Source organism: Candidatus Pantoea soli (genome assembly GCF_007833795.1).
In the GTDB taxonomy this organism is placed as follows: Bacteria; Pseudomonadota; Gammaproteobacteria; order Enterobacterales; family Enterobacteriaceae; genus Pantoea; species Pantoea soli.
In genome coordinates this window covers 173,014-403,699 of sequence record NZ_CP032702.1, presented here as the reverse complement: position 1 = coordinate 403,699, position 230,686 = coordinate 173,014, and the positions used below count along the sequence as shown (strand labels likewise).

Annotated in this window: 193 protein-coding genes, 7 tRNA genes, 6 rRNA genes and 2 riboswitches (2 of these 208 running past the window's edge); of the genes, 70 read left to right on the top strand and 136 right to left on the bottom strand. The window is 57.6% G+C overall.

Annotation, left to right across the window (positions count from 1 at the left end; all coding sequences use genetic code 11):
- Window positions 1–431, bottom strand: partial view of a LacI family DNA-binding transcriptional regulator gene (locus D8B20_RS01785; RefSeq protein ID WP_145886587.1) — the 5' end (the start) only. 598 nt of this gene lie to the left of the window's left edge; the window shows 431 of its 1,029 coding nt (coding positions 1–431); the start codon lies at window positions 429–431; its stop codon lies off the left edge, out of view.
- Between the two features lie 505 nt (window positions 432–936).
- On the opposite strand from D8B20_RS01785, the gene D8B20_RS01780 reads away from it, so the two are divergent.
- A complete protein-coding gene (locus D8B20_RS01780; RefSeq protein ID WP_145886585.1) occupies window positions 937–1,821 on the top strand; it encodes a sugar phosphate isomerase/epimerase family protein in 885 nt (294 codons plus the stop codon).
- Window positions 1,822–1,866: 45 nt separating this feature from the next.
- Here D8B20_RS01780 and D8B20_RS01775 read toward each other — a convergent pair whose 3' ends face one another.
- A complete protein-coding gene (locus tag D8B20_RS01775; RefSeq protein ID WP_145886583.1) occupies window positions 1,867–2,877 on the bottom strand; it encodes a Gfo/Idh/MocA family oxidoreductase in 1,011 nt (336 codons plus the stop codon).
- Between the two features lie 101 nt (window positions 2,878–2,978).
- Between D8B20_RS01775 and D8B20_RS01770 the strand changes: the two genes are divergently transcribed.
- The 4 genes from D8B20_RS01770 to D8B20_RS01755 all read left to right on the top strand — a co-directional run bounded on the left by D8B20_RS01770 (window position 2,979) and on the right by D8B20_RS01755 (window position 6,340).
- Window positions 2,979–3,998 carry a LacI family DNA-binding transcriptional regulator gene (locus tag D8B20_RS01770; RefSeq protein WP_145886581.1) on the top strand — a complete coding sequence of 340 codons (1,020 nt, stop codon included), beginning with the start codon at window positions 2,979–2,981 and terminating at the stop codon, window positions 3,996–3,998.
- Window positions 3,999–4,099: 101 nt separating this feature from the next.
- Complete coding sequence (gene yghU, locus D8B20_RS01765; protein ID WP_145886579.1) at window positions 4,100–4,981, top strand: glutathione-dependent disulfide-bond oxidoreductase; 882 nt, start codon at window positions 4,100–4,102, stop codon at window positions 4,979–4,981.
- A complete protein-coding gene (locus tag D8B20_RS01760) occupies window positions 4,981–5,271 on the top strand; it encodes a DUF1330 domain-containing protein (protein ID WP_145886577.1) in 291 nt (96 codons plus the stop codon). Before yghU ends, D8B20_RS01760 begins: the two co-directional genes overlap by 1 nt.
- A 142-nt stretch (window positions 5,272–5,413) precedes the next feature.
- Window positions 5,414–6,340, top strand: a complete 927-nt coding sequence (locus D8B20_RS01755; RefSeq protein WP_145886575.1) for a glycosyltransferase family 2 protein — start codon at window positions 5,414–5,416, stop codon at window positions 6,338–6,340.
- A 28-nt stretch (window positions 6,341–6,368) separates the two neighbouring features.
- Here D8B20_RS01755 and D8B20_RS01750 read toward each other — a convergent pair whose 3' ends face one another.
- From D8B20_RS01750 to D8B20_RS01725, 6 genes are all read right to left on the bottom strand, one after another.
- Window positions 6,369–7,616 (bottom strand): O-antigen ligase family protein, encoded by a 1,248-nt coding sequence (locus D8B20_RS01750; protein WP_145886573.1) that lies wholly within the window; start codon window positions 7,614–7,616, stop codon window positions 6,369–6,371.
- Window positions 7,613–8,584 carry a glycosyltransferase family 8 protein gene (locus tag D8B20_RS01745; protein WP_145886571.1) on the bottom strand — a complete coding sequence of 324 codons (972 nt, stop codon included), beginning with the start codon at window positions 8,582–8,584 and terminating at the stop codon, window positions 7,613–7,615. The genes D8B20_RS01750 and D8B20_RS01745 overlap by 4 nt, the downstream gene beginning before the upstream one ends.
- Before the next feature lie 206 nt (window positions 8,585–8,790).
- Entirely contained in the window at window positions 8,791–9,468 is a 678-nt protein-coding gene (locus D8B20_RS01740) for an SDR family NAD(P)-dependent oxidoreductase (RefSeq protein ID WP_145886569.1), read from the bottom strand.
- Window positions 9,469–9,470: 2 nt separating this feature from the next.
- Window positions 9,471–10,655, bottom strand: a complete 1,185-nt coding sequence (locus D8B20_RS01735) for a sialidase family protein (RefSeq protein WP_145886567.1) — start codon at window positions 10,653–10,655, stop codon at window positions 9,471–9,473.
- A 1-nt stretch (window position 10,656) separates the two neighbouring features.
- Window positions 10,657–12,078, bottom strand: coding sequence for a sodium:solute symporter family protein (locus D8B20_RS01730; RefSeq protein ID WP_145886565.1), 1,422 nt, complete (start codon window positions 12,076–12,078; stop codon window positions 10,657–10,659).
- Between the two features lie 311 nt (window positions 12,079–12,389).
- Complete coding sequence (locus D8B20_RS01725; protein ID WP_145886563.1) at window positions 12,390–13,628, bottom strand: MFS transporter; 1,239 nt, start codon at window positions 13,626–13,628, stop codon at window positions 12,390–12,392.
- A gap of 412 nt (window positions 13,629–14,040) precedes the next feature.
- Here D8B20_RS01725 and D8B20_RS01720 point away from each other — a divergent pair, with 412 nt between their 5' ends.
- Window positions 14,041–14,640, top strand: coding sequence for a hypothetical protein (locus D8B20_RS01720; RefSeq protein ID WP_145886561.1), 600 nt, complete (start codon window positions 14,041–14,043; stop codon window positions 14,638–14,640).
- 280 nt (window positions 14,641–14,920) lie between these two features.
- Window positions 14,921–17,308 carry a glucose/quinate/shikimate family membrane-bound PQQ-dependent dehydrogenase gene (locus D8B20_RS01715; protein WP_145886559.1) on the top strand — a complete coding sequence of 796 codons (2,388 nt, stop codon included), beginning with the start codon at window positions 14,921–14,923 and terminating at the stop codon, window positions 17,306–17,308.
- 61 nt (window positions 17,309–17,369) lie between these two features.
- On the opposite strand, the gene D8B20_RS01710 is transcribed toward D8B20_RS01715, so the two are convergent.
- The 3 genes from D8B20_RS01710 to D8B20_RS01700 form a co-directional block, all read right to left on the bottom strand.
- On the bottom strand, window positions 17,370–18,581 hold the full coding sequence (locus D8B20_RS01710; protein WP_145886557.1) for an MFS transporter: 1,212 nt from the start codon (window positions 18,579–18,581) through the stop codon (window positions 17,370–17,372).
- Window positions 18,582–18,693: 112 nt separating this feature from the next.
- Window positions 18,694–19,584, bottom strand: coding sequence for a LysR family transcriptional regulator (locus D8B20_RS01705; RefSeq protein WP_145886555.1), 891 nt, complete (start codon window positions 19,582–19,584; stop codon window positions 18,694–18,696).
- 85 nt (window positions 19,585–19,669) lie between these two features.
- Window positions 19,670–20,038, bottom strand: a complete 369-nt coding sequence (locus D8B20_RS01700) for a helix-turn-helix domain-containing protein (protein WP_145886553.1) — start codon at window positions 20,036–20,038, stop codon at window positions 19,670–19,672.
- Between the two features lie 190 nt (window positions 20,039–20,228).
- On the opposite strand from D8B20_RS01700, the gene D8B20_RS01695 reads away from it, so the two are divergent.
- From D8B20_RS01695 to D8B20_RS01685, 3 genes are all read left to right on the top strand, one after another.
- The gene (locus tag D8B20_RS01695) at window positions 20,229–20,888 is read left to right on the top strand and encodes a response regulator (RefSeq protein WP_145886551.1); all 660 of its coding nucleotides are present in this window, start codon (window positions 20,229–20,231) and stop codon (window positions 20,886–20,888) included.
- Window positions 20,885–22,243: a sensor histidine kinase gene (locus D8B20_RS01690; RefSeq protein ID WP_145886549.1), complete on the top strand. Its 1,359-nt coding sequence runs from the start codon at window positions 20,885–20,887 to the stop codon at window positions 22,241–22,243. The genes D8B20_RS01695 and D8B20_RS01690 overlap by 4 nt, the downstream gene beginning before the upstream one ends.
- 536 nt (window positions 22,244–22,779) lie before the next feature.
- The gene (locus D8B20_RS01685; RefSeq protein WP_145886546.1) at window positions 22,780–23,643 is read left to right on the top strand and encodes a nucleoside-specific channel-forming protein Tsx; all 864 of its coding nucleotides are present in this window, start codon (window positions 22,780–22,782) and stop codon (window positions 23,641–23,643) included.
- 44 nt (window positions 23,644–23,687) lie between these two features.
- Here the strand turns inward: D8B20_RS01685 and yjdN are convergent, their stop codons facing one another.
- Entirely contained in the window at window positions 23,688–24,125 is a 438-nt protein-coding gene (gene yjdN / locus D8B20_RS01680) for a VOC family metalloprotein YjdN (RefSeq protein WP_145886544.1), read from the bottom strand.
- Window positions 24,126–24,197: 72 nt separating this feature from the next.
- Complete coding sequence (locus tag D8B20_RS01675) at window positions 24,198–25,097, bottom strand: LysR family transcriptional regulator (RefSeq protein ID WP_145886542.1); 900 nt, start codon at window positions 25,095–25,097, stop codon at window positions 24,198–24,200.
- A 105-nt stretch (window positions 25,098–25,202) separates the two neighbouring features.
- On the opposite strand from D8B20_RS01675, the gene D8B20_RS01670 reads away from it, so the two are divergent.
- The 4 genes from D8B20_RS01670 (at window position 25,203) to D8B20_RS01655 (ending at window position 31,214) form a co-directional block, all read left to right on the top strand.
- Window positions 25,203–26,516 (top strand): amidohydrolase, encoded by a 1,314-nt coding sequence (locus D8B20_RS01670; protein WP_145886540.1) that lies wholly within the window; start codon window positions 25,203–25,205, stop codon window positions 26,514–26,516.
- Window positions 26,513–27,952 (top strand): M20 family metallopeptidase, encoded by a 1,440-nt coding sequence (locus D8B20_RS01665; RefSeq protein ID WP_145886538.1) that lies wholly within the window; start codon window positions 26,513–26,515, stop codon window positions 27,950–27,952. The genes D8B20_RS01670 and D8B20_RS01665 overlap by 4 nt, the downstream gene beginning before the upstream one ends.
- A 152-nt stretch (window positions 27,953–28,104) precedes the next feature.
- On the top strand, window positions 28,105–29,625 hold the full coding sequence (abgT, locus tag D8B20_RS01660) for a p-aminobenzoyl-glutamate transporter (RefSeq protein ID WP_145886536.1): 1,521 nt from the start codon (window positions 28,105–28,107) through the stop codon (window positions 29,623–29,625).
- A 194-nt stretch (window positions 29,626–29,819) separates the two neighbouring features.
- Complete coding sequence (locus tag D8B20_RS01655; RefSeq protein WP_145886534.1) at window positions 29,820–31,214, top strand: MFS transporter; 1,395 nt, start codon at window positions 29,820–29,822, stop codon at window positions 31,212–31,214.
- A 51-nt stretch (window positions 31,215–31,265) separates the two neighbouring features.
- Here D8B20_RS01655 and D8B20_RS01650 read toward each other — a convergent pair whose 3' ends face one another.
- The 3 genes from D8B20_RS01650 to D8B20_RS01640 are packed head-to-tail and all read right to left on the bottom strand — an operon-like array spanning window position 31,266 to window position 35,118.
- A complete protein-coding gene (locus D8B20_RS01650; protein WP_145886532.1) occupies window positions 31,266–32,585 on the bottom strand; it encodes a c-type cytochrome in 1,320 nt (439 codons plus the stop codon).
- Window positions 32,586–32,596: 11 nt separating this feature from the next.
- On the bottom strand, window positions 32,597–34,381 hold the full coding sequence (locus D8B20_RS01645) for a GMC family oxidoreductase (protein ID WP_145886530.1): 1,785 nt from the start codon (window positions 34,379–34,381) through the stop codon (window positions 32,597–32,599).
- Window positions 34,382–34,383: 2 nt separating this feature from the next.
- Window positions 34,384–35,118, bottom strand: coding sequence for a gluconate 2-dehydrogenase subunit 3 family protein (locus D8B20_RS01640; protein ID WP_145886528.1), 735 nt, complete (start codon window positions 35,116–35,118; stop codon window positions 34,384–34,386).
- Between the two features lie 295 nt (window positions 35,119–35,413).
- Between D8B20_RS01640 and sbmA the strand changes: the two genes are divergently transcribed.
- On the top strand, window positions 35,414–36,649 hold the full coding sequence (gene sbmA, locus D8B20_RS01635) for a peptide antibiotic transporter SbmA (RefSeq protein WP_145886526.1): 1,236 nt from the start codon (window positions 35,414–35,416) through the stop codon (window positions 36,647–36,649).
- A gap of 55 nt (window positions 36,650–36,704) precedes the next feature.
- Here the strand turns inward: sbmA and D8B20_RS01630 are convergent, their stop codons facing one another.
- From D8B20_RS01630 to D8B20_RS01620, 3 genes are all read right to left on the bottom strand, one after another.
- Complete coding sequence (locus tag D8B20_RS01630; protein ID WP_145886524.1) at window positions 36,705–38,345, bottom strand: dihydroxyacetone kinase subunit DhaK; 1,641 nt, start codon at window positions 38,343–38,345, stop codon at window positions 36,705–36,707.
- A 225-nt stretch (window positions 38,346–38,570) separates the two neighbouring features.
- Window positions 38,571–38,780 (bottom strand): YdgH/BhsA/McbA family protein, encoded by a 210-nt coding sequence (locus D8B20_RS01625; protein WP_145886522.1) that lies wholly within the window; start codon window positions 38,778–38,780, stop codon window positions 38,571–38,573.
- A gap of 212 nt (window positions 38,781–38,992) precedes the next feature.
- Entirely contained in the window at window positions 38,993–40,180 is a 1,188-nt protein-coding gene (locus D8B20_RS01620) for an MFS transporter (RefSeq protein ID WP_145886521.1), read from the bottom strand.
- Window positions 40,181–40,283: 103 nt separating this feature from the next.
- Here D8B20_RS01620 and D8B20_RS01615 point away from each other — a divergent pair, with 103 nt between their 5' ends.
- The gene (locus D8B20_RS01615) at window positions 40,284–41,249 is read left to right on the top strand and encodes an AraC family transcriptional regulator (protein WP_145886519.1); all 966 of its coding nucleotides are present in this window, start codon (window positions 40,284–40,286) and stop codon (window positions 41,247–41,249) included.
- Here the strand turns inward: D8B20_RS01615 and D8B20_RS01610 are convergent.
- From D8B20_RS01610 to murQ, 3 genes are all read right to left on the bottom strand, one after another.
- Window positions 41,246–42,790 (bottom strand): methyl-accepting chemotaxis protein, encoded by a 1,545-nt coding sequence (locus D8B20_RS01610; RefSeq protein WP_145886517.1) that lies wholly within the window; start codon window positions 42,788–42,790, stop codon window positions 41,246–41,248. The two genes, D8B20_RS01615 and D8B20_RS01610, sit on opposite strands and share 4 nt — an antisense overlap.
- Window positions 42,791–43,036: 246 nt before the next feature.
- On the bottom strand, window positions 43,037–44,476 hold the full coding sequence (gene murP / locus D8B20_RS01605; protein WP_145886515.1) for a PTS N-acetylmuramic acid transporter subunit IIBC: 1,440 nt from the start codon (window positions 44,474–44,476) through the stop codon (window positions 43,037–43,039).
- On the bottom strand, window positions 44,476–45,387 hold the full coding sequence (gene murQ, locus D8B20_RS01600) for an N-acetylmuramic acid 6-phosphate etherase (protein ID WP_145886513.1): 912 nt from the start codon (window positions 45,385–45,387) through the stop codon (window positions 44,476–44,478). The genes murP and murQ overlap by 1 nt, the downstream gene beginning before the upstream one ends.
- Before the next feature lie 442 nt (window positions 45,388–45,829).
- Between murQ and D8B20_RS01595 the strand changes: the two genes are divergently transcribed.
- On the top strand, window positions 45,830–46,525 hold the full coding sequence (locus D8B20_RS01595; RefSeq protein ID WP_145886511.1) for a hypothetical protein: 696 nt from the start codon (window positions 45,830–45,832) through the stop codon (window positions 46,523–46,525).
- Window positions 46,522–46,992 (top strand): hypothetical protein, encoded by a 471-nt coding sequence (locus D8B20_RS01590; RefSeq protein ID WP_145886510.1) that lies wholly within the window; start codon window positions 46,522–46,524, stop codon window positions 46,990–46,992. Before D8B20_RS01595 ends, D8B20_RS01590 begins: the two co-directional genes overlap by 4 nt.
- A 131-nt stretch (window positions 46,993–47,123) precedes the next feature.
- Here D8B20_RS01590 and gltP read toward each other — a convergent pair whose 3' ends face one another.
- A complete protein-coding gene (gene gltP / locus D8B20_RS01585; RefSeq protein WP_145886508.1) occupies window positions 47,124–48,425 on the bottom strand; it encodes a glutamate/aspartate:proton symporter GltP in 1,302 nt (433 codons plus the stop codon).
- 578 nt (window positions 48,426–49,003) lie between these two features.
- Between gltP and acs the strand changes: the two genes are divergently transcribed.
- From acs to D8B20_RS01570, 3 genes are all read left to right on the top strand, one after another.
- On the top strand, window positions 49,004–50,959 hold the full coding sequence (gene acs / locus D8B20_RS01580) for an acetate--CoA ligase (RefSeq protein ID WP_145886506.1): 1,956 nt from the start codon (window positions 49,004–49,006) through the stop codon (window positions 50,957–50,959).
- A 174-nt stretch (window positions 50,960–51,133) separates the two neighbouring features.
- Complete coding sequence (locus D8B20_RS01575; RefSeq protein WP_145886503.1) at window positions 51,134–51,463, top strand: DUF485 domain-containing protein; 330 nt, start codon at window positions 51,134–51,136, stop codon at window positions 51,461–51,463.
- A complete protein-coding gene (locus tag D8B20_RS01570) occupies window positions 51,460–53,112 on the top strand; it encodes a cation acetate symporter (protein WP_145886501.1) in 1,653 nt (550 codons plus the stop codon). Before D8B20_RS01575 ends, D8B20_RS01570 begins: the two co-directional genes overlap by 4 nt.
- Before the next feature lie 42 nt (window positions 53,113–53,154).
- Here the strand turns inward: D8B20_RS01570 and D8B20_RS01565 are convergent, their stop codons facing one another.
- The 3 genes from D8B20_RS01565 to D8B20_RS01555 all read right to left on the bottom strand — a co-directional run bounded on the left by D8B20_RS01565 (window position 53,155) and on the right by D8B20_RS01555 (window position 54,924).
- Window positions 53,155–53,700: a YfaZ family outer membrane protein gene (locus D8B20_RS01565; protein WP_145886499.1), complete on the bottom strand. Its 546-nt coding sequence runs from the start codon at window positions 53,698–53,700 to the stop codon at window positions 53,155–53,157.
- 110 nt (window positions 53,701–53,810) lie between these two features.
- The gene (locus D8B20_RS01560) at window positions 53,811–54,506 is read right to left on the bottom strand and encodes an LrgB family protein (protein ID WP_145886497.1); all 696 of its coding nucleotides are present in this window, start codon (window positions 54,504–54,506) and stop codon (window positions 53,811–53,813) included.
- Complete coding sequence (locus D8B20_RS01555) at window positions 54,499–54,924, bottom strand: CidA/LrgA family protein (RefSeq protein ID WP_145886495.1); 426 nt, start codon at window positions 54,922–54,924, stop codon at window positions 54,499–54,501. Before D8B20_RS01555 ends, D8B20_RS01560 begins: the two co-directional genes overlap by 8 nt.
- Before the next feature lie 102 nt (window positions 54,925–55,026).
- Between D8B20_RS01555 and D8B20_RS01550 the strand changes: the two genes are divergently transcribed.
- Window positions 55,027–55,914 (top strand): LysR family transcriptional regulator, encoded by an 888-nt coding sequence (locus tag D8B20_RS01550; RefSeq protein WP_145886493.1) that lies wholly within the window; start codon window positions 55,027–55,029, stop codon window positions 55,912–55,914.
- 82 nt (window positions 55,915–55,996) lie between these two features.
- Here the strand turns inward: D8B20_RS01550 and D8B20_RS01545 are convergent, their stop codons facing one another.
- The 4 genes from D8B20_RS01545 to soxR all read right to left on the bottom strand — a co-directional run bounded on the left by D8B20_RS01545 (window position 55,997) and on the right by soxR (window position 60,597).
- Complete coding sequence (locus tag D8B20_RS01545) at window positions 55,997–57,646, bottom strand: Na+/H+ antiporter (RefSeq protein ID WP_145886491.1); 1,650 nt, start codon at window positions 57,644–57,646, stop codon at window positions 55,997–55,999.
- Window positions 57,647–57,771: 125 nt separating this feature from the next.
- Window positions 57,772–59,121 (bottom strand): NCS2 family permease, encoded by a 1,350-nt coding sequence (locus D8B20_RS01540; RefSeq protein WP_145886489.1) that lies wholly within the window; start codon window positions 59,119–59,121, stop codon window positions 57,772–57,774.
- Window positions 59,122–59,411: 290 nt separating this feature from the next.
- Window positions 59,412–60,077 carry a glutathione S-transferase family protein gene (locus D8B20_RS01535; protein ID WP_145886487.1) on the bottom strand — a complete coding sequence of 222 codons (666 nt, stop codon included), beginning with the start codon at window positions 60,075–60,077 and terminating at the stop codon, window positions 59,412–59,414.
- Between the two features lie 43 nt (window positions 60,078–60,120).
- The gene (soxR, locus tag D8B20_RS01530) at window positions 60,121–60,597 is read right to left on the bottom strand and encodes a redox-sensitive transcriptional activator SoxR (protein WP_145886485.1); all 477 of its coding nucleotides are present in this window, start codon (window positions 60,595–60,597) and stop codon (window positions 60,121–60,123) included.
- 95 nt (window positions 60,598–60,692) lie between these two features.
- Here soxR and soxS point away from each other — a divergent pair, with 95 nt between their 5' ends.
- Window positions 60,693–61,121 carry a superoxide response transcriptional regulator SoxS gene (gene soxS / locus D8B20_RS01525; protein ID WP_145886483.1) on the top strand — a complete coding sequence of 143 codons (429 nt, stop codon included), beginning with the start codon at window positions 60,693–60,695 and terminating at the stop codon, window positions 61,119–61,121.
- A 243-nt stretch (window positions 61,122–61,364) separates the two neighbouring features.
- Window positions 61,365–61,646 (top strand): YjcB family protein, encoded by a 282-nt coding sequence (locus D8B20_RS01520; protein ID WP_145886481.1) that lies wholly within the window; start codon window positions 61,365–61,367, stop codon window positions 61,644–61,646.
- Window positions 61,647–61,700: 54 nt separating this feature from the next.
- On the opposite strand, the gene D8B20_RS01515 is transcribed toward D8B20_RS01520, so the two are convergent.
- A complete protein-coding gene (locus D8B20_RS01515) occupies window positions 61,701–62,651 on the bottom strand; it encodes an ATP-grasp fold amidoligase family protein (protein WP_145886479.1) in 951 nt (316 codons plus the stop codon).
- 8 nt (window positions 62,652–62,659) lie between these two features.
- The gene (locus D8B20_RS01510) at window positions 62,660–63,916 is read right to left on the bottom strand and encodes an oligosaccharide flippase family protein (RefSeq protein ID WP_145886477.1); all 1,257 of its coding nucleotides are present in this window, start codon (window positions 63,914–63,916) and stop codon (window positions 62,660–62,662) included.
- A gap of 527 nt (window positions 63,917–64,443) precedes the next feature.
- Between D8B20_RS01510 and D8B20_RS01505 the strand changes: the two genes are divergently transcribed.
- The gene (locus D8B20_RS01505) at window positions 64,444–64,839 is read left to right on the top strand and encodes a transposase (protein ID WP_145886476.1); all 396 of its coding nucleotides are present in this window, start codon (window positions 64,444–64,446) and stop codon (window positions 64,837–64,839) included.
- 921 nt (window positions 64,840–65,760) lie between these two features.
- Here the strand turns inward: D8B20_RS01505 and D8B20_RS01500 are convergent.
- On the bottom strand, window positions 65,761–66,714 hold the full coding sequence (locus D8B20_RS01500; protein ID WP_145886474.1) for a DMT family transporter: 954 nt from the start codon (window positions 66,712–66,714) through the stop codon (window positions 65,761–65,763).
- A 74-nt stretch (window positions 66,715–66,788) separates the two neighbouring features.
- Entirely contained in the window at window positions 66,789–67,619 is an 831-nt protein-coding gene (locus tag D8B20_RS01495; RefSeq protein WP_145886472.1) for an AraC family transcriptional regulator, read from the bottom strand.
- A 126-nt stretch (window positions 67,620–67,745) separates the two neighbouring features.
- Here D8B20_RS01495 and D8B20_RS01490 point away from each other — a divergent pair, with 126 nt between their 5' ends.
- Complete coding sequence (locus tag D8B20_RS01490) at window positions 67,746–68,273, top strand: isochorismatase family protein (RefSeq protein WP_145890337.1); 528 nt, start codon at window positions 67,746–67,748, stop codon at window positions 68,271–68,273.
- Window positions 68,274–68,349: 76 nt separating this feature from the next.
- Here the strand turns inward: D8B20_RS01490 and ssb1 are convergent, their stop codons facing one another.
- Window positions 68,350–68,889, bottom strand: a complete 540-nt coding sequence (gene ssb1, locus D8B20_RS01485) for a single-stranded DNA-binding protein SSB1 (RefSeq protein ID WP_145886470.1) — start codon at window positions 68,887–68,889, stop codon at window positions 68,350–68,352.
- Window positions 68,890–69,111: 222 nt separating this feature from the next.
- Between ssb1 and uvrA the strand changes: the two genes are divergently transcribed.
- Window positions 69,112–71,940 (top strand): excinuclease ABC subunit UvrA, encoded by a 2,829-nt coding sequence (gene uvrA, locus D8B20_RS01480; RefSeq protein WP_145886468.1) that lies wholly within the window; start codon window positions 69,112–69,114, stop codon window positions 71,938–71,940.
- A gap of 272 nt (window positions 71,941–72,212) precedes the next feature.
- Window positions 72,213–73,277: an NAD(P)-dependent alcohol dehydrogenase gene (locus tag D8B20_RS01475; protein WP_145886466.1), complete on the top strand. Its 1,065-nt coding sequence runs from the start codon at window positions 72,213–72,215 to the stop codon at window positions 73,275–73,277.
- Between the two features lie 6 nt (window positions 73,278–73,283).
- On the opposite strand, the gene D8B20_RS01470 is transcribed toward D8B20_RS01475, so the two are convergent.
- The 7 genes from D8B20_RS01470 to dnaB form a co-directional block, all read right to left on the bottom strand.
- Window positions 73,284–73,634 carry an MmcQ/YjbR family DNA-binding protein gene (locus D8B20_RS01470; protein WP_145886464.1) on the bottom strand — a complete coding sequence of 117 codons (351 nt, stop codon included), beginning with the start codon at window positions 73,632–73,634 and terminating at the stop codon, window positions 73,284–73,286.
- 3 nt (window positions 73,635–73,637) lie between these two features.
- Window positions 73,638–74,054: a secondary thiamine-phosphate synthase enzyme YjbQ gene (locus D8B20_RS01465; RefSeq protein WP_145886462.1), complete on the bottom strand. Its 417-nt coding sequence runs from the start codon at window positions 74,052–74,054 to the stop codon at window positions 73,638–73,640.
- 104 nt (window positions 74,055–74,158) lie between these two features.
- Entirely contained in the window at window positions 74,159–75,679 is a 1,521-nt protein-coding gene (locus tag D8B20_RS01460; protein WP_145886461.1) for a catalase, read from the bottom strand.
- A 168-nt stretch (window positions 75,680–75,847) separates the two neighbouring features.
- Window positions 75,848–77,041, bottom strand: coding sequence for an amino acid aminotransferase (locus tag D8B20_RS01455; protein ID WP_145886459.1), 1,194 nt, complete (start codon window positions 77,039–77,041; stop codon window positions 75,848–75,850).
- A gap of 44 nt (window positions 77,042–77,085) precedes the next feature.
- Window positions 77,086–77,700: a YitT family protein gene (locus D8B20_RS01450; RefSeq protein WP_145886457.1), complete on the bottom strand. Its 615-nt coding sequence runs from the start codon at window positions 77,698–77,700 to the stop codon at window positions 77,086–77,088.
- 228 nt (window positions 77,701–77,928) lie between these two features.
- Window positions 77,929–78,420, bottom strand: coding sequence for an Lrp/AsnC family transcriptional regulator (locus D8B20_RS01445; protein WP_145886455.1), 492 nt, complete (start codon window positions 78,418–78,420; stop codon window positions 77,929–77,931).
- A 128-nt stretch (window positions 78,421–78,548) separates the two neighbouring features.
- Window positions 78,549–79,955, bottom strand: a complete 1,407-nt coding sequence (dnaB, locus tag D8B20_RS01440; protein ID WP_145886453.1) for a replicative DNA helicase — start codon at window positions 79,953–79,955, stop codon at window positions 78,549–78,551.
- A gap of 73 nt (window positions 79,956–80,028) precedes the next feature.
- On the opposite strand from dnaB, the gene D8B20_RS01435 reads away from it, so the two are divergent.
- A complete protein-coding gene (locus tag D8B20_RS01435; protein ID WP_145886451.1) occupies window positions 80,029–81,012 on the top strand; it encodes a quinone oxidoreductase in 984 nt (327 codons plus the stop codon).
- A gap of 195 nt (window positions 81,013–81,207) precedes the next feature.
- On the opposite strand, the gene pspG is transcribed toward D8B20_RS01435, so the two are convergent.
- The 3 genes from pspG to D8B20_RS01420 form a co-directional block, all read right to left on the bottom strand.
- Window positions 81,208–81,441 carry an envelope stress response protein PspG gene (gene pspG, locus D8B20_RS01430; RefSeq protein WP_261388082.1) on the bottom strand — a complete coding sequence of 78 codons (234 nt, stop codon included), beginning with the start codon at window positions 81,439–81,441 and terminating at the stop codon, window positions 81,208–81,210.
- A 261-nt stretch (window positions 81,442–81,702) separates the two neighbouring features.
- Window positions 81,703–82,698, bottom strand: coding sequence for a tRNA dihydrouridine(20/20a) synthase DusA (dusA, locus tag D8B20_RS01425; protein WP_145886446.1), 996 nt, complete (start codon window positions 82,696–82,698; stop codon window positions 81,703–81,705).
- A gap of 90 nt (window positions 82,699–82,788) precedes the next feature.
- Window positions 82,789–84,060 (bottom strand): conjugal transfer protein TraF, encoded by a 1,272-nt coding sequence (locus D8B20_RS01420; protein WP_145886444.1) that lies wholly within the window; start codon window positions 84,058–84,060, stop codon window positions 82,789–82,791.
- A 446-nt stretch (window positions 84,061–84,506) separates the two neighbouring features.
- Here D8B20_RS01420 and zur point away from each other — a divergent pair, with 446 nt between their 5' ends.
- Window positions 84,507–85,028, top strand: a complete 522-nt coding sequence (gene zur / locus D8B20_RS01415; RefSeq protein WP_145886442.1) for a zinc uptake transcriptional repressor Zur — start codon at window positions 84,507–84,509, stop codon at window positions 85,026–85,028.
- Between the two features lie 69 nt (window positions 85,029–85,097).
- On the opposite strand, the gene D8B20_RS01410 is transcribed toward zur, so the two are convergent.
- From D8B20_RS01410 to D8B20_RS01395, 4 genes are all read right to left on the bottom strand, one after another.
- A complete protein-coding gene (locus D8B20_RS01410) occupies window positions 85,098–85,310 on the bottom strand; it encodes a CsbD family protein (protein ID WP_145890335.1) in 213 nt (70 codons plus the stop codon).
- A 162-nt stretch (window positions 85,311–85,472) separates the two neighbouring features.
- Window positions 85,473–86,795: an MATE family efflux transporter DinF gene (dinF, locus tag D8B20_RS01405; protein WP_145890333.1), complete on the bottom strand. Its 1,323-nt coding sequence runs from the start codon at window positions 86,793–86,795 to the stop codon at window positions 85,473–85,475.
- A 139-nt stretch (window positions 86,796–86,934) separates the two neighbouring features.
- Entirely contained in the window at window positions 86,935–87,549 is a 615-nt protein-coding gene (lexA, locus tag D8B20_RS01400) for a transcriptional repressor LexA (protein ID WP_145886440.1), read from the bottom strand.
- 105 nt (window positions 87,550–87,654) lie between these two features.
- Window positions 87,655–88,023 (bottom strand): diacylglycerol kinase, encoded by a 369-nt coding sequence (locus D8B20_RS01395; RefSeq protein ID WP_145886437.1) that lies wholly within the window; start codon window positions 88,021–88,023, stop codon window positions 87,655–87,657.
- A gap of 127 nt (window positions 88,024–88,150) precedes the next feature.
- Between D8B20_RS01395 and plsB the strand changes: the two genes are divergently transcribed.
- Window positions 88,151–90,574, top strand: coding sequence for a glycerol-3-phosphate 1-O-acyltransferase PlsB (plsB, locus tag D8B20_RS01390; protein WP_145890331.1), 2,424 nt, complete (start codon window positions 88,151–88,153; stop codon window positions 90,572–90,574).
- 111 nt (window positions 90,575–90,685) lie between these two features.
- On the opposite strand, the gene ubiA is transcribed toward plsB, so the two are convergent.
- The 4 genes from ubiA to D8B20_RS01370 all read right to left on the bottom strand — a co-directional run bounded on the left by ubiA (window position 90,686) and on the right by D8B20_RS01370 (window position 93,367).
- Window positions 90,686–91,552 (bottom strand): 4-hydroxybenzoate octaprenyltransferase, encoded by an 867-nt coding sequence (gene ubiA, locus D8B20_RS01385; protein WP_186454418.1) that lies wholly within the window; start codon window positions 91,550–91,552, stop codon window positions 90,686–90,688.
- A 23-nt stretch (window positions 91,553–91,575) separates the two neighbouring features.
- A complete protein-coding gene (gene ubiC, locus D8B20_RS01380; protein WP_145886433.1) occupies window positions 91,576–92,094 on the bottom strand; it encodes a chorismate lyase in 519 nt (172 codons plus the stop codon).
- 92 nt (window positions 92,095–92,186) lie between these two features.
- Complete coding sequence (psiE, locus tag D8B20_RS01375; RefSeq protein WP_145886431.1) at window positions 92,187–92,597, bottom strand: phosphate-starvation-inducible protein PsiE; 411 nt, start codon at window positions 92,595–92,597, stop codon at window positions 92,187–92,189.
- A 71-nt stretch (window positions 92,598–92,668) separates the two neighbouring features.
- Window positions 92,669–93,367, bottom strand: a complete 699-nt coding sequence (locus tag D8B20_RS01370; protein ID WP_145886429.1) for a UTRA domain-containing protein — start codon at window positions 93,365–93,367, stop codon at window positions 92,669–92,671.
- A 224-nt stretch (window positions 93,368–93,591) separates the two neighbouring features.
- Here D8B20_RS01370 and D8B20_RS01365 point away from each other — a divergent pair, with 224 nt between their 5' ends.
- The 6 genes from D8B20_RS01365 (at window position 93,592) to D8B20_RS01340 (ending at window position 99,931) form a co-directional block, all read left to right on the top strand.
- The gene (locus D8B20_RS01365) at window positions 93,592–94,653 is read left to right on the top strand and encodes an ABC transporter substrate-binding protein (protein WP_145886427.1); all 1,062 of its coding nucleotides are present in this window, start codon (window positions 93,592–93,594) and stop codon (window positions 94,651–94,653) included.
- Between the two features lie 100 nt (window positions 94,654–94,753).
- The gene (locus D8B20_RS01360) at window positions 94,754–95,566 is read left to right on the top strand and encodes an alkaline phosphatase family protein (protein WP_145886425.1); all 813 of its coding nucleotides are present in this window, start codon (window positions 94,754–94,756) and stop codon (window positions 95,564–95,566) included.
- The gene (locus D8B20_RS01355) at window positions 95,563–96,414 is read left to right on the top strand and encodes an ABC transporter permease (RefSeq protein ID WP_145886423.1); all 852 of its coding nucleotides are present in this window, start codon (window positions 95,563–95,565) and stop codon (window positions 96,412–96,414) included. Before D8B20_RS01360 ends, D8B20_RS01355 begins: the two co-directional genes overlap by 4 nt.
- A gap of 1 nt (window position 96,415) precedes the next feature.
- On the top strand, window positions 96,416–97,201 hold the full coding sequence (locus D8B20_RS01350; protein ID WP_145886421.1) for an ABC transporter permease: 786 nt from the start codon (window positions 96,416–96,418) through the stop codon (window positions 97,199–97,201).
- A 2-nt stretch (window positions 97,202–97,203) separates the two neighbouring features.
- Window positions 97,204–98,196: an ABC transporter ATP-binding protein gene (locus tag D8B20_RS01345; RefSeq protein WP_145886419.1), complete on the top strand. Its 993-nt coding sequence runs from the start codon at window positions 97,204–97,206 to the stop codon at window positions 98,194–98,196.
- 109 nt (window positions 98,197–98,305) lie between these two features.
- Window positions 98,306–99,931 carry a Na/Pi cotransporter family protein gene (locus D8B20_RS01340; RefSeq protein ID WP_145886418.1) on the top strand — a complete coding sequence of 542 codons (1,626 nt, stop codon included), beginning with the start codon at window positions 98,306–98,308 and terminating at the stop codon, window positions 99,929–99,931.
- 173 nt (window positions 99,932–100,104) lie between these two features.
- Here D8B20_RS01340 and gntU read toward each other — a convergent pair whose 3' ends face one another.
- The 3 genes from gntU to gntR all read right to left on the bottom strand — a co-directional run bounded on the left by gntU (window position 100,105) and on the right by gntR (window position 103,120).
- Entirely contained in the window at window positions 100,105–101,445 is a 1,341-nt protein-coding gene (gene gntU, locus D8B20_RS01335; protein WP_145886415.1) for a gluconate transporter, read from the bottom strand.
- Between the two features lie 2 nt (window positions 101,446–101,447).
- On the bottom strand, window positions 101,448–101,984 hold the full coding sequence (gene gntK / locus D8B20_RS01330) for a gluconokinase (protein ID WP_145886413.1): 537 nt from the start codon (window positions 101,982–101,984) through the stop codon (window positions 101,448–101,450).
- 140 nt (window positions 101,985–102,124) lie between these two features.
- Window positions 102,125–103,120 (bottom strand): gluconate operon transcriptional repressor GntR, encoded by a 996-nt coding sequence (gene gntR / locus D8B20_RS01325; protein ID WP_145886411.1) that lies wholly within the window; start codon window positions 103,118–103,120, stop codon window positions 102,125–102,127.
- A 316-nt stretch (window positions 103,121–103,436) separates the two neighbouring features.
- Here gntR and D8B20_RS01320 point away from each other — a divergent pair, with 316 nt between their 5' ends.
- Window positions 103,437–103,934, top strand: a complete 498-nt coding sequence (locus D8B20_RS01320; RefSeq protein ID WP_145886409.1) for a GNAT family N-acetyltransferase — start codon at window positions 103,437–103,439, stop codon at window positions 103,932–103,934.
- A gap of 58 nt (window positions 103,935–103,992) precedes the next feature.
- Here D8B20_RS01320 and ggt read toward each other — a convergent pair whose 3' ends face one another.
- Complete coding sequence (gene ggt, locus D8B20_RS01315; protein ID WP_145886407.1) at window positions 103,993–105,744, bottom strand: gamma-glutamyltransferase; 1,752 nt, start codon at window positions 105,742–105,744, stop codon at window positions 103,993–103,995.
- A gap of 202 nt (window positions 105,745–105,946) precedes the next feature.
- Here ggt and D8B20_RS01310 point away from each other — a divergent pair, with 202 nt between their 5' ends.
- Window positions 105,947–106,225, top strand: a complete 279-nt coding sequence (locus tag D8B20_RS01310; protein WP_145886405.1) for a DUF2756 domain-containing protein — start codon at window positions 105,947–105,949, stop codon at window positions 106,223–106,225.
- Here the strand turns inward: D8B20_RS01310 and ugpQ are convergent.
- From ugpQ to D8B20_RS01260, 10 genes are all read right to left on the bottom strand, one after another.
- Window positions 106,222–106,965 (bottom strand): glycerophosphodiester phosphodiesterase, encoded by a 744-nt coding sequence (gene ugpQ, locus D8B20_RS01305; RefSeq protein WP_145886403.1) that lies wholly within the window; start codon window positions 106,963–106,965, stop codon window positions 106,222–106,224. The genes D8B20_RS01310 and ugpQ overlap by 4 nt on opposite strands.
- Window positions 106,962–108,035 (bottom strand): sn-glycerol-3-phosphate import ATP-binding protein UgpC, encoded by a 1,074-nt coding sequence (locus tag D8B20_RS01300; protein WP_145886401.1) that lies wholly within the window; start codon window positions 108,033–108,035, stop codon window positions 106,962–106,964. Before D8B20_RS01300 ends, ugpQ begins: the two co-directional genes overlap by 4 nt.
- Complete coding sequence (gene ugpE / locus D8B20_RS01295; protein WP_145886399.1) at window positions 108,036–108,878, bottom strand: sn-glycerol-3-phosphate ABC transporter permease UgpE; 843 nt, start codon at window positions 108,876–108,878, stop codon at window positions 108,036–108,038. It abuts the gene before it with no gap.
- Window positions 108,875–109,765: a sn-glycerol-3-phosphate ABC transporter permease UgpA gene (ugpA, locus tag D8B20_RS01290; protein ID WP_145886397.1), complete on the bottom strand. Its 891-nt coding sequence runs from the start codon at window positions 109,763–109,765 to the stop codon at window positions 108,875–108,877. Before ugpA ends, ugpE begins: the two co-directional genes overlap by 4 nt.
- 63 nt (window positions 109,766–109,828) lie before the next feature.
- The gene (ugpB, locus tag D8B20_RS01285; protein WP_145886395.1) at window positions 109,829–111,145 is read right to left on the bottom strand and encodes a sn-glycerol-3-phosphate ABC transporter substrate-binding protein UgpB; all 1,317 of its coding nucleotides are present in this window, start codon (window positions 111,143–111,145) and stop codon (window positions 109,829–109,831) included.
- A 275-nt stretch (window positions 111,146–111,420) separates the two neighbouring features.
- On the bottom strand, window positions 111,421–112,134 hold the full coding sequence (gene livF, locus D8B20_RS01280; protein WP_145886393.1) for a high-affinity branched-chain amino acid ABC transporter ATP-binding protein LivF: 714 nt from the start codon (window positions 112,132–112,134) through the stop codon (window positions 111,421–111,423).
- A 1-nt stretch (window position 112,135) separates the two neighbouring features.
- Window positions 112,136–112,903: a high-affinity branched-chain amino acid ABC transporter ATP-binding protein LivG gene (gene livG / locus D8B20_RS01275; protein WP_145886392.1), complete on the bottom strand. Its 768-nt coding sequence runs from the start codon at window positions 112,901–112,903 to the stop codon at window positions 112,136–112,138.
- Window positions 112,900–114,171 carry a high-affinity branched-chain amino acid ABC transporter permease LivM gene (locus D8B20_RS01270; protein WP_145886390.1) on the bottom strand — a complete coding sequence of 424 codons (1,272 nt, stop codon included), beginning with the start codon at window positions 114,169–114,171 and terminating at the stop codon, window positions 112,900–112,902. Before D8B20_RS01270 ends, livG begins: the two co-directional genes overlap by 4 nt.
- Window positions 114,168–115,094, bottom strand: a complete 927-nt coding sequence (gene livH, locus D8B20_RS01265; RefSeq protein ID WP_145886388.1) for a high-affinity branched-chain amino acid ABC transporter permease LivH — start codon at window positions 115,092–115,094, stop codon at window positions 114,168–114,170. The genes D8B20_RS01270 and livH overlap by 4 nt, the downstream gene beginning before the upstream one ends.
- A 141-nt stretch (window positions 115,095–115,235) precedes the next feature.
- Window positions 115,236–116,363 (bottom strand): branched-chain amino acid ABC transporter substrate-binding protein, encoded by a 1,128-nt coding sequence (locus D8B20_RS01260; protein ID WP_145886386.1) that lies wholly within the window; start codon window positions 116,361–116,363, stop codon window positions 115,236–115,238.
- A 403-nt stretch (window positions 116,364–116,766) separates the two neighbouring features.
- Here D8B20_RS01260 and panM point away from each other — a divergent pair, with 403 nt between their 5' ends.
- Entirely contained in the window at window positions 116,767–117,168 is a 402-nt protein-coding gene (gene panM, locus D8B20_RS01255) for an aspartate 1-decarboxylase autocleavage activator PanM (protein WP_145886384.1), read from the top strand.
- 167 nt (window positions 117,169–117,335) lie between these two features.
- Here panM and rpoH read toward each other — a convergent pair whose 3' ends face one another.
- The 4 genes from rpoH to ftsY all read right to left on the bottom strand — a co-directional run bounded on the left by rpoH (window position 117,336) and on the right by ftsY (window position 121,688).
- Window positions 117,336–118,193, bottom strand: a complete 858-nt coding sequence (gene rpoH / locus D8B20_RS01250) for an RNA polymerase sigma factor RpoH (protein WP_145886382.1) — start codon at window positions 118,191–118,193, stop codon at window positions 117,336–117,338.
- 240 nt (window positions 118,194–118,433) lie between these two features.
- Window positions 118,434–119,420 carry a permease-like cell division protein FtsX gene (gene ftsX / locus D8B20_RS01245; RefSeq protein WP_145886380.1) on the bottom strand — a complete coding sequence of 329 codons (987 nt, stop codon included), beginning with the start codon at window positions 119,418–119,420 and terminating at the stop codon, window positions 118,434–118,436.
- A complete protein-coding gene (ftsE, locus tag D8B20_RS01240; protein WP_145886378.1) occupies window positions 119,410–120,078 on the bottom strand; it encodes a cell division ATP-binding protein FtsE in 669 nt (222 codons plus the stop codon). The genes ftsX and ftsE overlap by 11 nt, the downstream gene beginning before the upstream one ends.
- A gap of 5 nt (window positions 120,079–120,083) precedes the next feature.
- On the bottom strand, window positions 120,084–121,688 hold the full coding sequence (gene ftsY / locus D8B20_RS01235; RefSeq protein ID WP_145886376.1) for a signal recognition particle-docking protein FtsY: 1,605 nt from the start codon (window positions 121,686–121,688) through the stop codon (window positions 120,084–120,086).
- 231 nt (window positions 121,689–121,919) lie between these two features.
- Here ftsY and rsmD point away from each other — a divergent pair, with 231 nt between their 5' ends.
- Both rsmD and D8B20_RS01225 read left to right on the top strand, forming a co-directional pair.
- On the top strand, window positions 121,920–122,519 hold the full coding sequence (gene rsmD, locus D8B20_RS01230; protein WP_145886374.1) for a 16S rRNA (guanine(966)-N(2))-methyltransferase: 600 nt from the start codon (window positions 121,920–121,922) through the stop codon (window positions 122,517–122,519).
- Window positions 122,509–122,778, top strand: a complete 270-nt coding sequence (locus D8B20_RS01225; protein WP_145886372.1) for a DUF1145 family protein — start codon at window positions 122,509–122,511, stop codon at window positions 122,776–122,778. Before rsmD ends, D8B20_RS01225 begins: the two co-directional genes overlap by 11 nt.
- A 20-nt stretch (window positions 122,779–122,798) precedes the next feature.
- On the opposite strand, the gene D8B20_RS01220 is transcribed toward D8B20_RS01225, so the two are convergent.
- Window positions 122,799–123,155, bottom strand: coding sequence for a DUF2500 domain-containing protein (locus tag D8B20_RS01220; RefSeq protein WP_145886370.1), 357 nt, complete (start codon window positions 123,153–123,155; stop codon window positions 122,799–122,801).
- 162 nt (window positions 123,156–123,317) lie between these two features.
- Here D8B20_RS01220 and D8B20_RS01215 point away from each other — a divergent pair, with 162 nt between their 5' ends.
- Window positions 123,318–123,947 carry a lysoplasmalogenase gene (locus D8B20_RS01215; protein WP_145886368.1) on the top strand — a complete coding sequence of 210 codons (630 nt, stop codon included), beginning with the start codon at window positions 123,318–123,320 and terminating at the stop codon, window positions 123,945–123,947.
- Between the two features lie 92 nt (window positions 123,948–124,039).
- Complete coding sequence (locus D8B20_RS01210) at window positions 124,040–126,313, top strand: zinc/cadmium/mercury/lead-transporting ATPase (protein ID WP_145886366.1); 2,274 nt, start codon at window positions 124,040–124,042, stop codon at window positions 126,311–126,313.
- 2 nt (window positions 126,314–126,315) lie between these two features.
- Here the strand turns inward: D8B20_RS01210 and tusA are convergent, their stop codons facing one another.
- Window positions 126,316–126,567 (bottom strand): sulfurtransferase TusA, encoded by a 252-nt coding sequence (tusA, locus tag D8B20_RS01205; protein WP_145886364.1) that lies wholly within the window; start codon window positions 126,565–126,567, stop codon window positions 126,316–126,318.
- Window positions 126,568–126,827: 260 nt separating this feature from the next.
- Between tusA and D8B20_RS01200 the strand changes: the two genes are divergently transcribed.
- The gene (locus D8B20_RS01200; RefSeq protein ID WP_145886363.1) at window positions 126,828–127,493 is read left to right on the top strand and encodes a 7-cyano-7-deazaguanine/7-aminomethyl-7-deazaguanine transporter; all 666 of its coding nucleotides are present in this window, start codon (window positions 126,828–126,830) and stop codon (window positions 127,491–127,493) included.
- 116 nt (window positions 127,494–127,609) lie between these two features.
- Window positions 127,610–128,167 carry a DcrB family lipoprotein gene (locus D8B20_RS01195; protein ID WP_145886361.1) on the top strand — a complete coding sequence of 186 codons (558 nt, stop codon included), beginning with the start codon at window positions 127,610–127,612 and terminating at the stop codon, window positions 128,165–128,167.
- Between the two features lie 355 nt (window positions 128,168–128,522).
- Here D8B20_RS01195 and glgP read toward each other — a convergent pair whose 3' ends face one another.
- The 6 genes from glgP to asd all read right to left on the bottom strand — a co-directional run bounded on the left by glgP (window position 128,523) and on the right by asd (window position 139,415).
- Window positions 128,523–130,970 (bottom strand): glycogen phosphorylase, encoded by a 2,448-nt coding sequence (gene glgP, locus D8B20_RS01190; protein WP_145886359.1) that lies wholly within the window; start codon window positions 130,968–130,970, stop codon window positions 128,523–128,525.
- 21 nt (window positions 130,971–130,991) lie between these two features.
- Window positions 130,992–132,425 (bottom strand): glycogen synthase GlgA, encoded by a 1,434-nt coding sequence (gene glgA / locus D8B20_RS01185; RefSeq protein ID WP_145886357.1) that lies wholly within the window; start codon window positions 132,423–132,425, stop codon window positions 130,992–130,994.
- 63 nt (window positions 132,426–132,488) lie between these two features.
- The gene (glgC, locus tag D8B20_RS01180; RefSeq protein ID WP_145886355.1) at window positions 132,489–133,781 is read right to left on the bottom strand and encodes a glucose-1-phosphate adenylyltransferase; all 1,293 of its coding nucleotides are present in this window, start codon (window positions 133,779–133,781) and stop codon (window positions 132,489–132,491) included.
- A gap of 10 nt (window positions 133,782–133,791) precedes the next feature.
- Window positions 133,792–135,762 (bottom strand): glycogen debranching protein GlgX, encoded by a 1,971-nt coding sequence (gene glgX / locus D8B20_RS01175; protein WP_145886353.1) that lies wholly within the window; start codon window positions 135,760–135,762, stop codon window positions 133,792–133,794.
- Window positions 135,762–137,948 (bottom strand): 1,4-alpha-glucan branching enzyme, encoded by a 2,187-nt coding sequence (gene glgB / locus D8B20_RS01170; RefSeq protein WP_145886351.1) that lies wholly within the window; start codon window positions 137,946–137,948, stop codon window positions 135,762–135,764. Before glgB ends, glgX begins: the two co-directional genes overlap by 1 nt.
- Window positions 137,949–138,305: 357 nt before the next feature.
- A complete protein-coding gene (gene asd / locus D8B20_RS01165) occupies window positions 138,306–139,415 on the bottom strand; it encodes an aspartate-semialdehyde dehydrogenase (RefSeq protein ID WP_145886349.1) in 1,110 nt (369 codons plus the stop codon).
- Window positions 139,416–139,633: 218 nt separating this feature from the next.
- Between asd and D8B20_RS01160 the strand changes: the two genes are divergently transcribed.
- From D8B20_RS01160 to D8B20_RS01145, 4 genes are all read left to right on the top strand, one after another.
- The gene (locus tag D8B20_RS01160; protein ID WP_145886347.1) at window positions 139,634–140,227 is read left to right on the top strand and encodes a YhgN family NAAT transporter; all 594 of its coding nucleotides are present in this window, start codon (window positions 139,634–139,636) and stop codon (window positions 140,225–140,227) included.
- Between the two features lie 332 nt (window positions 140,228–140,559).
- Window positions 140,560–140,886, top strand: a complete 327-nt coding sequence (locus tag D8B20_RS21755; protein ID WP_261388045.1) for a hypothetical protein — start codon at window positions 140,560–140,562, stop codon at window positions 140,884–140,886.
- 263 nt (window positions 140,887–141,149) lie between these two features.
- Window positions 141,150–141,389 (top strand): hypothetical protein, encoded by a 240-nt coding sequence (locus D8B20_RS01150; RefSeq protein WP_145886345.1) that lies wholly within the window; start codon window positions 141,150–141,152, stop codon window positions 141,387–141,389.
- Window positions 141,390–141,558: 169 nt separating this feature from the next.
- Window positions 141,559–141,882, top strand: coding sequence for a DUF805 domain-containing protein (locus tag D8B20_RS01145; RefSeq protein ID WP_145886343.1), 324 nt, complete (start codon window positions 141,559–141,561; stop codon window positions 141,880–141,882).
- Window positions 141,883–142,130: 248 nt separating this feature from the next.
- Here D8B20_RS01145 and panS read toward each other — a convergent pair whose 3' ends face one another.
- Window positions 142,131–143,054: a ketopantoate/pantoate/pantothenate transporter PanS gene (gene panS / locus D8B20_RS01140; protein WP_145886341.1), complete on the bottom strand. Its 924-nt coding sequence runs from the start codon at window positions 143,052–143,054 to the stop codon at window positions 142,131–142,133.
- A gap of 261 nt (window positions 143,055–143,315) precedes the next feature.
- Window positions 143,316–144,671, bottom strand: coding sequence for a lysine-sensitive aspartokinase 3 (gene lysC / locus D8B20_RS01135; protein WP_145886338.1), 1,356 nt, complete (start codon window positions 144,669–144,671; stop codon window positions 143,316–143,318).
- 110 nt (window positions 144,672–144,781) lie between these two features.
- Window positions 144,782–144,976: riboswitch (Lysine riboswitch) on the bottom strand.
- 401 nt (window positions 144,977–145,377) lie between these two features.
- Between lysC and pgi the strand changes: the two genes are divergently transcribed.
- The 5 genes from pgi (at window position 145,378) to D8B20_RS01110 (ending at window position 151,324) form a co-directional block, all read left to right on the top strand.
- Window positions 145,378–147,024, top strand: coding sequence for a glucose-6-phosphate isomerase (pgi, locus tag D8B20_RS01130; RefSeq protein ID WP_145886337.1), 1,647 nt, complete (start codon window positions 145,378–145,380; stop codon window positions 147,022–147,024).
- A 511-nt stretch (window positions 147,025–147,535) separates the two neighbouring features.
- Window positions 147,536–147,784: an exopolysaccharide production protein YjbE gene (yjbE, locus tag D8B20_RS01125; protein ID WP_145890329.1), complete on the top strand. Its 249-nt coding sequence runs from the start codon at window positions 147,536–147,538 to the stop codon at window positions 147,782–147,784.
- Between the two features lie 77 nt (window positions 147,785–147,861).
- A complete protein-coding gene (locus tag D8B20_RS01120) occupies window positions 147,862–148,509 on the top strand; it encodes a YjbF family lipoprotein (protein WP_145886335.1) in 648 nt (215 codons plus the stop codon).
- Window positions 148,506–149,234, top strand: coding sequence for a capsule biosynthesis GfcC family protein (locus D8B20_RS01115; RefSeq protein ID WP_145886333.1), 729 nt, complete (start codon window positions 148,506–148,508; stop codon window positions 149,232–149,234). The genes D8B20_RS01120 and D8B20_RS01115 overlap by 4 nt, the downstream gene beginning before the upstream one ends.
- Window positions 149,234–151,324 (top strand): YjbH domain-containing protein, encoded by a 2,091-nt coding sequence (locus D8B20_RS01110; RefSeq protein ID WP_145886331.1) that lies wholly within the window; start codon window positions 149,234–149,236, stop codon window positions 151,322–151,324. The genes D8B20_RS01115 and D8B20_RS01110 overlap by 1 nt, the downstream gene beginning before the upstream one ends.
- A 121-nt stretch (window positions 151,325–151,445) precedes the next feature.
- Here D8B20_RS01110 and metH read toward each other — a convergent pair whose 3' ends face one another.
- The gene (metH, locus tag D8B20_RS01105) at window positions 151,446–155,111 is read right to left on the bottom strand and encodes a methionine synthase (protein WP_261388081.1); all 3,666 of its coding nucleotides are present in this window, start codon (window positions 155,109–155,111) and stop codon (window positions 151,446–151,448) included.
- Between the two features lie 214 nt (window positions 155,112–155,325).
- Here metH and iclR point away from each other — a divergent pair, with 214 nt between their 5' ends.
- Window positions 155,326–156,156 (top strand): glyoxylate bypass operon transcriptional repressor IclR, encoded by an 831-nt coding sequence (gene iclR / locus D8B20_RS01100; RefSeq protein WP_145886327.1) that lies wholly within the window; start codon window positions 155,326–155,328, stop codon window positions 156,154–156,156.
- On the opposite strand, the gene aceK is transcribed toward iclR, so the two are convergent.
- From aceK to D8B20_RS01055, 9 genes are all read right to left on the bottom strand, one after another.
- The gene (aceK, locus tag D8B20_RS01095; RefSeq protein WP_145886325.1) at window positions 156,153–157,889 is read right to left on the bottom strand and encodes a bifunctional isocitrate dehydrogenase kinase/phosphatase; all 1,737 of its coding nucleotides are present in this window, start codon (window positions 157,887–157,889) and stop codon (window positions 156,153–156,155) included. The genes iclR and aceK overlap by 4 nt on opposite strands.
- 48 nt (window positions 157,890–157,937) lie before the next feature.
- Window positions 157,938–159,242 carry an isocitrate lyase gene (aceA, locus tag D8B20_RS01090; RefSeq protein WP_145886323.1) on the bottom strand — a complete coding sequence of 435 codons (1,305 nt, stop codon included), beginning with the start codon at window positions 159,240–159,242 and terminating at the stop codon, window positions 157,938–157,940.
- 16 nt (window positions 159,243–159,258) lie between these two features.
- Window positions 159,259–160,857 (bottom strand): malate synthase A, encoded by a 1,599-nt coding sequence (gene aceB / locus D8B20_RS01085; protein WP_145886321.1) that lies wholly within the window; start codon window positions 160,855–160,857, stop codon window positions 159,259–159,261.
- A 266-nt stretch (window positions 160,858–161,123) separates the two neighbouring features.
- Window positions 161,124–162,053 (bottom strand): homoserine O-acetyltransferase MetA, encoded by a 930-nt coding sequence (gene metA / locus D8B20_RS01080; protein WP_145886319.1) that lies wholly within the window; start codon window positions 162,051–162,053, stop codon window positions 161,124–161,126.
- A gap of 984 nt (window positions 162,054–163,037) precedes the next feature.
- A 5S ribosomal RNA gene (rrf, locus tag D8B20_RS01075) occupies window positions 163,038–163,153 on the bottom strand.
- A gap of 98 nt (window positions 163,154–163,251) precedes the next feature.
- Window positions 163,252–166,156, bottom strand: a 23S ribosomal RNA gene (locus tag D8B20_RS01070).
- A 190-nt stretch (window positions 166,157–166,346) separates the two neighbouring features.
- Window positions 166,347–166,422 (bottom strand) — tRNA-Ala (locus tag D8B20_RS01065).
- A gap of 143 nt (window positions 166,423–166,565) precedes the next feature.
- Window positions 166,566–166,642: transfer RNA gene (locus D8B20_RS01060), tRNA-Ile, on the bottom strand.
- Window positions 166,643–166,715: 73 nt separating this feature from the next.
- Window positions 166,716–168,257, bottom strand: a 16S ribosomal RNA gene (locus D8B20_RS01055).
- Together the 16S, 23S and 5S rRNA genes with 2 tRNA genes alongside form the textbook arrangement of a ribosomal RNA operon.
- Before the next feature lie 626 nt (window positions 168,258–168,883).
- Here D8B20_RS01055 and purH point away from each other — a divergent pair.
- The gene (gene purH / locus D8B20_RS01045) at window positions 168,884–170,473 is read left to right on the top strand and encodes a bifunctional phosphoribosylaminoimidazolecarboxamide formyltransferase/IMP cyclohydrolase (RefSeq protein ID WP_145886314.1); all 1,590 of its coding nucleotides are present in this window, start codon (window positions 168,884–168,886) and stop codon (window positions 170,471–170,473) included.
- Window positions 170,474–170,491: 18 nt separating this feature from the next.
- Complete coding sequence (gene purD, locus D8B20_RS01040; RefSeq protein WP_145886312.1) at window positions 170,492–171,772, top strand: phosphoribosylamine--glycine ligase; 1,281 nt, start codon at window positions 170,492–170,494, stop codon at window positions 171,770–171,772.
- 27 nt (window positions 171,773–171,799) lie between these two features.
- Here purD and D8B20_RS01035 read toward each other — a convergent pair whose 3' ends face one another.
- The 6 genes from D8B20_RS01035 to nudC all read right to left on the bottom strand — a co-directional run bounded on the left by D8B20_RS01035 (window position 171,800) and on the right by nudC (window position 176,199).
- Window positions 171,800–172,465 carry a DUF1481 domain-containing protein gene (locus D8B20_RS01035; RefSeq protein ID WP_145886310.1) on the bottom strand — a complete coding sequence of 222 codons (666 nt, stop codon included), beginning with the start codon at window positions 172,463–172,465 and terminating at the stop codon, window positions 171,800–171,802.
- 68 nt (window positions 172,466–172,533) lie between these two features.
- On the bottom strand, window positions 172,534–172,806 hold the full coding sequence (hupA, locus tag D8B20_RS01030) for a nucleoid-associated protein HU-alpha (protein WP_006121511.1): 273 nt from the start codon (window positions 172,804–172,806) through the stop codon (window positions 172,534–172,536).
- A gap of 188 nt (window positions 172,807–172,994) precedes the next feature.
- Window positions 172,995–173,585 carry a YjaG family protein gene (locus D8B20_RS01025; protein ID WP_145886309.1) on the bottom strand — a complete coding sequence of 197 codons (591 nt, stop codon included), beginning with the start codon at window positions 173,583–173,585 and terminating at the stop codon, window positions 172,995–172,997.
- A gap of 62 nt (window positions 173,586–173,647) precedes the next feature.
- Window positions 173,648–174,316, bottom strand: a complete 669-nt coding sequence (nfi, locus tag D8B20_RS01020; RefSeq protein WP_145886307.1) for a deoxyribonuclease V — start codon at window positions 174,314–174,316, stop codon at window positions 173,648–173,650.
- Between the two features lie 2 nt (window positions 174,317–174,318).
- Window positions 174,319–175,386, bottom strand: coding sequence for a uroporphyrinogen decarboxylase (hemE, locus tag D8B20_RS01015; RefSeq protein WP_145886305.1), 1,068 nt, complete (start codon window positions 175,384–175,386; stop codon window positions 174,319–174,321).
- 39 nt (window positions 175,387–175,425) lie between these two features.
- On the bottom strand, window positions 175,426–176,199 hold the full coding sequence (gene nudC / locus D8B20_RS01010) for an NAD(+) diphosphatase (RefSeq protein ID WP_145886303.1): 774 nt from the start codon (window positions 176,197–176,199) through the stop codon (window positions 175,426–175,428).
- Window positions 176,200–176,289: 90 nt separating this feature from the next.
- Here nudC and rsd point away from each other — a divergent pair, with 90 nt between their 5' ends.
- The 3 genes from rsd (at window position 176,290) to thiE (ending at window position 179,698) form a co-directional block, all read left to right on the top strand.
- Window positions 176,290–176,796, top strand: a complete 507-nt coding sequence (gene rsd / locus D8B20_RS01005) for a sigma D regulator (protein WP_145886301.1) — start codon at window positions 176,290–176,292, stop codon at window positions 176,794–176,796.
- A 122-nt stretch (window positions 176,797–176,918) separates the two neighbouring features.
- A riboswitch (TPP riboswitch) is annotated at window positions 176,919–177,019 on the top strand.
- Between the two features lie 91 nt (window positions 177,020–177,110).
- Entirely contained in the window at window positions 177,111–179,030 is a 1,920-nt protein-coding gene (gene thiC, locus D8B20_RS01000; protein WP_145886299.1) for a phosphomethylpyrimidine synthase ThiC, read from the top strand.
- 2 nt (window positions 179,031–179,032) lie between these two features.
- Window positions 179,033–179,698: a thiamine phosphate synthase gene (gene thiE / locus D8B20_RS00995; protein WP_145886297.1), complete on the top strand. Its 666-nt coding sequence runs from the start codon at window positions 179,033–179,035 to the stop codon at window positions 179,696–179,698.
- A gap of 141 nt (window positions 179,699–179,839) precedes the next feature.
- On the opposite strand, the gene D8B20_RS00990 is transcribed toward thiE, so the two are convergent.
- The gene (locus tag D8B20_RS00990; RefSeq protein ID WP_145886295.1) at window positions 179,840–181,291 is read right to left on the bottom strand and encodes an aminotransferase-like domain-containing protein; all 1,452 of its coding nucleotides are present in this window, start codon (window positions 181,289–181,291) and stop codon (window positions 179,840–179,842) included.
- Window positions 181,292–181,467: 176 nt separating this feature from the next.
- Here D8B20_RS00990 and D8B20_RS00985 point away from each other — a divergent pair, with 176 nt between their 5' ends.
- Window positions 181,468–181,656 (top strand): DUF1127 domain-containing protein, encoded by a 189-nt coding sequence (locus D8B20_RS00985; RefSeq protein WP_145886293.1) that lies wholly within the window; start codon window positions 181,468–181,470, stop codon window positions 181,654–181,656.
- Between the two features lie 68 nt (window positions 181,657–181,724).
- Here the strand turns inward: D8B20_RS00985 and rpoC are convergent, their stop codons facing one another.
- The 14 genes from rpoC to D8B20_RS21705 all read right to left on the bottom strand — a co-directional run bounded on the left by rpoC (window position 181,725) and on the right by D8B20_RS21705 (window position 196,165).
- Window positions 181,725–185,948 (bottom strand): DNA-directed RNA polymerase subunit beta', encoded by a 4,224-nt coding sequence (gene rpoC, locus D8B20_RS00980; RefSeq protein ID WP_145886291.1) that lies wholly within the window; start codon window positions 185,946–185,948, stop codon window positions 181,725–181,727.
- Between the two features lie 77 nt (window positions 185,949–186,025).
- A complete protein-coding gene (rpoB, locus tag D8B20_RS00975; RefSeq protein ID WP_145886289.1) occupies window positions 186,026–190,054 on the bottom strand; it encodes a DNA-directed RNA polymerase subunit beta in 4,029 nt (1,342 codons plus the stop codon).
- Window positions 190,055–190,380: 326 nt separating this feature from the next.
- On the bottom strand, window positions 190,381–190,746 hold the full coding sequence (gene rplL / locus D8B20_RS00970; RefSeq protein WP_021508206.1) for a 50S ribosomal protein L7/L12: 366 nt from the start codon (window positions 190,744–190,746) through the stop codon (window positions 190,381–190,383).
- Window positions 190,747–190,812: 66 nt separating this feature from the next.
- Window positions 190,813–191,310: a 50S ribosomal protein L10 gene (gene rplJ, locus D8B20_RS00965; protein WP_145886287.1), complete on the bottom strand. Its 498-nt coding sequence runs from the start codon at window positions 191,308–191,310 to the stop codon at window positions 190,813–190,815.
- 348 nt (window positions 191,311–191,658) lie between these two features.
- Window positions 191,659–192,363, bottom strand: a complete 705-nt coding sequence (rplA, locus tag D8B20_RS00960; RefSeq protein WP_145886285.1) for a 50S ribosomal protein L1 — start codon at window positions 192,361–192,363, stop codon at window positions 191,659–191,661.
- Window positions 192,364–192,366: 3 nt separating this feature from the next.
- Window positions 192,367–192,795 (bottom strand): 50S ribosomal protein L11, encoded by a 429-nt coding sequence (rplK, locus tag D8B20_RS00955; protein WP_013507401.1) that lies wholly within the window; start codon window positions 192,793–192,795, stop codon window positions 192,367–192,369.
- A 148-nt stretch (window positions 192,796–192,943) separates the two neighbouring features.
- Window positions 192,944–193,489 carry a transcription termination/antitermination protein NusG gene (gene nusG / locus D8B20_RS00950; protein WP_010616908.1) on the bottom strand — a complete coding sequence of 182 codons (546 nt, stop codon included), beginning with the start codon at window positions 193,487–193,489 and terminating at the stop codon, window positions 192,944–192,946.
- Window position 193,490: 1 nt separating this feature from the next.
- A complete protein-coding gene (gene secE / locus D8B20_RS00945) occupies window positions 193,491–193,874 on the bottom strand; it encodes a preprotein translocase subunit SecE (RefSeq protein WP_145886283.1) in 384 nt (127 codons plus the stop codon).
- A gap of 229 nt (window positions 193,875–194,103) precedes the next feature.
- Window positions 194,104–195,288 (bottom strand): elongation factor Tu, encoded by a 1,185-nt coding sequence (tuf, locus tag D8B20_RS00935; RefSeq protein ID WP_145886281.1) that lies wholly within the window; start codon window positions 195,286–195,288, stop codon window positions 194,104–194,106.
- Between the two features lie 106 nt (window positions 195,289–195,394).
- Window positions 195,395–195,470: transfer RNA gene (locus D8B20_RS00930), tRNA-Thr, on the bottom strand.
- A 5-nt stretch (window positions 195,471–195,475) separates the two neighbouring features.
- Window positions 195,476–195,550, bottom strand: a tRNA-Gly gene (locus D8B20_RS00925).
- 188 nt (window positions 195,551–195,738) lie between these two features.
- Window positions 195,739–195,823 (bottom strand) — tRNA-Tyr (locus tag D8B20_RS00920).
- A gap of 7 nt (window positions 195,824–195,830) precedes the next feature.
- Window positions 195,831–195,906, bottom strand: a tRNA-Thr gene (locus tag D8B20_RS00915).
- Between the two features lies 1 nt (window position 195,907).
- Window positions 195,908–196,165 carry a hypothetical protein gene (locus D8B20_RS21705; RefSeq protein ID WP_222433866.1) on the bottom strand — a complete coding sequence of 86 codons (258 nt, stop codon included), beginning with the start codon at window positions 196,163–196,165 and terminating at the stop codon, window positions 195,908–195,910.
- A gap of 304 nt (window positions 196,166–196,469) precedes the next feature.
- Here D8B20_RS21705 and coaA point away from each other — a divergent pair, with 304 nt between their 5' ends.
- Entirely contained in the window at window positions 196,470–197,420 is a 951-nt protein-coding gene (coaA, locus tag D8B20_RS00910; protein ID WP_145886279.1) for a type I pantothenate kinase, read from the top strand.
- A 233-nt stretch (window positions 197,421–197,653) separates the two neighbouring features.
- Here the strand turns inward: coaA and birA are convergent, their stop codons facing one another.
- The 10 genes from birA to pepQ all read right to left on the bottom strand — a co-directional run bounded on the left by birA (window position 197,654) and on the right by pepQ (window position 209,225).
- A complete protein-coding gene (gene birA / locus D8B20_RS00905; RefSeq protein WP_145886277.1) occupies window positions 197,654–198,616 on the bottom strand; it encodes a bifunctional biotin--[acetyl-CoA-carboxylase] ligase/biotin operon repressor BirA in 963 nt (320 codons plus the stop codon).
- Entirely contained in the window at window positions 198,613–199,650 is a 1,038-nt protein-coding gene (gene murB, locus D8B20_RS00900; RefSeq protein ID WP_145886275.1) for a UDP-N-acetylmuramate dehydrogenase, read from the bottom strand. Before murB ends, birA begins: the two co-directional genes overlap by 4 nt.
- A 150-nt stretch (window positions 199,651–199,800) precedes the next feature.
- Window positions 199,801–199,916: ribosomal RNA gene (rrf, locus tag D8B20_RS00895) — 5S ribosomal RNA — on the bottom strand.
- A gap of 97 nt (window positions 199,917–200,013) precedes the next feature.
- Window positions 200,014–202,918 (bottom strand): 23S ribosomal RNA (locus D8B20_RS00890).
- A 211-nt stretch (window positions 202,919–203,129) separates the two neighbouring features.
- Window positions 203,130–203,204: transfer RNA gene (locus D8B20_RS00885), tRNA-Glu, on the bottom strand.
- A 90-nt stretch (window positions 203,205–203,294) separates the two neighbouring features.
- Window positions 203,295–204,836 (bottom strand): 16S ribosomal RNA (locus D8B20_RS00880).
- Window positions 204,837–205,231: 395 nt separating this feature from the next.
- Complete coding sequence (gene hemG / locus D8B20_RS00875; RefSeq protein ID WP_145886273.1) at window positions 205,232–205,780, bottom strand: menaquinone-dependent protoporphyrinogen IX dehydrogenase; 549 nt, start codon at window positions 205,778–205,780, stop codon at window positions 205,232–205,234.
- 18 nt (window positions 205,781–205,798) lie between these two features.
- The gene (trkH, locus tag D8B20_RS00870; protein ID WP_145886271.1) at window positions 205,799–207,250 is read right to left on the bottom strand and encodes a Trk system potassium transporter TrkH; all 1,452 of its coding nucleotides are present in this window, start codon (window positions 207,248–207,250) and stop codon (window positions 205,799–205,801) included.
- 26 nt (window positions 207,251–207,276) lie between these two features.
- On the bottom strand, window positions 207,277–207,894 hold the full coding sequence (locus D8B20_RS00865) for an IMPACT family protein (RefSeq protein ID WP_145886269.1): 618 nt from the start codon (window positions 207,892–207,894) through the stop codon (window positions 207,277–207,279).
- The gene (gene pepQ, locus D8B20_RS00860; protein ID WP_145886267.1) at window positions 207,894–209,225 is read right to left on the bottom strand and encodes a Xaa-Pro dipeptidase; all 1,332 of its coding nucleotides are present in this window, start codon (window positions 209,223–209,225) and stop codon (window positions 207,894–207,896) included. Before pepQ ends, D8B20_RS00865 begins: the two co-directional genes overlap by 1 nt.
- 186 nt (window positions 209,226–209,411) lie before the next feature.
- On the opposite strand from pepQ, the gene fadB reads away from it, so the two are divergent.
- Together fadB and fadA are read left to right on the top strand one after the other, a co-directional pair.
- Window positions 209,412–211,595, top strand: a complete 2,184-nt coding sequence (gene fadB, locus D8B20_RS00855; RefSeq protein ID WP_145886265.1) for a fatty acid oxidation complex subunit alpha FadB — start codon at window positions 209,412–209,414, stop codon at window positions 211,593–211,595.
- A gap of 9 nt (window positions 211,596–211,604) precedes the next feature.
- On the top strand, window positions 211,605–212,768 hold the full coding sequence (gene fadA, locus D8B20_RS00850) for an acetyl-CoA C-acyltransferase FadA (protein ID WP_145890326.1): 1,164 nt from the start codon (window positions 211,605–211,607) through the stop codon (window positions 212,766–212,768).
- A 76-nt stretch (window positions 212,769–212,844) separates the two neighbouring features.
- Here fadA and fre read toward each other — a convergent pair whose 3' ends face one another.
- From fre to pepE, 3 genes are all read right to left on the bottom strand, one after another.
- Window positions 212,845–213,546, bottom strand: a complete 702-nt coding sequence (gene fre / locus D8B20_RS00845; protein WP_145886263.1) for an NAD(P)H-flavin reductase — start codon at window positions 213,544–213,546, stop codon at window positions 212,845–212,847.
- Between the two features lie 31 nt (window positions 213,547–213,577).
- Window positions 213,578–215,062 (bottom strand): 4-hydroxy-3-polyprenylbenzoate decarboxylase, encoded by a 1,485-nt coding sequence (ubiD, locus tag D8B20_RS00840; RefSeq protein ID WP_145886261.1) that lies wholly within the window; start codon window positions 215,060–215,062, stop codon window positions 213,578–213,580.
- 157 nt (window positions 215,063–215,219) lie between these two features.
- Window positions 215,220–215,951: a dipeptidase PepE gene (gene pepE, locus D8B20_RS00835; protein ID WP_145886259.1), complete on the bottom strand. Its 732-nt coding sequence runs from the start codon at window positions 215,949–215,951 to the stop codon at window positions 215,220–215,222.
- A 208-nt stretch (window positions 215,952–216,159) separates the two neighbouring features.
- On the opposite strand from pepE, the gene rfaH reads away from it, so the two are divergent.
- The gene (gene rfaH, locus D8B20_RS00830; protein ID WP_145886257.1) at window positions 216,160–216,648 is read left to right on the top strand and encodes a transcription/translation regulatory transformer protein RfaH; all 489 of its coding nucleotides are present in this window, start codon (window positions 216,160–216,162) and stop codon (window positions 216,646–216,648) included.
- Here the strand turns inward: rfaH and tatD are convergent.
- The 10 genes from tatD to udp all read right to left on the bottom strand — a co-directional run bounded on the left by tatD (window position 216,645) and on the right by udp (window position 226,071).
- Window positions 216,645–217,427 (bottom strand): 3'-5' ssDNA/RNA exonuclease TatD, encoded by a 783-nt coding sequence (gene tatD, locus D8B20_RS00825; protein WP_145886255.1) that lies wholly within the window; start codon window positions 217,425–217,427, stop codon window positions 216,645–216,647. The two genes, rfaH and tatD, sit on opposite strands and share 4 nt — an antisense overlap.
- A 169-nt stretch (window positions 217,428–217,596) precedes the next feature.
- Complete coding sequence (gene tatC, locus D8B20_RS00820) at window positions 217,597–218,358, bottom strand: Sec-independent protein translocase subunit TatC (protein ID WP_145886253.1); 762 nt, start codon at window positions 218,356–218,358, stop codon at window positions 217,597–217,599.
- 2 nt (window positions 218,359–218,360) lie between these two features.
- A complete protein-coding gene (gene tatB, locus D8B20_RS00815) occupies window positions 218,361–218,885 on the bottom strand; it encodes a Sec-independent protein translocase protein TatB (RefSeq protein ID WP_145886251.1) in 525 nt (174 codons plus the stop codon).
- Window positions 218,886–218,894: 9 nt separating this feature from the next.
- Window positions 218,895–219,140 (bottom strand): twin-arginine translocase TatA/TatE family subunit, encoded by a 246-nt coding sequence (gene tatA / locus D8B20_RS00810; protein ID WP_145886250.1) that lies wholly within the window; start codon window positions 219,138–219,140, stop codon window positions 218,895–218,897.
- 110 nt (window positions 219,141–219,250) lie between these two features.
- Window positions 219,251–220,888: a ubiquinone biosynthesis regulatory protein kinase UbiB gene (ubiB, locus tag D8B20_RS00805; RefSeq protein ID WP_145886248.1), complete on the bottom strand. Its 1,638-nt coding sequence runs from the start codon at window positions 220,886–220,888 to the stop codon at window positions 219,251–219,253.
- Window positions 220,885–221,490, bottom strand: coding sequence for a ubiquinone biosynthesis protein UbiJ (gene ubiJ / locus D8B20_RS00800; RefSeq protein ID WP_145886246.1), 606 nt, complete (start codon window positions 221,488–221,490; stop codon window positions 220,885–220,887). Before ubiJ ends, ubiB begins: the two co-directional genes overlap by 4 nt.
- Window positions 221,491–221,496: 6 nt before the next feature.
- A complete protein-coding gene (gene ubiE / locus D8B20_RS00795) occupies window positions 221,497–222,255 on the bottom strand; it encodes a bifunctional demethylmenaquinone methyltransferase/2-methoxy-6-polyprenyl-1,4-benzoquinol methylase UbiE (protein WP_145886244.1) in 759 nt (252 codons plus the stop codon).
- Between the two features lie 75 nt (window positions 222,256–222,330).
- Window positions 222,331–223,842, bottom strand: a complete 1,512-nt coding sequence (gene rmuC, locus D8B20_RS00790; protein ID WP_145886242.1) for a DNA recombination protein RmuC — start codon at window positions 223,840–223,842, stop codon at window positions 222,331–222,333.
- A gap of 96 nt (window positions 223,843–223,938) precedes the next feature.
- The gene (locus tag D8B20_RS00785; protein WP_145886240.1) at window positions 223,939–225,210 is read right to left on the bottom strand and encodes a tetratricopeptide repeat protein; all 1,272 of its coding nucleotides are present in this window, start codon (window positions 225,208–225,210) and stop codon (window positions 223,939–223,941) included.
- Window positions 225,211–225,309: 99 nt separating this feature from the next.
- The gene (udp, locus tag D8B20_RS00780) at window positions 225,310–226,071 is read right to left on the bottom strand and encodes a uridine phosphorylase (RefSeq protein WP_145886238.1); all 762 of its coding nucleotides are present in this window, start codon (window positions 226,069–226,071) and stop codon (window positions 225,310–225,312) included.
- Between the two features lie 301 nt (window positions 226,072–226,372).
- On the opposite strand from udp, the gene D8B20_RS00775 reads away from it, so the two are divergent.
- From D8B20_RS00775 to D8B20_RS00765, 3 genes are all read left to right on the top strand, one after another.
- Entirely contained in the window at window positions 226,373–227,212 is an 840-nt protein-coding gene (locus tag D8B20_RS00775) for a dienelactone hydrolase family protein (RefSeq protein WP_145886236.1), read from the top strand.
- A gap of 251 nt (window positions 227,213–227,463) precedes the next feature.
- Window positions 227,464–228,396 (top strand): HTH-type transcriptional regulator MetR, encoded by a 933-nt coding sequence (metR, locus tag D8B20_RS00770; protein WP_145886234.1) that lies wholly within the window; start codon window positions 227,464–227,466, stop codon window positions 228,394–228,396.
- A gap of 92 nt (window positions 228,397–228,488) precedes the next feature.
- Window positions 228,489–228,971, top strand: coding sequence for a YehS family protein (locus D8B20_RS00765; protein WP_145886232.1), 483 nt, complete (start codon window positions 228,489–228,491; stop codon window positions 228,969–228,971).
- 54 nt (window positions 228,972–229,025) lie between these two features.
- Here the strand turns inward: D8B20_RS00765 and D8B20_RS00760 are convergent, their stop codons facing one another.
- Entirely contained in the window at window positions 229,026–229,886 is an 861-nt protein-coding gene (locus D8B20_RS00760) for a carboxylate/amino acid/amine transporter (protein WP_145886230.1), read from the bottom strand.
- Between the two features lie 404 nt (window positions 229,887–230,290).
- On the opposite strand from D8B20_RS00760, the gene glpT reads away from it, so the two are divergent.
- On the top strand, window positions 230,291–230,686 hold the 5' end (the start) of the coding sequence (gene glpT / locus D8B20_RS00755; RefSeq protein ID WP_145886228.1) for a glycerol-3-phosphate transporter. The gene runs 945 nt beyond the window's last position; only the first 396 of its 1,341 coding nucleotides appear in the window; it begins with the start codon at window positions 230,291–230,293; the stop codon falls past the right edge of the window.

Here is a 230,686-nt window from a genome sequence, read left to right as displayed (position 1 = left end):
CGCGCAATAGCATGACGAATCAGCGGATGATCCAGCGCCACTACGCCAATGACATCGGTCTGCTCTGCCATCGCATCCAGCGACGCCACCACAGCATCAACGTCGTCAATGTCATGCCAGTGAAACAGCGGCTCGCTGCCCGCCGGATGCAGCGGCTGCGTGTAGTGGCGCAGCGCGTCGGTCAGCATGTGATAAAACGAGTAGGATTTTGATAACAGAATGAACCCCATCCGCAGGCTGGCCGCCGCCGGCTGCGGCGCGGCGGCCAGTTGCGGCAGCGGCCCGATGTGATAGCCCAGCCGGTTGGCGGCTTCCAGCACCTTTTGCTCGGTTACTGCCTTAACCGGCGCCCGGCGATTCAGTACGCGATCCACCGTCGCCACCCCAACCCCTGCCGCGGCAGCAATCGCGGTCATGGTTATTTTGCCCATTCGGTTATTCCTTCTCTGTGATAACTCTCTATCAAAAAATAATGCCTTAATCGGCAGAAAAGTGCGAATTCCGATAACTGATATGACGCAATTTGATATGCCACGCTGATAAAAATACTTTCATTTTTTGCGCCAAATCGCAAAAACAGAAACGAATATTTCATTTAATGGTTTTCCGGAACAGAGACGTGCTATTGCTGGCGGCGTGACGGTGGGCTGATGGTTTTGCATCAGCAAAGCATTCGAGCACCACACGGCACTTTTTTATAGTCGTGGGTGGCGCAGGGGTAACGGCAGCCTCCCCACCGCGAAGCGGCCAGGTTGCGCGCAAGGCCGCCCGCGCACCGCGCTCATTTTGCCAGCAGCGCCCCGTGCCTCTGTCAGGGCTGACAGACACGCCGGTGCGCCGCCTGTCGCGTTGCAGCTCTCCGGAAGGCGAGCGCGCGGCAGCAAACCGGCGTGATCTTCACTGAAGCGCGCCAGCGTTAATGCTCAGGAGAACAACATGAAAATTGCTTTTGACGTTGATGTCATCCGCGATCTCGGCATCACCCGCATGGTGCATCAGGTAGCGGAATGGGGCTATAAATACATCGAGCAGTCACCGCACCCGCAGATCAACCCGTTTTACAAACACCCGAAAGCCAGCCGTGAAATCATGCGCGAGTATAAAAACGCCCTGAACGCGACCGGCCTGGAGATCTCCTCCTTTATCACCGTTTACCGCTGGTCTGGTCCGGATGAGCTGCGGCGTCAGGCGGCGGTAAAAAACTGGAAGCGCATGATCGAGATTGCCGTCGAGATGGGCGTGCAGGTCATCAACACCGAGCTTTCCGGCAATCCGAATGAGCCGGAAATCTGCGAAGAGATGTTCTACCGCTCAATGGAAGAGCTGCTGCCGATCATCGAACGGGAGGGTATCCGCGTTGAAATCCAGGCGCACCCGTGGGATTTCTGCGAAGAGAGCAACGAAACGGCGGACATCGTAAAATCGTTCCGCAGCGATAACGTCAAGTATATCTACAGCGCACCGCATACCTTCTACTATGACAAAGGCCGGGGCGACGTCAAAAGCATGCTGCAGTATGCCGGAGATGACCTGTCGCATATGCTGATCGCCGACACCATGAACCACACCAAACACTGCCGCTATATCGTTAACCCGCCAGGCGTGGATGCCACCATCCACCAGCATGTCGCCGTGGGTGAAGGGGAAGTGAACTTTGATGCGCTGTTTGAAGCGCTGCGCGATATGGATTTTGCCAGTCGCCGCTTTAAGGTAGGCGGGGAAGCGATTATCTCAGCCGCGCTGTTTGGCTATCCGGAAAAAATGAAGTATCAGGCGGTGGAAACGCGTGAACTCATCGAACGTGAGCTGCTGAACCCGTAAACCGGTGCGCAGGGGCCGTGCACCGCCCCTGCCCGCCCCAGCGGCTTACGCCGTTACCCACGCCACCTCAGTAAACTCTCCCAGTGTTAAAGAGCGCTGCGCCGCTTCGGCAATCGCCTGCGCGCGCAGGCCGTCAATCAACCCTGGCAGATCCGCCACGGGCTCACCGCGCATATGGCGCACAAACGCATCCAGATGGCTGTAGTAGGTGGCCTGCACCCGACTGAACCAGTCTGCATACAGCCCCGGCCGGGTAATGCCGTGCGTCTGATACAGCGTTGCCCCGCGCTCCGCCTGGCTTTCTGAGACCAGCATGCCGTCGCTGCCCATCACGCTGATACGTTCATCATAGCCATAAGCCGTGCGGCGGGTGTTATCCAGCTGCGCCAGCGCGCCCTGCTGCAGACGCATGATCAGCACCGAGGTATCCACATCAAACTCGCGGATTTCCGGCATTGCCAGCGCCGCCCCCAGCGCGCCCACCGTCACCACCTCATCGCCGGTCAGCCAGCGCAGCAGGTCAAAGAAATGAATCGCCTGGTCGCGCATCTGACCGCCGGAGGTCTGCAGGTAGCTGAGCGGTGGCCGTTGTGAGGCGCGGCATACCATCTGGATCAGTTCCGGCCGGCCAATGACGCCCTGCTCCAGCTGCGCTTTCAACTGCTGATGGCTGCGATCAAAACGCCGGTTGAACCCGACCGTCACCGACACCTGCAGTGGGGTCAGGTTTGCCACCACCTCGCAGGCCCGCGACAAAGAGAGATCGATCGGTTTTTCGCAGTAGACCGCTTTCCCCGCTTTTACCGCCTGCTCCAGCAGCGTTGCATGGGTCGGCGTGGCACTGGCGATCAGCACCGCGTCAATCGCGTCGCTGGCCAGCGCCTCGCTGACGCTGGCAACCTGCGCCCCATAGCGTCGGGCAACCTCCTCCGCCCGGGCGATATCAATGTCGCATACCCGCGCCAGCACGATGTCGGGATGGGCCGCCAGATTCGCCGCATGCACCTGACCGATAAATCCACAGCCCAGTAAAGCAAAACGTTGCGGAGTCCGCATGGATAACGCTCCTTATGGTCACAGTTCGGCATAGCCGGTCTTGTCAAAATATCGCTTTCTGGCAGGCTGTCTGAACGCGGTTTTTGATGGAATTCACTCAGATGAAAGCAATGACGCTGGCGGAGCTGGCAAAGCGGGTGGGAGTCGGTGTGGCAACGGTGGACCGGGTGCTCAACGATCGGGGCGGCGTCTCCCCGGCCATGACGCAAAAGATTTTGCAGGCGGCGCGTGAAGCGGGCCTGAAACGCATTCTGCCGGAAGCGCATCGCCCGGCATGGCAGGTGGAAGTGCTGCTCAGCGGCAATAAATCCTTCTTCTTCCAGCAGCTGGCGCAGGATTTCGCCCGGCTGGCCGATGAGATAGGCTACCGCCGCCTGTGCCTGCATCGCACGCTCATTCCGGAGAACGCGCCGGAGAAACTGGCGGCCCACATCGAAAGCTGCAGTAAAAAGCGCGATGCGCTGATGGTTTTCGCCCACGAAAACCCGCTGATTTACGATGCGCTGACCGCCTGTAAAGCGCGCGGCGTGCCGGTAATCACCCTTGTCGCCGATCTGCCAGGCGCGGCCCGCCTGTGTCATGTGGGTATCGATCAATACAAAGCCGGACGCACCGCCGGCCTGATGCTGGGCAGTATGCTGAGCGCAAAGGGTGAGGTCGTGCTGATCAGCGGACGCGCCGATTACGCCGCGCACCGCCTGCGCATTGAGGGATTCCAGGCGGTGCTGGAAGAGCGCTTTCCGCATCTGCGGCTGCGCGAGATTATCGCCGGTCAGGATGAGCGCGAGCGCATCAGCCGTTTGCTGGAGAAAACGCTGGCGGGTTCGCAGCAGATTGTCGGTCTCTATAACACCGGCATGGGCAACACGCAGATTCATGAAGCGCTGGCGCGGCATCGCCTCTGCGGCAACGTGGTGTATATCACGCACGAACTCTATGACACCACCCGGCAGCTGCTGCAGCAGCGCGTGCTTACCCTGACGCTGGATCAAAACACGCTGCGCCACGCGCAGCTGGCGCTGACGCTGCTGCTGCGCCATCTGGAAGAAGGCGAGCAGCCAGAGACCTATCAGGCAGGCAAGGTGGATTTTATGCTGTATACCCAGGAAAACTACGCCTGAGGCGTCAGGGCCGGCCACCGCCAGCGCGGTTAAATCGCCTGTGGATCGGGCTGCTACACTCAGTAGCAGCTAAAAACGCAATCACACAAGGCGCAAACACTATGTCGGATAATCAGTATCAGCCCGCAAAAGTCTGGACCTGGGACCCGGAAGCAAAAGGCAACGGTGCCAAAACCAACCGCCCTTTCGCCGGGCCGACGCACGAAAAAGCCCTGCCGGTGGGCAAACATCCGCTGCAGCTCTACTCGCTGGGCACACCCAACGGGCAGAAGGTGACCATTCTGCTGGAAGAGCTGCTGGCCATCGGGGCGAAAGAGGCGGAGTATGATGCCTGGCTGATTCGCATCGGCGAAGGCGATCAGTTCTCCAGCGGTTTCGTGGACATCAACCCGAACTCCAAAATCCCGGCGCTGTGTGACCACTCGGTCAGCCCGCCACAGCGGGTGTTTGAATCCGGCAACATTCTGCTCTACCTCGCGGAGAAGTTCGGTCATTTCCTGCCTGCCGATCCGGCGGGCCGCACGGAAACCCTGAACTGGCTGTTCTGGCTGCAGGGATCGGCGCCCTATCTGGGCGGCGGTTACGGCCATTTCTATTTTTACGCACCCGAGAAAATCGAATACGCCATTAACCGTTTTACGCTGGAAGCCAAACGCCAGCTCGACGTGCTGGATCGTCAGCTGGCAACCCACCGTTTCCTCGCCGGTGACGCCTACACCATTGCCGATATCGCCACCTGGCCGTGGTATGGCAACCTGGTGCTGAACAATCTGTACGGCGGCGGCGAGTTCCTTGACGCGCAGTCCTACAAAAATGTCGTGCGCTGGGCGCAGGAAATTGCCGGGCGTCCGGCGGTGATTCGCGGCCGCAAAGTCAATAAAGCCTTCGGTGCCGAGCCACAGGACCAGCTGCTGGAGCGGCACGATGCGTCCGATTTTGAGAACAACACTGAAGATAAACGTCAGGCAAGAGGAGAACAGTAATGGCGGCCTATATCGTATTTATTAAAGATGAAACGCTGGATGCAGATGAGCTGGCGGTGTACGCCGAAAAAGCGGGCCAGGCGCGCGGCGATCACCCCATCAAACCGCTGGCGTTTTACGGCGAGCTGGAAGTGCTGGAAGGCCGCGATGCCGAAGGCGTCGTGGTGCTGGAGTTCCCCGATCGCGAAGCGGCAAAAGCCTGGTATCACAGTCCGGCCTATCAGGAAGCCAAAGCGCATCGGCTGAAAGGCGCGCATTACCGCGTGCTGCTGGTTGAGGGCGTTGCCTGAGCAGATTCACGGGTGGCCCGCCGCGGCCGCCCGATTCGCCTTCGCCTTTTCCCCGCTCGCCGGCCGGTAAATTCCTCCCCTTCGCAGCAACGCTTACGGTATGATTCAGCAGCTCTGTTTCCGGAAAAGTTAGCGAATCCCTATGGCTTCTCAGTTTGTTCTCAGCGTACTGGTCACCGCCCACAATTGTGAAAACTATCTTGCCGATACGCTGGACAGCGTTCGACGCGCCTGCCGTGACGTCCGGCAGGCGGTGGAAATCGTTCTGGTGAATGACGCCTCGACCGATGGCACGGCCGCGATGCTGCAGGCTTTCGCGGCGGCGCATCCGGCCAGCAACGTGTTTAACGTGGCGTATCGCAACATTGGTGAAGTGAGAAACTTTGGCGTTCAGCAGTGCCGCGGTCAGTATGTCACCATGCTGGATGGCGACGATCAGCTGCTGCCGGACGCGCTGACAGAGATTGTGCCCTATCTGTCGCGTCAGCAGCCCGATATGCTGCTCGCCCGGCTCAATGAGGTTTATGAAAGCCGGCGCGGCGGCGAAACGTGGCGCAGTCCAACTTTTACCGCCCTGACCCGGCACCAGACCATTGAAAAATTTCTGATCCATCGCGAATTACAGGCGCACTTTATCGGACAGTTCATCAGACGCGACCTTCTGCTGCAGCACCGGTTTCCGCCTTTCCGCTGCTATGAAGATGCCTGGCTGTTCCCGGAAATCCTGACCGCCAGCCAGCACATCGTGTATGCCGACGTCAGCCCTTATCTCTACTTCAAGCGGGACAACAGCCTCTCCAGCAAGCTGGATGCGGAAAAAATTTCTCTGCTGGTTGCCGCCACGCAGCATATGGATGAGGTTTTGCCGGCGCGATACCGTAACCTGCTCTCCTGTCACTGGATTAACATCGCCCATAAGTATCAGGCCAGCCTCAGCCAGCCGGCAGACCGGGCGCAGGTGCAGGCCGCCCTGCAAAAAATCCCGCTGCCGGGGTTTCTGCTGGATCGCCAGGTACGCACCAGCTTCAAAAAGAAATACCTGCAGCTGAAGCTGAAAAAGGCCTTCTGAGCGGCCGGTAATGCAGGCGCGCCCTTGTTTACCGGCTTCGCTGCGGCGGTGACGCCATCAGCGCATAGCTGAGGATAATGGCCAGTGCCAGAATCATCACCGAACTGCTTTGTATCAGCACGGTGTCGGTCAGCCCGAAAATCACTATCGCCAGCGGCAGCAGCGATAAGCCGGGCACGCCGCGCCGGATAGCCACCACCAGCAGCGTCAGATAAAACGTCAGCAGCGAGAGCAGACCGGCAATACCCTGCAGCGACAGCGTTTCCAGCGTGTCATCATGCAGGTGATACATCACATTCTTCCAGGCTTCCGGATTATTGCGTTCATGCTGCTGAATATAGGTTCGCGCGATGGCGGTCCGGCTGTCCGGGCTCTGTCCCAGCAGCGACCAGGAAACGCTGTGCCAGCCGCCTTTCCAGATGGAGAAGCGTGCCCCAATCGACGTATTGTTATTGGTCTGATAACTGTCCACTTCGTTATGAATGCTGTCGAGCCGCTGCCACACCGAAGCGGGCATCAGGAACAGTCCAATCACCACTGCCGCCGCCAGCCCCGCCAGCGTGATTTTGCCTGCCCACCTGTGCGTCAGCGAGAAGTAAGCCAGGTAGAGCAGCGGCAGCGTCAGAATGCCGGCGCGGGATTCGGTAAGGATCATCAGCGCCATGTTAAGCGCAAACACCGCCAGGAACAGCGCCATCTGCCCCAGACGCTGCGTCACCACCTGATGACTAACGTAAAGCGTGGTCAGCGCCAGCGCGGTAATCAGATAGGAAACGGTACCGGCAGAATCCGTCAGCAGCTGGATGCGCTGCAGGGTGCGAAAATGTTCATACAGGCCCGCGCCCAGCGTCGCCAGCAGCCCGATAAACAAGATGATCGCACTGATGCCAAGCAGGCGACGCGTCAGGCAGGCGCGCCAGCTGAGGATAAAATAGCTGAGCAGCGCGGCGATAATGAACAGTTTACCGCCCTGAGAGTAGTTATCCACGACATCACTGAACGCCGCATGGGCAAAAAGGCGGGACCAGATCAGCCGTACCAGCCCAATAAACAGCAGCGGCAGCGCCACGGCCAGCGCCGTTTTATCGGCGATCCACCGTTTTCTGATGCCCTGCACCAGCAGGAACAACGCCACGACATAGCTGACAAAGTAAAAGATCTTTTTCGGGTAGGCCGGCACCACCAGGGCGGCGGCCAGCGCGGCAGTCAGCAGCAAAAAGCAGCAGGCGTAAAGGTTCTTTTCTGCCAGCCAGGGCTGGATAACAACACGCTTCACTTACAGTACCTCATCTTCAGATGTTTTAGCCGCCAGACCAGCGCCTGCAGCCATTTCCTTTTGCGTAACAGCAGCTTGTACATTTTCTTTGCCTGCGCAGCCGTGGCGGGCTTATCAAACGGCACAGCCGCCAGCGGCGAAGTGCGGTAAATCGCGCGGTAGTGGCGGCAGACAAACTGTTCGTTCCACTGCTGCCAGGGTTTATCCGCGCCGGCATAGTGAATCAGGCAGGTCTCCGGCGGGACATCCATCGTATAGCCGGCGTCGTCATGCGCCAGCATCGTCAGGGTATTAAAGCGCGACCGCACAAAACTGACGCGGTCTTCCAGCAGCACATTCAGCGCATCCTGATCGAGGTACTGAAAGCGGTGGCCTTTTTCAGCCAGCAAGGCAAACGCCTGTTCGCTGATGCGGGCATGGTTCCACTGCGACACATCGATCAGCATCATGCCGGCATTGAAATAGCGCTCGCCGCGCAATCCTACCTGCCGGGCCAGCGTTGGCTGCAGCGCGGTGAGCTCACCGGCCACCAGCGCAATCGCCTCCGGCCCGGTGGGCATGTGCCACAGGGCATCCAGCGGGTTCACACACACCATATCCGCATCCAGATAGAGCAGCTTCTCTGCCTGCGGCAGCACCAGCGGGGCCAGAAAACGGTAATAGGTGGCCCGGGTAAACAGCGCCGTTACCGGAAAGGCAGCAAACAGGGAATCCGGCAGATGATGCAGCGTGAGGCCGTGCGGCGTGCCGGCAAACACGCGCGCCAGTCGGTCATTGTCAGTGGGGGTAAACGCCGCGGAGAGCAGGTGAAAATGATAAACGGTTTCGCCGGCGTGCCGCATGATCGACAGGATGGTGATCAGCGCATGCGCGGCGAACCTGCCGTCAACGCCAAAGACAATATGCCTGTCACTGTGCACCGGGTAGAGCGGCTGGGATTTGATTACGCGGGTAACATCCTGATCCATTCCGGGCTTTCTCCAGCAGAACACCAGGCTCCGCACCAAATAAAACGTTGAAATCAGCCATGAAAAACCGGGGAAGAGTATCACTGTGCTTACGCCAAAGAAAGCGCGCTGCGGCAGGGAGAACGCCCGCCTGATGGTGAAGAGAGGCTGGCACTGCGGGGTTCCACAGGTGCCAGCAGAAAATCATCGGGTGTGGGGCAACAGCTTTACAGCGAGGCTCCGCCGCATATCACCAGCTCCTGGCCGGTAATGGCATCGGCGGACGGGGAAAGCACAAAGGCGGCCAGCGCAGCCACCTCAGAGGGCTCAATGTAACGCCCCAGCGGCGGCAGCGACGGCGGCGAACTGGCGCGGCCCGGCTGCTGCAGCATCGGCGTTGCCGTGGCACCGGGCGCAATCACATTGACGGTAATGCCCAGCGGTGCCAGCTCTGCCGCCCAGCTGCGCGCCATGCCGACCATCGCCGCCTTGGTGCTGACATACTGGCTGCGCTGCGCTGCGCCGCGCGACGTGCGGCTGCCAATCAGCAGGATGCGATCGCCCCTGCGCATCTGCGGCTGCAAGGTGTTGGCGAGGATCTGCGCCACCTGCACATGCAGATACCACAGGCGCGCGCCCTGCTCCTCATCCAGTGCGCCAAGCGGCGCAGCGCACATCATGCCGGCAGCGTGCACCAGTGCATTCACTGCGGGCAGCGCCGCCAGCGCCTGTTTAAGCCGCGCGCTATCCGCCAGATCGACGCTCACCGCGGTAAATGCCGGATGATCGTTAACGATCGGCGCCCGGCTGAAGCCGGTAACCTGCCAGCCTTCCGCCAGCAGCCGTTCGGCAATCGCCGCCCCAATGCCGGAGCTGGCGCCGGTGACCAGCGCATGTCGCGCCATGTTCACCCCCTTACCCAGTTTTCGTCCACGCGCACGTATTTGATCGCCTGGCGATACCAGGTGTAGGCGATATGCAGTGCGCCATCATCACTCTGTTTGATGCTGGGATAGGAGAATTCGCGGTTCAGCTTCTGCTGTGAATTATTGGTCATGCAGTAGCCGTCGCCCTCATCAAGGTTACGCTGCCAGGGCCAGCTGCGGCCACCGTCGGGCGAAATCGCCAGCGTCATCGGCGCGCGCGGTGCGCCCCAGAAGGCGGTGCGCCCGCCGTGCACCACCGGCTCCGCCGCCACCGCCACGTCGCCCTCCTCTTCATCGTCGATCTCGTCATACAGCGAGAGACGGCGTTCGGTGGCATCGCGCGCGCTCATGGCATTGAATACCAGCGCCAGGTGACCATTGCGCAGTGTCGTGACCTGAATGGAGGCGTTGTTATTCGGCAGCGCCGTGGGCTGCGGTGCGCTCCAGCTCTCGCCACCGTCTGCCGAGCGGCTCTGGTAGATATAATCAGCCCAGCGGCTGCGATACAGTGCCAGCAGACTGCCATCCTGCAGCAGCGTAATGTTCATGTGCACGCAGCCGAGGCTGTCCGGCACGGCCACATCGCGCCAGCTTTTCCCGCCATCGCTGGAGATTTTCACTGCGCTGACATCTTCATTGCCCACCCATTTCACGCCGGGCTGCGTGCGACAGTAAAACACCGGCAGCAGCCATTTACCGTCCGGCAGCACCACCAGCGGCTGACGGATAAACGTGCCGGGCTGATCCAGCAGGGTGGCAATCTCACCCCAGCTGCGGCCGAGATCGTGCGACTGGCGATAGCGCACGATGGCCGTGTCCTGATTGCCGGCTTTCTGCGCCGTCCACAGCAGCCACAGCACCTGCTGCGGATCGAGGAACAGCACCGGGTTCTGCTCCGATCGCGTCGGATCGTCCGATAATTGCTGCGCTGCGCTCCACTGTGTGCTGCCCTGCGCCAGCCGCGAACACCACACGGAAATATCGGCGATGCCTTCCTGCGTTCCGCCAAACCACACGCACAGCAGATCGCCATCAGGCAGCGGCAGCAGGTTCGCCGCGTGGTTTTGTGGGCAGCCCGAAGGCAGCATGGCCGTCAGCTGCTGCGCATCCTGCGCGTGTGGATGAAGGTTACCGTCACGCTCAACGGTAACGTTTGAATCGGTCATATCAGGCTCCACTGTTTTGCATTGAAGATTTGGGCGCTTTCTGGCGCGGCGTCTGGCGCGACGGAATCAGCCGGTCGATCACCATGATCACCGCCGGCGTGATCAGAGCGACATACATATTATTGATACCCAACGGATCGCCGAGCAGATACCATAGTGAGGTCATCACGCAGGCACCGATCAGTCCCGCGTTGGCGCCGCGCGTGCTTTTGTAGAACGGCAGATAGAAAGCGATGATCGCCACCACTGAGATCGACAGGCGTATTGCGCGGGTAAAGAACGAAAGCTTTAACACTTCCGGCACCAGCAGCACGAAGATCAGCGGCAGAAAACCAATCAGCAGCGACAGCCAGCGCGTCATGCGGAATTCACGCTCGGGCGTCGGACGGCAGTACGGGACGTAAAAATCCTTCACCACCAGCGAGGCAATCGCCAGCGCCACGGTGCTGACGCTGACAAAAATCGATGCCACCAGCGAGGTGGTGACAATGCCTGCCAGCCACGGGCTCATATCCTGCAGAAACACCGGCAGCGCGTAGAGGCTCTTAATGCCCGGATGCAGATATTTTGCCGCCACGCCAATCAGTGCAATGGCGATGGCGATGGGCATACAGAAGAAAAAGGCTACCCAGGTTGCACGCTTTGCCGACTCCGCGCTTTTGGTTGAGGCAATGGCCTGAATCACAAACTGGGTGCAGAAGATTGATCCGATGGTGCCAATCATCCAGGCGACGATAGTGCTGGCCCCGACGTTGCCATCCCACGTCCAGTAAAAGTGCGGCATCTCTTTGATCATCGGGCTGACGCCACCGGTCATGTGCAGCGCCACGCCGAGAATGATCAGAATACCAACGTACTTTAGTCCGCTGTGCAGCAGCGTCACCCAGGCCACACCTTTCATACCGCCAAACATAAAGTAAAAGGTGCTGACCACGGCAGTGATCACCGCCGCCGTGGTCAGATCAAGGTTCAGCACCGTAGAGATGGCCGCCGCGCCGCTGACGTAGTTGCCCACGTTCACCAGCAGCAGCGCGTAAATCATGATAATCGAAATGATATTTTTGGTGGAGTTGCCGTAGCGTTCGGCAATCGCACCGGAAATGGTGATTTTACCGGTGTTGTAAATGCGTCTGACCAGCAGGAAACCAAACAGCGGAAAACCAATGGCGGCCCCGATGACCGACCAGGATGCGGCAAAGCCATCTTCAAATGCCGCCTGCGCGGTGCCGATGGTGGACTTTGCTCCGATATACTCTGACATCAGCATCACACCCACGACAAAGGCAGGCATGACATTGGAGCCCGCCATAAAATCACCGCTGTTTTTACTGCGTAAACGCCATGTCAGCCAGGTGGTAAACAGGATGTAGGCAATCACTATCCCGACAATAATGACCATCCCTTCAGCAGAGAATTGTTTCATTGTAGCCTCATCGATAACGTAGGGTCGTGGCGTTCGCGGGGCTGCGCGCGCGCCGCAGAATGAGGTGGCGGGTAGGGTTGTTGTCGCGCCAGGCGCTGGCTGCCACCGGCTGTGCGTAATGATTTATTTCAATCAACCACGAATGAAATTACGCACAGGCAGGGCAATTTATAGGGCAATCAGGCGGTAAATTGTTTGATCATGCTCACAAACAATCAAATATGATTGATAATAATCAAATCGAAGGTAAAAAAGTCGCTGCCGGTCACAGTCGCGGTGCGGTGCACCCCCACTGAGAACCGGCGCAGGCATCAGGCCGCCGGCTCATTCTCCAGCTTCTGCCGTTTACGCAGGTGCGGGAACAGGGTCATCCAGAGTGCCACCACCACCAGCGTGCCGATGCCGCCGAGTGCCGCCGCCGGCACGGCGCCCAGCCAGGCCGCCAGCAGACCGGATTCAAACTCCCCAAGCTGGTTAGAGGTGTTGATAAAGATAGCGTTCACTGCGTTCACGCGACCGCGCATCGCATCCGGCGTGTCCAGCTGCACCAGCGCACCGCGAATCACCATGCTGACCATATCAAACCCGCCGAGTGCCGCCAGCGCCAGCAGTGACAGCCACAGCTGGGTAGAGAGCGCGAACACCAGCGTGGCCAGACCGAATCCGGCCACGGAACCAAACATGATCATACCCACGTGCTTTTCCAGCTTGCGGCGGCTGAGCCACACGCCCACCAGCAGCGCCCCGACCGAAGGCGCACCGCGCAGCAGCCCCAGCCCCCACGGCCCGGTGTGCAGGATATCCTGCGCGAAGATCGGCAGCAGCGCCGTGGCCCCGCCCAGCAGCACGGCAAACAGATCGAGCGAAATGACGCCCAGCACATCTTTGCGCTCGCGGATAAAACGCACGCCGGCAAACATATTGGTGAGGGTCATTGGCATCCGCGTTTGTGGCGCACGTTCATAGCGCAGGCGGCTGACCAGCACCAGCGAGAACAGATAGAACAGCGCGGAGACGCCGTACACCACTTCCGGGCCGGCCACATACAGCAGGCCGCCGAGGGTAGGCCCGATAATCACCGCTGCTTCGCCGCCGACCGAGTTCGCCGCCATGGCGCGTGCCAGAATCGGCGGCGGTACCAGCGCAGGCAGCATCGAGGTCATCGCCGGCCACTCCAGCGCCTTCGCCACGGAAATCAGGAATACCAGCCCCCAGATCTCCACGCGGCCAGCCCAGTGCAGCAGCGTCAGCGCCACCAGTCCCAGCAGCGCCGCCCACTCAATCAGCTGGCCGAGGAGCACAATCCGGCGGCGGTCGTGCTGGTCGGCGAGGTGCCCGGCAGGCAGCGCCAGCAGCACAGAGGGCAGAAACTGCATCAGGCCGATCATGCCCAGCGCCAGCGCGCTGTGGGTTAGCGCATAAATCTGCCAGCTGACCGCCACAGAAAACATCTGAAAACCAAATGAGGAGCAGGTGCGTGCCAGCCAGAAGGCGACAAACGCCCTGTGCCGCAGCAGCGAGTCGTCCGCTGCGGAGTGCGGTGAAACCATCGTGATATCCCATCCTTAAAAAGGTTAACCGGCAGACGTCATCGCATCTGCCTGGCGAAAGCCGCAAACCGGCCTTCTTATGTACGTATGCCAGAGTGCGGCATCTTTTCTTATCAGGCAATGGCTGGCTGTGCGTTTCAAAACAGCAGCGTCACTTAACCGTGTCTGAACATCGGGTTAAAGATATTTGCCTGCAGGTTATGTGTGCGCGAAAATAGTCAAATCATTCCGGATAATGTCATAAATCATTAATTAAGGCCGTAACAAGCGACTATATCTCTCTATGAGAAACAGCTAAAAAAGATGATTTTTACCGCGAATTCGATCTATATTGAGGCGCAAAACCGCCGCGCTTTGCCCGTCATATTAATAATTATCAGGTCCCGGCTAATTAATTTTATTAACAGAGATAATGGAAAACAGTTTATACCCTCCTTATGTTACTGAGCGTATTCGTCGCTTTGACGGATCGCACTGTGGTGTGTGTTATTCAGCACACTTTATGCATTATGAAGAAGAAGGAAATAGCTTAGTTAATGGACGTAACATAATTTCACCGGATAACCAGTTACCGGTGACCGACGGCTTAATAATTATTCCGCTTGCCGAAGCGGGACTGGAGGCTTTTTTACAGGGCGTGGAACATTATTCTGAATGGCAGAAGGAAAACGTCCGGCTGGCGATCAACTATGCCGTTTTACGCCGCGGCGGTGCCGCTTTGCGTGAAGCGGCCCGGTACTTTTCCTTCTGGCTTTATGACCTTGCCCCACCGGGAATGGAGTGGAAAAATATTGTTTCCTTTCCGCTGAGCGGCGTGGTGCTGACCGAGACATTCTTCAATGATAATTATCTTAAGTTCAGCTTTCCGTTTCTGCTTTCTTCGCTTCGGGAAAAAGAAGCGGAGGTGATATTACGTACGCCACAGCTGTTACTGCCGGCAGAAACCTGCACTGAATTGCAGTTAACCGGCTGGCAGGAACAGCACACCGGCAGCACACTCTTCGAAGAGTAAGCGGTTACACAAAATTCCGTCCCGCGGCGTTACGGCCCGATATCCGGCAGCCTGACGCCACCAATTCCCCATAAAATGTCGTACTACTCACCGGCGTGAGAGCAAAGCGCTAAAAAAATCAAACCTGTTAACGTTTTTAAGATAAAATTTAACGAAATGGATCAATAAGCGCCACGGAAGAGCGATATCTGAACGTATTTCATCGCTTCGTACTCTATATCGGGAAGCCACCTAAGGTGTTGTTTCCTTAAAGTTTATGGTAAAGAAAGAGGTCAATATTATGGGGAAAGCTTCCTCATCTTTTGGCGTAATCCGCTTTCTCACAGTGCTGTTCGCACTGCTGACAGGCGCGTTTATGCTGGCAGGCGGCATCTGGTTAGCCGCAATTGGTGGTTCCTGGTACTACGTAATAGGCGGTGTGATTATGTTGATCACCGCTGTACTGCTGTGGCGTCGTAACGGCTCCGCACTTCTGCTGTATGCACTGCTGCTGCTGGCGACGCTGGCATGGGGCGTCTGGGAAGTCGGTTTCGACTTCTGGGCGCTGGCACCGCGTACCGATGTGCTGGTGATCTTCGGCGTCTGGCTGATTCTGCCGTTTGTTTATCGCGGTCTGAACCACAGCGGTAAAGGGGGTTTAGGCGCGATGGCGGTGGCACTGGTTGCCAGCGTGCTGGTGCTGGCGTGGGCCGTTTTCCACGACCCGCAGGAGCTGCATGGCAACCTGCCGGAAGCGGCAAATACGCCACAGGCTCAGCCGCTGAGCAACATCGACGATGCGGACTGGCCGGCCTATGCGCGCGATCAGCAGGGCACCCGTTTCTCTCCGCTGAAGCAGATCAACACCAGCAACGTGAAAGAGTTGCAGGTGGCCTGGCAGTTCCAGACCGGCGATCTGAAAACGCCAAACGATCCGGGTGAAATCACGGACGAAGTGACGCCAATCAAAATCCGCGACACGCTGTATCTGTGCTCTCCGCACCAGATTCTGTTTGCGCTGGATGCAACAACCGGTAAACAGAAGTGGAAGTTTGATCCCGGCCTGAAAGCCAACCCAACCTTCCAGCACATCACCTGCCGTGGCGTGTCTTACCACGAAGCACCGGCAGCAGCCGATGCGGCCAACAGCCAGCCTGCGCTGTGCTCACGTCGTATCTACCTGCCAGTGAACGATGGTCGCCTGTTTGCGCTGGATGCTGACACCGGTGCACGTTGCCCGGGCTTCGGCAACAACGGTGAGCTGGATCTGCAGCACAAACAGCCGGTGCTGACCCCGGGCCAGTATGAGCCAACGTCACCGCCGGTGATCACCAACACCACCATCGTGATGGCGGGTGCGGTAACCGATAACTACTCTACCCGTGAACCGTCAGGTGTCATCCGTGGCTTTGACGTCAACACCGGTAAACTGTTGTGGGTATTCGATCCGGGCGCGAAAGATCCTAACGCGATTCCGGCAGATGAACACACCTTCACCATGAACTCGCCGAACTCGTGGGCTCCGGCGGTATACGATCCAAAACTGGATACCGTTTACCTGCCAATGGGTGTCTCTACGCCGGATATCTGGGGCGGTAACCGCACGCCAGAGCAGGAGCGCTACGCAAGCAGCGTGCTGGCCCTGAACGCCACCACCGGTAAGCTGGTGTGGTCATATCAGACTGTGCACCACGACCTGTGGGATATGGACCTGCCGTCACAGCCGACGCTGGCCGACATCACAGACAAAAATGGCAACACCGTACCGGTGATTTATGCGCCGGCGAAAACCGGTAACATTTTTGTTCTGGATCGTCGTACCGGTCAGCCGGTTGTCCCGGCACCGGAAACCCCGGTTCCGCAGGGCGCGGCGAAAGGCGACCACGTTGCGCCAACCCAGCCTTACTCTGAGCTGACGTTCCGCCCGAAACAGAACCTGACCGACAAGGACATGTGGGGTGCCACCCTGTATGACCAGCTGGTGTGCCGCGTTATCTTCAAGCGTCTGCGCTACGAAGGTCCGTTCACGCCGCCGTCTGAGCAGGGCACGCTGGTGTTCCCGGGTAACCTCGGCATGTTCGAGTGGGGCGGTATCGCAGTTGACCCACATCGTCAGATTGCGATTGCCAACCCAATGGCGCTGCCGTTTGTGTCGAAACTGGTGCCGCGTGGTCCGGGCAACCCGATTGAGCCACCGAAAGGGGCTGAAGGGGGTTCCGGTACAGAAACCGGTATTCAGCCGCAGTACGGCGTGCCGTACGGCGTGGAGCTGAATCCGTTCCTGTCGCCATTTGGCCTGCCGTGTAAGCAACCGGCATGGGGTTATGTGTCTGCGATTGACCTGAAAACCAACGAAACCGTGTGGAAAAAACGCATTGGTACGGTACGCGACAGCGCGCCGGTTCCGCTGCCGTTTAAAATGGGTATGCCAATGCTGGGCGGCCCAATCACCACCGCCGGTAACGTGTTCTTCATTGGTGCCACCGCGGATAACTACCTGCGTGCCTTCGACACCAACACCGGTGAAATGCTGTGGCAGGCGCGTCTGCCAGCAGGCGGTCAGGCAACGCCAATGACCTATGAAGTGAATGGCAAGCAGTATGTTGTCATCGCGGCCGGTGGTCACGGTTCGTTCGGTACGAAACTGGGCGACTACGTGATTGCTTATGCGCTGCCGGATGCGAAATAAACATTCGCCGTAAGGTAAGCTAACAACTCAGGCGGGCTGCAAAGCCCGCTTTTTTTCGGCGCTACTGCGCCTTCAGATAGCGAGCGTTCAGCAGTGCGCACAGCGCCATCACCGCACAGGTGGCGAGAAACACCGGCCGCATGCCCAGTGCGCCGCCGAGGAAGCCCCCAAACAGCGGCCCGCACACCTGGCCGGCATACTGCGCCGAGGTCGCGTAACCCAGCATCTTCCCCACCTGCCCCTGCGGCACGTTATGGCGGATCAGCGTTGTGATACACGGCATCAGCCCACCCAGCGCCATCCCCATCAGAAAGCGCAGCACGATAAGCTGCCACGCGGCGGTGACAAACGCCTGCGGGATCAGCAACAGCGCGCATATCAGCAGGCCATAAACCAGCACGCGTCCATGTCCGATGCGATCCGCCAGCCGTCCCAGGCGCGGCGCGGAAAGGATACTGCCCAGCGCCGCAGCCGCCATCACCAGCCCGGCCATGACGGTAATCGCCTGCTCGCCCTGCACAAATTCACTGATATACAGCGTGATGATGGGCTCAATCGACATGCTGGCAAAAATCAGCAGCATGCCGGACAGCCACATCAGCCGCACCAGCGGCAGGTTGGCCGCCGACCGATCGCGCTCAACCGGGCGGACGCTCTTCGGACCGGCGCGGCGCGGCGTCTCTTTCAGCAGAAAAAGCGTGGCCAGAAAGGCCAGGAAGATCGCGGCGCCGGTCAGCCAGAAGGCGTGGCGAATGCCGATCAGCGGCGGCAGGCATCCGCCCAGCAGCGGCCCTGCCACATTTCCGGCCATGATACCGGACGACAGCATGCCCAGCGCCCAGCCGGTGTGCGCTTTGGGCGTCTGCGCTGCCACCAGAATAGTAGAACCCGAGGCATAGCCGCCCAGCAGGCCGGCCAGCAGCCGCAGCGCGACCAGCTGCCACGGCGCGGTCGCCATCCCCATCAGCGACATGGCGATAGCCATGCCCAGGCTGGCGCGAATCAGCATCAGCTTGCGGCCATAGCGGTCCGCCAGCCTGCCCCACAGCGGTGCGGTGAGCGCGGCGCTGAGAAAGGTGGCCCCATACGCCACGCCAGACCAGCGGGCAATGGCCGCCGGTTCCTGCACGCCCAGCTGCTGCATATAGAGTGGCAGAAACGGCAGCAGCAGCGTCATCGCCACCAGCGTGGTGAACGATCCCACTACGCAGACAAACAGATTACGCTTCCAGTGTTGCTGCTCAGGCGCTAACCCGACTGAAACGTGTGGCATGGTACTCTCCCTGCTGAGGTGTTTATCAGCAGGCTAGCAGCGGCCACACCGCGAAAACAGAGGCTGGCTGATATTTGCCGGGCAGCCGCGTATTGTTGCCAGCCAGCAACAATCAGCCATCTGCAAGGGCGGCAATCAGCGCATCACACAGCAGCGCAACCGGCGATGAGGGCTGCGGCTGCGCTTTCAGCAGCAGATAACTGTGCAGGCGATCCATCTGCCATTCCGGCAGCACCTGCTCAATTTCACCGCGTGCCAGCGCCGCCTGCGTCATATAAGCAGGCAGATAGGCGATGCCGGTGCCTGCCAGCGCGGCATTCAGCAGTGCCATGCTGTTATTGGCGCGGAAGCGGCTGCGTACATCCAGCGCCAGCCGCTGCTTATCGCGGCGGAACGGCAGTGCTGCGGTGTGTGCCGGCCCGTGAAACAGCAGCAAATCGTGGCGCGTCAGACGCTCGGGATGATCGATAACCGGGTGATGAGCAAGATAGTGCGGTGAGGCGTACAGGCCCCAGTCAATGCTGCAGAGCTGCCGGGCGGTCGCGGCTTCTGGTGCGCGCGGCCGAATCACAATCGCCACGTCGGCATCCGGCTGCGCATCATCGCCCGGGGTTAGCTCAAGATCGACATTGATATGAATATGGCGACGAATAAACGCGTTCAGCACCGGCACTACACACTGGCAGCCAAAGGTGATCGGTGCCTGCAGCCGGACATTTCCCGCCGGCAGCTGGTGAACCTGTTGCACAAAGGCATCGGCGCGGTGCAGCTCCTCCAGCATACGGGTGCAGAACGGATAATAGGCCTGGCCCAGTTCCGTGAGCACCACTTTGCGCGTCGTACGCTGCAGCAGCCTGATGCCCAGCCGTACCTCCAGCCGGGCAATCTCCCGGCTGACGTGCGAGCGGGAAACGCCAAGCACGCGGGCGGCCTCGCTGAAGCTCTGCCGTTCGACGACGCACGCAAACAGCAGCATCGCGGTCAGGTTGTCACTGTGATCCATGTTCTCCGGGCCTGCAACGCAAAGAAGCGCAGCTTAAAAGCAAACCCGCGCCGACGCACGGGTTTTCATCGCCCTCGCGCGGCGTTCAGGAGGCCATCGCCAGCGGGAACAGCAGGCGTTCCGGCTCTACCCGGCGCTGCCGGCGCAGCTGGCCCGGCGTGACGCGAAAATAGTTTTTGAAGGTGCGGGTATACGCCTGCTGCGTGTCGAACCCGTAGCTCATCGCCACCTGCAAAATCGCTTCGTCGCTGTTAATGAGCGTCAGCGCGGACTCCGTCAGCCGGCGCTGGCGGATATACTCTGCCAGCGAAAAACCGGTGTGCTGACGAAACAGGCGCTGCAGATGCCAGCGGGAATATCCCGAGCGTCGCGCCACTTCATCCAGATGCAGATCGTGCCCTAAGTTATCTTCAATCCATTCCAGTAAACTACGGATAAATTCACGCTGATTCATGGCTTCCTCCGGCTTGGCAAATTTTCCAGTGAAGCCACTGTAGCGCGCTAAATTTATCCCTTAATTAGCAGAAAATTAGCGCAGAATTAGCACGGTAACGTGCGCCGGCCTGCCGTGCCTGAGCGGCAAAAATAATTCTGCGCTAAGAATCGGGCGGTACACTGCCTGCAATCAGCCAGGGGAGAGAACCATGCGAGCGCTGCTGGTAGAAGACGATGAAATGATAGGCACCAACCTGCAGCAGGCGCTGGAAGCCGCAGGCTGGTCGGTAGACTGGGTACGCGACGGCGTCTTTGCCAGCAACGCCTGGTCGGCAGGCGATTACACCTGCGTGCTGCTTGATCTGGGGCTGCCGCGCGAAGACGGCATCAACGTGCTGCGTCGCGCCCGCGCGCGCGGCGACACCACGCCGGTGCTGGTGCTGACCGCGCGTGACACCGTGCAGCAGCGCATTCAGGGGCTCGACAGCGGCGCCGATGACTATCTGCTTAAACCTTTCGATCTGCAGGAGGTGCTTGCCCGTATGCGCGCCATAACCCGACGCCGCCACGGCGCGGCAGATTCCCTGTTAGGCAATGGCGACGTCCAGCTGGACATGATGACGCGCGAAGTGGTTTACAAAGGCCAGCGCGAGCAGCTGACCGCGCGTGAATACGCCCTGCTGTACGCCCTGCTGGAGCGTCCCGGCGCCATCCTGTCGCGCGAACAGTTAGAGAACCGCATCTACGGCTGGGGGGAAGAGGTCACCAGTAATGCGGTGGATGTGTTGATCCACGGCATGCGCCGCAAGCTGGATAACGAAGTGATACGCAACGTGCGTGGCCTGGGCTGGCGGGTACCGGCACTATGAGTTCCTTTACCTTCATGCGTTCGCTGCGTAACAAGCTGCTGGCCACGCTGGTGCTGCTGCATCTGGCGATGATTGGCGGCGTCACCTGGTATTTTTATCACTGCTACGGCGACATGATGGGCACGATGAAAGACGATCAGCTGGCGAAAATTGCCGATGCCTGGGCAAGCAGCCAGCGCATGCCCGCCCTGATGCCGATGGTGATGGAGCAGGAGAAACTGCGCAGCACCTACATCGTGCAGCTGTGGGATACGCGCAATCATCTGCGCGCCAGCTCGTGGCCGACGCTGCATGCGCCGCTGCAGGCGAAAAAGGGCTGGTCAGACGTCAAAGTGGGCGACTGCGGTGATGACTGTGAATGGCGTGTCTACACCCGGCCCGGAGAGCTTGGCAGTGAAATCGGCAATATTCAGGTGCTGCACAACGTCGGCTATATGAAGAGCCTGATGGTGAAGCGCGTGCTCTCTGCCATCATTCCGCTGATTCTGATGATGCCGCTCTCGCTGCTGGTGATCTGGCTGGTGGTACGGGCGATTACCCGTGATTTGCGGGCGGCGTCGCGCCAGATTGCCGCCCAGGAGATGCTGCACTCACACAGCGTCTCGCCGGCGGGCCTGCCGGATGAAGTGCTGCCGCTGGTGGATGCCTATAACTCGCTGCTGGATAAGCTGCGCACCGCCTGGTCATCGCAGCGGCAGTTCCTTGAGGACGCCGCTCACGAACTGCGTACGCCGGTGACCGCCCTGACCCTGCAGCTGGAGAACCTGCGTCAGCATATTCAGCCGGGCGAAGCCCGCCGCCAGTTCGATCAGCTGGAAGCGGGCGTCACGCGCACGCGCCATCTGGTGACGCAGTTGCTGAACGTTTCGCGCCAGGAAGATCAATCGGTGGTTGCCAGCGTAGAAGCGATTGCGCTGGACGATCTGCTGAAAGAGAGCATTGAACAGCTGATGGTGGTGGCCGACAAGCGCGGCATCGATATCGGCTTTAACGGCAGCGCGCACTACCACCTGCACGCCAGCCGCTCGGAGCTGCGCAGCCTGTTTGATAACCTGATCGGCAATGCGATGCTGCACACCCCGGAAGGCAGCATGGTGGATGTGCTGCTGCATCACGTCGGCCCGCATACCGTGGTCGATATCGTCGACAACGGGCCAGGCATGCCGGAATCCTTTATCGATCGCGCCTTTGACCGCTTTACCCGCTCGCCCGACGTCAAGGCGCAGGGTAGCGGTTTGGGCTTATCGATTGTGCGCAGCGTGGCGCAGAAGTACCAGATGCAGGTCGCGCTGTCGAATTGCCTCAGCCCGCAGGGTAACGTGTGCGGGCTGCAGGTGCGGGTGACGCTACCGTAGCGTTACCGCAACGCGCCGGTTGGCACTCGCCGCCGGGCAACCATGTTCCTCAACGCGGAACGTGCCCGCTTGTCCGGGCGAAACACGGACACCCGGCTGCGAAATGCCCGCGGTCGGGGCCCGCATACCCTAGCCGACCGCCGCATGCGCGCCGCCCGTAACCGGCCCTTTTTCCCTCGTCCCTTACGCCCTGTCGCTATCCTTATGACCGGTATGACGGCGATCGTCACCGGTGTCTGCTTTCTGAACGCCCTCAACCAACATTGGCATCATCGCGACAACGTAAACGGTTGCTTCGTTCCGTTCACCGCACATCAATTATGTGAACTTCATCACAATTTCATTGAATCGAAATGCAACACATTTTGACAAACGTGATCAAAATCTATTTTCTATCGCCTTGTTACAGGCACATTACGCGGGCCTGAAACGCCGGCACCAGAGACTGGCGAAAACAGCACACTGCCCATCCCCTGGGATCGATTTCACCCGATCGCGGCGCGCACGCGGCGATCACAAGCATGTGGTTAACAATAATGAAATTTAAAACGTTGATAGCAGGGGCCTTACTGGCCAGCAGCTGGACCGGTGCCGCGCAGGCAGAAAGCGATCCGCAATACCTCTCTGACTGGTGGCATCAGAGCGTGAACGTGGTGGGCAGCTACCACACCCGCTTCGGGCCGCAGTTCAACAACGACGTTTATCTCGAATACGAAGCCTTCACCAAAAAGGACTGGTTCGATTTTTACGGCTACCTGGATCTGACCAACTTCTTTGGTGTCGGCAACAGTAACGCCAACGGCGTGTTTGACCACGGTTCGCCGATGTTTATGGAGATTGAACCACGCTTCTCCATTGATAAGCTCACCGGCACCAGCCTGGCGTTCGGCCCCTTCAAAGAGTGGTATTTCGCCAACAACTATATCTACGACATGGGTCGCAACAGCGACAACCGGCAGAACACCTGGTACATGGGTCTGGGTACCGACATTGATACCCACAGCGATGTTGGGCTTTCACTGAACGTGTATGCCAAATACCAGTGGGAAAACTACGGTGCAGCGAACGAAAACAGCTGGGACGGCTATCGCTTCAAGGTGAAATACTTTGTGCCAATCACCGATCTGTGGGGCGGCAAGCTGAGCTACATCGGCTTTACCAACTTTGACTGGGGTTCCGATCTGCGCGACAAATCTGACCGCTCGCGCACCAGCAACTCTGTCGCTTCCAGCCACATTCTGTCGCTGAACTATGACCACTGGCATGTCTCTACCGTGGCGCGTTATTTCCACAATGGTGGACAGTGGGCTGATGGCCAGGAGCTGAATTTTGGCCGCGGTCCATTTGAAGTGAAATCAACCGGCTGGGGCTACTACCTGGTGGTGGGTTACAACTTCTGATGCACGCTGTGCGTGGCCGCGCGACGGGCGGCCACGCCTGCCGGTTATTCCTGGGGTTTCACCACGTTGATACGCCATGGAATGCCGAACTTGTCGATAAACATACCAAACCCGTTTGACCAGAAGGTCTTCTGCCACGGCGTGGTGACTTTACCGCCGGCGGAGAGCTTATCGAACCAGGCCTTTCCTTCGGCTTCATCTGGCGTGGCCAGGCTCACCGCATAACCCGCATGCTCAGAAGCCGGTGGCTTGGACGTATCGCCATCGCTCAGCATCAACTCACCTTGACCAATCCGCAGATGCGCATGCATGATTTTTTCTGGCGGAAGCGGCGGCGCGGACTGATCGCCCACCTGTTCACCCTGCTCCGGCATATCGCCAAATGTCATCTTTTGCAGAATCTCACCGCCGGTGGCTTCCAGATAGAAAGCTATGGCTTCTTCACAACGCCCGTAGAGAAATAAATAAGGACTTACCTGCATCGCAACCTCCGTTGATAGATCGGTTAACTTCTCGCGTACCCTTACAGTGTAGACGATGCGTTTTCTGGCCCGTCACGGCTGGCAGGCGCGGCGAAACAGATGTGCCATATAGGCGCTCATCGGCGTGAGCGCGGTGTCTTTGCGCTGAATCAGATAGAAGGTGGCCTGCGGCAAGGGATCGTCCAGATCCAGCGCGATCAGCTGACCGCCGTGCACCGGATCTTCAATCACGTCACGCGAAATGATGCTGACGAAATCACTCTTTGCCACCAGGCTGGTACAGGCCATAAAGGTTTCACAGGTCACCACGATCTTCGGGGCCATGCCGCGCTCGCCAAACAGATCGTGCAGCAGCCGATAGTAGCTGCCCTGCGGCGTCGGCATGGTCCAGTCACAGTGCTGCAGCTCCGCCAGCGAGCGCGCGTGCGCCAGCGGATGGCCTTTCCGCATCACGACCTGATAATCGCGCTGCATCAGCCGCTCAAAGATCAGCTCCTGATCCAGATGGTGGCGATCGTAAGTATTGATGGTGAAGTCCAGCGCGCCCTGCCGCAGTTCATGCACCATCGAGACCAGCTGTCCCTCAACGATGCGCACTTTCACCCGTGGATACTCCCGATGAAACTGCGTGATCACCTGCGGCATAACGGTACGCGCAATGCTGCCGCCGACGCCGATATTGACCTGCCCGCCCGCCAGCCCGAGCCGCTGCTGAATATCTTCCTGCGCCACGCGCAGCTCCTCCAGCACCAGACAGGCGTGACGAAAGAAGGTGTTGCCGATATCCGTTAGCGTGACGCCCTGCTGCCGCCGCTCAAACAGCCGCGCGCCCAGCGCCAGCTCCAGCTCCTGAATCGCTTTGGTCAGCGCAGGCTGTGACTGGCCCAGCAGACGGCTGGCGGCGCGAATGCTGCCCTGACGCGCCACTTCCACGAAGGCGCGCAGCTGATGAAGTTTGAGCGCAGAAGGCATGATAACTCCTGTTTATCGGGCAAAAGATATTCGCATCTTATGCACGCTAATACCATTGTGTAGATTCGGGGCAGTGCACAAAAAATCAACATAAAGGACAAGCCGATGAAAACCCTTTCTGAGCTCGTGAAATCCCGGGTGCCGCAGATGCAGGCATGGCGTCGCGATCTGCATCACTATGCCGAATCAGGCTGGCTGGAGTTCCGCACCGCGACGCGGGTGGCGGAAGCGCTGCATCGTCTTGGTTATCAGCTGCAGCTAGGCCGGGAGGTGATTGCGGCAGAGGCGCGTATGGGGCTGCCCTCCGCAGAGCTGCTGGCGCAGCAGGAAGCACGCGCGCGGGAACAGGGCGCGCTGCCGCAGTGGCTGCCCTATTTTTCCGGCGGTTTCTGCGGCGTGGTCGCCACGCTGGAAACCGGTCGCCCCGGCCCGGTGATGGGATTTCGCGTGGACATGGACGCGCTGGATCAGCATGAAAGTCAGGATGCCGATCACCTGCCGGCGCGCGAGGGCTTTGCCTCATGCAACCCCGGCATGATGCACGCCTGCGGTCACGACGGCCACACCACCATCGGTCTGGCGCTGGCGGACGTGCTGATGGCGATGAAAGCGCAGCTGAGCGGCACCATCAAACTTATTTTCCAGCCCGCCGAAGAGGGCGTGCGCGGGGCCCGCGCCATGGTTGCCGCGGGCGTGCTGGATGATGTGGATCTGTTTACCGCCATCCATCTGGGCACCGGCGTGCCTGCGGGCGAAATCGTTTGCGGCAGTGACAGCTTCCTGGCCACTACCAAGCTGGACGTCACCTTTACCGGCACCGGTGCCCACGCGGGCGGCAATCCGGAAGCGGGACGCAATGCGCTGCTGGCCGCTGCGCAGGCCACGCTTGGCCTGCACAGCCTGCCCCAGCACAGCGGAGGCGTGGCGCGGGTGAATGTCGGCGTGCTGCAGGCAGGCACCGGCCGCAACGTGGTCCCCGACTGCGCCCTGATGAAGGTGGAAACGCGCGGCGTCAGCAACCGGGTTAACGACGATATTTATCAGCAGGCGCTGCGGGTGATTGAAGGCGCGGCGGCAATGTACGGCGTGACGCATGCGGTCCAGCTGATGGGTGGCGCGCGCAGCTGCACGCCCAGCCCGGCGTGGGTGGCGTTTATCCATCAGCAGGCCGACGCGCTGGGCCTGTTTCAGTCGGTGGTGGACACCCGCAGGCAGGCTGCCGGCTCGGAAGACGCAACCTATATGATGGAGCGCGTGCAGCAGCGCGGCGGGCAGGCGTCCTACGTGATCTTCGGCTGTGACCTCGCTGCTGGCCACCATAACGCAAAATTTGATTTTGACGAAGCGATCATGGCCACCGCCGTACAGACGCTCGCCACGCTGGCACTCAATCAGGCGCAGTTTGGCGGTGCACAATGAGCCACCACGCGTTTATCGGCCAGTACATTGATGAACACCAGTCGCGCTTCAGCGCGCTCAGCGATGCCATCTGGGATGTGCCGGAAACCCGCTTTGAGGAGTGGCAATCCTCTGCGCTGCTGGCCGATGCGCTGGCGCAGGAGGGCTTTCACGTGACGCGCGGCGCAGGCCAGCTCGGGACGGCTTTTATCGCCACGCTCGGCAGCGGTAAACCGGTGATTGCTATCCTCGGCGAATTTGATGCGCTGGCCGGTCTGAGTCAGCAGGCAGGCTGCGCCACGCCGCAGCCGCTGACGGAAAACGGCAATGGGCACGGCTGTGGCCACAATCTGCTGGGCACGGCGGGCGTGGCGGCGGCCTGCGCCATCAAAGCCTGGTGGGCGCAGCACGGCCAGTGCGGCACGCTGCGCTTTTACGGCTGTCCGGGTGAGGAAGGCGGCTCCGGCAAAACGTTTATGGTGCGCGAGGGACTGTTCGATGATGTAGATGCGGCTATCACCTGGCATCCGGAAGGCTTCAGCGGCCTGTTTAATCTCAGCACCCTCGCCAATATCCAGGCCGCGTTTCGCTTTAAAGGCGTGGCGGCGCACGCGGCCAATGCCCCGCACCTCGGACGCAGCGCGCTGGATGCGGTTACGCTGATGAACACCGGCGCCAACTTCCTGCGCGAGCACATCGTGCAGGAGGCGCGACTGCACTATGCGGTGACCAACAGCGGCGGCGTGTCCCCCAATGTGGTGCAGGCCGATGCTGAAGTGTTGTACCTGATCCGCGCGCCGCTGATGGCACAGGCGCAGGCAATTTACCAGCGGGTGATCAACATTGCGCGCGGCGCCGCGCTGATGACCGACACGCAGATGACGGTGCGCTTTGAAAAAGCCTGCTCCAGCTATGTGCCGAATCGCGCCCTGGAAGCGGTAATGGAACATAACTTGCAGCACTTTGGCGTGCCACGTTACAGCGAGGAGGAACAGCGCTTTGCCGCCGCGATGCGCGCCACTTTGACCCCGGACGATCTGCACAATGCCCGGCTCAACGCGGCGCGTACCGGCGGTGAAGCGGGAGAGGCCTGGGTAGCAGCGCTGGGTGACCGGGCGCTGACCGATTCGGTCGCGCCGAGCGTGGCGACGCGCGAAATCCTGTACGGCTCAACCGACGTGGGCGACGTCAGCTGGGTGACGCCGGTTGCGCAGTGCTTTGCCCCCTGCTTCGCGTTTGGCACGCCGCTCCACACCTGGCAGCTGGTCGCGCAGGGACGCACGCCGATTGCGCACAAAGGCATGTGCCTGGCCGCCAAAGTGATGGCTGCCACCGCGCTGACGCTGCTGGAGGACGCCGCTGCGCTGGCGCGCTGCCGGGAAGAGTTTGCCGCCCTGCGCCGCGCGCACCCCTATACCTGTCCGATCCCGGCGGGTGTGCGGCCTGCGACGTTATAGCGCGACACAGTTAACCGGGCGCACGCCCTTGTGCCGCGACAAAGCGGCGCAAAACCTGCTGGCGCACGCCCTGTGGTGCCCGGCAGCGGACAAAAAATAATAACGACAGCCCTGATCGGGGCATGCAAATACACCATGACGAGGATATACCGATGGACGTAACCACGGAGCACCGTAGCCCTGGGAAAGTGTTTAGCTGGGTGGAACGGGTCGGCAACAAAGTGCCTAATCCCTTTCTGCTGTTTGTGTATCTGATTGCGATACTGATGGTGGCCACCGCGATCCTCAGCAGCCTTGATGTGGCAGTGAAAAACCCGGCCAGCGGCGAGCTGGTGCGGGTCAACAATCTGCTCAGCGTGGCGGGCATTCAGTGGATTTTACCTAACATTATCAAAAACTTCAGCGGCTTTACGCCGCTGGGCTCGATTCTGGCTCTGGTCATTGGCGCCGGACTGGCGGAGAAAGTCGGCCTGCTGCAGTCGCTGATGGTGAAAATGGCCTCGCGCGTCAGCCGCCGCTACGCCAGCTACATGGTGCTGTTCATCGCCTTCTTCAGTCATATCTCTTCCGACGCCGCGCTGGTGGTGATGCCGCCGCTCGGCGCGCTGATCTTTCTTGCCACAGGCCGTCATCCGGTGGCGGGTTTGCTGGCGGCAATCGCCGGTGTGGCGTCTGGCTTCACCGCTAACCTGCTGATCGTCACCACCGATGTGCTGCTGTCGGGCATCAGTACGGAAGCGGCCAAAGCGGTGAGCGATAGCGTGCACGTCAGCGTGATCGATAACTGGTTCTTTATGGCCACCTCCGTGCTCGTGCTGACCGTGGCGGGGGCGCTGCTGACCGATAAGTTTGTCGAACCGCGCCTGCCGGCGTGGAACGGCGGGCAAAACGATCGCCTGCCGCCGCTGACCGCACTGGAAAATCGCGGCCTGAAAGCGGCGGGTCTGGCCGCCCTGCTGTTTATTGCCCTGCTGGCGCTGCTGGTGGTGCCGGAACATGCGCCGCTGCGCCATCCCAAAACCGGCGGCATCATTCCTTCGCCATTTATTCAGGGCATTGTGCCGATCATTATCCTGTTCTTTTTTGTGGTGGCGATTGCCTATGGCGCCGTGACCCGGCAAATCCGGCGCGCCGACGACATTCCCCGCCTGCTGGTGGACCCGATGAAGAGCATGGCCGGCTTTATTGTGATGGTGTTTCCGCTGTCGCAGTTTGTCGCGTTCTTTAACTGGAGCAACATGGGCAAGTTCATGGCGATTGGCCTGACCGACCTGCTGGAAAGCGCCGGCATCAGTGGCGCACCGGCATTCCTTGGCCTGATGTTCCTGTCCGCGTTTCTCTGTATGTTTATCGCCAGCGGCTCAGCGATCTGGTCCATTCTCGCGCCGGTGTTCGTGCCGATGTTTATGCTGCTGGGCTTTCATCCGGCCTTCGCGCAGATGATTTTCCGCATTGCGGATTCTGCGGTACTGCCGCTGGCGCCGATGTCCCCGTTTCTGCCGCTGTTCCTTGGCTTTCTGCAGCGCTACCAGAAAGAGGCGCAGCTCGGCACCTACTATGTGCTGATCTTCCCTTACCCGCTGGTGTTCTTTATCACCTGGGTCGCGCTGCTGCTGGCGTGGTATGCGCTGGGTCTGCCGATTGGTCCCGGTGTCTATCCACAGCTGCCCTGATCCCCATTGTTCCCCCGCCACGGACGGCGATTGCGCTTCACAGAACTGCAACGCAGATTGCAAAAATGTCACCGCGCCCTCTCTCGGCAACCGCGGATGAATTGATTATTCTGCTATTTCTTTGCTTGCTAACGGTTAACGCCTGTCCATCATAAAACCGCGCGAGTCCTGCAAACACCGAGGTAACCTCCGTCATGACAACCCTTTTTGCATCAGGGATGGCGAGCGATCGCCGCACCGTCGCCGGGCGCATTGATGCCCTGCCCGCCTCCGCTGGCCTGTGGCGCTTTATCACGCTGCTGTCGCTGGGTGGCTTTTTTGAACTCTACGATCTGTTTGAAACCGGCTATATCAGCGCCGGGCTGCTGGCTTCCGGGGTGTTTCATAGCGGAACGGCAGGTGTGGCGGGCGTCAGCGACCAGGCGGTGTTTGCCTCCGCGACCTTCCTTGGACTGTTCGCTGGGGCCAGTCTGCTTGCGCCTTATGCCGATCGTTTTGGCCGCCGCCTGACATTTATCTGCGCGCTGGCGTGGTACGGCGCGTTTTCCCTGCTGATGGCCTTTCAGCAAAGCGCGGAGATGATTATTCTGTGCCGTTTTCTGGTTGGCATCGGCCTTGGCGTAGAGCTGGTCACCATCGATACCTACCTTGCAGAATGGGTTCCGGCGCATCTGCGCAGCCGCGCGTTTGCCTTTGCGTTTTTCATTCAGTTTCTTTCCGTTCCGGCGGTGGCGCTGATGTCATGGTGGCTGGTGCCGCAGACGCTGCTCGGCCTGGAGGGCTGGCGCTGGGTGGTGATCGCCGGGGCGCTCTGTTCGCTGGTGATCTGGTTCATCCGTAAAAACCTGCCGGAATCGGCGCGCTGGCTGGCGCAGCAGGGAAGAGATCGGGAAGCGCATCAGGTGCTGAGCGCGATGGAGATCCGCTGTGGTGTGACGCCTGCCGGGGATCTGACTCCGCAGGATAGCGCCGCGCCACTACCGGAAAAAGGGCGCTTCCGCGAAATCTGGGCCCCCGCTTACCGGCAGCGGACGCTGATGCTGGTGGTGATGAACGTCTTTCAGGCGATTGGCTTTTTTGGCTTCGGTAACTGGCTACCGGCGCTGCTCTCGGGCAAAGGCGCGACGGTCACCCACAGCCTGCTGTATGCGTTTTTTATCACGCTGGCTTACCCGCTGGGCTCGCTGATTTGCAGCCGCTATGCCGATAAGCTGGAAAACAAGTGGCAGATTGTTCTTTCCGCGCTGATGACGGTGGTGTTTGGCACGCTGTTTGCCCTGAGCAACAGCCCGCTGCTGATGGTGGCGTGCGGCTTCCTGATCACCTGCAGCAATGCGTGGCTGACCTTCAGCTATCATGCCTATCAGACCGAGATTTTCCCGACGCATATCCGCGCCCGCGCCGTCGGGTTCTGCTACTCCTTCAGCCGGCTCTCCACCGCGTTCAGCAGTCTTCTGATTGGCGTGATTCTGCAATATGCCGGCAGTCAGGGGGTGATTGTGTTTATCGTGCTGAGCATGCTGATGGTGATGCTGTCGGTGGGGATTTACGGCCCGAAAACGCGCGGGCTGGATTTGGAACAGATTTAAGGCGGGTTGCAGGCGGGCGGCGACCACTGGCCGCCACCCGCCCGATGCAGATTACTGCCCTTCCAGCACCCTGATGTCAGCGCTGCCCTGGTGCGGCTGCACGCTTTCATCCTGACGCAGCTTCGCCACATCCTGCGCAGTGACCCGGGTTTTCACGCCGTTGCCCCAACTGCCGCGAATGAAATTGACCACATCCGCCACCTGGCTGTCGTTCAGACGCCAGCCAAACGCCGGCATGGTGATCGCCGTCGGAGCGCCCTGCACGCCGGGCAGTGTTCCGCCCACCAGCACGATATGAATCAGCGAGGTCGGATCGTCTGCCATCACCACCGGATTACCGCGCAGTGCCGGGTAGAAGCGCTGATAGCCGCTGCCGTCCGTTTTATGGCACGCCGCACAGCTATCGACATAAACCGAGGCGCCGGGCTGGTGGTCATCTCCCTGCCACAGCGCTTTCGCTACTGCGTCATCTGGCGTAAACACCGCCTGACTGGCATCGCGGGCACCCAGTGATTTCAGGTACTTCGCGATCGCGCTGATGTCTTCGTCGCTGAGATACTGCAGGCTGTGCTCCACCACATCCGTCATGCCGCCGAACGCCGCGGTGTGATCGTTACGGCCATAGCGCAGGAACTGCTGCAGATCGGTTTCACTCCAGCGCCCCAGGCCGTCGCGGTTGTCCCCGCGCAGGTTGCTGGCGGTCCAGCCATCAACCGGCGCATTACTGCCGGAAAGATAGTCACTGCCTTCGCCGTTATTCAGCGCTTTTTCCTGCATGGTGAAACTGCGCGGCGTGTGGCAGGCACCGCAGTGACCCAGCCCCTCTACCAGATAACGCCCGCGCGCCAGCTGCGCATCTTCCTGCGCGCCAGGCTGGAAGGCTTTCACGTCCGGTGCAAACAGGCCGCGCCAGATCGCCAGCGGCCAGCGCATGGACAGCGGCCATGGAATGTCGCTCTCTTTGTTCGCCTGCGAGACCGGCTGAACGCCATGCATAAAGTAGGCGTACAGCGCTTTCATATCCTCATCGCTGACCACGGCATAAGAGGGATAAGGCATGGCCGGATAGAGCGTATCGCCATTCTTCGCGACGCCGTGACGCACCGCTTTCTGGAAGTCGTCGTAGCTGTAGTCACCAATACCGGTGGCTTTATCCGGCGTGATGTTGGTGGAGTAAATTGTACCGATCGGCGTGGCCATCGCCAGGCCACCGGCAAAGGGTTTCCCGCCCGCGCTGCTGTGGCAGGCCACGCAGTCGCCGGCGCGCGCCAGATACTCACCGCGCCTGACCAGCGCATCAGATGCCGTGTCGTCCGCCAGCGCGGCGAAGGCCATCGTGCCCAGAACCAGGGCTGCTAAGCTTTTGATCATTGCCATGTTCCTTATGCCTGCACCAGCGGACCGGGGTTTTTCAGATACTGTTCACGGATCGCTTTCGCTGACCAGTAGCTCAGCGCCGCCACCATACCGGTGGGGTTGTAGCCCAGCCCCTGCGGGAAGGCAGACGCCCCCGGCACAAAGACGTTCGGTACATCCCAGCTCTGCAGATAGCGGTTCACCGCGCTGGTACGCGGATCTTCTCCCATGATCGCGCCGCCGCTCATGTGCGTGGTCTGATACACCGTGGTATCGAAGTGCGTTCCCGGCCCTTTGGCTCCGCCGATGATCATCTTCGGATTCATCGCTTCGGTAATGTTGCGCATTTTGCCAATCATAAACTGCGCCATTTTGATGTCGTTTTCCTGCCAGTCAAAGGTCATGCGCAGCAGCGGCTGGCCATACGCATCTTTGTAGTTCGGATCGAGATCGAGATAGTTGGCGCGATAGGACTGGTGCGCACCGTGTGCATCCATCGACACGTGGTGGTTATAGGTATCTGCCACGGCCGCTTTCCACTGGCTGCCCCAGCCAGGCGTACCTGCTGGTGTTGGCAGGCCGGAGATGGGTTTGGTGCCGGCCTGGTTGACCCAGAACGGCGAGCCGCCCACAAAGCCGTGCGGGCCGTGGTCAAAGTTATCCGCGTTGAAATCATCCACTGCCACGCCCGCACCGCCGGCACCGATAAACGGATTGGTGGTGGTGTTTTTATCAAACAGCGCTTTCAGCGTGGAGATGTTCTGATAGGCAAAGTTACGCCCGACCACCCCTTCGTTGGTGATCGGGTTATACGGTTTACCAATGCCGGAGAGCAGCATCAGGTGAACGTTATGGAACTGGAACGCCGAAAGGATCACCAGATCCGCCGGTTGCACCACTTCACGTCCCTGCCCGTCCAGATATGTCACGCCGGTGGCGCGCTTCTTATCATCCGTCAGGTTAACGCGCAGCACGTGCGCATTGTTGCGCAGCTCAAACTTCGGCTCCTGACGCAGCGCCGGCAGGATGTTGACGTTGGGAGAAGCCTTGGAATACATGTAGCAGGCGTAGCCGCTGCAGAAGCCGCAGAAGTTACACGGCCCCATCTGCGCGCCATAGGTATTGGTATAAGGGCCGGAGGTGTTGGCTGACGGCATGTCATACGGATGATAGCCCACTGATTCTGCCGCCTGAGCAAACAGCTGTGCGGAATAGGTCCGCTTCTGTGCCGGGAGCGGGAAATCGCTGGAGCGGTCGGGCGCAAACGGGTTGCCGCCTTTCTCTTTGCCCACCACTTTGCCGCGCACAGACCAGGCGCTGCCGGAGGTGCCAAACACTTTTTCCGCCTGGTCAAAGAACGGCTCCAGCTCTTCATAGCTGACGCCGAAATCCTGAATCGTCATGCCTTCCGGAATAAAGTTTTTGCCGTAACGCTGCTCATAGTGGCTGCGCAGCTTCAGCTCGACCGGATCCACGCGAAAATGGACGCCTGACCAGTGCAGGCCCGCGCCGCCGGTGCCGGTGCCCGGCAGGAACGCCGCCAGCTGACGGTATGGCACCGCCGTTTGCGACGCATCATGCCGGATGGTGACGGTGCTTTTTGACAGATCCTGGAACAGTTTTTTACGTACGTTGTAGGTCAGCTCGTCAATGGACTGCGGATAGGCCCCATCCGGATAGGTATCACGGTGTGGGCCGCGCTCCAGCGCCACCACATTCAGACCGGCTTCGGTCAGCTCTTTCGCCATGATCGCGCCAGCCCAGCCGAAGCCCACGATCACCGCATCGGTTTTTTTCAGTTCATTTGCCACGGTTATGCTCTCTCTCCGCGAATATCCACCGACGGGAACGGATACCGTTCACCGCGCTCTACCCAATCCATGAAATCAGCGCGGGCGCCCGGGAAGCCGATCAGCTTCCAGCCCACCATACCCTGATTGCCACCGTGGATCGGATCGCTGAAGAACCCTTCACGGGTGTTTTGCAGCAGGAAAGAGAAGAAAGTTTTGGTCGGCAGCTGGGCGAACACAGCGCTGCCGTTTTCAAACGCGGTCAGCGCCGCATCCTGCTGTTCACCGCTCAGCGCAGCGAAGGCATGACCATACTGTTTCTGGCACCAGGCGTCGGCGTCGGCGAGGCCGAGGCGATAGATCTGCTGCGGCACCAGCGGCAGCTGATAGCCCAGCTCTTTTGGCAGATCCGGGTTAAATGGCCCCTGCATATACCAGTTGCTGCCGCTGGCATACGGCGTGTTCATCTGGCGATCGATAAACTCCGGTACACCCGCTTCCAGCGCCCCTGGGCCGCGCTCATCACTGGGAATCAGGCGCGCCACGGCGGCGGTGATAAACGCGAACTCTTCCGCGGTGAACCAGGCGGGCTGATAGCCGCGTGCCTGCTGCGGCGCGGCGGGTTGCCCGTCTGCGCGGGCCGCCACTGGCGTGACCAGTGCGCCCATCGCCGTGCTGCCGACCGCCATGGCCGGTGCCAGCGTGATGGTTCTTAGCAGGAAATCCCGGCGTGAATGACCCTTTTTTTGTTCTGACATGACATTGCCTCAGTACCGCATATAATGCGGTATGGAAGGTTAAGTGGTTGCGTTGTAATGGTTTTTGTTTTTGGTTTTAGGGTTACAGCTGGACTGTTACCGGTAACAGCGGGCGCATTGTAACACCCTGCGTGACGATAATTTAGTTTTCTGAAACAAATGCGCACAAAATACTTAACAACTTACGCAGCCGCTTTACATCAAAGCGATAACACTGACATCGTCAGAAACAACACGGAACAGACAGAGAAATGCCGGAAGCGGTATAAAACCTACACACAACAGCGGAGAGCCTATGTTTAAGTCCTTTTTTCCGCGGCCAGCGCTGTTTTTCAGCTCGGCGGCGATTTGGAGTTTGCTTGTCATTTTTGCCTGGTTCGGCTTCTTCAATGACTTCCCGGCGCGCTGGCCCGGTCTGCAGGCGGCGATGCAGCAGCCGCTGCCCACCAACGCCAGCCGCTTTATTCACGCCAGCCAGCTCTGGTTTTACGCCTATTACTGGCTGGCGGCCGGCATTTTTGGCCTCGCCTGGCGCATCATTGATAACCATCCGTGGCAGCGCTGGTCAGTCTGGGGCTCGATGCTGATCATCTTTGTCACCTGGTTTGGTGTGCAGGTTGGCGTAGGCGTCAACGCCTGGTATGGACCGTTTTACGATATGATCCAGCAGGCGCTGACCAAAGCGGGTTCGGTGGCGATTCACCAGTTTTATGTACAGCTGCTGGCTTTCCTCGGTATCGCCCTGATTGCCGTGGTGATTGGCGTGATGAACTCGTTCTTTGTCAGCCATTGGGTGTTTCGCTGGCGTACTGCGATGAACAATTACTACATGCATAACTGGCAGCGTCTGCGCCTGGTAGAAGGGGCGGCGCAGCGTGTGCAGGAAGACACCATGCGCTTCGCCAGCACCCTGCAGGACTGGGGCATCAGCTTTATTCAGGCGATCATGACGCTGGTGGCGTTTCTGCCGGTGCTGGTGGCGCTGTCGCACCATGTTAAATCCGTGCCGGTGCTGGGCAACATTCCGTATGCGCTGGTGATCGCCGCGTTGCTGTGGTCGCTGTTCGGCACAGCACTGCTGGCGCTGGTGGGGATCAAACTGCCAGGGCTGGAGTTCCGCAATCAGCGGGTGGAGGCGGCCTACCGTAAAGAGCTGGTGTATGGCGAAGACGATCCGGAACGCGCCACGCCGCCGACCGTGCAGCAGTTGTTCAGTCGCGTGCGGCACAACTACTTCCGCCTCTATTTTCACTATCTCTACTTCAACATTACCCGCATCCTGTATCTGCAGGTGGATAACGTGTTCGGGCTGTTTGTGCTGTTTCCGTCGATTGTGGCCGGCGCGATTACGCTGGGGTTACTGAACCAGATCACCAACGTGTTCGATCAGGTCCGCTCTTCGTTCCAGTATCTGATTACGTCGTGGTCCACGCTGATTACGCTGATGTCGATCTACAAACGTCTGCGCAGCTTTGAGCAAATTTTGCAGGATATCCCGCATACCGAGATGCTGCGCGAAGCGGCAGAGTAAGCGAACGCCCGCGCTGGCCCTCTCCCGCCATCAGGAGAGGGCCGCCTGCCGGCGCTTATTTCACCAGTGCCGCCAGCACTTTCTCAACCGCATACGCCCCTGGATCTTTTACCCCGTCCAGACTCTGCTGGTTAAGGTAAGCGGAACGGCCTGCTTTGGCGCTCGGCATCAGGGCCGTGGCTTCCGCGCCCTGCCGGGCGGCTTCCGCAGCGACGGCCAGCGATTCTCCGGCCACCAGCGCTTCCAGCGCGGGCTGCAGCGCGTCCACCAGCGTACGGTGGCCAGGCTCGGCACCGCCGTAATGCTTCAGGCGCGCCAGTCCGTGCATCAGCGCCTGCGGCAGCGCGCTGCCCTCTTCCAGCTTCTGCCCTGCTGAAGTAAACAGAATGGACATCAGCACGCCGCCGGAACCGCCCATCACCGACGCCAGTTGCTCACCGGTCAGCGCCAGCAGCGTCGGCAGCTCATTCAGCGGCAGCTGTTTCTCCTGTAAACCGCGCTGAATTTTTCGTGCGCCGGCGGCAAAGGTGGAGCCGGTATCGCCGTCGCCGACTTTCGCATCCAGCGCGTTCAGCTCGCTTTCCAGGTCAATCAGCGTCTGCGTGACGCGTTCCACAATCTCCGCGACCGCTGCGTTGTCAGAGGGATCGAAGTCCAGCGCGCTGGCCACCCGCTCTGCGCTTTGCAGATTGATTGGGGCAAAATCATACACCGGCACCCAGCCCAGCACCTGCACCGGGGCGTTCAGCGCCTCCAGGAACGGCGCCTCCAGCGCCAGCAGCGTCAGCGAAAAACCTTTCATATCCAGCGCGCTCACCAGCGTTGCCGGGCCCATCAGATGCGTGATGCGCGCCGCCAGCGGCGACTGCAGCACTTCACGCGTTAGCAGCGCCAGCTCCAGCTGCGAAAAACCGCCCAGATTGTTGATCAGCAGCAGCGCCTGCCTGCCCTCTGGCAGCACCTGCGCCAGCTTATCGGTCATGATGCTGCTGATCTGGCGGCTATCCTGGGTATCCAGCGTCACCACTCCCGGTTCGCCGTGAATCCCCATTCCCAGTTCACTGTGGCCGGCGGCCACGCGCTCGTCACGCTGTTCGCCCGGGGTATGGCAGGTGGCAAACGCCAGGCCGATGGAGAAGGTGGCGTCAATCGCACGCTGCGCCAGCGCTTTTACCGCATCCAGCGGCTGCCCCTGCTCGGCGGCAAAACCCGCAATTTTATGTATCAGCGCCGTGCCGGCAATGCCGCGCGGCTGAGGGTTTTCCGGCAGCGCAATGTCATCCTGCACCATCACCAGCTCAACCTTATAGCCAAGGTTTTTCGCTTTCTCTGCCGCCAGGCCAAAGTTGAGACGATCGCCGGTGTAATTCTTCACGATCAGCAGGCATCCTGCTTCGCCGGTGACGTTAACGATGGCGTTCAGCACCGCATCCACACTCGGTGAAGCGAAGATATCGCCGCAGACGGCCGCCGTCAGCATCCCTTTGCCCACAAATCCGGCATGCGCCGGTTCGTGCCCCGATCCGCCGCCCGAAATCAGCGCCACTTTGCTTTTATCCCAGTCTGAGCGCACCACCACGCGGATTTCGTCACCGAGATCGAGACGACGCAGGTTGTGCCACGGGGTACTGAGTAAAATGCCTTCAATTGCTTCGTTCACCAGATTGTTCTTTTCATGCATAAAAAACTGGCTCATTGCCTTTTCTCCCATGGGTGTTGTCGTCCTAAAGGTAGCGTAAGTGCAGCGAGAAGAGAGGCGGTAAAGGCAGGAAATGCAGGGTCCGGCATGGCAATTCAGCCAAATCCGTCTGTGGCAGAGGCGAAGCGTGAAAAACTGGCAGCCTGTCACGCCGCGGCAGGGCATGGGCGGGCAGAACGCCGCCAGGGCGCCCGCGGGCACCCTGTCAGCATAATAGCCGGTTTACTGCGTCAGCTGCGCGGTCATGTGTACGCCATTGTTGAAGTTGGCTTCGGTGATGGTGTAGGACGCGTCCAGCGCTTGCGCTTTGGCGGCGATTTGCGCTTCAGCCTCATCCAGCGTCGGGCCTGTGGCGCTGATGCTCTGGGCAAAGCTGGTCAGCGGCAGCACGGACAGGGCAATAACAGCTGCAAAAGTTTTGATAGATTTCATGGTGGTTTCTCTCGTGTATTATGCTTAAGGAAGGCTGATTCGCCTCGATGAACGGCATATTACGCCCGGGATGGATCGGTTAACAGCGGAGAGATTTGCCCTTCTCTATCAGTATTTTTGAATAAAAATCGCACAGCAGGATTAGCGTTTGAGCAAAGGGTTAAACCGACCCGTGGCAGGTCAGTACAGCGCGACCGGCCACGGACCGCGACTTAACCGTGCTGACGCACGCGGGAAAAAATCGTTATGGCTGCCAGCAGCATCAGCCCACTGCTGGCGAGGAATACGCCACCCGCGCCGTGCAGATCAAACACCCAGCCGCCCGCCGCTGCGCCCGCCGTGATCGCCAGCTGAATGGTCGCCACCAGTAAACCGCCCCCGGCTTCAGCGTCATCCGGCACGGCGCGCGACAGCCAGGTTGACCAGCCGGTAGGCATAGAGCCAAACGCCAGCCCCCAGAGCGCCACGCCGGTCGCGACCAGCCACGGCACATGGCCAAAGCTCACCAGCAACAGGGCCGTGACGCTCATCAGCAGCGCCATGCCGGTGAGCGTCAGCGAGACGCTGCGCGTGACCAGCCAGGCCGCCAGCGAGGTGCCAAAAAAGTTCGCCACGCCAAACGCCAGCAGCACCAGCGACAGCTGATTCACATCCAGCTGCGCGCGGGTCTCAAGAAACGGCCGCAGATAGGTAAAGAAAGCGAAGTGGCCGGTAAACATCAGGATAACCGCCAGCATTCCCCAGCGCATGACGCGCTGGCGCAGCAGGTCCAGCACGCCGCCGCTGCGCGCGTGGTTCTCTGGCGGCATCGCCGGCAGGGTAAAGAACTGCCAGAACAGCGCCAGCCCGCCCAGCACACCGGTGAGCAGAAAAATGTTGCGCCAGCCAATCAGGCCGCCGAGGTAGCTGCCCAGCGGAGCCGCAATGATGGTCGCCAGCGAAATGCCGCTGAACACAATCGACAGCGCACGCGGCACCTGATCGGCCGGCACCAGCCGCATGGTGATCGCCGTGGAGAGCGTCCAGAAGCCGCCGATAGCCATGCCCAGCAGCACGCGCGCCAGCAGAATCATCGGCAGGTTTTCGGCGAAGGCCACCAGCAGCGCCGAGGCAATCAGCAGCAGGGTAAAGGCCAGCATCACCACGCGCCGATCGAGGCGGCGGGTTACGTTTCCGATCACCAGACTGGTCAGCAGCGCTACCAGCGCCGTGACCGTCACCGTCTGGCCTGCCTGCCCTTCGCTGACATGCAGCGAAGCCGCAACCGGCGTCAGTAAACTGACCGGCAGAAACTCAGCGGTAATCAGGCCAAACACGCCGAAGGCCATGGCAAACACCGCGCTCCACGCGGGTTTATCCACCGTAATACGGGTTTGTGTTAATTCAGTTTCCACGCTCATTTGCGATCCCCATCACAAAATATCAGGCTGTCAGCATAGAGCCTGTACGCAAGACGATCTATGATACAGAAACTTTGTTTTTTGATAATTCGTCCGGAATACCATGAGCCGCTATGACGATCTCACCAGCGAACTGCTGATGGGCATGCGCCTGTATGGCGTGAAGTATCAGCGTATTGCCTTGCATGCGCCCTTTGGTCTGCGCTACGACGACGCGCCCGGCAGAGCGCAGCTGCACTTTGTTGGCCGCGGATCGCTGCTGATCCGCTCCGCATCCGGGGTGCTTTATCCGCTGCAGGCGGGCGATGCGCTGCTGATTCCGCACGGCAAAGCGCACGCGCTGATCTCGTCGGAAGAGGTCACCTGTGAGCCCCTCTCGACCTTCACCAGCAAACCTATCTGCGACGGCGTCTGCGCCATTAATGATGCGCCGGATGGCAGTGTCTGCCCGGATGACAGCGATGTGATCCTGTTCAGCGCCTGCATGGCGTTTGAGCTGGGCGGCATGCAGCCGCTGGTGCACACCATGCCGGATGTCATGCTGGTCAGCACGCTGCTGGCGCAGTATCCGGAAATTCAGCCGATCCTGGATGCCATGGAGCGCGAAACCCGCCAGCGTAAGGCCGGCTTTGCTGGCATTCTGTCGCGGCTGGCGGACGTGGTGGCGGCACAGATTGTGCGCGGCTGGGTGGAAAACGGCTGCGGCCAGGGCAGCGGGCTGGTGCAGGCGCTGCGCGATCCGCGCCTCAGTCAGGCGATGGCGGCAATGCACCGCGCGCCGGGGGAAAACTGGACGGTCGCGCGCCTGGCGCGTGAATCCGGCAGCTCACGCTCGGTGTTTGCCGCACGCTTTCAGAGCGCCACCGGCATGACGCCGCTGCGTTACCTGACAGAGCTGCGCATGCGGCTGGCGGTAGAGCGCATTGTGCATCATGGGGAAGCGGTAGAGAGCGTGGCTTTTCATCTCGGTTACGGCTCGCTGGCGGCCTTCAGTCGCGCCTTCAAGCGGATTGTAGGCACCCCACCCGGCGCGCTGCGCGCCGGACGGGAAGCCGCTGCCACCCCTTAACGGAATACGCTGATCGCCTCGACCAGGCGATTCGCCTGATGCGTCATGCGGCCGGCGGCTTCGGCACCTTCGGCCACGCGTGCGGCGTTCTGATGCGTAATGTCATCCAGATCTTCCACGGCGGTGCTGATTTCACTCAGCGCAATGGATTGTTCCGCGGTGGCCGCGCTGATTTGCGCGATCAGATCGCTGACGTTCTGCACCTGACTGACAATACCCTGCATGGTGCGTCCGGCCGCATCGGCGTGATCGCTGCCTGACTGCACGCGGCTGGCGCTGGTTTCCACCAGCATTTTGATCTCACTGGCGGCTTTGGCGCTGCGCTGGGCCAGATTACGCACCTCGCCGGCCACCACCGCAAACCCTTTGCCCTGTTCGCCAGCGCGTGCCGCCTCCACTGCCGCATTCAGCGCCAGGATATTGGTCTGGAAAGCAATGCCATCAATCACGCTGGTAATGCTGGCGATACGCCGGGAACTTTCGGCAATTTCGGCCATCATGCCAACCATCTCCTGCATCACTTCTCCGCCTTTAATGGCGGCGCTGCTGGTGCCGGAAGAGAGGCTGTTTACCTCGCCGGCGGTCTCGGTGTTGCTCTTCACCGTGGCGGTCATTTCGTTCATGGTCGCTGCGGTTTGCTGCACGTTTGCCGCCGCCTGTTCAGTGCGGCGGCTCAGTTCGTCATTGCTGCGTTTGATGGCGTCGCTGGCGCTCAGCACGTTGATGGCCTGGCCGCTGACATCATCCACCAGCCAGCGGAACATCAGCCCCAGCTGGCCGATAGCGCGCAGCGTGACGCCAATCTCATCGACGCGATCAATCTGATCCACTTTATGGCTGGCACCGCTCGCCACGCTCAGCGCCTGACGGCACATGCGCTCCACGGGCCGCGAAATTTGCTGCTCCAGCCACAGCGTGGCCAGCAGCAGCAGCAGTGCCATACCGCCGGCGAAACCGCCCAGCGCCATCGGGGCCATACCCAGCAGCCAGACGCTGAGCAGCGAAAGCGGCAGCAGCGCAAACAGCGTGGAACGAATGCGCCAGCGCAGCGGCAGCGTTTTCAGCAGGGACGTTGCACGCCGCCAGCCGGTACCGACAATCAGTCCTTTGTGAAAACGACGTCCGCGCGCGCGCCCTTCGCGGAAATCGCGGTAGAGCGCTTCTGCCTGACGGACCTCCTCAGCGGAAGGTTTGGTGCGCACCGACATGTACCCCTGCACGCTGCCCTCACGTACCACCGGAATGGCATTGGCGCGCACCCAGTAGTGATCGCCATTCTTGCGGCGGTTTTTTACCAGCGCGGTCCAGGGTTCGCCCTGCTTCAGGGTGTGCCACATATCGGCGAAGGCTTCCGCGGGCATATCCGGATGGCGCACCATATTGTGCGGCTGCCCGTTTACCTCGTCGGGACTGAACCCGCTGACCTGGATAAAGGCGTCGTTAGCATAGGTGATATGGCTGTTGAGATCGGTGGTGGACATCAGCGTTGCGCGATCGTCGAAATCAAATTCGCGCTGGGTGATGGGCTGGTTGTTACGCATGTGTGAGTCCTTGCAAAACGCAGGCTGAGAGTAAAATCAGTAATGGTTTTTTATCTTTTCGGCAGGCTAATGCCCTGACTTTAGTACGGGCATTTAATTTTCGATCTGAATAAAGCCGGATGCGGCCATCACGGCGAGGTTTGCCGCCAGTGGCAATTGATTATCAATTGTGCAGTATGGCTGGCAGCAATGTGCGCAGGCCGCCTGACGGCGGCCTGATGTGAGAGGGGCAGATAAGTCGGGAAATCAGCTTAGATCCACGTTTCGGGTGCCGCCCCACCAGGTGAAGATAAAGCCGCCGCTCCACGCCACGATCAGCCCGGCCAGATACACCGCCATGCCGGCAAAAATACCCTGTGATGAGGTCATCAGCGGTAGCGTGACCAGCCCGGATGGGCCAAAGACGGTATTCATGCCGACCGGCAGACCCAGCCACGCCACCAGACCGATGAAGAACCCTCCCAGCGCGCCGCCCAGGCAGGCAGTAATGAACGGTTTGAGACGCGGCAGCGTCACGCCATAAATCAGCGGTTCGCCCACGCCCAGCAGGCCCGGCACAATAGCCCCTTTGATCTGCGTGCGCAGCAGCGAATGCTTATCCGCTTTGCACCACAGCGCCAGCGCTGCCCCGACCTGTCCCGCACCGGCCATGGCCAGAATCGGGAACAGGGAGTTAAAGCCCTGCGTTTCCATCAGCGCGAAATAGACCGGAATAAAGCCCTGATGGATACCCAGCATCACCGCAATTAAAAACAGCCCGGCCAGCAGGGCGCAGCCAAACGGATTATTGTTCAGATGAATGAACAGCCACGACATGGCTTTGAACAGTTCACCACCCAGCGGCATGATGACGAGAAAGGTCACCGCTCCGGTAATCATCAGCGTCAGCAGCGAGGTGAGAATCATATCCAGATTATCAGGAATGATTTTACGCAGCTGTTTCTCCAGCCAGGCGCCGAACAGCGCGGCCAGCAGCACGCCGATAATATTGCCGCGCGGGTCAATCGTCAGTCCGAAAAAATCGCTCATTCCGCTGTAATACCCCACGGTGGCATGCGGCGTATAACCCAGAATAAACAGCGAGGCGATGATGGCACCATTCACCCCCGTGCCGCCAAACGCCTTTTGCGCATTGTAGCCAATCAGGATACTCAGAAAGGTAAAGAGCCCTTTGCCGAAGACTTTCATATAGGCCACGGCGTCCTGCAGCCAGTGCGGGTGGTTGCCAGGTTGCGTCAGGTGGAAAACCTGCTCCAGCAGCGTGGCGAACCCCAGCAGCAGGCCCGCACCAATGAAGCCGGGAATCAGCGGGGTAAAGATCGTGGCAAAGCAGGCCAGAAAGCGATGCAGCGCGCTGGTCTGTCTGGCTTTCAGCTGCTGTTTCTGCGCGCGGGCGATGTGCTGCAGATCCTGCGCGGGCGGTGCCTCTGCCTGCGACAGCTGCGCCTGCAGCTGTACTGCGGCGGTCTGTGCTTTGCCAGGACCCAGCACAATCTGCAGCTGTTCGTCGTGATTGATGACGCCCAGCACGCCCGGCAGCGTTTTCAGGCGCGCCTGATCAACCCGCCCCGCATCGGCCAGCGTCAGACGCAGCCGCGTCATGCAGTGGCCACAGTGCTGCACGTTAGCCGCGCCGCCCACCGCCTGCAGGATCGCCTGCACGTCGCTTTCGGTGAGGTCAGCCATTAGTGTGCTCCTGCTGCCTGCAGCGCCTGCCGGATAAAGCCCTGGCTGTGGCTGAGCAGCGCGCTGGCCTGTTCTGCATCCAGATTTGCCAGCACCATCACAATGGCGGTTTTGCAGTGGCCGCCGCACGCTGCCAGCGCCTGCTGCGCCCTCTCCTCATCGCAGTCGGTCGCCTGCCGGACGATATTGATTTGCCGCTGAACCAGTTTCTGGTTAGTGGCTTCCACGTCCACCATCAGATTGCCATACACCTTACCGCTGCGGATCATCGCGCCGGTGGTCAGCATATTCAGCACCAGCTTCTGTGCCGTGCCGGCTTTCATCCGCGAGGAGCCGGTGACCACTTCCGGCCCTACCACCGGCGTCAGCGCAATGTCGGCCGCCTGTGACATCGGACTGTCCGGGTTACAGCTCAGCGCAGCGGTAAAGGCGCCCTGCTGTTTTGCATAGGCCAGCGCGCCCAGTACATAAGGGGTGCGACCGCTGGCCGCGATGCCGACCAGCACATCGTCAGCGGATAAGCCGATGGCTTTGACATCCTGCGCGCCCTGCTCACGGTTATCCTCGGCATTTTCAACCGCCTGCAGGATGGCCGTGTGACCGCCAGCAATCAGTCCCACCACCTGACTGCGCGGCGTACCAAACGTGGGCGGACACTCGCTGGCATCAAGGATCCCCAGACGGCCCGAGGTGCCGGCCCCGCAGTAGATTAGCCGTCCGCCGCGACGGAAGGCACGGGTGATGGCATCCACCACCTGCGCTATCTGCGGCACGATGGCTTCTACCGCCAGTGCCACTTTTTTATCTTCCTCATTGATGACGCGCAGCATCGCCTCTGTGGACAGCTCGTCAATGTTCTGGCTGGCCGGATTGCGGCCTTCGGTGATCATCTGGCTCAGATCAATTTTCATTTTCACTCCGACAAAACGAATAATTTATTCTGGAAAATATATATCACAAAGAATTGTTAATTCGTCGGGCAGCGGCAGGATTTTTTGTGTTTTGCGGTAAAGGACAGGAAACGGCCGTTCGGTTAATGGAGGAAATTTAAGCTGGCATCGGGGAGTTGTCCCTGAGCATTTATGCACAGTGTGCGGAAAATACCCGGAGCACAGAGGCATGATCGCAGGCCGGTCACCCCTTGTGCCGCGATGGATGGCACCCGAAAGGCATACACACTCTCCGCACTAAAGTGCATTACGCGCCCTCCTTTCTGATAGCAAATGATTTTCTGCCTTGAGACAAGACTTATCGACGGAATGCCAGAAAACAGAACAAATGAATATCCCTTTTTGTGCCAGCGCAAAAGCGCGGTATCCGGATTAAGGATGTCCTGACAGGAAAGGAGCAGGCATGAGTAAACGCAGCGACATTGTTGAAGGAAGCCGTGCCGCAGGATTACGCACTGGCCTGATTTATACTGAAGTACTGGGCTGGATAGACCTCGGCCACGCGCGGGGCGATGATATTCTCCGGCTATGGCAAAATATAAACGCGGGTGAAGCGTCAGGTGAATCGACGTATGATATTACTTATTCACAATCTATGGCCGATGGAAAAACAGGTTTACGCCTCGGCAAATTCATTCGCTGGCGAATCAGAAAAGGGCGCTCTTACTTTGAACGTCAATCTATAGCGCTGGCCATGATGCTGACACTCGCCGAAAAATTTGAACGGTTTCAGGGGGCATTTCCCACTAGTGCGATCACGGATAGTGGTTTTAGCGGCGAGGATCTCGTCTCTGACCTGTTAGGTTTTTATCGCGTGATGTCATGTATGAATCCTTTCCCACTGCTGAAGCCTGTGAGTAAGAAAGAAGCGTTAAAACGTTGGGACCACTATGGCGCAATCGGTCGCTGGAAAAACAAAAACTTTAAGCCTCTCCTGTTTCCGGATCCCGATCGATTTCCTGATGCTAAGCCCTATACTGGACATTTACCCGGCTTCATGAAGACTATCTCTCCCTATCGCGACTGGAAATCAGGCAATGTGGGTATTGCAACGGCTGACGGTAATTTCATACGATTTGATCGGAAAATAATGTTGTGAAGACGCGGTACAAATTATTCTTAATCGCATCAACGCTGCTGGCTGCCGGTTTAATCGGGGTTTGGCCTTATGCCACAATGAACTTCGCAGAAAGCGCCAGATATACAGAGAAGGATAAGCGGGCGTACGCGTTTTATACGCCGGAAATCCTGAAAAACCTGCCGCGCATCACGAACGATTATACATTCCGTTATACCAACGTTGGAGGGCCCGGCGAGCGGATATACGAACTGCAATTTCAGGGTTCAACCGATAAAAGCCAGATCGAGGCTTACCTTGAGAAGCAGGGATATAAAAAATCAGCGCTCTGTGATATCCAGGCCACATGCTGGACAAGCGCAGCGCCGGAAGTATCGCTGTCGGTAGCCACGTTTAAAGACCCCGCCACGCTCATTGTGTCTGTTGTGGTTAAACCCTCAGTGGAAAGCGAAACGACGGAGAACAAAGGTTTCAATCCTGCATTCTGACGCAATCCTGTGCAATATCCGCCAATAAAAGCCGCCAGACAAAACCTCTCCATGCCAGACCTGTCCGCAGATAAAAAAACCCGCCGGCTGGCGGGTTTACTGCGGTGATGACGCGGAGTGAGCGGGAACGGTTATCCGGCGTTTTGCGCGCGCAGCTGCAGCTCGTAGGCTTCCGCCTGGCGGGCATCAAACTGGTTTTCCCAGCGCGAGATCACCAGTACCGCCAGCGCGTTACCAATGACGTTCAGTGCGGTACGCGCCATATCCATGATGCGGTCGACACCGGCAATAAAGGCCAGGCCTTCCAGCGGAATGCCCACGCTGCCCAGGGTGGCCAGCAGCACCACGAAAGACACGCCCGGCACGCCGGCAATCCCTTTCGACGTCACCATCAGCGTCAGTACCAGAATGATTTCATCCGTCAGCGACAGATCGATACCGTACAGCTGCGCAATAAAGATCGCCGCAATACTCTGATACAGCGTGGAGCCATCCAGATTGAAGGAGTAGCCGGTTGGCACCACAAAGCTGGTAATGGCTTTTGGCGCACCGTAGGCTTCCATCTTCTGCATAATACGTGGCAGTACGGTCTCTGAGCTGGAGGTCGAGTACGCCAGAATCAGCTCATCTTTCAGAATACGCATCAGCGTAGTGATGCGCAGCTTGCAGAAGCGCGCCACCGCGCCCAGTACCACAAACGCAAAGAACAGAATGGCCGCATATACCAGCAGTACCAGCTTCGCCAGCGGGTAAAGCGAGGCAAAACCGAAGTTAGCGATGGTGACGGCGATTAGCGCAAACACCCCTACCGGTGCATAACGCATGATCATGTGCGTCACTTTAAACATGGTTTCGGAAATGGAACGGAATACCGTGACCAGTGGATCGCGGTGCTCAGACGGCAGCGCCGACAGCCCCATGCCAAACAGCACCGAGAAAAAGATAATCGGCAGCATGTCTCCCTTCACCAGCGAGGCGAAGATATTCTGCGGAATCAGCGACAGAATGGTGGTCACCAGACCATGTGGCGCCCCCTGCACAGCTTCCGTTGTGGCTTCGTATTTAGAGATGTCCACCGTTGCCAGCGTTGACATATCAATGCCGCTGCCGGGTTGGAATACGTTGGCCAGCGTGATGCCGACCACAATGGCAATGGTGGTGATCACTTCAAAATAGATAATGGTTTTCACACCAATCCGACCCAGCTTTTTCGCATCCCCGACGCCTGCAATGCCGACAATCAGTGAGGAAATAACAATCGGCACCACAATCATCTTGATCAGATGAATGAAGATATCGCCTGCCGGGGTAAGAATGTTAGTGATTAACCATTCACGATTGTCTGGCTGATTATGCAGCACGGTTCCGACAACAATGCCGAGAATCAGGGCAATCAAAATCTGCCAGGCCAGGGTGAGTTTAAAACCTTTCATAACGCTTTATTTCCTAAGTCAAAAACCCCTTTGCTCTGCTGCGAAGGTGCAGAAGAAATGACACACAGGGAAGTGAGCAAAAGCCCGGTAAAATAGAGGGTTATATAAGACTGCATCGGTACCGCCGTGCTGGCATATCGTGCCCGCGTGATGATGCTGCCTGAGTTGTACCTGCTGAACAGGGGCGAGATAAGTACCATTTTCACTGCGGTAAATGCAACCCCCGGGGCGATAGCTTAAATCCTGCACAGCCCGGCAGCATAAAATGCTGTTACGTCCCGAAAGCCATAACCCGCTGTTATGAAAAGTGTTAATTCAATAATTTTCCGCATAGCTATTCAATATTGCCTGGATGCTGCGCGGCGCGTTTGCTGCTAATTTAACCAGGCAACCGGCCAGATACGGCGTTCCCGTGGCGGTTTACCCCGCCGGTTTTTCCTGTTTACGCAGGCAAAAAACGCGGTTTTTCGCCTGAATTCCAGGTCGTGATCCAGACTGCAAAACAGAAACAAAGCCCCGGCACGCGCTTCAATTAACCTTTGATTGACATATGATTAACAGCTTCAAGGAGGTCAGCCATGAGCCAAATACACAAGCATCCCGTTCCTGCGGCCATCGCCGCGAATGCCCTGATTAATGCCGATCAGTATGCGGCGCTGTATCAACAGTCGGTTGACGATCCCGAATCTTTCTGGGGCGAACAGGGGAAAATCCTCGACTGGATCAAACCCTACAGCAAAGTGAAAAATACCTCGTTCGCGCCGGGCAATATTGCTATTCGCTGGTATGAAGATGGCGCGCTGAATCTGGCCGCCAACTGCCTCGATCGCCATCTGCAAACCCGTGGCGATCATCCGGCGATCATCTGGGAAGGCGACGACGCCAGCCAGAGTAAGACCCTGACCTTCCGGGAGCTGCATGCTGACGTCTGCCGCTTTGCCAATGTGCTGACCGGCCTTGGCGTGAAGAAAGGCGATGTTGTGGCAATCTACATGCCGATGGTACCGGAAGCCGCTGTCGCCATGCTGGCCTGCGCGCGCATTGGTGCCGTGCACTCCGTGATTTTCGGTGGTTTCTCACCGGAAGCGGTCGCCGGCCGCGTCATCGATTCCAGTGCTCGTCTGGTCATTACCGCTGACGAAGGGGTACGCGCCGGTCGCGCCATCCCGCTGAAGAAAAATGTCGATGACGCGCTGGATAATCCGGGCGTCAGCAGCGTGAAAAATGTTGTGGTGTTCCGCCGCACGGGTAAAGACACCGGCTGGCGCGAAGGCCGCGATCTGTGGTGGCACGAGCTGATGGCCGGCGCCAGCGATCAGCACGAACCGGTGGCGGTGGAAGCAGAACATCCGCTGTTTATCCTTTACACCTCGGGATCCACCGGCAAGCCGAAAGGCGTGCTGCATACCACCGGCGGCTATCTGGTATATGCGGCAACCACCTTCAAATATGTGTTTGATTATCATCCGGATGACATTTACTGGTGCACCGCCGATGTCGGCTGGATCACCGGTCACAGCTACCTGATTTATGGTCCGCTGGCCTGCGGCGCCACCACCCTGATGTTTGAAGGCGTGCCAAACTGGCCTCAGCCCAGCCGCATGGCTGAAGTGGTGGATAAACATAAGGTCACGCTGCTGTACACCGCGCCAACGGCGATTCGCGCCCTGATGGCAGAAGGCGACAAAGCGATAGCCGGTACCGATCGCAGCAGCCTGCGCATCATGGGCTCAGTGGGCGAACCCATTAACCCGGAAGCCTGGGAGTGGTATTACAAAAAAATTGGTGACAGCCGCTGTCCGATTGTCGATACCTGGTGGCAGACCGAAACCGGCGGCTTTATGATCACCCCGCTGCCGGGTGCCACCGAGCTGAAAGCGGGCTCCGCGACGAAACCTTTCTTTGGCGTGCAGCCTGCGCTGGTGGATAACGAAGGCAATACGCTGGACGGTGCCACCGAGGGTAATCTGGTGATTGTCGACTCCTGGCCGGGCCAGGCGCGCACGCTGTTTGGCGATCACGACCGTTTTGAGCAAACCTATTTTTCCACCTTCAAAAACCGCTACTTCAGCGGCGATGGCGCGCGTCGTGATGAAGAAGGTTACTACTGGATCACCGGTCGCGTGGATGATGTGCTGAACGTCTCCGGTCACCGCCTTGGCACCGCGGAGATTGAATCCGCGCTGGTTTCGCATCCGAAGATTGCCGAAGCCGCCGTGGTGGGGATTCCGCACAGCATCAAAGGCCAGGCGATTTATGCCTATATCACACTGAACCACGGTGAAGAACCGTCGCCGGAACTGTACACCGAAGTGCGTAACTGGGTGCGTAAAGAGATTGGCCCGATTGCCACGCCGGATGTGCTGCACTGGACCGATTCCCTGCCGAAAACCCGCTCCGGTAAGATCATGCGTCGCATTCTGCGCAAGATCGCAGCGGGCGACACCAGCAACTTTGGCGATACCTCAACGCTGGCCGATCCAGGCGTGGTCGAAAAACTGCTGGAGGAGAAACAGTCGATCACCATGCCATAAACCGGCATTCACCCGACGGAGAGCATCAGCCTGTCCCCGGCAGGCAGCTCTCCGTCACCCCCACCTTACGCCGTATGCTTTTCACCATCGCACACCCTATATAACCAGAAGATTTACCCGGTTAAATCACACATTTGTGAGATTTCTGTCTGCTTTGCCTCTGGAGAAACTGTGATGAACGAAGCCCTGAACCAACAGGAAGCTGTCTGGCAACAAATCGAAAATAATCCACGCTTTCAGGAACTGGTGCACAAGCGCCAGGCCTTCGCCCTGCTGCTCAGCCTGATTATGCTGGTGCTGTACGTGGGCTTTATTCTGCTGATCGCGTTCGCGCCCGGCTGGCTCGGTACGCCGCTGCATGCCGGCACCAGCGTGACGCGCGGTATCCCGATTGGCGTCGGGCTGATTGTGGTCTCCTTTGTGCTGACCGGCATTTACGTGTGGCGCGCCAACGGTGAGTTTGACCGCCTGACCCGGCAGATTGTCAGCGAGGTGAAATCATGAAGCGCCTCCTCTCTGCTCTCTTGGCGCTGGCCCCGGCGGGCGCTTTCGCTGCCGACGCCATTACCGGCGCGGTACAGAAACAGGCCACCAATTACGAAGCGATCCTGATGTTTGTGGTGTTTGTCGCCGCGACGCTGGGCATTACGTACTGGGCCTCGAAGCGCACCCGTTCCCGCAGCGATTACTACACGGCGGGCGGCAACATTACCGGTTTTCAGAACGGGCTGGCGATGGCCGGCGACTTTATGTCCGCCGCCTCGTTTCTCGGCATCTCCGCGCTGGTATACACCTCGGGTTACGATGGCCTGATTTACTCTCTCGGCTTCCTGGTTGGCTGGCCGATGATTCTGTTCCTGATCGCTGAGCGGCTGCGTAACCTTGGACGCTATACCTTCGCCGACGTGGCGTCCTATCGCCTGCAGCAGAAGCCGATCCGCACGCTCTCGGCCTGCGGTTCGCTGGTGGTTGTCGCGCTCTATCTGATTGCGCAGATGGTGGGCGCAGGCAAACTGATCCAGCTGCTGTTCGGGCTTGATTACCACATTGCCGTGGTGCTGGTGGGGATTCTGATGGTGCTGTATGTGCTGTTTGGCGGCATGCTCGCCACCACCTGGGTACAGATCATTAAAGCCGTGCTGCTGCTGTTTGGTGCCAGCTTTATGGCGATTATGGTGATGAAAGCCACCGGTTTCAGCTTCAATACGCTGTTTACCCAGGCCATGGCGGTGCATCCGAAAGGCGCTGCGATCATGCAGCCTGGCGGGCTGGTAAAAGATCCGGTTTCTGCGCTGTCGCTTGGCCTGGGGCTGATGTTCGGCACGGCCGGCTTGCCGCATATCCTGATGCGTTTCTTTACCGTCGCCGATGCGCGTGAGGCGCGTAAAAGCGTGTTCTGGGCCACCGGCTTTATGGGCTACTTCTATTTCCTCACCTTCATTATCGGCTTCGGCGCGATCCTGCTGGTCGGGGCCAATCCGCTGTTTAAAGACGCCAGCGGCGCGCTGATTGGCGGCACCAATATGGCGGCGGTGCACCTGGCGAATGCGGTTGGCGGCAGCCTGTTCCTCGGCTTCATTTCTGCCGTGGCCTTCGCGACGATCCTCGCGGTGGTGGCGGGCCTGACGCTGGCCGGTGCATCGGCGGTGTCGCATGACCTGTACGCCAGTGTCATCCGCAAGGGCCAGGCCACCGAACGTGAAGAGCTGCGCGTGTCGAAAATCACCGTGCTGGTGCTCGGCGTGGTGGCGATTGCGCTGGGGATTCTGTTTGAGAAGCAGAACATTGCGTTCATGGTCGGTCTGGCGTTCTCGATTGCGGCCAGCTGTAACTTCCCGATCATTCTGCTGTCGATGTACTGGTCGAAGCTAACCACGCGCGGTGCGATGGTGGGCGGCTGGCTGGGTCTGCTGACGGCAGTGGTGCTGATGATTCTCGGTCCGACAATCTGGGTACAGGTGCTTGGGCACGCCACGCCGGTTTATCCGTATGAATACCCGGCGCTGTTCTCAATTCTGGTGGCGTTTGCCGGGACCTGGCTGTTCTCAGTGACAGATCACTCCGCGCAGGGTGCGCTGGAGCGGGCAAGGTTCCGCGGACAGTTTATCCGTTCGCAGACCGGGGTGGGCATTTCACAGGGGAAAGCGCACTAAGCGCAATAACCAGGTGCGCGGCGTGCGCACCTGGCTGACCGGTCAGAAACGCAGTGATGCACCGACGTACGGACCATCTACCAGCACGTTATCTTTACGGCTGCCTTTGTTATTCAGCTCAATGTACTGATAACCGACGCGCAGGTTCAGCAGAGAAACCGGCGTGAAGCTCAGGCCGCCAGCGGCTTCCTGGTAGCTGTCGAGGCGATCAGAAAACGCTTCCGGTGCATAGTAATATTCACCGTACAGGCCCCACATGCTGTTAAAGGTGTACTGCGCGCCCGCGCCCACCGCCATCGTAAAGCCGTCACGGCCATCTTCCGGATGGGTAAACAGCGCTTTCGCGGTCGGTGCCACGCGCAGATCGCCCACATCAATGTTGTAACCCAGACCCACACCATAGGTGCTGCCGTCGTGATCGCTGCGCAGCCAGTTGCCTTTCAGGAACAGGCCCGGAGAAGTGGTGCCGAGGCCAAGGTTCAGGTTGGTGCTGTGCTCACCCACGTCAACACTGCCCTCAATTGCCTGCGCGCCGCTGCTGAGCAGGGCCAGGCCTAAAACGCTTCCGGTAACAAGTTGCTTAAACATACTAATCCACTCCATGAAGGACCATCAATTCGGCGCAAAGGGTAAACAGCACAGCGGCGGGACACAACTTTTTTTGGAAACATTTACGTAAAACAGGGTGGACGGCGCGATCAGGCCGTCCAGAGCAGATGGCTGAGCAGCGGGGCAAGGATCACTGTGACCACGCCGGAAAGCATCATCACCAGGCTGGAAACTACGCCTTCCTGCTGGCCCAGCTGATAGGCGCGCGCTGTACCGGCCCCGTGCGAAGCCGCACCCAGTCCGGCACCTTTAGCGACTCCCTGTTTAATGGCAATGCGCAGAAACAGCGCGTCACCGACCGCCATCCCAAATACGCCGGTGATCACCACAAACAGCGCAACCAAATCAGGCTGACCGCCCATCGGCTGTGCCGCCGCCAGCGCAAACGGTGTGGTAATGGACCGCACCGCCAGGCTGCGCTGGATGCTTTCCGGCAGCGTCAGCAGGCGGGCCAGCCAGACCGAGCTGCACACCGCCACGCAGGTTGCGGTAAGTACGCCAGCACTGAGTGACAGCCAGTGGCGTCTGATTAGCGCCAGGTTTTCATAGACCGGCACGGCAAAAGCCAGCGTCGCCGGGCCGAGCAGCCAGATCAGCCAGTGACTCCCGGCAATATAATCCTGCCAGCTGACACGGGTAACGAGCAGCAGCGCCACCAGCACCAGCGGCGTCATCACCAGCGGCATCAGCAACAGCGTGCGCCAGCGCCGGTACAGGCGTTTATTCAGGAAGTAAACCAGCAGCGTGATCGCCAGACACAGCAGGCTGATAACAAAATCAGTCATGGGTTAACTGCCTGCGCGCGGCGCGTGCCAGTTCATAACGGTAGAGGCGATCCACCACCAGCGACGTGGCGGCCAGCACCAGCAGCGTGCTGAGGGCAATCACCAGGCAGATGCGCCAGCCTTCGCTGCGCAGCAAATCGCTGTAGTTGACCACGGCGACCACGGCCGGAATAAAAAACAGCAGCATCTCCGCCAGCAGCCAGCTGGCACCGGCTTTCACCCAGCGCAGCGGCACAATGCGCGTCACGATGAGCGCCAGCAGCAGCACCATGCCCACTACGTTAGCCGGCAGCGGCAGATGCAGCCAGCTCACCAGCCGGTCGCTGGCGATAAACAGGCCGATGTACAACAGCAGCTGCAACGGCACGCAGACGCGCCGGAACAGCTGCGTTGCGTGCGCCCTGACGACAAGCGCCATGTAATATCTCCCTTACTGAAATCAGGACGTCAGTATAAATCCGCCGCAAAGCGTGAAAGAAATGAATTAAAATTATTCAAATCATGCCAGAAAGGAATAGTTATGGACGTTCGTGCCCTGCGTTATTTTACCGAGGTGGTGCGGCAGCAGAGTTTTACCCGGGCGGCCGAAAAGCTCTGCGTGACGCAGCCTACCATCAGCAAAATGGTGCGTCAGCTGGAGGCGGAGCTTGGCTGTTCACTGTTATTGCGTGAAGGGCGCAGGCTGCATCTGACCGACAGCGGCCAGGCGGTGTATCAGCGCGGGCTGGCGATTTTGCAGGAGTTTCAGCAGCTGGAAACGCAGCTCAGTGACATTACCCAGTTGAAAACCGGTGAGCTGCGGCTGGGCATTCCGCCCATGGTCGGTATGCAGATCACCGGGCCAATCTCCGCGTTTCGCCGGCGCTACCCGGGTGTGCAGTTAAATATTGCGGAGTTTGGCGGGCTGACGGTGCAGCAGGCGGTACTCAATGGCGAACTGGATATTGCCATTACCGCCCTGCCGCTTGAGCCGGATGTGCCGCTGGACACGCTGGAACTGATGCGCCACCCGCTCTGCGTGCTGGTGCCACGTCAGCCACAGTGGCTGGCACGCCGCAGTCTGACGCTGGAAGCGCTGGCGCAGCATCCGCTGCTGATTCTCAATGAGGCGTTTTCGCTGAACCGGCAGCTGATGAAGGCGTTTCAGCGTCAGGGACTGGTGCCGGATATCGCGGTGCGCAGCGCACAGTGGGATTTTCTGGCGGCGATGGTTCAGGCCGACATGGGGCTGGCGATCCTGCCGGAGCCGATCTGCCAGCGGCTCGATCAGCAGTCGCTGTACTGGCTGCCGCTGGAATCAGCGTTGCAGTGGCGGCTGGGCCTGATCTGGCGCGAAGGCCACTATCTGTCGCGCAGCGCCAGGGCGTGGATTGCCTGCTGCCGGGAATACTGGCCGGAGCCGCGCTAAACGGGAGGGCGACGGCGGAATAAGCAGCGGCGGGCATCGCTGATATGCCACGCCCGCCGCTGCTGCCGCGCCGCGCTTGCGACTAGGCCTCTTTTTCGATCAGCAGTGCTTCCAGCAGATCGAGATCGCGCAGCAGTTTTTGCATGGTTTCGTTGGAAATCTCCTGCGTGGCGCGCAGATGATAAACCTCGGCACGCTCGGCGCGCAGCGCGGTCAGACGGAAGCGCCGCTCAAGATTTTCTGCAAACAGCGCCTGCTCCACGTCATCTTTCCCGTCGACCCGGCGACGCAGATTGCCAATCACGCGCAGGCTGACTTCTTTCAGCAGCTCCGGATCGATATTCTCTTCGGTGTCATTTTCCAGCCGCTGCTCCATCTTGTGCAGGCTTTCGATCGCGACACCCGCCATTGCCGCCCGGGCGTTCTGGATCTCCAGCCGGTGGCCCGCTTTGTCATGGCTTTCCATACCGCGCAGCAGAATCGGCAGCAGAATCACCCCCACAAACAGCGAGAACAGAATCACACCGGTCGCAATAAACACCAGTTCGTAGCGCGCCGGGAAGGGCTCACCGCTGCTGAGGAACAGGGGAATCGACAGCACACCGGCCAGCGTAATCGCCCCACGCACGCCGGCGAAGGAGGCAATCAGCAGTTCACGCAGCGAGTAGCTGGAGAACTCCAGCGGCTTCTTCTTCAGCAGGCGCAGGCTGAGGCGTTTCATGATCCACAGCCAGCCAAAGCGCACGATCATCAGCGCAACGTAGACCAGCGCGACATCGGCGAACAGCATCCACAGATCGACATTAGGATCGGCGTTGGCCTGGGCAATCGAGGTCGAGAGGATTTCCGGCAACTGCAGGCCCAGCATCAGGAATACCATGCCGTTGAACACAAACTCCAGCATCTGCCATACGCTGTTGGCACGCAGGCGCATGGCCAGCGGCGCGCGGCGGATAATGCCGGAGCGGGTGATGGTCATGCCGGCGGCAACCGCGGCCAGAATGCCGGAGACGCCCAGATGTTCGGCGATCAGGTAAGAGGCGAACGGCAGCAGCAGCAGCAGCACGGTTTGCGTGGCCGGATCGTCACCGCTCCAGCGGCTCAGCAGACGCAGTGAACGGCCATACAGCCAGCACACCGCCACCCCTGCTGCCAGGCCGCCGATCGCGACTTTCAGGAATTCGACGCTGGCCCCGCCCCAGGTAAACACCATGGTGCCCATTGCAACCGCAACGGCAAACTTCAGTGACACCAGGCCCGAGGCGTCATTCATCAGCGCTTCGCCCTGCAGTATCGACATGATTTTTTTCGGGATGCGCCCTTCTCCGACAATACCGGAGAGCGCCACCGCATCGGTAGGCGACAGCACGGCCGCCAGCGCAAAGGCCGGAATCAGCGGAATGCCCGGCACCAGCCAGTAAATCAGGTAGCCGATACCCACAACGGTAATCAGCACCAGCACCAGCGCCAGGCCGAGGATCTCCCGTCCATGGCTGAGGAACTCATTGATCGGGGTTTTCCAGCCGTCCGCAAACAGCAGCGGCGGAATAAACAGCACCAGGAACAGTTCGGGATCAAAATCGACGTGCAGGCCGAATGTGGGCCACGCGAGCAGGGCCCCCGCCGCAATCTGGACCAGCGGCAGCGGAATCTGGAACGGCAGAATGCGCGCCGCAACGCCGGAGAGCGAGACCACCAGCGTCATAATGAGAATAGTAAAGAAGATTTCCATGCTTTCCTTAGGCGAATCGTAATGATTAAAGCGAAGTTGTTACGCTGGAAAGTGTAAAACAAAACGCCGCACTGCGGGGCAACCCGATGTGCGGCGCAGGTTCAGAAAGGGACGAATCCGCCGGGTCAGATGGCCCAGCCACCGGCATAGAAGGCCACCAGCGCCACCGCAATCACAACCGTGCCGGCGTTCAGCTTGCGCCACTCACCGGCAACCAGGCGGCCAATCACCAGCGAGGCAAAGCCCAGCATAATGCCGGTGACGATGTTGCAGGTGAGCACAATGAACACCGCCGTCAGCAGGCCCGCCATGGCATCAACAAAATCATCAAAGTCGATTTTCGCCACGTTGCTCAGCATCAGCAGTCCCACATACATCAGCGCCGGTGCCGTGGCATAAGACGGCACCAGATACGCCAGCGGGGACATAAACAGAATCAGCAGGAACAGCAGGCCCACCACGATGGCGGTCAGACCGGTTTTGCCACCGGCAGCGGTGCCAGCGGCGGATTCGATATACACCGCTGCCGGCGATGCGCCAACCAGTCCGGCGAACAGGCTGCTGAGGGAATCGCTGGTCAGCGCGCGACCGCCGTTGAGGATCTGCCCCTGATGATCCAGCAGGTTTGCCTGCCCTGCTACCGCGCGGATGGTGCCGGTGGCGTCAAACACCGCTGTCATCACCAGCGCCAGCACGCTCGGCAATACCATCGGCTGCAGCGCGCCCATGATATCCAGGCTGAACATGGCTGACTGACCGCTGGCATCTTTCAGGCTCGGAATGGCAAACAGGCCCTGGTATTTTACCGCCGGATCAAAAATCAGACCGATAACCGAAATGGCAATGATGGTCAGCAAAATGCCGCCGGGCACGCGACGCTTTTCAAGGCCAAAAATGGCCGCCAGCCCCACCAGCGCCATCATCACCGGGAACGAGGTAAAATGGCCCAGCGCCACTGGCAGGCCGGGCGCCGGGTTTTTCACGACCAGACCAATCCCGTCGGCGGCAATCAGCAGCAGAAACAGGCCGATGCCCACGCCGGTGCCGTGCGCAACGCCCATGGGCAGGTTGCGTAAGATCCAGGCCCGAATGCCGGTTACGGAGATCAGGGTAAACAGTAACCCCATCAGAAAGACGGCACCCAGCGCAACCGGCACGCTGATATGCTGCCCCAGCACCAGGCTGAAGGCGGTAAAAGCGGTCAGGGAGATAGCGCAGCCAATCGCCATCGGCAGATTGGCCCACAAGCCCATCAGCAGAGAGCCAAAGCTGGCGACCAGACAGGTTGAGACAAAGACCACGGAAGGTGAAAAGCCCGCTTTACTCAGCATGCCAGGCACCACGATGACGGAGTACACCATCGCTAAAAAGGTGGTGAGACCTGCCAGCACTTCCTGACGCACGCTGCTGCCGCGTGCTGAAATGCGGAACCAGGCGTCCAGTTTTCCACTGGCCGGGCGGGATTCGCCAGACATAATTTTTCCTCTGCGTTTTTTAAGATGTAAGTCGCCGCGCGACCGCCGTTTGCACAGATTCCTGGTGAGGGTTGCTCAGAGAGCACACAGGCAAACGATTACGCGGTCACGTATTCCCGTCAAAAAGGGGACGCGAAAAAAGGCAAACGATTATCTGGTCTTTGGGGCGGCGTTTTCAACCTTTAATCGCGGGCGTACGGGAGAATACAGCGGGTGCCAGCCGGTACGCAGCGGATTATGCAGCACGTGTGACCGGCTGGCATACCGGCCGGTCACCGCAGAAGAAACGGTTACTGGCTGAACTGAATCGGCCCACCCTGTTGCAGGGCGCGCTGCCACGCAGCACGCTGCTGCATCTCCTCCAGCCAGCGTGCGGTTGCCGGCATGGCGCTCAGGCTGCCGCGCATCTGCAGCGCCAGCAGCGGAAAACTCATCTGTACATCGGCAATGCTGAAGCGGGAACCGGCAAAAAAGGGATGCTGGCTCAGATGCTGCTCGATCACGCTGCCATGCAGCGCCAGCTGCTTATTCAGCCACGCCTTCTGGATGCCTTTGCTCATGGCAGCGCCGACCGGACGCAGCAGCCACGGCACCGGCTTCTTGCTCAGCTGCGCAAATACCAGCTTCATCACCAGCAGCGGCATCAGCGAACCCTCCGCGTAATGCAGCCAGTATCGTGCCTGTATCTGCTCGTCTTCATCATGCAGCGTCAGCAGTTGTTCGCTGTCGTACTTCAGCTGCAGGTATTCCAGAATGGCGCCGGATTCCGCCACCACGCGGTTACCGTCTGTGATCACCGGCGATTTCCCCAGCGGATGCACCTTCTTTAACGCCTCCGGGGCCAGCAGGGTATTTTCACGCTGATAGCGTTTAAGTTGATAAGGCACCGCCAGCTCTTCCAGCAGCCATAGCACGCGGTGTGAACGGGAATTTTCCAGATGATGAACAGTGATCATGCGCGGTTCCTTGCAGCTCAGGGGTTTTGCCAAGTATAGCGGATCAGCGTTTTTGCTCGTCCTGCTCCGGATCGAGCAGCACCGCACCGGACCCCTGCTGCGCCAGTCGGTCACCGGGATTGCGCAGCGGACAATCACGCATCGACAGGCAGCCGCAGCCGATGCAGCCATCCAGATCGTTACGCAGACGGGTAAGGGTTTCGATACGTTTATCCAGCTCTTCACGCCAGTGCCGGGTCAGCGCGTCCCACTCCTGCGTCGACATGCGCTTGTTCGCCGGCACATGCATCAGGCTGTCACTGACCGTCGCCAGTGGAATGCCTATGCGCTGGGCAATTTTAATGATCGCCACCCGGCGCAGGACGTCACGGCTGTAGCGGCGCTGGTTACCGCCATTGCGCGTGCTGAATATTAAGCCTTTGCTTTCATAAAAGTGCAGTGCGGAGACAGCCACGCCGCTGCGCTTCGCCACTTCGCCCGGTGTCAGCACCGGTTTCGGGTAATTGCGTTCTTTTTTCATTGCGGGCCTTTACCTCAAGTTAACTTGAGGAATTATACTCCAGCCCGACACAATTTCGAATTACACCAGGCGATAACCTTCAGAAGGATGAGGCTATGATGCAACAGGAAATCATTCATTCACTGACTAACTGGATCGATCAGAATCTGGATAAAGCACTGTCGATTGATGAAGTGGCGGCAAAATCGGGTTACTCAAAATGGCACCTGCAGCGTATGTTCCGTACCGTCACGAAACAAACGCTGGGTGGCTATATTCGCGAACGTCGCCTGACGCTGGCTGCCGAAGCTCTGCGCCAGACGCAGCGGCCGGTGTTTGATATTGCCATGCAGTACGGCTATGACTCGCAGCAAACCTTCTCGCGCGTGTTTCGCCGCCAGTTTTCCCAGACGCCAACCGCCTATCGTCACGCCATGCGCCGTCAGGCCATAGCGCAGCGTCCGCGCCTGGTTAACTTTGATTGCAATGATACGATGACCAGCTTCGCGCAGCGCACCACCGGTGAATGCTGCCCGCTGCGCTGATTCTCCTCTGCGCCCGCTACGGGCGCTCCCCGCTTTCGCTTTCCCCTTCTCTGCTTCGTTCACCTCTGCCATACCAGGTATAAATTTTGTTCAGATTTTCAAATCCAGTGATATAATGTGACCAAAGTCACACATTTCGCTGTATTAAGACGGCCGAAGGGTTTCCCCTGACCTTCCTTCTCTGCCGCCGGTGATGTCCATTGAATGTCAGGGATATTACTGATTGAACGAGGTTTGTTGCAGATGGCTACGTTAACCACCAGTCTCATTGTGATGCGCTGGGAGCTGCTCAGCGCAGTAATGATGTTTTTCGCCAGCACCCTGAAAATCAAGCTGCGCCAGAAGAGCCATCCGGTCATGGCGCTGCTGTGCGGCGGCATTGGGATTGGTATGTCCTGCTGGTTTGTCACCGGCCTGCTGGGCATTTCGCTGAGCATGGAAAATGTGAACCATTTTATGGAAATCACCAAAACCAGCTTTGTGGAGGCGATGAGCCAGGCACCTGCTGACTGGCCGATGCCCTGATTGCAGCCAATAAAAAACCCCGCTAAGCGGGGTTTTTTATTTTGCTGTGTGAGATCAAATTTTCTTCAATACGGCGGGAAGGCTGACTTCCGGTACCGCAACGCCCGGTCTCTGCGTACCGCGACGATCCTGAATCCACATATCACCCATCATCTGATTTAATCCGCGATCCAGTCCGGTAACCAGACCGGCGCCAGGCGTAAACGTCAGCTCGCCAAAGTAGATGCTTTCGCCATCGATGTACCAGTCAACGCGCACGTAATCGAAATCCGTCGCCAGCGTCTTGCTGAGCGCCAGCGCGTGCTCCAGCTGCGGCAGAATCGGCGTGACATCCAGCCCGGTGTCGCGAATTTTGTGATACGCCTCTTTGAGGTTGTTCACGTAGAAGTTCATCGACAGCAGCGGATTGCAGCGGTTGTAGATCACCTGCAGCACATACTCAAAGTTGCCATCTCGCTTGTTGAACATGTGGAATTTGTAGTCAATCGGCGCGGTTTTACCGTCACCAATGTACTTCTCCACCAGAATACGCGGCTTGATGTAGCGATAGTGAATTTCCCGCGCCTCGTTGGCAAAATCGGTTTTCAGCCAGCGATGGCAATCGCTGATAATCTGCTGCTTTTTCAGCGCATCCGGCTCTTCCAGCAGGATCTCAACCATGTTGGAGCCGTGATTGGGTTTGATAACCGTGTTCTTCCAGCTGGAGAGCGTATGCAGCGAGTGCGGATCGCTGGTCTCGTACACCAGAGGAATCAGGTATTCACTACCCACTTTCTCTGCGATGTATTCGCGCACGGAGTACTTGTCTGACAGGCGCCCGTAGTTCTGGTAATCACCGTAGACAAATTTGCGGTACAGCACCTTCTCATTGAATACTTTCGGCTCGCGCAGGTTTGGCAACTTGCGGAATTTGTGAAAGTAGTAGATGCGATCCTGATAGGCCCAGGGCATCTTCTTGATGAAGTACTGCACACTTTTTCTGAGTTCATCTTTAAATTTGAGCATTTCTGGCCTCATTTGTAGGTCTTGTAGTTGAGCGAGGAAACCTGGATCTTTTGAATGACGCCGTTTTTAAAGAAGTAATTCATTACGGTCAGGGACAGCAGCTCAGTGATGAAAACGCTCCAGGCGGCACCCATGATGCCGTAGCCCTGAATCAGCCAGTAAGACAGCGGCAGGCTGACCACCATCAGACAGATGATTTTTTTGAGCAGGTAGTTGAAGCCACCCTCTTTCACCATGTAGCGATAAGCTACGGTTCCCATTGCCGAGAAGCAGGTTGCTAACGACAGTAACGTAATGAGACTTCCGGACTGTGTGTACTCGTGACCATATAAAGCGATGATGATTTTTTCGCCGTACAAGGCGATCACCGCTAACAACAACAATGAAACTCCCATGACATAACCGTTCAGCCGCGCAGTCAGCTTGATGGCGGCCGCTCCGCGCTCGCGGAAAATCTCCGAGAAGCAGGAAGTGATGAGGGCAACCGGAATGAAAATCCACGATGCCGAAATGGTGTTGGCGGCGGCAAACAGCCCCAGATCGCGGGCGGATGCGATACCGGCCAGGAACATCTGCGCCGCTTTTACCTGTACCGAGATAAAGATGCTGGAGATAGCCAGCGGCAACCCGGCATACATCAGGTAGCGCAGATAGGTCGTGCGCTTCTCCTGCGGCGGGGCCAGATCCTGGTTTTCCCGGTAAAACCTGGCACGCTTGATGGCATACGGCACCAGCGTCACGACCACGATAGACACGGTCAGCCACAGCGGATTCAGGTGCAGCCAGGCGATGGTGAAGCTCAGGGCAAAGCCAAGCAGCAGCCCCGCCGAGTTGGCCACGGTATTCAGCCGTGAGGCCAGCCGGGCGTTGTTATAGACGCTGAACGTGTCCTGCGTAACGAATACCGACGAGATAAATGAGGCCAGCGCAAACGCGAGGAAGTTTTCCTGCATGTTGTACCAGACCCAAATCAATACCGGGATGGAGGTCAGCAGCAGCAGTACCATGCGCAGCGTGCGCGCCACGGTCATCAGCCGCAGTCCTTTGGGTGCACTTTTGCTGATGCGCTTAAACAGAATGGTTTCGGTGCCAAAAATCGCCACGGTCTGCACCATGGAGAACAGCGAGGTTGAAAACGCCATTTGCCCAAAAACAGTTGGGCCAAAGGCTTTAGCCACGTAGGAGGTCACAAATATGACGCCAAAAACCGAGACGATCTTCTCAGACATCATCCAGGCGGCATTCGACATTACGCTCAATTTCATTGACTGGTCCTTAGTATTACTTACAGCAACTGCTTTTCGGTACAACGTCCATGAAGTGAATTAACAAGCGCACAGTGGGCCTGACAAAATTTAATAACTTCAGACCAGGCTGGTCCGAAAAATGAGACTTACATCAGGGTTAAGCGAAAACATTCAGGAAAATTCCGATTAAATCTGGCGCGAAGTGCTCTGGATGTAAACGATTTCAACCTGAATTCAGGACAAAAGTTTACAGACATATCCTGTGATTTTAGCAAGCAGGCTATGCCGGATTTCCAATGATTGTCGTATTTTTCTGCATTTGGGATGGAATGAATTTATCGCAAAAACCCAAAGCCAGGAAGGCGTTCAATGGCATTCAGAATAAAATAAGATTTATCCCATGATGATATTTATTCCAAATATCTTAATTTAACCCTCGCAATTCAAATCGCGCACTTTAATACTGCATTAATACCGTTTTTGCAGTACCAGATATTAATACAGTAATTCTCATCCATTAATTGATAAGAAAGGTAAGAGCATTTATGAGAAAGTCACGATATAGCGAAGAGCAAATCACAAATGCCATTAAAGCTTCTGAAACGGGAGTGAAAGTCAGGGAGATTTGTGAAGAGCTGGGCATTTCGGAGGCAACCTTCTATAGCTGGAAGAAAAAGTTTTCCGGACTTTCCTCTGAGGAAGGCCGTCGGATCAAAGAGTTAGAAGACAAACTGCAGAATCTCACGCGTGAGCTTCAGACCCTGAGCTCCGACAAAGAGATGCTGCAAAGCGTGCTGAAAAACTTCTTTACCACGAATGAAAAGCGTCAGGCGGTTAACTTCCTGCAAACCACCTTCGACATCGGAACCCGTCGCAGCTGCCGCCTGCTGGATATCAGCCGCAGCGTTTACCACTATCCTTCAGGTTCAGATAATCGCTAACGCCCTTGATACCAATGTTATTTGACTTAATGCTGAGATTTGTTCTTACCAGAAGAGATGAAGATCATTTAATCCGGCTTTCGCCACATAACATTGCGCACCACTTTTTCCTGATGAATATTGTCACGGAATCGCTTCCTTTTTTGCGGTAAAATCGATTCACACCAGCAAAAGTCTCGCTCCGCACGCCCTTTAGACGCAGCCCAATCTCATTCCGGTGAGATTGGCGCTTCGTTTATTACTTTATCACTATTTAACCTGTCTTCATTCTGCAGCGCATTCTGTTAAGCAATCATGAACAACGCGATAAAACGGCGCGCACACTCCCTCTGTTTTGCTGTGGATCTGTCCGTTGCGCTTTAGAAATCATTATTCGTTAATCCTTTCTTCGTTTAATCCATTCAGCACCAGGAATTTTCCTGTCAGAAAACTTCATCACCTTTAAACAATAAAGGTTGAAAACCTTACCGGATGCGAAACACCCGGCTTTTATGCATTGCCCGGTTTAATATTTTTTTGCGGAGCATAATGGGAATCTTTCTTAATGGCAGGCAAAAGGCTTCACCCTTAATTGGTTTTTCCAGGCAGGATTTCAGTGCCATAAACCAATAAAAACCGCGTGTTACAGGATTTTTCAATCCGTTAAACCTGGGGTTAATCCGAATATTTTCGCTATTCAGGCAGCATTAAGCTTCGGGCTAATCCGTTTTCGCGCTTCTTAGCCGCGAATCTTTACGCTGCCTGTCGGCGGAATTATGCAAAAAAGGAATTAAAAGCCGGTTCGTTAATCCGGCATTTGTTATAAACAGCGGGGATGGCGGCGCGGTACGCCCGATACAGCGGGAAAAGAGACCCGGTCAAATTCTTAAAAGCGCGAGAAAATGGCGGCCGCTGCCGGACAGCCGCCGCATGGATTTGCGTTTAGTCCAGTACCGCCAGCTGCTGTGGTTTGATACGCACAGCGTACATCACGCCGACAATCAGGCAGCCGATGCCCAGGCTGGTGAGCAGGGGCGGCCAGTTCTGGCGGTAGATAAAGGTCCACATTAATCCGGCCAGCGTCTCAAACACAATCAGCGGCCCCATGACCACGGTCGGCAGCCGCTGACTGGCGGCGTTCCAGCACAGCGCCGCCAGCCAGGAGCAGAGTAATCCCAGCGCCAGCATCAGAACGATAAAACGCAGCGGCTGTGGGCCGAACGGCAAACTAAACGCGGGCTGCTGCCAGTGAATCTGCAGACAGACCAGCAGGCAGAACACCAGCGCCAGCGGCAGTGTCACCAGCCCCTGCGCGGTGGCCCAGCTTGACGGCTTATGCTGCGGGTGCTGACGCAGCCAGCGGGCATTGCGTAGCGGATACCAGGTCCAGCAGGCCACCGCCATGATCGCCAGCGCCAGCCCGCTGAGGTAGCGCATCAGGCTGAAATCACTCTGCTGCCCCCGCAGTTCTGCCGCATTCACGCAAACCAGACCGGCAGCGATGATAATCAGCGCCGGCGTCAGCCTTTTCCACGGCAGCCGTCCTTCAAGATGGCCGTAACAGAGATTAGCGGTAACGGTGATCACCACCGGCAGCGTACCGATGATCATGGTGGAGACGGGGGCGCCGGTGCGCTGAATCGCGCTGGCCAGACAGGCGTAATACAGCAGATTACCGATCAGCGACAGCTTAACCGCTTCAATCCAGTCTTTTCGCGCCAGCTGCTTCAGTCGCCGGCGGCTGAGCCACGCCAGCGGTAACACGATCACGCCAAACGCCAGATAACGGCCGGCGGATTGCAGCGTACCGGGGTATTCGGGGATCAGCAGCGGCACGACAAAAATCATGCCCCACATCATGCCCGCTGCCAGCGCAAACACAATTCCTGCAAACATAGAAAAGCTTCCTTTATGGCTGTTTCGTGGCAGTGTGCCGGATGGCGCAGCAGAAAGCTTGTAGCAGATTGCGGTCAGCGCGCCGGCAGCACCTGCTTCTGGAAGCGGCCCGGCGTAATCCCATAGCGGTGGGCAAACGCCCGCGTCAGGTGCGCCTGATCGCTCAGGCCAACGGCGGCAGCCACCGACGCTGCGCTTTCGCCCTGCGCCAGTCGCTGCTTGGCATCGAATAAGCGGAAAGCCATCAGCATCTGATGTGGCGTGACGTGGAAGTGCTGTTTAAAGCTGCGCAGAAAATGCCACGGAGAAAGCCCGGCCAGCGCCGCCAGCGTCTCAAGCCGCACCGGTTCCGCCAGATTTTCACGCAGAAACGCCTTCACCGTATCAAAACGGTGCGCGCCCTCCTGCCGCCGCGCGCCGCCCTGATGGGCCAGCGGACGCAGCAACGCCAGTAATTCCAGCAGCAGGCTTTGTCGCTCCAGCGAACTCTGCGCCTGCCACATTTTGGCCAGCACCAGAGAAATCGGCTGCGCCAGCTGCGCGTCGGTGCGCAGGGCGTCACTGAACCACCAGTGACGATCGCCGGTTAAGCGCGTCATCTGCTGCGGATCGATGTAGATCATGCGGTAGCGCCAGCCCTGTTCACAGGCGGACTCGCCGGTATGGAGCTCGTCGGGGTTCATCATGATCAGGGAATGCTGCGGCGCTACGTAGCGGGTGCCGCGATAGCGGAAGCACTGTGCGCCGGCCTCAATGGTGCCGATGCCAAAGGCTTCGTGGGTATGCGGTTCGAAGGCATAGCGGGAGATGTGCGCCTGATAAAGCTCAATGCCCGGCAGCTCAGCACAGTGCTGAAACTGCGCGCGATCCTGCTCCCAGGGAAAAACATCCGGCACCACGTTCACAGCTTACCTCCACGTCAGACGAGTCAGTAAGCATGCGCGGCGCGGGGGAAAAATGCAAAGCGGAATCGCTTTACCTGCCCGGGTTTGCGGGGCGACACTGACCGTTCATCAGGAGAGGAGAAGATGATGGCACAACGCACATTGATCGTCGTTGACATGCAAAACGGCGTGCTGGCGACCCCACGCTATGACCGCGCCGGGCGCTGCGCGCGCATCAACCAGCTGATCGCGGCCGCCGATCGGGTGATTTTCATTCAGCATACCGGGCCGGGGCTAACGGTTGGCACAGAGGCGTGGCAGGTTGTACCCGAGCTGGTACAGCCCGCCCATGCGCTTTACGTTACCAAAACTGCGTGCGACAGCTTCTGGCAAACCGATCTGGCCGCGCAGCTGACGCAGCATGATATTGACAGCTTTGTGATCTGCGGCTGCGCCACGGATTACTGCGTGGATACCACGATCAAAGTCGGCGTGAGCCTGGGCTATCACATCACCGTTGCCGCCGATGCGCACACCACTGCCGATCGCACCTGGGTGAGCGCCGAGCAGCAGATTCAACAATACAACGAGATATGGGCCGATTTCATCATGCCGGGCAACCCGGTAGCGGTTCACAGCAGCGATGAGATACTTCGGGCGTGGCGACCGCATTAAGCCCCTGCCTGCCGGAGAAGCGGCAATAAAAAACCCCCGCACGGGCGGGGGCTGAGACCCATTCGTCGGGGAATAATCAGAACGGAATGTCGTCGTCGAAGTCCATGGGTGGTTCGTTATTCGCCGGCGCGCTCTGCTGCTGCGGACGCTGCTGTGCGCCGCCGCTGAACTGGTTGCCGCCCTGCGGCTGCTGTGGCTGGCCCCAGCCATTGTTGTTGCCGCCGCCCTGGCCACCTGCCGGTGCACCACCGCCGGTACCGCCCTGCTGACGGCCACCCAGCATCTGCATGGTGCCGCCCACGTTAACCACCACTTCAGTGGTGTATTTGTCCTGGCCGCTCTGGTCCTGCCACTTACGGGTACGCAGCTGACCTTCGATATAGACCTGCGAACCTTTGCGCAGATACTCACCGGCCACTTCCGCCAGCTTGCCGAACAGCACCACGCGGTGCCACTCTGTGATCTCTTTGTTTTCACCGGTTTGCTTATCGCGCCAGCTCTCTGACGTGGCCAGCGTAATGTTGGCTACCGCGCCACCATTTGGCATATAGCGCACTTCCGGATCCTGACCCAGATTCCCGACAAGAATCACTTTGTTTACGCCACGACTGGCCATGTTGCTGTCTCCCGATGAGTTGATGCAGTAAGTCTAAACGACAAATTCTAACACGTCCCTCTTTAAGATAGATACTTTGGAGCGTGCTTCCAGATTTTCGCAGCCGCCATGATAGCAAAAATACTGGATATTTATTCAGTTTATTTTTTGTGCCATAATGATGCGTTTCAGCCGATTCTGCTGCCAAGGCACAATCGGCCATGCTCAATCCGGGAAAGGTGAATGGATAAGATCGAAGTCCGCGGTGCTCGCACCCATAATTTGAAGAATATCAACCTGATCATCCCACGCGATAAGCTCATTGTGGTTACCGGTCTGTCAGGTTCCGGTAAGTCTTCGCTGGCGTTTGACACGCTCTATGCCGAAGGCCAGCGCCGCTATGTTGAATCGCTTTCGGCCTATGCGCGCCAGTTTCTTTCATTAATGGAGAAACCGGACGTTGACCATATTGAAGGTCTGTCGCCCGCCATTTCCATTGAGCAGAAATCCACGTCGCACAACCCGCGTTCGACGGTCGGCACCATTACCGAAATCCACGACTACCTGCGTCTGCTGTTTGCCCGCGTTGGCGAACCGCGCTGCCCGGATCATAACGTGACGCTGGCGGCACAGACCGTCAGTCAGATGGTGGATCAGGTGCTGGCGCAGGATGAAGGCCGCCGGCTGATGCTGCTGGCGCCGGTGGTTAAAGACCGCAAAGGCGAACACACCAAAACGCTGGAAAACCTGGCGGCCCAGGGCTACATCCGTGCGCGTATCGACGGGGAAGTGTGCGATCTTTCCGATCCACCCAAGCTGGAACTGCAGAAGAAGCACACCATTGAAGTGGTGATTGATCGCTTCCGCGTGCGTGATGACATGGCAACGCGTCTGGCAGAATCCTTTGAAACCACGCTGGAACTGAGCGGCGGCACGGCAATCGTCGCCGATATGGACGACGCCGACGCGGAAGAGATGCTGTTTTCGGCTAACTTCGCCTGCCCGGTGTGTGGCTACAGCATGCGCGAGCTGGAACCGCGCCTGTTTTCGTTTAACAACCCGGCAGGCGCCTGCCCGACCTGTGACGGTCTCGGCGTGCAGCAATATTTCGATCCCGATCGCGTGGTGCAGAATCCGGAACTGTCGCTGGCTGGCGGCGCCATTCGCGGCTGGGATCGCCGTAACTTCTACTATTTCCAGATGCTGCGCTCGCTGGCTGAGCATCTGGATTTTGACGTCGAAGCGCCGTTTGAAAGCCTGAGCGATAAAGCGCGCGACGTGATTCTCTACGGCTCCGGCAAAGAGAATATTGAATTCAAATACATCAACGATCGCGGTGATACGTCGGTACGCCGTCATCCGTTTGAAGGCGTGCTGCACAATATGGAGCGCCGTTATAAAGAGACGGAATCCAATGCGGTACGTGAAGAGCTGGCGAAGTTTATCAGCAACCGCGCCTGCGCCAGCTGTGAAGGCACCCGTCTGCGCCGCGAAGCGCGTCATGTGTTTGTGGAAGATACCAATCTGCCTACCATCTCAGATATGAGCATTGGTCATGCGATGGACTTCTTCCGCAACCTGAAGCTGAGCGGCCAGCGCGCAAAAATCGCGGAAAAAGTGCTGAAAGAGATTGGCGATCGCCTGAGCTTCCTGGTGAACGTCGGCCTTAACTACCTTTCCATGTCGCGCTCGGCGGAGACGCTCTCCGGTGGTGAGGCCCAGCGCATTCGTCTGGCCAGCCAGATTGGTGCGGGCCTGGTGGGCGTGATGTACGTGCTGGATGAACCCTCAATTGGTCTGCATCAGCGCGATAACGAACGTCTGCTGTCGACGCTGATCCACCTGCGCGATCTTGGCAACACCGTGATTGTGGTTGAGCACGATGAAGATGCGATTCGCGCAGCCGACCATATTATTGATATCGGTCCCGGCGCGGGCGTGCACGGCGGTCAGGTGGTGGCAGAGGGCGATGTCCACGCCATCATGGCGCACGAAGCGTCGCTGACCGGCCAGTTCCTGAGCGGCAAGCGCGAAATCGCTGTACCCGCCGAGCGGGTGAAAGGCGATCCGTCTAAAGTCCTGAAGCTGAGCGGTGCGCGCGGCAACAACCTGAAAGACGTGACGCTGACGATCCCGGTCGGACTCTTTACCTGTATTACCGGTGTCTCCGGCTCAGGTAAATCTACGCTGATCAACGACACATTGTTCCCGATTGCTCAGCGTCAGCTCAACGGTGCCACCAGCGGTGAAGTCGCCCCATACCGCGAAATCGCCGGCCTGGAGCATTTTGACAAGGTCATCGATATCGATCAGAGCCCGATTGGCCGCACACCGCGTTCTAACCCGGCCACCTATACCGGCATTTTTACGCCGGTACGCGAACTGTTCGCCGGTGTGCCGGAAGCGCGTTCACGCGGCTACAATCCGGGCCGCTTCAGCTTCAACGTGCGTGGCGGACGCTGTGAAGCCTGCCAGGGTGATGGTGTGATTAAGGTGGAGATGCACTTCCTGCCGGACATCTACGTGCCGTGCGATCAGTGCAAAGGCAAACGCTATAACCGCGAAACGCTGGAGATTAAATACAAAGGCCGCAGCATTCATGAAGTGCTGGAGATGACCATCGAAGAAGCCCGCGAGTTCTTTGATGCCGTACCGGCGCTGGCGCGTAAGCTCCAGACGCTGATGGATGTCGGGCTCTCCTATATCCGGCTCGGTCAGTCTGCCACGACGCTTTCCGGCGGTGAAGCGCAGCGCGTTAAGCTGGCGCGTGAGCTGTCAAAACGCGGCACCGGCCAGACGCTCTATATCCTGGACGAACCGACTACCGGTCTGCACTTTGCCGACATTCAGCAGCTGCTGGAAGTGCTGCATCAGCTGCGCGATCAGGGCAACACCATTGTGGTGATTGAACACAATCTTGATGTGATCAAAACCGCTGACTGGATTGTGGATCTGGGTCCGGAAGGCGGCAGCGGCGGCGGTGAAATTCTGGTAGCCGGCACGCCAGAGACGGTGGCTGAGTGTGAGCAATCCCACACGGCGCGCTTCCTGAAGCCCATGCTGAAAAAGTAAGGTCTGTGCGCACCGCCGCGTTTGCGGTGCGCTTTTTCCGGCCTGCCCTCACGCTTTCCCCCGCATATTACCCCACACACCGGCGCTTTTTTTGCCTGTTTACCTTGCGCTTTGCAGAAACAGGCAAGAATCAGACAACTTCAGGCATATACGCCTTCTCCCCTGCTGACTATCCTTACAGCGTTCACTTTTGGCGCACCCGCGCCATTGTCCTTCAGCCTGCTGAATGGACCTCTCGCAATATACTCACGACACATCCGACTGGAGACACCATGAATATTACCCATGCCTATGCCGCACAGGACGCGAAATCCAGACTCGCCCCGTTCGACTATAAGCCGCGTGAACTGCGTGCTCATGATGTACAGATTGAAGTGTTGTACTGTGGCGTTTGCCACTCAGACCTGCATCAGGCGCGTAACGAATGGAAAAATACCCTTTTCCCGGTGGTGCCAGGCCATGAAGTGGTCGGTCGCGTCACCGCAGTTGGCGCTCACACGCATAAATACAAAGTGGGCGATTTAGTCGGCGTCGGCTGCATGGTTGACTCCTGCCGCAGCTGCCCGAGCTGTCAGGAAGGGCTGGAGCAATACTGTGAAAATGGTTTTGTTGGCACCTACAATGGCCAGGATCGCGAAACCGGCGCCATCACCTATGGCGGCTACTCCACCAGCATGGTTGTGGACGAGAACTTCGTACTGCGCGTGCCGGAAAACCTGGATCTGGCCGGTGTGGCTCCGCTGCTGTGTGCCGGTATCACCACCTATTCACCGTTGCGCCACTGGAACGTCGGCCCGGGTAAAAAAGTTGGCATTGTGGGCCTGGGCGGCCTTGGTCATATGGGCGTGAAAATTGCCCATGCGATGGGCGCACACGTGGTGCTGTTCACTACCTCGCCCTCGAAAATTGAAGATGGCAAACGCCTCGGCGCCGATGAAGTGGTGATTTCCAAAGATGCCGATCAGATGGCACAGCACGCCAACAGCTTCGATTTTATTCTGAATACCGTGGCCGCTCAGCACGATCTCAACCCGTTTATTGCCCTGCTGAAGCGCGACGGCAATATGACGCTGGTTGGCGCGCCGGAGCACGACCACCCGGCACCGCAGGTGTTCAACCTGATCTTCAAGCGCCGCAGCATTGCCGGCTCGCTGATTGGCGGCATCGCAGAAACCCAGGAGATGCTGGATTTCTGCGGTCAACATGGCATTACTTCAGATATCGAACTGATCGCCATGAACCAGATTAATGACGCTTACGAACGCATGCTGAAAAGCGATGTAAAGTATCGTTTCGTCATTGATATCAATACCCTGCGTGAAGAGTCCGCGGCCTGATCGGCCCTACTCATCATGATGGCTGGCGCCCGCAGCATGCGTGGCGTCGGCCTGTTGCCAGGAGGCATCGACCAGGTAATAAATCTGCGAATCTTTCAGCTCACCATCCAGCCACAATGTGCTCCAGTGCGATTTGTTCAGATGTTCACTGGCAAACACATCGTGATGCTCATCCCGCAGTAACTCGGCCAGCGCCGGCGAGGTTTTCAGCGACAGCGCCGGGCGACCTTTGACATCATGTACCATGGCGAACAGCACCCCATTGCTTTTAATCTGCGTGGCGTCCCAGGCATCTTTATAACTCTGCGCTGCCCCAGGCTTGCTCATGCAGTAGGTCAGCAGATCGGAAATCGTCATCGTTTATTCCCCCTGTAAAGTCGCGATAATGCGCCGCGCGCCGCCCTGCACCCGATGTTCGCCCAGCCAGATCCCCTGCCAGGTGCCCAGCACCAGCCGCCCGCGGCTAACCGGAAGCAGCAGCGACACGCCCAGCAGCGAAGATTTAATATGCGCCGGCATGTCGTCTGCACCTTCGTAATCATGCTGATAAGGCGCGTCCTCCGGGACATGACGCAGGAAATGTTGCTCCATGTCGCTGCGCACGGTGGGATCGCAATTTTCATTGAGCGTCAGCGAAGCGGAAGTGTGCTGCAACAGCAGATGTAACTGGCCGATACGCACATCGGCCAAACCGGTGAGCTGGCTGACAATCTCCTCCGTCACTAAATGAAAACCGCGCGTTTTGGCGCTGAGCGTAAGCGTTTGTTGCTGCCACATGCGAGTGTCCTTAATCAAATACACCGTTTAAGTGTGCAGCATGTCGGCAAAAGGTAAACCCTGTGGCAGGGAAAAAAGGCAGAGCGTGAACTCTGCCGTGTGGTTTAGTCGGGGAGTTTCTCCGCCAGGGCTTTCACGCCGGCGACGCTATCGTGCGCCAGCCGTTCGCCATATTCCTTATCGGCTTTATAGAAATAGGAAAGCATCGCCATGCGGCTCCGGGCGTCAGCGTTTTTCAGCGCGCGCCCCAGCGTGTTGATCAGATCGGCGCGCTCTTTGGCGCTGAACGAACGATACAGCTCACCCGCCTGCCTGAAGTTCCGGGGTTTGGTTATGGCGGCCTGTTGCGTCATGCCGCTCAGGGGCGTGTGGCTGTAGCGTGCGCTTTGCAGCTCTTCCCGGGGATAGATACGGCTTGGCTGGTAATTCACCCCTTTGTCGTCTGCGTGCTCGCTGTTCATGGCACCCGCCTGATTACCGTTGCTCACCGGAACCCGTGGCGCATTCACTGGCAGCGACAGCGCGTTGGCGCCAATGCGGTACATCTGCGTATCCGCGTAGGAGAACAGGCGCCCCTGCAGCAGGCGATCTTCCGAAGGCTCAATGCCCGGCACGAGGTTGGAAGGTGCCATCGCCACCTGCTCGGTTTGCTGGAAGACGTTATTGACGTTGCGGTTCAGCACCATCTGGCCGACCTTCACTTCCGCAATGCCCGGCCAGATTTTGGTGGCGTCCAGCGGGTTAAAATCGAATTTATCAATGTCGCTGGCGGGCAGCACCTGAATGTAGAGATCCCATTTTGGGAAGTCACGCCGATCGATGGCAGCCACCAGATCTTCGGTCATATGGCTGTAGCTGCGCCCCTGCATGGCAGCAACCTGCTGCGGATCAAGATTCCTTTCACCCTGCAGCGATTTCCAGTGGAACTTCACGTAGTGCACCTCGCCTTTCGCGTTCACAAATTTATAGGCGTGCACGCTGTTGCCGTCCATTTCGCGGTAACTTGCTGGCGTGCCCATGTTAGAAAACAGCATGGTCAGAGCGTGCGTGGCTTCCGGCACATGGGAAAAGAAATCAAAGGTGCGCGCATCGTTATCCAGATTGGTGCGCGGGTCCGGCTTGAAGGCGTGCACCATATCCGGAAATTTGATGGCATCGCGGATAAAAAACACCGGCAGATTGTTGCCGACCAAATCCCAGTTGCCCTGGCTGGTATAAAATTTGGTGGCGAAACCGCGCGGATCGCGCAGCGTTTCCGGCGAATCTTTACCGTGCACCACGCTGGAGAAGCGCACAAAAACCGGTGTCACCGTGCCGGGTTTAAAGAGAGCGGCCAGCGTCAGATCGCTGAGGTCTTTGCTGGCATGAAATTCACCGTGCGCCCCGGTGCCACGCGCATGTACCACGCGCTCCGGGATACGTTCCCGATCAAAACGCTGCAGTTTTTGAATCAGCTGCACGTCCTGCAGCAACACCGCGCCGTTACTGCCTGCGGTTTGTGCGTTCTGGTTATCGCCTACCGGCGCGCCGTTGTCGCGCGTCAGCTCGGTGGCAGCGGCGGGCAAAGCGCATGCCAGCGCGGTGAAAAAGCCGAGGGGTTTCAGTGCAAAGGGGAAATAGCGCATGGGCGGTTCCTTATTATAGAGTGACAAGCCGTCTGGTGCTGCGCATCAGAGCGAACCCGCAACGCTAATAGTGCCGCTAACAGGAACCCACAAGACCCGTCCCGAACAGGACAAAAAAACCACCCGCCGGCTGGCTGAGTGGTTCTGGTTACAGATTAAAAGCGCGGATTACATCACTGCGGCAAAGGCTTCCGCCACCTGATTGACGTTGCGGCGGTTCAGCCCGGCCACGCACATACGGCCGCTGGCAATCAGATAAACGCCGAACTCATCACGCAGGCGATCCACCTGCTGTGCGCTCAGGCCGGTGTAGCTGAACATGCCGCGCTGTTTCAGCAGGTAATCGAAATTTTTGCCCGGCAGTTTAGTGCGCAGCACGTCCACCAGCGCCTGACGCATCTCCGTAATACGCACGCGCATTGCTTCCACCTCTGCCAGCCAGCTGTTTCGCAGCGCTTCATCGTTCAGTACGCAGGCGACCACCTGTGCGCCAAAGTTTGGCGGACTGGAGTAGTTACGACGGACGGTTGCCTTCAGCTGACCCAGCACGCGAGCGGCTTCTTCTGCACTGTCGCACACTACCGACAGGCCGCCGACGCGCTCGCCATACAGCGAGAAGATTTTAGAGAAGGAGTTGCTGACCAGCGCCGGCAGACCTGCGGCGGCAACCGCGCGAATAGCATACGCATCCTCTTCCATACCGGCGCCAAAGCCCTGGTAGGCAATATCGAGGAAAGGAATCAGCTCCTGCGCTTTCAGCACCTCAACGGTTTCATCCCACTGCGCGTTTGTCAGATCGGCACCGGTCGGGTTATGGCAGCAGGGATGCAGCAGCACGATGGACTGCTTCGGCAGGGTTTTCAGCGTGGCGATGAACGCCGCAAAATTCACCCCGTGCGTCGCCGCGTCGTACCACGGATAGGTGTGCACATCAAAGCCGGCACCGTTAAAAATGGCAACGTGGTTTTCCCAGGTGGGATCGCTCACCCAGACGCTGGCCTGCGGGAAATAGCGGCGAAGGAAATCGGCACCTACTTTTAAGGCACCGGAGCCGCCTACGGTCTGAATAGCGGCAATGCGGCCCGCCTGCAGCATCGGATGGTCTTTTCCAAACAGCAGAGGCGCAATCGCGTTACGGTACGGACCAAAGCCTTCCATAGGCAGATAGAGCGATGCCTGATGCGGCTGCGCCTGCAGGCGCTCTTCCGCGGCGGCCACCGCCTGCAGCTGAGGAATAATGCCCGTTTCGTTGTAATAAAGACCGATGCTCAGGTTCACTTTATGGTCGCGCGGGTCCTGCTTAAAAGTTTCCATCAGCGACAGAATCGGATCGCCGGCATAGGCATCAACGTTTTGAAACACGGTGCAGATCTCCATGATTGGTCATATACAGGGCGTCGGTATCGTTACACTGTGTAGCGGCCGGGGCGGTGGTTCATCGCGATGATAAGGTTTAGTATCACCGCGCCCGCCACGGAGGCCAGCAGCATAGGGAGCGACACAACAAACAGCGAGGCTACCACGACGCAGGTATCCACCGCCATTTGCACTTTCCCGGCGCGCAGGCCGAAGCGATCCTGCAGCCACAGCGCCAGAATATTGACGCCGCCCAGGCTGGCTTTGTGCCGGAACAACACTATAAACCCAATCCCCATCACCACGTTACCGAACAGCGTCGCATAAAACGGATTCAGCACAGAAAAATGGATGAACAGCGGATGCAGCTGGGTGAACAGGGAAACCAACCCGACAGCGCAAAAGGTTTTCAGGGTAAATTCCCGGCCCATGCGGCGAATGGCCAGCCAGTAAAACGGCAGATTGATAAGAAAAAACAGGCTGCCAAACGAAAGCGGCGACAGGTAACTGAGGAGAAAAGCGATGCCTGCGGTGCTGCCGGTCAGCGCCCCTGCCTGCTTCAGCATCATGACCCCAAACGACACCATCAGCGTACCCAGCACGATGGCCAGCGCATCTTCAATACGGGAGTGGGGAATCCGGTCAGGCGGTAAGACGTTATCCATGGTGCGCTCTCTGTGCAAATGATGACGCTCAAATGCAAAAAATGCACCACATCGGCGGCTTCCTGTCGCCGCCGATGGGTGCCAGCGATTATCCAATTGATAACTAAGGCGCTTTATTGCAGGTTTTTGTGCATCAAACGTTATCTTTATAAGCGATTCATGCACAAATCAGGTTTTCAGTGCGCACATCCTGCGGTATTAAGGCGGATGCTGCACCAAATCAGCACATCATGCACTTTTCTGGCGCGCTTTGTGCTGCGGAATCATCATCAGGCCGTTCTCTTTCAGCCGGTTCAGCACCACCGAGGTTTTGACGTGCGCCACGCTCTGATGCCCGGCCACCAGCTGGCTGATCAGCGCGCTGAGCGCAGAAAGATCCGCTACCGCCACTTTCAGCAGGTAATCCGCATCGCCGGTGGTTTTAAACGCATCGACGATCGCCGGCTCTTCTTCAACCATGCGGTGAAAATTGTCTTCGTAATCGGGGGTGTGATTTTTCAGCCTGACCTCAATCAGCCCGACCATCCCCAGCCCCACGGCATCCGGAGAGAGGCGAGCGTGGTAGCCGAGAATGAGGTTTGCCTGTTCAAGATTAATGCGGCGACGTGAACATTGCGACGCCGAAAGCCCGACTAAATCACTGAGTTCCTGGTTGGTTAGCCGACCGTTAGATTGTAAGAGTGTCAGTATCTTAAGGTCGTAATCGTCTACCTGAGTCATTCTGTTTCCGCAGCGTTATAGGGTTCGCTTTGCTACAGATAACCTGATTAAAGCCGGGGTTGTCCAACACTATTTTCTGATGACGTGAGGTGCATGCACAAATCGTGCATGCACCCTGATAAAGCGGCTTATTCGTCGTCGTATTGCGGGCCAGCGTAGTTATCAAACCGCGACCACTGGCCGTTAAAGGTCAGTCGCACGGTACCGATCGGGCCGTTACGCTGTTTACCGATGATGATCTCAGCGATGCCTTTCAGATCGCTGTTTTCGTGATAAACCTCATCGCGGTAGATGAACATGATCAAATCCGCATCCTGCTCGATCGAGCCGGATTCACGCAGATCCGAGTTTACCGGACGCTTGTCTGCACGCTGCTCCAGCGATCGGTTAAGCTGCGACAGCGCCACCACCGGCACGTTCAGCTCCTTCGCCAGCGCCTTGAGCGAGCGCGAGATCTCCGCGATTTCCAGCGTACGGTTGTCCGAGAGCGACGGCACACGCATCAGCTGCAGGTAGTCGATCATGATCAGACTCAGGCCGCCGTTCTCGCGGAAGATGCGGCGCGCGCGCGAACGCACTTCAGTAGGCGTCAGGCCGGAAGAGTCATCGATATACATATTCTTCTTTTCTAACAGAATGCCCATCGTGGCCGAGATGCGCGCCCAGTCTTCATCTTCCAGCTGGCCGGTACGGATGCGGGTCTGATCGACGCGCGACAGTGACGCCAGCATACGCATCATGATCTGCTCGCTGGGCATCTCCAGACTGAAGATCAGCACCGGCTTGTCGCTGATCATGGCGGCGTTTTCACACAGGTTCATGGCGAAGGTGGTTTTACCCATCGACGGACGCGCGGCCACGATAATCAGATCCGAGCCCTGCAGGCCAGCGGTCTTTTTGTTGAGATCCTGATAGCCGGTATCCACTCCGGTGACGCCATCGTGCGGCGTAGAGACCAGCGCTTCAATACGGGAAACCGTTGCTTCCAGAATCTGTTCAATATTTTGCGGACCCGCATCTTTACTGGCGCGCGCTTCAGCGATTTTGAAGACGTTGGATTCTGCAAAATCCAGCAGCTCTTCACTGCTGCGCCCCTGCGGATCGTAACCGGCATCGGCAATCTGGTTCGCGACCGAGATCATCTCACGCACCACGGCGCGTTCCCGCACAATGTCGGCGTATGCGCCAATGTTTGCCGCACTCGGGGTATTTTTAGCCAGTTCGGCCAGGTAGGCAAAGCCGCCAGCCATCTCCAGCTCGCCGCGGGTTTCCAGCGATTCTGACAGCGTAATCAGGTCAATGGGCTGGCCGGCTTCCAGCAGACGCTGCATTTCGGCAAAAATCATGCGGTGTGAGCGGTTGAAGAAATCATCCGCTACCACGCGCTCCGAAACGTTATCCCAGCGCTCGTTATCCAGCATCAACCCACCGAGCACCGACTGCTCCGCCTCAATGGAATGTGGCGGCATCTTCACGCCTTCCAGCTGCCGATCGCGGGGTTCGTTCGATTTGTTGGTGGGTTTATTTCCTGCCATAGTGAATGCATTACCGATCGTGAAAGGGACGCGCAAGTATACCGTCCCGGGATGAACAATCACAGGAGTCAGAATGGCAAAGCGCATAGCGTTCAACCAGTACGGTGGCCCGGACGTGCTGCAGTGGGTCGATTTTGAGATTGCCGATCCCGCTGACCACGAGGTGCAGGTGGAAAATAAGGCGATAGGCATCAACTACATTGATACCTACGTGCGCAGCGGCCTTTATCCGGTTGCAAGCCTGCCCTCCGGCCTGGGCACCGAAGCGGCGGGCATTGTGAAAAAAGTGGGTTCCGCCGTCACGCTGTTTAAACCGGGTGACCGCGTGGTGTACTGCCAGGCTGCGGCCGGTGCCTACAGCGAACTGCACAATGTTGCAGAGGAGCGGCTGGCAATCCTGCCGGAAAGTCTCTCTTTTGAGCAGGGCGCCGCCTCGTTTCTGAAAGGCCTGACGGTGCAATATCTGCTGCGTCAGACCTATAAAGTGAAAGCCGATGAAATTTTTCTGTTCCATGCCGCTGCGGGCGGCGTGGGGCTGATTGCCTGCCAGTGGGCGAAAGCGCTGGGGGCTCATCTGATTGGCACGGTCGGCTCGGCAGAAAAAGCGCGCATCGCCAAAGATGCCGGTGCCTGGGCGACCATCAACTACCGCGAAGAGGATATTGCCGCACGCGTCAGTGCGCTGACACAGGGTGAGAAAGTGGCGGTGGTGTATGACTCCGTCGGTAAAGATACCTGGGAGGCTTCGCTCGACTCCCTGCGTCGTCATGGCCTGATGGTGAGTTTTGGTAATGCTTCCGGTCCGGTGACCGGTGTTGATTTGGGAATTTTAAACCGCAAAGGCTCACTGTTTGTAACGCGCCCTTCTCTGTTTGGCTATATCACTAACCGTGAAGAGCTGGACCGCGCCAGTGCTGAACTGTTCTCTCTTATCGCCAGCCGCGCGATTAAGGTGAATGTACCAGAGCAGCAGAAATTTGCGTTGCGCGATGCCGCGCGGGCGCATCAGGTTCTGGAGAGCCGCGCGACGCAGGGCTCCAGTTTGCTGCTGCCCTGAAAAGCAGAAATAACAAGGGCTTCCCGAAGGAAGCCCTGTTTTCTTTCTTTTTTATAGTTCGCGCTGGTTGTAGGGACAGCGGCGATGAATACGTTTTCAAATCACGGTGACTATCCTGACAGAAAACATAAGTAAAAAATATGTTTAATTGCGAATTCCTGTTAAGCAATGCCAACTCTGTGATCGCAACCGCATTTACCGCCACTCATTTCGCTCTAAGTTCCTGATTTTCCTTTTCAGCCTGTTCAGCTTTGCTTCTCCCTGCGGCGTGGTAAAGGCGCGATACAGCCAGGCGACCACCATTGCCAGCACCAGCCACGGCAACAATTTAATAACAAGCGCAAACAGTCCGCCAAGGAACATCAGCGCGGTGGCAACGACCAGTGCTGCGATAACGCCCAGCAATGAAACGCCGGTCAGCAGCAGCATCAGAAAAAAGCCGATAACAAAGACGATTTCCACAAAGGCTCTCCTGTTCAGATGACAGAGAGACTATTACAAGATGCGTGCCAGCTTTATTGCGCAGGTAACTCACTGTAATGCGGGCTTTTACGCCATTTATGCCGCGCACAACTGAGCAAATTCACTAACAGATAGTGAATTTGACCGGGGAACAGTAAAGTCACGGGCGACCAGCAGGATGATGGCAAAGAACACACAGGCGCGCTGGCGCGCGCCAGGAGAGAGAAATTACGCTTCCTGCGGGATTTTATCCGCCACCAGCGCCAGGGCCGCTTCCAGCACGCGGACATCAGCGCCGGGCTTATGCGCATTTTCACTGAGATGACGACGCCACTGACGCGCACCCGGAATGCCCTGGAACAGGCCAAGCATGTGGCGCGTCACGTGACCCAGATAAGTGCCTTTTGACAGCTCAGCTTCAATATAGGGATACATGGCGCGCACAACCGCAACCGGGTCCGCTGCCGGCGTGGTGCGGCCAAACAGTTCGCGATCAACCTGCGCCAGAATTCCCGGATTCTGATAGGCTTCGCGCCCCATCATGACACCATCCATATGTTGCAGATGCGCTTTTGCCTCTTCCAGCGTTTTAATGCCGCCGTTGATTGCCATGGTCAGCGCCGGGAAATCCCGTTTCAGCTGATAGACACGCGGATAATCCAGTGGCGGTATCTCCCGGTTCTCTTTCGGGCTGAGGCCGGAAAGCCAGGCTTTACGGGCGTGAATAATAAAAGTGTCGCAGCCGCCTTTTTCCGCCACGGTGCCAACAAAGTCGCACAGAAACGCGTAGCTGTCCTGCTCATCAATGCCGATGCGGGTTTTGACCGTTACCGGAATGCTGACGACATCACGCATGGCTTTGATGCAGTCCGCGACGAGGGCAGCTTCCCCCATCAGGCAGGCACCGAAACGGCCGTTTTGCACGCGATCGGATGGACAACCGACGTTGAGGTTGATTTCGTCGTAGCCCCGCGCTTCGGCCAGCTTTGCACACTGCGCCAGCGCAGCCGGATCGCTGCCACCTAACTGCAGCGCCAGCGGATGCTCCTCTTCGCTGTAAGCCAGGTAGTCGCCTTTACCGTGAATAATGGCACCGGTGGTGACCATCTCGGTGTACAGCAGCGTGTCGCCGCTCAGCTGACGATGGAAGTAACGGCAGTGGCGGTCAGTCCAGTCCAGCATTGGCGCGATGGAAAAACGTTGCGAAGAGAAAGTATCGGTCATGAAACGCAGTAAATCCGGAGTTAAGTGATGAGAAACTGCGCAATGATAGCACAGCAATGACGGGCGACACAGCCGCCCGTCATCGGGTGCTTAGAAGTTAAACCCGAGCTGCATCATCGCGCCCCAGGTATTGTCTTTTCCGACTGAACCGGCAAGGTCCAGATGCACGGCATTGTTAAACGGCGCAACGCCCACGCCAGCCGTAAATACATTGGTGTCGGTGGATTTCATATCGGCCCGGTAACCGGCACGCAGTGCCAGCCAGTCCAGCACGCGATATTCACCGCCCACGCCGGCGTACTGGCTGGTCTCCTGCGATTTAAAGCGTTTGGTTTCCGTTAAATCAACATCGCCGCTCAGCGTCACCGGTCCGCTTTTCCATGCCAGGCCGGTCGTGACCAGCGGACGAATCTGGTAGGTATCGCGGTAGCCATTCACCTCTTTGGTATCAATATCACGCGAAATCAGGTTCTGTCCGGTGACGCCAAAGGTCCAGTTCTCAGCAAAGTCAGTGGCGATGCCGGCATCCACGTTAAAACCGGTATCCGTGCTGCGGTAGCGGCCATTTTTCAGATCATTTTTATCGTAGTCGTACACGCTGGCGCTGTAGTTATACAGCCAGGTCTTCTGCAGTTTTGGCGTCACGCCGACGGAAACCGGATGGCCGGCGACAGTGAACTCATGCGCCATGGCTACCCCGTAATCGGTGATCAGCGCCGCCAGGCCATTGGCGCTGGAGCGCAGCGTGTTCTGATCGCCGGGAGCCGGAATACGCGTACCATCGGCCACGCTCTGCAGGTAATCAATATCGCTCTGCACCACATTGGCCCGGATATGCGCCGTTCCGTAGGCTTTCGCTACAAACGCAAACGGCAGCGTTTCGTTGGGTATGGAAACCGCCAGCGCGACACCAGCAGTACCGTTGGCTTTATTGCCGCGCAGGCCGCGTAGCTGCTCCGCCATATCTCCGGCCGCTGCTTTGACCTGCGTATAGCCTTCAAGCACTCTGGCGGGCGACAGGCTTTGGATGCTATCGCGATAGAAGTCTTCGGTATCGCGGTAACGGTTCACGGTATCGGTGATATCGTCAATGCGATCCACTAATTTGTCTTTATCGGTAATCTGTACGCCAGCTGAAGGAAAGATGATGCTGACGTTGTCTTCCGGTTGTGCTTTGGTCATCAGTGCCGGGTTCGCCAGCACCGCTGAACTCCAGGTTGACGAGGCAACCCCGGTACCGCCCATTGCATCGTTGCGGGCGTCATACCAGGTGCCGGCAGCCAGCACGGAAGAGGAAACAAATACTGCATTAAAACCAACGAGATAAGCTAACTTTTTGCGCCTGAATAAAGTCTTCACCATGAGCCTGCCATCACCTTTTGCATGTCGTGGAGCATCACGACTACGGAATAATTAATTAGCCCTATTCTGAATGCTGGCTAACGTTTTATTGCTGTGAATTGAAAGGAAATAGCACTGCTATTCGCAGAATTGGTCATACCTGAACCATTCTGCTGTTGTTTTACGCAGTAAAATGATCGTTAGGTAAACTGGTGCCAGAAATTACTTTAGGTGTTTTGAACCATAACCACTAACTGCGTGAGTTGTAAAGCAAAATGCTTAACATCCCTTTCAGAAAATTCACATACTCCAAAGGCGACCGGCCTGTAACGAGACTTAAGCATTAGAAAAAATGATTAATCTGCTGAAATTTCAGGCGCTTTCCTGTCAGGGAAGAGAAAATGCTTTCCCGGCACGGCAATCGCGAGTGTGATAAAATAACATCACCCGTTTCCAGGAGAATGCTTATGACCACTCTCACGCCCGAACAACTTCTCACTGAGGCAGAATCACTTTGCCTGGCGCGCGGCGTGCGTCTCACACCGCAACGTGCAGAAGTGCTGCGACTCATGGCCGGACAAAAGGGAGCAGTCAGCGCTTACGATCTGCTGGATCAGCTGCGCCTCAGTGAGCCGCAGGCAAAGCCGCCGACCATTTACCGTGCACTGGATTTTCTGCTGGAGCAGGGATTTATCCACCGGGTTGAATCCAATAACAGCTACGTGGTGTGCCACCATCTCGATGAGCCGGCACATACGTCGGTCATGCTGGTGTGCGACCGCTGTGCTGCGGTTAACGAAAAGCATGCGCACGGCGTGGAAAACATCATTGAGGGACTGGCAAAACAGACCGGCTTTACCCTGCGACACAGTGTGATTGAAGCGCATGGTTTATGCGGTGATTGTGCGGAAGTGGCAGCCTGTACGCAACAGGAGAACTGTCATCATGACCATGCTGCAGAAAGCGGGAAAAAAACGCGAAAAGGGTAACCGGCACATCCCTGTGCCAGGCTGATCGGCCGATCAGCGGGCAGGCGCCTCATCCATAAAGTGGCAGACCTACCAGCGGTAGTCTTTGTTGTGACTTTCCCAGTCGCTGACTTCGCGCTCGGCTTCGTCTTTGGCGTAGCCGTAACGCTCCTGGATTTTACCAACAAGCTGATCGCGTTTGCCTTCAATCACGGTGAGGTCATCATCCGTTAGCTTGCCCCATTTTTCTTTGAACTTGCCTTTGAACTGTTTCCAGTTACCGCTCGCTTCGTCTTTGTTCATCATAATCCTCCACGTCTTCCTGAGTGAAATGCGATGATCACCTGTAATTCAGGGAAAACATCGACACAACGCGCTACTTATTTGCGTCGTTTAAGATAATTATAGTAGCCGCTTCGGATTTTGCAGACGTTACAGATTAATCTGAACCCGCGCTGCGCTTATTCAGACGGTGAACCAGCTGTCATGCTGCCAGTGGCGCCGCCACATTAGCCAGAGCGTCAGACCACGTAGTGCCAGAAACACCGCCAGCGCCAGCCACAAGCCATGATTGCCCAGCCAGGGCACCGTCAGCAGCGTCACACCATATCCGGACGCCGCGATCATCATGCTGTTACGCATTTCCCGCCCGCGTGTTGCGCCGATAAACATGCCGTCCAGCAGATAACACCATACGCCTGTCAGCGGCAGAATGACCTGCCACAGCAGATAGCGATCGGCCATTTCGCGCAGCGAGGTAAGGGAGGTCAGCAGGGCCACAATCTGCGCGCCGCTGCAGGCATAAATAGCGGCAAACAGCAGAGCGACGATGCCCGCCTGACGACAGGCGGCCTGCCAGACAGCCAGTAAACGCTCACGATCGCGCGCACCGGTGGCCTCACCCGAGCAGGCTTCCACGGCGTAAGCGAAACCGTCAAGCGCATAGGCGGTAAACGTCAGAAACATCAGTAAGACGGCGTTAACCGCCACCACTTCTGGCCCGATACGCGCGCCCAGCATGGTGAGCGAAGCAAAGCAGATCTGCAGCATTAGCGAGCGCAGCATAATGTCACGGTTAAGCCGGAACAACCGGCCGGCATCGCCGCGCCAGCTGCGTTTCAGCAGGCTAAAGGTGATCCCGCGCAGGGCCAGCACGCGGACGACCATCCAGAGACCCACTGCCAGCGTGACATACTCCGCCAGCGCCGTGGCGGCGGCGGTGCCAGCTACGCCCCAGTGCAGGTGCAGCACCAGCAGCAGATCGAGCAGGATGTTCACCAGATTGCCGACAATCAGCAGCACCACCGGCGCACGCGCATACTGCACGCCCAGCAGCCAGCCCAGGATCACCATATTTGCCAGCGTGGCGGGAGCGCTCAGCCAGCGAATATGCATAAAGATTTGTGCCTGCTGCTGCACTTCCGCGCTGCCGCCCATCAGCAGGGTTGCCAGCCTACTGGCCGGCAGGCGCAGCAGCATCAGCACCATCCCGGCAAGCAGTGCAATCAGCAGCGGCTGCACCAGCGACCGGGCCAGCGCAGATTTATCGCCGGCGCCCAGCGCCTGAGCGGTAAGCCCGGTGGTGCTCATGCGCAGGAACAGCAGCAGCATAAAAATAAAACTGGTCGCGGTGGTGCCGGTGGCGACGCCACCCAGATAAACCGGACTGTCGAGATGGCCGATAACGGCAGTGTCTGCCACACCCAGCAGCGGGACGGTGATATTCGACAGGATCATCGGCAGCGCCAGCCGCCACAGTGCTTTATCGGAGGAGGAAAACAGCCGCATCAGCGCATTCCCTTGTTGACGATCGTCAGCCTGCTGATAGCGCATAAGGCTGCACAGAGGGGTTCAGGAGGCGTAAAAAGGCAGACTGCGGGCAGCACACGCGTGCTGCCACAGCGGGGGGATTACTGCAACGTGACGATCAGAGCCACTCACCGTTACGCACAATACCTACGGCAAGGCCTTCGACCGTCAGCGACTGTTCACGGGTATCCACGACGATGGGCTGGAAATCGCTGTTCTCCGGCAGCAGCTGCACAATGGAGCCCTGCTTCTTCCAGCGTTTTACGGTGACTTCGTCGTCAATGCGCGCCACGACAACCTGGCCGTTACGCACTTCCTGGGTTTTATGCACAGCGAGCAGATCGCCATCCATAATACCGATATCTTTCATCGACATGCCGCTGACGCGTAGCAGGAAATCCGCCGAAGGTTTGAACAGGTTTGCATCCACCTGATAGTGCGTTTCGATGTGCTCCTGCGCCAGCAGAGGCTCACCGGCAGCGACGCGACCGATCAGCGGCAGGCCTTCGCTGACCTCTTCTTCCATCAGCAGGCGAATGCCGCGTGACGCACCAGAGACAATTTCAATGACGCCTTTACGCGCCAGGGCTTTAAGGTGCTCTTCGGCAGCATTCGGCGAGCGGAAGCCGAGTTGCGAAGCAATTTCAGCACGCGTTGGCGGCATGCCCGTCTGATTAATATGGTCGCGAATCAGATCATAGACCTGTTGCTGCCTGCTGGTTAACGCTTTCATCCCGCCCCCTGGTTGTTTATACAGTCGCTGTGAGTATATACAGGTATTGGCGAAATGAAAACCGAAACCGGGGGAAAAATCAGCGGTTTGATGAATCCGGAATGTTTATCGCAAATGCGACCAGAGCAGCGTGATCCAGACAAACAGCGCCAGTAGAATGGCCAGCAGAACCGCCGCAGAGCCCATATCTTTCGCACGGCCTGCCAGCGGATGCCGCTCCTGGCCGATACGGTCCACTACGGCTTCAATGGCGCTGTTAAGGATTTCTACAATCATCACCAGTACGACAGAACCAATCAGCAGCACGCGCGTTATCGCTTCCACGTCCAGCCAGCAGGCGATGACAATGGCAACCAGCACAGCGATAGCCTCCTGGCGAAACGCAGCTTCATGCTGCCAGGCTGCACGCAGCCCCTGCCACGAGTAACCGGCTGCTTTTACAATTCTCTGAATACCGGTGACGTTATTTGCCATGTATGTGGAACCCTTAAGTGGTTTTGACGTCAATGTCTGGGCAGCGCGAAATGGTCAGGCCACAGATCTTCGCTGCACTTTCTGGTATGCTTGCCGCGCTTTGCTAACAAGAGGCTTCAAGTTGTCTATGTCAGGTTGGCGTAAACTCTATTACAAATTGTTGAATTTACCACTCTCTATTTTGGTAAAAAGTAAGGTCATTCCGACCGATCCGATTTCAGAACACGGCATCGATCCGACCCGCCCGGTGATGTATGTTTTGCCTTATGATTCAAAGGCAGATCTGCTGACGCTGCGCGCTCAATGTCTGAAACTCGATCTGCCCGATCCGCTGGCGCCGCTGGAGATCGATGGTGCGCTGCTGCCGCGTCATGTGTTTATTCACGACGGTCCGCGCGTATTCCCCTATTTTGTCGCCAATCCGGAGTCGGTAAAGCTGTTCCACGACTATCTGGATTTGCATCGCAGTAACCCCGGGCTGGATGTGCAGATGCTGCCGGTGGCCGTGATGTTCGGCCGTGCGCCAGGGCGTGAGGTGCAGGGCGAAGAGACGCCTCATCTGCGCATTCTGAATGGGGTACAGAAGTTCTTCGCCATTTTATGGCACGGCCGCGACAGCTTTGTGCGCTTCTCGCCAACCGTTTCCCTGCGCCAGATGGCGACCGAACACGGTACGGATAAGTCGATTGCGCAGAAACTGGCACGCGTGGCGCGTATTCATTTTGCCCGTCAGCGGCTGGCGGCGGTGGGCCCGCGTCTGCCGGCGCGTCAGGATCTATTCAATAAGCTGCTGCAGTCCAAAGCGATTGAAAAAGCGGTAGAAGATGAAGCGCGCAGCAAGAAGATTTCGCATGAGAAAGCGCAGCAGAACGCCGTTGAAATGATGGAAGAAGTGGCAGCGGACTTCTCCTATGAAGCGATTCGCGTAACGGATCGGGTCATGGGCTGGCTGTGGAGCCGACTTTATCAGGGCATCAACGTCAACGGTGGCGAGCGCGTGCGCCAGCTGGCGCAGGACGGCCATGAAATCGTCTATGTGCCCTGTCACCGCAGCCACATGGACTACCTGCTGCTCTCCTATGTGCTGTATCACCAGGGACTGGTGCCGCCGCACATTGCCGCCGGGATTAACCTGAACTTCTGGCCCGCCGGCCCGATTTTCCGCCGCCTTGGCGCGTTCTTTATTCGCCGCACCTTCAAAGGCAACAAACTCTATTCTACGGTATTCCGCGAATACCTGGGCGAGCTGTTCAGCCGCGGTTATTCGGTGGAGTATTTTGTCGAAGGGGGCCGTTCACGCACCGGGCGTCTGCTCGATCCGAAAACCGGCACCCTGTCGATGACGCTGCAGGCGCTGCTGCGCGGCGGCAGCCGCCCTATCACTTTCGTCCCTATCTATATTGGCTATGAGCATGTGATGGAAGTGGGCACCTATGCCAAAGAGCTGCGCGGTGCGGCCAAAGAAAAAGAAGGGTTCATGCAGATGGTGCGCGGGCTGCGCAAGCTGCGCAACCTCGGTCAGGGCTATGTTAACTTCGGCGAACCCCTGCCGCTGGTGAACTACCTGAACAAGCACGTTCCGGAATGGCGTGACGCCATCGATCCCATTGACCCGCAGCGTCCGGCGTGGATGACACCTGTCGTAAATGACATTGCCGGCCGTCTGATGGTGCGCATCAATGAAGCGGGAGCGGCAAACGCCATGAACCTGTGCGTGACCGCGCTGCTGGCGTCACGTCAGCGTTCACTGACGCGGGAACAGCTGATTGAGCAGCTGGAGTGCTACACGCAGCTGCTGCGCAACGTGCCTTATTCGCCGGAATCTACCGTGCCGGCGTTGAGCGCAGAAGCGCTGCTCGATCACGCCATGGGCATGAACAAGTTTGAAACCGAGCAGGACAGCATTGGCGATATCATCATTCTGCCGCGCGAGCAGGCAGTACTGATGACTTATTACCGCAACAACATTCATCACATGCTGGTGATGCCTTCCCTGATTGCCGCGATTGTGCAGCAGCACCGCGAAATCAGCGAGGCCGAGTTACTGCGTCAGGTCAGTCTGGTCTATCCGCTGCTGAAAAGTGAGCTGTTCCTGCGCTGGGACAGCAGCGAACTGCCTGCGCTGCTGAATGCACTCTGTGCCGAAATGGCGCGTCAGGGGCTGGTGTCGCAGCAGGAAGGCCGGCTGAAGATATGCGCGTCACGTTATCGTACGCTGCAGCTGCTGGCCGCCGGTATCCGTGAAACGCTGCAGCGTTTCGCCATCACGTTTGCGGTACTCAGCGCGAAACCGACCATCAATCGCGGGACGCTGGAGAAAGAGAGCCGCACGCTGGCTCAGCGCCTGTCAGTGCTGCACGGCATCAACGCGCCGGAGTTCTTCGATAAAGCAGTCTTCACCACTCTGGTACTGTCACTGCGTGACGAAGGCTATATCAGCGATTCGGGTGATGCTGATGGGGAACGCACCAATATGATGTGGCAGATGCTGGCGGAGCTGGTCACCAGCGATGTACGCCTGACCATCGAAACAGCGGTGGCACACGAATAGCCGCTGGCAGAAACACGCAGGGCGACCGTCAGGTCGCCCTTTTTTTATCGTCTCTGATGCGGCCGGCTTATCACGCTGACCCGCTCAGACTGGCGCGGCGGCCAGGCCCGATCAAAACAGATCGATAAACGGCTGTGTATTCAGCGCCACGCCGATAAACAGCACCAGCCCGACAAAGTTATTGTTGAGAAAGCCCTGGAAGCACTGCTCGCGGTTGCGCTGCGCAATCAGCTTCTGCTGGTAGACAAACAGCCCGCCTGCCACCAGCAGCGACCAGTAAAATGCCCCGTTAAGATGCAGAATCAGCCCGGTGAGCGCCATCAGTCCCAGCGTGGCAAGCTGCAGCAGGCCGATAATTAGTTTGTCGAAGCGACCAAACAGAATGGCGGTGGATTTAACCCCGATTTTCACATCGTCATCCCTGTCCACCATGGCATATTGCGTATCGTAAGCCACTGTCCAGCAGATGTTGGCAAAGAACACCAGCCAGCACACCAGAGGTAAGGACTCACTAACCGCTGCCCAGGCCATCGGAATTGCCCAGCCAAAAGCTGCCCCCAGCACCACCTGCGGCAGGTGCGTATAGCGCTTCATAAAGGGATAAACCCAGGCCAGCGCCAGGCCAATAAAGGAGAGCAGAATCGTCATGCGGTTCATGGTCAGCACCAGCGCAAAGGCCACCAGCCCCAGCACCACAAACAGCAGCTTTGCCTCTTTCTCTGATACTGCGCCACTCGCCAGCGGCCGCGATGCGGTGCGTTTGACGTGCCCGTCAACCTTGCGATCGGCGTAATCGTTGATGACACAGCCTGCGGCGCGCATCACAAACACCCCCAGCACAAAGACCAGCAGCACGGAGAGCGGCGGTACCGCCATGCCGGAAAGCCACAGCGCCCACAGCGTCGGCCACATCAGCAACAACGTCCCAATTGGTTTATCGATGCGCATCAGGCGGCTGTAAGCCTGCCACTTGCTCATAGTCAGTGTTTTTTGCACGAGTCTTATCCTTGCTCTGATGAGCGATACAGCGGCGATGCCGGTAAAAACAGTTCGGTCAGTAACAGGGGTTTGCCGGAGAGGCGCAGACGCGAGCGCCGGCCCCATAATGCCTCAATCTGGCCAGGCTCAATGAAATCACGGGTCAGTGTGGAAGAGGAGAACAGATAGCGACCCAGCGGGCGCGTCCCCAGGTGCTGCAGCATCTGCTCCGGGCCGTTCAGCGTACTTTCCGGCACCACCGTGCGGCCAATCAGCCAGGGTTCGCCATCGCCGCATAATACAATTTCACGCAGCCAGAAGCGGGCATCCGCCGGTAAAAATGCCGCCTCTGCCGGAATGTCAGCAGCCGGTACAAATGCTTCGCGCAGCAGCTTTACCGTCACCTGCTGACAATGCTGCTCAAAGCGGCGCGTCATGGAATCCTCTTCCAGCAGCCAGTCGAGCACAGCCGGCGAAAGTAAGGGGGAAGCGGCAGGCAGCCAGTGCAGTGCGCGAAGCTGGCGCAGTGCGTCGTGCGACATCAGGGCATCTCCGGAAAAAAAGTTGCCCTAGTGTAACGCACCCGCATGAACGTAGCACGACCGGTTGTGCCACCGGCCCGGCAGGCGGGTGGCTACTCGCGCTTCAGCCGGTTGCTGTTCGCCAGCCACAGCGTCACTACCAGTATCAGGATCGCGCCCGCATAACAGAGCGTATCGAACGGATTTTTATGGTCGACGATAATCAGGCGGATGATCGCCGTGATGCCGATGTAGACAAAATAGCGCAGTGGGAAGTGATAGCCCGACTGGAAATACTTCACAATCAGCGCAATAAATTCGAAATAGAGAAAATAGATCACAATGCCTTCAATCAGCAGGTAAGACGAAGCCTGCTCACCGGTGCTGAACAGCACATTGGCCAGATGGATGGTCTCTTTGCCGAGAAACACCACCAGAATAACCGCCAGTATCATCAGGCCGATATTCAGTACCCACTGCAGGACCGTCGCGATAAACTGTCCAGCCGTTGATTTTGTTGTCATTTTTACTGCGCCTTTCGTTACGGAAACCGTCAGGCGCTATCATGCTGTAATGTGATCTGAATCACAATACATCACACCTCAACCGCCACACACAGCGCGTCGTAGCGCCAGAATTCGCAGTCGCAATCAATCACCCGGTTATGCTGGTCACGATTGATGCGCGTAATCAACAGACCCGGCGTGCCGCTGGCCACGTTCAGGGCGGGCGCAGCACGCGGCGGTAGCGGCCCCGGCAGGATGGTAAAACGTGCCCCGCCGTAACGAATGCCATAGCGCTGATCGTAGAGGTCGGTCAGCGAGCACGTAAGGTCTTCGGCTAACAAGCCGGGAAAGCAGGCGGGATTCAGGTAGTGCTCAACATACAGCACTGCGCGCCCGTCAATGCGGCGCAACCGGCGGATGCGGTAAACCGTATCTCCTTCCTGCAGCTGCAGATGCCGTGCTATCGCCAGCTGCGCAGGGACTTCGCGCGCTTCAATCACCTGCGTGCTGGCCACGCGCCCCTGCTCCAGCGCCATAGCGTGAAAATGGCTGTGATGCGAAGGATTGTAGATAAGCCGCGGCGGTGCCCTGAACCAGCCGCGCCGTAATTCGCGGTAAATGATCCCCTGCGCTTCCAGCTGGCCCAGCGCCTCCCGCAGGGTAATGCGTGTGGTGGCGTAGTGTTCGCTCAGTGTGCGCTCCGCCGGCAGGCGTCCGCTGGCAAACTCACCGTTTTCAATGCGCGCGCGCAATGCGCTGGCGATCACATCTGCAGCTTTCGACGACATTTTTTCAGCCTCATTTCGGGGCAAAACTGCACTATGACAGTTCGATGACTACACTGTGACAAGGCACATCCCACGTTTTAGCGCGCGGTACCGCATGTGGAACGACGCGCCACTCCTCATTTCATCCACCCGGTCATAAAACCTTCATCTTGCCGGGCTACATTGGCTCGGTTCTTGCTGGACTAGACCAAGACGACCCACAACTTACACCCGGAGCAATCGAGATGAAAGCGTTTATCTCCTCTGTAGTAGCCAGTGCCGTTCTGCTTGCGCTGCCCGCCGCGCACGCTGCCGATAATGACCTCGCCGCCCTTGAAAAAGCCGCGCGCGCCGAGGGTCAGATTAACAGCGTTGGCATGCCAGACAGCTGGGCCAACTGGAAAGACACCTGGAACGATCTCAGCACAAAATATGGTTTGAAGCACAGCGACACGGATATGTCTTCAGCGCAGGAGCTGGCCAAATTTGCGGCAGAAAAAGAGAACGCCAGCGCGGATATCGGGGATGTGGGCGCGGCGTTTGGTCCTGTCGCCGTCGCAAAAGGGCTGGCGCAGCCTTATAAGCCGGCTCACTGGGATCAAATCCCCGCCTGGGCCAAAGACGCTGAGGGCAACTGGATGCTGGCCTATACCGGCACCATCGCCTTCCTGATTGACAAGCAGCAGGTGAAAGATGCCCCGCACAGCTGGGCCGATCTGAAAAAAGGTAAGTATGTGGTCACTATCGGTGATGTCGGTACTGCTGCTCAGGCAGCTAACGGCGTGCTGGCCGCCAGCTATGCGCTGGGCGGCGACGAAAAAAACCTTAAACCGGCGCTGGACTTCTTTGGTGAGCTGGCCAAAGCGGGCCGGCTGGGCGTGACCGATCCGGTCATCGCCAACATCGAAAAAGGGGAAATTCAGGTTGCCGTGGTCTGGGATTTCAACGGTCTGAACTACCGCGACCAGATCGATAAAAACCGTTATGAGGTGGTCATTCCCTCGGATGGCTCCGTGACCTCCGGCTATACCACCATCATCAACAAATACGCCACCCATCCCAACGCGGCCAAACTGGCGCGCGAATACATTCTCTCTGACGCAGGGCAGATTAACCTGGCGAAAGGGTATGCCCGTCCGATTCGCGCAGCGCATTTAACCCTGCCGGCGGATGTCCAGGCGAAGCTGCTGCCGCAGTCTGAATATACCCACGCGCGCCCGATCAAAGATCAGGCGGCGTGGGACAAATCATCAAAAATGCTGCCGCGCCTGTGGCAGGAAAACGTGATGATCAACATGAAGCAGTGATGCGCACCGCGCGGCTCGGTGCGCCAGATGGCGCAGTTGACAGCCGCGCAACCTGTTGCGCCGCATCGCAGCGTGCAACCTTATACAGCAAGGAACCGTCATGAAAACAATCCTGGTGGTACTGGATGGGCTGAGCGACCAGGTGGCGCAGCACGCCATGGGCTATCTGTTTGCCGAATGCCAGCAGGGCAACGGCCACTACTACCGGCTGACCTGTGAACTGCCCTCACTTTCGCGCCCGCTGTATGAATGCATTCTCACCGGCATACCGCCGGTGCGCAGCGGCATTATTCATAATGGCGTCAGCCGGTTAAGCACAGAGCGCAGCATTTTTCACTATGCGCGCGCTGCCGGGCTGACCACCGCGGCAGCGGCTTATCACTGGGTTAGCGAACTGTACAATCGGTCGCCGTTCAGCGCAGTCCGCGACCGTCACACCGTCGCCCCCGATCGGCCAATTCAGTACGGGCACTTTTACTGGGACGACCGTTATCCGGATTCCCACCTGTTTGAAGATGCCGAGAGCCTGCGCCTGAATTACGACCCCGATTTTCTGCTGATACACCCGATGAACATTGACGATGCCGGGCACCAGCATGGTCTCTCGTCGTCGCAATACCGTAACCGCGCCCGCATGGCCGATGGTTTCCTGTCGCAGTGGATGCCCGGCTGGCTGGCAGCCGGCTATCAGGTGATGGTCACGGCCGATCACGGCATGAATGACGATCGTTCTCACGGCGGTACGCTGGCCGAGGAGACGCAGGTTCCGCTGTTTGTGTTTGGCCGCGGCTTCTCGCAGCAGGCCGAGGCCGCTCCGCGTCAGACAGAGCTGTGCGGCACCGTCTGTACACTGCTTGGCGTCGCGCACGATAAGCCGGTATGCCATGCCCTGCTGGCGGAGCCGCGCGCATGAAAGGGAAAGCGCTTGCCACGCTGCTGCTGCTGCCGTTTGCATTTTTCTGGCTCGCTTTCCAGCTTGCACCGCTGCTGTGGATCGCCATTAACAGCTTCTGGAGCGATATGAACACCCGCTGGGGGCTGGATAACTACAGCGATATTCTCACTTCGCCGTTTTATCAGCAGGCGTTCCGGCTCTCACTGGATATCTCCTTCTGGTCGGCGGTGTATGGGCTGTTGGTTGCACTGATCGCCGGCTACTCCCTGCACCGGCTCGGCCCCGGGCGCTTTCAGCGCTTTTTGATGTCGTTTACCAATATGACCAGTAACTTTGCCGGGGTGCCGCTGGCCTTTGCTTTTGTGATTTTACTGGGACTGAACGGCTGTCTGACGCTGCTGCTGCGCCACTATGGCTGGCTTTCCGGCTTTAAGCTGTTCTCGCGTGACGGCATGGTGCTGGTCTACACCTGGTTCCAGATCCCGCTGGGCATTCTGCTGCTCTACCCGGCGTTTGACGGCTTACGTAAAGAGTGGGAAGAGTCTGCGGCGCTGCTGGGCGCCAGCCGCTGGCGCTACGGCTGGCATATCGGTCTGCCGGTTCTGTTCCCGGCGCTGCTTGGCACCTTTGTGATTCTGCTGGCTAACGCGCTGGGGGCATACGCCACCATCTACGCGCTGACAACCGGCAACTTCAACGTGGTGCCGGTGCGCATCGCTGCGCTGGTCTCGGGTGATATTTCGCTGGATCCCAACACCGGAGGGGCGCTGGCTATGCTGCTGGTGCTGATTATGGCGCTGATCACCGTGGTGCAGCAGTATCTGGTGCGGCGCAGCTACTATTATGCCAGCCCGCAGGAGCGCTGAGATGTCCCGTGCCGAAAAACTGTATCACCGTCTGATTGTCTGGCTGCTGCTGATTATCCTTGCGGCGCCGCTGCTGGCAACGCTGCTGTATGGCATCTCCACGGAATGGAGCAACACTCTGCTGCCGCGCGGCTTTACCCTGAAATGGCTGACCGCACTGTGGAGCGACCCGCGTTTTCTGCTGGCGCTGGGCCATTCTTTGCTGATCTGCTGCGGGGCGCTGCTGTTTTCGCTTCTGCTGGTGCTGCCTGCCATGTTTGTGATCGCTTACTACTATCCAAAACTCGACGCCCTGATGAACGTGCTGATCCTGATGCCGTTTGCCGTCCCGCCGGTGGTCTCTTCGGTCGGCCTGCTGCAGCTCTACTCTGCTTCACCGCTGATGCTGACCGGGACGCCGTGGATTCTGATTGGCTGCTATTTCACGATCGCGCTGCCGTTTATCTATCGCGCCATCGCCAACAATATGCAGGCGATCAATCTGAAAGAGCTGATTGATGCCGCGCATCTGCTGGGTGCCAGCACCTGGCAGGCAGCGCTGCTGGTGGTGCTGCCCAATCTGCGCAAAGGGGTGTTTATCGCGGTGCTGCTCTCCTTCTCTTTTCTGATCGGTGAGTTTGTATTCGCTAACCTGCTGGTCGGCACCCGCTATGAAACGCTGCAGGTGTATCTCTACAACATGCGCAATGGCAGCGGCCATTTCACCAGCGCGCTGGTGATCTCCTATTTTGCGGTGGTCCTGCTGGTTACCTGGCTGGCAAATGCCCTCAATCCTGAACGAGGCTGATCATGAGTTACCTGACTGTCACCCAACTGAACAAAAGCTATGGCCCGACCCCTATTTTTGAAGCGATCGATTTCAGCGCGGAGGAAGGCGAATTTGTCACGCTGCTGGGCCCCAGCGGCTGCGGGAAATCAACGCTGCTGCGCTGTATCGCCGGGCTGACCGGGGTCGACAGCGGCCGGATTGTCCTGCAGGGACAGGATATCGTGCCGCTGCCGCCGCAGAAGCGCACCATCGGCATGGTGTTCCAGAGCTACGCGCTGTTTCCCAACATGACGGTGGAAAAGAACGTGGCGTTTGGCCTGAAGATGCAAAAACTGCCAGGCCACGACATTCAGCAGCGCGTGAAGCAGGTGCTGGAGCTGGTGGAACTGAGCGACTTTGCGCGCCGCTATCCGCACCAGCTGTCGGGCGGGCAGTGTCAGCGCGTGGCGCTGGCCCGCTCGCTGGTAACGCGGCCGCGTCTGCTGCTGCTGGATGAGCCGCTCTCGGCGCTGGATGCCCGCATCCGCCGCCACCTGCGTGAGCAGATACGCCGGATCCAGCAGGAGCTGAAGCTCACCACGCTGTTTGTCACGCACGATCAGGAAGAAGCGCTGACGCTCTCAGACCGCATCGTGCTGATGAACCGCGGCAAAATCGTGCAGAACGGCAATGCTGAGGCGCTTTACACCCAGCCGGCCGATCTGTTCGCCGCCGGTTTTATCGGTAACTACAACCTGCTGAGCGCTGAGCAGGCGACGCGGCTCACCGGTCAGCCGTTCAGCGGTCAGGTGGCGATTCGTCCGGAATCTGTCCGGCTGTGCCCGCCACCGCACGGCATTCCGGCCATTATCCTCAGCCATAGCCTGCTGGGTAACGTGATTCGCTATCGGGTACGGGCCAATGAGGTGGAGCTGTCAGTGGATGTGCTGAACCGCAGCATGGCGGATTTACACCCCGCCGGCACGCAGACTGGACTACAGTTAGAGATGTCGACGCTGCGCCAGGTGGCTTAATTTAAACGAAAAACAGGCAACGCAGCGCGACGCAGGTTTTCTACCGGCTGCGCTTATCGCCAGGCAGACAGCCGCATGATTTTGGCCTGGCGCAAAGGAGCCTTTATCTGTGCTGACCCTGCTGAACCTTCTCTCTGCCGTCGCCCTGCTGGTGTGGGGAACGCACATTGTGCGTACCGGTATCATGCGCGTGTATGGCGCGGATCTGCGCCGTGTGCTCAGCCGCAGCGTGGAAAAGAAACCCATGGCGTTTCTGGCCGGCATCGGCGTGACGGCGCTGGTGCAGAGCAGCAATGCCACGACGCTGCTGGTCACCTCTTTTGTGGCGCAGAATCTGGTCAGCCTGACGCCTGCGCTGGTGGTGGTGCTGGGTGCGGATGTCGGCACTGCGCTCATGGCGCGCATCCTGACCTTTGATCTCTCGTGGCTGTCGCCGCTGTTTATCTTTTTTGGCGTGGTATTTTTTCTCAGCCGCAAGCAGACGCAGGCCGGACAAATGGGACGCGCGGCCATTGGTCTCGGCCTGATCCTGCTGGCCCTGCAGCTGATCGTCGCCGCCGCCCGCCCCATTACTCAGGCCGCCGGCGTGCAGGTGCTGTTCTCCACGCTGACTGGCGATATCATGCTGGATGCACTGATTGGTGCCGTGTTCGCGATTGTCAGTTACTCCAGCCTGGCCGCCGTGCTGATTACCGCCACGCTGACCGCCACCGGGGTCATTGCATTTAAAGTGGCGCTCTGCCTGGTGATTGGAGCCAACCTCGGCAGCGGTCTGCTGGCGATGATTAACGCCAGCGGCTCCAATGCCGCCGGAAAACGCGTGGCGCTGGGCAGCCTGCTGTTTAAGCTGATCGGCAGCATCGCGATTCTGCCATTCGTCGATAACCTTGCTGTCTGGCTCAGCAGGCTGCCGGTCAATGATGAAGAGATGGTGATCTTCTTTCATGTGTTCTACAACCTGGTGCGCTGCCTGGTGATGGTGCCGTTTGCTGAGCCGATGGCGCGCTTGTGCCGCCGCATGATTGCCGATGACACGGAGAATCAGACGCACCTCAAGCCAAAGCACCTCGACAGCAGTGCCCTGGATACCCCGGCACTGGCGCTGGCGAATGCGGCCCGCGAAACGCTGCGCATCGGCGATGTGGTCGAGCAGATGATGGAGTGTTTTAACCGGGTGGTACGGGGAGAGCTGCGCGAAGAGCGCATGGTGCGGCGGCTGGATGATGATGTGGATGTGCTGTATACCGCCATCAAGCTCTACCTGGCACGCATGCCGAAAGAGGATCTCGCTGACGATGATTCGCGCCGCTGGGCCGAAGTGATTGAGATGGCGCTCAATCTGGAGCAGGCCGGCGATATCATTGAGCGCATGAGTGCCGACGTCGCCGATAAATCGCTGCAGGCGCGCCGGGCGTTTTCGCCAGAAGGGCTGGAAGAGCTGAACACGCTGCAGGAGCAGCTGCTGAATAATCTGCGCCTGAGCCTGTCGGTGTTTTTGTCCCAGGATATTGCCAGCGCAAAACGGCTGCGCCGCGCCAAACACCGCTTTCGCATCCTGATCCGCCGCTTTTCTCACGCTCACGTCGAACGGCTGCACCTGAATAACGTGCAGAGTATCGAAACCAGCTCGTTGCATCTGGGGCTGCTGGGCGACATGAAGCGCCTCAATTCGCTGTTCTGCGCGGTAGCGTATACGGTGCTGGACCAGCCGGAAGATGAACGGGAAGCAGACTGAACACGCCGGCATCGGCGATTGCCTGGGAAGAACCCCTCTGCCGGCGAGCTAAGGCGCAGGGGGAAGGCGCGGATAACCGCGCAGCGAGGGAGTGTGCGGTCGCGGCGCGATGCACTACGCAGGGGGAAGACGCCGCGGCTTCGCGCGCCGGCCTCCGCCCCTGCCGGGGTGCTTCAGGACAGCAGGCTAAACGCAATCATGCCGACAATCGCACCGGTGGTTCCCAGAATGGTCTCCATCAGCGTCCAGGTCTTCAGCGTCTCGCCTTCAGTGGCGCCGGTAAAGCGGCCAAACAGCCAGAAACCGGCGTCGTTAACGTGGCTGATAATGATGGAGCCACCGCCAATGCAGATCGACAGCGCAGCCAGCTGCGCTCCGCTGTAATGCAGCGGCTCAATGACCGGCATCACCAGCCCAACGGTGGTCAGGCAGGCTACAGTGGCCGATCCCTGAATCACGCGGATAGCGCCGGAGAGAATAAAGCAGGCCAGCGCGATCGGCATGCCGGCGCCCGTCAGCGCATGACCGAGTACCGGCCCTACGCCGGAATCCACCAGCACCTGCTTAAACACACCGCCTGCGCCAATCACCAGCAGGATAATGCCCGCTGGCTGCAGCGCACTGCCGCACACCTGCATCACCTTCTCTTTATCCATGCCCTGCCGGTACGCCAGGCCATATATCGCCACCAGCAGCGCCAGCAGAATCGCGGTAAAAGGATGACCAATAAACTCCAGCCACTCATACAGACGGGAATCCGGGGTGGTAAAGCGGGCACCGATGGTTTTCAGGCCGACCAGCAGCAAAGGAAACAGAATCAGCGCCAGGCTGAAGCCAAAAGAGGGCAGCCGGCCCTCTTCGATCTGCGGCTGATGATCTTCCGGCGGTGCGCTGAAGCTGACGTGACGCGCAATCAGATTGCCGAACAGCGGCCCGGCGATCAGCATCCCGGGAATCGCCGCACACAGCCCCAGCAGGATCATCCAGCCGAAATCGGCGTGCATCTGCGCCGCCAGCAGCATCGGCGCCGGCCCAGGCAACAGGAAAGCCGCCGCTGCCGCCACGCCCGCAAACAGCGGAATAACCAGCTTGACCAGATTGTCGTGCGTGCGGCGCGCCACGGCGAACGCAATGCTGATCAACAGTACCACGGCCACTTCAAAAAACAGCGGCAGCGCACAAATCAGCCCGGCGATGCCCATCGCGTAATGCGCGCGGCTTTCACCAAAGGTTTTCAGCATACGAATGGCAATCTGATCGACCGCGCCGGTTTCATGCAGGATCTTGCCGAACATTGCGCCCAGCGCCACCACAATCGCCAGGAAACCGAGCGTGCCTCCCATGCCTTTTTGCATGGTTTCGGCAATTTTATCGAGCGGCATACCGGAGAACAGACCGGCCCCCATAGAGACTAACATCAGGGCAACGAAGGCATGCATCCGTGCTTTCATCACCAGAAACAGCAGCAGCAGGACAGAGCCTGCTGCAGTTAACACCAGCGTAGCGGTACTCATGACTAACCCTTGTTGATGGCACCCTCGATGGTTGCAACCGTGGCTGCAACAACCTCATCCAGTGAGTGATTAATATCCACCACCAGCACATCGGGCTCATCCGCCCCCGGCTCCTGCAGCGTGTCAAACTGGGTAACCAGCATCTGCGGTTTGAAGAAGTGACCTTTACGCGCTTTCAGACGCGATTCGATGGTTTCGAAATCGCCTTTCAGATAGATGAATTTCAGGTTGTGATTGCCCTGGCGCAGAATGTCACGGTAAGACTTTTTCAGCGCGGAGCAGACAATAATGGAAATTGCCTGGGTGCGCTGCATGGCAAAGGCGGCATCGTTCAGCGCCTGCAGCCACGGCTGACGATCGTTATCGTCCAGCGGATGGCCCTCCGCCATTTTCATGATATTGCTGCGCGGATGCAGGAAATCTCCGTCCAGGAAGGCGGTAGTTAACTGGTGTGAAACCTGATTGGCGACGGCAGATTTTCCGCTGCCGGAAACGCCCATCAGGATAAAGACATGGTGCGATGAAGATGGCGTTGTCATTGTTTTGCGCTCCGGCAGCTCTCCTGCCAATGTTACCGATAACAAATTCAGATTCCATTGTCGGAGTGGCTATGGAGACTGGCAACCCCTGGCCGGTGGAAAAGCGCGAAAGTGTGAGCTGACTCAAATATTCGCCAGATTCAGATGCTGCCCCCTTCCGCAATCTCAAAGCCGACATCCAGCGGCTGCGTCACGCTGCGATCGCCGCCGATACGCGCCAGCAACATGGCTGCGGCTTCCCGGCCCATACGTTCGCGCGGCGTCAGCACCGTGGCCAGCCGTGGCGTGACCACCTGGGTGATATCGTGGCCGTGGAAACCGGCAATCGCCATTTGCTGCGGCACGCGCAGCCCCTGTCGCTGGCACTCAAACATCGCGCCGACGGCAAGGTCATCGTTGGTACAAAACAGGCTGTCCGTGGCAGGATAGCGCTTCTGCGCTTCACGCAGCAGCTGCGCACCGGCGCTGAAGGAGGAGGCGTCTTCCATCATCACGCTGTGCGGCGTGAGCCCGGCTTCGCGCATCGCCTGCTCATAGCCCTGCTGCTTTTGCAGCGTACGCTCATCCAGACGCGCGCCGAGGTAAACGGTGTGACGATGGCCCTTTTTCAGAATAGCATGCGTCATCTGCCGCGCCGCTTCGACGTTATCAAATCCGACCGCCATATCCAGGCATGGCGTCACGCAGTCCATCATTTCAATCACCGGTATGCCCGCCACTTCCAGCATGCGCAGCGTGCCGGGGGTATGGGTACGCTCGGTGAGGATCACGCCGTCAATGTTCCAGCCCAGCAGCGAGCGCAGCTGCAGCTCCTCTTTTTGCGGGTTATAGCCAAAGTGCGCCACCAGGGTTTGATAGCCCGCTTCATCGGTAACGGTTTCGATACCGCGCAGGACATCGGCAAACACCTGGTTGGTGAGGGAAGGCAGCAGCACGCCGATGGCGCGGCTGGTAGCATTGGAGAGCATATCGGGCGCGCGATTGGGGATGTAGCCCAGCTCGTCGAGCGCAACGGCGATCTTTTCACGCAGCGCCAGCGAGACCTGCTCGGGATTGCGCAGGTAACGGCTGACGGTCATTTTCGTGATGCCGACGCGATCGGCAACGTCCTGTAACACCGGTCTTTTCTTCTTCATCGTATGCGCCTGAGATCAGAGATACGCTGAGTTTATCATTTTTTTGTCATGTTCAGGATTCAGGCAGGCAGAGGCAAAGGTCGCTGGCGAGCAGGCAAAAAAAAAGCCAGCACCCGGCTGGCAAAGAAACACTGGAAGCAATGTGAGCAATGTCGTGCTAACCCGGTTTGTCCGGAGACACATCCGGGCTGGCATGACAATAATAATCATTATCATTCTCGTCTGTAAACCCTTTTTGCCGGTTAATTTCCATTGACGCCCGAAGCAAATACCCTGATGTTAAAAAGGATTTTCCCGCCAGCATAAGGAGCCGCTCATGAGTCACATTGTTATTCGTCACGCGACAGCCGCCGATGCCGCGGCGCTGACGCATCTTTACAGCCAGCCGGAAACGCAGGCGAATACGCTGCAACTTCCCTATCCGTCCCCGGCCGTCTGGGAGGAGAAGCTGAACACGCAGCGGCCAGGCGTGCAGAGGCTGGTCGCAGAATATCAGGGGCAGATCGCCGGGCAGTTAACGCTGGAGGTGATGTCCGTCGCGCGGCGCCGTCATGCGGCCACATTCGGCATGGGCGTTGACCCGGCGTTTCATCGTCGCGGCGTGGGTTCGGCGCTGATGGCCGCGATGATCGATCAGTGTGATAACTGGCTGCAGGTGTCGCGCATTGAGTTAACGGTTTTTGTCGATAACCCGGCTGCTATCGGCCTGTATCAAAAATATGGCTTTGTGATTGAAGGCACCGCCACGCGTTTTGCGATGCGTAACGGAGAGATGATTGATACGCACTACATGGCGCGCATGCGGCCATTTTAGCCGATCTGCGCCGCACCGGCAGATGCCTGCCGGGCGCGGCGCAGAGGATCGGTCAGGCTCAGTAACCGGCGCTTAAATCATCCACTGAACGGGGATCGGATGCGCCATAGCGCATGCCGTCCGGGCCAATCATAATACTCTGCGTACTGCCCATTGCCGGCAGCACTTTGACATGCTGGCCTTTGGCTTCCAGCAGGCGCAGGGTGTCCGGGCTGAAGCCCTTCTCAACGCGCAGCTGATCCGGCAGCCACTGATGGTGGAAACGTGGCGCATTGGTGGCTTCGGCAACGTTCATCCCGAAATCAATGCTGTTAATCACCATCTGCAGTACCGTGGTGATAATACGGCTGCCGCCCGGGCTGCCGGTCACCAGCCAGGTTTTCCCGTCTTTCGCGATAATGGTCGGCGACATGGACGAAAGCGGGCGCTTGGCAGGCTGAATGGCATTGGCTTCACCGCCCACCAGGCCATAGACATTAGGCGTGCCCGGTTTGGCTGAGAAATCATCCATTTCATTGTTCATCAGGATACCGCTGTTGCCCGCGACGATCCCGCTGCCGAAGTAGGTGTTCAGCGTATAGGTCACCGCCACCGCATTGCCGTCTTTGTCCACCACCGAGAAGTGCGTGGTCTGATTGCTTTCATACGGCTGCAGTTTGCCCGGTTTGATCTCGGCTGACGGTCGCGCTTTGTTCACATCAATCTGCTGCGCCAGCGTTTTCGCATAAGCTTTGCTGGTCAGCGCCTGCTGCGGCACCTTCACAAAATCGGGATCGCCCAGATACTCGGAGCGATCAGCATAGGCGTATTTTTCCGCTTCCGCGATCACCTGCATGGCATCGGCGCTGCCGAAGCCCCATTTCGCCAGGTCAAAGTTTTCCAGGATGTTGAGAATCTGCACGATGTGAATGCCGCCGGAGGAAGGCGGTGGCATGGAAAACACTTCATAGCCGCGATAGGTGCCGCTCACCGGTTTGCGCTCCACGGCGTGATAGGCCGCCAGGTCGGCCTTGCCAATCAGGCCGCCATGCTGCGCCATCTCGCCGGCGATGGCATCCGCAATTTTGCCTTTGTAAAACGCATCCGGCCCCTGCTGTGCGATCAGCTGCAGGCTATGGGCGAGGTTTTTCTGCACCAGCCGGTCACCTTTCTGGTAGGGCTGGCCGTCGGCTTTATAAAAAATGGCGCGGCTGTTGTCGTGATTAATCAGGTTCTCTTTGCCATAGGTTGCGAGGTCGTCCGCCAGGGCGTCATTGACGATGATGCCGTCTCGCGCCAGCCTGATAGCCGGGGCCAGCAGCCGGCTCAGCGGCAGCGTGCCATATTTCTGTGCCGCCAGGGCAAAGCCTGCAACGGTGCCAGGCGTCCCCGAAGCCAGATGAGAAGTAAGTGATAACTTACTATCGGCATTACCCTGCTTGTCCAGGAACATGTCACGCGCCGCGCGGGCCGGTGCCATCTCGCGGAAATCGATAGCCGTGGTCCGGCCGGAGGCCGTGCGCAGCAGCATAAAGCCACCACCGCCCAGATTGCCTGCCTGAGGATGGGTAACCGCCAGGGCAAAACCTACCGCTACCGCCGCATCCACCGCATTACCGCCCTGACGCAAAATCTCGACCCCAACCTGCGTGGCCATCGCGTCCACCGACGCCACCATGCCGTGCCGGGCTTTCACCGGGTGAAAGGTGTCGCTGTCCACGCCATAAGAGATGGGCGAGGCGCTGGCTGGCGCCGCCTGTGCGCCCTGCACAACCGTGAAACTCATGAATAATGCCCAGCCAAGCTGGCGCATACCGCGCGGTTTTCTCATCCTGCCACCATCCTTTCAGTTGTTTACATTTGTTATTGATTGATGCAAGTGTTTGCTAACACGCTGAAAAAGATAACACCTAAGCCAAATTCGGTGCACTCCTGGTTTTGGCCTTTGTGATATCGCATAAACTTAGCAGTGCGGCCATGGCTGCCCGCTGGCAGTCCTTTCACACAGCAGGCCGCGTTAATGGAGGAATACCATGAAAAAATGGCTCATTGTGATTGCCGCCCTGCTGCCGCTGAGCAGCATGGCGAATATGCTGAATAATACCAGCCAGCCAAACCAGCCGGGATATAACCCCAGCCAGCAACGTATGCAGACGCAAATGCAGGTGCAGCAGCAACAGCAGCAGCAGAAGCTGCGGCAGGATCAGCAGCAGCAGAATCAGGAGATGCAGCGCAAACTGCAGGAGCGGCGTGACAGTGCCCGGGCGCGCGTGATTCAGTCGCAGCCGGGCCAGCAGAACAGCGGTAATTAACGGAAGTCGGGGCCGATAATGTCGATGCGGTCAGTGCAGATCGCATCCACGCCCCAGCTCAGCAGCTCGCGCGCCCGCGCGGGCTGATTCACGGTATACACCAGAATATGCAGACCGGCGGCCTTCAGCTGCGCGGTGCGTGCCGCATCCAGCAGCCGGTGATTGAGGTGGATCGACACGCACGCCAGCGCGCGGGTCAGCGCCTGCCAGTCGTCGTGCCACTCATCCAGCAGCAAACCTCGCGGCAATGCGGGTGCAGCCTGCATTGCCGCTTCCAGGGCGGCATACGAGAAGGATGAGAGCAGCGGTGCCGTCTGCCCCTGCCACAGGGCCTGGGCGGCCAGCGCCACCTCGCGCCCGGTCTCCGCATCCGTGCCGGTAGTGGGTTTAATCTCAATGTTCGCCATCATCTGATGCTGACGACAGCGCGCCGCCACCTCACTCAGCAGCGCCAGCGGTTCACCGCTGAACTCCCCGCTGTACCAGCTGCCCGCGTCCAGCCGCTCCAGTTTGTGCCACGGCAGGCTGCCCGCCACGCCCCAGCCATTACTGGTGCGATCCAGCGTGTCGTCATGCAGCAGGAAGATCTGCTTATCTTCGGACAGTTTGGCATCAAATTCGATCATGGTGTGGCCATACTTTGCGCCGACGTCAATCGCCGCAAGGGTATTTTCCGGTGCCAGCTTGCCGCCGCCACGATGCGCAACGATGCGCGGATAAGGCCAGTGTTGTGTGCTCATTCCAGACGCTTTCCATGGGTAGAATCAAAGAAGTGTAACGCTTCTGCCGGCAGATGCAGCCACAGACTGCTGCCCGGCTGCGGGCGTTCGCTGTGCGGTAAGCGTACCACCAGCCGGGTATGACCGATATAGCCATGCGCGAGGTTATCGGCCCCCAGCATTTCCAGCGTATCGATCACCAGCGGTACGCCGCCCGCTTCGCGGCTGCTGAGGCGAATATGCTCGGGACGAATGCCAAGCGTTACTGGCCGGTTGGCCCATTTTGCTTTGCTTTCACCCAGCGGCAGGCTGTTGAGGGCATCCAGCGTGAAACGGGAGCCGTCGCTGTTGATCTGCCCTTGCAGCAGATTCATGGCGGGTGCGCCAATAAAGGCGGCGACAAACTGGCTGGCCGGGCGTTCGTACACCTCAACCGGCGTGCCGACCTGTTCCACCACGCCTTTGTTCATTACCATCACCCGCTGCGCCAGCGTCATCGCCTCAACCTGATCGTGCGTCACGTACAGGCTGGTGGTCTGCAGACGGCGGTGCAGCAGCTGCAGCTCCAGCCGCATCTGTACGCGCAGGCGCGCATCCAGGTTGGATAACGGCTCGTCAAACAGAAACACCGCCGGTTCACGCACGATGGCCCGTCCCATCGCAACCCGCTGCCGCTGGCCGCCGGACAGCTCGCGCGGGCGGCGATGCAGCAGGTGATCCAGTTCCAGGCTGCGTGCCGCCTCCATCACGCGCTGTGCGATCTGCTGTTTGCCCATACCGCGGATTTTCAGGCCATACGCCATGTTCTCGCCGACTGTCATGTGCGGATAGAGCGCGTAGTTCTGAAACACCATGGCAATACCGCGATCCTTCGGCTCCATGTCGGTGACGCGCCGGTTATCGATATAAATATCGCCGGAGGTGACGCGCTCAAGCCCGGCCACCATGCGCAGCAGCGTCGATTTACCGCAGCCGGACGGGCCCACCATGACCATAAACTCCCCGTCGTTGATGGTGATATTCAGCGGCTGAATAATCGGGTTTTTGCCGTCATAGGTTTTTGTGACGGTCTGCAGGGTTACGGCTGCCATCTATTTCTCACTCTCCACCAGGCCGCGCACAAAGGCGCGCTGCATCACTAACACCACCACTACGGGTGGGATCAGGGTTAATAACATTGCTGCCATAACTTCATTCCACTGCGTCGGACCGCCGCTGGTGTTGATCATGCTTTTCACACCGGCGACCGCCGTGCTCAGGCTGGCATCGTTGATGATCAGAAGCGGCCACAGATACTGGTTCCAGCCGTAGATAAAGGTGATCACAAACAGCGCCGCGAGGTTGGTTTTTGACAGTGGCAGAACGATGTCCAGAAAAAAGCGCATCGGGCTGGCGCCGTCGATACGGGCCGCTTCGATCAGCTCATCCGGCAGCGACATAAAGAACTGGCGGAACAGAAAGGTGGCCGTGGCAGAGGCCATCAGCGGCAGCGTCAGTCCGCTGTAGCTATCGAGCATATGCAGGGATGAAATCACGTCCACCGTCGGGAAAATACGCACCTCCACCGGCAGCATCAGGGTGATAAAGATCAGCCAGAAAAACAGCGTGCGCAGCGGAAAGCGAAACCACACCAGCGCAAAGGCGGAAAGCATGGAGACGGTGATTTTGCCCAGCGTGATGCCCAGCGCCATGATCACGCTATTCAGCATCATCCTGCCGAAGGCGGCGCTGCCGTTGACCCCCTGCGTCCAGATATGTGAGACGTTGTCCCACAGGTGCGTGCCGGGCACCAGCGTCATCGGCACCTGATACACCGCGTCGTTATCCAGCGTCGCCGCCACAAAAGCCACATACAGCGGAAACAGAATGGTCAGCACGCCCAGCACCAGCAGGGTATGGCTGAAGATATCCAGCCCGCGTCGGTTCTCAATCATTGGTATTGCACCTTACGCTCGACAAAGCGGAATTGCAGGATGGTCAGGCCAATCACCAGCAGCATCAGCACCACCGACTGCGCAGCCGAGGAGGAGAGATCCAGCCCGGTAAAGCCTTCGCGATAAATTTTGTAGATAAGCGTGGTGGTCGCCTGTACCGGCCCGCCGCCGGTGGCGGCATCTATCACCGGGAAGGTATCAAAGAAGGCGTAAACCAGATTGACCACCAGCAGAAAGAAACTCACTGGCGTAATCAGCGGCAGGGAAAGCTGGAAAAAACGCCGCACCGGTCCGGCACCGTCGATGGCGGCGGCTTCCACCAGTGATTTGGGTATCGACCGCAGCGCTGCGAAGAAAAACAGGAAGTTATAACTCATCTGCTGCCAGATTGACGCCAGGACGATCAGGAACATCGCCTGGCCGCTGTTTTGCGCGTAGTTCCAGTTGTACCCCATCTGGTTCAGCAGGTGACTGAACAGCCCCAGCCCGGGGCTGAACAGAAACATCCACAGCACGGCCGCCACCACCGGCGCGACCGCATACGGCAACAGCAGCAGCGTCTGATAGAGCTTTTTCAGGCGGATCACGTAATCCACCAGCGCGGCCAGCAGCAGAGAAAAGAGCATGCCGCATACCGTGACCAGCGCACTGAAGACGAGGGTAGTTCCGAACGCATCCAGATAATAGGGATCGCTGAACAGGCGGCGGAAGTTATCCAGGCCGACAAAGGTGCTGGAGATACCAAAAGGATCAATGCTTTGCAGCGAATACCACAGCGCCTCTGCGGCAGGCCACAGAAAAAAGATAGCGGTGATGATCAGCTGCGGTGCCACCAGCAGATAAGGCAGTAAACGGGAGCGGAACACCGGGCGTGAAGAAGAAGACATAGCAGACTCGCCAGAAAAAAATATCGGGATGGACGCGGTGCGCCCACCCCGACAGGCCGGAGATTATTTCACCTGTTGCTCAAAGCGACGCAGCAGGTCGTTTCCGCGTTTGACGGCATTATCCAGCGCGGCCTGTGGTGTCTGTTTACCGGTCCAGACGCCTTCCAGCTCTTCATCCACCACGGTACGGATCTGCGGCATATTACCCAGACGCATGCCTTTGGTGAAAGGCAGTGGATCTTTGTTCAGCATCTGGCGCGTGGCGATATCGGCCCCCGGGTTTTTATCATAAAAACCCTGCTGCTTTGTCAGCGTATAGGCGGCGGTGGTAATGGGCAGATAGCCGGTTTTCTGGTGCCACTCGGCGGCAATTTCCGGCTGCGCAAGGAACTGCATAAACTCCGCGACACCTTTATAGGTGCTGGCGTCTTTGCCTTTCATCACCCACAGGCTGGCTCCACCGATAATGGCGTTCTGCGGTGCTTCCGGCACCGTGTCATCATACGGCATCATACCCACGCCAAAATTGAATCTGGCGTAATGTTTGATGTCCGCCAGCGAGCCGGACGAAGCCGTGGTGATCCCGCAGTCGCCGTTATAAAACTTAGAGGTCGACTCATCTTTGCGGCCAAAGTAGGTGAAATCGCCTTTTTTATTCATCTCTTCCAGCATCTGGATGTGGCGCACCTGCACCGGCTTGTTGAACTCCAGTACGGCGTCGGTGCCGTCAAAGCCGTTATTTTTGGTGGCAACCGGCAGCGCATGCCAGGCGCTGAAGTTTTCAATCTGGATCCAGCCCTGCCAGCCGCTGGCGTAGCCGCAGCTCATGCCCGCTTTACGCAGCGCTGCGGCGTCTTTTGCCAGCTCCTGCCAGGTTTTCGGTGGCTGGTCCGGGTTCAGTCCCGCTTTTTTAAACGCGTCTTTGTTGTAGTACAGAACCGGCGTGGAGCTGTTGAACGGCTGGGAGATCAGCTGTCCTTTGCTGTCGCTGTAATAGCCTGCCACCGCGGGCACGAACTGTTTCGGGTCCATCGGTATGCCTGCGTCTTTGAACACCTCATGCACCGGCACAATGGCTTTGGAAGCCATCATGGTGGCCGTCCCGACTTCGTAAACCTGCAGGATCGCAGGCGCTTTGCCGCTGCGTACCGCGGCGATGCCCGCGGCCAGGCTCTGCTCGTAGTTGCCTTTATATGTCGGTACGATTTTGTAATCCGGATGAGCCTGGTTAAAACGCTGTGCCAGTGAGTCAACTTCTTTACCTAATTCACCTTCCATGGAGTGCCAGAAAGGGATTTCGGTGGCAGCCAGCGCGTTACCGCTGAGCGCCAGACCGAGCAGCACACTCATCAGGCGGGGACGAAGCGTAAAAGCGGACATAATGTTTTCCTGTGCTTGAGGCGCGCGCGAAATCACGCATTTTTTGTTCGCGAAGTAACATGACACGGGAAAATGACGGAAAAATAACAGGTTTATGACGGAAATCTGACAGGCTGCCCGCCGTATTGCGGGAGAAAAAATGGCGGGAGGAAAATGACGCGGCCGGCCGGCGGCGTACCCTGGACGGGCCGCCGGACAGCGTACTTCCCGCGTCACACACACCCGTGCGTGGCGCGGGCTGCCGCTGCCCGACCGCCTGCTACCGCTAAGCCACGTCAGGCTCCGAGGTAGGCGCTTCTGACCGCTTCGTTGGACAGCAGCGCTTCGCCGCTGTCCTCCAGCACCACGTGACCGTTTTCCAGCACATAGCCGCGATCGGCCAGCTTCAGCGCCTGGTTGGCGTTCTGCTCAACGAGGAAGATGGTCATGCCCTCTTTGCGCAGCTGTTCGATGGTATCGAAAATCTGCTGGATAATGATCGGTGCCAGACCCAGTGACGGCTCGTCCAGCAGCAGCAGGCGCGGCTGGCTCATCAGCGCGCGGCCAATCGCCAGCATCTGCTGTTCACCGCCGGACATGGTACCGGCACGCTGCACTTTGCGCTCTGCCAGCCGGGGAAAGAGTTCATAGACGCGCGCAATGCGCTCCTGATACTGCTGACGCGAGGCAAAAAAGCCGCCCATCGCCAGGTTCTCTTCCACCGTCATACGTGAAAACACGCGGCGGCCTTCCGGCACAATCGCAATCGCCTCACGCATGATTTTTGCGGTCTGCCAGTCGGTAATGGTTTTGCCATCAAACACGATGGTGCCGCTGCTGGCGCGCGGTTCGCCGCACAGGGTGCCGAGCAGCGTGGTTTTCCCCGCGCCGTTGGCACCGATCAGCGTGACGATTTCACCCTGACTGATGTGCAGATTGATATTGTGCAGTGCCTGAATCGGGCCGTAATGGGCGCTCACTCCCTGCAACGTTAAAATCGGGTTCGCCATATTACGCCTCACCTAAATAAGCACGAATCACATCCGGATTGTTACGGACTTCTTCCGGCGTACCGCTTGCCAGCGGCGTGCCCTGGTTCACCACATAAATGCGATCGGAAATGCCCATCACCAGCTTCATGTCGTGCTCAATCAGCAGCACCGTGACCTTATGTTCACCGCGCAGTTCTGCAATCAGCGCGTCCAGCTCGTGCGTTTCCCGCGGGTTAAGACCCGCCGCGGGTTCATCAAGCATCAGAATTTCCGGGCGCGTCACCATGCAGCGCGCAATCTCCAGCCGGCGCTGCTGACCGTAGGCGAGATTGCCCGCCTGACGGTTTGCCAGCTCCAGCAAACCAATGCGCTCCAGCCAGGTGGCGGCGCGATCAAGCGCCTCGCTCTCACCACGGCGAAACGCCGGGGTTTTGAACAGGCCGGAAAACACCCCGCTTTTCAGATGCTGATGCTGCGCCACCAGCAGGTTTTCAATCACCGTCATCTCCCGGAACAGCCGCACGTGCTGGAAGGTACGTACCACACCCATGCGCGCAATTTTCTGTCCCGGCAGGCCGGCCAGCTGCTGGTCACGCAGGCGGATAGTGCCGCCGGTGGGTTTATAGAAACCGGTCAGGCAGTTGAACACGGTGGTTTTCCCCGCCCCGTTCGGCCCAATCAGTGAAACGATCTCCTGCGGATGCAGTTCCAGCGCCACGTTGTTGACGGCCAGCAGGCCGCCAAAGCGCATCATCAGGCCTTCTACGGCTAATAAAGGCTGACTCATGCCTGCTCTCCTTGTTTCGCCTGCTTCAGTTTCAGGTGCGGACGCTTCATCGGCAGCAGCCCCTGCGGACGCCAGATCATCATCAGCACCATCAGTGCGCCAAGCACCAGCATGCTGTACTCATTTAAATCACGCATCAGTTCACGCGACACCACCAGCAGAATTGCGGCGAGGATCACCGCCAGCTGCGACCCCATACCGCCCAGTACCACTATCGCCAGCACAAATGCAGACTCGACAAAGGTAAAGGATTCCGGGCTGACAAAGCCCTGACGTGCGGCAAACAGCGTACCGGCAAAACCGGCAAACACCGCGCTGATGGTAAAGGCAGTCAGTTTGATGCGCGTCGGGCTCAGGCCCAGCGAGCGACAGGCAATCTCATCTTCACGCAGCGCTTCCCATGCCCGACCCAGCGGCATGCGCAGCAGACGGTTAATCACGAACAGCGTCAGCACCACCAGCAGCAGCGCCACCAGATAGAGGAAAATCACCCGGTGATTAGGATCGTAAGCCAGGCCGGTCAGCTCGTGGAAGGTGGTCCAGCCGCCTTCTGTCACGCGACGGCCAAACTCAATGCCGAACAGGCTGGGTTTCGGGATCTGCGCAATGCCGTTCGGCCCGCCGGTGATGGCGGTGCTGTTCAGCAGCAGAATACGCACAATTTCGCCAAACCCGAGCGTAACGATAGCCAGATAGTCACCGCGCAGGCGCAGCACCGGGAAGCCCAGCATCAGGCCAAAGGCACCGGCCACGATGCCCGCCAGCGGCAGGCTCTCCCAGAAACCAAAGCCATAGTAGTGGTTCAGCAGCGCAAAGGTGTAAGCACCAATGGCATAAAAGCCGCCGTAGCCGAGCACCAGCAGACCAGACAGCCCGACCACCACGTTAAGCCCCAGCCCGAGCATGACGTAGATCAGCGTCAGGGTGGCGATATCAACACTGCCGCGTGAGACCAGGAACGGCCAGACCACCGCCGCCACAATCACCACCAGCATCAGCAGTTTTTGCTTTGGCGTTGAGCCATCAAAGCCCGGCAGCACCAGGCCTTTACCGCTGCGTTTCAGGCGATTGCTGAACAGCGGACGCAGCAGCTGAAACAGAAACACCACGGCGCAGCCGATGACGATCCAGTTCCAGCGCACCGTACCGGCATTGGCCACCACCAGACGGGTGCCGTTTAAATCGAGGCGCATCCCCATAAAGAAGGCAGCAAGCACCAGTAACATCGCCGCAGAGACCACGGCGTTAACCAGACCGAGGCGCTTCATACTTTTTCCACCTCCGGACGGCCAAGAATACCGGTAGGCATCACCAGCAGCACCACGATCAGCAGCGCAAATGAAACCACATCTTTATATTCGGTAGAGAGATAGGCGGAGGTCAGCGCTTCGGCAATCCCCAGCACCAGGCCGCCGATCATCGCGCCCGGAATGCTGCCAATGCCGCCCAGCACCGCCGCGGTAAACGCCTTCATCCCGGCCATGAAACCAATAAACGGGTTAATTGAGCCGTAAAACTGCCCGAGCAGCACACCGGCCACGGCCGCCATCGCAGCCCCAATCACAAACGTCAGTGAAATGACGCGGTCAGTGTTGATGCCCAGCAGGCTGGCCATTTTCAGATCTTCTGCGCAGGCGCGGCAGGCGCGGCCCATGCGCGAGTAGCGGATGAACAGCGTCAGCGCCAGCATCGCCAGGAAGGTGACCACCCAGATCACCAGCTGCATGGTGGTGAGCGTGGCGGCAAAGCCATTGCTTTCACCCAGCGTCCACTGGCCGGTAATCAGGCTGGGCAGCGCCAGATCGCGCGAACCCTGCGTCAGGCTGACGTAGTTCTGCAGGAAAATCGACATGCCGATGGCTGAGATCAGGGCGATCAGGCGCTTGGAGGCGCGCACCGGCTTATAAGCCACGCGCTCGATACTCCAGCCGTAAGCGCTGGAGATAATCACGGCCATGACAAAGCCGGCGGCGATCATCAGCCACGCGGTGTCGATGCCCATCATCATCAGGGCGGCAATCACGATAAAAGAGACATAGCTGCCGATCATATAGACCTCGCCATGGGCGAAGTTGATCATGCCGATAATGCCGTAAACCATGGTGTAACCAATGGCGATCAGCGCGTAGGTGCTCCCGAGGGTGACCCCGTTGAACATCTGCTGAATGAAATAGAGAAACTGCTCGGACATAATGAGGACCTGCTCTGGAGCGAAATAAATTCCCCCTGCCGTTTTCGGCAGAGGGTGAGGACAGGGAAAAGCCCGCTGTGTCAGCGCGCGGTTTCCCTGTCCTGCCCTCTCCCGCGGGAAGAGGGATAGTCTGCGTGCGGCTTATTTAACGGCGGTGGAAGAGCCGTCTTTGTGCCATTTAAAGACGCCAAATTCGAACCCTTTCAGGTCGCCTTTCGCATCCCAGTTCAGGTTGCCCATCACGGTAGGGACTGCCGCGCCCTCTTTCAGGTTTTTGGCAATCGCATCCGGCTCGTCGCTTTTGCTGCGTTCAATCCCGGCCACCAGCGACTGAATTGCCGCGTAGGTGGTCCAGACGAACGGACCGGTAGGATCTTTGCGGTTGGACGCGGTGTTGGCTTTGATGGCATCCACGATCGCTTTGTTCTCTGGCAGCTGGTCATAGCGCTTAGGCAGGGTAACGTACAGCCCTTCAGAAGCCTCACCGGCGATGTTAGACAGTGAGGCGTTGCCCACCCCTTCCGGCCCCATGAAACCGGCATTCAGACCGGCAGTTTTAGCCTGGCGCAGAATCTGGCCCAGCTCCGGGTAGTAACCCCCGTAATAGACGAAATCGACGTTCTCTTTTTTCAGGCGGGCAATCAGCGTAGAGAAGTCTTTGTCGCCAGCGGTGATACCTTCAAACAGCACCACGTTGCCGCCTTTGGCTTTCAGGGTTTTCTGCACCGACTCTGCCAGGCCCTGGCCGTACTGCTGCTTGTCATGCACCACGGCAATACGTTTGGGTTTGATCTGCTCCAGGATGTAGTTCGCCGCCGTCGGCCCCTGATCGGAATCCAGACCGGTGGTACGCATGACGTCCGCATAACCGCGCGCCGTCAGTTCCGGTGCCGTCGCCGCCGGGGTGATCATCAGAATGCCTTCGTCGTTATAGATGTCTGACGCCGGCTGAGTAGAAGAGGAGCACAGATGGCCGATAACGTATTTGATGCCGTCATTGACCACTTTGTTGGCCACCGCAACCGCCTGTTTCGGGTCACAGGCATCGTCATATTCCACGCCCACCAGTTTGTCACCGTTTACGCCACCTTTGGCGTTGATATCTTTGATGGCCTGAGCGGCACCGGTGAACTGCATGTCACCGTACTGCGCTACCGGACCGGTAGCGGCACCGACGATGGCAATTTTAATATCTTTTGCCAGCACCGCATGGCTCATGGCCAGCGCAACGCAGCCTGCCAGTAACGCGCGTCCTTTACTCATTTTCATGCGTACTTCCCCATCTGTTGTGTCGTGTCTGTGGTGTTTGGTTTATTTTTAGCCAGTCAAAGAGAGAAACTGATTTCAGAAGAATGAGTTAGCACTCTTTTCTGGCATTTTTTGTTAAGAAGACTTTATTTTTCAGGTTATTAAACAGGAACTTTCTTCTGTAAATCAACTGACACATTCAGTATTGACCGGGCCGGACAGCAGAATACTCTGGTGGTTATGGCCGGATTTTCACCAGCTTGCCAGCGCGTTATGCTGGCTTTTTCGGCGATCGATACTGGCTTACTCCACAATCCTGGCAAACAGGCTGGCGTTTGACCTCTTTTCATCGCAAAAAAGTGACAGCGCTCTGACTGTCTAAATTCGCTACACTATGCCCTTTCAGCCAGCACAGGTAAGGGTTATGAAGCTCACTATTCAGCGCATCAGCACGCTGACGCCGCAGGATCGACTGGACTTAGCGAAAATCTGGCCGCAGCAGGACATAGACCAGCTGGAAGCCAGCCTGACTGAAACGCAGCGGCTGTATGCAGCGCGTTTTAATGCACGCTTGCTGGGGGCGCTGCAGCTGGAGATTCGCGGGACAACGGGCAACATCACGCATCTGTCAGTGCGTGACGCCACCCGGCGGCGTGGCGTCGGGCAATATCTGCTGGAAGAGACGATGGCGCAGAACGGCGCGCTGGCGCACTGGTGGGTAGCGGATGACGGAGAGGATGACCAACGCGTGCGTGCAGCCTTTATGCAGGCCTGCGGCTTTCGCGCACAGAGCGACGGCTGGGTGTGTCAGACAGAGAAGTTGTGACGGCCTGGCCGGCCGGCATCGCTCTCTGCGTCATGTTTCAGGCGAGGCGCATAGCGTGAGAATATGACACGCCTGCTCCGGCACAGTCCGGTTCAGGTTACACCGCGGCTTCTTTCGCGCATAAAAAAGGGCGACCCGGTGGTCGCCCCTTCTGTGCCTGAGTTTTATCAGGCTTCGATAGCCATACGCAGTTTCTTCATGGCATTTTTTTCCAGCTGGCGCACGCGCTCGGCGGAAACGCCATACTGATCGGCCAGCTCCTGCAGCGTGGTCTTGTTATCATCATCCAGCCAGCGGGCGCGGATGATGTGCTGGCTGCGCTCGTCGAGGCTCAGCATCGCATCGCTCAGCTTGTCTGCCGCGTGCGCATCCCAGTTATCCTCTTCAATGCCATCGGCAAAGTCAGAGGTTTTATCCTGCAGATACAGCACCGGTGCCATTGGCTTGCCTTCACCGGCATCGTCGTCAGACGACATGTCGAAGGTCATATCCTGCGCCGCCATGCGGGATTCCATTTCCAGCACGTCTTTGCTGCTGACGCCCAGCTCGCGCGCCACCATTTCCACTTCATCCTGGTTGAACCAGCCCAGACGCTGCTTGGTTTTACGCAGGTTAAAGAACAGCTTACGCTGTGCTTTCGTGGTAGCGACCTTCACGATACGCCAGTTGCGCAGCACATATTCGTGAATTTCCGCTTTAATCCAGTGCACGGCAAAGGAGACCAGACGCACACCCACTTCCGGATTGAAGCGACGCACCGCCTTCATCAGGCCGATGTTACCTTCCTGGATCAGGTCTGCCTGCGGCAGGCCATAGCCGGAGTAGTTACGAGCGATATGAACAACAAAGCGCAGGTGAGACAGGATCAGCGTCTTGGCTGCATCCAGATCGCCCTGGTAATGCAGCTTCTCCGCCAGTGCTTTTTCCTCTTCTGCCGTTAATACCGGCCAGTTGTTGGCAGCCCGAACATAAGATTCCAGGTTGCCCAGAGGAGCAATCGCTAAAGTTTGCATTTCTTTGGTCATTCAAACCCTCACAAATTCAATGGAATTGCTGCACGGTTCCCTGCGCAGACGCTACAGTATGTCAGCGTCACCGGAAAACCAGAAGCAATCTGTGCTACTTGGACGTCAAAGTTATCCACAAGTTCAATTATAGCAGTGAATATTTTACGCACAGATGACGGCGGGGAAAATCGGAGCATTCCTCTGCGTCCGAAACACCAGCAGCAGAGGAACAGTATATCAAAAAAACGTTGCCAGGGGTTACTGCGGCGTAAAACGGCGTAAATGTTGAACGGTTGCCAGCCAGGCAGCAATCCAGCCGATGATAGCCGCGATCAGCAGCAGCAGCAGGCCTTCATCCCACGAGAAGCCTTCCAGCACAAAGGTCGTGCCGAACACCGAAGCCACCTGCGCCACTACCGATTGCAGGCGCAGCACCAGCACTTCGGACAAAATCAGCGAGAGCACCGCGCCGGCAAAACCCAGCAGCGCACCGCCATACAGGAAGGGCCGCAAAATGAAGCCGTCGGTGGCGCCGATCAGCTTCTGCACATTGATGGTATCGCGGCGGGCAAAAATACTGAGCCGCACGCTGTTACCAATCACCAGGAACACCGCCACCACCATCAGCAGGCCAATCATGGAGGCGATCTGGCCCACCAGCCCGGTCAGCGCCGCCAGGCGGGCGAACCAGCTGTCATCCATCCGCACCTCTTCCACGCCCTGCACTTTCGCCACCCGATCGCGCAGGTTTGCCATGGTGTCCGAATTCTGGAAGTTAAGCTTTGGCGTAATGATAGCGACCGCCGGCAGCGGATTCTGCTCCAGCATATCCATGGCGCCACCAAAACCAGACCAGTTGCGGAACTCATTCAGCGCCTCTTCGCGCGTCAGATAATTCACGTTGTCCACGCCATCCAGCTTTTTCAGCTCTGCGGTGACGTTCTCAGCGGCGGTGTCATCCAGCGCCTTATCCAGATACACCGTTAGCTGCGGCGCCGGATACCACTGCGTTGCTGCCTGACTGACGTTTTTCCACACCATGTAGCACACGCTGGGCAGCGTCAGGGAGATAGCAATCACCATCACCGTCAGTAGCGTCGCCAGCGGCTGACGATACATGTCGGACAGCGTGCCGCGCCACGCGTAGCGCCACTGCTCCTGCCAGCCGCCCTTCAGCGCTTTGCTTTTCGACGGCTGCTTCGCGGTTTTTGTCGCCGCCGGGCGCTTGTTACGTTTATTGACCATCGTGGCCTCCGTGCAGACGTCCCTGATTGAGCGTCATCACGCGGTAATGGCGGCGTGAAATCAGCCCGATATCGTGTGTTGCCATCAGCACCGTAACGCCGACGCGGTTGAACTCTTCAAACAGGCGCAGAATATCTTCAGACAACGCGTTATCCAGGTTACCGGTGGGTTCATCCGCCAGCAGCACGGCCGGTTTGTTTACCACCGCACGGGCAATGCCCACGCGCTGCTGTTCACCGCCGGAGAGCTGAATCGGGTAGCTTTTCGCTTTGTCGAGCAGGCCCACTTTATCCAGCGCGGCCGAGACGCGACGACGAATGTCTTCGCCACTGGCGCCGGAGATAATCAGCGGGATGGCGACGTTGTCATATACCGAACGATCCATCAGCAGATGGTGATCCTGGAAGATCATGCCGATCTGACGCCGCAGGAACGGCACTTCGCTGTGGCGCAGCCGCGAGATATCGTGGCCGCTGAACCAGATTTGCCCGGCGCTCGGGCGCTCAATGCCACAAATCAGCTTCAGTAAGGTACTTTTTCCCGCGCCGGAATGGCCGGTCAGGAATGCCATTTCGCCGGGACGCAGATGAAAATCCACGCCCTGCAGCGCCTGGCGGCCTCCCAGATAAGCCTTACTGACCTCTTCAAAGCGAATCATCCCAGTTATTCCTCTCGGGCAAACAGTGCCTCAATAAAGTCTGCGGCCTTAAACGGCCGTAAATCCTCGATGCCTTCCCCGACACCGATATAGCGAATCGGAATGCCGAACTGATCGGCGACCGAGAAGATCACACCGCCTTTCGCGGTGCCGTCGAGCTTGGTCAGGGTGATACCGGTCAGGCCTACCGCTTCATGGAACAGGCGGGCCTGGCTGATGGCATTCTGCCCGGTGCTGGCGTCAATGGTCAGCATCACTTCATGTGGCGCATCCTCATCCAGCTTTTTCATCACGCGGGTGATCTTTTTCAGCTCTTCCATCAGGTGCGATTTGTTCTGCAGACGGCCCGCGGTATCGGCGATCAGCACGTCAACCTGACGCGACTTCGCCGCCTGGATGGCGTCAAAGATGACCGAAGCCGAATCGGCACCGGTATGCTGCGCCACCACCGGAATGTTGTTGCGCTGCCCCCACACCTGCAGCTGCTCCACTGCCGCAGCACGGAAGGTATCACCGGCGGCCAGCATGACGGATTTGCCCTGCGCCTGATACTGACGGGCCAGCTTACCGATGGTCGTGGTTTTCCCGACGCCATTGACGCCAACCATCAGGATGACGAAAGGCATTTTGCCGGTGACGTCCAGCGGCGCATCCACTTTCTCCAGAATGCCGGCCATCTCACTCTTCAGCAGGCCGTACAGCGCTTCGGCATCGCGCAGCTGCTTACGGCTGGCCTGCTGTGTCAGGCTGGTGATGATGCGGCGCGTGGTTTCCACTCCGACGTCAGCAATCAGCAACTGCTCTTCCAGCTCTTCAAACAGCTCGTCATCAATTTTTTTGCCGCGGAACAGGCTGACAAAGCCGGAACCGAGATTTTCGCGGGTTTTTACCAGGCTGCGCTTCAGACGGGCAAAGAAGCCCTCTTTGGTGGGACGCTCCTGCTCCTGCGCGACAATTGGCGCGGCCGCCAGCGGCAGATCGCTTACGGTATCCTGCGCAGCTTCCGCATCTTCCGCATAGGTTTCAGCCAGAGCCAGCGCTTCCAGCTCTTCGTCACTGAGCGGTGCATCTTCGGCTTCCGGCTCCGCGGCGCTGTGGGGTGCCTCTTCCGCTACCGGCGTAACGACCTGAGCCGCAGGTTGCCCCTCTTTCGGCTGCTGCGCTTCTTCAACCGGCGCAACCTTTGTCAGCGGTTCCTCTTCCGGCAGCACTTCTTCAATCGGCGCAACCTCTGTCAGCGGTTCCTCTTCCGGCAGCACTTCTTCAATCGGTGCAACCTCTGTCAGCGGTTCCTCTTCCGGCAGCACTTCTTCAGTGACTGCGGTCACCGTGGCAGCAGGGCCGTCAGCCGCTGTTTCGGCATGATGCTCTGCCTGCTGCGCTGCAACCTGCTCGGTGACGGCAACGGTCTCTTCCGCCTGTGCTTCGGCGCTTGTTAACGCGCTCTCTTCAGCAGCAGGTTCCGGCGCCTGTGCGTCTTCAACAGGCTGCTCCTGCACCTGCTCTTCGGCAGGCTGCTCCTGCACCTGCTCTTCGGCAGGTGGCGACGTCGGTTCCTCTTTGCCAAAGCCCAGCCAGGAAAAAAAGCCGCGTTTTTTCTCTTTTGCCATTGTGTAACCACACTCCTCGATGGCTTATTCCCGGTAGCACGCTGTTCCCAGGGGATAAAAAATTCACTTTTCAGCGCATGAGCCGCGTAAAAATCAGGCAATTACGCGCATGATATCAACTCAGTAGTCTAACACTTTCCAGCCAGCGCACCACAGCACCCTTTTTTAACGTTTCTTCTGCCTGCTACGCCCGTTAAACTACGCAACAAATTATGACGAGTTGTGAGCGAAATGAGTAAATCCCCCCGCAACAGCAGCGCCGCCGGCCAGATTCGTATCATTGGCGGCCAGTGGCGCGGCCGCAAACTGCCGGTGCCGGACAGCGCCGGCCTGCGCCCGACCACCGATCGCGTGCGCGAAACCCTGTTTAACTGGCTGGCTGCCGATATCCAGCAGGCGCGCTGTCTGGACTGCTTTGCGGGCAGCGGTGCGCTGGGCCTGGAAGCGCTGTCGCGCTACGCTGCCTCGGCAACCCTGCTGGAGCTGGAACGCAGCGTCGCCCAGCAGCTGACGCAAAATCTGCACACGCTGCGCGCCACGCAGGGTAAGGTGGTGCAAACCAATACGCTGCAGTGGCTGAGTCAGCCAGGCGAACCCTATAACGTGGTATTCGTCGATCCGCCGTTCCGCAAAGGGCTGCTGCAGGAGACCCTGACGCTGCTGGAAAACAACGGCTGGCTGGCAGCAGACGCACTGATCTACGTTGAAAGTGAAGCCGAGCACGGCACGCCGCTGGCACCGGCCAGCTGGCACCTGTACCGCGAAAAAATTGCCGGCCAGGTGGCCTACCGCCTTTATCAACGCCAACAGGAGACAAGCGATGTGGCTTAATCTGGGACGTTTGCTGATGATTTGCGTCTGGGCTTTCCTGCTGCTTAACCTGATCCACCCCTTCCCGACGCCGCTGCGCTATTTTGTGCATGTCGCGCTGTTCTTTATGGTGATCATGCACGGCCTGCAGCTGGTGCTGCTGCGCGCGACGCAGCCGAAAGAGGGCCCCGCGCTAAGCCGGGCGACCCAGATTAAGATCTTCTTTTTTGGCGTTTTTGAACTGCTGGCCTGGCAGAAGAAGCACTATCCGAAGATGTAATGCACCGGACGCCCGCGGCGCTACTGCGCGGGCGTGAAACTCACAAAGCGCGTGCCCTGCATTTTCAGTTCACCCTTCACGCCTTTGTCCATCTGATGATAATCGCCGGCGCTGACCGCAACTTTAAAGTCGCTGGCACCGTTCAGCGGGTGAAACCCGACTTCGTACTTCATCTCTTCTGCGACAATCTCTTCGCGCTGACGCGATCGGCGATTCGGGGCAGGAAATTCGCGCTTGTTTTTTACCTGCACGCTCATGGAGCGCACCGGAGAAGCGTCATTGACCGCGGCTTCACGCCGCTGTTTGATAAACTGACGGGTCGCCAGGATGGCAATAATCGCCAGAACGATAAAAAAGATTAGCGGTGGTTTGCTCATGTTTTCTCTCGCACTTTGCGTGGACGGTGGCAAAAATAAAGACGCCAAAGCATACAACCAGAGTTGCCCGATTGTCACATTTGCCGCCGGTAACTTAAACTGAGATCGCGATTTTGGGAAAATTCATCAAAGCGGGCGTTCTGCCCGCAAAAGGGAGAAAAAATGCTTTGGTCTTTCCTTGCAGTCCTTTTTTCCGGTTGGTTGTATGTCGACGCTTCCTATCGCGGCCCGCAGTGGCAGCGCTGGTTGTTCAAACCCGTCACCCTGCTGTTGCTGGTGGCATGGGCATGGCAGGCTCCCACCCTTAACACCACGGATTACCTGATTCTGGCCGGGCTGGTGGCTACGCTGGTGGGCGATGCACTGATGCTGCTGCCGCGCCAGCAAATGCTGTATGCACTGGGCGCGTTTTTCCTCTCACACCTGCTCTACACCCTCAGTTTCGCCGCGCACATGACCATGAGTTTCTACTGGCCGATTCCGCTGGCGTTCCTGATTACGGGCGCCGTGGTGATTGGCATTATCTGGTCAAAACTGGAGGATCTGCGCTGGCCGATCTGCACCCTGATTGGTATGACGCTGGTGATGAACTGGATGGCGGCTGAGAACTACGTGTTCCGCCCCACCGACTACAGCTTTTCACTGCTGATTGGTGCGGGTTTACTGCTGCTGGCAAACATTGTCTGGTTTATTACCCACTACCGTCGTCGCTTCCGCGCTGACAGCGCAATTGTCGCCGCCTGCTACTTTGCCGGGCACTTCATGATTGTGCGCTCGCTGTGGCTCGCCTGAGGAAAATGCCGCCGGACGCTTGACTCTGGAGTCAGCTCCAGAGTGTAGCATTCAGGACGCGGGATCGTCCCGCGCCTGAATCCGGAGGTTCCATGCATCACTCTGCTCATTCCTGCGGCTGCGGCAAAGCGCACCGCAAACCCCAGCCGCTCTGTGCTGTGCGTAGCGTCAAACCCGCCCCGCTGACCATTTCCGCCGTGCAGCCCGTTTCCGCTGCTGATGACAGTCACTGCTGCGCCAGCGAGGAAGCCACGCCGGGCAGCGGCGACGATGATAGTGACAGACCGCGCGCCGGGGCCCCGTTAAGCTGGCAGATTGCCGGGATGGATTGCCCAAGCTGCGCGCGCAAAATTGAAACCGCGGTGCAGAAACTGCCGCAGGTGCAGCAGGCACGCGTCATCTTCGCCAGTGAAAAGCTGGTGGTGACGGCGCCAGAAGCAGCACGTCCGGCCATCGAACAGGCGGTAAAAAACGCCGGCTTTACGCTGCAGGCTAACGAACTGGCCGCCGCACCCCGCCGCTGGCGTGAGCACGCCGGTCTGCTGCTGCTGGCCCTGCTGATGCTGGCCAGCTGGCTGCTGAGCCAGATTTCGCCGCTATGGGGCGATCGGCTGTTTGTTATCACCACGCTGGTCGGCCTGTTGCCGATTGCCCGTCAGGCCTGGAGGCTGCTGCGCAGCGGCTCGCCCTTCAGTATTGAAACCCTGATGACGCTGGCGGCAGCCGGTGCGCTGATTATTGGCGCCCATGCCGAGGCGGCCATGGTACTGCTGCTGTTCCAGCTGGGTGAGCGGCTGGAGGCCTGGGCGGCAACCCGCGCACGTCACGGCGTGACAGCACTGATGGCGCTGCGTCCCGATACCGCCACGCGCCTCTCCGGCGGGCAGCGGCGGCAGGTGGCGCTGGCGGATCTGCGGCCGGGCGAAACCATAGAGGTCGCCGCCGGGGGACGGCTGCCGGTGGATGGTGAACTGCTGCACTCGCGCGCCAGCTTTGATGAAAGCGCGCTGACCGGCGAGTCTTTGCCGGTGACGCGCGAACCCGGCGAAACCGTGATGGCGGGAGCGACCAGCGTCGATCGGCAGGTGACGCTGAAAGTGGTGTCGGCGCCCGGTCACAGCGCTGTCGATCGCATCCTGCATCTGATCGAAGAGGCAGAAAGCCATCGGGCGCCGGTTGAACGCTTTATCGATCGTTTCAGCCGGATCTATACCCCGGCGATCATGCTGCTGGCGCTGCTGGTGATGGTGCTGCCGCCGCTGCTGGGCGCGGGCGCATGGCTGCCGTGGATTTACAAAGGGCTGACGCTGCTGCTGATCGGCTGCCCGTGTGCGCTGGTGATTTCGACCCCGGCGGCGATTACCTCCGGTCTGGCGGCAGCGGCACGCCAGGGCGTGTTGATCAAAGGCGGCGCGGCGCTGGAACGGCTCAGCCGCATTCAGACGCTTGCCTTCGACAAAACCGGTACGCTGACGGCAGGCCGGCCGCAGATCATGGATATCACCCCTTTCGGCTCGCTCAGCGCAGCGCAGCTGCTGCGTCTGGCTGCCGCCGTTGAACAGGGTGCCAGCCATCCGCTGGCGCGGGCGATCGTCTCCGAAGCCGAACGCCAGCAGCTGGCGTTGCCGCAGGCGCAGCAGCAGCAGACGCTGGCGGGCAGCGGCATTCGTGCGCAGATTGCCGGCGTAACCTATCAGCTGCTGACACCGCGTGATGTGAGCACGCTCAGTGACGCGCAGCGGCAGGCCGTGACGCAGCTGGAAAGCCAGGGGAAAACCGTGGTCGTGCTGCTGGACGACAGGCAACCGCTGGGCATGCTGGCTCTGCAGGATCCGCTGCGGGACGACGCGCTGCCAGCGCTGCAGGCGCTGAAAAAGCTCGGCATCAGCAGCATCATGCTGACTGGCGACAATCCCCGTGCGGCGGGCACCCTTGCAGACGCGCTGGGCATTGCCTGCCGCGCCGGTTTATTACCCGCCGATAAGGTAGACGCTGTGCGTCAGCTGGGGACACAGCAGTCGCTGGCGATGGTGGGGGATGGAATAAACGATGCACCGGCTATGAAGGCCGCTACGCTGGGTATTGCCATGGGCAGCGGCACCGATGTGGCGCTGGAAACCGCGGATGCGGCCCTGACGCAAAATCGCCTGCGGGTTCTGCCGGATGCGGTGACGCTGGCACGGCGTACGCGCGCGATTATTCGTCAGAATATCGCGCTGGCGCTGGGGCTGAAGGGCATTTTCCTGGTGACCACGCTGCTGGGCGTCACCGGACTGTGGCTGGCGGTGCTGGCCGATTCCGGCGCCACCGCGCTGGTGACAGCTAATGCCCTGCGGCTGCTGCGGCAGCAAAAGCCGCAGCCCTGAACTCAGACGTTTTCGCCTTTCTGAATCAGGTACTGGTACGGCAGCGTGTCGGTCTGCTGTGCCAGCAGCCTGTGCTCCATGAAGCGGCAGAATCCGGGAATATCCCGCGTAGTGGCCGGATCGTCGGCAATAATCAGCAGGGTTTCACCCGCTTGCATGCCGCGCACCGTTTTGCGCACCATCATCACCGGCTCGGGGCAGCGCAGACCCTGCGCATCAAGCGTATGGTCTGCCGCTGAAAAGGAATCGCTCATGTTTCTCTGTCTTTGATCAGGGTGGGCGCTCATTCTAGCGCGCTGGCGTGGCAGCGCAAGGCGATAACGATTGCGTTAAAATTAACCATTGCATTCGTTGCGCAACGCGCTAAGATGCCGACCGATTTTTACTACACTGGCTTCTTACTCACCCTGTTCGGGTTTACCCGACGGCAGCGTGGTGTGTCATGCATTTAGCGCTGGCCTGCTGTGTTGAGAAGAAGATGGGTTCCCTCACCCCAGCATTAAAAAGGTACAAGATGCTTAACTTTTCTGTGCGTCAGCGCATGCATGCGCTGTTCTGGCTGTCGCTGTTCCATTTGCTGGTGATCACCTCCAGCAACTACCTGGTGCAGCTGCCGATTTCTATCTTCGGCTTCAACACCACCTGGGGCGCTTTCAGCTTCCCGTTTATCTTCCTCGCCACCGATCTCACCGTGCGCATTTTTGGCGCGCCGCTGGCCCGTCGCATCATCCTCGCGGTGATGATCCCGGCGTTGTTTATCTCCTACGTCATCTCCTGCGTGTTTTTCCAGGGCGAATGGCAGGGCTGGGCCTCGCTGGCGCAGGTCAACCTGTTTGTGGCGCGCATCGCCTGCGCCAGCTTTATGGCGTATGCGCTGGGGCAGATTCTGGATGTGCACGTGTTTAACCGTCTGCGCAAACTGCCGCAGTGGTGGATTGCGCCGGCCTGCGCCATGTTTCTCGGCAATATCAGCGATACGCTGGCCTTCTTTTCTATCGCTTTTTATAAAAGCCCGGATCCCTTTATGGCGGCGCACTGGGTGGAAATCGCACTGGTGGATTACAGCTTTAAAGTGCTGATCTGCATGATTTTCTTCCTGCCGGCTTACGGCGTGTTGCTGAATGCCGCGCTGAAACGCCTGGCCGAGCGCAATAGCCTGCGCCAGATGAATTTCGGCTAATTGCACGTAGACGAAACGCCGTTGCACGCTAAGATTTCCTGACAAAGCGCTGGTTGCTTTTGGCAACTAAATCCGCTTGTATAACGCCTGATTAGGATCTGATGAAAGGGATAAGAATGCGTAACTTAGTGAAATATGCGGGTATCGGCCTGCTGGTTATTGGCCTTGCCGCCTGCGACCAGAAGAAAGATGACGCAGCGGCGAATAACAGTGGTGCCACGGCCAGCCAGTCAGCGCAGACCGTTAACCTGATGGACGGCAAGCTGAGCTTCAGTCTGCCTGCCGGCATGTCGGACAAGAGCGGCAAATTGGGCTCGGAATCCACCAATATGCACGTCTATGCCGATGAAACCGGACAGCGCGCCATTATTGTGATTGCCGGCGATCCGACCAGTGAATCGCTGGATACGCTGTCTCAGCGTCTGGAACAGCAGCAGCGCAACCGCGATCCGCAGCTGCAGGTGGTGTCAAATAAAGCCGTAACGCTGAAAGATCAGCCTGCCCAGCAGCTGGATACGGTGATTTCTGCCAACAATCAGACCTCCTGGTCCTCCGTGATTCTGGCAAAAGTGGACGGCAAACTGGTTACGCTGCAGATTACCCTGCCGGCTGCAAATCAGCAGCAGGCGCAGAGTGATGCAGACGCCATTGTGAAGAGTATTACCCTGAAATAACGGAACAGACGACGGAGAGGCGCAACGCATCGTGCCTTTCCGACGCGTGATGTTGGCCGGTCAGCGTGTGCGGAATACCCTGTCGACCAGGCTATTTTTGCCGCGCGTTTGCGCTGCGGCTGAGCAGGCATACAAGGGCAACAGCGTGCGGCCGATACAGGTCGCAAGCTTCATGTCGCCCGGCGCGATCCGCATCCTTTCTTACTCTCAGCCCCTTTCGCGTCCGCTCTCGTTGCTTGTGCCATCGCGCCCGCAGCGGTCGGGCCTGAAGCCGCGGGCCTGAAGCCGCGTCCCTGCTGACAGAGGCGCTGTACCTCTCCTCTGTCAGACAGAGCCTTTTTTCAGGCCGGTACCGTTACAACCTTACCGGTGAAATATGCCAGATCTCGTCGGCGTACTCCTGAATGGTGCGGTCAGACGAGAAATACCCCATGTTGGCAATATTCAGTGCCGCCCGGCGCTGCCACTCTTCCGGCTGGCAGTAAAGCTGGTCCACCTTATCCTGGGTATCCACATAGCTGCGGTAGTCCGCCAGCAGCTGATAGTGATCGCCAAAGTTCACCAGCGCATCGAACAGATTGCGATAGCGCTCCGGCTCCTGCGGGCTGAACACGCCGCTGGCAATCTGCGTCAGTGCCTGATGCAGTTCCGCATCCTCTTCGTAATATTTACGCGGGTTATAGCCCTCTGTACGCAGCTTCTCCACCTGCGGCGTGGTGTTGCCGAAGATGAAGATATTCTCTTCGCCCACGTGCTCGCGCATTTCAACGTTAGCGCCATCGAGGGTGCCGATGGTCAGCGCGCCGTTTAGCGCAAACTTCATGTTACTGGTACCGGAGGCTTCTGTACCCGCCGTGGAGATCTGCTCTGACAGATCCGCCGCCGGGATAATGATCTGCGCCAGGCTGACGCCATAGTTCGGCACAAACACCACTTTGAGCTTATTTTTCACCTGTGGATCGTTGTTGATCACGTTGGCCACATCGTTGATCAGGTGAATGATGTGCTTGGCAACGCGATACGCTGACGCCGCCTTGCCGGCAAAAATATTCACGCGCGGCACCCAATCCGCATCGGGATCGGCTTTGATGCGGTTATAGCGCGTGACTACGTGCAGCACGTTCAGCAGCTGGCGTTTGTACTCATGAATTCGTTTGATTTGCACATCAAACAGCGCGTGCGGGTCCAGTACGATATCCATGTTTTTTGCCACCCACTCGGCCAGGCGCTTTTTGTTGGCAAATTTGGCAGCGGCAATCTGTTCAATAAACGCCGGGTAATCAATGTGCGGCGTTAGCTCGCTCAGCTGGCTGAGATCGGTGCGCCAGGTGCGGCCAATGGTGTCATCCAGCACTTCAGACAACGCCGGGTTCGCCAGCGCCAGCCAGCGACGCGGCGTCACGCCGTTGGTTTTATTGCAGAAACGGCCCGGGAACAGGCGGGCAAAATCGGCAAACAGCGACTGGACCATCAGGTTGGAGTGCAGCTCCGAAACGCCGTTCACCTTATGGCTGACCACCACCGCCAGCCAGGCCATGCGCACGCGCCGGCCGTCGTTTTCATCGATGATGGAGATGCGTGCCATCAGCTCCCAGTCATCCGGATAGTAATCCTGGATGGTTTTCAGGAAGTAGTCGTTGATTTCGAAAATGATGCTCAGGTGGCGCGGCAGGATCTTACCGATCATATCCACCGGCCAGGTCTCCAGCGCTTCGCTCATCAGCGTATGGTTGGTGTAGGAGAACACCTGGCAGGTCACTTCAAATGCATCATCCCAGCTGAATTTATGCTCGTCGATCAGCAGGCGCATCAGCTCCGGAATGGCCAGCACCGGGTGGGTGTCATTGAGGTGAATGGCAATTTTATCGGCGAGGTTGTCCCAGGTTTTATGCATCTGCCAGTGACGATGGAGAATATCCTGCACCGTCGAAGAGACCAGGAAGTACTCCTGACGCAGGCGCAGTTCGCGGCCTGAATATGTAGAGTCATCCGGGTAGAGCACGCGCGACACGTTTTCCGAGTGGTTTTTGTCTTCCACCGCCGCAAAGTAATCCCCCTGGTTAAATTTCCCGAGGTTGATTTCGTTACTGGCCTGCGCGCCCCACAGCCGCAGCGTGTTGGTGGCGTCGGTATCATAACCGGGGATGATCTGATCGTAGGCCATCGCCACGATCTCTTCGGTCTCTACCCAGCGCACGCGGGCACCTTCATGCTGCAGGCGGCCGCCGAAGCGCACTTTGTAACGGGTGTTGTGGCGCTGGAACTCCCACGGGTTGCCATATTCCAGCCAGTAATCCGGCGATTCGCGTTGCTGGCCGTCAACGATATTCTGTTTAAACATGCCGTAATCGTAACGGATACCGTAGCCGCGTCCCGGCAGACCCAGCGTGGCCAGTGAATCGAGGAAACAGGCCGCCAGACGGCCCAGACCACCGTTACCAAGACCGGGATCGTTCTCCTCTTCCATCAGCTCGCTCAGATCCAGGCCCATCTCATCCAGCGCCTGATTGAGATCGTCATAAATGCCCATCGCCAGCAGTGCGTTGCCCAGCGTGCGCCCCATCAGAAACTCCATCGACAGGTAGTAGACCTGACGTACATCCTGTGACAGCTGCGCACGGCTGGAACGCAGCCAGCGCTCCACCATGCGATCGCGCACGGCCAGCAGAGAGGCGTTCAGCCATTCGTGCTTATTTGCAATTGACGGATCTTTGCCAATCGTAAACATCAGCTTATACGCGATTGAGTGCTTAAGCGCCTCAACCGTCAGGGTGGGTGAGGTATAGGTGAAAGGTGCATTCATATCCGGTATCCCAATCTGTCGTTACAGCAAACGTTGATAAAGATCGCGGTAGGCTTGTGCGGCCACCTGCCAGCTAAAATCCATGCCCATGGCCTGACGCTGTACGTATCGCCAGAGCGACGGGCGTGACCACAGCACAAAGGCGCGCCGGATAGCCCGCAGCAGTGACCAGGCATTGCTGTCTTCAAAGCTGAAACCACTGGCGACACCATCCGCAAGGTTTTCCAGCGAGCTATCCTGCACGGTATCCGCCAGGCCGCCTGTCCGGCGTACCAGCGGCAGCGTGCCGTATTTCAGACCGTACAGCTGGGTTAAGCCGCACGGCTCAAAGCGGCTTGGCACCATGATGACATCCGCGCCGCCCACAATGCGGTGTGAAAAGGCCTCGTGATAGCCAATCTGCACGCCGACGCTGCCCGGGTGTTCTGCCGCTGCCGCCAGGAACCCCTGCTGCAGCTCTGCGTCGCCCTGCCCCAGCAGCACCAGCTGGCCGCCCTGCGCCAGCAGACCCGGCAGCGCTTCCAGCACCAGATCCAGGCCTTTCTGTTTGGTGAGACGGCTGATAACACAAAACACCGGAACTTTATCGTCCACTTTCAGGCCCATAGCAATCTGCAGCTGGCGCTTGTTCTCGGCTTTGCTTTCCAGCGTGTCGCGGTCGTAGCGTGCCGTCAGCAGCAGGTCATGCGCCGGGTCCCAGATGCCTGGATCCACGCCGTTCAGGATACCGCTGAGCCGGCCCTCTTTCAGCCGCTGTTCCAGCAGCGCTTCCATGCCGTAGCCAAACTCCGGGCGGGTGATTTCCAGAGCATACGTCGGGCTCACTGCAGTAATGTGATCGGCAAAAAACAGGCCCGCTTTCAGATAGGAAATCTGCCCGTAAAACTCCAGCCCGTGCATGTCGAAGTATTCCGCCGGAATCTGAATCTCTTCCAGATGCCGGGCGGAAAACAGCCCCTGATACGCCAGGTTATGCACGGTGAAAACCGTTTTGGCCGGGCGACCGCGCGCGGCGATATAGGCCGGGGCCAGACCGGCATGCCAGTCATGCGCATGCACAATGTCCGGACGCCAGTAGGTATCCACGCCGCTGGCGAGTTCCGCCGCTATCCACCCCAGCAGCGCAAAACGCAGGTAGTTATCCACGTAGGCAAACTGTGACGTATCGTGATAGGGACTGCCGGGACGATCGTACAGCCCCGGCGCATCAATTAAGTAAATGCCAACGCCATTAAACTGGCCAAACAGTAAGCGTACCGGACCGGCAAAAGTCTGTAACTCCGCCACGATTTCGGTATCAGGAATTCCTTTACGCAGATCCGGAAACGCGGGGATCAGCACCCGCGTATCCGTACCATCGGCTATTTGCGCCTGAGGTAGTGCGCCGACGACATCAGCCAATCCGCCGGTTTTCAGCAACGGAAAAAGCTCTGAACAGACATGTAAAACCTGCATCCTGAACCCCTATTGTGTTATCGCCCGCGTTCCACGCGGCAATGTTTTATGCCCTTTCGTCACTTATTGACCCGCGGTGGCCAGTCTGGCCAGCATGGCGCGCGTCACCAGAACGATGCCCTCTTCTGAACGGTAAAAACGGCGACTGTCTTCGTCAGGGTTCTCGCCAATCACCATGCCTTCCGGGATTACGCATGCGCGATCGATCACGCAGCGCCGCAGTCGGCAGGAGCGGCCAATTACCACATCGGGCAGCAGCACCGAAGAGTCGATATTGCAAAATGAGTTAATCCGCACGCGCGGAAACAGCACCGAATTCACCACGACCGAGCCGGAGATAATGCAGCCGCCCGACACCAGCGAGTTCATGGTCATGCCATGACTGCCGGAGCGATCCTGCACAAACTTGGCCGGCGGCAGCGGCTCCATATGCGTCCGAATCGGCCATTCATGGTCATACATATCCAGCTCTGGCGTGACGGAGGCCAGATCAAGATTCGCGCGCCAGTAGGCTTCCAGCGTGCCGACATCGCGCCAGTACGGCTCGGCGTTTTCGTCGTTCTGCACACAGGAGAGCGTAAAGGAGTGCGCGTAAGCTTCGCCGCTGGCGACAATCTTCGGCAGCAAATCCTTGCCAAAATCATGGCTGGAATCGGCAATCTGCAAATCCTCTTCCAGTAACTGATAAAGATAGTCGGCATTGAAGACATAGATACCCATGCTGGCCAGCGCGCGGCTGTCATCGCCGGGCATCGCAGGCGGCACGGGCGGTTTTTCCACAAAATCCACCACGTTGTTTTCCGCGTCCACCGCCATGACGCCAAACGCCGTTGCTTCCTGCAGCGGCACCGGCAGACAGGCAATGGTGCACTTCGCGCCGCGATCGACGTGATCAAGCAGCATGCGCGAGTAATCCATTTTGTAGATGTGATCGCCCGCGAGGATCACGATGTACTGCGCGTTATAGCGGCGAATAATGTCGAGGTTCTGCGTTACCGCATCCGCGGTACCGCGATACCAGTGTTCGGTCGAGGCACGCTGCTGGGCCGGCAGCAGATCGACAAATTCATTCATCTCTTCGTTGAACAGGGACCAGCCGCGCTGAATATGCTGCGTCAGCGTATGTGACTGATATTGCGTAATGACGCCAATGCGCCGGATGCCAGAGTTAATACAGTTGGACAGCGCAAAGTCGATGATGCGGAACTTGCCGCCGAAATGCACGGCGGGTTTGGCACGTTTGGCAGTCAGATCTTTCAGGCGCGTACCGCGCCCGCCAGCAAGGATCAGGGCAACCGTTTGAGCAGGAAGCTGGCGTGCCAGCATTAAGTGATCGGTTCTGTCTAATTTCACCATGTCTGACTCCTTATGATTGCTTCAGGAACACACACACGCCGTGTGCGGGCCCGTGCCAGACAGTTGTCAGGATGGGGTTCTCTTCCCCGGCGAAAGGAGGAATGGCACGCCACTCTCCGTCTGGTAAGGCAAGGTTACTCACCGAATCCGTGGCGTTGATCGTTAGTAACCAGCGGCCGGAGAGCAGGATCTGCATTCTGTGCGTCCCCTGTTCCCACTCATCCTGTTGCAGTGGTTTGCCGCTGGCATTCAGCCACTGCACATTGCCATCGCCCTCCTGCCACCAGCGATCCGCCGTCAGCGCCGGAATCTGCTGGCGCAGGCGAATTAACGCGGCAGTGAAGTCGATCAGTCCCAAATCATCCTGCTGCCAGTCCAGCCAGGTCAGCTGGTTGTCCTGACAGTACGCATTATTGTTGCCGTGCTGGCTGTGTCCGCGTTCGTCACCGGCCAGCAGCATCGGCGTGCCCTGCGCCAGCAGCAGCGTGGTCAGTAACGCATGCACGCTAAGACGTCGCCGCCCGGCAATATCCGGATTAACCTGCAGCCCTTCCTGCCCGTGGTTGCAGCTGAAGTTCGTGCTGCTGCCATCGCGGTTATCTTCCCCGTTGGCCTGATTATGTTTGTGGTTGTAACTCACCACGTCGCGCAGCGTGAAGCCGTCATGCGCGGTAATCAGATTGATACTGGCATGCGGCAGACGGCTGTGCGGCTGAAACAGATCGCTGGAGGCGGCAAAGCGGCGGGCAAAGGCACCGTTATTCAGCTCGCCATGCAGCCAGTAGCGGCGGGCAGTATCACGGAAATGGTCATTCCATTCGCTGAACGTCGCGGGAAACTGCCCCACCTGATAGCCGCCTGGCCCGATGTCCCACGGCTCTGCAATCAGTTTCACCTGCGACAGCACCGGGCAGGCCGCCAGCGCGGTAAACAGCGGCGCATCCTGGCGGTAGTCCGGGGTCCGCCCCAGCACGCTGGCCAGGTCAAAACGAAAACCGTCCACGTGGCAGGTTTGCACCCAGTAACGCAGCGCATCCAGCGCCCAGTTCATCACCTGCGGGTCACTGAGGTTGAGCGTGTTACCGCAGCCGGTCCAGTTCTGATATGCGCCGTTTTCTGTCAGCCAGTAGTAGCTGGCGTTGTCCACGCCGCGCAGTGACAGCGTCGGTCCTATCTCTTCCAGCTCCGCCGTGTGGTTAAACACCACATCCAGAATCACCTCAATGCCTGCCGCGTGCAGGGCTTTAACCGCCTGCTGAAACTCGCGCAGCGGGTTATCACCGGCGGCGTAACCGGGATGCAGTGCCCACAGCGCGAACGGGTTATAGCCCCAGTAATTACTCAGCCCGAGACGCTGCAGGCGCGGTTCACTGGCAAAGGCCGCCACCGGCAGCAGCTCCAGCGCGGTGATCCCCAGCTGACGCAGGTAGCTCACCATAGCAGGATGCCCCAGTGCCGCATATGTCCCGCGCAGCGTTTCCGGAATTTCCGGATGCTGCAGCGTGAGCCCGCGCACATGCGCCTCGTAAATAATGGTATTGCCCCAGGGCGTACGCGGTGCGCAATCCTCTTCCCAGTCGAAGTCATCAGCGATAACCTGCGATTTCGGTGCTACCGCGCCGCTGTCCGTCTCGTCCCGCTGCCACTCACCGCCGGCCAGGCAGGGAGCGTCAGCCACCGTGCCGCAGATCGCACGGGCGCAGGGATCGACCAGCAGTTTCGCCGGGTTAAAACGGTGCCCGCGCTCAGGCTGCCACGGGCCGTGCACCCGATAGCCGTAACGCTGGCCGGGCTTCAGGCCCGGAAAATAGCCGTGCCAGATATCGCCGCTGCGTGCCGGCAGAGCAAAGCGCTGCTCGGCGCCCTGCTCGTCAAACAGGCAGAGTTCTACCTGCTGCGCATGACGGGAGAACAGCGTGAAATTCACGCCGCGCCCGTCATAAGACGCGCCTGCTGGCGAAGGCTGGCCCGGCTGGAGCATCAGTCTGCCTCCCGCACCAGCCAGAGGGTGGCCAGCGGCGGCAGCGACAGACTGAGCGACTGCGCGCGTCCGTGGCTCGCGATCGCCTCGGTGTGCACAATGCCGTGATTACGCACATCGCTGCCGTGATACTCATGCTGGTCGGTGTTCAGCACTTCGCGCCAGCCGCCGGCCTGATTCACACCAAAGCGATAATGGTGCCGCGGCACCGGCGTAAAGTTACTCGCCACAATAACCTCGTTGCCTTCGCGGTCGCGGCGCACAAAGATAAATACCGAGTTCTCATGGTCATCCACCACCAGCCATTCAAAGCCGTTGGGGTCGAAATCCAGCTGATAAAGCGGGGAGAAGTGGCGATAGCTGTGGTTGAGATCACGCACCAGCCGCTGCACGCCATGATGCCAGTTATCACCGCCTTCCAGCAGGTGCCAGTCAAGGCTGCTGTCGTGATTCCATTCGCGCCCTTGTGCAAACTCGTTGCCCATAAACTGCAGTTTTTTGCCCGGGAAGCCCCACATCCAGCCGTAATAGGCGCGCAGGTTGGCAAACTTCTGCCACGGATCGCCGGGCATTCTGTCGAGAATCGATTTTTTCCCGTGCACCACTTCGTCATGCGACAGCGGCAGAACAAAGTTTTCGGTGTAGTTGTAGAGCATGCCGAACGTCATCAGCTGGTGATGATAGCGGCGGTGCACCGGGTCCAGCTTCATGTAATCCAGCGTGTCGTGCATCCAGCCCAGGTTCCATTTGAACCAGAAGCCCAGCCCGCCATCTTCAGAGGGTCGCGTCACGCCCGGATAATCTGTGGACTCTTCCGCCACGCTGATGGTGCCCGGCGCAGCGCGGCCCAGCGTGCGGTTAGTGGTACGCAGAAACGCGATCGCTTCCAGGTTTTCCCGGCCACCGAGGTGGTTAGGCACCCACTCTCCCTCTTTGCGGCTGTAATCGCGATAGATCATGGAGGCCACCGCATCCACACGCAGGCCATCAATGCCGAAACGCTCACTCCAGTAAAGGGCATTACCCGACAGGTAGTTACTGACTTCACGGCGGCCAAAGTTGTAGATCAGCGTGTTCCAGTCCTGATGAAAACCTTCACGCGGGTCGCTGTGCTCATACAGTTCAGTACCGTCAAATTTGGCCAGCCCGAAGTCGTCGCTCGGGAAGTGGCCCGGTACCCAGTCGAGCAGCACGTTGATACCGGCATCGTGCGCGGCGGCAACAAACTGGCGGAACTCGTCGCGCGTGCCGAAACGGCGCGTTGGCGCGTACATGCCCAGCGGCTGATAGCCCCAGCTGCCGTCAAACGGATGCTCGTTAATGGGCAGCAGCTCGATATGGGTAAACCCCATCTCTTTCACGTAGGGGATGAGCTGTTCGGCCAGCTCTTTGTAGCTCAGCCAGAAGTTGTTTTCCGTGTGGCGGCGCCAGGAGCCGAGGTGCACCTCGTAAATGGAAATTGGCTGATCGAAGCCGTTAGCGCGTTTACGCTGCGGCGGCATCTCCGTCTTCGGCGGCAGGCCGCAAATCATGGAGGCCGTTTGCGGACGCATCTGCGCCTCAAACGCGAACGGATCGGCTTTGATACGCAGCTGGCCGCTGGCATCCATGATTTCATACTTATACAGCTGGCCATTCACCGCACCCGGCACGAACAGCTCCCAGATACCCAGCTCACGGCGAAAGCGCATCGGATGGCGGCGACCATCCCAGAAGTTGAACTCTCCGACCACCGACACACGGCGGGCGTTGGGTGCCCATACGGCGAAGCGCGTGCCGTTTACACCATCAATGGTGGTGCCGTGCGCGCCCATGGTTTCATACGGGCGCAGATGCGTGCCTTCGGCCAGCAGCCAGGCATCCATCTCTGCCAGCAGCGGCCCGAAGCGATACGCATCGTCAATTAAGTTCTGCTGACCGTGCCAGTTGACCGCCAGCTGATAGCGAAAAAAGTTTTTGCGGCGTGGAATGACGCCACTGAAAAAGCCGCGCGAGTCGAGGCATTTCAGCTGGGCGCATTTGCGGCCGGTATTGGTTTCAATGACCCAGACTTCAGACGCATCCGGCAGTAATGCGCGGACTTCCAGACCCTGCGTGGTCTGATGCATCCCCAGCAGCGAAAAGGGATCGGCATAATTCCCGGCAAAAAGGGCATTGATCGCATGGCGATCGGGAAGCTCTGACATGACTTTCTTCCTATGATTTTTGCGCAGGCGACCGCAGAGACAACATTGCCGCTGCTGGTGCGCTGCTTTTCATTGAGCCATACATACAGCAGCAAACAAGGACACCGTCCATGGGAAAAGTTCTGCCGTGTACAACAACTATTCGATTCGCAAAGTAAAAACAGTTAACAACCGGCACATCACTGTTAAATCATAGCTTGGGGCTGGCAGAAGCCAGGGTGGATCGCAAAAAATTCTTAACGGGCGAGCAAAAAGGGGAAGCGGATCACTTGTCGGGCGCAATTTGCGTTAAAATTTGCACACCGCCAGCGCAAAAAAAAGCCGGGAAACCCCGGCCTGTCTGGATTCGCGTTACGCTTAGTCAATCAGCAGACGCAGCATGCGACGCAGGGGTTCAGCCGCGCCCCACAGCAGCTGATCGCCCACGGTAAAGGCGGAAAGATACTCCGGCCCCATATTGAGCTTACGCAGGCGACCCACCGGCGTTGTCAGACGGCCCGTGACCGCCGCAGGCGTCAGTTCACGCATCGTGATATCACGGTCGTTCGGCACCACTTTTACCCATTCATTATGCGAAGCCAGCAGCTGTTCGATCTCATTCAGCGGCACATCTTTCTTCAGCTTCAGGGTAAACGCCTGGCTGTGACAGCGCAGCGCACCGACGCGCACGCACAGGCCATCCACCGGAATGGTGTGGCGGGTAGAAAGAATCTTGTTGGTTTCTGCCTGGCCTTTCCACTCTTCGCGGCTCTGGCCATTATCCAGCTGCTTGTCGATCCACGGAATCAGGCTGCCCGCCAGCGGTACGCCGAAGTTATCCGTTGGCAGCGTGCCGGAACGGGTAAAGTCAGTCACGCTACGCTCGATGTCGAGAATGGCGGACGCAGGATCCTGCAGCGAGGTCGCGACGTGGTCGTGCAGCATGCCCATCTGGGTCAGCAGCTCGCGCATATGGCGCGCGCCGCCGCCGGAAGCGGCCTGATAAGTCGCCACCGACGCCCACTCGACCAGGTCGTTAGCGAACAGTCCGCCCAGCGACATCAGCATCAGGCTGACGGTGCAGTTACCGCCGACAAAGGTTTTAATGCCGCTGTCCAGGCCCTGACGAATGACCTGGTGGTTAACCGGGTCGAGGATAATGATGGCATCGTCTTTCATGCGCAGCGTGGAAGCCGCGTCAATCCAGTAACCCTGCCAGCCGCTTTCACGCAGCTTCGGGTAGACTTCACTGGTATAATCGCCGCCCTGGCAGGTGATGATAATATCCAGCGCTTTCAGCGCCTCAATATCAAAAGCATCCTGCAGCGCACCAGCAGACTTACCGCCAAACGCTGGCGCAGCCTGACCGAGTTGCGAGGTGGAGAAGAAGACCGGATTGATCATATCGAAATCACGTTCTTCGCTCATGCGTGACATCAGCACAGAGCCGACCATGCCGCGCCAACCAATAAAACCTACATTCTTCATTTTCTGTCCGTCTCAGGAGCTCTGGCCGAGGCCTGTATGGTGCGAGTAAAAGATCTGATGCGCCAGGCGCGTCAGTCTGCGTAATTCAGGTTTACCTGGGACCCTCAACTCTACAAAATGCAGCACTTCTGGCAAGTGAATTAATTCGATTACGCTAACTTTTTCAGCAGTACAACTAATAACGGCTGCCGCCGCTCTGAAGGGATGGTTTACTAATAATGACTGAGATGATATCCGCGACCATATTGCTGCTGTTGATCATGGACCCGCTGGGCAACCTGCCGATTTTTATGTCGGTACTGAAGCATCTGGAGCCAAAGCGTCGCCGGGTCGTGCTGATGCGCGAAATGCTGATTGCGCTGATTATCATGCTGCTGTTTCTGTTTACCGGCGAGCGCATTCTCGCGTTTCTTAATCTGCGCACCGAAACCGTCTCTATTTCCGGCGGCGTGATTCTGTTTCTGATCGCCATCCGCATGATTTTTCCTTCTGCCGAGAGCAGCACCAGCGGTCTGCCCGCCGGCGAAGAGCCGTTTTTAGTGCCGCTGGCGATTCCACTGGTCGCAGGCCCCTCTCTGCTGGCTACGCTGATGCTGCTGTCGCATCAGTATCCTCATCAGATGACACATCTGGTGGGCGCGCTGCTGATTGCCTGGGGGGTCACGGTAGGAATTCTGCTAATGTCCGGCCTGTTCCTGCGCCTGCTGGGTGATAAAGGCGTCAACGCGCTGGAGCGGCTGATGGGCCTGATTCTGATTATGCTGGCAACACAAATGTTTCTGGACGGGATTCGGGCGTATCTGAAACTGTAGCGTTTCGCATGCTGGCGGATCTGCGGATTCGCTGGTGGCCCTGGCGGGCTGACGGGAACAGTACCACGATGCTTCGAATCGCAACGCAGAGTTCCATAAAACACTCATGATAATGTTATAAAAAATAGTGGTCCAGATAATAAAAATGGGTTGCCTGTTTACAGGCAACCCTCATGAAAAGTGGATAAGCTCTTTATAAACAGTGCAGTACCACGAATAACAGGAGTCAATCACTGTTATCTCCTGGTATCCAATAGCCAGGATTTAGGATTTTTTATTGTAAGCGACTCTAATCATTAGTTATAATCCACCTGCTCAAGGAGGATGACGCGATGAACAATATTGAATCTTATAAAGGAACCGGAATATTCATTATCGTCGAACGGATCTACAACCGTGATGCGCTTAACTGGCATGGTATTGGCGCCTCGCTGCTCCAGGTCCACCGAATGGTTTACCAGCTTTATCGCAAACAGGACGTGTATCCCGAAGGTAAAAAAATCACTGCAGATAACATTTCCTTGTGGCAGCGAATAAAAATATTATCTGGTGCACATCTCATTCAACACAATTCCGCTGATAATGATACCCGGTTCGCACTTGATTATGCGGGCTCTACCTTCAAAGGAACACCTGTTAACATACCAGGCCTGAATTGAAAATCAATACCAGAATTCCTGACTAAAGAATACAAATTACCAACCGGAAGGATAATAGCATAGGGTCAGAATCCTATCTCAAACATTAATCTTTATGGGCGACCCGATATAAAATTTGTCATGGGTAGCGGTGGAAAAGACGATCCCGTAGCTGCAGCTAAATACGAAATGAGCACTCGACAGCTTAAACCTGTCGATATGATTCATGAATTACCTTCGCTAATGCGTGAATTGTCGTTATTGAGGTAAAGATGAAACTTCTCATGATCTACATTATCACTGGCACGCTGTTTGTCGGATTCGGATATTTATCATTTGATTATTTCATTGGTCTGTACCTCGACGTATTTTATGGCATTACCAATGATATCCGTGAGATAGTTACCGCGCCGATTCTGGTTGCTCTTTTTTATCTGGTATACTATGTTGCCAGCATTGCACTGCTCAGAAAAATAAAAAAAATTACGCCAAAAAAAGAATTGGCATTTCAATTATTTTTTTAATTGCTAACAGTTTGCTATCTCTGTTCTGTTTTAAAGCATCCCTCTTGAGAGTTGCAGAAAACCCGGGCAAAGCCACCCAACTCTTACAGGTTGATAATCTGAGCCTTGCTACAGCGTATGCTTTAGCAGCCTTGCTGTCTCTCATCATTTTTGTGGTGGTTAGAATAAAATGGCGCTGACATTCTTATTAACATCAATAAAGAATGGATTGATAAAGACATTTGATTATAGCGGCAAAGATAGCCGCTTAGACTACATCATTTTTATGATATTTCAGATTATCTGGTTTTGCTGTTATCTCAATGTGTTCGCTTCATCCACAAATGAAATAGCATGGATTCCTTTACTGCTTTTTGTTTTTCCATCGCTGGCTTGTGGCAGCAGAAGAATAAACGATGCGGGATACTCACGGGGGGTGTTTATTCTTTTGATCGTTGCGCCTTATTTATTGTTCCCCTTTCTGGCTTTTCCTGCATCAGTAAAAAAAGAATAAATCGGACTGACCAATGAAAGGGTCAGCCAGGTGTTTGCATATCTATAAAAGGTGAGAATTAGCGCGCCAGTCGGATATTGTTGAATCACCATTTATGACGTAACGCTGTCCATTGAGCGTTTGCGGTCGCCATGAATGGCGACCCGGTTATTGCCCGTTTTTACAGGGTGCGCATTTATGCGCACCGGTATCAACAGGCCGATGTGCGTAACCGATTGTCTTTAATAGCGACCGATATGCATGACCCGTTATTTCTGCTTCTTCTCTATCGCTTTACCCGACCAGTAGCCCGCCAGCAGGGAACCGGACAAATTGTGCCACACCGAGAACAGCGCGCCGGGCAGTGCAGCCAGCGGTGAGAAGTACAGTTTGCCCAGCGTGGCGGCCAGGCCGGAGTTCTGCATGCCCACTTCCAGCGCCAGCGTCCGGCAGGTGGATTCGTCAAACCCAAACAGCTTGCCACCCCAGTAGCCGCCGAGCAGTCCAATGGCGTTGTGCAGGATTACCGCTGCGATCACCATCAGCCCGACCGAACCGATAAAGCTCTGGCTGCCTGCCACTACCGCGCTGATGATCAGCAGAATGCAGACCATCGAAAACGCGGGCAGCCAGGGTTCCACACGCCGCACCACACTGTTCATGCTGTGGTGAATCATCAGACCCAGGCCAATCGGAATCACCACGATTTTCACTATGCTCAGCAGCATCCCAACCACATCCACCTGAATGTGCGTGTCGACATAAAAGCGCGTCAGCAGCGGTGTAGCGAACACGCCCACCAGCGCCGAAACCGAGGAGATGGTGACCGAGAGCGCCACATCGCCCTTCGCCAGATAAATCATCACGTTGGACGCGGTACCGCTGGCCACGCTCCCCACCAGAATCATGCCGGCAGCCAGATCGGGCGGCATCTGAAACAGTTTTGCCAGCCCCCAGGCAGCCAGCGGCATTACCAGGTAGTGCAGGAAGGTGCCGGCAATGACCGGTGCCGGGCGTACCAGCACGCGTCTGAAATCATCAATGTTCAGCGTGACGCCCATGCCGAACATAATCAGCATCAGCAGATAAGTGACCCACGGTCCGATGCCGAGGAAGGTAGAAGGCGAAAAGTACGCGGCTACGGAGAGCAGTACAGCCCAGAGCGGAAACAGGCGGGTGAGTCTGGCGAGCATGAAGAGATGTCCTTACGATTTTATTTAACTGAAGAGTGCCACCAATAAAATTGCGTGCGGGGAACGGCCGCCGCAATCCGTGCCGAATCATAACATTTCATGATTGTCTGCGCGGGCAAGGCGGCGAAATGCCGACGCGCTGCTGCAGATAGCCCGTCAGGCACCGCCATTACGCTGGCATTTGTCTGAAACAGCGTCAGGCTGCGCAGCAGACATAAAAAAAGCCGGACAATGTCCGGCTTTCATCAGGCAGAGCGGGGATTACGCACCAAACAGGTTCTGGTGCAGCGCACGCACCACTTCTTCGGCATCCGGCGTCGGCACCAGGAAGCAGAGGTTATAGCTGCTGGCCCCGTAGCAAATCATGCGCAGGTTGAAAGGCTCCAGTGCGCCAAACACCTCTTTGCCCACACCACAGGCTTTGGACAGGTTGTTGCCGATAATCGCCACCAGCGCGAGGTTCTCTTCCACCTCTACACGGCACAGCGAGGAGAGTTCCGTCAGCAGCGCCTGGGTCAGCAGGCTGTCGCTGCTGCTGGTGGAGCCGGTGGTATCCAGCGTCAGCGCCACGTTAACTTCCGAGGTGGTGACCAGATCCACAGAGATGTTGTGACGCGCCAGAATGGCAAACACCTCGGCGAGGAAACCATGCGCATGCAGCATATTCGGGCTATGCAGCGTCAGCAGGGTTTGCTTACGGCGCAGCGCCAGCGCGCGGAACAGCGGCGGATTGGGTGTTTCATTGCACACGCGCGTGCCGCCGGCCGCCGGGTCTTTGCTTGAGCCGACAAACACCGGAATGTCGCTGCGCACGGCCGGCAGCAGCGTCGCCGGGTGCAGCACTTTCGCGCCGAAGATCGCCATCTCCGCCGCTTCTTCAAAGCTGATCTCTTCAATACGCTTCGCCGTTGGCACCACGCGCGGGTCGGTGGTGTAAATGCCGGCCACGTCAGTCCAGATATCTACGCGCGCGGCGTGCAGCGCTTCGCCCAGCAGGGCCGCGGTATAATCGCTGCCGCCACGGCCCAGCGTGGTTGTCCGGCCCTTGCTCTCACTGCCAATAAAGCCCTGCGTGATCACCAGCGCTTCACTGATACGCGGCGCCAGCTGTGCGGCGCAGAGCGATTGCAGCGTGTCGACGTCAGGCTCAGCGCGGCCAAAGCGATCGCTGGTGCGCATCACTTTACGCACGTCGAACCACTCAGCGTTGATCTGACGCTCGCGCAGAATCTCAACGAACAGCAACGTGGACATCAGCTCGCCATGGCTGACCAGTTCATCGGTCAGGGCTGCAGAGGTGGCCAGCGCCGCGGCTTCCGCCAGCATCAGGATATTTTCCAGCATGCGGTCAATCTCCTGACGGATAACGTCCGGAGCCTGTAAACGATCGATGATGGCGTATTGAATGGTGCGGATTTCATCCAGCAGGTAAGCACGCTGCTCCAGCTCCTGGCCCTCCGCCAGGGAGACCAGCAGATTGGTGATACCGGCAGAGGCGGAAAGCACCACTAAGCGTGTATTCGCATCGGAAAGAACAATATCCGCGCTGCGGTTCATGGCATCGAAATCGGCAACGCTGGTGCCGCCAAATTTTGCCACGATCAACGATTGAGACATGTAACAAAACCTCGTGTCAGGTTATCTCCTCCCATTCGCGGAAGAGAAGATCGGGTAACAGCCTTGGCACAAGAGAAGAGCAGAATTGGACAGACAAGATCAGGAGATGAGTCACCAAAAGCACTTCACCTTGCGAAACGTCCGACTGCGGACGTTTCTGGTGACAACCCAGAGGATTCAGCCCCTGCAGCCGACAGCACAACACACCGCGTGTTGCGCCACCTCGGCGTCGCACCCCCTGATGTGTTCTCGCTGGATACGGTTCCTCGAACACACTGCCTGGGCGACGCGCCTCTTCTGGCTTGCACCCGAAGGTGCAAGTCGCGGGCATAAATTATCGATTAATTGTTCTGCTGTCCAGCCTCGCGGCGCGTGGGAAAATCATTTTTACACTTACGCTTGCGCATTGCAGAGCAAACGCCGTGCCGGGCGGCAGCCTAAAGTTAAACGCGGCAGCCCGTGATGCCGCCTTTTGCTGACGCGGCGCAGCGTTTCCTGTGGCTTTTCAGCCGATAATCGCGGGCGGATTTACCTGAAACACGGCGCAGCTTATGACAAATTTTTTCCTTTCAGTTGCAACTGTGGTCATACTGAAACGCGAATTGTTTAGGGTATAGCTTGTAAGCCGTAAGTGAAGCTAAGCATGCCGGGCCAGCAGGATGCGCCCGACGGGAATGACGGTTCTACTATCAACAAGAGTGTTGCCATGAAAAATATCAATCCGAAACAAACCGCAGCCTGGCAAGCGCTGCAGCAGCATTTTGAACAGATGAAATCGGTGCAGATTGCCGACCTGTTCCAGCAGGATGCCGATCGTTTTGCGAAATTCTCTGCCACCTTTGATGATCAGATGCTGGTGGATTTCTCAAAAAACCGCATCACTCAGGAAACCCTCGACAAACTACAGGCGCTGGCAAAAGAAACTGATTTAGCCGGTGCGATTAAATCCATGTTTTCCGGTGAAAAAATTAACCGCACCGAAGATCGCGCCGTGCTGCATGTTGCCCTGCGCAACCGCAGCAACACGCCGATTCTGGTGGATGGCAAAGACGTGATGCCAGAAGTCAACGCGGTGCTGGCGAAGATGAAAGCCTTCTCTGAACGCATCATCAGCGGGGAATGGAAAGGCTACACCGGCAAGCCGATTACTGATGTGGTGAACATCGGCATTGGCGGCTCTGACCTCGGTCCGTTTATGGTCACCGAAGCGCTGCGCCCGTATAAAAATCATCTGAATATGCACTTCGTTTCCAACGTGGATGGCACCCACATTGCCGAAACGCTGAAAAACCTTAGCCCGGAAACCACTCTGTTCCTCGTGGCGTCGAAAACCTTTACCACTCAGGAGACCATGACCAACGCCCACAGCGCGCGCGACTGGTTCCTGAAAACCGCCGGCGACCAGCAGCATGTAGCGAAGCACTTTGCGGCGCTCTCCACCAACGGTAAAGCCGTGGCGGAATTTGGTATTGATACCGACAACATGTTTGAGTTCTGGGACTGGGTAGGTGGCCGCTACTCACTGTGGTCAGCAATTGGTCTGTCGATCATTCTGTCGATTGGTTTTGCCAACTTTGAACAGCTGCTGAGCGGCGCGCACGCCATGGATAAGCACTTTGCCACCACGCCAGCGGAGCAAAACCTGCCGGTCCTGCTGGCGCTGATTGGTATCTGGTACAACAACTTCTTTGGTGCCGAAACCGAAGCGATTCTGCCTTACGACCAGTACATGCACCGCTTTGCCGCCTACTTCCAGCAGGGCAACATGGAGTCCAACGGCAAATATGTGGATCGCAACGGCCATCCGGTGGATTACCAGACCGGCCCGATTATCTGGGGCGAGCCGGGCACCAACGGTCAGCACGCCTTCTATCAGCTGATTCACCAGGGCACAAAACTGATCCCTTGTGATTTCATCGCGCCGGCCCAGACGCACAACGCGCTGGCCGATCACCATCAGAAGCTGCTGTCGAACTTCTTTGCGCAGACTGAAGCGCTGGCGTTTGGTAAATCGCGTGAGACAGTGGAAAAAGAGTTTGCCGATGCCGGTAAATCCGCCGAATCGGTAGCCCATATCGTGCCGTTCAAAGTGTTTGAAGGTAACCGCCCGACCAACTCCATTCTGCTGCGTGAGATCACGCCATTCAGCCTCGGTGCGCTGATTGCGCTGTATGAGCACAAGATCTTCACCCAGGGTGCCATCCTCAACATCTTCACCTTCGATCAGTGGGGTGTCGAGCTGGGCAAACAGCTGGCGAACCGTATTCTGCCGGAACTGGAAAACGACACGCAGATCAACAGCCATGACAGCTCCACCAATGGCTTAATTAATCGCTACAAATCCTGGCGTTAATTGCCTTCTGTGCTGACAGCAGGGCGGCCACGCGGCCGCCCTGTTTATCCCTGGCACATTTCCCTCTGCCGGCGTCTCCTCCCGCCCTGCCTCGCTTAGAAAATTCTTAAAGTGACCTAAGGAAAATCGGAAGATCGCGTTATTGCGTGCCCCTGCATACGGTTAAAAATGGTCCTGATTTACCGCCTTCTGATGTGTATCCTGCTGATTATTAAAGGGCTTGCGTAACAGACATTTCAGGAAAATCTGATTATTCCTATTCCGTGCCAGTTTTTAATGCAAAAGCACAAAATCCTGCTGTAGCGTGCGCAACAGTGTAAAGATGCCATCCAGCGCAAAAAGCACAATGATTAAAAGCAGCTATCGCCAATTCGCCTTATTTTTCACCAGAATCATCCCGACCAAACGCCCTCTTTTCCTGATGCTGAACTCTGGTAATTTGTTGCCCTATACTGAGTCCGCCCGAAATCCGGGTACATCCTTCATTCATTTCAATGCAGGAAACGTAGTGATGAAAAAACTTATGGTTGCCGGTGCAGCCCTTCTTTACGTTGCCGTCTCTTCTGCCGCGATTGCCGCGCCGGAAGAAGCGGGTGCTGCAGCAGGCGCGCAGGCGGGAGCAATCTCGTCCGGTGCGACCACCGCTGTCGGTATCGGCGCGCTCGGTGCGTTAGTGGGCCTCGGCATCGCCGCTGCTGGCGGGGGTGACGGCGCAAATACCGGTACAACAACCACCACAACAACGAGCACCACTCGTTGAGGTAACACCTTTAAACATAACCACACTGTCGTGTGGTTATTTTTTGCTTTTTGGTTCGATTTAGACAGGGATACACAGTGCGCCGACTCTCTTTGCTGCTGCTTTGCCTGCTGCTGCAGGCCTGTACACAAACGCAAAAAGGCCTCGAACAGACCGTGATGCTGGCCATCAGCGGTCCGGACGATGTCACCGTCACCGATCAACAGATCGCCAACCTGCCCTACGCCAGCATGTATGCCCGGGTGAATAACGGCCCGCGTATTTTCGTGGTGCTGGGCTACAACGAAAACGACCAGCAGAAGTGGATCACCCAGGATAAAGCCATGCTGGTGATGCAGCATGGCCGGCTGGTGAAAACGCTGGGACTGAGCAGCAATCTTGAGGCGGTCAGTCAGCTGGCGCAGGACCCTCTGGCGGATGCGCTGCACCTGCAAAATGGTGCCCGCTGGACGCGGGTGGTGCAGTGGCGCGAGCAGTCACAGCCCCGCGCGGCCACGGCGACCTCCACCTTTGCGCGCGGCGACGATACCGTGCTGAACCTGGCAGGCGAGCCGGTGCCGTGCCGCGTCTGGCACGAAACCGTACGCATCGACAGCCTGGGTGCAGAGTGGCAGAACACCTTCTGGATCGCAAACCGCGACGGCATGGTATTACAGGCGCAGCAGATGCTCGCCGCTGATCAGTATCCCATTGTCACCACTATTCTGAAGCCGGCAAAATCATGAAAAAAATTATTCCTCTGCTGGCCGCGCTGGCCCTGAGCGCGGCAGGATCGGCACGGGCGGATGGCGACGTGACGGTGCACGGTGTCACCGCAGGCCACCTTGATCATGTACAGACCCTGAGTCAGCTGGTTACCCGCTCTGCGCTGCAGACCTGGTGGCCGGGCACCGTTATCGCTGAGCGCAGCGCAACCGCTGTGGCACAGCAGCAGCAGCAACAGCTGCTGGCCGATCTACGCGCCTGGCAGGCTGACAGCGGTGCTTCGCTGGCAGCGACTATCGGCTCGGTCATCCGTCAGCTAAGCGCGGTGAAGGTCACCGGCCGTCAGTTCACCTCACTGGATCCGGACTGGGTGCGCCTGCGCCCGGAAGCCAACCGCACGCTGGAAGGCAGCTACGACCTCTATACGCTGGCACAACCGGATCAGGTGCTGGTGCTGGGTGCGCTGAGCAAGCCGGGCAACGTGCTCTGGCAGCCCGGCCGTACGGTGCGCGAATATCTTGCTGAGCAGGATCGCCTGCCAGGTGGCGAGCGCAGCGTGGCCACGGTGATTGCCCCGTCCGGCGAAACGCATCAGGTCCCCATCGCCTACTGGAATCAGCGTCACGTTGAAGTGGAGCCCGGCAGCATCATCTGGCTTGGCTTCACCTCATGGAGCCTGCCCTGGGGCCAGGCTGATTTGAATGCGCGCATGCTCTCCGTTCTGACTCACCGGATTCCAGACTGATGAAAAAACAACTTATTATCAGCCTGCTGGCTGCTTCTGTCTCTGCGGCCTGCCAGGTGCAGGCGGACACCTGGCCACAGCCGGTTGGCCCTTCACAATCGGATTTTGGCGGCGTTGGCCTGATGCAGACGCCAACAGCGCGCATGGCCAGAGAGGGCGAATTCAGCCTGAACTTCCGCGATAACGATCAATATCGCTACTATTCCGCGTCGCTGCAGCTGTTCCCGTGGCTGGAAACCACCGTGCGCTATACCGACGTGCGGACGCGTCGCTACAGCGCCGTGGCAGATTTCAGCGGTAACCAGAGCTACAAAGACAAGGCGTTCGACGTCAAACTGCGGCTGTGGCAGGAGAGCTACTGGCTACCGGAAGTGGCGGTTGGCTCACGCGATCTGGGCGGTACCGGCCTGTTTGACAGCGAATATCTGGTCGCCAGCAAAGCCTGGGGGCCGTTTGATTTCACCGCCGGGATTGGCTGGGGATATCTGGGCAACAGCGGCAGCATTAAAAACCCGTTCTGCTCCTACAGCGACAGCTTCTGCAACCGTACCGGCGGCGGCACAGCCGGTGCGATTAATGGTTCGCAGATGTTCCACGGCCCGGCCGCGCTGTTTGGCGGGGTGGAGTATCAGACGCCATGGCAGCCGCTGCGCCTGAAGATGGAGTATGAAGGCAATAACTATCAGGATGACTTTGCCGGACGGCTGGCGCAGCGCAGCAAGGTCAACGTCGGGGCTATTTACCGCCTTACCGACTGGGCAGACATCAACGCCAGCTACGAGCGCGGCAATACCTTTATGTTTGGGGTAACCGTACGCACCAACTTTAACGATCTGCATCAGCCCCATATCGACAATGACAAACCGGCTTATCAGCCGCAGCCGCAGGGTGAACTGCTGGAGCCGACGGTGGTGGCGAACCAGCTTACCGATCTGAAATACAACGCCGGGCTGAGCGGCCCGCGTATTCAGACCAAAGGGCATACGCTGTACGTTTCCGGCGAGCAAACCCGGTATCGCGATACCCGTGAAGGTGTCGATCGCGCCAATCGCATCATCATGAATAATTTGCCTGCCGGCATTGATACCATTGATGTCACCGAATCGCGCTTTAACATGCCGCAGGTGACCACGCGCACTGACGTGGCCAGCCTGCGCAATTCGCTGCAGGGCTATCCGCTGGGGCATGAGCAGCCGCTGCAGCAGACGCGCGGCAACCCGGTGGAGGTGGAGCACTCCGAACAGGGCTATTTCATTCGTAAAGAGCGCCTGGATTACAGCCTGTCGCCGGTGCTGAATCAGTCCGTGGGCGGCCCGGAAAGCTTCTACATGTATCAGGTTGGCGTCATGGGCAACGTTGACTACTGGCTGACGGATCACCTGCTGGTGGGCGGCAGTCTGTTTGGCAACATCGCCAACAATTATGACAGGTTTAACTATAACGGCGCGCCAGCCGATTCGACCCTGCCGCGCGTGCGCACCCATATCCGCGATTACGTGCAGAACAACGTTTACGTTAACGATCTGCAGGCCAACTACATGCGTTACCTCGGTAACGGTTTCTATGGCCAGGTGTATGGCGGCTATCTGGAAACCATGTACGGTGGCGTGGGCGGTGAAGTGCTGTATCGTCCGGTGGACAGTAACTGGGCGCTGGGTCTCGATGCTAACTATGTGAAGCAGCGTGACTGGGACAACATGATGCAGTTCACCGATTACAAAGCCCCGACCGGCCACCTCACCGCCTACTGGCGTCCCTGGTTCAGTCAGGATGTGCTGGTGAAAGCCAGCGTCGGTCAGTATCTGGCGAAAGATAAAGGGGTGACGCTGGATGTATCGAAGCGCTTTGACAGCGGCGTTATGGTGGGCTTCTACGCCACCAAAACTAACGTGTCGGCCCAGGCGTACGGCGAAGGTGACTTCACCAAAGGGTTCTATATTTCGATTCCGATGGATCTGTTTACCGTGACGCCAACCCGTGGTCGTGCGCAGGTGAACTGGGTGCCGCTGACGCGCGATGGCGGTCAGATGCTGGGTCGCAAATACCAGCTGTACGATCTGACATCAGACCGCGACGCACGTTTCAACTAAAGCACTGCGCGGGGGCAACCCCGCGCCATGTTCCTGCGGTGCATGGCCGGGCGTGCCCGGAATACCGTACAGGCAGGCCGGACTGCCGCCGGGCCGCCCAAAGGCGCAGCGCAGGCAGCGGTTACTCGGCGTCGTAGCCCAGGTTCGGGGCCAGCCAGCGCTCTGCCTCACTGACACTCATTCCTTTGCGCGCCGCATAATCTTCCACCTGATCGCGCTGAATCTGCGCCACGGCAAAATAGCGGCTCTCCGGGTGGCTGAAATACCAGCCAGCAACCGACGCGCCCGGCCACATGGCATAGGATTCAGTCAGCTTCATACCGGTGTGTTTTTCGACGTCCAGCAACTGCCAGATCTGCGCTTTCTCCGTGTGTTCCGGGCAGGCCGGATAGCCAGGCGCCGGACGGATACCCTGATAGTTCTCGCGAATCAGCGCCTCATTGCTCAGGTTTTCGTGGGCGGCGAAGCCCCAGATGACCTTACGCACCCGCTCGTGCAGATACTCGGCAAAGGCTTCTGCCAGGCGGTCCGCAATCGCCTTCAGCATGATCTTGTTGTAATCATCGTGCTGTCTGTCGTATGCCTCTGCCAGCGCATCCTCTTCCAGACCACCGGTGACGGCAAACGCCCCGAGGTAATCAGCTTTGCCGCTGAATTTTGGTGCCACAAAGTCGGCCAGACAGTAGTTGGCGAAGTCGGTTTTTTCCGTCTGCTGCCGCAGATGATGGCTGACACACAGCACGCGATCGCGCTTTTCGTCGGCGTAGATTTCAATGTCATCACCCGTGCGGTTAGCCGGGAAGATCCCCACCACGCCGCGCGGGGTGAGTGCGCCGCTTTCGCTCAGCCGATCCAGCATGGCATTGGCGTCAGCAAACAGACGTTGCGCCTCCTCACCCACCACCTCATCTTCCAGAATGCGCGGATACTTACCGGCCAGCGACCAGGTCATAAAGAATGGCGTCCAGTCAATGTAGTTGCGCAGCGTGGCAATGCTGGCTTCGACCGGCGTGACGCCCGGACGATGGGCCACCGGCGGTGTGTAGCTCGTCCAGTCGATGGCGTAATCATTATCGCGCGCGGCCTGCAAACTGACCGGCGGCGTGCGCGGTTTTTTGCGCGCATGCTGGATACGCACCGTCTCATACTCTTTGCGCGTGCGCGCCACAAAATCCGCTTTCAGCGTCGGCGACAACAGCGCTGACACCACGCCCACGGTGCGGGACGCGTTCTGCACGTAGACCGTCGGGCCGCTGTAGTTTTGTTCGATCTTCACGGCGGTGTGCGCTTTCGATGTGGTTGCGCCGCCAATCAGCAATGGCAGGGTAAAGCCCTGGCGCTCCATCTCTTTCGCCACGTTAACCATCTCGTCGAGCGAGGGCGTAATCAGCCCGGAGAGACCGATAATGTCCGCCTGCGTTTCGAGAGCGGTTTTCAGGATCTTTTCGCCTGGCACCATGACGCCAAGATCGATGATTTCGTAGTTATTGCACTGCAGCACCACGCCCACGATATTTTTACCGATGTCGTGCACATCCCCTTTCACCGTCGCCAGCACGATTTTTCCGTTGCTGCTGCCCGCCGCTTTGCTGGCCTGAATAAAGGGCTCCAGATAAGCCACGGCCTGTTTCATGACGCGCGCGGATTTTACCACCTGCGGCAGGAACATTTTCCCCTCGCCGAACAGATCGCCGACCACGTTCATGCCAGCCATCAGCGGCCCTTCAATCACCTCAATGGGACGGGCGACGGCCTGCCGCGCTTCTTCGGTATCCTGCTCAATAAACTCGGTGATCCCTTTTACCAGCGAATACTCCAGGCGCTTTACCACATCCCAGCTGCGCCACTCCGCCTGCTGTTTTTCCTGTTCGCCGTCACCTTTGCTGCCGCGATACTTTTCCGCCAGCGCCAGCAGGCGCTCCGTGCTGTCATCGCGGCGGTTGAGGATCACATCCTCGACGGCGTCGCGCAGTTCGGCAGGTAAATCGTCATAGATGGCCAGCTGCCCCGCATTCACAATGCCCATATCCATGCCGTTGCGGATGGCGTAATAGAGAAATACCGCGTGGATCGCCTCGCGCACCGGTTCATTACCGCGAAAGGAGAAGGAGACGTTAGAGACGCCGCCGGAAATCATCGCGTGTGGCAGCTCGCGTTTGATATCTTCGCATGCGCCGATAAAGTCCATGGCATAGTTGTTATGCTCTTCAATGCCGGTGGCAACCGCAAAGATATTCGGGTCGAAAATGATGTCTTCCGGCGGGAAACCCACCTCTTCGGTCAGGATTTTGTAGGCGCGGCGACAAATTTCGATTTTGCGCGCGCGGGTATCCGCCTGCCCTGCTTCATCAAACGCCATCACCACCACCGCGGCACCGTAGCGTCGCACCTTGCGGGCATGTTCGATGAACGGCTCTACGCCCTCTTTCATCGAAATCGAGTTCACGATGCCCTTGCCCTGAATACACTGCAGACCCTTTTCGATCACTTCCCATTTTGAGGAGTCAATCATAATGGGCACGCGGGCGATATCCGGTTCACCGGCAATCAGGTTAAGAAAGCGCACCATGGCGGCTTCCGCATCCAGCATGCCTTCGTCCATGTTGATATCAATGATCTGCGCACCGTTCTCCACCTGCTGCCGCGCCACGTCCAGCGCTTCACTGTATTTTTCTTCTTTAATCAGGCGTTTAAACCGGGCCGAACCGGTCACATTGGTGCGCTCACCGACGTTGACAAACAGCGAGTCAGCCTGAATATTCAGCGGTTCCAGACCGGACAGGCGGCAGGCCACCGGAATCACCGGTAGCGCACGCGGAGCCACCCCTTCCACGGCAGCGGCCATCGCGGCGATGTGTTCCGGCGTGGTGCCGCAGCAGCCGCCGATAATGTTAAGAAAACCGGCGCGCGCCCATTCGCCAATCTGCGCAGCCATAGTGGCCGCATCCAGATCGTACTCACCGAAGGCGTTAGGCAGGCCGGCGTTAGGGTGTGCCGTGACATACCCTTCCGCGATGCGCGACAGCTCCTGCACGTACTGACGCAGCTCATCCGGGCCGAGGGCGCAGTTCAGGCCAAACGACAGCGGCTGTGCATGGCGCAGCGAGTTGTAAAACCCTTCGGTGGTCTGGCCGGAAAGCGTGCGGCCCGAGGCGTCGGTAATGGTGCCGGAGATCATCAGCGGCAGCGTCACGCCCATGGCTTCCATCTCTGTCTGCACGGCATAAATCGCCGCTTTGGCGTTAAGCGTGTCGAAGACGGTTTCGATCATAATGATATCCACGCCGCCGGCGATCAGCGCATGAGTGGATTCCCGGTATGCGTCCACCAGCTGGCTGAACGTGATATTGCGAAAGGCGGGATCGTTCACATCCGGCGAGATCGAGCAGGTGCGGTTGGTCGGGCCGAGCACGCCAGCCACATAACGCGGCCGATCCGGGGTGCGGGCCGTCCATGCGTCCGCGCAGGCGCGCGCCAGCTTTGCCGCTTCAAGGTTGATCTCAGCGGAGAGCGCTTCCATGGCGTAGTCCGCCATGGCAATCGGCGTGGCGTTAAAGGTATTGGTTTCGAGAATGTCGGCCCCGGCGGCCAGGTAGGCGTGATGGATCTCGCGGATGACCTCCGGCTTGGTCAGCACCAGCAGATCGTTGTTGCCCTTTACATCGGCAGGCCAGTCGGCAAAGCGGCTGCCGCGAAAATCCTGCTCGCTCAGGTTATAACTCTGGATCATGGTGCCCATGCCGCCATCCAGAATCAGGATGCGCTGTGCCAGCTGCTGATGCAGCATTGCTGTTTTGTCGCTCACTCTCGCCCCGCCCACGTCATCGATCTGGCTGAATGCCAGCGAATCATACTGGCACAACTTTCTCAGGAGCAAAAGCCAGCGGCGGTGCAATGTGACAGCACGGTGAGGTTACAGATCCGACCAGTAAGGGAGGGTTTGCATTCAGCGCGTTTGAAACGAAAATGGTTTCCACATTTACAGCAAACGTGGAGACGTTATGGCAACCCCGGTTCCCGCCAAACGCGGTAAAAAGCCCCGCACTTCTGGCGCAGCCAGCGCCCCTGCCGGTGGCCAGGTGCAGTCCCTGACGCGCGGCCTGCGTCTGCTTGAGCTGATTGCGGAATCGCATGGCAGCGTGGCGCTGACCGAACTGGCGCAGCAGGCCGGTTTGCCCAATTCCACCACGCACCGCCTGCTGACCACCATGCAGCAGCAGGGCTTTGTGCATCAGGTGGGCGATCTTGGGCTCTGGACCATTGGCTCTCATGCGTTTGTCGTTGGCAGCAGCTTCCTGCAGAGCCGCAACTTACTGGCCATCGTGCATCCAATCCTGCGCCGGCTGATGGAGGACGCAGGCGAGACCGTTAACCTGGCGGTGCTGGATCTCAGCGACTATCAGGCGGTAATTATCGACCAGGTGCAGTGCACCCAGCTGATGCGCATGTCAGCACCGATTGGCGGCAAACTGCCGATGCACGCTTCCGGCGCCGGCAAAGCGTTTCTTGCCCACCTGACCGATGAGCAGGTGACCGCCCTGCTGCATCAGAAAGGCCTGCATTACTACACGCCGAAAACGCTGATGTCGCCGCACAGCCTGAAAGAGAACCTGACGCTGATCCGCAAAATGGGCTTTTCGCATGATGACGAAGAGCACGCGCTTGGCTTGCGCTGCGTGGCCGCGCCGATTTATGACGAACACGGCGAACCCTTTGCCGCTATCTCGATCTCCGGCCCGCTGGCGCGTATGACCGACGACCGCATTACCGAACTGGGGGCGCTGGTGATCCGCGCCGCCAGACAGGTGACGCAGACCTATTCTGGCCGCTAAGCCGCCACCGTGGCATAGCGCGTGCTAAAGCGCTGTGCCGTGCGCCAGGCGATCACCTCTTCAATATGTCCGGCGCGGATGCGCGCCTGCAGTGCCCGCCACCAGCCGGCATCAAACAGCTGCGGATGCAGCGCCTGCAGCAGCTTTCCGGTCGCCGGTTCGCTGCACAGCGCATAGCGAAAGGTTTCCGGGAAGACATCGTCCGGCCCAACGCTATACCAGGGTTCGGCCTGCAGCTCATCTTCTTCATAGCGCGCAGGCGGCACATCGCGGAACACCAGTTCGGTCATCGGACGAATTTCATCGTAATCGTAGAACACCACGCGCCCGTGACGCGTCATGCCGAAGTTTTTAAACAGCATATCGCCAGGGAAGATGTTTGCCGCCGCCAGCTGACAGATGGCATCGCCGTACTCTTCAATGGCGTGCTGGCGCTGTTCTGGCGTGGCCTGCATCAGCCACAGATTGAGCGGCTCCATGCGGCGCTCCAGCCACAGGTGTCGGATAATCACCACATCCTCCCGCAGCTCGATTTTCTCCGGAATATCGCGTTTGAACTCCGCCAGCAGTGCGTCCGGGATGCGCGCCCGCGGCAGCGCAAACGATTCGAACTCCTGCGTATCGGCCATGCGCCCGACGCGATCGTGCTCTTTCACCAGCCGGTAGCAGGCGCGCACCTGCGCATCGGTGACCTCTTTCTGCGGGGCGAAACGGTCTTTGATCACTTTGAACACACGATCAAATCCTGGCAGCGTAAAGACCAGCATCACCATACCGCGCACGCCGGGCGCAATCGTGAACGCCTCCTGACTGTGGGCCAGATAGTGCAGATATTCGCGGTAGCATTCGGTTTTGCCGTGCTTCTGACAGCCAATCGCCATATAGCGCTCGGCCACGGTTTTCCCCGGCAGGATGGGCTGCAGCCACGCCACCAGCGCCGCCGGTACCGGGGCATATACCATGAAGTAGGCGCGTGCAAAGCCGAACACGATGCTGGCGTCGTTGCTGTCAGTCAGACAGGTATCGATCCATAAGCGTCCGGCGTCATCACGCTGAATCGGCAGCAGGCACGGCACCATTCCACCGTCACTCAGCTGCAGGCGGGCAACAATCCAGGCGGTTTTGTTGCGGTAAAACAGTTCACTGGCGACATCCAGCGTGGCATGTGCCAGCTGTGCCGCACTGAACTGTTCGTGCAGGTGGCGCACAATCCAGCCGATATCGCGCGTCTGATCCTGCCACGGCAGGCGCAGCGGAATGTCATCCAGCAGCTGTCGCAGCGTCTCCTGCCAGCTCTGCTGCCGCCGGTACAGGCGTGACAGCGGCCGCTGCGGCATCGGCGCGGGCGCAACCGGCTGCGAAGGAAAGATAAACAGGCGCTCCGGCGACATATCGTTATGCCCCTGCAGGCGGCAGTAGACAGAGTTGAAAAAGCTTTCGGCAATTTCATGGCGCGGATAACCCGGCAGCAGCGTGGCATAGTGGTTTTTGACCCGCAGCCAGAAGGCCGCGTCCCAGTCCGCCATTTCATTGAGAATGCGTAACTGGTTTGCCACCAGCCCAACGTGATGGTCATACAGATGAATGCGCGCTTTCATGGCCTGCTGCACGGCCTGCCAGTCTGCCTGCTCAAAGCGCTGCTGCGCACCGGCGGTGATATCCAGGAAACGACCATACTGAGCATCAAAGCCCTGCAGAATGGTCTGGGCGATCAGAGACTCTCTGGGTGACATCGGCATCGCTCCGGTAAACAGGGCCCCTCCCTGGGCCAGCGTGACGGATCAGAACTGGGCGGCTTCGGTAGAGCCTGTCAGCGCGGTAACAGAGGATTCACCGCCCTGGATCACCGTGGTGATACGGTCAAAGTAACCAGTGCCCACCTCCTGCTGATGAGAGGAGAAGGTGTAGCCCTGTTCGCGGGCGGCGAACTCCGGCTGCTGCACTTTTTCCACGTAATGGCGCATACCCTCTCCCTGCGCGTAGGCATGCGCAAGGTCAAACATGTTGAACCACATGCTGTGGATGCCGGCCAGGGTAATGAACTGGAAGCGATAGCCCATCTCACTCAGCGCCTGCTGGAAGCGGGCGATCGTGCGGTCGTCGAGATTCTTTTTCCAGTTGAACGACGGCGAGCAGTTATAAGCCAGCAGCTTGCCCGGATACTGCGCGTGAATCGCTTCGGCAAAACGCTGTGCCAGCGCCAGATCCGGCGTGGAGGTTTCACACCACAGCACATCGGCGTAAGGCGCATAAGAGAGGCCGCGGCTGATGGCCTGCTCAATGCCGGCGTGGGTACGGAAGAAACCTTCGGCGGTACGCTGACCGGTGATAAAGGGCGCATCACGCGTGTCGCAATCGGAGGTGATCAAATCCGCAGCATCCGCATCGGTACGGGCGATCAGCACTGTCGGCACGTTCATTACATCAGCGGCAAGGCGCGCGGCAACCAGCTTCTGAATGGCTTCCTGCGTGGGCACCAGCACTTTGCCGCCCATGTGACCGCACTTCTTCACTGCCGCCAGCTGATCTTCAAAATGCACCGCACCGGCGCCGGCCTGAATCATCGCTTTCATCAGCTCAAAGGCGTTGAGCACGCCGCCAAATCCGGCTTCCGCATCAGCAACAATCGGCAGAAAGTAATCAATGTAGTCCGCATCGTCCGGCGACAGCCCGCTGGCCCACTGAATCTGATCGGCCCGCTGAAAACTCTGATTGATCCGCTCCACCACGCTGGGAACAGAATTGACCGGATAGAGCGACTGATCCGGATACATTTGACCTGCCAGGTTGGCATCTGCCGCCACCTGCCAGCCAGAGAGGTAAATGGCTTCAATGCCGGCTTTGGCCTGCTGCACCGCCTGACCGCCGGTCAGCGCGCCGAGGCTATTGATATAGCCTTTACGCGCCGTGCCGTTCAGCAGTGCCCAGAGTTTGCGCGCGCCGCGATCGGCGAGGGTACAGGCGGGATTGACCGATCCGCGCAGGTTAACCACATCTTCCGCCTGGTAAGGGCGCGTAATCCCCTGCCAGCGTGCATCCTGCCAGTCTGCTTGCAGTTGGGCGATCTGTTGTGTACGCATGTTCATAGAAGTCTCTCCGGCATCAGGGCAGCAGGCGGTAGCCTGGCAGCGTAAGGAAGGGAACCAGCTGGTCGTCAGTGGTGATCTGTGCCATCAGCGCAGCGGCATCTTCATACCGGCTCTGCTGCCAGGCGCTATTCCCCAGGCGCTGCCGCAGCGCGGCCAGCTCTTCCTGCAGGAACTGCTCAAAAAGCGCCGCTGTCACCAGCTGGCCATTGCTGAGGATTTGTTTGTGATGAATCCACTGCCAGATTGACGTGCGGGCGATCTCAGCCGTGGCCGCATCTTCCATCAGCCCTTCAATCGGGACGCAGCCATTGCCGCTGATCCAGGCTTCAAGGTACTGCAGTGCCACGCGGATATTGGCGCGCATGCCCGCCTCGGTGCGCTGTCCGCGACAGGGACGCAGCAGGCGTTCGGCGGTAACGGGTGAATCCTGTTCGCGGCTGATGTGCAGCTGGTTTGGCTGGGTGCCGAGCTGATGGTCAAACACCGCCATGGCAATGTCAGCCAGACCCGGATGTGCCACCCAGGTGCCATCATGTCCGTTGCTGGCTTCGCGCGTTTTATCTTCCTGCACTTTTTGCATCACCCAGGTATTGCGCTCAGGATCTTTAGCCGGGATCAGCGCCGACATGCCGCCCATCGCCAGCGCGCCGCGACGGTGGCAGGTGCGGATCAGCAGGCGTGAATACGCGTCAAGGAAAGGCTGATCCATGCTAATCTGCTGGCGATCCGGCAGGATACGATCGCTATGCTGCGCCAGCGTTTTGATGTAGCTGAAGATGTAATCCCAGCGTCCACAGTTCAGGCCCACCACGTGATCGCGCAGTTCCCACAGGATCTCATCCATCTGAAATACCGCCGGCAGGGTTTCGATCAACACGGTGGCTTTGATCGTACCACGCGGCAGACCGAAACGATCTTCGCTGAAGCGGAAGATTTCGCGCCACCAGGCCACTTCGCTGGCGTGCTCCGTTTTCGGCAGATAGAACCAGGGCCCGTGCCCTTTTTCCAGCAGCGCTTCCGCGTTGTGAAACAGATACAGGGCAAAATCGAACAGGCCGCCCGGTATGGCTTTGTCACGCCACTCCACATGTTTTTCATCCAGATGCAGACCACGCACGCGACACATCAGCAGCGCCGGATCGGATCGTAGCTGATAGATCTTGCCGGTTTCGCTGGTGAACTGCAGCGTACCGCTCACGGCATCACGCAGCGTCAGCTGTCCGTCAACCAGCTTTTGCCAGGTGGGTGCCAGCGAATCTTCGAAATCCGCCATGAATACATTGACGTTGGCGTTCAGCGCGTTGATCACCATTTTGCGATCCGGCGGACCGGTGATCTCGACCCGGCGATCGCGCAGCAGCTGCGGTATCGGGCGCACCTGCCAGTCACTTTCACGAATGGAAGTAGTTTCCGGATTAAAGTCCGGTAAGCGACCACAATCGTACTGCTGCTGCCGTTGCTGACGCGCTTTCAGCAGCCGTTCACGCTCGGGGGCAAAACGCGCGACCAGCGCGTGCAGAAAATCGATGGCCTGCGGCGTAAATAGCTGTTTTTCCGCGGCTGTGAAGGGCTGGCTGAACGTCAGCGTAGGGTTGATTACCGTATCTGTCATGCGGGCTGCCTCCTGTTTTGATCCGCTTTGCAATAAGTGGATCGTTTTGTAGGGTTTTTTTTAACCGGCAAGATCAGAGCATAATCATTTCGATTTTATTTTCAAAAACTATTTCCATTTTTTCTGAGTTATCACGATATCCCATTGAATATGCATTAATTTAATTGCCCGAATTAAAGGCAATAACTTCCACTGGATTACAGGCATAAAAAAACCGCGACAGTGGATGCTGTCGCGGTGGAAGACCTGAGGAGGCGCGGGCTGGCTTATTCGAGCGTAGGGTTCATATGCCGCAGATCGAATGGCGTGATTTGGTAAACATAGTAGTTTAACCAGTTGGAAAACAACAGGTTGCCATGACTGCGCCAGGTAGCACGCGGTGGCAGCTCCGGATTATTGTGCGGGAAATAGTTGTAAGGTATTTCCGGTTGCAGGCCCGCTTCATAATCACGATGGTATTCACCAGACAGCGTCAGCGCATCGTATTCCGGATGGCCGGTAACGAACGCCAGGCGCTTATCTTTGCTCGCCATCAAGTATGCGCCGGTGGTTTCTGATTCGGCGAACAGTTCGAGATCGGTGTAATCACGAATCAGCTGGCTGGGAAAATCCGCGTAGCGCGAGTGCGGCGCCAGGAAATTATCGTCAAAACCGCGCGTCAGCAGGGCATGCGGATGCAAAATCTGGTGCTCATATACGCCGGATAATTTGGTCTGGCGTGTCTGCTTGGGAATGCCATACAAAATGTTAAGCGCGGCCTGCACGGCCCAGCAGACAAACAGCGTGGAGGTGACATGCTCTTTGGCCCAGTGCAGCACACGCTGAATCTGCGGCCAGTAGGCCACATCATTAAAATCAACCAGCCCCAGCGGGGCGCCGGTAACGATCAGACCATCAAAGTTGTCGTGCTGAATGTCTGCAAAATTGCAGTAAAAGTTATTCAGATGCTCTGTCGGGGTATTACGTGATTCACGGCTGTCGATACGCAGCAGCTGCACATCGATCTGCAGCGGTGAGTTCGACAGCAGACGCAGAAACTGGTTTTCCGTCTCAATTTTTTTTGGCATCAGGTTGAGGATAAGCACTTTAAGCGGGCGAATTTCCTGAACACTGGCGCGCGATGAGGTCATCACAAAGACGTTTTCATTGCGTAAAAAGTTTACTGCCGGTAATTCGTCGGGAACCCTGATTGGCATAACCTGCTGACCTCTTACTGATAACCATATAAACGTTTAGACATCCAGATGCCCGAGATTAGCCTGGCCTTCGCCCGATGTCGAGTCTTCATGCAGTTTATGAAAATGTTTCAGCTTAAAACAGGATTACAGGCGAACTGCACGGTTTGAACCGGTACAGTCAGGCAGGACAGGATCTGCAGGTTACTTTATGAGGTGAAATAAGGTCGCAGGGAGGATGAATTAGCAAGGATGCCTTGTCGGTCAGAAAATAGCACCGGCGCTGCCGGCATTAACCAGCGTGCATATCCCGAGACAGGGCATTGAACGTTAAAGTGAGTGAGCGGCGCGGGACATTTTGCAGTCAGGACAGAAGGTAGCATTTATCGCGCTGGCGTGGCTGCGCCTGCTGAATGCTTTGAATGATTAGGGAAGCCGGGCATTTTCCGGCCGGGCCGGGTGGCCGCCTTCATTACGCAGCTGGCCTGGCCCTTCTGAATGTCCTGAGCAAGTAAGGAGGCCGGATATTTCCTGGCCTGGTCAGACGACCGCCTTTATCGCGCGCCAGCGCGGCGCGCACCCGCTGAATACTTTGAGTCAGTGAGCGGCGCTGGACGTTTTCCTGCTGGTGCAGGTGGCAGGCTTTATCGCGTGCCGGCGCGGCGCACACCTCCTGAATGCCCTGAGCAAGCAAGGAGGCCGGATACTTTCCCGCCGGGCCGGGTGACAGTCCTGACAGGCTTTATCGCGCAACAGTGTGGCTGCACCTGCTGCATGATGACAGTAGTGAGGGGGCGGGCATTTTCCGGCCGGCGCCGGTGACAGCCTTTATCGCCCGCCTGCTGCTGCGTGCGGCGGGCGGGCCTCTGCCGGGTTAATCCGGCTACAGTTTACCCGATCGGGCCGCGCCGCGCGGGACTTTTCGCGCCCGCCGGGGCGCTTTTCCCGGCGCGCGGACGTAAAAAAGCCCTGAACTCGCGTTCAGGGCTTCTTCACCTGTTGGATGCCTGGCAGTTCCCTACTCTCGCATGGGGAGGCCCCACACTACCATCGGCGCTACGGCGTTTCACTTCTGAGTTCGGCATGGGGTCAGGTGGGACCACCGCGCTAGTGCCGCCAGGCAGATTCTGTTTCGTCCGCGCCGCCCAAAGCCGCGCAGACCAGTCCGTGAACAAGGCTGAAAATTTTTCCGGGTACCGCAAAACGCCTCTGGCGTTGTAAGGTTAAGCCTCACGGGTCATTAGTACCGGTAAGCTCAACGCATCGCTGCGCTTACACATCCGGCCTATCAACGTCGTCGTCTTCAACGTCCCTTCAGGACCCTCGAGGGGTCAGGGAGAACTCATCTCGGGGCAAGTTTCGTGCTTAGATGCTTTCAGCACTTATCTCTTCCGCACTTAGCTACCGGGCAGTGCCATTGGCATGACAACCCGAACACCAGCGGTGCGTTCACTCCGGTCCTCTCGTACTAGGAGCAACCCCCCTCAATTCTCCAGCGCCCACGGCAGATAGGGACCGAACTGTCTCACGACGTTCTAAACCCAGCTCGCGTACCACTTTAAACGGCGAACAGCCGTACCCTTGGGACCTACTTCAGCCCCAGGATGTGATGAGCCGACATCGAGGTGCCAAACACCGCCGTCGATATGAACTCTTGGGCGGTATCAGCCTGTTATCCCCGGAGTACCTTTTATCCGTTGAGCGATGGCCCTTCCATTCAGAACCACCGGATCACTATGACCTGCTTTCGCACCTGCTCGAGCCGTCACTCTCGCAGTCAAGCTGGCTTATGCCATTGCACTAACCTCCTGATGTCCGACCAGGATTAGCCAACCTTCGTGCTCCTCCGTTACGCTTTGGGAGGAGACCGCCCCAGTCAAACTACCCACCAGACACTGTCCGCAGCCCGGATAACGGGCCTACGTTAGAACATCAAACATTAAAGGGTGGTATTTCAAGGATGGCTCCACGCGGACTGGCGTCCGCGCTTCAAAGCCTCCCACCTATCCTACACATCAAGGCTCAATGTTCAGTGTCAAGCTATAGTAAAGGTTCACGGGGTCTTTCCGTCTTGCCGCGGGTACACTGCATCTTCACAGCGATTTCAATTTCACTGAGTCTCGGGTGGAGACAGCCTGGCCATCATTACGCCATTCGTGCAGGTCGGAACTTACCCGACAAGGAATTTCGCTACCTTAGGACCGTTATAGTTACGGCCGCCGTTTACCGGGGCTTCGATCAAGAGCTTCTCCTTACGGATAACCCCATCAATTAACCTTCCGGCACCGGGCAGGCGTCACACCGTATACGTCCACTTTCGTGTTTGCACAGTGCTGTGTTTTTAATAAACAGTTGCAGCCAGCTGGTATCTTCGACTGGCCTCGGCTCCGGGAGCAAGTCCCCTCACCTACGCGCCAGCGTGCCTTCTCCCGAAGTTACGGCACCATTTTGCCTAGTTCCTTCACCCGAGTTCTCTCAAGCGCCTTGGTATTCTCTACCTGACCACCTGTGTCGGTTTGGGGTACGATTTCGTGTTACCTGGAGCTTAGAGGCTTTTCCTGGAAGCAGGGCATCAGTTACTTCAGCTCCGTAGAGCCTCGTCGTCACGCCTCAGTGTTAAAGAAGACCGGATTTGCCTGGTCTTCACACCTGCACGCTTAAACCGGGACAACCGTCGCCCGGATAACCTAGCCTTCTCCGTCCCCCCTTCGCAGTAACACCAAGTACAGGAATATTAACCTGTTTCCCATCGACTACGCCTTTCGGCCTCGCCTTAGGGGTCGACTCACCCTGCCCCGATTAACGTTGGACAGGAACCCTTGGTCTTCCGGCGAGCGGGCTTTTCACCCGCTTTATCGTTACTTATGTCAGCATTCGCACTTCTGATACCTCCAGCAGCCCTCACAGGCCACCTTCTGCGGCTTACAGAACGCTCCCCTACCCAACAACGCATTCGCGTCGCTGCCGCAGCTTCGGTGCATGGTTTAGCCCCGTTACATCTTCCGCGCAGGCCGACTCGACCAGTGAGCTATTACGCTTTCTTTAAATGATGGCTGCTTCTAAGCCAACATCCTGGCTGTCTGTGCCTTCCCACATCGTTTCCCACTTAACCATGACTTTGGGACCTTAGCTGGCGGTCTGGGTTGTTTCCCTCTTCACGACGGACGTTAGCACCCGCCGTGTGTCTCCCGTGATAACATTCTCCGGTATTCGCAGTTTGCATCGGGTTGGTAAGCCGGGATGGCCCCCTAGCCGAAACAGTGCTCTACCCCCGGAGATGAGTTCACGAGGCGCTACCTAAATAGCTTTCGGGGAGAACCAGCTATCTCCCGGTTTGATTGGCCTTTCACCCCCAGCCACAGGTCATCCGCTAATTTTTCAACATTAGTCGGTTCGGTCCTCCAGTTAGTGTTACCCAACCTTCAACCTGCCCATGGCTAGATCACCGGGTTTCGGGTCTATACCCTGCAACTTAGCGCCCGGTTAAGACTCGGTTTCCCTTCGGCTCCCCTATGCGGTTAACCTTGCTACAGAATATAAGTCGCTGACCCATTATACAAAAGGTACGCAGTCACCCCATAAAGAGGCTCCCACTGCTTGTACGTACACGGTTTCAGGTTCTGTTTCACTCCCCTCGCCGGGGTTCTTTTCGCCTTTCCCTCACGGTACTGGTTCACTATCGGTCAGTCAGGAGTATTTAGCCTTGGAGGATGGTCCCCCCATATTCAGACAGGATACCACGTGTCCCGCCCTACTCATCGAGCTCACAGCCTGTGCGTCTTCGTGTACGGGGCTGTCACCCGGTATCGCGCGCCTTTCCAGACGCTTCCACTGACGCACAAGCTGATTCAGGCTCTGGGCTCCTCCCCGTTCGCTCGCCGCTACTGGGGGAATCTCGGTTGATTTCTTTTCCTCGGGGTACTTAGATGTTTCAGTTCCCCCGGTTCGCCTCGTTAACCTATGTATTCAGTTAACGATAATGCATAAATGCATTGGGTTTCCCCATTCGGACATCGACGGCTGTAGCGGTTCATATCACCTTACCGTCGCTTTTCGCAGATTAGCACGTCCTTCATCGCCTCTGACTGCCAGGGCATCCACCGTGTACGCTTGGTCGCTTAACCTCACAACCCACAGGCGTTTTGCGCATGTGAATCGCGAAAATCTCGGACCCGGACGCTCCGCCTTATTTCCTGTTACGGGGAAATACGCGGCGCGTTCGTTTCAAATTTTCAGCTTGTTCCGGATTGTTAAAGAGCAAATACTTCGCAGTATGCTTATGCAGCACACTCTGAAGTGTTTTTCAGGACTGTATGGTGGAGCTAAGCGGGATCGAACCGCTGACCTCCTGCGTGCAAGGCAGGCGCTCTCCCAGCTGAGCTATAGCCCCATGCAGTCACTGCAGAAACCGTCTACTACCACTCAACCGAGTATATTCCCTGAGGAATATCATTCGTGCTCAGGCAGGGCATGTTTCCGCGAAGCATAGTGAACTATGCGAGCCGGAGACATAACGCAGCATGAGTGCGAATATGGTAGGCCTGAGTGGACTTGAACCACCGACCTCACCCTTATCAGGGGTGCGCTCTAACCACCTGAGCTACAAGCCTGTAGAGGTTTTTCTGCTCGTTACTTTTCTATCAGACAATCTGTGTGAGCACTGCGCGGGAAGGTATCTTCAGGTAAGGAGGTGATCCAACCGCAGGTTCCCCTACGGTTACCTTGTTACGACTTCACCCCAGTCATGAATCACAAAGTGGTAAGCGCCCTCCCGAAGGTTAAGCTACCTACTTCTTTTGCAACCCACTCCCATGGTGTGACGGGCGGTGTGTACAAGGCCCGGGAACGTATTCACCGTAGCATTCTGATCTACGATTACTAGCGATTCCGACTTCATGGAGTCGAGTTGCAGACTCCAATCCGGACTACGACGCACTTTATGAGGTCCGCTTGCTCTCGCGAGGTCGCTTCTCTTTGTATGCGCCATTGTAGCACGTGTGTAGCCCTGGCCGTAAGGGCCATGATGACTTGACGTCATCCCCACCTTCCTCCGGTTTATCACCGGCAGTCTCCTTTGAGTTCCCGGCCGAGCCGCTGGCAACAAAGGATAAGGGTTGCGCTCGTTGCGGGACTTAACCCAACATTTCACAACACGAGCTGACGACAGCCATGCAGCACCTGTCTCAGAGTTCCCGAAGGCACCAAAGCATCTCTGCTAAGTTCTCTGGATGTCAAGGCCAGGTAAGGTTCTTCGCGTTGCATCGAATTAAACCACATGCTCCACCGCTTGTGCGGGCCCCCGTCAATTCATTTGAGTTTTAACCTTGCGGCCGTACTCCCCAGGCGGTCGACTTAACGCGTTAGCTCCGGAAGCCACGCCTCAAGGGCACAACCTCCAAGTCGACATCGTTTACGGCGTGGACTACCAGGGTATCTAATCCTGTTTGCTCCCCACGCTTTCGCACCTGAGCGTCAGTCTTCGTCCAGGGGGCCGCCTTCGCCACCGGTATTCCTCCAGATCTCTACGCATTTCACCGCTACACCTGGAATTCTACCCCCCTCTACGAGACTCAAGCCTGCCAGTTTCAAATGCAGTTCCCAGGTTAAGCCCGGGGATTTCACATCTGACTTAACAGACCGCCTGCGTGCGCTTTACGCCCAGTAATTCCGATTAACGCTTGCACCCTCCGTATTACCGCGGCTGCTGGCACGGAGTTAGCCGGTGCTTCTTCTGCGGGTAACGTCAATCGGCAAGGTTATTAACCTTACCGCCTTCCTCCCCGCTGAAAGTACTTTACAACCCGAAGGCCTTCTTCATACACGCGGCATGGCTGCATCAGGCTTGCGCCCATTGTGCAATATTCCCCACTGCTGCCTCCCGTAGGAGTCTGGACCGTGTCTCAGTTCCAGTGTGGCTGGTCATCCTCTCAGACCAGCTAGGGATCGTCGCCTAGGTGAGCCGTTACCCCACCTACTAGCTAATCCCATCTGGGCACATCCGATGGTGTGAGGCCCGAAGGTCCCCCACTTTGGTCTTGCGACGTTATGCGGTATTAGCTACCGTTTCCAGTAGTTATCCCCCTCCATCGGGCAGTTTCCCAGACATTACTCACCCGTCCGCCACTCGTCACCCGAAGAGCAAGCTCCTCTGTGCTACCGTCCGACTTGCATGTGTTAGGCCTGCCGCCAGCGTTCAATCTGAGCCATGATCAAACTCTTCAATTTAAAGTTTGATTTGCTGCAACGAGTGCAGCGATGCTCTGTGAATTAAACTTCGTAATGAATTACGTGTTCACTCAGCAGAGTCTTGATATTTTTTCAAGCCCGGAGGCTTATGATATCAATCCCGTGAGTGCCCACACAGATTGTCTGATAAATTGTTAAAGAGCGGTGCGACGCGGCGTACTGCCTGCTGTCGCGAGGTGGCGTATATTACGCTTTCCTCCTTCAGAGTCAACCTCTTTTTCAGAAGTTTTTCTCCGGCGGAAGTTCTTAGCGAAGCTTCCTGTCAACACCGCATTCCGTAAGCCGTTGTGCCGTGTCGATGGAGGCGCATTATAGGGAGTTGTTCGGCGCACGCAACCGCTAAATTCAATAAAAACAACCGTTCGCTGCATTCCACAGCAAAAGGCCGCCTTATACCCACTTACACACAAACTTATCCACATAAGCGCCGCCGGATAAATTTAGGCGAGCATCGCGCAAACGTTTTCGCTACAATGCCCGGCGACGTCAGGGACGCCCCTTTTGGGGCGTTACATGAAGCAGGTGCGCTTTTCTATATAGAAGAAACGCTAAGCTTGATGTAACGCTCTTATTTACGCGAAACAAAGCCAAGGGATAAAACCACCATGCAACAACGTCGTCCAGTACGCCGCGCTCTGCTGAGTGTCTCAGACAAAGCCGGTATCCTCGAATTTGCTCAGGCCCTCTCTCGTCGCGGTGTTGAACTGCTCTCCACAGGTGGAACTGCGCGCCTGCTGGCAGATGCAGGCCTGCCCGTTACCGAAGTGTCTGACTATACCGGCTTCCCGGAAATGATGGATGGACGCGTTAAAACGCTGCACCCGAAAATTCATGGCGGCATTCTGGGACGTCGCGGTACTGACGACGCAATCATGGCAGAACACGCTATCCAGCCTATCGACATGGTGGTCGTTAACCTGTATCCCTTTGCGCAGACCGTTGCCAGACCAGACTGCAGCCTGGAAGATGCGGTAGAGAATATCGATATCGGCGGCCCGACCATGGTGCGCTCCGCGGCCAAGAACCATAAAGACGTCGCAATTGTGGTGAAGAGCAGTGACTACCCCGCCATCATTGCTGAGATGGATGCCAACGAACAGGCGCTGACGCTGGAAACGCGTTTTGACCTGGCGATTAAAGCCTTTGAACACACGGCCGCTTACGACAGCATGATTGCCAATTACTTTGGCAGTCTGGTGCCGGCTTATCACAGTGACAGCCAGGCCCCGGCCGGCCGTTTCCCGCGCACCCTTAATCTGAACTTCATTAAAAAGCAGGATATGCGCTATGGCGAGAACAGCCATCAGGACGCCGCCTTCTATATAGAAGAGCAGGTTAGCGAAGCTTCGGTGGCCACGGCGCAGCAGGTACAGGGCAAAGCGCTCTCCTATAACAACATTGCCGATACCGATGCCGCGCTGGAGTGCGTAAAAGAGTTTGCCGAACCCGCCTGCGTTATTGTTAAACATGCCAACCCATGCGGCGTTGCCACCAGCACAACGATCCTTGAAGCCTACGAACGCGCCTATAAGACCGATCCCACTTCTGCTTTCGGCGGCATCATTGCGTTTAACCGCGAGCTGGATGAAGCCACTGCGCAGGCGATCATCAGCCGTCAGTTTGTGGAAGTGATCATCGCGCCTTCAGCCAGCGAGGCGGCACTGCGTGTCACCGCGGCCAAACAGAACGTGCGCGTGCTGGTCTGCGGCCAGTGGCAGAGCCGCGTTGCCGGACTGGATTTCAAACGCGTTAATGGCGGCCTGCTGGTACAGGACCGCGACCTCGGAATGGTGGAAGCCAGCCAGCTGCGCGTGGTGACTCAGCGTCAGCCTACCGGACAGGAGCTGCAGGATGCCCTGTTCTGCTGGAAAGTCGCAAAATTCGTGAAATCCAACGCCATTGTCTATGCGCGCGATAACATGACCATCGGCATCGGTGCCGGCCAGATGAGCCGTGTCTATTCCGCCAAAATTGCCGGCATCAAAGCCGGAGACGAAGGGCTGGAAGTGAAAGGCTCTGCGATGGCATCTGATGCGTTCTTCCCGTTCCGCGACGGCATTGATGCGGCCGCGGCTGTCGGCATTACCTGTGTTATTCAGCCTGGCGGCTCAATTCGTGACGAAGAAGTGATTGCTGCCGCTGATGAACACGGCATTGCTATGATCTTCACCGACATGCGCCACTTCCGCCATTAAGTATCAGGAGCAGCAACAATGAAAATTTTAGTGATTGGTAATGGCGGGCGTGAACACGCACTGGCATGGAAAGCCGCACAGTCACCGCTGGCTGAAACCGTTTTTGTCGCGCCGGGTAACGCAGGCACGGCGCTGGAACCGCTACTGCAGAACGTCGCCATCAGCGCGACGGATATTCCCGCGCTGGTGGCGTTTGCGCGTGAGGAAGCGATCGATCTGACGATCGTCGGGCCGGAAGCTCCCCTGGTGATTGGCGTGGTCGATGCCTTCCGCGCTGCCGGTCTGAAGATCTTTGGACCGACCCAGGCCGCAGCACAGCTGGAAGGATCAAAAGCGTTCACCAAAGACTTTCTGGCACGTCAGCAGATCCCTACTGCGGAATACCAGAACTTTACCGAAGTGGAACCGGCGCTGGCGTATCTGCGTGAGAAAGGCGCGCCGATTGTCATCAAAGCCGATGGTCTGGCCGCCGGTAAAGGCGTGATCGTGGCGATGACGCTGGAAGAAGCGGAAGCCGCCGTGCAGGATATGCTGGCGGGGAATGCGTTTGGCGATGCCGGCCACCGTATTGTGATTGAAGAGTTTCTGGACGGCGAAGAAGCCAGCTTTATTGTCATGGTCGATGGCGATCATGTACTGCCGATGGCCACCAGCCAGGATCACAAGCGCGTCGGCGACGGCGACACCGGCCCGAACACCGGTGGCATGGGCGCCTACTCGCCTGCGCCGGTGGTCACGGATGAAATCCACCAGCACGTGATGGATCAGATCATCTGGCCAACCGTTAACGGTATGAAAGCCGAAGGCAATACCTATACCGGTTTTCTCTATGCCGGCCTGATGATCGATAAAGCCGGTCAGCCGAAGGTCATTGAGTTTAACTGCCGCTTTGGCGATCCGGAGACCCAGCCCATTATGCTGCGCCTGCAGTCGGACCTGGTAGAACTGTGCCTAGCCGCGGTGGAAGGCAAGCTGGATCAGCAGACCTCGCAGTGGGATCCGCGTCCGTCGCTGGGCGTGGTGCTGGCGGCAGGCGGCTACCCGGGCAATTACAACACCGGCGACATCATCCACGGTCTGCCGCTGGAAGAAGTGCCGGACGGAAAAGTGTTCCACGCCGGCACTGCGCTGCAGAATGACAATGTTGTAACCAGCGGCGGTCGCGTGCTGTGCGTCACCGCGCTGGGCGATGACATCGCCTCAGCGCAAAAGCAGGCGTATGCGCTGGCAGAGTCTGTCTCCTGGGATGGCAGCTTCTGCCGCCGTGATATTGGCTACCGCGCGATCAATCGCCGTTAAGCCCGGGCGGCGGTCAGGCGACCGCCGCTATAAATCACTCTCCGTGGGCTGCCAGCGGCACTCGTCATCCGGCGTGGCGCGCAGCAGCTGAATACCTTCCGGCGCCTCCAGCCAGGAAACGCTCAGCCGTGATGATTGCCGCTGCTGCTGCCGGTCGAGTGACGCCAGCGTATCGCGGTCAAACCCGACCGTCACCACCCTGCCTTCGCAGTCGCGTACCTGATTACCGCCCAGCCAGTGGCCCTGACGCAGCAGCACCCGCCCGCTCAGCAAGGCGTTACTTTGTGCCAGCATCCGCTGTGCATCAAAACGATACAGCGCAATACTGTCGCTGCTGACCGCTTCGCGTCGTCCGGACAGCTGACGCTGCATAAAGTTGAGATTGCCCTGATGATCAAAGCGCAGCGTGACGTCGTCCGGCTGTTTGCCGGTTACGTGCCGTTCCACGCTCAGCAGCTGATCGCCCTGCCAGCTGTAGTCGGTGGTTTCCCTGCTGTCGCCATTAAAGGGGGTGTAGACAGTGCGCAGATGAACGGCCTGATGGTCACCGTTTTTACGCCAGATGCGCACGGTGCCGCGGTCGGCAAGATAGCCGCTGGCGGAGAAAGCCGGAAGATCGGGAGTGGCATGGCAGCCGGTGAGCAGAGCCCCCAGCAGCAAGGCGCAGACGCGCTGAGAAACAGTAGTCAGCATGGCAGGCCCCGGTGACAAAAAGGGGCGAAAACGCCCCTCTTTTAAAGCTAAACCGCGATGCGGGAAACTTACTTAACAGCGTCTTTCAGCGCTTTACCAGAAACGAACGCCGGCACGTTAGCTGCAGCGATTTTGATCTCTTTGCCAGTCTGCGGGTTGCGACCGGTACGCTCAGCGCGGTGGTTCACTTTAAAAGTACCAAAACCAACCAGTTGTACAGCATCACCTTCTTTCAGAGACTCAGTGATCGCAGCCAGGGTAGATTCCAGCGCAGCTTTAGCCTGGGTTTTAGACAGGTCCGCTTTCTCTGCGATCACATCAATCAGTTGAGTCTTGTTCATAAGTTATCCTTAAAGTGTATTTATCGCCTGCTAAGCAACGAGTGCGAGGGAAAAGCCATATTCTGGCACTCTTCAGCCTGCACGCACCGATAGCCACAATTTTCAGCCCCCCAAATGTAGACCAGACAGGGGGCCGATGTGAAGCCTCCAGGCTCGGTAATTCGGGCCTGAAGTCACGTTTTCTCGCCTTATTGCTGAAAATTTATACCGATGTTACTGATTCCCGCTTCACGCAGGTCTGAACGCAACCCTTTGATCAGTTCGAGGTCCCGTTCCTCGCAGTCTGCGAGCAGGCGGAAAATCTCCCACTGCAGATCCCATTCGTCAATTACCGCCTGGTTTTCACGCAGCTCGTCGTCGCTCATTTCGCGACCGGCCTGCGTCATTTCCAGGATGGCGACGGTGGTAATTGACGTGCGGCTGACCTCAATAGCGTGCTCCAGCGTTTCGCCGCTCAGCTGTGCGTGCAGGACTTCACTGAGCGCCACGCAGGCATCAATCGCCGGGTGAACACCGTAAACGTCAAAATCATCCCCGTTCGGGATTGCCGCTTCCAGTTTCTCCAGCTGGCTGTCGAAATTGATTTTGGCATCCTTCACCGTCAGGCTTTCCCAGACCAGATCAAGAATACGGCGATAAAGCTGCGCATCGGCGAATCCGGTCTGCTGACAAAAGGCCCAGTAATTCGGGAACATTCGCTCACACAGACAGGCCATAAAAGTCATGTGCTGCCAGCTTTCCAGCTTCGCCAGACGCAAATGGACGGGGTTCTGTAACATCAAACTTACTCTCGGTAGATTAGCTGGCGGCAGTGTACCGCAAAAGCCGCAGACAAACAGCGTCAGCGCGCATTTTGCCACTTCATAAAAGCGGGCCGGCCGGAGGCTACCGCATCGGCCCAGCGGGTGGGCTCCGGCAGACGATAACCCGCCATGCAGGCTTCCACCCAATGCAGTGCGCTGTCGAGGCTGACGCGATGGCCCGTCGAGACAAACAGCGGGTTGCAGCGCGCTTTACTGCGCCATACCCAGCCAATCTGTTCTCCTTTGTCCATCAGCGGCTGCCGGCTGCCGGGCGTCGGGTCGAGATCGGCAAACCGTCCGCATAAGCGTTTTTTGGCCACGCCAATGGTCGGCACATCGATCAGCGAGCCGAAATGCGCTGCCACCCCCAGGCGACGCGGGTGGGAAATGCCGTGCCCGTCCACAAACAGCAGATCGGGCTGCTGTGAAAGTTGCTGCCAGGCGGCCTGCAGCGCCGGGATTTCGCGGAAAGAGAGAAAACCGGGGATATACGGCATGGTGGTGGCAATGCGCGCAATGCGATGCTCCACCAGCGTTAATGAAGGGTATTCCAGAATAACCAGCGCGGCGCGGGTCACCTCACCGCCCTGTTCAAATCCGACATCGGCACCGCCAATCAGGCGCGGCGGCATGACATCAAAGTCATCCTGCCGCACTACATGAGCGGCGCGTTGTAACTGTTCCTGACGTAGTGCGGCTAAATCCATGCTTATTCCTGATGATACTGTCGTGACAAACGATGCACCGCCTCGACAAACGCCCCCGCATGTTCGGGTGGCACATCCTGATGGATGCCGTGGCCGAGGTTAAATACATGCCCTTCGCCTGCGCCAAAGCCTTGCAGAATGCCAGCGACTTCCTGCTCAATGCGCGCAGGCGGTGCATACAGCATAGACGGGTCCATGTTGCCTTGCAGCGCCACTTTGTGCCCGACACGGCGACGCGCATCAGCGATATCGGTGGTCCAGTCCAGTCCCAGCGCATCGCAGCCGGTCTCTGCCATCGCTTCCAGCCACTGCCCGCCGCCTTTGGTGAACAGGGTGATTGGCACGCGACGCCCTTCGTTTTCATGCAGTACGCTATCAACGATTTTATGCATGTAATACAGCGAAAACTCGCGGTAATCCCGACCGGTCAGCACGCCGCCCCAGGTGTCGAACACCATTACCGACTGCGCACCGGCTTTGATTTGCGCGTTCAGGTAAAGAATGACGCTATCCGCCAGTTTGTTCAGCATCGCATGCAGCGTCTGCGGATCGGCGTACATCATTTTTTTGATTTTGGTGAACGCCTTGCTGCTGCCACCTTCAATCATGTAGGTAGCCAGCGTCCACGGACTACCGGAAAAACCGATCAGCGGTACTTCACCCTTGAGGTTATGGCGGATGGTGCGCACGGCATTCATCACGTAGCCCAGCGCGTCTTCCGGATCGGGCACGGGCAGTTTGTCTACATCCGCACGGCAGGTAATCGGGCGGGAGAAACGTGGCCCTTCGCCGGTTTCAAAGTACAGCCCCAGTCCCATCGCATCCGGAATGGTCAGAATATCGCTGAAGAGGATCGCCGCATCCAGCGCATAACGGCGCAGCGGCTGCAGGGTGACTTCACACGCCAGCTCCGCATTCTTACACAGCGACATAAAATCACCGGCCTCGGCGCGGGTGGCTTTGTACTCCGGCAAATAGCGTCCGGCCTGGCGCATCATCCAGACAGGGGTAACATCTACCGGCTGGCGCAGCAGGGCGCGCAGATAACGATCGTTCTTCAGTTCACTCATAATGGGCTCTCTCATGCTAAGGGCGGCAGTGTAGCATTTTCAGGCCGCGCTGGCGCGGCACAGCGCCACCGTGTCTTCAATCAGCCGGCGTGCGACAGTGCCCGGCGGTGGCAGTAACGGCAGGTCGTCGTAGCGGAACCAGCCGGCATCCAGCAGCTCTTTGCCGTCATGCTGCAGCTCACCACCGTCGTATTCGGCCATAAAGGCCATCATGAGCGAGTGCGGGAATGGCCACGGCTGGGAGGTCACATAGCGCACATTTTTCACCCGGACATTGCTCTCTTCCATCACTTCCCGCGCTACCGCCTGCTCCAGCGTTTCGCCGACTTCAACAAAACCCGCCAGCACGGTGTAGATGCTGTTGCGATGACGGGCGTGATTTGCCAGCAGGATCTCTTCACCGCGGCGGATCGCCACGATAATGCAGGGCGCAATCTGCGGATAGTAGCGTTCATGGCAGTGGTGACACAGGCAGGCGAACTCGCGCTTACTGAACTGCATTTCATGACCGCAGTATCCACACCAGCGATGCGAACGGTAAAATTCTGCCAGCTGCACACCGCGTCCGGCCAGCTGGAACAGGCCGACATCTTCGTCGATCAGCTGACGAACAGAGGCCATGCTTTCCGGACGCGCTTCACGTATCAGCCAGACATTTTCCCCCAGCCATTCGCCGATCTGCAGTCCCTGACAGCCCACCAGACCAAATTCTGCGGCTAAGCCATGCGGCAACGCGCCCTGCGGCAACCAAAGTTTCTGTTCCGAGCTGACAATCCACCAGCCAGCGTCTACGCTTGAGATCTCACGTTGCATCTTAATCGTTGTCCTTAGCGTCAAATGGCACGCTGAAATCATGCTGTTAAGTGTGTGTAATAAACAACTATAACTCACCTGGAGTCCCGTATGCTTACCCAGTTAGATAACCTGACCAGGCGTGTAGGTGGCGGTAATGAATTCGTCGACGCCTGGTTGCGCGACCGCCGGCAACTGCTTGTTGCTTACTACGCTTTAATTGGCATGAAGCCGCACAAAGAAGCGCTGAGCGCGCTGGATGAAGAGGCGCTGGACGGTTTCTGTCACTATCTGGTCGACTATCTCTCTGCTGGCCACTTTGGTATTTATGAACGCATCATCAAAGAGATGGAAGGCGACAGCCCGATGATTGCGTCCGCACAGATTTTTCCGGCGCTGGAGAGCAACACCGACCGCATCATGCAGCTGTATGACAGTCATCTGCAGCAGGCGATCAATGACGACAACTGCGTGGATTTCCAGCAGGCGCTGTCGGAAGTCGGTGAAGCGCTGGAGTCGCGTTTTACCCTGGAAGATAAACTGATTCAGCTTGCCTGGGATAACCAGCTGGCGCGCCCGCCGGTCGCCAACGACAGCACCATTGCCCGTCCCGCTTAAGCCGGCGCGGTGGTAAAAAACTTGTGATTCCTGAAAACCCCTCTTATGCTGAGTGGGTTTTTTTATGCCTGCCAGAGGCATAACGTTGGGGGTGTCGCTGCAGCAGCGGACACCCTGAGACGTACACCTTGTCGGAGTGCCCTATCGGGCTGAGACCGTTCATTCGGGATCCGCGGAACCTGATCAGGTTAGTACCTGCGAAGGGAACAAGAGTAGTCAGTATCAGCGTGTGGCTGGCGTTCCGCCGGTAACGGCACGCTTACTCCTTCCGGACTCCGGACAAGCAACTTCCCCTTAATGACAGGAAATTTGCTATGTCTGATGCTAAACCTTCTCGTCGCGAGCAACGCGCCCGGGCGCAGGAATTCATTGATTCACTGCAGGGAACCGCGTTCCCCAATTCAACGCGTATCTGGATCACCGGCAGCCGGCCGGATATCCGGGTGCCGATGCGTGAAATCCAGCTCAGCCCTACCCACACTGGCGGTACGAAAGATCAGCCGCATTACGCCGAAAATGAACCAGTGCCGGTCTATGACACCGCCGGCGCATATGGCGATCCGGCGGCGGCCATTGATGTCCATCGCGGCCTGGCGAAACTGCGCGCCGGCTGGATCGAAGAGCGTGGCGACAGCGAAACGCTGCGCCAGCAAAGTTCCGCCTACACCCAGCAGCGTCTTGCCGATGACGGCCTTGACCACCTGCGCTTTGAACACCTGCCCCAACCGCGCCGCGCCATTCGTGGCCGGCGGGTTACCCAACTGCACTATGCGCGCCAGGGCATCATTACGCCCGAGATGGAGTTTATTGCCCTGCGCGAGAACATGGGCCGTGAACGCATTCGCAGCGAAGTGCTGTTACAGCAGCATCCGGGCCACAGTTTTGGCGCGCAGCTGCCGCAAAATATCACCCCGGAGTTTGTCCGCCAGGAAGTGGCCAGCGGCCGCGCCATTATTCCGGCCAATATCAATCACCCGGAATCGGAACCGATGATTATCGGACGAAATTTCCTGGTGAAGGTTAACGCCAACATTGGCAACTCTGCGGTCAGCTCCTCAATCGAAGAGGAAGTGGAAAAGCTGGTGTGGGCAACGCGCTGGGGGGCGGATACGGTAATGGATCTCTCTACCGGCCGCTATATCCATGAAACGCGCGAATGGATTCTGCGTAACAGTCCGGTGCCCATTGGCACCGTGCCCATCTATCAGGCGCTGGAAAAAGTGAACGGGATTGCCGAAGATCTGAGCTGGGCAGTTTTCCGCGACACGCTTCTGGAGCAGGCAGAACAGGGCGTCGATTACTTTACTATTCACGCGGGCGTACTGCTGCGTTATGTGCCAATGACCGCGAAGCGCCTGACCGGTATCGTTTCACGCGGCGGCTCGATCATGGCGAAATGGTGCCTGTCGCACCATCAGGAGAACTTCCTGTATCAGCACTTCCGCGAGATTTGCGAAATCTGCGCCGCTTACGATGTCTCGCTGTCGCTGGGCGACGGTCTGCGTCCGGGTTCAGTGCAGGATGCCAACGATGAAGCCCAGTTCGCCGAACTGCGCACGCTGGGCGAGCTGACGCAAATTGCCTGGGAATACGATGTACAGGTGATGATTGAAGGCCCGGGTCATGTGCCAATGCAGATGATTCGCCGCAATATGACCGAGCAGCTGGAACACTGCCACGAAGCGCCATTTTACACGCTTGGCCCTCTGACCACGGATATTGCGCCGGGCTACGATCATTTCACTTCCGGCATTGGTGCCGCCATGATCGGCTGGTTTGGCTGCGCCATGCTGTGCTACGTCACGCCGAAAGAGCATCTGGGCCTGCCCAACAAAGAGGATGTGAAGCAGGGGCTGATTACCTACAAGATCGCTGCCCACGCGGCCGATCTTGCCAAAGGCCATCCCGGCGCGCAGATCCGCGATAACGCTATGTCGAAAGCGCGCTTTGAATTTCGCTGGGAGGATCAGTTTAATCTCGCCCTTGATCCGCATACGGCACGCGCTTTTCATGATGAGACACTGCCACAGGAGTCCGGCAAAGTGGCGCACTTCTGCTCAATGTGTGGCCCGAAATTCTGCTCAATGAAAATCACCCAGGAGGTGCGGGAATTTGCTGCCCGCCAGGAAGCGGAGGCGCAGCCGGTGGCGATCGGCATGGCACAGATGTCCGATGCCTTCCGCAGCCGCGGCGGCGAACTCTATCACGCCGCCGATGCCCTGAAAGAGGAATAATCATGACACACGCTTTTCCCGCGACCGCCCCGCAGCTGGGGCTCTATCCGGTGGTCGACAGCACGGCGTGGATCGCACGCCTGCTGGACGCCGGGGTGCGGACTATCCAGCTGCGCATTAAAGATCGTCAGGAGCATGAGGTCGAGGAGGCGGTGCGTACCGCCATCGCGCTCGGCAAACAGTATCGTGCCCGCCTGTTTATCAACGATTACTGGCGGCTGGCTATTCAGTATCAGGCTTATGGTGTGCATCTTGGTCAGGAGGATCTGGAGGTGGCCGATCTGGCTGCCATTCGTAACGCCGGCCTGCGTCTGGGGATCTCCACGCATGACGACGCCGAACTGGATCGCGCGCTGGCGCTGCGCCCCTCTTACATTGCCCTTGGCCACATTTTCCCGACGCAGACCAAAGAGATGCCTTCCGCACCGCAGGGCCTGACGGAACTGAAGCGCCATCTGGCGCGCTTACCGCATATTTCTACCGTCGCCATTGGCGGAATCACACTGGCACGTGCGCCAGAGGTGAAAGCCACCGGCGTCGGCAGCATTGCGGTGGTGAGCGCGATTACCCAGGCGCCGGACTGGCGTGCTGCCACCCGGCAGCTGCTGGATATCGCAGGCGCCGGAAGCGGGATCGCAGAGACGCCGTCATCTTCTGTATCCGGATAACGAAACGCGGAATCCGTTGCACAGCCTCAATCTTCAGCACTGGTACCGATACAGGAGATCGCTAAAGTAAGCCTGCCCGCTGTCGCTTGCAGCGGGCCAGGGCTGGCTTCCCCGACTCTCTGTCCGGCCCTGCCCTTCACGCTAATCCGTCACGGAGGAAGCAGGTGCATCGGTACTGGCTGCATGCATCGCACGCTCAATCGCCGCGCCCAGCTGCGCCACCGCCCGCTCGGTCTGCGCATTCATCGGCAGGCCATAATTCAGACGCAGGCAGTTGCGGTATTTCCCCGACGCCGAAAACAGCGATCCTACGGCGACCTGAATATTCAGCGCCCGCAATTCAGCATTCATCCGCACGGCGTCAAACGCTTCCGGCAGCTCAACCCACATCAGAAAACTGCCCTGCGGCCGCGACACGCAAATGCCGCAGGGAAAGTAATGACGCACCCAGCAGCTGAAGGTTTCATAGTTGCGCTGATACACCTGACGCATGCGGCGCAGGTGCGGCAGGTAGTGCCCCTGGCGGATAAACTCCGCCACCGCGTGCTGCGGCTGCGTTGCCGTCGAGCCGGTGCCGATGTATTTCATGTGCAACACGCGATCGCGATAGCGCCCCGGCGCGACCCAGCCCACACGCAGACCCGGTGCCAGCGTTTTAGAAAAGGAGCTGCACAGCAGCACGCGGCCATCCATATCCAGCGATTTCAGGGTAATTGGCCGCGGATACTCCCACGCCAGCTCGCCATATACGTCGTCCTCAATGATGGCGGCATCGAAGCGTTGCGTCAGCGTCAGCAGCGCGCGCTTGCGTGCTTCCGGCATGATAAAACCCAGCGGGTTATTGCAGTTGGGCACCACCACCACGGCTTTGATTGGCCACTGTTCAAACGCCAGCTCAAGGGCTTCAAGGCTGATGCCGGTTACCGAATCAGTCGGGATCTCAATCGCCCGGATGCCGAAGCCGCGCAGCGTCTGCATGGTGCCATGAAAAGCCGGCGATTCGACGGCGATAATATCGCCCGGCTCGCAGACCGCACGCACCGAGGCCGACAGCGCCTCATGGCAGCCGGTGGTAATAACAATATCCTCCGCCGTCAGCTGACAGCCGCTGTCGATGGCGAGGCGCGCGACCTCTTCGCGCAGGGCCGTCACGCCCAGCAGACTGTCGTAGTTAAGCGTGGCGATATCCTGCTTCTGCGCCTGGCGCGCCATGATTTTCCATAGGGGTTTCAGCGTTGGCTGTGATAAATCCGGCATGCCACTGCCGAGCTGCAGGGTATCGCCGCCGGTCCGGCTGCTGAGCAATTCCAGCACCGCGTCCCACTGCGTGATCTCAACCGGGCGCTGCACCGGTCGCGTCAGCGCAGGCACCGGCGGGGTGGCTTTGCGCGTGGCCACGAAATAGCCGGAACGCGGCTGCGGCACAATCAGCAGCTTCTCTTCCAGCAGATGGTAGGCCTGCTGCACGGTACTGATGCTGACGCCGTGTTCCAGACTCAGGGTACGCACCGAAGGCAGTCGCTCGCCGCTACGGTACAGCCCCTGTTCAATACGGTCCGATAACAAACAGGCCAGATGCTGATAGCGCGTCATTGTGTGCCTCTTTCAGACAGGAGTGACCGGAAAACCGGTACAGATGAAAGGCTTTTCTACCATTCAGATAGGGTGAAAGGCAATCTGTATGCAGAAGATATGTTTTTTTTGCGTCTGTATTGCGCAGTGCGATCAACGGAGAATGGGCCTCATACATCACACTGAGGACGAAGATTATGGAATTCGATCAGAATCGGGCCGCAAAACCGTTTAACGTCACGTTACCGGATATGTTGCGTGGGTTAGTACGCGTAGTGAAGCGCTGGCACGCGAAACGGCAGACCCGTCTCTTGCTGGCGAACCTGAGCGACGCGCAGCTGCGCGATATTGGCCTGACGCGACAGGATATCGATCGTCAGTGCTAAGAAACGCCGGGCGAAAAAAAACCCTGCCGGAGCAGGGTTTTTTATTGGTCAGCTGACGCAGCAGACGATTACTCGTCGTCGCTTCCGCCCAGACCTGCGTTCAGCAGTTCAGCCAGGCTGGCAGAGGCTTCATCCGCAGTAACCTGCGGTGCTGCCGGTACTTCGCCTGCCTGACGGCGACGCATACGATCCTGATGGTAAGCGTAACCGGTACCTGCCGGGATCAGACGACCCACGATAACGTTCTCTTTCAGACCGCGCAGTTCATCGCGCTTACCTGCTACTGCGGCTTCGGTCAGGACACGGGTGGTCTCCTGGAACGATGCTGCAGAGATGAACGACTCGGTTGCCAGAGACGCTTTGGTGATACCCAGCAGATCGCGCATGTAGGTTGCACCGATTTTGCCGTTCGCTTCCAGATCGCGGTTGGAGATCTTGATACGAGAGACTTCTGCCTGCTCGCCTTCCAGGAACTCCGAGCTACCCGCGTTCATGATGGTCGCTTTACGCAGCATCTGACGCACGATGACTTCGATGTGCTTATCGTTAATCTTAACGCCCTGCAGGCGGTAAACTTCCTGCACTTCGTTGGTGATATAACGGGTCACCGCATGGACGCCACGCAGACGCAGGATATCGTGTGGTGATTCCGGGCCGTCAGAAACGACGTCACCGCGTTCAACACGCTCACCTTCGAATACGTTCAGCTGACGCCATTTCGGAATCATCTCTTCGTACGGATCGCTGCCATCAACCGGCGTGATCACCAGACGACGCTTGCCTTTGGTCTCTTTACCGAAGGAGATAATACCGCTGATCTCCGCCAGGATAGCTGGCTCTTTCGGACGACGCGCTTCGAACAGATCCGCAACGCGCGGCAGACCACCGGTGATGTCCTTGGTACCGCCAGATTCCTGCGGCACACGCGCCAGGGTATCACCCGAGCTGATCTTGACGCCATCTTCCAGCTGTACAATCGCTTTACCAGGCAGGAAGTATTGCGCAGGCATATCGGTACCCGGGATCAGAACGTCGTTACCGTTGGCATCAACGATTTTCAGTGCCGGACGCAGGTCTTTACCACCCGAAGTACGCTCTGCGGAATCCAGTACCACCAGCGATGACAGACCGGTGAGGTCGTCAGTCTGACGGGTAATGGTCTGACCGTCGATCATATCGGTAAAGCGGATGAAACCACCCACTTCAGTGATAACCGGCATGGTGTGTGGATCCCAGTTCGCTACGGTTTCGCCCGCGGCAACCTGCTCGCCATCACCTTTCGCCATCACTGCACCGTAAGGCACTTTATAGCTCTCTTTGGTACGACCGAACTCGTCGATCATTTTCAGCTCAACGTTACGCGAAACGATAACCAGCTTCCCGGAGGAGTTGGTTACTGACTTGGCGTTGGTCAGCTTGATAGTACCTTTGTTCTTCACCTGAATGCTGGATTCAGCAGCCGCACGCGATGCCGCACCACCGATGTGGAACGTACGCATCGTCAGCTGAGTACCCGGCTCACCGATGGACTGTGCTGCGATAACGCCGATGGCCTCACCTTTGTTGATGATGTGACCACGTGCCAGATCGCGACCGTAGCAGTGTGCACACACACCGAAGTCGGTTTCACAGCTTACGACCGAACGCACTTTAATGGCGTCAACGGAGTTCTCTTCCACCACGTCACACCAGTGCTCATCGATCAGGGTGTTACGCGGGATCAGAATGTCCGCAGTGCCCGGCTTCAGCACGTCTTCTGCCGTTACACGGCCCAGCACACGCTCACGCAGCGGCTCTTTAACGTCGCCACCTTCGATGACCGGAGTCATCATGATGCCTTCGAACGTGCCACAGTCATCTTCGGTCACAACCAGGTCCTGCGCCACGTCAACCAGACGACGGGTCAGATAACCGGAGTTTGCGGTTTTCAGTGCGGTATCCGCCAGACCTTTACGCGCACCGTGCGTCGAGATGAAGTACTGGAGTACGTTCAGACCTTCACGGAAGTTCGCGGTGATTGGCGTTTCGATGATGGAGCCATCTGGCTTCGCCATCAGACCACGCATACCTGCCAGCTGACGAATCTGTGCCGCAGAACCACGCGCACCGGAGTCGGCCATCATGTAAATGCTGTTAAACGAAACCTGCTGCTCTTCTTCACCGTGACGGTTGATCACCGTTTCAGTCTGCAGGTTATCCATCATCGCCTTGGAGACGCGTTCGTTCGCGGCAGCCCAGATATCGATGACTTTGTTATAACGTTCACCAGCAGTTACCAGACCAGACTGGAACTGTTCCTGGATCTCAGCCACTTCCGCTTCTGCTTCGGCGATGATTTCCGCTTTCTTAGCCGGGATAACCATATCGTCGATACCGACAGACGCACCTGAACGGGCTGCGTAAGCAAAACCGGTGTACATGGTCTGGTCAGCAAAGATAACGGTCGGCTTCAGGCCGAGGATGCGGTAACAGGTGTTCAGCATCTTCGAAATGGCTTTTTTACCCAGCGCCTGGTTGACGATGGAGTAAGGCAGACCTTTCGGCACGATCATCCACAGAATCGCACGGCCAATGGTCGTGTCGATCAGGCTGGTTTTCGCAACGAGCTCATCCTGCTCATTTTTGGTGTACTCAGTGATACGCACTTTAACGCGCGCATGCAGCTCGGCCTGGCCTGCGCGATAAACACGCTCAGCTTCTTTCGGGCCGGTCAGCACCATGCCTTCGCCTTTGGCGTTCACTTTGTCACGGGTCATGTAGTACAGACCCAGAACAACGTCCTGTGATGGAACAATGATTGGCTCACCGTTCGCTGGCGACAGAATGTTGTTGGTTGACATCATCAGCGCACGCGCTTCCAGCTGGGCTTCCAGCGTCAGCGGTACGTGAACAGCCATCTGGTCACCATCGAAGTCGGCGTTATAAGCCGCACAAACCAGCGGGTGCAGCTGGATCGCTTTACCTTCGATCAGAACCGGTTCAAACGCCTGAATACCCAGACGGTGCAGGGTTGGTGCACGGTTCAGCAGGACCGGGTGTTCGCGAATCACTTCGTCCAGGATATCCCAGACTACCGCTTCTTCACGCTCAACCATTTTCTTGGCAGCTTTGATGGTGGTAGCAAGACCACGCAGTTCCAGCTTGCCGTAGATGAACGGTTTGAACAGCTCCAGGGCCATTTTCTTCGGCAGACCGCACTGATGCAGACGCAGGTATGGACCTACGGTGATAACCGAACGACCGGAGTAGTCAACACGTTTACCCAGCAGGTTCTGACGGAAACGACCCTGCTTACCTTTGATCATGTCGGCAAGCGATTTCAGTGGGCGTTTGTTAGAGCCGGTGATGGCACGACCGCGACGGCCGTTGTCCAGCAGGGCATCTACCGCTTCCTGCAGCATACGTTTTTCGTTACGTACGATGATATCTGGCGCAGCCAGATCCAGCAGACGCTTCAGACGGTTGTTACGGTTGATTACGCGACGATACAGATCGTTCAGATCCGACGTAGCGAAACGACCACCATCCAGCGGTACCAGCGGACGCAGATCTGGCGGCAGTACCGGCAGAACGGTCAGGATCATCCACTCTGGCTTGTTGCCAGACTGTACGAACGCTTCCAGCAGTTTGATACGCTTGGTCAGCTTCTTACGTTTGGTCTCAGAGTTGGTTTCGTTCAGCTCTTCACGCAGCTGCTCGCACTCCTGCTCCAGATCCATATTTTTCAGCAGCGCCTGGATAGCTTCCGCACCCATCTTCGCGTCGAATTCGTCACCGAACTCTTCCAGCGCGTCAAGGTACTGCTCTTCCGTCAGAATCTGACGTTTTTCCAGGTTGGTCATGCCGCCTTCAACAACCACGTAGGATTCGAAGTACAGCACGCGCTCGATATCACGCAGCGGCATATCCAGCAGCAGGCCGATGCGGGATGGCAGTGATTTCAGGAACCAGATGTGGGCCGTAGGTGAAGCCAGCTCAATGTGGCCCATACGCTCACGACGCACTTTGGTCTGCGTGACTTCAACGCCACACTTCTCACAGATCACACCGCGGTGTTTCAGACGCTTGTACTTACCGCACAGGCACTCGTAATCTTTTACCGGTCCGAAAATACGGGCGCAGAAAAGACCGTCACGCTCCGGCTTGAAGGTACGGTAGTTAATGGTTTCCGGCTTTTTCACTTCACCGAAGGACCAGGAACGGATCATGTCTGGCGAAGCCAGCGCAATTTTGATCGCGTCAAACTCTTCGGTCTTAGTTTGCGCTTTCAGAAACTTAAGTAAGTCTTTCACGGATTAGCTCCCGTCGGAGTGGAACTCTCAGGGACGCACACCGAAGTGCACGTCCCATAACCAGTACTTGCGAGTGCTTACTCGTCTTCCAGCTCGATGTTGATACCCAGCGAGCGAATCTCTTTCAACAGTACGTTGAAGGATTCCGGCATGCCCGGTTCCATCTGATGGTTGCCGTCGACGATGTTTTTATACATCTTCGTACGACCATTCACGTCATCAGACTTAACAGTCAGCATTTCCTGCAGGGTATACGCGGCACCGTATGCTTCCAGTGCCCACACTTCCATCTCACCGAAGCGCTGACCACCGAACTGCGCCTTACCACCCAGCGGCTGCTGCGTAACGAGGCTGTAAGAGCCGGTAGAACGTGCGTGCATCTTGTCGTCGACCAGGTGGTTCAGTTTCAGCATGTACATGTAACCTACGGTTACCTGACGCTCGAACTGCTCACCGGTACGGCCGTCGAACAGGGTGATCTGACCGGAAGAAGGCAGGCCGCCGAGCTGCAGCAGCTCTTTGATTTCGATCTCTTTCGCACCATCGAACACTGGCGTTGCGATTGGCATACCTTTTTTCAGGTTCTCAGCCAGACGCAGCACTTCATCGTCCGAGAAGGTGTTCAGGTCAACTTTCTGACGCACATCCGTGCCCAGGTCATAAGCACGCTGGATAAACTCACGCAGTTTGGCGACTTCTTCCTGCTTCTTCAGCATTGCATTGATTTTCTCACCAATGCCTTTAGCCGCCATCCCGAGGTGGGTTTCCAGAATCTGACCGATGTTCATACGTGACGGTACGCCCAGCGGGTTCAGTACGATATCGACCGGCGTGCCGTTCTCATCGTAAGGCATATCTTCGATCGGGTTGATCTTGGAGATAACACCTTTGTTACCGTGGCGACCTGCCATTTTGTCACCCGGCTGGATCTGACGTTTAACGGCCAGATACACTTTGACGATTTTCAGCACGCCTGGTGCCAGATCGTCGCCCTGAGTGATTTTGCGACGCTTGGCTTCGAGTTTCTTCTCAAACTCGTGCTTCAGCTCGTCATACTGCTCAGCCAGCTGCTCCAGCGCATTCTGCTTCTCTTCGTCAGTCAGGCCGAGTTCCAGCCAGCGCTCACGAGGCAGTTTTTCCAGCTTCTCTGCTTCCACGCCGCCGGCGATCAGCACAGCCTGGATACGGCTGAACAGACCCGCTTCAAGGATCTGCAGTTCTTCCGACAGGTCTTTTTTCGCCTGCTTCAGCTGCATCTCTTCGATTTCCAGCGCGCGTTTGTCTTTTTCCACGCCATCGCGGGTAAAGACCTGAACGTCGATAACGGTACCAGACACGCCGTTCGGTACGCGCAGTGACGAATCTTTAACGTCAGAGGCTTTTTCACCGAAGATCGCACGCAGCAGCTTCTCTTCCGGCGTCAGCTGAGTTTCACCTTTCGGCGTCACTTTACCGACCAGAATGTCGCCACCGGTCACTTCCGCACCGATATAAACGATACCGGATTCATCCAGTTTGGAGAGCGCAGCTTCACCCACGTTCGGGATATCCGCGGTGATCTCTTCCGGCCCCAGTTTGGTGTCACGCGACACGCAAGCCAGTTCCTGAATATGGATGGTGGTGAAACGGTCTTCCTGAACAACACGCTCGGAAACGAGGATGGAGTCTTCGAAGTTGTAACCGTTCCATGGCATGAACGCCACGCGCATGTTCTGACCCAGCGCCAGTTCACCGAGGTCGGTAGACGGGCCGTCAGCCAGCACGTCGCCACGCTCGATTGGCTCACCCAGAGAGACACACGGCATCTGGTTGATACAGGTGTTCTGGTTAGAGCGGGTGTACTTGGTCAGGTTGTAGATATCAATGCCCGCTTCGCCCGGGTACATCTCATCTTCGTTAACTTTGATAACGATACGGGATGCATCCACGTACTGAACGGTACCACCACGTTTCGCCACCGCGGTTACACCGGAGTCGACCGCAACAGCACGTTCCATACCGGTACCGACCAGAGGCTTGTCCGCACGCAGGGTGGGTACTGCCTGACGTTGCATGTTCGCACCCATCAGGGCGCGGTTAGCATCATCGTGCTCCAGGAACGGGATCAATGACGCACCGACGGAAACGACCTGCTGGGTCGAAACGTCCATGTAGTCAACCTGATCGCGGCTGAACAGGCTCGATTCACCTTTGCTACGGCAGGTGACCAGATCGTCAACAAAGCTGCCATCTTCTGCCAGGTTGGTGTTCGCCTGCGCGATAACGTAGTTACCCTCTTCAATCGCAGAGAGGTAATGAATTTCATCGCTGACTTTGCCATCTACAACGCGACGGTACGGCGTCTCAAGGAAGCCATATTCGTTGGTCTGCGCGTAAACAGACAGGGAGTTGATCAGACCGATGTTCGGACCTTCCGGCGTTTCGATTGGGCAGACGCGACCGTAGTGAGTCGGGTGTACGTCTCGCACTTCGAAGCCGGCACGTTCACGGGTCAGACCGCCCGGACCCAGTGCAGAAATACGACGTTTGTGCGTAATTTCAGACAGCGGGTTGTTCTGGTCCATGAACTGGGACAGCTGGCTTGAGCCAAAGAACTCTTTCACCGCCGCCGAAATTGGCTTGGCGTTGATCATGTCCTGCGGCATCAGGGTGTCGAGGTCGCCCAGAGAGAGACGCTCTTTCACCGCACGCTCTACACGCACCAGACCTACGCGGAACTGGTTTTCGGCCATTTCGCCAACGGAACGAATACGACGGTTGCCGAGGTGGTCAATATCATCCACTTCGCCGATACCGTTACGGATTCCGATGAGCTTCTTCATCACTTCGATGATGTCGTCTTTGCTCAGAATACCGGAACCTTCGATCTCATTGCGCAGCAGAGAACGGTTGAACTTCATGCGGCCTACCGCAGAGAGATCGTAACGATCTTCTGAGAAGAACAGGTTCTCAAACAGATTTTCTGCCGCTTCACGCGTTGGCGGCTCGCCCGGACGCATCATACGGTAGATCTCAACCAGCGCGCTCAGGCGATCGTTGGTTGGGTCAACACGCAGGGTCTCGGAGATGTACGGGCCGTGATCCAGATCGTTAGTGAACAGCGTTTCAATGCGCTTGTGACCGGACTGGCTCAGTTTTGCCAGCAGATCCAGTGACAGTTCCATGTTCGCCGGAACAATCAGCTCACCAGTATTCAGATCGATGTAGTCTTTCGCGACCACTTTGCCTGCGATGTACTCAACCGGCACTTCGATATGCTGAATGTTGTCTTTTTCCAGCTGACGGATATGACGTGCAGTGATGCGACGACCTTTCTCAACGTAGACCGTACCGTTGGCTTCGATATCGAAGGAGGCGGTTTCACCACGCAGGCGCTCAGGCACCAGTTCCATCTGCAGCTTGTTGTCGCGGATTTCAAACACCACTTTTTCAAAGAACAGATCGAGGATCTGCTCAGTGGTGTAATCCAGCGCGCGCAGGATGATACTGGCCGGCAGCTTACGGCGACGGTCAATACGGACGAACAGGTTGTCTTTCGGGTCAAACTCAAAGTCGAGCCATGAACCGCGGTAAGGGATAATACGTGCGTTATACAGCACTTTACCGGAAGAGTGCGTTTTACCCTTATCGCTGTCAAAGAATACGCCAGGACTACGATGCAGCTGAGAAACGATAACACGCTCAGTACCGTTGATAACAAAGGTACCGTTGTCGGTCATGAGCGGAATTTCGCCCATGTACACTTCTTGTTCTTTAATGTCTTTTACGGTGCCTTCCGGCGCTTCGCGCTCGTAGATCACCAGACGCAGTTTCACGCGCAGCGGTGCTGAGTAAGTCACGCCACGGATCTGACATTCAGTTACGTCAAAGACAGGCTCACCCAGGCGGTAGCTGACATACTGCAACTCAGAGTTGCCGCTGTAGCTCGCGATTGGGAATACGGAGCGGAAGGCTGCTTCCAGACCGTACTGGCCTTCTGGATCTTGCTCGATAAACTTCTGGAACGAGTCAAGCTGGATAGAAAGGAGATAAGGCACATCCAGAACTTGTGGACGTTTACCAAAATCCTTACGAATACGTTTTTTCTCGGTATAGGAGTAAACCATAGGGTTCCTCAGCTAGCTGACAAGTCGACCCACGCTGTCCGTCCTGAAGGGACAGTTCATGCAACACTATTTTGTTTTTCATGCGATGCGCGGCACCCCATGCAATACATCTTTCTATCACTCTTAAATCATTTCATCGCCGTTGCGCAGGCAGGGAACCCTCACAGGAAAGCGATATATTAAGGCGTCGATAGAAAAAGATATTGAAGAGAAACAATGGACAAACAGTGCGAAACGCCATCGTTCCCCTGTAGCGCAAAAAGGCTGGTGACCAAAAAGTCACCAGCCATCAGTCTGATTACTCAGACTGCAACCCGAAGGTTGTCTTACTTAACTTCAACTTCAGCGCCAGCTTCTTTCAGAGCAGCTTCAAGTGCAGCTGCGTCGTCTTTGCTGATGCCTTCTTTGATTGCAGCTGGAGCAGCTTCAACCAGGTCTTTAGCTTCTTTCAGGCCCAGACCAGTTGCGCCACGTACTGCTTTGATTACTGCAACTTTGTTCGCGCCAGCCGCTTTCAGGATAACGTCGAATTCAGTTTTCTCTTCAACAGCTTCAGCCGGGCCAGCAGCTACAGCTACAGCAGCAGCAGCAGACACGCCGAATTTTTCTTCCATAGCAGAAACCAGCTCAACTACTTCCATTACGGACATAGCTGCAACGGCTTCCAGGATTTGATCTTTAGTGATAGACATAACAATTGTTCCTAAGAATCGGTAAAAGTTTATACGTTAGCAAGTACGAAGAAAAAGAATCTGGCCTTAAGCCGCTTCTTTTGCGTCGCGAACAGCAGCCAGAGTGCGGACCAGTTTGCCAGCAGCGGCTTCTTTCATGGTCGACATCAGACGTGCCAGTGCTTCTTCGTAAGTCGGCAGCGTTGCCAGACGGTCAATTTGTGCCGCCGGGATCAGCTCACCTTCAAAGGCTGCAGCTTTGACCTCAAAGTTTGCATTCGCTTTCGCGAACTCTTTGAACAGACGAGCAGCAGCGCCCGGGTGTTCCATCGAGTATGCAATCAGGGTCGGACCAACAAACGTGTCTTTCAGGCACTCGAAAGGAGTACCTTCAACAGCGCGGGTCAGCAGGGTGTTGCGAACAACACGCATGATAACGCCAGCTTCACGACCTGCTTTACGCAGTTCAGTCATTTTATCAACGGTCACGCCACGGGAATCCGCAACAACCGCTGAAAGCGCGCCTTTGGCTACTTCGTTAACTTCAGCAACAATTGCTTGTTTGCCTTGAAGATTTAATGCCATTAGCTTTGCTCCTGGATTTGACCGGGAAAAATTTCCCGGAACTCACTTCACTTACACACCCGAGGGTGATAAGCGCGTTACACGGTGAGCAGAATCCAGTGAAGAAAAAAATTCTTTTTGGTTCTGTCACCGTCTACGCAGGAAATTAAGCAGCGTCTCCGGAGAGAGTTTGCTCCTGCGGTCTTGGACGGAGGCCAGGATCAGGCCTGGCTCCAACCTTAATGACTGATTAATGAAGCGATTAAACTTCACCGCTCAGCCATTATGAATCTGGGTTCTGTGCTGACACTTCAGCCAGAACAACGGGCGTAAGATTCTAGATGAATTTTTCGCCCGTTACAATAGCAATTAGTTTGCTGCTGCGTTCAGACCAGCCTGGTCAACGGCAACGCCGGCGCCCATGGTGGTAGAGATGCTGACTTTCTTGATGTACACGCCTTTCGCCTGTGAAGGTTTCGCTTTTTTCAGCGCAACCAGCAGGGATTCCAGGTTTTCTTTCAGTTTGTCAGCATCGAAATCCACTTTACCGATGGTGGTGTGGATGATGCCGTTTTTGTCGTTACGGTAACGAACCTGACCGGCTTTAGCGTTTTTAACCGCTTCAGCAACGTTCGGCGTTACAGTACCGACTTTCGGGTTTGGCATCAGACCGCGTGGGCCCAGAACCTGGCCCAGCTGGCCAACAACGCGCATTGCATCCGGAGAAGCAATAACAACGTCAAAGTTCATTTCGCCTTTCTTGATCTGGTCAGCCAGATCTTCCATACCTACCAGCTCAGCGCCTGCAGCTTTAGCAGCTTCAGCGTTTGCGCCCTGGGTAAATACGGCAACGCGGACGGAACGGCCAGTACCGTGTGGCAGTACAGTTGCACCACGTACGTTCTGGTCAGATTTACGTGCATCGATGCCGAGGTTAACAGCAACGTCCACGCTCTCTACGAATTTAGCGGTAGCCAGTTCTTTCAGCAGAGCAACAGCTTCGTTGATGTCGTACTGTTTGGTCGCATCAACTTTGTCACGGATCACGCGCATGCGCTTGGTCAGCTTAGCCATTTCTTAGTCCTCCACTACCAGGCCCATGGAACGAGCAGTACCTTCGATAGAGCGAGTCATCGCTTCTACGTCAGCACCAGTCATGTCCGCAGCTTTGGTTTCTGCAATTTCACGCACCTGAGCACGCGTTACTTTACCGACTTTGTCTTTGTTCGGCTTACCAGAACCAGACTTGATGCCCGCTGCTTTTTTCAGCAGAACGGCAGCCGGAGGCGTTTTGGTAACGAAGGTGAAAGAACGGTCGCTGTAAACGGTGATAACAACTGGGGTCGGCAGACCTTTTTCCAGTGATTCTGTTTTGGCGTTGAACGCTTTACAGAATTCCATGATGTTAACACCCTGCTGACCCAGAGCCGGACCAACTGGTGGGCTCGGGTTAGCCATACCAGCTGCAACCTGCAGCTTGACGTAGGCTTGTACTTTCTTGGCCATGATAATTCCTCAATTGGGTTATAGCGCCTGACTGACAGGCTCCCCGTGGTAACGATTTACACGCTGTTGCCAGCGCATAAAAACAAAAGGCGCGAAATTATAGGTAAATTTCGCGCCTTCCGCAAGAGCTAAAAAACAGGCAAAAAGGTTAACCTTTCTCCACCTGTGCAAAATCCAGTTCAACCGGCGTTGCACGACCGAAGATGGATACCGATACCTTCAGGCGGCTTTTCTCGTAATCCACTTCTTCGACCACACCGTTGAAATCGGCAAATGGACCGTCGTTGACGCGCACCATTTCGCCCGGTTCGAACAGCGTTTTTGGACGCGGCTTATCACCGACCTGCTGCAGGCGGTTCATGATCGCATCGACTTCTTTATCGCTGATCGGTGCCGGACGATCAGAGGTACCACCAATGAAGCCCATTACACGCGGTACACTGCGCACTAAGTGCCAGCTGGCGTCATTCATCACCATCTGTACCAGTACGTAACCAGGGAAGAATTTGCGTTCGCTTTTGCGACGCTGACCGCCACGGATTTCAACGACTTCTTCAGTCGGCACCATGACTTCGCCAAACAGTTCTTCCATGTTGTGCAGTTTGATATGCTCTTGCAGCGACTTCGCTACGCGGGCTTCAAAACCGGAAAACGCCTGAACGACGTACCAGCGTTTTTTTGGAGCTTCAGACATCTCAGAACCTCAGGCCAGTAATAAACGATACCAGACGGACCAGAATACCATCCAGCCCCCACAAAATCAGTGACATCACGGCGGTAACCGCGGCAACGATTAACGTGGTGTGCAATGTTTCCTGGCGAGTTGGCCAGATGACCTTACGCATTTCGGTTCTTGCTTCACGTGCAAAAGCAACGGTTGCCTTGCCTTTGGTTGTCAGCAACGCAATGCCGCCTGCCGCAGCGATCAGCACGACCACAGCCAGCGCGCGTAAAGGCAGTGTTACATCGCGATAAAGGTAGTTACCGACGATTGCTACCAGCAGCAATGCGATCACAGCCACCCACTTTATCGCTTCCAGGCCGCGCCCGCTCCCTTGAGCTTCGGTATTCGCACTCATAAACCAACCTGCCACAATAATTCAGAAACTATTCTGCCCCGCAGAGCGAGGCATCCAAACCGAATGAGCTTTTGGGGCGTAACTCGGTATCCAGCGCTGTAAAACCAGAGCCTGTCTCAGCAATGATTATGATCGAAAATCACTGATGAGCCAGGTTCTATGTAACAGCGTACAAAAAGGGCATCAAATGATGCCCTTTCCGTGTGCATTGCGTCAAATATTATCGCAATTAAGCGATAACTTCGGCTACAACGCCCGCGCCAACGGTACGACCGCCTTCACGGATTGCGAAACGCAGACCCTGGTCCATCGCGATTGGGTGGATCAGCGTAACGGTCATTTTCACGTTGTCGCCTGGCATAACCATCTCAACGCCTTCTGGCAGTTCGATGTTGCCGGTCACGTCAGTGGTACGGAAGTAGAACTGTGGACGGTAGCCTTTGAAGAACGGAGTATGACGGCCGCCTTCGTCTTTAGACAGAACGTACACTTCTGATACGAACTTGGTATGTGGCTTGATGGTGCCCGGCTTAGCCAGAACCTGGCCACGCTGGATCTCTTCACGCTTGATACCACGCAGCAGAACGCCGCAGTTCTCGCCTGCCTGACCCTGGTCCAGCAGCTTACGGAACATCTCAACACCAGTACAGGTAGACTTGGCGGTGTCTTTGATGCCGACGATTTCAACTTCGTCGCCCACTTTCACGATGCCGCGCTCAACACGACCGGTCACAACGGTACCACGGCCGGAGATGGAGAATACGTCTTCGATTGGCAGCAGGAACGGCAGGTCGATTGCACGAACCGGATCCGGGATGTAGGTATCCAGGTGGCCAGCCAGCTCAACGATCTTCGCTTCCCACTCAGCGTCGCCTTCCAGTGCTTTCAGCGCTGAACCGCGAACGATTGGGGTGTCGTCGCCCGGGAAGTCATACTGAGACAGCAGGTCACGCACTTCCATCTCAACCAGTTCCAGCAGCTCTTCGTCATCAACCATGTCGCACTTGTTCAGGAACACGATGATGTAAGGAACGCCAACCTGACGACCCAGCAGGATGTGCTCACGGGTCTGAGGCATCGGGCCATCAGTCGCAGCAACAACCAGGATCGCGCCGTCCATCTGCGCAGCACCGGTGATCATGTTTTTCACGTAGTCGGCGTGGCCCGGGCAGTCAACGTGTGCGTAGTGACGGCTTGGGGTTTCGTATTCAACGTGAGAGGTGTTGATGGTGATACCACGAGCCTTCTCTTCCGGCGCGTTATCGATCTGATCGAAAGCACGCGCCTGGCCGCCGTAGGTTTTAGCCAGAACGGTGGTGATTGCAGCAGTCAGGGTGGTTTTACCGTGGTCAACGTGACCGATGGTGCCCACGTTTACGTGCAGTTTGTTGCGTTGAAATTGCTCTTTAGCCATCGCTTGTCCCTCTAAGACACGGATATATCAAAGATATCGTCACATCAACCAGGCAAAGCCTGATGTTAGTTTTACAGAGAGAGAATCAGGAGAGAGATAAAGGAAGTGGTGCTGATACCCAGAGTCGAACTGGGGACCTCACCCTTACCAAGGGTGCGCTCTACCAACTGAGCCATATCAGCACATCTGGAGCGGGCAGCGGGAATCGAACCCGCATCATCAGCTTGGAAGGCTGAGGTAATAGCCATTATACGATGCCCGCATCCTGGAACTCGGCTACCTGTTCTTTCTGTAGCTTATGAATAATAAAAGAAGACCTTCTATTATTCGAGTCAGTCAGAGTTTCTGACCAACGTCGATTACGCTACTGCGTAATCTGAATTCGGAGGTGAGAGAAGAACTCACCCATCAGGTAAACGCTTTATCTGATGCTCAACACGTTGGTTGAGATGGTGGTGGGAGAAGGATTCGAACCTTCGAAGTCTGTGACGGCAGATTTACAGTCTGCTCCCTTTGGCCGCTCGGGAATCCCACCTACTTGATGGTGCCGGCTACCGGAATCGAACTGGTGACCTACTGATTACAAGTCAGTTGCTCTACCAACTGAGCTAAGCCGGCATCAAGTGACGCGCATTCTAGGAAGACCGGCGACAGGATGCAACAAAAAAATCGCTAAAATTGCGCTATCGCTTACTATTTGTGCAAACACCCGCAAAATCCACTTCACCGGGCGTATTTTTGCGCAGTTGCGGTATGAATTTGCGCCAGTCTTTTTATCTGCGAAGAGTGAGCCGCAAAGCAGGTATACAGGTGAGAGTAGTGACGTCGGCCTTTTTAATTCTCTGTTCGTCGTTTTTTTCGTTTTATCCGTAGCCATCTTTGTCACTTGTGCAGAATTGTGCCGACAGGCATTCACCCTGCCGCTATGACAAACCGCTTTTTCGCCGTAAAGCATAAAAGGCAGTAACAGGCGACTGAGTATGAATAAAAATGCGTGCAGGCTTACGAAAGCGTGCTGAGCTTTATCATTTTACTTCTTTTTAAAGTCTCTCTGGTGTTACCCTCCTGCCCATTGTTTTCGTTAAATTACCCCTGTGACGTGCACTCGGGTTCGACACATCGCTGTATGCCTGTTGCTGCAAGGTGTTGATGAGCCAGAATTTGCGGTCAGATGCATGCTTATGAGTAAAAAAACGACGCCACTGACAACGCCCTATTTGCAATTTGATCGTCAGCAATGGGCTGCGCTGCGTGACTCAGTACCGATGACGCTGGCAGAAAGCGAAATCGAACGACTGCGCGGTATTAATGAAGATCTTTCTCTGGAAGAAGTGGCTGAAATTTATTTGCCACTTTCGCGCCTGCTTAATTTTTATATCAGCTCTAACCTGCGGCGGCAGGCGGTGCTGGAGCAATTTCTGGGCACCAATGGCCAGAAGATTCCCTATATCATCAGCATTGCCGGCAGTGTTGCCGTCGGAAAGAGTACCACCGCGCGCGTTCTGCAGGCGTTGCTGAGTCGCTGGCCGGAACATCGAAAGGTCGAACTCATTACAACGGACGGCTTTCTTCATCCTAATGCCGTGCTCAAAGAGCGCGGGCTGATGAAAAAGAAAGGCTTCCCGCAATCCTATGATATGCACCGGCTGGTTAAATTTGTCTCCGATTTAAAATCGGGTGCCAGCCAGGTTACCGCTCCGGTTTATTCTCACCTGATTTACGATGTCATTCCTGATGGCGATAAAGTGGTACAGCAGCCGGATATTCTGATTCTTGAAGGCCTCAATGTGCTGCAAAGCGGTATGGATTATCCGCACGATCCGCATCACGTCTTTGTTTCCGATTTCGTCGATTTTTCTATTTATGTCGATGCGCCGGAAACGCTGCTGGAGAGCTGGTATATCAACCGCTTCCTGAAGTTCCGGGAAGGCGCCTTTAGCGATCCGGACTCTTACTTCCATCACTATTCACAATTGCCGGAAGAAGAAGCGGTAAATATTGCGCGTGGGCTGTGGAAAGAGATTAACTGGCTTAACCTGAAAGAAAATATCCTGCCAACGCGTGAGCGCGCCAGCCTGATTATGACCAAGTCTGCCGATCACGCGGTACAGAACGTCAGGCTGCGCAAATAGCCCTGTAAGGTGGCCTCTTATCGCCTGGCCCATCCCTGCTTCAGCAGAATGACCTGAAAGGCCGTGGTGCAGGGATCAGCGCATTTGCCGGCAACCAGCAGAGTCGCCACTGCTTTGCCGTTAAGGCAGATGCCGGTTGGGGCCGATCACGGTTAAGCGATGCCTTATACGGACAGTAAAACGGCCTGCGATTGCAGGCCGTCATCCTGATACTCTGTGGCGTTCAGTGAGGCTTATGTGCCCGGGCGCAGCGAGATTTCACCACCAACCCAGGATTTGATCTCACCATCCTGCTCCAGCAGCAAACCACCCTGCTGATCGATACCGCGTGCGATCCCGTGCACCTCGCGATCGCCAATCAGCAGTTTGACCGGACGATTAATAAAGTTATCCAGCGCTTCCCAGCGCGTGATGAACGGCGCCAGGCCGTCGCGCTCAAACAGCGGCAGCGCTTCACGCAGGCTGTTAATCATTCTGGCGGCCAGTTGATTACGATCGATCTCAATACCGGCCTCCTGCAAATTAATCCAGCCCTGATTAATTTCCGCTGTCCCCTCGGCGCGCATCATCAGGTTAATGCCCGCGCCCATCACAATCTGCGCCGCATCACCGGTTTTACCTGTCAGCTCAACCAGAATACCCGCCAGTTTGCGGTCGTGCAGGTAGAGATCGTTTGGCCATTTAACCCGGACGTCAGGCGCGCCCAGAGACTGAATCACCTCTGCCATCACAATGCCGATCACCAGGCTTAGCCCCATTGCGGCCGCCGGCCCCTGATCCAGACGCCAGTACATAGACATATAAAGGTTGGCACCAAAAGGTGAAAACCACTTACGCCCGCGGCGTCCGCGTCCGGCCTGCTGATATTCAGCGATACAGGCATAGCCTGAGGTGAGTTGATCCATGCGGTCCAGTAGATACTGATTCGTGGAGTCTATTACCGGGATAACATCCAGATTAGCCTGCTGCAGCTGCGCGCGGATAGCCGCCTCATCAAGCAGCTGAATCGGCGCAGGCAGGCTGTATCCTTTCCCCGTCACGGTATAGACATCCAGACCCCAGCTTTTCAGAGTCTGAATATGTTTGTTGATTGCCGCGCGGCTCATGCCAAGCGCTTCACCCAGGTGTTCACCGGAATGAAATTCGCCATCCGCCAGTAGCGCAACCAGTCTGAGCGGGACGCTTTGATCTTTCATGCAATTACCTCGACAGCGTTACGCTCACCCTGCGCGCCGATAAAGCGCACCTCAGGTTCCAGCCATACGTTGAACTTCTCGCCTACTCTGCTGCGCACATAACGGGCCAGCGCAACGATATCCTGTGGCGTGGCATGATCTTCATTAATCAGTACCAGCGCCTGCTGGCGGTGCACTGCAGCACCGCCTATCCGGTGGCCCTTCAGCTCACACTGATCAATCAGCCAGCCAGCGGCCAGTTTGACCTCGCCATTTCCCTGTGGGTAATGCGGCATGCCCGGCCACTGCGCAAGCAGTTTTTCCGCCTGCTGAGCAGAGATAAGAGGGTTTTTGAAGAAACTCCCGACGTTACCGGTGATACGTGGATCGGGCAGCTTACTGCGGCGCATCTGACAGACCGCGTTAAAGACATCCCAGGCCGATACGGTGGCCGGATTCAGCTTCGTCAGATCGCCATAGCTCAGCACTGGCTTCCATTGCCTGGCCAGGCGTAAGCCAACGGCCACAATGACGTGCTGATCTTTAAGCAGATGCTTGAATACACTGTCGCGATAGCCGAACTGGCATTCGTCACGATGCAGGCGGACAATCTTTTCCGATGACAGGTGCAACACGTCAACATAGTGGCAGATATCTTTGAACTCTACGCCATAGGCGCCTATGTTCTGGATCGGCGCAGAACCGGCCATACCGGGGATCAGCGCCAGATTTTCCAGGCCGGGAATGCCTTTCTTCAGCGTATATTCAACCAGCTGATGCCAGTTTTCACCGGCGCCGGCATGCAGAATCCACGCCTCATCCTGTTCTTCAAGCGTCATGCCTTTGATGGCATTGATGACCACGGTGCCAGTAAAGTCTTCCAGAAACAGAACATTACTGCCTTCACCCAGTACAATAAATGGCTGTTGCTGCGCCTGGCTGCGCTTCCAGGCTTCAAGAATGACATCTGCACTCTCGGCGGTGACCAGCGTGCGGGTGTGAATGTCCAGAGACAGGGTGTTGAATGCTTTGAGTGAGTGAGCGTGGCTGAACATGCGGCGGCCTTTACTGAGTTAATCCGGCCACAGTTTACCCGATCGGGCCGCGCCGCGCGGGACTTTTCGCGCCCGCCGGGGCGCTTTTCCCCGGCGCGCGGACGTAAAAAAGCCCTGAACTCGCGTTCAGGGCTTCTTCACCTGTTGGATGCCTGGCAGTTCCCTACTCTCGCATGGGGAGACCCCACACTACCATCGGCGCTACGGCGTTTCACTTCTGAGTTCGGCATGGGGTCAGGTGGGACCACCGCGCTAGTGCCGCCAGGCAGATTCTGTTTCGTCCGCGCCGCCGAAGCCGCGCAGACCAGTCCGTGAACAAGGCTGAAAATTTTTCCGGGTACCGCAAAACGCCTCTGGCGTTGTAAGGTTAAGCCTCACGGGTCATTAGTACCGGTAAGCTCAACGCATCGCTGCGCTTACACATCCGGCCTATCAACGTCGTCGTCTTCAACGTCCCTTCAGGACCCTCGAGGGGTCAGGGAGAACTCATCTCGGGGCAAGTTTCGTGCTTAGATGCTTTCAGCACTTATCTCTTCCGCACTTAGCTACCGGGCAGTGCCATTGGCATGACAACCCGAACACCAGCGGTGCGTTCACTCCGGTCCTCTCGTACTAGGAGCAACCCCCCTCAATTCTCCAGCGCCCACGGCAGATAGGGACCGAACTGTCTCACGACGTTCTAAACCCAGCTCGCGTACCACTTTAAACGGCGAACAGCCGTACCCTTGGGACCTACTTCAGCCCCAGGATGTGATGAGCCGACATCGAGGTGCCAAACACCGCCGTCGATATGAACTCTTGGGCGGTATCAGCCTGTTATCCCCGGAGTACCTTTTATCCGTTGAGCGATGGCCCTTCCATTCAGAACCACCGGATCACTATGACCTGCTTTCGCACCTGCTCGAGCCGTCACTCTCGCAGTCAAGCTGGCTTATGCCATTGCACTAACCTCCTGATGTCCGACCAGGATTAGCCAACCTTCGTGCTCCTCCGTTACGCTTTGGGAGGAGACCGCCCCAGTCAAACTACCCACCAGACACTGTCCGCAGCCCGGATAACGGGCCTACGTTAGAACATCAAACATTAAAGGGTGGTATTTCAAGGATGGCTCCACGCGGACTGGCGTCCGCGCTTCAAAGCCTCCCACCTATCCTACACATCAAGGCTCAATGTTCAGTGTCAAGCTATAGTAAAGGTTCACGGGGTCTTTCCGTCTTGCCGCGGGTACACTGCATCTTCACAGCGATTTCAATTTCACTGAGTCTCGGGTGGAGACAGCCTGGCCATCATTACGCCATTCGTGCAGGTCGGAACTTACCCGACAAGGAATTTCGCTACCTTAGGACCGTTATAGTTACGGCCGCCGTTTACCGGGGCTTCGATCAAGAGCTTCTCCTTACGGATAACCCCATCAATTAACCTTCCGGCACCGGGCAGGCGTCACACCGTATACGTCCACTTTCGTGTTTGCACAGTGCTGTGTTTTTAATAAACAGTTGCAGCCAGCTGGTATCTTCGACTGGCCTCGGCTCCGGGAGCAAGTCCCCTCACCTACGCGCCAGCGTGCCTTCTCCCGAAGTTACGGCACCATTTTGCCTAGTTCCTTCACCCGAGTTCTCTCAAGCGCCTTGGTATTCTCTACCTGACCACCTGTGTCGGTTTGGGGTACGATTTCGTGTTACCTGGAGCTTAGAGGCTTTTCCTGGAAGCAGGGCATCAGTTACTTCAGCTCCGTAGAGCCTCGTCGTCACGCCTCAGTGTTAAAGAAGACCGGATTTGCCTGGTCTTCACACCTGCACGCTTAAACCGGGACAACCGTCGCCCGGATAACCTAGCCTTCTCCGTCCCCCCTTCGCAGTAACACCAAGTACAGGAATATTAACCTGTTTCCCATCGACTACGCCTTTCGGCCTCGCCTTAGGGGTCGACTCACCCTGCCCCGATTAACGTTGGACAGGAACCCTTGGTCTTCCGGCGAGCGGGCTTTTCACCCGCTTTATCGTTACTTATGTCAGCATTCGCACTTCTGATACCTCCAGCAGCCCTCACAGGCCACCTTCTGCGGCTTACAGAACGCTCCCCTACCCAACAACGCATTCGCGTCGCTGCCGCAGCTTCGGTGCATGGTTTAGCCCCGTTACATCTTCCGCGCAGGCCGACTCGACCAGTGAGCTATTACGCTTTCTTTAAATGATGGCTGCTTCTAAGCCAACATCCTGGCTGTCTGTGCCTTCCCACATCGTTTCCCACTTAACCATGACTTTGGGACCTTAGCTGGCGGTCTGGGTTGTTTCCCTCTTCACGACGGACGTTAGCACCCGCCGTGTGTCTCCCGTGATAACATTCTCCGGTATTCGCAGTTTGCATCGGGTTGGTAAGCCGGGATGGCCCCCTAGCCGAAACAGTGCTCTACCCCCGGAGATGAGTTCACGAGGCGCTACCTAAATAGCTTTCGGGGAGAACCAGCTATCTCCCGGTTTGATTGGCCTTTCACCCCCAGCCACAGGTCATCCGCTAATTTTTCAACATTAGTCGGTTCGGTCCTCCAGTTAGTGTTACCCAACCTTCAACCTGCCCATGGCTAGATCACCGGGTTTCGGGTCTATACCCTGCAACTTAGCGCCCGGTTAAGACTCGGTTTCCCTTCGGCTCCCCTATGCGGTTAACCTTGCTACAGAATATAAGTCGCTGACCCATTATACAAAAGGTACGCAGTCACCCCATAAAGAGGCTCCCACTGCTTGTACGTACACGGTTTCAGGTTCTGTTTCACTCCCCTCGCCGGGGTTCTTTTCGCCTTTCCCTCACGGTACTGGTTCACTATCGGTCAGTCAGGAGTATTTAGCCTTGGAGGATGGTCCCCCCATATTCAGACAGGATACCACGTGTCCCGCCCTACTCATCGAGCTCACAGCCTGTGCGTCTTCGTGTACGGGGCTGTCACCCGGTATCGCGCGCCTTTCCAGACGCTTCCACTGACGCACAAGCTGATTCAGGCTCTGGGCTCCTCCCCGTTCGCTCGCCGCTACTGGGGGAATCTCGGTTGATTTCTTTTCCTCGGGGTACTTAGATGTTTCAGTTCCCCCGGTTCGCCTCGTTAACCTATGTATTCAGTTAACGATAATGCATAAATGCATTGGGTTTCCCCATTCGGACATCGACGGCTGTAGCGGTTCATATCACCTTACCGTCGCTTTTCGCAGATTAGCACGTCCTTCATCGCCTCTGACTGCCAGGGCATCCACCGTGTACGCTTGGTCGCTTAACCTCACAACCCACAGGCGTTTTGCGCATGTGAATCGCGAAAATCTCGGACCCGGACGCTCCGCACTTATTTCCTGTTACGGGGAAATACGCGGCGCGTTCGTTTCAAATTTTCAGCTTGTTCCGGATTGTTAAAGAGCATATATCTCAGACGTGACCCGCAGGTCAGTTCTGAGATACATCATGGAGACACCTTTCACCTGTCACCGAACAGTTGGCGTCCCCTAGGGGATTCGAACCCCTGTTGCCGCCGTGAAAGGGCGGAGTCCTAACCGCTAGACGAAGGGGACACAAGGGTGTCACGACTTCGCAGCCGTCCTGCTCATTACTTTTTCTATCAGACAATCTGTGTGAGCACTGCGCGGGAAGGTATCTTCAGGTAAGGAGGTGATCCAACCGCAGGTTCCCCTACGGTTACCTTGTTACGACTTCACCCCAGTCATGAATCACAAAGTGGTAAGCGCCCTCCCGAAGGTTAAGCTACCTACTTCTTTTGCAACCCACTCCCATGGTGTGACGGGCGGTGTGTACAAGGCCCGGGAACGTATTCACCGTAGCATTCTGATCTACGATTACTAGCGATTCCGACTTCATGGAGTCGAGTTGCAGACTCCAATCCGGACTACGACGCACTTTATGAGGTCCGCTTGCTCTCGCGAGGTCGCTTCTCTTTGTATGCGCCATTGTAGCACGTGTGTAGCCCTGGCCGTAAGGGCCATGATGACTTGACGTCATCCCCACCTTCCTCCGGTTTATCACCGGCAGTCTCCTTTGAGTTCCCGGCCGAGCCGCTGGCAACAAAGGATAAGGGTTGCGCTCGTTGCGGGACTTAACCCAACATTTCACAACACGAGCTGACGACAGCCATGCAGCACCTGTCTCAGAGTTCCCGAAGGCACCAAAGCATCTCTGCTAAGTTCTCTGGATGTCAAGGCCAGGTAAGGTTCTTCGCGTTGCATCGAATTAAACCACATGCTCCACCGCTTGTGCGGGCCCCCGTCAATTCATTTGAGTTTTAACCTTGCGGCCGTACTCCCCAGGCGGTCGACTTAACGCGTTAGCTCCGGAAGCCACGCCTCAAGGGCACAACCTCCAAGTCGACATCGTTTACGGCGTGGACTACCAGGGTATCTAATCCTGTTTGCTCCCCACGCTTTCGCACCTGAGCGTCAGTCTTCGTCCAGGGGGCCGCCTTCGCCACCGGTATTCCTCCAGATCTCTACGCATTTCACCGCTACACCTGGAATTCTACCCCCCTCTACGAGACTCAAGCCTGCCAGTTTCAAATGCAGTTCCCAGGTTAAGCCCGGGGATTTCACATCTGACTTAACAGACCGCCTGCGTGCGCTTTACGCCCAGTAATTCCGATTAACGCTTGCACCCTCCGTATTACCGCGGCTGCTGGCACGGAGTTAGCCGGTGCTTCTTCTGCGGGTAACGTCAATCGGCAAGGTTATTAACCTTACCGCCTTCCTCCCCGCTGAAAGTACTTTACAACCCGAAGGCCTTCTTCATACACGCGGCATGGCTGCATCAGGCTTGCGCCCATTGTGCAATATTCCCCACTGCTGCCTCCCGTAGGAGTCTGGACCGTGTCTCAGTTCCAGTGTGGCTGGTCATCCTCTCAGACCAGCTAGGGATCGTCGCCTAGGTGAGCCGTTACCCCACCTACTAGCTAATCCCATCTGGGCACATCCGATGGTGTGAGGCCCGAAGGTCCCCCACTTTGGTCTTGCGACGTTATGCGGTATTAGCTACCGTTTCCAGTAGTTATCCCCCTCCATCGGGCAGTTTCCCAGACATTACTCACCCGTCCGCCACTCGTCACCCGAAGAGCAAGCTCTCCTGTGCTACCGTCCGACTTGCATGTGTTAGGCCTGCCGCCAGCGTTCAATCTGAGCCATGATCAAACTCTTCAATTTAAAGTTTGATTTGCTGCAACGAGTGCAGCGATGCTCTGTGAATTAAACTTCGTAATGAATTACGTGTTCACTCAGCAGAGTCTTGATATTTTTTCAAGCCCGGAGGCTTGTGATATCAATCCCGTGAGTGCCCACACAGATTGTCTGATAAATTGTTAAAGAGCGGTGCGACGCGGCGTACTGCCTGCTGTCGCGAGGTGGCGTATATTACGCTTTCCTCCTTCAGAGTCAACCTCTTTTTCAGAAGTTTTCTCCGGCGGGGTGAATCGCTTCACGCCCTGCTGAGCCGCCTGCGTTGCCGCTTTGCCGTCTCAGTGGTGGCGCATTATAGGGACTTCATTTCTGCTGACAAGCGTTTATTGCAAAAAAATGATCGTTCGTCCTAAATTTCACCACTACGCTCTATTTCCCAACGATTTGCCTGGAATTTGCGCAAAATCCCGGGCAAAAGCAGCCACTTTCTGCCAGTCCGTATATTCCACTTCTTTACGCGTATCCGTTTCGCCGCCTGTCATGCGCATGATGAACTGAATCATGATGCGATCAAACCAGCGATAGCGCGGATAACGCAGCGCGCCGGCGAACACGGCACAGCAATCGGGCTGCCAGGGCGACTGCGCCAGGAACTTACGCGTATACGCATTCGTCTCCGGCGTACTTTTATCCGCTTTACGCGCGGTCAGGTTAACGCTGAAGAAACCACTGACGCGCTGCTGCAGCTCGCGCTGATGGGTAGTGACAAACTGCATCAGCACCGGCTGAAAATGACCATAGCGAATCGAGGCGCCAATCAGCACGCGATCGTACTGCGGCCAGTCCACGCGCTGCGTCTCTGCCATATCCAGTACATCGCACAGCTGCTGGGGTGCCAGCGTCTGCGCAATGCGTGCTGCAATTTCACGGGTTTGCCCGTCACGGCTGGAATAAAGAATCAATGCTTTCATCGCTCAGTCCTGTGTCTGTTATTCACGCCAGAAGGTTGGCGTGAACAGCACCAGCAGCGTGAACACCTCAAGGCGCCCAAACAGCATGGTGGAAATCAAAATCCATTTCGCTGCGTCATTCATCGTGGCGAAGTTATCCGCGACCACGCCCAGCCCCGGTCCCAGGTTATTCAGCGTTGCCGCGACGGCAGCAAATGCTGAAAAGTCATCCACGCCGGTGGCAATAATCGCCAGCATGCTGAGCAGGAACACTAAAGCATAGGCAGAAAAGAAGCCCCACACCGCTTCGAGAATCCGTTCCGGCAGTGCACGGTTTCCCAGCTTAATGGTGTAAACCGCATTGGGATGTACCAGACGTTTCAGTTCACGTGACCCCTGCTTGAACAGCAGCAGGATGCGAATCACCTTCAGGCCGCCCCCTGTCGAGCCCGCCATGCCGCCAATGAATGCGGAACAGAGCAGCAGCACCGGCAGAAACAGCGGCCAGCGTGCAATACTGTCGGTAGTGAAGCCCGCCGTAGTCGCCCACGACACCACCTGGAAAAACGCCTGATTCAGGGTTTGCCAGCCGCTGTCGTAAACGTTATGCAGCCACAGCACAAGGGTGCAAATCACCACCAGCGTGAACTGCACGCCAATAAACATGCGGAACTCCGGATCGCGCCAGTAGACCTTCAGATTGCGACCGCTCAGTAAAGAAAAGTGCAGGCCGTAATTACAGCCGGAGATCAGCAGGAAAATGGCGACGATGGTATTGATCGTCGGGCTGTTGAAATAGCCGATACTGGCGTCATGGGTTGAGAACCCCCCAATCGCAATGGTGGAAAAGCTGTGGCCAATCGCATCGAACATCGGCATACCTGCCAGCCACAGCGACAGCGCGCACACCACTGTCAGCAGCACATAGATCAGCCAGAGCGTCTTGGCCGTTTCGGCGATACGCGGACGCATCTTATTATCTTTCAGTGGCCCCGGCATTTCGGCGCGGTACAGCTGCATACCGCCCACGCCAAGGATCGGCAGAATGGCCACCGCGAGCACAATGATCCCCATGCCGCCCAGCCACTGCAGCATCTGACGATAAAACAGAATGGCTTTCGGCAGCGTATCCAGCCCCACCAGCGTTGTTGCGCCGGTGGTGGTTAATCCGGAGAAGGATTCAAAGAAGGCGTCAGTGATGGTGAGATGCGGCTGCTCGGCAAAGATAAACGGCATCGCCCCTACGCTGCCCAGCACCGTCCAGAACAGCACAACAATCAAAAAACCTTCGCGTGGCTTCAGTTCGGTTTTTTGCCTGCGGTTTGGCCACCACAGCAGCGAACCAATCACAATGGCCAGCATAAAGGTCTGACTGAACGCCCGGCCGGCACCGTCGCGGTAGATCAGCGCGACCAGGCCCGGCACAATCATTGTCACCGAGAAAAGAATGACCAGCAGGCCCACGATGCGGGTAATGGCGCGAAAATGCATTCAGCCGTTTCCTTTAAACAGATGCTTTAGTTGTTCAGCGGGATCAGCGTCAGCGCGCCCCGGCTGTAATCAGAGAGGTTATGCGTAAAGCCATCAATCTGCGGATACGGCAGCGCCAGGCGCAGCGTAATACGATCCTGATAATGGCTCTCTTCCACCCTGCCGTCAAAGCGCTGCAGCAGCCGCTCGATATCACTAAGCTGGGCATACTCACACTGCAGGGTAAAATGCTGCATCGGGATTTTACGCTGACGCACCAGCTGTTTCAGCCCCTGTTGTACGCCGCCGCCATAGGCTTTCACCAGCCCGCCGGTGCCCAGCATAATCCCGCCATAGTAGCGCACCACCACAGCGGTAATCTCACCGACGCCGCTACCCATCAGCTGGGCCAGCATCGGTTTGCCTGCCGTCCCGGAAGGTTCACCATCATCAGAAAAACCCAGCTGCTGCGAATCATCCGGCGCGCCCGCCACCCACGCCCAGCAGTGATGACGCGCAGCGGGATGCGCGCTTTTCACCTGCTGTACAAAATCGCGCGCGGCCTGAACACCGTCGGTATGGGCCAGCAGGGTAATAAAACGGCTCTTTTTAATGGTTTCCTCGCTGAGACTCACCGCCTCAGCAGGAATATCGTAAGCGTCCATCAGGCCAGATGCAGATCGCGCGTCATATTTTCGATGCGGTTGGCATGAATGACCACGTTGTCCTCAATGCGGATACCGCCGTACGGCTTCAGTGCATCAATCGCCTGCCAGTCAAAGTGCTGACTGAATCTGCCGCCGCGCAGCTTCGCCAGCAGTGAATCAATAATATAGAAGCCAGGTTCAATGGTCAGCACCATGCCGGGCTCCAGCACGCGCGTGCAGCGCAGATAAGGATACTGCGCCGGTGCTGCCAGATGGGTACCGGCATCATCCTGCATAAATCCGGCGACATCATGCACCTGCAGGCCCAGCGGATGGCCCAGGCCATGCGGCATAAATGGCCCGGTGAGATCTTCTGCCACCAGCGTCTCTTCGGTCAGCCCTTTAACCAGCTCAAATTTCAGCAGCAGCCGCGCAATACGCTGGTGCATCTGCAGATGGTAATCGGTATAGCGCACCCCGGCTTTCAGCGTGGCAATCAGCGCCAGCTCTTCCTTGTTCATCGCCTCCACCATCGCGGCATAGCGCGATTTGCTCTGCGCCGCATAGCTGCGCGTCAGGTCTGCGGCATAGCCAAGGTATTCCGCACCCGCATCAATCAGGAAACTGTGGCGTTTGGCCGGCGGCTGATGATCCAGCCGGGTGTAGTGCAGCACGGCGGCATGCTCGTTCAGAGCGATGATATTGCCATAGGGCACATCGGTGTCGCGGTGTCCGGTGGCAGTCAGGTAAGCCAGATTGATGTCGAATTCACTCATCCCGGAGAAAAAGGCCTCTTTCGCAGCGCGGTGTCCGGCCACGGCCAGCTTCTGCGCTTCCCGCATACAGGCCAGCTCATAATCCGTTTTGATACTGCGGTGGTAATGCAGGAAATCGATCACCCCTTTAGGGTTAACGCGCTCGCTGTGAATGCCCAGCTGTGCCGCACGCGTCGGAACCGGGCCAATATAGGCCACATTGTCACGCTGTGCCGGCAGCTGCTGCGCAATGTCGTCTGCCTGCTTCAGGCCGATGATTTCAATCTCGCTGGTCCAGAAGCTGTTCGGCAGCGGCTCAACGTTATGCCAGTAATCTACCGGCGAATAGAACCACAGCTTCGGTTTATTCACGCCATCGATCCACAGCCAGCAATGAGGCACCTGCGTCACCGGCACCCAGGCTTTAAATTGCGGATTCACCTTAAACGGATAGTCATGATCGTCGAGAAACACGGTCAGCAGCTCGCCGGAATGAATCAGCATAGCGTCAAGCTTAAAGCGCGCCAGCACCTGCTGAGCACGCTGCTGCAGCGTCGCAATGTGCGCGTGATACAGGGTTTTCAGTGAATCCATGGACTTGTCTCCGATGTCGCGAAAGTGGCCGCAGTGTAGCACAGCCGCGCACGTGATGGCGTACCGCCCGCGCTGTGATCGCCGTATCAAATAAGCACACTGTTGTTTGCAAAAAATTAACACGCCGCCCACACTCCCTGTCATCTGGTATGACCAGATCACTTTTCGCGGTTTCAGGAGACAGACATGCTCTACCAAGGCGATACCCTTTCCGTTCACTGGCTGGATGATGGCATTGCCGAGCTGGTTTTTGACGCGCCAGGTTCGGTGAACAAACTCGATACAAAAACCGTGGCCGCTTTAGGCGAGGCGCTGGGCGTACTGGAGCAGCAAACCGCACTGCGCGGGGTACTGCTCTCCTCAGCGAAACCGGCCTTTATTGTCGGTGCTGACATCACAGAATTCCTGTCGCTGTTTGATGCGCCGGAAGCGCAGCTGAGCCAGTGGCTGACCTACGCCAACAGCATTTTTAACCGGCTGGAAGATTTGCCTGTCCCCACGCTTGCCGCGATTGATGGTTACGCGCTGGGCGGCGGCTGCGAATGCGTACTGGCCACGGATTTCCGCGTGGCGACGCCGGCGGCCCGCATCGGCCTGCCGGAAACCAAACTGGGTATCATGCCGGGCTTCGGTGGCAGCGTCCGTCTGCCGCGCCTGTTGGGTGCGGACAGCGCGCTGGAGATCATTGCTGCCGGCAAAGATGTTGATGGCCACAGCGCGTTAAAACTGGGCCTGGTGGATGCCGTGGTCAGCAGTGAAAACCTGCGCAGCGCCGCGCTGACCATGCTGCGCGATGCTATCACGCAAGGCAGCTGGCAGGCGCGTCGGGCACCTAAGCTGGCTCCGCTGAAGCTCAGCCCGATTGAAGCCGCGATGAGCTTCACGCTGGCGAAAAGCCTGGTGATGCAGACTGCCGGTAAACATTATCCGGCTCCCCTTAGTGCCGTGAAAACCATCGAAGCAGCGGCCGGACTGGGGCGCGATGATGCGCTGAAACTGGAAACGGCGGCGTTTGTCCCGCTGGCGCAAAGTGATGTCGCGCGCGCGCTGGTGGGGATCTTCCTCAACGACCAGTACGTCAAAGGGCTGGCGAAGAAATATAGCGCAGCCGCCGGGACACCGCAGCAGGCAGCCGTGCTGGGTGCCGGCATTATGGGCGGCGGTATTGCCTACCAATCGGCATGGAAAGGCGTGCCGGTAAAAATGAAAGACATTAATCCGCAGGCGCTGACGCTCGGCATGACGGAAGCCAGTAAGCTGCTGAATAAACAGATGGCACGCGGCAAAATTGACGGTGCCCGGCTGGCCCAGGTGCTGACCACCATTCAGCCCACGCTGGACTACGCCGGTTTTGAGCGCGCGGACGTCGTGGTGGAAGCGGTGGTGGAAAATCCGCAGATCAAAGCCAGCGTGCTGGCGGAAACCGAGCAGCAGCTGCGTGAAGATGCGATTCTTGCTTCCAACACCTCAACCATCCCCATCAGCCAGCTGGCTCAGGCGCTGCAGCGGCCAGAAAACTTCTGCGGCATGCACTTCTTTAATCCGGTGCCGCGCATGCCGCTGGTTGAGGTGGTCCGCGGCGAACGCACCGCAGAAGCGACCCTCGGTAAAGTGGTGGCGTGGGCCAGTAAAATGGGTAAAACGCCGATTGTGGTCAATGACTGCCCCGGCTTCTTCGTCAACCGGGTGCTGTTCCCCTATTTTGCCGCGTTCAGCTTGTTGCTGCGCGACGGTGCCGATTTCCGGCAGATCGATAACGTCATGGAAAAACAGTTTGGCTGGCCGATGGGGCCGGCATGGCTGCTGGACGTGGTAGGCATTGATACGGCACATCATGCGCAGCAGGTGATGGCGCAGGGTTTCCCGTCACGCATGCAGAAAGCCTATCGCGATGCGATTGACGTGTTGTTTGAAGCCAAACGTTACGGGCAGAAAAACGGCCTGGGCTTCTACCGGTGGGAAGAGGACAAAAAAGGCAAAGCGCAGAAAAAAGCGGATGCGGCAGTGGACGCGCTGCTGGAGCCGGTATGCGAAGCAAAACGCGTCTTCAGCGACGAAGAGATCCTGAACCGCATGATGCTGCCGATGCTGCATGAAGTGGTGCGCTGCCTGGAGGAGAACATTATTGCCTCGCCGGCAGAAGCGGATATGGCGCTGGTATATGGCCTTGGCTTCCCGCCGTTCCGCGGTGGCGCCTTCCGCTACATGGATACGCTGGGCATCAGTAATGTGGTCGATCAGGCCAGACGTTACACCGCGCTCGGTCCGCTGTACGCCCTGCCTGCGCTGCTGACTGAAAAAGCGCATCAGCACCAGCGATGGTATCCCGCCGCCCAACCGATTGACGCAGCGGCGCTGCAAAGCGCCTGAGGAAGAATGATGGAAAAGGTTGTAGTTGTTGATGCAGTCAGAACGCCGATGGGACGTTCCAAAGGCGGCGCGTTTCGTCAGGTGCGCGCCGAAGATCTCTCTGCGCATCTGATGCGTGCCCTGCTGAGCCGCAACCCGGCGGTAGAAGCGGCGGCACTGGATGACATTGTCTGGGGCTGCGTTCAGCAGACGCTGGAACAGGGCTTCAACATTGCCCGTAACGCGGCTCTGCTGGCGGAGATTCCGCATCGCGTGCCGGCCAGCACCGTCAACCGGCTGTGTGGCTCATCCATGCAGGCGCTGCATGACGCCGCGCGCGCTATTATGGTGGGCGATGCACACAGCTGCCTGATTGGTGGTGTGGAGCATATGGGCCATGTGCCGATGAACCACGGCGTTGATTTTCATCCCGGGCTGGGGCGCACCGTAGCTAAAGCGGCCGGCATGATGGGGCTGACCGCAGAGATGCTGGCGCGTATGCACCACATCAGCCGCGAACAGCAGGATGCTTTTGCGCTGCGTTCACATCAGCGCGCCTGGGCTGCCACGCAGCGCGGGGATTTCCGTCATGAGATCGTGCCCACTTACGGCCACGATGCCGACGGCGTGCTGAAACGCTACGAAAGCGATGAGGTGATTCGCGAGGATACCAGCGCGGAAGGTCTGGCTGCGCTGCGCCCGGCGTTTGATCCGGTCAACGGCACGGTCACAGCAGGCAGCTCCTCCGCGCTGTCGGACGGCGCCGCGGCGATGCTGATCATGAGCGAAAGCCGCGCACGCGAGCTGGGCCTGACGCCGCGCGCCCGCATTCGCAGCATGGCCGTGGTGGGCTGCGATCCGTCGATTATGGGTTACGGTCCGGTGCCGGCCAGCAAGCTGGCGCTGCAGCGTGCCGGCCTGACTGTGCAGGACATTGATCTGTTTGAGCTTAACGAAGCGTTTGCCGCCCAGACGCTGCCGTGCATCAAAGATCTGGGCCTGCTGGAACAGCTGGATGAGAAAGTGAATCTGAACGGCGGGGCGATTGCGCTCGGTCATCCACTGGGCTGCTCCGGCGCCCGCATCAGTACCACGCTGCTGAACCTGATGGAACGGCGCGACGCGCAGTTCGGGCTGGCCAGCATGTGTATTGGTTTGGGTCAGGGCATCGCCACGGTGTTCGAACGCGTTTAATCAGGACGCCGCAAAAACGGCGCCGCAACAGGCCTGCAGACACCTGTTGCGGCGCGCCTGATGACGCTGCCCGCCTTCAAATGAAGGCGAACGCGTCGCCAAACATCTGTGCTTCCAGGGCGCCGCGCTCGCTGCAGAAGCGTTCACGGGCAATCTTGGCCATCTCAAACCGCCCGGCAATATAAATGTCGTGCCCGCTCAGGCTGGCGTAATCCTGCATTACCGCTGTCAGCACCGTGCCGCTGCGTCCGTGCCAGTTTTCAGCCGGCTGCTCGACCACCGGAATCACCTTCAGGTTCGGATGCTTCACGGCCAGCGCATCCAGTTCATCCAGATCGTACAGATGCATCAGTTCGCGACCGCCCCAGTAAATGGCGATGTCGCGGTCCGGCTGCTGCGCCAGAGCCGTCAGCAAAATCGACCGCGCATAAGAGAAACCGGTCCCGCCGGCAATCAGGATAATCGGCCGGTCGCTCTCCTCCCGCAGCCACGCCTCGCCGTGCGGCATATCAACGGTAATCTGACGATCGTTTTTAATGCGATCCATCACCGCCATGGCGTAAAGATTGAGATCGGACGCCCCGATATGCAGCTCAATGATGTCTTTTTCCATGGGCGTTGAGGCCAGCGAGAACGGGCGCTTATCGCGCTCGTCCATCACCACCATCAGATATTGCCCGGCGCGAAAGCTAAAATCCGCTGCCGGAATCAGGCGAACGCGGTAAACCGTGTCCGTGATGGCTTCAACCGAGGTTACTTTGCAGCTTAACGTCGTCATACATGTCCTTTTTGATGATTCTCTGCAGCCGTTAGCGCTGCGGCGGCTCAGTAAAGATGGCTAATTCATCCCAGATGGCGTCAATCCGCGCCGTCACCGCCGGATCTTTCACAATCGGCGTGCCCCATTCGCGCTGGGTTTCGCCCGGCCACTTATTGGTAGCATCCAGTCCCATCTTTGAGCCGAGGCCGGAAACCGGCGAAGCGAAGTCGAGATAGTCAATCGGTGTGTTCTCGACCAGTACCGTATCACGCGCCGGGTCCATGCGCGTGGTGATTGCCCAGATGACGTCATTCCAGTCGCGCGCGTTGACGTCGTCATCGCACACAATCACAAACTTGGTGTACATGAACTGACGCAGGAACGACCAGACGCCAAACATCACGCGTTTGGCATGACCGGCATACTGCTTCTTGATCGTGACCACCGCTAACCGGTATGAACACCCTTCCGGCGGCAGATAGAAATCCACAATCTCCGGAAACTGCTTAATCAGAATCGGCACCAGCACTTCGTTCAGCGCCACGCCCAGTACCGCCGGTTCATCCGGTGGACGGCCGGTATAGGTGGAGTGATAAATCGGGTTACGCCGCTGCGTCACATGCGTCACGGTAAACACCGGGAAGCTGTCTACTTCATTGTAGTAGCCCGTATGATCGCCGTAAGGCCCTTCCGGCGCCATATCGCCCGGTTCGATATAACCTTCCAGCACAATTTCCGCACTGGCCGGCACTTCAAGATCGCAGGATACGCACTTCACCACTTCGGTTTTGTTGCCGCGCAGCAAACCGGCAAAGGCGTACTCAGAGAGCGTATCCGGCACCGGCGTCACGGCCCCGAGAATGGTAGCCGGATCGGCACCCAGCGCGACGGCCACCGGGAAACGCTCGCCCGGATGGGCTTTGCACCACTCCTGAAAATCAAGCGCGCCGCCGCGATGCGACAGCCAGCGCATGATCACGCGGTTTTTGCCTATCACCTGCTGGCGATAAATTCCCAGATTCTGCCGCTCTTTGTGCGGCCCGCGTGAAACGGTCAGCCCCCAGGTGATCAGGGGAGCGGCATCGCCCGGCCAGCATTTCATTACCGGGATGCGTGTCAGGTCGACCTCTTCGCCGCTGAACACCTCTTCCTGGCAGGGCGCGTGGCGCAGACGTTTGGTTGGCATGTTCAGCACCTGTCTGAACTGCGGCATTTTGTCGAACAGATCGCGAAAGCCTTTTGGCGGCTCCGGCTCTTTCAGAAAGGCCAGCAGCTTACCGACTTCGCGCAGCGCGCTGACATCTTCCTGCCCCATGCCCATGGCCACGCGTTTCGGGGTGCCAAACAGGTTGCACAATACCGGCATTGCGTACCCTTTCGGGTTTTCAAACAGCAGTGCCGGGCCACCGGCACGCAGGGTGCGATCGGCAATTTCCGTCATCTCCAGCTCAGGATCAATCTCCTGAGTGATGCGCTTTAACTCACCACGCTGTTCAAGCAGCGAAAGAAAGTCTCGTAAATCCTGATATTTCATGCGGCGTTAGCTTCCGGCCAGAGTGAATCGGGAATTATATACCCAAAAGCTGTCAGGCTGCAGGCAGGTCATCCACCTGCGGGCCTGCGGCCGGTACGGGTAACCTCCGGCGCAGGGCAACCTGAAAGATAATTGGTCAACATGGGTGACTTCTGCGTCAGGCGGGCTGGCAGGAAAACGGCACCAGCGGCTGCAGCGCCAGCACATCGTGATATGCGGCTACCGGCTCGCCATGACGGAACAGTTTAAAATCTTCTCCGCGCGCGCTGTAGTAGCGCAGACGGTTATCGCTGACGTGCAGAAAGCTGGCTTCACGCAGCGCAATCACTGATTCCTGTGGATTGACGGCGCAAAATTCGGCCAGCCGCTCATCGCGGGTTTCGCCCATATGGCCGCTGACGTGCGCATCCAGATAGTGCGGGTTGATCTGCACCGGAAACAGGCCCAGCGCAGGCAGTACCACGCTGCTGCGCACCGGCATATCGTTTGTGGTGCGGATAGACGGTGTCGCCACGTTACACCCGGCGCTCCAGCCCACATAGGGAATGCCGCGCTCGCGCACGGCACGCTGGATTGCCACAATCAGCCCCAGTTCATGCAGCATCTGGTTCAGCAGCCAGGTGTTTCCGCCGCTGACGACAATCAGTTCCGCCTGCTCAATCGCCGCCACCGGCGAGGCAAAGGTGTCAGGGGTACGTACCTCAATCCCCAGCGCATCAGAAAGCTCGCGCGCCCGCGCCGCGTGGTCGCCACGAATAATGGCGTAAGGCACCAGCACCGCAGAACGGATGCCGCACCGGGCAATCATGGCGTGCAGCTGCGGGTGGGCATAGCTCAGCAGCGGTGCATCCTCTGCCACCCTGCCATTACTCAACAGAAACAGTTCCATCAGCCACTCCTTTTCTTCGCCTGCAAGGCTGGCAGTCTGATACAGAGCATCATCAGCCGTCAATTTTCTTGCGCACAGCCGCGCAAAAGACGCATCAATCGGATAATTCGCAGAGATTTTTACTGCGCGATCGGGTTTCCATCGGCCGATGCGCTATAACTCTGACAGCAGGTTTGGTATTCTTAGCGTCCGTTATTTGGGAGCAGTTATGGAATCCTGGTACTTACTCTATTGCAAGCGTGGACAGCTGTTACGCGCGAAAGAGCATCTTGAGCGGCAGGAGGTAACATGCCTCAGCCCGATGATCGCTCTGGAAAAGATCGTGCGCGGTAAACGCACCACCGTGAGTGAACCGCTGTTTCCCAACTATCTGTTTATCGAATTTGATCCGGAAGCCATTCACACCACTACCATCAGCAGCACGCGCGGCGTCAGCCATTTTGTGCGCTTTGGTGCTATGCCCGCAACGGTGCCGCATGATGTGATTGAAGCGCTGCAAACGGATACGCCGCAGATTATGCTGGATCCGGAGACGCCGCAGGTGGGTGATGAAGTGCTGATCACCGACGGCACCTTCGAAGGGCTGCGCGCTATTTTTGCCGAGCCCGATGGCGAAACCCGCTCCGTGCTGCTGCTCAACCTGCTGAACAAACAGGTGATGCGCAGCGTGGATAACAAGCAATTCCGTAAAGTTTAAGCCAGTCTGAACAGCTGACGCGCGTTGTGATCGACACGTGCCCCCAGCGTTTCCGCCGCTTCCCCGCGCCAGTTCGCCACCTGCTGCACAATGTGCGGCAGGAAACAGGGCTCGTTGCGGCGCGAGGTCGGACGCGGACGCATATCCCGCGGCAGCAGATAAGGGGCATCGGTCTCCAGCAGCAGCCGCTCTGCCGGGATCAGCGGTAACAACTCACGCAGTTCCATACCGCGACGCTCATCGCACACCCAGCCGGTAATGCCCACCGACAGCCCCATCGCCAGACAGGCTTCCAGCTCTTCTCGCGTGCCGGTAAAGCAGTGCACGACGGCACCTGGCAACCGGGGCAGCCAGGGCTGCAGCACCGCAGCGAAACGCGCATGGGCTTCCCGGCAGTGCAGGAAAACCGGCAGCTGCAGTTCGGCTGCCAGCGCCAGCTGCGCATCAAACGCATATTCCTGCTGCTCATGTGCCGCCAGATTGCGGTTAAAATCGAGACCGCATTCCCCAATCGCCACGACCTGTCCGTTTCCGGCCAGGCGGCGCAGTGTGCTGGCCGTTTCGGCCGACCATTCGCTGGCATGATGCGGATGCACGCCGGCGGTTGACCAGCAGTAGCCCGGGTGCCGCGCGGCCAGCTGGCTCGCCTGCTGGCTCTCCAGCGCATTGGTGCCGGTGATTAACAGGCCGGTGACGCCTGCTTCGCGCGCACGTTTTACCACCTGATCGCGATCTTTTGCGAATTGCGTGCTGGTCAGGTTTACACCGATATCAAACATGTTTTCTCCTCACAAGATTCCGGGCGGGCCAGGCCGCGGCAGCGGGCCACCCATGCGACAGCCAGACGCGCCGCGCCAGACTTGGCCTGCCGCAGATAGACAAACCGCCCTGACGGGCGGTTTAAGTGAATGTCGTCCCGCACACGCGGGGTGTCCTGCATTAAGGACATCAGGATTCCGGGTTCTGTTCCTCGCCGTCCACAGCCTTGCGCCCTTTACCCACGTAATAGCGGGAGAAGAATACGCCGACTTCAAACAGGCAGTACATCGGAATAGCGAGCAAAGTTTGCGAGAAAACGTCCGGCGGTGTCAGCAGCATCCCGACCACGAAAGCGCCAACCAGAATGTAAGGACGCTTCTTTTTCAGATCTTCCGGCGTGGTGATGCCTGTCCAGCAGAGCAGCACAATCGCAATCGGCACTTCAAAGGCCACGCCAAATGCCATGAAAATCGTCATCACAAAATCGAGATAGTTCGTGATGTCAGTGGCAATGGTCACGCCCTGCGGCGCGGTTTTGGCAAAAAATCCAAACGCCAGCGGGAAAACAATGAAGTAGGCAAAAGCGACGCCAACATAAAACAGCAGCGTACTGGAGAACAGCAGCGGCATCACCAGCCGGCGCTCATGGCGATAGAGGGCCGGCGCGACAAAGGCCCATACCTGATACAGGATCACCGGCACGGCGAGAAAGACCGACACAATAATTGTCAGCTTGATGGGCGTAAAAAACGGTGACGCCACATCCGTGGCAATCATGCTGGCCCCGACCGGCATCTGGCTGATCAGCGGCGATGCTACCGCGTGATAGATGTCATTGGCGAAGTACACCAGACACAGGAAGATAACAAAGACCGCGATAATGCAGTTCAGCAGACGTTTACGCAGCTCAATCAGGTGGCTGATGAGCGGTTGGGTATCTTCAACGGCCATGTTTATCGTTCATCTTTAACAGAAGGAGACGCAGGGGTAGCGGTGCTGGCCGGGGCCGGTTCCGCCGGTTGTGGCGCCTGCGGGGGCGCGCTGGCCTGCTGCTGAGCAGCGGCAGGTGAAACCGGCGGCTGTGGCGTGGCCGGCTGAACCGGCGCTGGCGGCTCAGGCTGTGCCACCGGATGCGGTTGATGAATGGTGTTGGCTTCATCTTCCGCTTTTTCGATATCAATGCTTTGCTGCACAGAGCGCTTCATGGAATCCGCGGTTTTGCGCAGCTCTTCCATCGATTGTTTGAGCTCCGGCGAGAGCGTGCCGCGGCCCGCCTCTTCCACTTTCTTCAGGCTGTCCTGCAGCTCCTGCAGTTTCAGCTCCTGCGCCAGTTCGTTCTGCACGTTGGCGGCCAGCGAGCGGATAGCCCGGATCCAGCCCACCACGGTTTTCACCGCAACCGGTAATCGCTGCGGACCCAATACAATCAGCCCGATCACGAACACCAATACCAGTTCACTAAAACCAATATCGAACACAGTTATACCTTACTTATCCCGGGCGTCGTCTTTGCTCGCCGGGTTTGGCTGTTTGTCTGCCAGCGTTTTGGCGTTGAAGTCAGCGTCCTGCTCTTTCGGGTGATCCTTTTTGTCGTCTTCATCACTCATGGCCTTTTTGAAGCCGCGAATTGAAGAGCCTAAATCCGAACCCAGATTACGGAGCTTATTGGTACCGAACAAAAGAACAACAATGACGGCAATGATTAATAATTGCCAGATACTGATACCGCCCATGAGATATGCCTCTGATATTCTGTGAAAAACGATTAACTGTAGCGCACAGAAAGTCCGTGTGTGCCCGGACTTTAGCCTGCGACATTACGCGATTTGCCCCAGGCAGACAATCAGTTTGTCTTGCGCCAGCCGACCAGCCAGGTAACGATGCCGGCGGCAAATAACAGCGCCGGAAAGAAGTCCCAGTCCGGGCGGCTCAGCAGCACTGCGGTGCCACTTAATAACAGTGTAGCCCCTACGCCAAACAGGTAGCGCGCCTGATGATGCCGCGTGCGCTGCGTGCTCATCTCTGTCGCCAGCTTGTCCACACTGTGCTGCAGTAACTTGTGATGGCGCAGGCTGTCGTAGAAAAGCTCCGGCAACTCCGGCAGTTTCTCCGCCCAGAATGGCGCTTTGTCTTTTACCGCCCGCAGCAGCGCCGGAATACCGATCTGATCTTTAATCCAGTCTTCCAGGAATGGCTTCGCGGTTTTCCACAAATCCAGCTGCGGATAAAGCTGGCGGCCGATGCCTTCAATATACAGCAGCGTTTTCTGCAGCAGTACCAGCTGCGGCTGCACTTCCATATTAAAGCGCCGCGCAGTGTTGAACAGATTCAGCAGGACGTGACCAAACGAAATTTCGGCCAGCGGCTTCTCGAAAATCGGCTCGCACACCGTGCGGATGGCAAACTCGAAATCCTCGACGTTGGTGTCCGGCGGTACCCACCCCGAATCCACGTGCAGTTCCGCCACTTTGCGATAGTCACGATTAAAGAAGGCGATGAAGTTTTCGGCCAGATAGCGCTTGTCTTCTTTGTTCAGCGAGCCAACGATGCCGCAGTCAATGCCGATATATTGCGGATCTTCCGGGTGCTCGTAGCTGACAAAAATGTTGCCCGGATGCATATCCGCGTGGAAGAAACTGTCGCGGAACACCTGGGTAAAGAACACCTGCACGCCGCGCTCGGCCAGCAGCTTCATATTAACGCCATGCTGCTCCAGCGTTGCTACATCAGAGATCGGAATGCCGTAAATGCGTTCCATCACCAGCATGGATTCGCTGCAGTAGTCCGAGAACACTTCCGGCACGTACAACATTTTGCTCTGCTCAAAGTTACGCCGCAGCTGAATGGCATTCGCCGCTTCACGCAGCAGATTGAGTTCGTCGATCAGCGTTTTTTCGTAATCGCGCACCACTTCCATCGGTCGCAGACGACGTCCGTCCGGCAGCAGGCGCGGTACCCAGCGCGCCAGACGGTAGATCAGCTTCATATCCGCTTTGATCACCGGCAGGATGTCCGGGCGAATCACTTTGATCACCACTTCGCGGCCGTTGGATTTGAGCGTGGCGGTATGAACCTGCGCAATAGAGGCCGACGCCAGCGGTTTAATATCGAAATCATCAAACCAGGTTTCTACCGGACCGCCGATTGAACGCTCAATCTGCGCTTTGGCTTTGACGCCATCAAACGGCGCCACGCGGTCCTGCAGAATCGCCAGCTCATCAGCAATACGCGGCGGGAACAGATCGCGGCGCGTGGAGAGCATCTGACCAAACTTGATCCACACCGGCCCCAGCTGTTCCATTGCCAGACGCAAACGTGCGCCCATTTCGGCTTCTTTGTGCCGGTTCGGGATCCAGAACACGCAGCGACGCCACAGGCGCAGCGGCAGCGTGAGCCGCATATGGGGAATAAGCTCATCCAGACCGTAGGTCAGGAAGATCTTGATGATGAAGTATAAGCGCCGAATTTCTCCCAGCGTCATTTCGCCTCCAGCTGTGCTAAACGCGCATCTAACGCATTAAGCGAACGTTCCACGGCTTCCACCTCTTCACTCAACCACGCCAGCTCCAGCGCACCCGGTGCCACACGCCACTCTTCCGTCAGCGCCTGGCCCAGATAATCCTGCCGGCGGGAGACCTGCTGCTGTACGAACCGGAATGCCTGCTGCGCGGCCTGGCTGAGCCCCTGTGCGGCGATATCGCCGACCCACGGTGCAAGGTATTCCGCCGGATCCAGTTCCGCCAGATCCATCAGCGCAGAGAACTGCTGCACAACCTGCAGATCGCCCTCCACGTTCAGCTCACCGCTGCGGATCAGAGTGGTCAGCTGCTGGCGATCGCGCAGCTTCGGCAGCGTGCTGAAACGCAGACTGACGCTGCAGTCACTGCTGTCCTGCCAGTCGCTCAGCACGTCAAGCTGGTTTTCACTGAATACCAGCACCAGCGGAAAATCCAGCTCCTGCAAACGCAGCAGCAGCACTTTGCCCGCCAGGCGCTGACGCGCAGCCTTCAGGCTGCGATCGCGGTAGAGGATGCGGTTCAGGGCGGTTTCAAGACCGCCGGTGATGAGAGGGGTGAAAGTCATGATCAATCAGAACTTAAAGCCGCGATGCAGCGCGACAATGCCGCCGGTCATATTGAAATAGGTGGTGTTTTCAAACCCGGCATCATTCATCATCGCCTTCAGCGTTTCCTGGTCCGGATGCATGCGAATGGATTCAGCCAGGTAGCGGTAGCTTTCCGCGTCTTTCGCCACCAGCTGACCAATGCGCGGCAGAATATGGAACGAGTAGGTATCGTAAGCTTTGCTCAGCGGGTCAAGCAGCGGTTTGGAAAATTCCAGCACCAGCAGACGGCCGCCTGGCTTCAGGACGCGGAACATGGAGGCCAGCGCCTTCTCTTTTTCGGTAACGTTACGCAGTCCGAAGGAGATCGTGATGCAGTCAAAATAGTTATCCGGGAAGGGTAATGCTTCGGCATTCGCCTGCACGTAACTGACATTGCCCGATACGCCAAGGTTGCGCAGCTTTTCGCGGCCCATCTTCAGCATGGAGCTGTTGATGTCTGCCAGTACCACCTGACCGGTTTCGCCAACCAGCCGGGAAAATTTCGCCGTGAGGTCGCCGGTGCCACCGGCCAAATCCAGCACGCGCTGACCGCGGCGCACGCCGCTGCTGTCAATGGTAAAACGCTTCCAGACGCGATGGATGCCGAACGACATCAGGTCGTTCATCAGGTCATATTTCGCTGCGACCGAGTGAAACACGTCTGCGACTTTGTCGGCCTTTTCGCTTTTAGCGACGGTCTGAAAGCCAAAATGGGTAGTTTCCTGCTGTGATTCATCTGCCATCGGTTTTACCTGTTCCACAAACAATACTTCCCGAAGTGTATCAGAGTCGCGCGATCCGAGCACGCCACCCACACGTTATTCATTGATGCGCCGCAGGGAAGCGGCGGCGGAATCCGCTGCGTTTTCATCGGAATCGTCTGCGTCATCCCACCTCTCATCCTCGCCTTCCGGCTGCGCCTGCGTAGCGAGCTGTGTATTAATGGGCCGCTTGATTTCCACGCCCAGCGTGCGGAATGCTTCGCTTTGCGCGATCAGGTTGCCGCGCCCTTGCGCCAGCTTTTTCATCGCCTGCTGATAGCTCTGCTGCGCTTTGTCGAGGTTGTTACCGATGCTGCTCATGTCATCCACAAACAGCCGCATTTTGTCATACAGCCGCGCCGCGCGATCGGCAATGCGCTGCGCGTTGCGGCTCTGATGCTCATAGCGCCACAGGTTATTGATGGTGCGCAGCGCCACCAGCAGCGTGGTCGGGCTGACCAGCATAATATTTTGCTGCAGCGCTTCGCTAATCAGCTCAGGCTGACGGTCAATCGCCAGCAGGAAAGCGGGTTCAACCGGAATGAACATCAGCACGTAATCCAGCGAGCGCAAGCCGGGCAGCTGCTGGTAATCTTTTCGTCCCAGCAGACGAATATGGCCGCGCACCGCACTGATGTGTGCCTGGATCGCCTGTTCGCGCGTGGCTTCATCATCCGCGTTAAAGTAGCGTTCGTAGGCGATGAGCGTCATTTTGGCGTCGATCACCACGTCTTTGCCCTGCGGCAGACGCACAATGACATCCGGCTGCATTCTGCCCTGCTGCTCCAGCTGCACACTGACCTGCGTCTGGTATTCATAGCCTTCGCGCAGGCCGGAGGCTTCCAGCACGCGGCTCAGCACTACTTCACCCCAGTTACCCTGAATTTTATTGTCGCCTTTCAGCGCCTTGGTCAGGTTGATCGCTTCCTGCGCCATCTGCGCGTTCAGCTGCTGCAGCTGACGGATCTCATGCGCCAGCGTATGACGTTCACGCGCCTCCTGGCCAAAACTGTCATTGACCTGACGACGGAATCCGTCGAGCTGTTCGCGCAGCGGGGTGATCAGGCTGTTAAGGCTTTGCCGGTTCTGTTCGTCAACGCGCCGTCCGCTGTTTTCAAAGATGCGGTTGGCCAGGTTTTCGAACTGGGCAGTCAGGCGCTGTTCGCTGTTGGTCAGCAGGCGCTGCTTCTCCTCAGCGGCGAAGCGCGTCTCTTCCAGACGGATAGTCACTTCGCGCAGTTCAGCTTCCTGCGCGCTGTTTACTTCCAGCTGATTACGCAGTTCGCGGCTTAACTGCTCGCTTTCACTGCGCCAGTAGTCCAGCTGCTGCAGCCGCTCCTGCGCCGCGCTTAGCGTGCCGTGCAGCTGGCGCAGCTCATGCTCGCGCTGCTGAAGCTGCTGCTGCAGTTGCGCAGACTGCTGCTGCTGACGCTGCAGCGCCTCTTCCAGCAGTCTGCGCTCGGTCGTAAAACTGGCAAGCTGATGGCCCGCCCGCAGCTGGGCAATAATCCAGCCAATGCCGATACCGGCCAGCGCCAGCGCGCCGCTAATGATAAGTTGCTGATCCATAATTCCCCCGCGGATCGTCTCGCTGGGGAAGAAGGTAAAATCCCACTGTATGAATGTCCAGAACAATCATACAGGCGGGGCATTTCACCGGCAGCGCTACAGCGCGCGCACCGTCAGCTCGCCCGCTTTCCACGCATCAATCAGAAAGAACGGCATCGCCAGCGTCCATTCGCCCGTGTTATGAACCTTCGCGGGATAGCACCAGCTGTTGCCGCCATAGGTAATTTCCACCTGCTGCTGGCCACTGACGCTGTTTGCCACTTTACCGGCCATGCTGGCGAAACCGGCATTGCTGCCCACGTGAAAGCTGTCGGTCTGCCAGCGAATCGGCGGATGCGCAGGCCACGGCTGAGCATGATGGAAGTGAAAGAGCTCATCGTGGTTCAGCACGCTTTCACGCACCGTTGGCCACAGCGCCACTTTGAGAAAGTACTGATCGGTGAAACGTTCGCTGCCCTGATACTGCGCGATGAAATGACGCATCTGCTGCTCTGCATTGTGAAACACGCCGTGGCACCCACCCCACATGCCGGCCAGCAGCAGTTCGGTATGCGAGAAGTAGTCACGCATATGGTGGAACCAGTAAGGCGAAGCCAGCCAGGCTTGCACCGCTGCAACCTCCCGCTCGGAGAGCAGCGAGTCAGCATCGCGCACGATAAAACGTTTTACCGTCGGATCGTCGATAACCAGAAAACGCCACAGCGTCGGGAAAAGGGTTTTTTCATGTGACATATCCACCAGCTGGCTGTTGGGTTGCGCCAGCCGCTGCCGCACATGCGCCGGCACGCTGTCGTCGAGATAGATACGGCATACCCAGTCGGGATAGAGTTCCCGCGCCACTTCGACGTTTTTTATCAGCGTTTCGCAGTAGCGCGGCTGGCCGCCATACAGGCTGAAGGCAATCACATTTTCAGTGGGATTATCACGATTTATCGCTGGCGGAGCGGTCGCAGGCAGCGGCGCTTTCGGCCCGCTGCTGAACCTGGCGTCAGCAAGCGTCAGGGATTCCAGGCCGTAACGCGCCACTTCGTCATGCTTACCCAGCCAGCCACACACTTCCGTCAGGCCATCCAGCCAGGTTTCTGAAGCCTGCGCGCGCTGCGCCGCCGGTGACTGATAAATCTTCTGGTAGATTTTATAGGATTTTTTATGCTCGCCGGTACGCATCAGCGTCAGCGCGTAATCACTCAGCACCTGCATCTGATGCGGCATAAACCGCAGCACTTCTTCGCAGCACTGGCGGGCCTGCAGATAATCAGCGGCCGCCATGGCCTGGCGAAACCGCGCGGCGGCGCTTTCCATGCGCGCCTGCGCCGCTGCGGGGTTAGGATGAAAAGCCGGACGTGGGACAGAAACCGTTTTGCGCATAAGAAATTTCTCAGATTAGCGGAAATTGCGCGCATTCTAATCAGGCAATTACGGAGCGCCCTATAAGTCTGGTCTCGATTTCATTCCCTGACTGACGCACTACAGCAAGCGACGTGCGGCGTCGACCACAATCTTCACCGCATCGCTTTCGGTCTGCTTCATGGTGGCCGCATCCGGGATCTCTTTCTGCGTGCGATTCACGATGACGCCCGCCACCATGCCGGCACGCAGTCCCTGACTGGCGCACATGGTTAACAGTGTAGCGGATTCCATTTCATAGTTGAGCACGCCCATCGCCTGCCACTCTTTCATCGAGCCCTGGAAACGGCTGACCACGCGGCCGGAGAAGGTGTCGTAACGTTCCTGCCCCGGGTAAAAGGTGTCGGAAGACGCAGTAATGCCAATGTGCGTCGTGGCACCACATGCCTCTGCTGCCGCGACCAGCGCTGTGGTACAGGCGAAATCGGCGACGGCCGGGAATTCCATCGGGGCAAAGTGCAGGCTGGCGCCATCAAGACGCACGGAGGCGGTCGTTACCAGCACGTCGCCCACGTTAATGTGCGGCTGAATCGCACCGGTCGTGCCCACGCGCAGGAAGGTGCGAACGCCAAGCTGTGCCAGCTCTTCGACCGCAATCGAGGTTGACGGGCCACCGATACCGGTTGAGCACACCACTACCGGTTTACCTTCAATCTCCGCCAGCCAGGTGGTGAATTCACGATGGGAAGCCAGATGCTGCGGGTTATCCATCAGTGCGGCGATCTTTTTTACGCGCTCCGGATCACCAGGAACAATCGCCAGCGTGGCTCCTTTCAGATCGGCTTTGGTGATGCCAAGGTGGAAAACGTCAGACTGGGCCATAACAGACTCCTGGATAATAAAAGGGATAAGCGCGCCACTTTACGTCAGCCGCCCGCATAAATATGTGACTGGTTTCACTATCAATAATGAAACTTACATTAAAGCTAAATCTAAATGAGATCCAAATCACACAAAACAACTCTGCTCACCGGGATTGCTACAAGCAGTGCTGTGTCGTCAGCGCGGGCAGTGTTAATAGAGAAGCGGCTCCTGTGATCCTGCCCGCTGTACCCTGCATCAGCCTTGCCGTGCGGCCAGGCTATAGTTACGTGATTGCGCACCTGTCAGCATGGAGAGAACAATGAAAACCGAAGACACTATGCCACAAAATCCGGCAACTGACGGCTTTGCACCGGCAGTTCAGCCTACCGCCGGCAGTACCATTATCACACACAGTGAAGAGATTCATGCCGGCGAAACCTCGGTGCCCAGCCAGGGCGAAAACCTGCCTGCCTGGTACGCCCGGCCAAAAACTTTTGAAGGCACGTTGCCCGTCGTGCTGGTGGTGCAGGAAATTTTTGGCGTTCACGAGCACATCCGCGATATCTGTCGCCGTCTGGCGCTTGAGGGTTATCTGGCGGTGGCGCCGGAACTCTATTTCCGCGAAGGCGACCCCAGCGACTATCACGATATTCCGACGCTGTTTAAAGAGCTGGTCAGCAAGGTGCCGGATTCGCAGGTGCTGTCCGATCTTGATCACGTTGCCAACTGGGCAGCGCGTCACGGCGGCGATATGCGTCGTCTTGGCATTACCGGCTTTTGCTGGGGCGGCCGTATCAGCTGGCTGTTTGCTGCGCACAATCCGCAGGTGCGCGCCGCGGTAGCCTGGTATGGTCGGCTGGAAGGGGAAAAGACCCTGAAGCAGCAAAAACACCCCATCGATGTCGCCACCGATCTCAACGCACCGGTGCTGGGATTATATGGCGGGCAGGATGACAGCATTCCGCTGGAGAGTATCGATAAGATGCGCCAGGCGCTGCATGCCGCCAATGCCAAAGCGGAGATCGTGGTTTATCCGGAAGCGGGTCACGCCTTTAATGCCGATTATCGTCCGGGTTACCACGCTGAATCAGCGCGGGATGGCTGGCAGCGCATGCTGGCGTGGTTTAAGCAGAACGGTGTGGTGGCTGACGACCGCTAAGCCACAGGGCGCCCGTGCGCCCTGAGCTGTCCGGCGTGGCGGCGTCCGGCACGCCGCGCAGGTTCCGCTCACGTCGCGGTGCCGGACGCGGTGCCAGCCGCGCCCGTTTCACTCTCTGCTGCACCCTGCATTTATCCCCGCCGCCTGCCTGCATGAGATGTTTAGCCGTCCAGATGTTTACACATCTATATTCTGCAGGTACTGTATGCCACTCAGGCGCAATTTGTTTACTCCCGATGTGAAGGACGCTCATGATCGAACTCAAACACCTGCGAACGCTGCAGGCGTTACGGAACACCGGCTCATTAGCCGCCGCCGCCGCCCAGCTTCATCAGACGCAATCGGCGCTGTCTCACCAGTTCAGCGATCTGGAGCAGCGGCTTGGTTTCCGGCTGTTCGTGCGTAAGAGTCAGCCGTTACGCTTCACGCCGCAGGGAGAGATTTTGCTGCAGCTGGCTGAGCAGATTCTGCCGCAGATTCAGCAGGCGCTGCAGGCCTGCCACGAGCCGCATCAGACCACGCTGCGCATCGCCATTGAGTGCCACAGCTGTATTCAGTGGCTGACGCCGGCGCTGAACAATTTCCGCCAGAGCTGGCCACAGGTGGTGATGGACTTTAAATCCGGCGTGACCTTTGATCCTCAGCCCGCGCTGCAGCAGGGCGAGCTGGATGTGGTCCTGACCTCCGACATTCTGCCGCGCAGCGGCCTGTTTTACTCGCCTATGTTTGATTTTGAAGTGCGGCTGGTGCTGGCACCGGATCATCCGCTCGCGCAGCAGACGCATATCACCCCGGAAGATTTGGCGGATGAGGTGTTAATGATCTATCCGGTGCAGCGGCAGCGTCTGGATGTGTGGCGTCATTTCCTGCAACCGGCGGGCATCAGCCCGGCGCTGAAAAGCGTGGATAACACCCTGCTGCTGATTCAGATGGTGTCAGCGCGCATGGGCATCGCCGCGCTGCCACACTGGGTGGTGGAGAGTTTTGAGCATCAGGGACTGGTGGTGACGCGGACGCTGGGCGAGGGCTTATGGAGCCGCCTGTATGCCGCCGTGCGCGACGGCGAACAGCGACAGCCGGTGATGGAAGCCTTTGTGCGTTTTGCCCGTCAGCATGCCTGTGAGCATCTGCCCTACGTGCGTGATGCCTCACGCCCCGGCTCGCTGCAGCCGCTGTCATCCTGATACCGCGGGCGACCCCGGTCGTCCGTGCTGTTATCCCTGCCCGGCCTGCACTATAATGCGCCGCCTTAATTCGCGACCCGGAGAGTTTCACCATGACCAATAACGATGTTCTGCGCAGCGTGCGCTATATGCTGGATTTAAGCGACAGCAAAGTGGTGGAGATTTTTGCCCTGGCGGGAAGCGAGGTGCCGCTGGAAGATGTGCAGGCGTGGCTGAAAAAAGAGGATGAAGCGGGGTTCCGTAAACTGCCCGACGTGCTGATGGGTTATTACCTTAACGGGCTGATTTTCTACCGCCGCGGCAAAAGCGAGGATGCGCCAGCGCCTTCGCTGGAGCGCCGCATGAATAACAATATCTTTCTGAAGAAGCTGCGCATCGCCTTTGCGCTGAAAACCACCGATATCCCGGAGATTCTGCTGAAAGCGAACTTTAAGGTCTCGCAGGCGGAAATCGGGGCCATCTTCCGCAACCCGGACCACAAAAATTATCGCGAATGCGGCGATCAGATTCTGCGTAACTTTCTCAAGGGCCTGACGCTGCAGCTGCGCCCGGCCACTCCGGCAAAAAAGGCGTAAGCGCGAACTGAACGGCCGGCCGGACCGGCCAGGCTGTCGCGCTGGCCTGGCGGCTCAGTGGCGGCTGTTACCCACCACCCAGCGCTTATGCACATAGAGCGAGGCGAAAATTACCACCGCCCCGGCAATAAAACTCGGCCAGTGCGGCCGCTGCTGCCAGATTGCCAGGTTTACCAGCAGCCCCGCCGGCACATGCATATTGTTCATGATACCCAGCGTGCCGGCGTCTACCTGGGTCGCGCCATAATTCCACATAAAATAGCCCAGTCCGGAAGCGGCCACACCCAGCCAGACCAGAATGCCCCACTGCAGTGAGGTTGTCGGCAGCTTGTGAGGATTGCCCCACAGGGACCAGGCAAGCGCCGCAATCAGCACCGCCCCCAGATAGAACCACGAAAACGCGGTATGCTGCGGCATTGGCCGGGTTTCCTGCAGGCGCTTGTAGCCAACCATCCCGGCAGCGAAACAGAGGTTAGCCGCCTGCACCAGCAACAGCCCCAGCCAGAAGTGATCGCTGACTTTGTCATAACGGATGATGGCCGCCCCCGCCACCGCCAGCAGCGCGCTGAACGCATAGCCAATCCGCAGTGGCCGTCTGCTGAGCAGATCGTAAATCAGCGTCACATACAGCGGCGTCATGACGGTGAACAGCAAAAATTCTGACACGCTGAGATACAGATACGCCTCAAAGCTGATCAGATACATGATGCCCAGTTGCAGCATGCCCACCAGCATATACAGCAGCAGCGTTGACGGGCGGTAGCCGCGCCAGCGCAGAAAAGGCAGGAACACCAGCGCAGCCAGTCCCAGACGCATCAGCACCGAAAACCAGGTATCCACCTGTCCCGCCAGGTATTCGCCAATCAGACTAAAAGAAAATGCCCACAGAATGGTGGTAACGATCAGTAACAGCACGGTAAAAGATCCAGAAATCCATGAAGCCGCTAGTGTAAACAATGTCAGGCGACCGGGCTGGAAAAACTGGTTGACAACTGGTCATATTGACAGCAAACAGAGCGGACAGGTAATCCCCTGCGCGTAAAGAGGCCAGACCGGCTATGACAACAGGCTGCACGGCGCAGCGGATTTTCGCCCGCACGGACGCCTTTTTACCCGGCGCACATCCGACACTTTCTGGCGCTTTTCGCGCCCGATTGTCATAAAACTGTAACAGTTGTGTCAGCCGTCACAGTAACCCCGCCGCGCCCTCACTATCCTTTGCGCGCAATGGAAACCGCGATTTCCAGGCTGATTTACCCCTTTTCTGCCCCAACCTGCTGGGAATAAATACCAAAAGTGCGCCCTGGAGGGCCCTGTTCATGTTAAGTATCTTTAAACCTGCACCGCATCGGCCACCGGTGGCTGATGATCGCGTTGATCCGCTCTACCGCCGCCTGCGCTGGCAAATTTTCCTTGGTATCTTCTTCGGCTACGCTGCCTATTATCTGGTCCGTAAGAACTTCGCGCTGGCAATGCCTTATCTGGTCGAGCAGGGATTTTCCCGTGGCGATCTCGGCTTTGCCCTTTCCGGTATCTCTATTGCCTACGGTTTTTCCAAATTCATTATGGGTTCGGTCTCCGATCGGTCCAATCCGCGCGTCTTCCTGCCTGCCGGATTAATTCTGGCGGCAGCGGTCATGCTGTTCATGGGCTTTGTCCCCTGGGCCACCTCCGGCATTATGATCATGTTTGTGCTGCTGTTTTTGTGCGGCTGG

Coding starts and splice junctions, on each gene's coding strand:
- D8B20_RS01780 (WP_145886585.1), top strand. CDS start 937: ATGAAAATTGCTTTTGACGTTGATGTCATCCGCGATCTCGGCATCACC.
- D8B20_RS01775 (WP_145886583.1), bottom strand. CDS start 2,877: ATGCGGACTCCGCAACGTTTTGCTTTACTGGGCTGTGGATTTATCGGT.
- D8B20_RS01770 (WP_145886581.1), top strand. CDS start 2,979: ATGAAAGCAATGACGCTGGCGGAGCTGGCAAAGCGGGTGGGAGTCGGT.
- yghU (WP_145886579.1), top strand. CDS start 4,100: ATGTCGGATAATCAGTATCAGCCCGCAAAAGTCTGGACCTGGGACCCG.
- D8B20_RS01760 (WP_145886577.1), top strand. CDS start 4,981: ATGGCGGCCTATATCGTATTTATTAAAGATGAAACGCTGGATGCAGAT.
- D8B20_RS01755 (WP_145886575.1), top strand. CDS start 5,414: ATGGCTTCTCAGTTTGTTCTCAGCGTACTGGTCACCGCCCACAATTGT.
- D8B20_RS01745 (WP_145886571.1), bottom strand. CDS start 8,584: ATGGATCAGGATGTTACCCGCGTAATCAAATCCCAGCCGCTCTACCCG.
- D8B20_RS01740 (WP_145886569.1), bottom strand. CDS start 9,468: ATGGCGCGACATGCGCTGGTCACCGGCGCCAGCTCCGGCATTGGGGCG.
- D8B20_RS01735 (WP_145886567.1), bottom strand. CDS start 10,655: ATGACCGATTCAAACGTTACCGTTGAGCGTGACGGTAACCTTCATCCA.
- D8B20_RS01730 (WP_145886565.1), bottom strand. CDS start 12,078: ATGAAACAATTCTCTGCTGAAGGGATGGTCATTATTGTCGGGATAGTG.
- D8B20_RS01725 (WP_145886563.1), bottom strand. CDS start 13,628: ATGGTTTCACCGCACTCCGCAGCGGACGACTCGCTGCTGCGGCACAGG.
- D8B20_RS01720 (WP_145886561.1), top strand. CDS start 14,041: ATGGAAAACAGTTTATACCCTCCTTATGTTACTGAGCGTATTCGTCGC.
- D8B20_RS01715 (WP_145886559.1), top strand. CDS start 14,921: ATGGGGAAAGCTTCCTCATCTTTTGGCGTAATCCGCTTTCTCACAGTG.
- D8B20_RS01710 (WP_145886557.1), bottom strand. CDS start 18,581: ATGCCACACGTTTCAGTCGGGTTAGCGCCTGAGCAGCAACACTGGAAG.
- D8B20_RS01705 (WP_145886555.1), bottom strand. CDS start 19,584: ATGGATCACAGTGACAACCTGACCGCGATGCTGCTGTTTGCGTGCGTC.
- D8B20_RS01700 (WP_145886553.1), bottom strand. CDS start 20,038: ATGAATCAGCGTGAATTTATCCGTAGTTTACTGGAATGGATTGAAGAT.
- D8B20_RS01695 (WP_145886551.1), top strand. CDS start 20,229: ATGCGAGCGCTGCTGGTAGAAGACGATGAAATGATAGGCACCAACCTG.
- D8B20_RS01690 (WP_145886549.1), top strand. CDS start 20,885: ATGAGTTCCTTTACCTTCATGCGTTCGCTGCGTAACAAGCTGCTGGCC.
- D8B20_RS01685 (WP_145886546.1), top strand. CDS start 22,780: ATGAAATTTAAAACGTTGATAGCAGGGGCCTTACTGGCCAGCAGCTGG.
- yjdN (WP_145886544.1), bottom strand. CDS start 24,125: ATGCAGGTAAGTCCTTATTTATTTCTCTACGGGCGTTGTGAAGAAGCC.
- D8B20_RS01675 (WP_145886542.1), bottom strand. CDS start 25,097: ATGCCTTCTGCGCTCAAACTTCATCAGCTGCGCGCCTTCGTGGAAGTG.
- D8B20_RS01670 (WP_145886540.1), top strand. CDS start 25,203: ATGAAAACCCTTTCTGAGCTCGTGAAATCCCGGGTGCCGCAGATGCAG.
- D8B20_RS01665 (WP_145886538.1), top strand. CDS start 26,513: ATGAGCCACCACGCGTTTATCGGCCAGTACATTGATGAACACCAGTCG.
- abgT (WP_145886536.1), top strand. CDS start 28,105: ATGGACGTAACCACGGAGCACCGTAGCCCTGGGAAAGTGTTTAGCTGG.
- D8B20_RS01655 (WP_145886534.1), top strand. CDS start 29,820: ATGACAACCCTTTTTGCATCAGGGATGGCGAGCGATCGCCGCACCGTC.
- D8B20_RS01650 (WP_145886532.1), bottom strand. CDS start 32,585: ATGATCAAAAGCTTAGCAGCCCTGGTTCTGGGCACGATGGCCTTCGCC.
- D8B20_RS01640 (WP_145886528.1), bottom strand. CDS start 35,118: ATGTCAGAACAAAAAAAGGGTCATTCACGCCGGGATTTCCTGCTAAGA.
- sbmA (WP_145886526.1), top strand. CDS start 35,414: ATGTTTAAGTCCTTTTTTCCGCGGCCAGCGCTGTTTTTCAGCTCGGCG.
- D8B20_RS01630 (WP_145886524.1), bottom strand. CDS start 38,345: ATGAGCCAGTTTTTTATGCATGAAAAGAACAATCTGGTGAACGAAGCA.
- D8B20_RS01625 (WP_145886522.1), bottom strand. CDS start 38,780: ATGAAATCTATCAAAACTTTTGCAGCTGTTATTGCCCTGTCCGTGCTG.
- D8B20_RS01620 (WP_145886521.1), bottom strand. CDS start 40,180: ATGAGCGTGGAAACTGAATTAACACAAACCCGTATTACGGTGGATAAA.
- D8B20_RS01615 (WP_145886519.1), top strand. CDS start 40,284: ATGAGCCGCTATGACGATCTCACCAGCGAACTGCTGATGGGCATGCGC.
- D8B20_RS01610 (WP_145886517.1), bottom strand. CDS start 42,790: ATGCGTAACAACCAGCCCATCACCCAGCGCGAATTTGATTTCGACGAT.
- murP (WP_145886515.1), bottom strand. CDS start 44,476: ATGGCTGACCTCACCGAAAGCGACGTGCAGGCGATCCTGCAGGCGGTG.
- murQ (WP_145886513.1), bottom strand. CDS start 45,387: ATGAAAATTGATCTGAGCCAGATGATCACCGAAGGCCGCAATCCGGCC.
- D8B20_RS01595 (WP_145886511.1), top strand. CDS start 45,830: ATGAGTAAACGCAGCGACATTGTTGAAGGAAGCCGTGCCGCAGGATTA.
- gltP (WP_145886508.1), bottom strand. CDS start 48,425: ATGAAAGGTTTTAAACTCACCCTGGCCTGGCAGATTTTGATTGCCCTG.
- acs (WP_145886506.1), top strand. CDS start 49,004: ATGAGCCAAATACACAAGCATCCCGTTCCTGCGGCCATCGCCGCGAAT.
- D8B20_RS01575 (WP_145886503.1), top strand. CDS start 51,134: ATGAACGAAGCCCTGAACCAACAGGAAGCTGTCTGGCAACAAATCGAA.
- D8B20_RS01570 (WP_145886501.1), top strand. CDS start 51,460: ATGAAGCGCCTCCTCTCTGCTCTCTTGGCGCTGGCCCCGGCGGGCGCT.
- D8B20_RS01565 (WP_145886499.1), bottom strand. CDS start 53,700: ATGTTTAAGCAACTTGTTACCGGAAGCGTTTTAGGCCTGGCCCTGCTC.
- D8B20_RS01560 (WP_145886497.1), bottom strand. CDS start 54,506: ATGACTGATTTTGTTATCAGCCTGCTGTGTCTGGCGATCACGCTGCTG.
- D8B20_RS01555 (WP_145886495.1), bottom strand. CDS start 54,924: ATGGCGCTTGTCGTCAGGGCGCACGCAACGCAGCTGTTCCGGCGCGTC.
- D8B20_RS01550 (WP_145886493.1), top strand. CDS start 55,027: ATGGACGTTCGTGCCCTGCGTTATTTTACCGAGGTGGTGCGGCAGCAG.
- D8B20_RS01545 (WP_145886491.1), bottom strand. CDS start 57,646: ATGGAAATCTTCTTTACTATTCTCATTATGACGCTGGTGGTCTCGCTC.
- D8B20_RS01540 (WP_145886489.1), bottom strand. CDS start 59,121: ATGTCTGGCGAATCCCGCCCGGCCAGTGGAAAACTGGACGCCTGGTTC.
- D8B20_RS01535 (WP_145886487.1), bottom strand. CDS start 60,077: ATGATCACTGTTCATCATCTGGAAAATTCCCGTTCACACCGCGTGCTA.
- soxR (WP_145886485.1), bottom strand. CDS start 60,597: ATGAAAAAAGAACGCAATTACCCGAAACCGGTGCTGACACCGGGCGAA.
- soxS (WP_145886483.1), top strand. CDS start 60,693: ATGATGCAACAGGAAATCATTCATTCACTGACTAACTGGATCGATCAG.
- D8B20_RS01520 (WP_145886481.1), top strand. CDS start 61,365: ATGGCTACGTTAACCACCAGTCTCATTGTGATGCGCTGGGAGCTGCTC.
- D8B20_RS01515 (WP_145886479.1), bottom strand. CDS start 62,651: ATGCTCAAATTTAAAGATGAACTCAGAAAAAGTGTGCAGTACTTCATC.
- D8B20_RS01510 (WP_145886477.1), bottom strand. CDS start 63,916: ATGAAATTGAGCGTAATGTCGAATGCCGCCTGGATGATGTCTGAGAAG.
- D8B20_RS01505 (WP_145886476.1), top strand. CDS start 64,444: ATGAGAAAGTCACGATATAGCGAAGAGCAAATCACAAATGCCATTAAA.
- D8B20_RS01500 (WP_145886474.1), bottom strand. CDS start 66,714: ATGTTTGCAGGAATTGTGTTTGCGCTGGCAGCGGGCATGATGTGGGGC.
- D8B20_RS01490 (WP_145890337.1), top strand. CDS start 67,746: ATGGCACAACGCACATTGATCGTCGTTGACATGCAAAACGGCGTGCTG.
- ssb1 (WP_145886470.1), bottom strand. CDS start 68,889: ATGGCCAGTCGTGGCGTAAACAAAGTGATTCTTGTCGGGAATCTGGGT.
- uvrA (WP_145886468.1), top strand. CDS start 69,112: ATGGATAAGATCGAAGTCCGCGGTGCTCGCACCCATAATTTGAAGAAT.
- D8B20_RS01475 (WP_145886466.1), top strand. CDS start 72,213: ATGAATATTACCCATGCCTATGCCGCACAGGACGCGAAATCCAGACTC.
- D8B20_RS01470 (WP_145886464.1), bottom strand. CDS start 73,634: ATGACGATTTCCGATCTGCTGACCTACTGCATGAGCAAGCCTGGGGCA.
- D8B20_RS01465 (WP_145886462.1), bottom strand. CDS start 74,054: ATGTGGCAGCAACAAACGCTTACGCTCAGCGCCAAAACGCGCGGTTTT.
- D8B20_RS01460 (WP_145886461.1), bottom strand. CDS start 75,679: ATGCGCTATTTCCCCTTTGCACTGAAACCCCTCGGCTTTTTCACCGCG.
- D8B20_RS01450 (WP_145886457.1), bottom strand. CDS start 77,700: ATGGATAACGTCTTACCGCCTGACCGGATTCCCCACTCCCGTATTGAA.
- D8B20_RS01445 (WP_145886455.1), bottom strand. CDS start 78,420: ATGACTCAGGTAGACGATTACGACCTTAAGATACTGACACTCTTACAA.
- dnaB (WP_145886453.1), bottom strand. CDS start 79,955: ATGGCAGGAAATAAACCCACCAACAAATCGAACGAACCCCGCGATCGG.
- D8B20_RS01435 (WP_145886451.1), top strand. CDS start 80,029: ATGGCAAAGCGCATAGCGTTCAACCAGTACGGTGGCCCGGACGTGCTG.
- pspG (WP_261388082.1), bottom strand. CDS start 81,441: ATGCTGCTGCTGACCGGCGTTTCATTGCTGGGCGTTATCGCAGCACTG.
- dusA (WP_145886446.1), bottom strand. CDS start 82,698: ATGACCGATACTTTCTCTTCGCAACGTTTTTCCATCGCGCCAATGCTG.
- D8B20_RS01420 (WP_145886444.1), bottom strand. CDS start 84,060: ATGGTGAAGACTTTATTCAGGCGCAAAAAGTTAGCTTATCTCGTTGGT.
- zur (WP_145886442.1), top strand. CDS start 84,507: ATGACCACTCTCACGCCCGAACAACTTCTCACTGAGGCAGAATCACTT.
- D8B20_RS01410 (WP_145890335.1), bottom strand. CDS start 85,310: ATGAACAAAGACGAAGCGAGCGGTAACTGGAAACAGTTCAAAGGCAAG.
- dinF (WP_145890333.1), bottom strand. CDS start 86,795: ATGCGGCTGTTTTCCTCCTCCGATAAAGCACTGTGGCGGCTGGCGCTG.
- lexA (WP_145886440.1), bottom strand. CDS start 87,549: ATGAAAGCGTTAACCAGCAGGCAGCAACAGGTCTATGATCTGATTCGC.
- D8B20_RS01395 (WP_145886437.1), bottom strand. CDS start 88,023: ATGGCAAATAACGTCACCGGTATTCAGAGAATTGTAAAAGCAGCCGGT.
- plsB (WP_145890331.1), top strand. CDS start 88,151: ATGTCAGGTTGGCGTAAACTCTATTACAAATTGTTGAATTTACCACTC.
- ubiA (WP_186454418.1), bottom strand. CDS start 91,552: ATGAGCAAGTGGCAGGCTTACAGCCGCCTGATGCGCATCGATAAACCA.
- ubiC (WP_145886433.1), bottom strand. CDS start 92,094: ATGTCGCACGACGCACTGCGCCAGCTTCGCGCACTGCACTGGCTGCCT.
- psiE (WP_145886431.1), bottom strand. CDS start 92,597: ATGACAACAAAATCAACGGCTGGACAGTTTATCGCGACGGTCCTGCAG.
- D8B20_RS01370 (WP_145886429.1), bottom strand. CDS start 93,367: ATGTCGTCGAAAGCTGCAGATGTGATCGCCAGCGCATTGCGCGCGCGC.
- D8B20_RS01365 (WP_145886427.1), top strand. CDS start 93,592: ATGAAAGCGTTTATCTCCTCTGTAGTAGCCAGTGCCGTTCTGCTTGCG.
- D8B20_RS01360 (WP_145886425.1), top strand. CDS start 94,754: ATGAAAACAATCCTGGTGGTACTGGATGGGCTGAGCGACCAGGTGGCG.
- D8B20_RS01355 (WP_145886423.1), top strand. CDS start 95,563: ATGAAAGGGAAAGCGCTTGCCACGCTGCTGCTGCTGCCGTTTGCATTT.
- D8B20_RS01350 (WP_145886421.1), top strand. CDS start 96,416: ATGTCCCGTGCCGAAAAACTGTATCACCGTCTGATTGTCTGGCTGCTG.
- D8B20_RS01345 (WP_145886419.1), top strand. CDS start 97,204: ATGAGTTACCTGACTGTCACCCAACTGAACAAAAGCTATGGCCCGACC.
- gntU (WP_145886415.1), bottom strand. CDS start 101,445: ATGAGTACCGCTACGCTGGTGTTAACTGCAGCAGGCTCTGTCCTGCTG.
- gntK (WP_145886413.1), bottom strand. CDS start 101,984: ATGACAACGCCATCTTCATCGCACCATGTCTTTATCCTGATGGGCGTT.
- gntR (WP_145886411.1), bottom strand. CDS start 103,120: ATGAAGAAGAAAAGACCGGTGTTACAGGACGTTGCCGATCGCGTCGGC.
- D8B20_RS01320 (WP_145886409.1), top strand. CDS start 103,437: ATGAGTCACATTGTTATTCGTCACGCGACAGCCGCCGATGCCGCGGCG.
- ggt (WP_145886407.1), bottom strand. CDS start 105,744: ATGAGAAAACCGCGCGGTATGCGCCAGCTTGGCTGGGCATTATTCATG.
- D8B20_RS01310 (WP_145886405.1), top strand. CDS start 105,947: ATGAAAAAATGGCTCATTGTGATTGCCGCCCTGCTGCCGCTGAGCAGC.
- ugpQ (WP_145886403.1), bottom strand. CDS start 106,965: ATGAGCACACAACACTGGCCTTATCCGCGCATCGTTGCGCATCGTGGC.
- D8B20_RS01300 (WP_145886401.1), bottom strand. CDS start 108,035: ATGGCAGCCGTAACCCTGCAGACCGTCACAAAAACCTATGACGGCAAA.
- ugpE (WP_145886399.1), bottom strand. CDS start 108,878: ATGATTGAGAACCGACGCGGGCTGGATATCTTCAGCCATACCCTGCTG.
- ugpA (WP_145886397.1), bottom strand. CDS start 109,765: ATGTCTTCTTCTTCACGCCCGGTGTTCCGCTCCCGTTTACTGCCTTAT.
- ugpB (WP_145886395.1), bottom strand. CDS start 111,145: ATGTCCGCTTTTACGCTTCGTCCCCGCCTGATGAGTGTGCTGCTCGGT.
- livF (WP_145886393.1), bottom strand. CDS start 112,134: ATGGCGAACCCGATTTTAACGTTGCAGGGAGTGAGCGCCCATTACGGC.
- livG (WP_145886392.1), bottom strand. CDS start 112,903: ATGAGTCAGCCTTTATTAGCCGTAGAAGGCCTGATGATGCGCTTTGGC.
- D8B20_RS01270 (WP_145886390.1), bottom strand. CDS start 114,171: ATGAAGCGCCTCGGTCTGGTTAACGCCGTGGTCTCTGCGGCGATGTTA.
- livH (WP_145886388.1), bottom strand. CDS start 115,094: ATGTCCGAGCAGTTTCTCTATTTCATTCAGCAGATGTTCAACGGGGTC.
- D8B20_RS01260 (WP_145886386.1), bottom strand. CDS start 116,363: ATGAAAATGAGTAAAGGACGCGCGTTACTGGCAGGCTGCGTTGCGCTG.
- panM (WP_145886384.1), top strand. CDS start 116,767: ATGAAGCTCACTATTCAGCGCATCAGCACGCTGACGCCGCAGGATCGA.
- rpoH (WP_145886382.1), bottom strand. CDS start 118,193: ATGACCAAAGAAATGCAAACTTTAGCGATTGCTCCTCTGGGCAACCTG.
- ftsX (WP_145886380.1), bottom strand. CDS start 119,420: ATGGTCAATAAACGTAACAAGCGCCCGGCGGCGACAAAAACCGCGAAG.
- ftsE (WP_145886378.1), bottom strand. CDS start 120,078: ATGATTCGCTTTGAAGAGGTCAGTAAGGCTTATCTGGGAGGCCGCCAG.
- ftsY (WP_145886376.1), bottom strand. CDS start 121,688: ATGGCAAAAGAGAAAAAACGCGGCTTTTTTTCCTGGCTGGGCTTTGGC.
- rsmD (WP_145886374.1), top strand. CDS start 121,920: ATGAGTAAATCCCCCCGCAACAGCAGCGCCGCCGGCCAGATTCGTATC.
- D8B20_RS01225 (WP_145886372.1), top strand. CDS start 122,509: ATGTGGCTTAATCTGGGACGTTTGCTGATGATTTGCGTCTGGGCTTTC.
- D8B20_RS01220 (WP_145886370.1), bottom strand. CDS start 123,155: ATGAGCAAACCACCGCTAATCTTTTTTATCGTTCTGGCGATTATTGCC.
- D8B20_RS01215 (WP_145886368.1), top strand. CDS start 123,318: ATGCTTTGGTCTTTCCTTGCAGTCCTTTTTTCCGGTTGGTTGTATGTC.
- D8B20_RS01210 (WP_145886366.1), top strand. CDS start 124,040: ATGCATCACTCTGCTCATTCCTGCGGCTGCGGCAAAGCGCACCGCAAA.
- tusA (WP_145886364.1), bottom strand. CDS start 126,567: ATGAGCGATTCCTTTTCAGCGGCAGACCATACGCTTGATGCGCAGGGT.
- D8B20_RS01200 (WP_145886363.1), top strand. CDS start 126,828: ATGCTTAACTTTTCTGTGCGTCAGCGCATGCATGCGCTGTTCTGGCTG.
- D8B20_RS01195 (WP_145886361.1), top strand. CDS start 127,610: ATGCGTAACTTAGTGAAATATGCGGGTATCGGCCTGCTGGTTATTGGC.
- glgP (WP_145886359.1), bottom strand. CDS start 130,970: ATGAATGCACCTTTCACCTATACCTCACCCACCCTGACGGTTGAGGCG.
- glgA (WP_145886357.1), bottom strand. CDS start 132,425: ATGCAGGTTTTACATGTCTGTTCAGAGCTTTTTCCGTTGCTGAAAACC.
- glgC (WP_145886355.1), bottom strand. CDS start 133,781: ATGGTGAAATTAGACAGAACCGATCACTTAATGCTGGCACGCCAGCTT.
- glgX (WP_145886353.1), bottom strand. CDS start 135,762: ATGCTCCAGCCGGGCCAGCCTTCGCCAGCAGGCGCGTCTTATGACGGG.
- glgB (WP_145886351.1), bottom strand. CDS start 137,948: ATGTCAGAGCTTCCCGATCGCCATGCGATCAATGCCCTTTTTGCCGGG.
- asd (WP_145886349.1), bottom strand. CDS start 139,415: ATGAAGAATGTAGGTTTTATTGGTTGGCGCGGCATGGTCGGCTCTGTG.
- D8B20_RS01160 (WP_145886347.1), top strand. CDS start 139,634: ATGACTGAGATGATATCCGCGACCATATTGCTGCTGTTGATCATGGAC.
- D8B20_RS21755 (WP_261388045.1), top strand. CDS start 140,560: ATGAACAATATTGAATCTTATAAAGGAACCGGAATATTCATTATCGTC.
- D8B20_RS01150 (WP_145886345.1), top strand. CDS start 141,150: ATGATCTACATTATCACTGGCACGCTGTTTGTCGGATTCGGATATTTA.
- D8B20_RS01145 (WP_145886343.1), top strand. CDS start 141,559: ATGGCGCTGACATTCTTATTAACATCAATAAAGAATGGATTGATAAAG.
- panS (WP_145886341.1), bottom strand. CDS start 143,054: ATGCTCGCCAGACTCACCCGCCTGTTTCCGCTCTGGGCTGTACTGCTC.
- lysC (WP_145886338.1), bottom strand. CDS start 144,671: ATGTCTCAATCGTTGATCGTGGCAAAATTTGGCGGCACCAGCGTTGCC.
- pgi (WP_145886337.1), top strand. CDS start 145,378: ATGAAAAATATCAATCCGAAACAAACCGCAGCCTGGCAAGCGCTGCAG.
- yjbE (WP_145890329.1), top strand. CDS start 147,536: ATGAAAAAACTTATGGTTGCCGGTGCAGCCCTTCTTTACGTTGCCGTC.
- D8B20_RS01115 (WP_145886333.1), top strand. CDS start 148,506: ATGAAAAAAATTATTCCTCTGCTGGCCGCGCTGGCCCTGAGCGCGGCA.
- D8B20_RS01110 (WP_145886331.1), top strand. CDS start 149,234: ATGAAAAAACAACTTATTATCAGCCTGCTGGCTGCTTCTGTCTCTGCG.
- metH (WP_261388081.1), bottom strand. CDS start 155,111: ATGCTGCATCAGCAGCTGGCACAGCGCATCCTGATTCTGGATGGCGGC.
- iclR (WP_145886327.1), top strand. CDS start 155,326: ATGGCAACCCCGGTTCCCGCCAAACGCGGTAAAAAGCCCCGCACTTCT.
- aceK (WP_145886325.1), bottom strand. CDS start 157,889: ATGTCACCCAGAGAGTCTCTGATCGCCCAGACCATTCTGCAGGGCTTT.
- aceA (WP_145886323.1), bottom strand. CDS start 159,242: ATGAACATGCGTACACAACAGATCGCCCAACTGCAAGCAGACTGGCAG.
- aceB (WP_145886321.1), bottom strand. CDS start 160,857: ATGACAGATACGGTAATCAACCCTACGCTGACGTTCAGCCAGCCCTTC.
- metA (WP_145886319.1), bottom strand. CDS start 162,053: ATGCCAATCAGGGTTCCCGACGAATTACCGGCAGTAAACTTTTTACGC.
- purH (WP_145886314.1), top strand. CDS start 168,884: ATGCAACAACGTCGTCCAGTACGCCGCGCTCTGCTGAGTGTCTCAGAC.
- purD (WP_145886312.1), top strand. CDS start 170,492: ATGAAAATTTTAGTGATTGGTAATGGCGGGCGTGAACACGCACTGGCA.
- D8B20_RS01035 (WP_145886310.1), bottom strand. CDS start 172,465: ATGCTGACTACTGTTTCTCAGCGCGTCTGCGCCTTGCTGCTGGGGGCT.
- hupA (WP_006121511.1), bottom strand. CDS start 172,806: ATGAACAAGACTCAACTGATTGATGTGATCGCAGAGAAAGCGGACCTG.
- D8B20_RS01025 (WP_145886309.1), bottom strand. CDS start 173,585: ATGTTACAGAACCCCGTCCATTTGCGTCTGGCGAAGCTGGAAAGCTGG.
- nfi (WP_145886307.1), bottom strand. CDS start 174,316: ATGGATTTAGCCGCACTACGTCAGGAACAGTTACAACGCGCCGCTCAT.
- hemE (WP_145886305.1), bottom strand. CDS start 175,386: ATGAGTGAACTGAAGAACGATCGTTATCTGCGCGCCCTGCTGCGCCAG.
- nudC (WP_145886303.1), bottom strand. CDS start 176,199: ATGCAACGTGAGATCTCAAGCGTAGACGCTGGCTGGTGGATTGTCAGC.
- rsd (WP_145886301.1), top strand. CDS start 176,290: ATGCTTACCCAGTTAGATAACCTGACCAGGCGTGTAGGTGGCGGTAAT.
- thiC (WP_145886299.1), top strand. CDS start 177,111: ATGTCTGATGCTAAACCTTCTCGTCGCGAGCAACGCGCCCGGGCGCAG.
- thiE (WP_145886297.1), top strand. CDS start 179,033: ATGACACACGCTTTTCCCGCGACCGCCCCGCAGCTGGGGCTCTATCCG.
- D8B20_RS00990 (WP_145886295.1), bottom strand. CDS start 181,291: ATGACGCGCTATCAGCATCTGGCCTGTTTGTTATCGGACCGTATTGAA.
- D8B20_RS00985 (WP_145886293.1), top strand. CDS start 181,468: ATGGAATTCGATCAGAATCGGGCCGCAAAACCGTTTAACGTCACGTTA.
- rpoB (WP_145886289.1), bottom strand. CDS start 190,054: ATGGTTTACTCCTATACCGAGAAAAAACGTATTCGTAAGGATTTTGGT.
- rplL (WP_021508206.1), bottom strand. CDS start 190,746: ATGTCTATCACTAAAGATCAAATCCTGGAAGCCGTTGCAGCTATGTCC.
- rplJ (WP_145886287.1), bottom strand. CDS start 191,310: ATGGCATTAAATCTTCAAGGCAAACAAGCAATTGTTGCTGAAGTTAAC.
- rplA (WP_145886285.1), bottom strand. CDS start 192,363: ATGGCTAAGCTGACCAAGCGCATGCGCGTGATCCGTGACAAAGTTGAT.
- rplK (WP_013507401.1), bottom strand. CDS start 192,795: ATGGCCAAGAAAGTACAAGCCTACGTCAAGCTGCAGGTTGCAGCTGGT.
- nusG (WP_010616908.1), bottom strand. CDS start 193,489: ATGTCTGAAGCTCCAAAAAAACGCTGGTACGTCGTTCAGGCGTTTTCC.
- secE (WP_145886283.1), bottom strand. CDS start 193,874: ATGAGTGCGAATACCGAAGCTCAAGGGAGCGGGCGCGGCCTGGAAGCG.
- tuf (WP_145886281.1), bottom strand. CDS start 195,288: ATGGCTAAAGAGCAATTTCAACGCAACAAACTGCACGTAAACGTGGGC.
- D8B20_RS21705 (WP_222433866.1), bottom strand. CDS start 196,165: ATGGCTACGGATAAAACGAAAAAAACGACGAACAGAGAATTAAAAAGG.
- coaA (WP_145886279.1), top strand. CDS start 196,470: ATGAGTAAAAAAACGACGCCACTGACAACGCCCTATTTGCAATTTGAT.
- birA (WP_145886277.1), bottom strand. CDS start 198,616: ATGAAAGATCAAAGCGTCCCGCTCAGACTGGTTGCGCTACTGGCGGAT.
- murB (WP_145886275.1), bottom strand. CDS start 199,650: ATGTTCAGCCACGCTCACTCACTCAAAGCATTCAACACCCTGTCTCTG.
- hemG (WP_145886273.1), bottom strand. CDS start 205,780: ATGAAAGCATTGATTCTTTATTCCAGCCGTGACGGGCAAACCCGTGAA.
- trkH (WP_145886271.1), bottom strand. CDS start 207,250: ATGCATTTTCGCGCCATTACCCGCATCGTGGGCCTGCTGGTCATTCTT.
- D8B20_RS00865 (WP_145886269.1), bottom strand. CDS start 207,894: ATGGACGCTTACGATATTCCTGCTGAGGCGGTGAGTCTCAGCGAGGAA.
- pepQ (WP_145886267.1), bottom strand. CDS start 209,225: ATGGATTCACTGAAAACCCTGTATCACGCGCACATTGCGACGCTGCAG.
- fadB (WP_145886265.1), top strand. CDS start 209,412: ATGCTCTACCAAGGCGATACCCTTTCCGTTCACTGGCTGGATGATGGC.
- fadA (WP_145890326.1), top strand. CDS start 211,605: ATGGAAAAGGTTGTAGTTGTTGATGCAGTCAGAACGCCGATGGGACGT.
- fre (WP_145886263.1), bottom strand. CDS start 213,546: ATGACGACGTTAAGCTGCAAAGTAACCTCGGTTGAAGCCATCACGGAC.
- ubiD (WP_145886261.1), bottom strand. CDS start 215,062: ATGAAATATCAGGATTTACGAGACTTTCTTTCGCTGCTTGAACAGCGT.
- pepE (WP_145886259.1), bottom strand. CDS start 215,951: ATGGAACTGTTTCTGTTGAGTAATGGCAGGGTGGCAGAGGATGCACCG.
- rfaH (WP_145886257.1), top strand. CDS start 216,160: ATGGAATCCTGGTACTTACTCTATTGCAAGCGTGGACAGCTGTTACGC.
- tatD (WP_145886255.1), bottom strand. CDS start 217,427: ATGTTTGATATCGGTGTAAACCTGACCAGCACGCAATTCGCAAAAGAT.
- tatC (WP_145886253.1), bottom strand. CDS start 218,358: ATGGCCGTTGAAGATACCCAACCGCTCATCAGCCACCTGATTGAGCTG.
- tatA (WP_145886250.1), bottom strand. CDS start 219,140: ATGGGCGGTATCAGTATCTGGCAATTATTAATCATTGCCGTCATTGTT.
- ubiB (WP_145886248.1), bottom strand. CDS start 220,888: ATGACGCTGGGAGAAATTCGGCGCTTATACTTCATCATCAAGATCTTC.
- ubiJ (WP_145886246.1), bottom strand. CDS start 221,490: ATGACTTTCACCCCTCTCATCACCGGCGGTCTTGAAACCGCCCTGAAC.
- ubiE (WP_145886244.1), bottom strand. CDS start 222,255: ATGGCAGATGAATCACAGCAGGAAACTACCCATTTTGGCTTTCAGACC.
- rmuC (WP_145886242.1), bottom strand. CDS start 223,842: ATGGATCAGCAACTTATCATTAGCGGCGCGCTGGCGCTGGCCGGTATC.
- D8B20_RS00785 (WP_145886240.1), bottom strand. CDS start 225,210: ATGCGCAAAACGGTTTCTGTCCCACGTCCGGCTTTTCATCCTAACCCC.
- udp (WP_145886238.1), bottom strand. CDS start 226,071: ATGGCCCAGTCTGACGTTTTCCACCTTGGCATCACCAAAGCCGATCTG.
- D8B20_RS00775 (WP_145886236.1), top strand. CDS start 226,373: ATGAAAACCGAAGACACTATGCCACAAAATCCGGCAACTGACGGCTTT.
- metR (WP_145886234.1), top strand. CDS start 227,464: ATGATCGAACTCAAACACCTGCGAACGCTGCAGGCGTTACGGAACACC.
- D8B20_RS00765 (WP_145886232.1), top strand. CDS start 228,489: ATGACCAATAACGATGTTCTGCGCAGCGTGCGCTATATGCTGGATTTA.